This window comes from Microbacterium sp. Leaf320, from assembly GCF_001423485.1.
Lineage (GTDB): Bacteria > Actinomycetota > Actinomycetes > Actinomycetales > Microbacteriaceae > Microbacterium.
Genome location: NZ_LMOD01000002.1, coordinates 838,875 through 1,028,101, shown reverse-complemented (window position 1 = coordinate 1,028,101; position 189,227 = coordinate 838,875). Strand labels below are relative to the sequence as shown.

The 189,227-nt window shown below is 68.5% G+C and carries 169 protein-coding genes, 3 rRNA genes, 1 pseudogene and 1 riboswitch (1 of these 174 only partly in view); of the genes and pseudogenes, 77 read left to right on the top strand and 96 right to left on the bottom strand.

The genetic code is table 11. From position 1 onward, the window contains the following. Positions 1–9: 9 nt before the first annotated feature. The 11 genes from rrf to ASF63_RS09710 all read right to left on the bottom strand — a co-directional run bounded on the left by rrf (position 10) and on the right by ASF63_RS09710 (position 15,236). A 5S ribosomal RNA gene (gene rrf / locus ASF63_RS09760) occupies positions 10–126 on the bottom strand. Between the two features lie 106 nt (positions 127–232). Then, a 23S ribosomal RNA gene (locus tag ASF63_RS09755) occupies positions 233–3,336 on the bottom strand. 412 nt (positions 3,337–3,748) lie between these two features. Further along, positions 3,749–5,271 (bottom strand): 16S ribosomal RNA (locus tag ASF63_RS09750). The 16S, 23S and 5S rRNA genes sit together here, the layout of an rRNA operon. Positions 5,272–6,036: 765 nt before the next feature. Beyond that, entirely contained in the window at positions 6,037–7,242 is a 1,206-nt protein-coding gene (gene rocD, locus ASF63_RS09745) for an ornithine--oxo-acid transaminase (RefSeq protein ID WP_056512672.1), read from the bottom strand. Then, entirely contained in the window at positions 7,239–8,126 is an 888-nt protein-coding gene (gene ddaH / locus ASF63_RS09740) for a dimethylargininase (protein ID WP_056512670.1), read from the bottom strand. Before ddaH ends, rocD begins: the two co-directional genes overlap by 4 nt. 180 nt (positions 8,127–8,306) lie before the next feature. Next, positions 8,307–9,335, bottom strand: coding sequence for an NAD(P)-dependent alcohol dehydrogenase (locus tag ASF63_RS09735; RefSeq protein ID WP_056512667.1), 1,029 nt, complete (start codon positions 9,333–9,335; stop codon positions 8,307–8,309). 1 nt (position 9,336) lies between these two features. Further along, complete coding sequence (locus tag ASF63_RS09730; RefSeq protein ID WP_056313994.1) at positions 9,337–9,567, bottom strand: helix-turn-helix transcriptional regulator; 231 nt, start codon at positions 9,565–9,567, stop codon at positions 9,337–9,339. Next, positions 9,567–10,013 carry a hypothetical protein gene (locus ASF63_RS09725; protein WP_235560755.1) on the bottom strand — a complete coding sequence of 149 codons (447 nt, stop codon included), beginning with the start codon at positions 10,011–10,013 and terminating at the stop codon, positions 9,567–9,569. The genes ASF63_RS09730 and ASF63_RS09725 overlap by 1 nt, the downstream gene beginning before the upstream one ends. An 88-nt stretch (positions 10,014–10,101) precedes the next feature. Beyond that, positions 10,102–13,797: a proline dehydrogenase family protein gene (locus ASF63_RS09720; RefSeq protein WP_056512664.1), complete on the bottom strand. Its 3,696-nt coding sequence runs from the start codon at positions 13,795–13,797 to the stop codon at positions 10,102–10,104. 49 nt (positions 13,798–13,846) lie between these two features. Beyond that, positions 13,847–14,671, bottom strand: a complete 825-nt coding sequence (locus tag ASF63_RS09715; RefSeq protein WP_056512661.1) for a hypothetical protein — start codon at positions 14,669–14,671, stop codon at positions 13,847–13,849. 4 nt (positions 14,672–14,675) lie between these two features. Next, positions 14,676–15,236: an acyl-CoA thioesterase gene (locus tag ASF63_RS09710; protein ID WP_056512659.1), complete on the bottom strand. Its 561-nt coding sequence runs from the start codon at positions 15,234–15,236 to the stop codon at positions 14,676–14,678. Between the two features lie 130 nt (positions 15,237–15,366). Here ASF63_RS09710 and ASF63_RS09705 point away from each other — a divergent pair, with 130 nt between their 5' ends. After that, a complete protein-coding gene (locus ASF63_RS09705) occupies positions 15,367–15,873 on the top strand; it encodes a GNAT family N-acetyltransferase (RefSeq protein ID WP_056512657.1) in 507 nt (168 codons plus the stop codon). A gap of 133 nt (positions 15,874–16,006) precedes the next feature. Here the strand turns inward: ASF63_RS09705 and ASF63_RS09700 are convergent, their stop codons facing one another. From ASF63_RS09700 to ASF63_RS09690, 3 genes are read right to left on the bottom strand one after another with little or no spacing between them, the layout of a single operon-like run. After that, entirely contained in the window at positions 16,007–17,842 is a 1,836-nt protein-coding gene (locus ASF63_RS09700) for a cytochrome b/b6 domain-containing protein (protein WP_056512652.1), read from the bottom strand. A 2-nt stretch (positions 17,843–17,844) separates the two neighbouring features. Continuing rightward, positions 17,845–18,816 carry an electron transfer flavoprotein subunit alpha/FixB family protein gene (locus ASF63_RS09695; RefSeq protein ID WP_056512649.1) on the bottom strand — a complete coding sequence of 324 codons (972 nt, stop codon included), beginning with the start codon at positions 18,814–18,816 and terminating at the stop codon, positions 17,845–17,847. A 1-nt stretch (position 18,817) separates the two neighbouring features. After that, positions 18,818–19,594, bottom strand: a complete 777-nt coding sequence (locus ASF63_RS09690) for an electron transfer flavoprotein subunit beta/FixA family protein (RefSeq protein ID WP_056512645.1) — start codon at positions 19,592–19,594, stop codon at positions 18,818–18,820. 130 nt (positions 19,595–19,724) lie between these two features. Here ASF63_RS09690 and ASF63_RS09685 point away from each other — a divergent pair, with 130 nt between their 5' ends. Genes ASF63_RS09685 through ASF63_RS09675 form a run of 3 tightly spaced genes read left to right on the top strand, consistent with a single transcriptional unit; the run spans position 19,725 to position 21,173 of the window. After that, on the top strand, positions 19,725–20,261 hold the full coding sequence (locus ASF63_RS09685; RefSeq protein WP_082477975.1) for a MarR family winged helix-turn-helix transcriptional regulator: 537 nt from the start codon (positions 19,725–19,727) through the stop codon (positions 20,259–20,261). A 1-nt stretch (position 20,262) separates the two neighbouring features. After that, positions 20,263–20,733: an SRPBCC family protein gene (locus ASF63_RS09680; protein ID WP_056512641.1), complete on the top strand. Its 471-nt coding sequence runs from the start codon at positions 20,263–20,265 to the stop codon at positions 20,731–20,733. Then, positions 20,730–21,173, top strand: a complete 444-nt coding sequence (locus ASF63_RS09675; RefSeq protein WP_056512636.1) for a YdeI/OmpD-associated family protein — start codon at positions 20,730–20,732, stop codon at positions 21,171–21,173. Before ASF63_RS09680 ends, ASF63_RS09675 begins: the two co-directional genes overlap by 4 nt. Before the next feature lie 118 nt (positions 21,174–21,291). Here ASF63_RS09675 and ASF63_RS09670 read toward each other — a convergent pair whose 3' ends face one another. The 4 genes from ASF63_RS09670 to ASF63_RS09655 form a co-directional block, all read right to left on the bottom strand. Further along, a complete protein-coding gene (locus ASF63_RS09670; protein WP_056512631.1) occupies positions 21,292–22,068 on the bottom strand; it encodes an enoyl-CoA hydratase in 777 nt (258 codons plus the stop codon). 143 nt (positions 22,069–22,211) lie between these two features. Beyond that, entirely contained in the window at positions 22,212–23,120 is a 909-nt protein-coding gene (gene mmsB / locus ASF63_RS09665; RefSeq protein WP_056512627.1) for a 3-hydroxyisobutyrate dehydrogenase, read from the bottom strand. Then, positions 23,117–24,322 carry an acyl-CoA dehydrogenase family protein gene (locus tag ASF63_RS09660; protein ID WP_056512624.1) on the bottom strand — a complete coding sequence of 402 codons (1,206 nt, stop codon included), beginning with the start codon at positions 24,320–24,322 and terminating at the stop codon, positions 23,117–23,119. Before ASF63_RS09660 ends, mmsB begins: the two co-directional genes overlap by 4 nt. 68 nt (positions 24,323–24,390) lie before the next feature. Further along, positions 24,391–25,893, bottom strand: coding sequence for a CoA-acylating methylmalonate-semialdehyde dehydrogenase (locus ASF63_RS09655; protein ID WP_056512620.1), 1,503 nt, complete (start codon positions 25,891–25,893; stop codon positions 24,391–24,393). A 181-nt stretch (positions 25,894–26,074) separates the two neighbouring features. Here ASF63_RS09655 and ASF63_RS09650 point away from each other — a divergent pair, with 181 nt between their 5' ends. Then, on the top strand, positions 26,075–28,135 hold the full coding sequence (locus ASF63_RS09650) for a beta-galactosidase (RefSeq protein WP_056512618.1): 2,061 nt from the start codon (positions 26,075–26,077) through the stop codon (positions 28,133–28,135). Further along, entirely contained in the window at positions 28,135–29,100 is a 966-nt protein-coding gene (locus ASF63_RS09645; protein WP_056512613.1) for an aldo/keto reductase, read from the top strand. Before ASF63_RS09650 ends, ASF63_RS09645 begins: the two co-directional genes overlap by 1 nt. A 60-nt stretch (positions 29,101–29,160) precedes the next feature. Here the strand turns inward: ASF63_RS09645 and pulA are convergent, their stop codons facing one another. Together pulA and ASF63_RS09635 are read right to left on the bottom strand one after the other, a co-directional pair. Then, positions 29,161–35,193 carry a pullulanase-type alpha-1,6-glucosidase gene (gene pulA / locus ASF63_RS09640; RefSeq protein ID WP_162238879.1) on the bottom strand — a complete coding sequence of 2,011 codons (6,033 nt, stop codon included), beginning with the start codon at positions 35,191–35,193 and terminating at the stop codon, positions 29,161–29,163. 498 nt (positions 35,194–35,691) lie between these two features. Further along, positions 35,692–36,876: a thiolase family protein gene (locus tag ASF63_RS09635; RefSeq protein WP_056513010.1), complete on the bottom strand. Its 1,185-nt coding sequence runs from the start codon at positions 36,874–36,876 to the stop codon at positions 35,692–35,694. 201 nt (positions 36,877–37,077) lie between these two features. Here ASF63_RS09635 and ASF63_RS09630 point away from each other — a divergent pair, with 201 nt between their 5' ends. Continuing rightward, entirely contained in the window at positions 37,078–37,665 is a 588-nt protein-coding gene (locus ASF63_RS09630) for an antibiotic biosynthesis monooxygenase (RefSeq protein WP_056513007.1), read from the top strand. Positions 37,666–37,819: 154 nt separating this feature from the next. Here ASF63_RS09630 and ASF63_RS09625 read toward each other — a convergent pair whose 3' ends face one another. Beyond that, positions 37,820–38,719 (bottom strand): LysR family transcriptional regulator, encoded by a 900-nt coding sequence (locus tag ASF63_RS09625; protein WP_056512611.1) that lies wholly within the window; start codon positions 38,717–38,719, stop codon positions 37,820–37,822. 94 nt (positions 38,720–38,813) lie between these two features. On the opposite strand from ASF63_RS09625, the gene ASF63_RS09620 reads away from it, so the two are divergent. After that, positions 38,814–39,479 carry a type 1 glutamine amidotransferase domain-containing protein gene (locus ASF63_RS09620; protein WP_056512608.1) on the top strand — a complete coding sequence of 222 codons (666 nt, stop codon included), beginning with the start codon at positions 38,814–38,816 and terminating at the stop codon, positions 39,477–39,479. 207 nt (positions 39,480–39,686) lie between these two features. On the opposite strand, the gene ASF63_RS09615 is transcribed toward ASF63_RS09620, so the two are convergent. From ASF63_RS09615 to ASF63_RS09595, 5 genes are all read right to left on the bottom strand, one after another. Further along, positions 39,687–40,646, bottom strand: a complete 960-nt coding sequence (locus ASF63_RS09615; RefSeq protein ID WP_056512604.1) for an aldose 1-epimerase family protein — start codon at positions 40,644–40,646, stop codon at positions 39,687–39,689. After that, a complete protein-coding gene (gene araA, locus ASF63_RS09610) occupies positions 40,646–42,169 on the bottom strand; it encodes an L-arabinose isomerase (protein WP_056512600.1) in 1,524 nt (507 codons plus the stop codon). Before araA ends, ASF63_RS09615 begins: the two co-directional genes overlap by 1 nt. A gap of 78 nt (positions 42,170–42,247) precedes the next feature. After that, positions 42,248–43,873, bottom strand: coding sequence for a xylulokinase (locus tag ASF63_RS09605; protein WP_056512596.1), 1,626 nt, complete (start codon positions 43,871–43,873; stop codon positions 42,248–42,250). Beyond that, positions 43,870–44,556, bottom strand: a complete 687-nt coding sequence (locus ASF63_RS09600; RefSeq protein WP_056513003.1) for an L-ribulose-5-phosphate 4-epimerase — start codon at positions 44,554–44,556, stop codon at positions 43,870–43,872. The genes ASF63_RS09605 and ASF63_RS09600 overlap by 4 nt, the downstream gene beginning before the upstream one ends. Before the next feature lie 156 nt (positions 44,557–44,712). Next, positions 44,713–45,726, bottom strand: coding sequence for a LacI family DNA-binding transcriptional regulator (locus ASF63_RS09595; protein WP_056513000.1), 1,014 nt, complete (start codon positions 45,724–45,726; stop codon positions 44,713–44,715). A 58-nt stretch (positions 45,727–45,784) separates the two neighbouring features. On the opposite strand from ASF63_RS09595, the gene ASF63_RS09590 reads away from it, so the two are divergent. Beyond that, complete coding sequence (locus ASF63_RS09590) at positions 45,785–46,630, top strand: NAD-dependent epimerase/dehydratase family protein (RefSeq protein ID WP_056512593.1); 846 nt, start codon at positions 45,785–45,787, stop codon at positions 46,628–46,630. Between the two features lie 42 nt (positions 46,631–46,672). On the opposite strand, the gene ASF63_RS09585 is transcribed toward ASF63_RS09590, so the two are convergent. Continuing rightward, entirely contained in the window at positions 46,673–47,695 is a 1,023-nt protein-coding gene (locus ASF63_RS09585) for a LacI family DNA-binding transcriptional regulator (protein WP_056512589.1), read from the bottom strand. 191 nt (positions 47,696–47,886) lie between these two features. Between ASF63_RS09585 and ASF63_RS09580 the strand changes: the two genes are divergently transcribed. The 4 genes from ASF63_RS09580 (at position 47,887) to ASF63_RS09565 (ending at position 52,978) form a co-directional block, all read left to right on the top strand. Next, the gene (locus ASF63_RS09580) at positions 47,887–49,182 is read left to right on the top strand and encodes an ABC transporter substrate-binding protein (RefSeq protein WP_056512586.1); all 1,296 of its coding nucleotides are present in this window, start codon (positions 47,887–47,889) and stop codon (positions 49,180–49,182) included. Positions 49,183–49,311: 129 nt separating this feature from the next. Continuing rightward, complete coding sequence (locus ASF63_RS09575; protein WP_056512582.1) at positions 49,312–50,217, top strand: carbohydrate ABC transporter permease; 906 nt, start codon at positions 49,312–49,314, stop codon at positions 50,215–50,217. Between the two features lie 5 nt (positions 50,218–50,222). Continuing rightward, positions 50,223–51,113, top strand: coding sequence for a carbohydrate ABC transporter permease (locus ASF63_RS09570; RefSeq protein WP_082477973.1), 891 nt, complete (start codon positions 50,223–50,225; stop codon positions 51,111–51,113). Then, the gene (locus ASF63_RS09565; RefSeq protein WP_157534288.1) at positions 51,110–52,978 is read left to right on the top strand and encodes a beta-L-arabinofuranosidase domain-containing protein; all 1,869 of its coding nucleotides are present in this window, start codon (positions 51,110–51,112) and stop codon (positions 52,976–52,978) included. Before ASF63_RS09570 ends, ASF63_RS09565 begins: the two co-directional genes overlap by 4 nt. Positions 52,979–53,001: 23 nt before the next feature. Here the strand turns inward: ASF63_RS09565 and ASF63_RS09560 are convergent, their stop codons facing one another. The 10 genes from ASF63_RS09560 to ASF63_RS09515 form a co-directional block, all read right to left on the bottom strand. Next, complete coding sequence (locus tag ASF63_RS09560; protein WP_056512577.1) at positions 53,002–53,418, bottom strand: hypothetical protein; 417 nt, start codon at positions 53,416–53,418, stop codon at positions 53,002–53,004. After that, positions 53,415–54,533: a WXG100 family type VII secretion target gene (locus ASF63_RS09555; RefSeq protein ID WP_056512573.1), complete on the bottom strand. Its 1,119-nt coding sequence runs from the start codon at positions 54,531–54,533 to the stop codon at positions 53,415–53,417. The genes ASF63_RS09560 and ASF63_RS09555 overlap by 4 nt, the downstream gene beginning before the upstream one ends. Then, complete coding sequence (locus tag ASF63_RS09550) at positions 54,533–54,784, bottom strand: hypothetical protein (protein ID WP_157534287.1); 252 nt, start codon at positions 54,782–54,784, stop codon at positions 54,533–54,535. Before ASF63_RS09550 ends, ASF63_RS09555 begins: the two co-directional genes overlap by 1 nt. Before the next feature lie 210 nt (positions 54,785–54,994). Further along, positions 54,995–56,032, bottom strand: coding sequence for an ABC transporter permease (locus ASF63_RS09545; RefSeq protein WP_056512568.1), 1,038 nt, complete (start codon positions 56,030–56,032; stop codon positions 54,995–54,997). Then, positions 56,029–57,096, bottom strand: coding sequence for an ABC transporter permease (locus ASF63_RS09540; RefSeq protein ID WP_056512565.1), 1,068 nt, complete (start codon positions 57,094–57,096; stop codon positions 56,029–56,031). Before ASF63_RS09540 ends, ASF63_RS09545 begins: the two co-directional genes overlap by 4 nt. After that, positions 57,093–58,700 (bottom strand): sugar ABC transporter ATP-binding protein, encoded by a 1,608-nt coding sequence (locus tag ASF63_RS09535; RefSeq protein ID WP_056512562.1) that lies wholly within the window; start codon positions 58,698–58,700, stop codon positions 57,093–57,095. The genes ASF63_RS09540 and ASF63_RS09535 overlap by 4 nt, the downstream gene beginning before the upstream one ends. A gap of 93 nt (positions 58,701–58,793) precedes the next feature. Next, the gene (locus ASF63_RS09530; protein WP_056512559.1) at positions 58,794–59,780 is read right to left on the bottom strand and encodes a substrate-binding domain-containing protein; all 987 of its coding nucleotides are present in this window, start codon (positions 59,778–59,780) and stop codon (positions 58,794–58,796) included. Positions 59,781–59,960: 180 nt separating this feature from the next. Continuing rightward, positions 59,961–61,508, bottom strand: a complete 1,548-nt coding sequence (locus ASF63_RS09525) for a sugar ABC transporter ATP-binding protein (protein ID WP_056512555.1) — start codon at positions 61,506–61,508, stop codon at positions 59,961–59,963. Then, positions 61,505–62,524, bottom strand: a complete 1,020-nt coding sequence (locus ASF63_RS09520; RefSeq protein WP_056512552.1) for a LacI family DNA-binding transcriptional regulator — start codon at positions 62,522–62,524, stop codon at positions 61,505–61,507. Before ASF63_RS09520 ends, ASF63_RS09525 begins: the two co-directional genes overlap by 4 nt. A gap of 67 nt (positions 62,525–62,591) precedes the next feature. Next, positions 62,592–63,851, bottom strand: coding sequence for a D-arabinono-1,4-lactone oxidase (locus tag ASF63_RS09515; protein WP_056512550.1), 1,260 nt, complete (start codon positions 63,849–63,851; stop codon positions 62,592–62,594). A gap of 79 nt (positions 63,852–63,930) precedes the next feature. Here ASF63_RS09515 and ASF63_RS09510 point away from each other — a divergent pair, with 79 nt between their 5' ends. The 5 genes from ASF63_RS09510 to ASF63_RS09490 all read left to right on the top strand — a co-directional run bounded on the left by ASF63_RS09510 (position 63,931) and on the right by ASF63_RS09490 (position 69,891). After that, positions 63,931–64,977, top strand: a complete 1,047-nt coding sequence (locus ASF63_RS09510; protein ID WP_056512548.1) for a LacI family DNA-binding transcriptional regulator — start codon at positions 63,931–63,933, stop codon at positions 64,975–64,977. A gap of 161 nt (positions 64,978–65,138) precedes the next feature. Next, positions 65,139–66,476, top strand: a complete 1,338-nt coding sequence (locus ASF63_RS09505; RefSeq protein WP_056512993.1) for an extracellular solute-binding protein — start codon at positions 65,139–65,141, stop codon at positions 66,474–66,476. Continuing rightward, positions 66,473–67,423 carry a carbohydrate ABC transporter permease gene (locus ASF63_RS09500; protein WP_056512545.1) on the top strand — a complete coding sequence of 317 codons (951 nt, stop codon included), beginning with the start codon at positions 66,473–66,475 and terminating at the stop codon, positions 67,421–67,423. The genes ASF63_RS09505 and ASF63_RS09500 overlap by 4 nt, the downstream gene beginning before the upstream one ends. Beyond that, on the top strand, positions 67,423–68,328 hold the full coding sequence (locus ASF63_RS09495) for a carbohydrate ABC transporter permease (RefSeq protein ID WP_056512542.1): 906 nt from the start codon (positions 67,423–67,425) through the stop codon (positions 68,326–68,328). The genes ASF63_RS09500 and ASF63_RS09495 overlap by 1 nt, the downstream gene beginning before the upstream one ends. Before the next feature lie 39 nt (positions 68,329–68,367). Next, a complete protein-coding gene (locus tag ASF63_RS09490; protein WP_056512541.1) occupies positions 68,368–69,891 on the top strand; it encodes an alpha-N-arabinofuranosidase in 1,524 nt (507 codons plus the stop codon). 65 nt (positions 69,892–69,956) lie between these two features. Here the strand turns inward: ASF63_RS09490 and ASF63_RS09485 are convergent, their stop codons facing one another. The 5 genes from ASF63_RS09485 to ASF63_RS09465 all read right to left on the bottom strand — a co-directional run bounded on the left by ASF63_RS09485 (position 69,957) and on the right by ASF63_RS09465 (position 75,356). After that, positions 69,957–71,090: a bifunctional 2-methylcitrate synthase/citrate synthase gene (locus ASF63_RS09485; RefSeq protein ID WP_056512538.1), complete on the bottom strand. Its 1,134-nt coding sequence runs from the start codon at positions 71,088–71,090 to the stop codon at positions 69,957–69,959. A gap of 2 nt (positions 71,091–71,092) precedes the next feature. After that, on the bottom strand, positions 71,093–71,995 hold the full coding sequence (prpB, locus tag ASF63_RS09480; protein ID WP_056512990.1) for a methylisocitrate lyase: 903 nt from the start codon (positions 71,993–71,995) through the stop codon (positions 71,093–71,095). A gap of 115 nt (positions 71,996–72,110) precedes the next feature. After that, positions 72,111–73,637, bottom strand: coding sequence for an MmgE/PrpD family protein (locus tag ASF63_RS09475; protein ID WP_056512535.1), 1,527 nt, complete (start codon positions 73,635–73,637; stop codon positions 72,111–72,113). After that, on the bottom strand, positions 73,634–74,302 hold the full coding sequence (locus ASF63_RS09470; protein WP_056512533.1) for a GntR family transcriptional regulator: 669 nt from the start codon (positions 74,300–74,302) through the stop codon (positions 73,634–73,636). The genes ASF63_RS09475 and ASF63_RS09470 overlap by 4 nt, the downstream gene beginning before the upstream one ends. Before the next feature lie 73 nt (positions 74,303–74,375). Next, the gene (locus ASF63_RS09465; protein WP_056512530.1) at positions 74,376–75,356 is read right to left on the bottom strand and encodes an EamA family transporter; all 981 of its coding nucleotides are present in this window, start codon (positions 75,354–75,356) and stop codon (positions 74,376–74,378) included. Between the two features lie 39 nt (positions 75,357–75,395). Here ASF63_RS09465 and ASF63_RS09460 point away from each other — a divergent pair, with 39 nt between their 5' ends. The 7 genes from ASF63_RS09460 (at position 75,396) to ASF63_RS09430 (ending at position 82,129) form a co-directional block, all read left to right on the top strand. Continuing rightward, the gene (locus ASF63_RS09460) at positions 75,396–75,932 is read left to right on the top strand and encodes a CGNR zinc finger domain-containing protein (RefSeq protein ID WP_056512527.1); all 537 of its coding nucleotides are present in this window, start codon (positions 75,396–75,398) and stop codon (positions 75,930–75,932) included. Positions 75,933–75,966: 34 nt separating this feature from the next. Next, positions 75,967–76,947: an acetylxylan esterase gene (locus ASF63_RS09455; protein ID WP_056512523.1), complete on the top strand. Its 981-nt coding sequence runs from the start codon at positions 75,967–75,969 to the stop codon at positions 76,945–76,947. Between the two features lie 132 nt (positions 76,948–77,079). Continuing rightward, positions 77,080–77,670, top strand: coding sequence for a glucose-6-phosphate isomerase family protein (locus ASF63_RS09450; protein WP_056512519.1), 591 nt, complete (start codon positions 77,080–77,082; stop codon positions 77,668–77,670). An 8-nt stretch (positions 77,671–77,678) separates the two neighbouring features. Beyond that, positions 77,679–79,184 carry a xylulokinase gene (gene xylB / locus ASF63_RS09445; RefSeq protein ID WP_056512517.1) on the top strand — a complete coding sequence of 502 codons (1,506 nt, stop codon included), beginning with the start codon at positions 77,679–77,681 and terminating at the stop codon, positions 79,182–79,184. Continuing rightward, the gene (locus ASF63_RS09440) at positions 79,184–80,140 is read left to right on the top strand and encodes an NAD(P)-dependent oxidoreductase (RefSeq protein WP_082478030.1); all 957 of its coding nucleotides are present in this window, start codon (positions 79,184–79,186) and stop codon (positions 80,138–80,140) included. The genes xylB and ASF63_RS09440 overlap by 1 nt, the downstream gene beginning before the upstream one ends. A 10-nt stretch (positions 80,141–80,150) precedes the next feature. Continuing rightward, complete coding sequence (locus ASF63_RS09435) at positions 80,151–81,161, top strand: shikimate dehydrogenase family protein (RefSeq protein ID WP_235560754.1); 1,011 nt, start codon at positions 80,151–80,153, stop codon at positions 81,159–81,161. Continuing rightward, on the top strand, positions 81,161–82,129 hold the full coding sequence (locus ASF63_RS09430; RefSeq protein WP_056512514.1) for a phosphotriesterase: 969 nt from the start codon (positions 81,161–81,163) through the stop codon (positions 82,127–82,129). The genes ASF63_RS09435 and ASF63_RS09430 overlap by 1 nt, the downstream gene beginning before the upstream one ends. A 76-nt stretch (positions 82,130–82,205) precedes the next feature. Here ASF63_RS09430 and ASF63_RS09425 read toward each other — a convergent pair whose 3' ends face one another. The 4 genes from ASF63_RS09425 to ASF63_RS09410 form a co-directional block, all read right to left on the bottom strand. Next, positions 82,206–83,204: an ABC transporter substrate-binding protein gene (locus tag ASF63_RS09425; RefSeq protein WP_056512512.1), complete on the bottom strand. Its 999-nt coding sequence runs from the start codon at positions 83,202–83,204 to the stop codon at positions 82,206–82,208. Between the two features lie 50 nt (positions 83,205–83,254). Beyond that, positions 83,255–84,289, bottom strand: a complete 1,035-nt coding sequence (locus tag ASF63_RS09420; RefSeq protein WP_200933996.1) for an ABC transporter permease — start codon at positions 84,287–84,289, stop codon at positions 83,255–83,257. Further along, the gene (locus ASF63_RS09415; protein WP_056512509.1) at positions 84,289–85,791 is read right to left on the bottom strand and encodes a sugar ABC transporter ATP-binding protein; all 1,503 of its coding nucleotides are present in this window, start codon (positions 85,789–85,791) and stop codon (positions 84,289–84,291) included. The genes ASF63_RS09420 and ASF63_RS09415 overlap by 1 nt, the downstream gene beginning before the upstream one ends. A 186-nt stretch (positions 85,792–85,977) precedes the next feature. After that, positions 85,978–86,847, bottom strand: coding sequence for a sugar phosphate isomerase/epimerase family protein (locus ASF63_RS09410; protein ID WP_056512506.1), 870 nt, complete (start codon positions 86,845–86,847; stop codon positions 85,978–85,980). A 214-nt stretch (positions 86,848–87,061) separates the two neighbouring features. Here ASF63_RS09410 and ASF63_RS09405 point away from each other — a divergent pair, with 214 nt between their 5' ends. Next, positions 87,062–88,063: a LacI family DNA-binding transcriptional regulator gene (locus tag ASF63_RS09405; protein ID WP_056512504.1), complete on the top strand. Its 1,002-nt coding sequence runs from the start codon at positions 87,062–87,064 to the stop codon at positions 88,061–88,063. Position 88,064: 1 nt separating this feature from the next. Here the strand turns inward: ASF63_RS09405 and ASF63_RS09400 are convergent, their stop codons facing one another. Beyond that, positions 88,065–89,048: an aldo/keto reductase gene (locus tag ASF63_RS09400; RefSeq protein WP_056512501.1), complete on the bottom strand. Its 984-nt coding sequence runs from the start codon at positions 89,046–89,048 to the stop codon at positions 88,065–88,067. Continuing rightward, positions 89,035–90,330 (bottom strand): L-fuconate dehydratase, encoded by a 1,296-nt coding sequence (locus ASF63_RS09395; protein ID WP_056512499.1) that lies wholly within the window; start codon positions 90,328–90,330, stop codon positions 89,035–89,037. The genes ASF63_RS09400 and ASF63_RS09395 overlap by 14 nt, the downstream gene beginning before the upstream one ends. Before the next feature lie 134 nt (positions 90,331–90,464). On the opposite strand from ASF63_RS09395, the gene ASF63_RS09390 reads away from it, so the two are divergent. Continuing rightward, the gene (locus ASF63_RS09390) at positions 90,465–91,325 is read left to right on the top strand and encodes a fumarylacetoacetate hydrolase family protein (protein WP_056512496.1); all 861 of its coding nucleotides are present in this window, start codon (positions 90,465–90,467) and stop codon (positions 91,323–91,325) included. Continuing rightward, positions 91,307–92,077, top strand: a complete 771-nt coding sequence (locus ASF63_RS09385; RefSeq protein ID WP_056512493.1) for an SDR family NAD(P)-dependent oxidoreductase — start codon at positions 91,307–91,309, stop codon at positions 92,075–92,077. Before ASF63_RS09390 ends, ASF63_RS09385 begins: the two co-directional genes overlap by 19 nt. Before the next feature lie 53 nt (positions 92,078–92,130). Here ASF63_RS09385 and ASF63_RS09380 read toward each other — a convergent pair whose 3' ends face one another. Continuing rightward, positions 92,131–93,111, bottom strand: a complete 981-nt coding sequence (locus ASF63_RS09380; protein WP_056512490.1) for an amidohydrolase family protein — start codon at positions 93,109–93,111, stop codon at positions 92,131–92,133. Between the two features lie 46 nt (positions 93,112–93,157). Here ASF63_RS09380 and ASF63_RS09375 point away from each other — a divergent pair, with 46 nt between their 5' ends. Then, positions 93,158–93,835 carry a FadR/GntR family transcriptional regulator gene (locus ASF63_RS09375; RefSeq protein WP_056512487.1) on the top strand — a complete coding sequence of 226 codons (678 nt, stop codon included), beginning with the start codon at positions 93,158–93,160 and terminating at the stop codon, positions 93,833–93,835. Positions 93,836–93,951: 116 nt separating this feature from the next. On the opposite strand, the gene ASF63_RS09370 is transcribed toward ASF63_RS09375, so the two are convergent. Beyond that, the gene (locus ASF63_RS09370; RefSeq protein ID WP_056512484.1) at positions 93,952–94,614 is read right to left on the bottom strand and encodes a transaldolase family protein; all 663 of its coding nucleotides are present in this window, start codon (positions 94,612–94,614) and stop codon (positions 93,952–93,954) included. A gap of 107 nt (positions 94,615–94,721) precedes the next feature. Here ASF63_RS09370 and ASF63_RS09365 point away from each other — a divergent pair, with 107 nt between their 5' ends. The 8 genes from ASF63_RS09365 (at position 94,722) to ASF63_RS09330 (ending at position 100,869) form a co-directional block, all read left to right on the top strand. Further along, positions 94,722–95,672: a ribokinase gene (locus tag ASF63_RS09365; RefSeq protein WP_056512483.1), complete on the top strand. Its 951-nt coding sequence runs from the start codon at positions 94,722–94,724 to the stop codon at positions 95,670–95,672. Positions 95,673–95,688: 16 nt separating this feature from the next. Continuing rightward, the gene (gene rbsD, locus ASF63_RS09360) at positions 95,689–96,093 is read left to right on the top strand and encodes a D-ribose pyranase (protein WP_056512476.1); all 405 of its coding nucleotides are present in this window, start codon (positions 95,689–95,691) and stop codon (positions 96,091–96,093) included. Between the two features lies 1 nt (position 96,094). Then, on the top strand, positions 96,095–96,898 hold the full coding sequence (locus ASF63_RS09355; protein ID WP_056512473.1) for a GntR family transcriptional regulator: 804 nt from the start codon (positions 96,095–96,097) through the stop codon (positions 96,896–96,898). Between the two features lie 101 nt (positions 96,899–96,999). Then, positions 97,000–97,980 carry a hypothetical protein gene (locus tag ASF63_RS19030; RefSeq protein WP_157534286.1) on the top strand — a complete coding sequence of 327 codons (981 nt, stop codon included), beginning with the start codon at positions 97,000–97,002 and terminating at the stop codon, positions 97,978–97,980. Between the two features lie 20 nt (positions 97,981–98,000). Further along, on the top strand, positions 98,001–99,059 hold the full coding sequence (locus ASF63_RS09345; protein WP_056512467.1) for a PLP-dependent cysteine synthase family protein: 1,059 nt from the start codon (positions 98,001–98,003) through the stop codon (positions 99,057–99,059). A gap of 127 nt (positions 99,060–99,186) precedes the next feature. Beyond that, positions 99,187–99,699 (top strand): glycine cleavage system protein R, encoded by a 513-nt coding sequence (locus ASF63_RS09340; RefSeq protein ID WP_056512462.1) that lies wholly within the window; start codon positions 99,187–99,189, stop codon positions 99,697–99,699. A gap of 25 nt (positions 99,700–99,724) precedes the next feature. Then, positions 99,725–100,372, top strand: a complete 648-nt coding sequence (locus tag ASF63_RS09335) for a class I SAM-dependent methyltransferase (protein WP_056512459.1) — start codon at positions 99,725–99,727, stop codon at positions 100,370–100,372. 53 nt (positions 100,373–100,425) lie between these two features. Then, a complete protein-coding gene (locus ASF63_RS09330; protein WP_056512454.1) occupies positions 100,426–100,869 on the top strand; it encodes a GNAT family N-acetyltransferase in 444 nt (147 codons plus the stop codon). Positions 100,870–100,899: 30 nt separating this feature from the next. Here the strand turns inward: ASF63_RS09330 and ASF63_RS09325 are convergent, their stop codons facing one another. Then, complete coding sequence (locus tag ASF63_RS09325; RefSeq protein ID WP_056512979.1) at positions 100,900–101,613, bottom strand: FadR/GntR family transcriptional regulator; 714 nt, start codon at positions 101,611–101,613, stop codon at positions 100,900–100,902. A 166-nt stretch (positions 101,614–101,779) separates the two neighbouring features. Between ASF63_RS09325 and ASF63_RS09320 the strand changes: the two genes are divergently transcribed. From ASF63_RS09320 to ASF63_RS09305, 4 genes are all read left to right on the top strand, one after another. Beyond that, complete coding sequence (locus ASF63_RS09320; RefSeq protein WP_056512449.1) at positions 101,780–103,018, top strand: aminotransferase class V-fold PLP-dependent enzyme; 1,239 nt, start codon at positions 101,780–101,782, stop codon at positions 103,016–103,018. Positions 103,019–103,094: 76 nt separating this feature from the next. Continuing rightward, positions 103,095–104,408 carry an ABC transporter substrate-binding protein gene (locus ASF63_RS09315; protein ID WP_056512446.1) on the top strand — a complete coding sequence of 438 codons (1,314 nt, stop codon included), beginning with the start codon at positions 103,095–103,097 and terminating at the stop codon, positions 104,406–104,408. A 3-nt stretch (positions 104,409–104,411) separates the two neighbouring features. Next, positions 104,412–105,362, top strand: coding sequence for a carbohydrate ABC transporter permease (locus ASF63_RS09310; protein ID WP_056512442.1), 951 nt, complete (start codon positions 104,412–104,414; stop codon positions 105,360–105,362). After that, a complete protein-coding gene (locus tag ASF63_RS09305; RefSeq protein WP_200933995.1) occupies positions 105,359–106,264 on the top strand; it encodes a carbohydrate ABC transporter permease in 906 nt (301 codons plus the stop codon). The genes ASF63_RS09310 and ASF63_RS09305 overlap by 4 nt, the downstream gene beginning before the upstream one ends. Before the next feature lie 63 nt (positions 106,265–106,327). On the opposite strand, the gene ASF63_RS09300 is transcribed toward ASF63_RS09305, so the two are convergent. Continuing rightward, positions 106,328–107,341, bottom strand: a complete 1,014-nt coding sequence (locus tag ASF63_RS09300) for an aldo/keto reductase family protein (RefSeq protein WP_056313816.1) — start codon at positions 107,339–107,341, stop codon at positions 106,328–106,330. 44 nt (positions 107,342–107,385) lie between these two features. On the opposite strand from ASF63_RS09300, the gene ASF63_RS09295 reads away from it, so the two are divergent. Next, positions 107,386–107,922 (top strand): hypothetical protein, encoded by a 537-nt coding sequence (locus ASF63_RS09295; RefSeq protein ID WP_056512440.1) that lies wholly within the window; start codon positions 107,386–107,388, stop codon positions 107,920–107,922. A 205-nt stretch (positions 107,923–108,127) separates the two neighbouring features. On the opposite strand, the gene ASF63_RS09290 is transcribed toward ASF63_RS09295, so the two are convergent. Further along, on the bottom strand, positions 108,128–109,759 hold the full coding sequence (locus tag ASF63_RS09290; protein WP_056512435.1) for a DUF4407 domain-containing protein: 1,632 nt from the start codon (positions 109,757–109,759) through the stop codon (positions 108,128–108,130). A gap of 79 nt (positions 109,760–109,838) precedes the next feature. Continuing rightward, positions 109,839–110,408: a TetR/AcrR family transcriptional regulator gene (locus ASF63_RS09285; RefSeq protein ID WP_056512433.1), complete on the bottom strand. Its 570-nt coding sequence runs from the start codon at positions 110,406–110,408 to the stop codon at positions 109,839–109,841. A gap of 66 nt (positions 110,409–110,474) precedes the next feature. Here ASF63_RS09285 and ASF63_RS09280 point away from each other — a divergent pair, with 66 nt between their 5' ends. After that, complete coding sequence (locus ASF63_RS09280; RefSeq protein ID WP_056512430.1) at positions 110,475–111,113, top strand: NAD(P)H-dependent oxidoreductase; 639 nt, start codon at positions 110,475–110,477, stop codon at positions 111,111–111,113. Here the strand turns inward: ASF63_RS09280 and rlmN are convergent. Beyond that, the gene (rlmN, locus tag ASF63_RS09275; RefSeq protein WP_200933994.1) at positions 111,062–112,351 is read right to left on the bottom strand and encodes a 23S rRNA (adenine(2503)-C(2))-methyltransferase RlmN; all 1,290 of its coding nucleotides are present in this window, start codon (positions 112,349–112,351) and stop codon (positions 111,062–111,064) included. The genes ASF63_RS09280 and rlmN overlap by 52 nt on opposite strands. Positions 112,352–112,421: 70 nt before the next feature. Here rlmN and ASF63_RS09270 point away from each other — a divergent pair, with 70 nt between their 5' ends. From ASF63_RS09270 to ASF63_RS09255, 4 genes are read left to right on the top strand one after another with little or no spacing between them, the layout of a single operon-like run. Further along, complete coding sequence (locus ASF63_RS09270; RefSeq protein ID WP_056512429.1) at positions 112,422–112,976, top strand: ribosomal protein L7/L12; 555 nt, start codon at positions 112,422–112,424, stop codon at positions 112,974–112,976. Positions 112,977–113,029: 53 nt separating this feature from the next. Then, positions 113,030–113,668 (top strand): bifunctional 4-hydroxy-2-oxoglutarate aldolase/2-dehydro-3-deoxy-phosphogluconate aldolase, encoded by a 639-nt coding sequence (locus ASF63_RS09265; protein ID WP_056512426.1) that lies wholly within the window; start codon positions 113,030–113,032, stop codon positions 113,666–113,668. Between the two features lie 10 nt (positions 113,669–113,678). Next, positions 113,679–114,269 carry an ankyrin repeat domain-containing protein gene (locus ASF63_RS09260; RefSeq protein WP_056512423.1) on the top strand — a complete coding sequence of 197 codons (591 nt, stop codon included), beginning with the start codon at positions 113,679–113,681 and terminating at the stop codon, positions 114,267–114,269. A 4-nt stretch (positions 114,270–114,273) separates the two neighbouring features. Continuing rightward, the gene (locus ASF63_RS09255) at positions 114,274–115,023 is read left to right on the top strand and encodes a sulfite exporter TauE/SafE family protein (RefSeq protein ID WP_056512420.1); all 750 of its coding nucleotides are present in this window, start codon (positions 114,274–114,276) and stop codon (positions 115,021–115,023) included. A gap of 141 nt (positions 115,024–115,164) precedes the next feature. Here the strand turns inward: ASF63_RS09255 and ASF63_RS09250 are convergent, their stop codons facing one another. From ASF63_RS09250 to ASF63_RS19435, 3 genes are all read right to left on the bottom strand, one after another. Beyond that, on the bottom strand, positions 115,165–115,995 hold the full coding sequence (locus ASF63_RS09250; RefSeq protein WP_056512417.1) for an SDR family oxidoreductase: 831 nt from the start codon (positions 115,993–115,995) through the stop codon (positions 115,165–115,167). Positions 115,996–116,023: 28 nt separating this feature from the next. After that, the gene (locus tag ASF63_RS09245) at positions 116,024–116,785 is read right to left on the bottom strand and encodes an SDR family NAD(P)-dependent oxidoreductase (protein ID WP_056512414.1); all 762 of its coding nucleotides are present in this window, start codon (positions 116,783–116,785) and stop codon (positions 116,024–116,026) included. A 196-nt stretch (positions 116,786–116,981) separates the two neighbouring features. Continuing rightward, complete coding sequence (locus ASF63_RS19435; RefSeq protein WP_235560753.1) at positions 116,982–117,614, bottom strand: hypothetical protein; 633 nt, start codon at positions 117,612–117,614, stop codon at positions 116,982–116,984. A gap of 130 nt (positions 117,615–117,744) precedes the next feature. Here ASF63_RS19435 and ASF63_RS09235 point away from each other — a divergent pair, with 130 nt between their 5' ends. Then, the gene (locus tag ASF63_RS09235; RefSeq protein ID WP_056512412.1) at positions 117,745–118,470 is read left to right on the top strand and encodes an aminoglycoside 3'-phosphotransferase; all 726 of its coding nucleotides are present in this window, start codon (positions 117,745–117,747) and stop codon (positions 118,468–118,470) included. 3 nt (positions 118,471–118,473) lie between these two features. Here the strand turns inward: ASF63_RS09235 and ASF63_RS09230 are convergent, their stop codons facing one another. The 5 genes from ASF63_RS09230 to ASF63_RS09210 form a co-directional block, all read right to left on the bottom strand. After that, on the bottom strand, positions 118,474–119,805 hold the full coding sequence (locus ASF63_RS09230; RefSeq protein ID WP_056512409.1) for a hemolysin family protein: 1,332 nt from the start codon (positions 119,803–119,805) through the stop codon (positions 118,474–118,476). Positions 119,806–119,899: 94 nt separating this feature from the next. Then, positions 119,900–120,955 (bottom strand): TerC family protein, encoded by a 1,056-nt coding sequence (locus ASF63_RS09225; protein WP_200933993.1) that lies wholly within the window; start codon positions 120,953–120,955, stop codon positions 119,900–119,902. Between the two features lie 254 nt (positions 120,956–121,209). Next, positions 121,210–122,007 (bottom strand): energy-coupling factor transporter transmembrane component T family protein, encoded by a 798-nt coding sequence (locus ASF63_RS09220; protein WP_056512404.1) that lies wholly within the window; start codon positions 122,005–122,007, stop codon positions 121,210–121,212. Then, positions 122,004–123,464 carry an ABC transporter ATP-binding protein gene (locus ASF63_RS09215; protein WP_235560752.1) on the bottom strand — a complete coding sequence of 487 codons (1,461 nt, stop codon included), beginning with the start codon at positions 123,462–123,464 and terminating at the stop codon, positions 122,004–122,006. Before ASF63_RS09215 ends, ASF63_RS09220 begins: the two co-directional genes overlap by 4 nt. Next, entirely contained in the window at positions 123,461–124,120 is a 660-nt protein-coding gene (locus ASF63_RS09210) for an ECF transporter S component (RefSeq protein ID WP_056512401.1), read from the bottom strand. The genes ASF63_RS09215 and ASF63_RS09210 overlap by 4 nt, the downstream gene beginning before the upstream one ends. Continuing rightward, positions 124,114–124,223: riboswitch (TPP riboswitch) on the bottom strand. It overlaps the preceding gene by 7 nt. Positions 124,224–124,305: 82 nt before the next feature. On the opposite strand from ASF63_RS09210, the gene ASF63_RS09205 reads away from it, so the two are divergent. Beyond that, positions 124,306–125,889, top strand: coding sequence for a D-alanyl-D-alanine carboxypeptidase (locus tag ASF63_RS09205; RefSeq protein ID WP_157534285.1), 1,584 nt, complete (start codon positions 124,306–124,308; stop codon positions 125,887–125,889). Positions 125,890–126,059: 170 nt separating this feature from the next. Here ASF63_RS09205 and ASF63_RS09200 read toward each other — a convergent pair whose 3' ends face one another. From ASF63_RS09200 to ASF63_RS09190, 3 genes are all read right to left on the bottom strand, one after another. Beyond that, positions 126,060–128,318 (bottom strand): ABC transporter ATP-binding protein, encoded by a 2,259-nt coding sequence (locus tag ASF63_RS09200; protein ID WP_056512394.1) that lies wholly within the window; start codon positions 128,316–128,318, stop codon positions 126,060–126,062. Beyond that, positions 128,315–130,042: an ABC transporter ATP-binding protein gene (locus tag ASF63_RS09195; protein ID WP_056512391.1), complete on the bottom strand. Its 1,728-nt coding sequence runs from the start codon at positions 130,040–130,042 to the stop codon at positions 128,315–128,317. The genes ASF63_RS09200 and ASF63_RS09195 overlap by 4 nt, the downstream gene beginning before the upstream one ends. Before the next feature lie 200 nt (positions 130,043–130,242). After that, a complete protein-coding gene (locus ASF63_RS09190) occupies positions 130,243–131,304 on the bottom strand; it encodes an enoyl-CoA hydratase/isomerase family protein (RefSeq protein ID WP_056512963.1) in 1,062 nt (353 codons plus the stop codon). 121 nt (positions 131,305–131,425) lie between these two features. Between ASF63_RS09190 and ASF63_RS09185 the strand changes: the two genes are divergently transcribed. Continuing rightward, positions 131,426–133,393 (top strand): ATP-binding cassette domain-containing protein, encoded by a 1,968-nt coding sequence (locus ASF63_RS09185; protein ID WP_200933992.1) that lies wholly within the window; start codon positions 131,426–131,428, stop codon positions 133,391–133,393. A gap of 80 nt (positions 133,394–133,473) precedes the next feature. Here the strand turns inward: ASF63_RS09185 and ASF63_RS09180 are convergent, their stop codons facing one another. Continuing rightward, positions 133,474–133,923 (bottom strand): hypothetical protein, encoded by a 450-nt coding sequence (locus ASF63_RS09180; RefSeq protein ID WP_056512386.1) that lies wholly within the window; start codon positions 133,921–133,923, stop codon positions 133,474–133,476. A 145-nt stretch (positions 133,924–134,068) separates the two neighbouring features. Between ASF63_RS09180 and ASF63_RS09175 the strand changes: the two genes are divergently transcribed. After that, the gene (locus ASF63_RS09175; protein WP_056512383.1) at positions 134,069–135,481 is read left to right on the top strand and encodes an HNH endonuclease signature motif containing protein; all 1,413 of its coding nucleotides are present in this window, start codon (positions 134,069–134,071) and stop codon (positions 135,479–135,481) included. Positions 135,482–135,494: 13 nt separating this feature from the next. Here ASF63_RS09175 and hemL read toward each other — a convergent pair whose 3' ends face one another. The 11 genes from hemL to hemE all read right to left on the bottom strand — a co-directional run bounded on the left by hemL (position 135,495) and on the right by hemE (position 144,841). Continuing rightward, complete coding sequence (gene hemL, locus ASF63_RS09170; protein ID WP_056512380.1) at positions 135,495–136,817, bottom strand: glutamate-1-semialdehyde 2,1-aminomutase; 1,323 nt, start codon at positions 136,815–136,817, stop codon at positions 135,495–135,497. A gap of 106 nt (positions 136,818–136,923) precedes the next feature. Then, positions 136,924–137,901, bottom strand: coding sequence for a porphobilinogen synthase (gene hemB / locus ASF63_RS09165; protein WP_056512377.1), 978 nt, complete (start codon positions 137,899–137,901; stop codon positions 136,924–136,926). After that, positions 137,898–138,689, bottom strand: a complete 792-nt coding sequence (locus ASF63_RS09160) for a uroporphyrinogen-III synthase (protein WP_056313767.1) — start codon at positions 138,687–138,689, stop codon at positions 137,898–137,900. The genes hemB and ASF63_RS09160 overlap by 4 nt, the downstream gene beginning before the upstream one ends. Further along, positions 138,686–139,702, bottom strand: a complete 1,017-nt coding sequence (gene hemC / locus ASF63_RS09155) for a hydroxymethylbilane synthase (RefSeq protein ID WP_056512375.1) — start codon at positions 139,700–139,702, stop codon at positions 138,686–138,688. Before hemC ends, ASF63_RS09160 begins: the two co-directional genes overlap by 4 nt. Positions 139,703–139,709: 7 nt before the next feature. Further along, a complete protein-coding gene (gene hemQ / locus ASF63_RS09150) occupies positions 139,710–140,387 on the bottom strand; it encodes a hydrogen peroxide-dependent heme synthase (protein WP_056512372.1) in 678 nt (225 codons plus the stop codon). A gap of 117 nt (positions 140,388–140,504) precedes the next feature. After that, positions 140,505–140,786: a hypothetical protein gene (locus ASF63_RS09145; RefSeq protein WP_082477971.1), complete on the bottom strand. Its 282-nt coding sequence runs from the start codon at positions 140,784–140,786 to the stop codon at positions 140,505–140,507. Next, complete coding sequence (locus ASF63_RS09140; protein ID WP_056313761.1) at positions 140,773–141,180, bottom strand: phage holin family protein; 408 nt, start codon at positions 141,178–141,180, stop codon at positions 140,773–140,775. Before ASF63_RS09140 ends, ASF63_RS09145 begins: the two co-directional genes overlap by 14 nt. Before the next feature lies 1 nt (position 141,181). Continuing rightward, entirely contained in the window at positions 141,182–141,604 is a 423-nt protein-coding gene (locus ASF63_RS09135; protein ID WP_056512369.1) for a hypothetical protein, read from the bottom strand. A 198-nt stretch (positions 141,605–141,802) separates the two neighbouring features. Beyond that, positions 141,803–143,347, bottom strand: a complete 1,545-nt coding sequence (gene hemG, locus ASF63_RS09130; protein ID WP_056512365.1) for a protoporphyrinogen oxidase — start codon at positions 143,345–143,347, stop codon at positions 141,803–141,805. A gap of 82 nt (positions 143,348–143,429) precedes the next feature. Continuing rightward, positions 143,430–143,768, bottom strand: coding sequence for a metalloregulator ArsR/SmtB family transcription factor (locus tag ASF63_RS09125; RefSeq protein ID WP_056512362.1), 339 nt, complete (start codon positions 143,766–143,768; stop codon positions 143,430–143,432). 50 nt (positions 143,769–143,818) lie between these two features. Beyond that, entirely contained in the window at positions 143,819–144,841 is a 1,023-nt protein-coding gene (gene hemE, locus ASF63_RS09120) for a uroporphyrinogen decarboxylase (protein WP_056512357.1), read from the bottom strand. A gap of 61 nt (positions 144,842–144,902) precedes the next feature. On the opposite strand from hemE, the gene ASF63_RS09115 reads away from it, so the two are divergent. The 4 genes from ASF63_RS09115 (at position 144,903) to ASF63_RS09100 (ending at position 147,897) form a co-directional block, all read left to right on the top strand. Further along, positions 144,903–146,204: a glutamyl-tRNA reductase gene (locus ASF63_RS09115; RefSeq protein ID WP_056512354.1), complete on the top strand. Its 1,302-nt coding sequence runs from the start codon at positions 144,903–144,905 to the stop codon at positions 146,202–146,204. Between the two features lie 145 nt (positions 146,205–146,349). Then, on the top strand, positions 146,350–146,859 hold the full coding sequence (locus ASF63_RS09110; protein WP_056512351.1) for a DUF1640 domain-containing protein: 510 nt from the start codon (positions 146,350–146,352) through the stop codon (positions 146,857–146,859). A 43-nt stretch (positions 146,860–146,902) separates the two neighbouring features. Beyond that, positions 146,903–147,475, top strand: coding sequence for an HhH-GPD-type base excision DNA repair protein (locus ASF63_RS09105; RefSeq protein ID WP_056512346.1), 573 nt, complete (start codon positions 146,903–146,905; stop codon positions 147,473–147,475). Continuing rightward, entirely contained in the window at positions 147,472–147,897 is a 426-nt protein-coding gene (locus ASF63_RS09100) for a DUF1801 domain-containing protein (RefSeq protein WP_056512342.1), read from the top strand. Before ASF63_RS09105 ends, ASF63_RS09100 begins: the two co-directional genes overlap by 4 nt. A 132-nt stretch (positions 147,898–148,029) precedes the next feature. Here the strand turns inward: ASF63_RS09100 and ASF63_RS09095 are convergent, their stop codons facing one another. Then, entirely contained in the window at positions 148,030–149,190 is a 1,161-nt protein-coding gene (locus ASF63_RS09095; RefSeq protein ID WP_056512339.1) for an epoxide hydrolase family protein, read from the bottom strand. Between the two features lie 67 nt (positions 149,191–149,257). Between ASF63_RS09095 and ASF63_RS09090 the strand changes: the two genes are divergently transcribed. After that, positions 149,258–150,241, top strand: coding sequence for a helix-turn-helix transcriptional regulator (locus ASF63_RS09090; protein WP_056512337.1), 984 nt, complete (start codon positions 149,258–149,260; stop codon positions 150,239–150,241). Between the two features lie 4 nt (positions 150,242–150,245). Here the strand turns inward: ASF63_RS09090 and ASF63_RS09085 are convergent, their stop codons facing one another. After that, positions 150,246–151,631, bottom strand: a complete 1,386-nt coding sequence (locus ASF63_RS09085) for a glycine--tRNA ligase (protein WP_056512334.1) — start codon at positions 151,629–151,631, stop codon at positions 150,246–150,248. A gap of 106 nt (positions 151,632–151,737) precedes the next feature. Continuing rightward, positions 151,738–152,427: a GNAT family N-acetyltransferase gene (locus ASF63_RS09080; RefSeq protein WP_056512329.1), complete on the bottom strand. Its 690-nt coding sequence runs from the start codon at positions 152,425–152,427 to the stop codon at positions 151,738–151,740. Between the two features lie 91 nt (positions 152,428–152,518). On the opposite strand from ASF63_RS09080, the gene ASF63_RS09075 reads away from it, so the two are divergent. Together ASF63_RS09075 and ASF63_RS09070 are read left to right on the top strand one after the other, a co-directional pair. Then, entirely contained in the window at positions 152,519–153,982 is a 1,464-nt protein-coding gene (locus ASF63_RS09075; RefSeq protein ID WP_056512325.1) for a peptide MFS transporter, read from the top strand. Positions 153,983–154,059: 77 nt separating this feature from the next. Then, positions 154,060–155,502 (top strand): MFS transporter, encoded by a 1,443-nt coding sequence (locus ASF63_RS09070; RefSeq protein WP_056512322.1) that lies wholly within the window; start codon positions 154,060–154,062, stop codon positions 155,500–155,502. Between the two features lie 18 nt (positions 155,503–155,520). On the opposite strand, the gene ASF63_RS09065 is transcribed toward ASF63_RS09070, so the two are convergent. The 4 genes from ASF63_RS09065 to ASF63_RS09050 all read right to left on the bottom strand — a co-directional run bounded on the left by ASF63_RS09065 (position 155,521) and on the right by ASF63_RS09050 (position 159,676). Next, a complete protein-coding gene (locus tag ASF63_RS09065) occupies positions 155,521–155,916 on the bottom strand; it encodes a hypothetical protein (RefSeq protein ID WP_056512318.1) in 396 nt (131 codons plus the stop codon). A 63-nt stretch (positions 155,917–155,979) separates the two neighbouring features. After that, positions 155,980–156,903, bottom strand: a complete 924-nt coding sequence (locus ASF63_RS09060; RefSeq protein WP_056512314.1) for a serine hydrolase — start codon at positions 156,901–156,903, stop codon at positions 155,980–155,982. 178 nt (positions 156,904–157,081) lie between these two features. After that, entirely contained in the window at positions 157,082–159,046 is a 1,965-nt protein-coding gene (locus ASF63_RS09055) for a M13 family metallopeptidase (RefSeq protein ID WP_056512310.1), read from the bottom strand. A 72-nt stretch (positions 159,047–159,118) separates the two neighbouring features. Next, complete coding sequence (locus ASF63_RS09050; protein ID WP_056512307.1) at positions 159,119–159,676, bottom strand: DUF1992 domain-containing protein; 558 nt, start codon at positions 159,674–159,676, stop codon at positions 159,119–159,121. 89 nt (positions 159,677–159,765) lie between these two features. Here ASF63_RS09050 and ASF63_RS09045 point away from each other — a divergent pair, with 89 nt between their 5' ends. Both ASF63_RS09045 and ASF63_RS09040 read left to right on the top strand, forming a co-directional pair. Continuing rightward, on the top strand, positions 159,766–161,085 hold the full coding sequence (locus ASF63_RS09045; RefSeq protein WP_056512305.1) for an MATE family efflux transporter: 1,320 nt from the start codon (positions 159,766–159,768) through the stop codon (positions 161,083–161,085). A gap of 116 nt (positions 161,086–161,201) precedes the next feature. After that, on the top strand, positions 161,202–161,405 hold the full coding sequence (locus ASF63_RS09040) for a hypothetical protein (protein WP_082478027.1): 204 nt from the start codon (positions 161,202–161,204) through the stop codon (positions 161,403–161,405). 12 nt (positions 161,406–161,417) lie between these two features. On the opposite strand, the gene ASF63_RS09035 is transcribed toward ASF63_RS09040, so the two are convergent. Both ASF63_RS09035 and ASF63_RS09030 read right to left on the bottom strand, forming a co-directional pair. Next, complete coding sequence (locus tag ASF63_RS09035; protein ID WP_056512299.1) at positions 161,418–161,885, bottom strand: VOC family protein; 468 nt, start codon at positions 161,883–161,885, stop codon at positions 161,418–161,420. A gap of 68 nt (positions 161,886–161,953) precedes the next feature. Next, the gene (locus ASF63_RS09030) at positions 161,954–162,613 is read right to left on the bottom strand and encodes a TrmH family RNA methyltransferase (protein WP_056512296.1); all 660 of its coding nucleotides are present in this window, start codon (positions 162,611–162,613) and stop codon (positions 161,954–161,956) included. Between the two features lie 70 nt (positions 162,614–162,683). Between ASF63_RS09030 and ASF63_RS09025 the strand changes: the two genes are divergently transcribed. Next, a complete protein-coding gene (locus ASF63_RS09025) occupies positions 162,684–163,973 on the top strand; it encodes an Nramp family divalent metal transporter (protein WP_056512293.1) in 1,290 nt (429 codons plus the stop codon). 135 nt (positions 163,974–164,108) lie between these two features. On the opposite strand, the gene ASF63_RS09020 is transcribed toward ASF63_RS09025, so the two are convergent. Next, the gene (locus tag ASF63_RS09020; protein WP_056512290.1) at positions 164,109–166,670 is read right to left on the bottom strand and encodes a rhamnogalacturonan lyase; all 2,562 of its coding nucleotides are present in this window, start codon (positions 166,668–166,670) and stop codon (positions 164,109–164,111) included. Positions 166,671–166,816: 146 nt separating this feature from the next. Between ASF63_RS09020 and ASF63_RS09015 the strand changes: the two genes are divergently transcribed. From ASF63_RS09015 to ASF63_RS19340, 5 genes are all read left to right on the top strand, one after another. Continuing rightward, positions 166,817–167,119 (top strand): hypothetical protein, encoded by a 303-nt coding sequence (locus tag ASF63_RS09015; protein WP_056512287.1) that lies wholly within the window; start codon positions 166,817–166,819, stop codon positions 167,117–167,119. Between the two features lie 64 nt (positions 167,120–167,183). Next, positions 167,184–167,816: a metal-dependent transcriptional regulator gene (locus tag ASF63_RS09010; protein WP_056512283.1), complete on the top strand. Its 633-nt coding sequence runs from the start codon at positions 167,184–167,186 to the stop codon at positions 167,814–167,816. A gap of 97 nt (positions 167,817–167,913) precedes the next feature. Next, complete coding sequence (locus ASF63_RS09005; protein WP_056512280.1) at positions 167,914–168,723, top strand: HAD-IIA family hydrolase; 810 nt, start codon at positions 167,914–167,916, stop codon at positions 168,721–168,723. 1 nt (position 168,724) lies between these two features. Continuing rightward, complete coding sequence (locus ASF63_RS09000) at positions 168,725–169,294, top strand: YdeI/OmpD-associated family protein (RefSeq protein WP_056512277.1); 570 nt, start codon at positions 168,725–168,727, stop codon at positions 169,292–169,294. Continuing rightward, positions 169,291–169,461 (top strand): hypothetical protein, encoded by a 171-nt coding sequence (locus ASF63_RS19340; protein WP_200933991.1) that lies wholly within the window; start codon positions 169,291–169,293, stop codon positions 169,459–169,461. Before ASF63_RS09000 ends, ASF63_RS19340 begins: the two co-directional genes overlap by 4 nt. 25 nt (positions 169,462–169,486) lie before the next feature. On the opposite strand, the gene ASF63_RS08995 is transcribed toward ASF63_RS19340, so the two are convergent. Beyond that, entirely contained in the window at positions 169,487–170,656 is a 1,170-nt protein-coding gene (locus ASF63_RS08995; RefSeq protein WP_056512274.1) for an anhydro-N-acetylmuramic acid kinase, read from the bottom strand. 198 nt (positions 170,657–170,854) lie between these two features. Between ASF63_RS08995 and ASF63_RS08990 the strand changes: the two genes are divergently transcribed. Beyond that, positions 170,855–171,184 carry a hypothetical protein gene (locus ASF63_RS08990; RefSeq protein ID WP_056512271.1) on the top strand — a complete coding sequence of 110 codons (330 nt, stop codon included), beginning with the start codon at positions 170,855–170,857 and terminating at the stop codon, positions 171,182–171,184. Between the two features lie 18 nt (positions 171,185–171,202). On the opposite strand, the gene ASF63_RS08985 is transcribed toward ASF63_RS08990, so the two are convergent. Then, positions 171,203–172,105 (bottom strand): ROK family protein, encoded by a 903-nt coding sequence (locus ASF63_RS08985; RefSeq protein WP_056512266.1) that lies wholly within the window; start codon positions 172,103–172,105, stop codon positions 171,203–171,205. After that, entirely contained in the window at positions 172,102–172,662 is a 561-nt protein-coding gene (gene pyrE / locus ASF63_RS08980; RefSeq protein ID WP_056512263.1) for an orotate phosphoribosyltransferase, read from the bottom strand. Before pyrE ends, ASF63_RS08985 begins: the two co-directional genes overlap by 4 nt. A 37-nt stretch (positions 172,663–172,699) precedes the next feature. Here pyrE and ASF63_RS08975 point away from each other — a divergent pair, with 37 nt between their 5' ends. Then, positions 172,700–173,545 (top strand): exodeoxyribonuclease III, encoded by an 846-nt coding sequence (locus ASF63_RS08975; protein ID WP_056512262.1) that lies wholly within the window; start codon positions 172,700–172,702, stop codon positions 173,543–173,545. Positions 173,546–173,555: 10 nt separating this feature from the next. Beyond that, positions 173,556–174,392: a Cof-type HAD-IIB family hydrolase gene (locus tag ASF63_RS08970; RefSeq protein ID WP_235560751.1), complete on the top strand. Its 837-nt coding sequence runs from the start codon at positions 173,556–173,558 to the stop codon at positions 174,390–174,392. An 11-nt stretch (positions 174,393–174,403) separates the two neighbouring features. Here ASF63_RS08970 and ASF63_RS08965 read toward each other — a convergent pair whose 3' ends face one another. From ASF63_RS08965 to ASF63_RS08950, 4 genes and pseudogenes are all read right to left on the bottom strand, one after another. Beyond that, positions 174,404–175,030, bottom strand: coding sequence for a dihydrofolate reductase family protein (locus ASF63_RS08965; RefSeq protein ID WP_056512256.1), 627 nt, complete (start codon positions 175,028–175,030; stop codon positions 174,404–174,406). Between the two features lie 146 nt (positions 175,031–175,176). Next, a pseudogene (locus ASF63_RS08960) lies at positions 175,177–175,449 on the bottom strand (winged helix-turn-helix transcriptional regulator); the annotation flags it as partial. Next, complete coding sequence (locus ASF63_RS08955) at positions 175,446–175,850, bottom strand: VOC family protein (RefSeq protein ID WP_056512255.1); 405 nt, start codon at positions 175,848–175,850, stop codon at positions 175,446–175,448. The gene ASF63_RS08955 and the pseudogene ASF63_RS08960, both read right to left, overlap by 4 nt. 50 nt (positions 175,851–175,900) lie before the next feature. Beyond that, positions 175,901–177,106 (bottom strand): MFS transporter, encoded by a 1,206-nt coding sequence (locus ASF63_RS08950; protein ID WP_056512245.1) that lies wholly within the window; start codon positions 177,104–177,106, stop codon positions 175,901–175,903. Between the two features lie 113 nt (positions 177,107–177,219). Here ASF63_RS08950 and ASF63_RS08945 point away from each other — a divergent pair, with 113 nt between their 5' ends. The 6 genes from ASF63_RS08945 to ASF63_RS08920 all read left to right on the top strand — a co-directional run bounded on the left by ASF63_RS08945 (position 177,220) and on the right by ASF63_RS08920 (position 183,902). Then, a complete protein-coding gene (locus ASF63_RS08945; protein WP_056512240.1) occupies positions 177,220–178,524 on the top strand; it encodes a sensor histidine kinase in 1,305 nt (434 codons plus the stop codon). Continuing rightward, entirely contained in the window at positions 178,521–179,261 is a 741-nt protein-coding gene (locus ASF63_RS08940; RefSeq protein WP_056512238.1) for a response regulator, read from the top strand. The genes ASF63_RS08945 and ASF63_RS08940 overlap by 4 nt, the downstream gene beginning before the upstream one ends. Positions 179,262–179,285: 24 nt before the next feature. Next, positions 179,286–180,458 carry a benzoate/H(+) symporter BenE family transporter gene (locus ASF63_RS08935; RefSeq protein WP_056512235.1) on the top strand — a complete coding sequence of 391 codons (1,173 nt, stop codon included), beginning with the start codon at positions 179,286–179,288 and terminating at the stop codon, positions 180,456–180,458. 34 nt (positions 180,459–180,492) lie between these two features. Continuing rightward, positions 180,493–181,698, top strand: a complete 1,206-nt coding sequence (locus tag ASF63_RS08930; protein ID WP_056512231.1) for a hypothetical protein — start codon at positions 180,493–180,495, stop codon at positions 181,696–181,698. A 192-nt stretch (positions 181,699–181,890) separates the two neighbouring features. Then, positions 181,891–182,787, top strand: a complete 897-nt coding sequence (locus tag ASF63_RS08925; RefSeq protein WP_056512227.1) for an ABC transporter ATP-binding protein — start codon at positions 181,891–181,893, stop codon at positions 182,785–182,787. 59 nt (positions 182,788–182,846) lie between these two features. Beyond that, positions 182,847–183,902, top strand: coding sequence for an ABC transporter permease (locus ASF63_RS08920; RefSeq protein ID WP_056512957.1), 1,056 nt, complete (start codon positions 182,847–182,849; stop codon positions 183,900–183,902). A 90-nt stretch (positions 183,903–183,992) separates the two neighbouring features. Here the strand turns inward: ASF63_RS08920 and ASF63_RS08915 are convergent, their stop codons facing one another. Further along, complete coding sequence (locus ASF63_RS08915; RefSeq protein WP_056512955.1) at positions 183,993–187,469, bottom strand: proline dehydrogenase family protein; 3,477 nt, start codon at positions 187,467–187,469, stop codon at positions 183,993–183,995. 148 nt (positions 187,470–187,617) lie between these two features. Here ASF63_RS08915 and ASF63_RS08910 point away from each other — a divergent pair, with 148 nt between their 5' ends. Beyond that, complete coding sequence (locus ASF63_RS08910; protein ID WP_056512952.1) at positions 187,618–188,541, top strand: LysR substrate-binding domain-containing protein; 924 nt, start codon at positions 187,618–187,620, stop codon at positions 188,539–188,541. Between the two features lie 132 nt (positions 188,542–188,673). Then, positions 188,674–189,227: the 5' portion of a nitroreductase family protein gene (locus ASF63_RS08905; RefSeq protein ID WP_056512222.1), read on the top strand. The gene runs 34 nt beyond the window's last position; the window shows 554 of its 588 coding nt (coding positions 1–554); its start codon is at positions 188,674–188,676; its stop codon lies off the right edge, out of view.

The window sequence follows — 189,227 nt, the reverse complement described above, 5'->3', positions numbered from 1 at the left end:
TTAAAAGAAGTCCGGCGGTGTCCTACTCTCCCACAGGGTCCCCCCTGCAGTACCATCGGCGCTGTGAGGCTTAGCTTCCGGGTTCGGAATGTAACCGGGCGTTTCCCTCACGCTATGGCCGCCGAAACACTATAGATGTTTCAATCAAAACACATAACAAAGTCATTGTCATGCGGTTCTCGACCGTACATCGAGAACCACTCAGTGGACGCGTAGCACCAACAAACGGTGTGTTATCAAGTCATCGGCTTATTAGTACCAGTCAGCTGCATGCATTACTGCACTTCCACATCTGGCCTATCAACCCAGTAGTCTGGCTGGGAGCCTCTCACCCGAAGGTATGGAAATCTCATCTTGAGGCCGGCTTCCCGCTTAGATGCTTTCAGCGGTTATCCATCCCGAACGTAGCTAATCAGCGGTGCTCCTGGCGGAACAACTGACACACCAGAGGTTCGTCCAACCCGGTCCTCTCGTACTAGGGTCAGATCCTCTCAAATTTCCTACGCGCGCAGCGGATAGGGACCGAACTGTCTCACGACGTTCTAAACCCAGCTCGCGTACCGCTTTAATGGGCGAACAGCCCAACCCTTGGGACCTACTCCAGCCCCAGGATGCGACGAGCCGACATCGAGGTGCCAAACCATGCCGTCGATATGGACTCTTGGGCAAGATCAGCCTGTTATCCCCGAGGTACCTTTTATCCGTTGAGCGACAGCGCTTCCACAAGCCACTGCCGGATCACTAGTCCCGACTTTCGTCCCTGCTCGACCTGTCAGTCTCACAGTCAAGCTCCCTTGTGCACTTACACTCGACACCTGATTGCCAACCAGGTTGAGGGAACCTTTGGGCGCCTCCGTTACTTTTTGGGAGGCAACCGCCCCAGTTAAACTACCCACCAGGCACTGTCCCTGAACCGGATTACGGTTCGAAGTTAGATATCCAGAGTGACCAGAGTGGTATTTCAACAATGACTCCACATGAACTGGCGTCCATGCTTCACAGTCTCCCACCTATCCTACACAAGCCACACCGAACACCAATACCAAGCTGTAGTAAAGGTCACGGGGTCTTTCCGTCCTGCTGCGCGTAACGAGCATCTTTACTCGTAATGCAATTTCGCCGAGTTCGCGGTTGAGACAGTTGGGAAGTCGTTACGCCATTCGTGCAGGTCGGAACTTACCCGACAAGGAATTTCGCTACCTTAGGATGGTTATAGTTACCACCGCCGTTTACTGGGGCTTAAATTCTCAGCTTCGCCTTGCGGCTAACCGGTCCTCTTAACCTTCCAGCACCGGGCAGGCGTCAGTCCGTATACATCGTCTTGCGACTTGGCACGGACCTGTGTTTTTAGTAAACAGTCGCTACCCACTAGTCTCTGCGGCCTCCAAACGCTTTCGGAGCAAGTCCTAATACGTCGAAGGCCCCCCTTCTCCCGAAGTTACGGGGGCATTTTGCCGAGTTCCTTAACCACGATTCTCTCGATCTCCTTGGTATTCTCTACCTGACCACCTGAGTCGGTTTGGGGTACGGGCGGCTAGAACCTCGCGTCGATGCTTTTCTTGGCAGCATAGGATCACCCACTTTTTATCCGCATCGTGTCTCAGCCTATGTGAGTCGCGGATTTGCCTACGACTCGGCCTACGCACTTGCACCAGGACAACCATCGCCTGGCTTGGGCTACCTTCCTGCGTCACACCTGTTAATACGCTAACCGCACCAGAATGGGGTCGTGCGCTAGGCCCAGAGCGTCACCCCGAAGGGATCAGTCACTGGGATTCAGACACTTAGCACTACTGGATTAGCTTGGGCGGTTCTTCGCCGGTACGGGAATATCAACCCGTTGTCCATCGACTACGCCTGTCGGCCTCGCCTTAGGTCCCGACTTACCCAGGGAAGATTAGCTTGACCCTGGAACCCTTGGTCTTTCGGAGGACGTGTTTCTCACACGTCTTTCGCTACTCATGCCTGCATTCTCACTCGTGTAGCCTCCACGGCTGGTTTACACCGCCGCTTCGCTGGCCACACGACGCTCTCCTACCCATCAACACGGCTGGACCACGAAGGCCTACCAATAATGTCAATGCCACAACTTCGGTGGCGTGCTTGAGCCCCGTTACATTGTCGGCGCGGAATCACTTGACCAGTGAGCTATTACGCACTCTTTCAAGGGTGGCTGCTTCTAAGCCAACCTCCTGGTTGTCAAGGCAACTCCACATCCTTTCCCACTTAGCACGCGCTTTGGGACCTTAGTTGGTGGTCTGGGTTGTTTCCCTCTCGACTATGAAGCTTATCCCCCACAGTCTCACTGCTGCGCTCTCACTTACCGGCATTCGGAGTTTGGCTGACGTCAGTAACCTTGTAGGGCCCATCGGCCATCCAGTAGCTCTACCTCCGGCAAGAAACACGCAACGCTGCACCTAAATGCATTTCGGAGAGAACCAGCTATCACGAAGTTTGATTGGCCTTTCACCCCTATCCACAGCTCATCCCCTCAGTTTTCAACCTAAGTGGGTTCGGTCCTCCACGACGTCTTACCGTCGCTTCAACCTGGCCATGGATAGATCACTTCGCTTCGGGTCTAGGACATGCGACTGAATCGCCCTATTCAGACTCGCTTTCGCTACGGCTACCCCACACGGGTTAACCTCGCCACATATCGCTAACTCGCAGGCTCATTCTTCAAAAGGCACGCTGTCACAGCTACTAAGGCTGCTCCAACGGTTTGTAAGCAAACGGTTTCAGGTACTATTTCACTCCCCTCCCGGGGTACTTTTCACCTTTCCCTCACGGTACTTGTCCGCTATCGGTCATCTGGGAGTATTTAGGCTTATCAGGTGGTCCTGACAGATTCACACGGGATTTCACGGGCCCCGTGCTACTTGGGATACTCTTCGCGCCACGGTTGGCATTTCGACTACGGGGTTGGCACCCTCTATGACCGGCCTTTCAAGACCGTTCGTCTATACCATCGTGTAACGCCGCCATCTCGGCAGAGATGACTGAAAAGTCCCACAACCCCCAACGTGCAACGCCTGCCGGCTATCACACACGCTAGGTTTAGCCTGTTCCGGTTTCGCTCGCCACTACTAACGGAATCGCGGTTGCTTTCTCTTCCTGTGGGTACTGAGATGTTTCACTTCCCCACGTTCCCTCTACCCGCCCTATATATTCAGGCGGGAGTCACTAGGTCGGCACGCCGCCCAGCGGGGTTTCCCCATTCGGACACCCTCGGATCAAAACTTGCTTATCAGTTCCCCGAGGCTTATCGCAGATTGCTACGTCCTTCTTCGGCTCCAGATGCCAAGGCATCCACCGTTTGCTCTTAAAGACTTGAAATCACATGAGTTTGAATCAGAATCGACACCAGACTCGAAAGCCTGGCATGAAATTGACTAATGATCTTTAAGATCATCTTGTGCAACCGACCGAAGCCGGCTGCAAGATGCTCGCGTCCACTGTGTAGTTCTCAAAGTACGGGCGGTACCCCTTCTCGCMWCCCCACACAGGGGAAACAACAAGAGGCCCAGAGGTACGAAAAACGAATCCTTGCGGATCCGCATCCGGTCCCTCAGGACCCAACAGCGTGCAGGTGCGACATCCGAAACCCTCCCCGTTCCCACCGCAAGCGGTGTACTAAGAGAAACCTTCATCCTTCGCACCATGTCAAATGTTCCACCCATGAGCTCCCAGCGAAGAACGTATGCCTTCGATCTGGGTTCTGGACTCCGAAGAGTCAGATGCTCCTTAGAAAGGAGGTGATCCAGCCGCACCTTCCGGTACGGCTACCTTGTTACGACTTAGTCCTAATTACCGATCCCACCTTCGACGGCTCCCTCCACAAGGGTTAGGCCACCGGCTTCAGGTGTTACCGACTTTCATGACTTGACGGGCGGTGTGTACAAGACCCGGGAACGTATTCACCGCAGCGTTGCTGATCTGCGATTACTAGCGACTCCGACTTCATGAGGTCGAGTTGCAGACCTCAATCCGAACTGGGACCGGCTTTTTGGGATTCGCTCCACCTCGCGGTATTGCAGCCCTTTGTACCGGCCATTGTAGCATGCGTGAAGCCCAAGACATAAGGGGCATGATGATTTGACGTCATCCCCACCTTCCTCCGAGTTGACCCCGGCAGTATCCCATGAGTTCCCACCATTACGTGCTGGCAACATAGAACGAGGGTTGCGCTCGTTGCGGGACTTAACCCAACATCTCACGACACGAGCTGACGACAACCATGCACCACCTGTTTACGAGTGTCCAAAGAGTTGACCATTTCTGGCCCGTTCTCGTATATGTCAAGCCTTGGTAAGGTTCTTCGCGTTGCATCGAATTAATCCGCATGCTCCGCCGCTTGTGCGGGTCCCCGTCAATTCCTTTGAGTTTTAGCCTTGCGGCCGTACTCCCCAGGCGGGGAACTTAATGCGTTAGCTGCGTCACGGAATCCGTGGAATGGACCCCACAACTAGTTCCCAACGTTTACGGGGTGGACTACCAGGGTATCTAAGCCTGTTTGCTCCCCACCCTTTCGCTCCTCAGCGTCAGTTACGGCCCAGAGATCTGCCTTCGCCATCGGTGTTCCTCCTGATATCTGCGCATTCCACCGCTACACCAGGAATTCCAATCTCCCCTACCGCACTCTAGTCTGCCCGTACCCACTGCAGGCCGGAGGTTGAGCCTCCGGATTTCACAGCAGACGCGACAAACCGCCTACGAGCTCTTTACGCCCAATAATTCCGGATAACGCTTGCGCCCTACGTATTACCGCGGCTGCTGGCACGTAGTTAGCCGGCGCTTTTTCTGCAGGTACCGTCACTTTCGCTTCTTCCCTGCTAAAAGAGGTTTACAACCCGAAGGCCGTCATCCCTCACGCGGCGTTGCTGCATCAGGCTTGCGCCCATTGTGCAATATTCCCCACTGCTGCCTCCCGTAGGAGTCTGGGCCGTGTCTCAGTCCCAGTGTGGCCGGTCACCCTCTCAGGCCGGCTACCCGTCGACGCCTTGGTGAGCCATTACCTCACCAACAAGCTGATAGGCCGCGAGCCCATCCCCAACCAATAAATCTTTCCAGTAACTGACCATGCGGTCGCTACTCGTATCCAGTATTAGACGCCGTTTCCAGCGCTTATCCCAGAGTCAGGGGCAGGTTGCTCACGTGTTACTCACCCGTTCGCCACTGATCCACCCAGCAAGCTGGGCTTCACCGTTCGACTTGCATGTGTTAAGCACGCCGCCAGCGTTCATCCTGAGCCAGGATCAAACTCTCCGTAAAAAAGAAATGCATACGACACCGGGAAAACGGTGACGCAGCGAGTTTGATGCTGACCAAAGAGACAAATTCATTGCTGACTTCATCCGTTGCCAACCCCACAAGGAGGTTGGTCTTTGATCCAAAGGAATCTCATCCAGCCGAAGCTGAATCGAGGTTATTTGGCATTTGACAAGTGCACGCTGTTGAGTTCTCAAGGATCGGATGCTCCCACGACCCAGTCATCACAACCAGGCCCGAAGGGCAACTTCTCTATCTTAGCCACCCTGTCTCGCTTGTCAAATCAGCGCGCCGACCAGACGGGCCCGGTGCTTGGTCGGCATGACGTTNTTGGCATTTGACAAGTGCACGCTGTTGAGTTCTCAAGGATCGGATGCTCCCACGACCCAGTCATCACAACCAGGCCCGAAGGGCAACTTCTCTATCTTATCTGTGCTTTTCAGCCTGTCAAATCGACACGCCGTAAGGCTCAGAACCAGATCTGCAGCTCGGGGCTCAAGGCCGCCGAGGCAACTTCACTAGCTTATCCGTTCCGGAGTCGCTGTCAAATCGACCGTTTCTCCGAAGTGGAAGCTCCAGGTCAGACAGAAGTGTGTCTGCGATCTGCTCCGAGGAGCTGATCGAGTGGAGGTGGTTCTCCGCTTGAGGGGGGTAAGGCTCTCGGCCTCTCCGCTTCCCTGTGGGGCGAACAAGTAATAAGTTACGTGGGTTCCGGGGTTCCGGCAAATCCGGGCTGTCCGCCGGGCGTGTCGCCCGGCGGACAGGGGGTCAGGCCCCGAGAACCAGCTTCAGCTGCTCGACTGCCCAGTCGAGTTCCGTCGCGCGGATGACCAGCGGCGGAGCGATTCGGATGGTCTGGCCGTGGGTGTCTTTGACGAGCACTCCACGGACCAGGAGCTTCTCGGCGATCTCGCGCCCGGTGCCCTTGGCGGGGTCGATGTCGACGCCCGCCCAGAGGCCTGCGATGCGCACCTCGGTCACGCCGTGACCGATCAACGGCTCGAGGCCGGCGGCGAGATGCGCTCCGAGTGCACGGGCACGCTCCTGGAACTCACCCGACTCGAGCATCTCGACCACGCGCAGACCGACGGCGGCGGCCAGCGGGTTCCCCCCGAAGGTCGATCCGTGCTCACCGGGCCGGATGACACCGAGCACATCGGTGTTCCCCACCACAGCGGAGACGGGAAGGATCCCCCCGCCGAGCGCCTTGCCCAGCAGATACAGATCGGGCACGACGCCCTCGCGGTCGCAGGCGAATGTCTCACCCACACGGCCGAGACCCGACTGGATCTCGTCGGCGATGAACAGCACGTTCCTCTCGTCGCAGATCTCGCGGATGCGGCGCAGGTATCCCTCGGGCGGGATCACCACACCGCCCTCGCCCTGGATGGGTTCGATCAGAACGGCGGCGGTGTCATCGGTGATCGCGGCGGCGACGGCATCCGCATCCCCATAGGGGACGACGTCGAAGCCGGGGGTGTACGGACCGAAGTCTGCGCGCGCCTCGGGGTCATCGCTGAAGCTGACGATCGTGGTGGTGCGTCCGTGGAAGTTGCCGGCGGCGACGATGATGCGCGCCTTGCCCTCGGCGATGCCCTTGACGCGGTATCCCCATGCGCGAGCGACCTTGATGCCGGTCTCGACCGCCTCGGCTCCCGTGTTCATCGGCAGCACCATGTCTTTGCCCGCGAGCGAGGCGAGCGCCGCGGCGAACGGTTCGAGCCGATCGCTCATGAATGCGCGACTCGTGAGCGTGACCCGACCGAGCTGCTCGGTGAGGGCCGCCACGAGAGCCGGATGCCGGTGCCCGAAGTTGACCGCCGAGTAGGCGGCGAGAAGGTCGAGGTAGCGCTTGCCCTCGACATCCGTCACCCAGGCGCCGTCACCGCGCGCGATGTTGACCGGCAGCGGGTGGTAGTTGTGGGCGACGTGCGGCTCGGCCGTGAGCTCGACGCCCGGCTCGACGGCGGTCATGCCTCACCGCGCAGTTCGAGGGTGCAGCACTTGATCCCGCCGCCGCCGAGCAGCAGCTCGGACAGGTCGATCATGATCGGGTTGTAGCCGCGCTCACGCAGCTGCGCCTCGAAGCCCTTGGCGCGAGGCGAGATGACCACGTTGTAGCCGTCGCTCGCCGAGTTGAGTCCGAACACCGCGCCGTCTTCATCCGACACGAGGATCGCGTCGGGGAAGCGCTCCTCGAGGATCGCTCGGCTCGCGTCGTCGAACGCTCCGGGGAGGTACGCGATGTTCGCGCGCTCTGGGCCGCCGTTCTCGACGCCCTGCACCGGATCGAGCACCGCGATGGCGGTGTCGAGGTGGTAGAAGCGCGGGTCGACGAGGTTGAGCGACACGACCTCGCGGCCGAAGACCTCTCCGACCTCGCGGTGGCTGTCACCCGTCGAGCGGAAGCCGGTGCCGGCGAGGATCACATCTCCCACGAGCAGGAAGTCGCCCTCGCCCTCGTTGACCTCTTCGGGGATCACCGTGTCGTAGCCGGCGCCCCGGAACCAGTCGGCGAAGGCCGGGGCCTCGCCCTGACGCTCGACGAAGCGGAACTTCGGCACATAGGCGCGGCCGTCGATCAGGAACCCGCCGTTGGCCGTGTAGACCATGTCGGGGTATCCGGCGAGCGGCTCGATCAGCTCGACCTCATGACCGAGCTCGAGGTACAGGTCGTGCAGCTTCTGCCACTGCTCGACGGCCCGCGCGGTGTCGGTCGGCTTGGCCGGCTCCATCCACGGGTTGATCGAGTAGTTCACCGTGAAGTGCGACGGCTTGCACATCAGGTAGTGACGGTGGTGGGCGGTGCGCACCGGAGTGGCGGTCTCGGATGTCGACGCAGTGGTTTCGACAGACATGGGGCTCCTCGAACGGATGCGGCGGACGCTGTCCAGGGGCCCGGCGGTCCTTCGACCCGCGCCGCTCGGTGAGAGCCGGCGCCCAGGGAAGATGCGACTCGGGCACGCCAGCATCCATTCTGTCACCCGCCCCCTGGACGCCGCCAGAGCGCGACGCCGCCAGAGCGCGACGCCGCCAGATCATGCGCCGTGGACGACGACCTTGCCGACCGTGTGCCCGGCTTCGAGGTGGGCGAGGGCGGAGGATGGACGGTCGAAGCCGTATTCGCGCTGGATCACGGGCGTGATCCGCCCCTCGGCGGTCAGCTCCAGCAGCTTCGCGAGGACCTCGGTGCGCGGCGTCGCCGCGAGCGGGCGGATGCGACGGGTCGATCCGATCGACAGGAATGCCGCCTTGAGCATCCGCGGAATGGGCCCCAGCACGTGCCCGCCGTCGCCTGTGACGAGCACCACGGCTCCACCGGCGACGACCAGGCGCTGCAGGTCGCGCAACCCGGTTCCCCCGGCGATGTCGATCACCGCGTCGAAATGGCCGGCGGGCAGTGCCGACAGGGGCGAGTGACGGTGGTCGAGCGTGCGCACGGCGCCGAGGTGCTCGACGAGCCGGGAGTTGCGCTCCCCGCACGTCGCCCAGACCTCTGCCCCTCGCAGCGCCGCGAGCTGCACCGCGAACGTGCCGACTCCCCCGGAGGCGCCGATCACGAGCACCCGCGGGACCGCGTGTTCCGAGCGGTGCCGCTCGATCCGGGCCTCGGAGTGGATGCCGATGCCGGCTCGGTCCAGCGCCTGCCACGCCGTGCCCGCGGCGACCGGCAGACAGGCCGCGGTCACGGAGGTGACATCGGGAGGGATCGGCACGAGTCGATCGGCGGGCACCGCGACGTGGGATGCGAGTCCGCCGCCGCCGACGAGTTCCCCGACGACCCGCTCTCCGAGCTCTGCACCGATCGCGTTCGGACCGACGGCGACGACGGTGCCGGCGACCTCCATTCCTCGCACCGGGTACTTGGGGCGGGTGAGACCGAAGACCGGGCGCACCAGCAGCGGATCGCCGAGCATCAGCCGCACGTCCCCCGCGTTGAGCGACGTCGCCTCGACGCGCAGCACCACCTCGCCGCGGCGCGGCACGGGCATCGGGATCTGCTCGAGCCGGAACCCGTCGGCGGAGCCGTAGGTCTCGCGCACCCAGGCGGGCATCGTCTCGGTCATGTCAGGCATCCTTCGTCGAAGGTTCGGGGTAGTGGAACAGATCGTCGAGCCCGACGCCGAACGCGCGGGCGATCTGGAATGCGAGCTCGAGCGACGGGGAGTACTTCTCCTGCTCGATCGCGATGAGCGTCTGCCGGGTCACGCCGATGCTGCGCGCGAGCTCGGCCTGGGTCAGACCCGCTCCCTCGCGATGGGCGCGGATGCGGTTGGAGACGAGGGTGGGCTTGACCATCAGACGAGCCCCCGGCGGTAGGCGACGACCCGCGCGATGCTGCCGACCATGGCCGAGACGGCGAAGCCTGCGAACATCGTGTTGGCGATCCAGAAGATGTCGGCGTCCACCGCGCAGAGGGCGATCACCCCGAGCCCGGCGATCACGACGAAGGCCTGCTCGACACGGGCGCCCATGCGGGTGATGTCGCGGTCTCGCACGTCGGACCTGCCGACGCCGTCCGGATCCTTCGCGCCGGCGATGATCCCCCAGACGATGCTGATCGCGATCGTGGACACGATGCCGATCCCGATCGTCCACAGCATCGGCGGGAGCCAGTCGACCTCGGTCACCGACCTGCCCGCGGCCTGCTGCAGCACGATGACGACGTACGCGGTGATCACGACGGCACCGACGAGCAGACCCGACCAGGCGTTGCGCTCTTCGTAGACCATGATGCCTCCCATGTAAAAGATTCTTGACATGAGAGTAGGCCTGCGGCATCCGTCGTGTCAAGAATTCTTTACATGGAGAGCGATGCCGGACTCGCAGCGCTCAGATGACCGAGGCGCTCCAGTCGTCGGGGTTGCCGTAGCGGTGCGCGGTGATCGCGATCGCCTGCTCGTGCACGAAAGGCAGCAGCTCGATGCGCCCGGCCGAGGTGACCTCGCCGTCGTACACCGCGAGGTCGGGGTCGCCGTCGACGGCCACGGCCAGTGCCCGATGCAGCGCCGCGACCGCGTCACGCGAGCCAACGAGCCGCACGCGGCTCGGCCGCGGAGCATCATCGGATGACGCGAACACATCGCCCGATGCGTCCTCGCGCCGCCGCATCCGCTCGATCCATTCGTCGTCGCTCTCCATGAAGACGACAGCCCCGAGGGTGCCGAGCGCGCGACGCACCTCGGAGGGCAGCCCGACGGGCGTCGACAGCACGAAGCCGGCGCCGGCGCGCACCGCCGCGACGACCACGCGCAGCAGCTCCTGCCATCCGGCATCCGCGGTCGCCCTGATCGCGACGGGCACCGGACGATAGCGGAAGAGGTTGCGCTCGACACCGAGACGCGAGACGTCGCGCACCTGTCCGAACTCGCGATCCCAGGCGAGCGCGTCCGACAGGGCCGAGCGACGCAGCCATTCGAACGCCTCGTAGTCGAGAGAGGGCTGCGCCGACTCGATCAGCTCGGTGATGCGGGAGTCGAGGCCGCGCAGGTGCAGCGTGCTCGACACGGGACCGGATCCGCTCGAACGCCAGGATCCGAGCCCGATCAGATAGTTCGGTCCGCCGGCCTTGGTGCCGGGGCCGACCGATGAGCGCTTCCAGCCGCCGAACGGCTGGCGCTGCACGATCGCACCGGTGATACCGCGGTTGACGTAGAGGTTGCCTGCCTGCACGCGATCGAGCCACACCTCGAGCTCGGCCGGATCCTGCGTGTGCAGCCCTGCGGTCAGCCCGTAGGCGACGGCGTTCTGCATCTCGATCGCGCTCTCGAGCGTCGGCGCATGCATGATCCCGAGCACCGGTCCGAAGAACTCCTCGGTGTGGAAGCGCGACCCCGGTTGCACTCCGACGCGGATGCCGGGTCGCCACAGCCGTCCGCTCGGATCGTCGGCCGACACGGCGGGTTCGATGAGCCACTGCTCCTCGCCCTCCAGCTCGGTGAGCGCCCAGGCGAGCTTGCCCTGCGGCCGCTCGACCACGGGCCCGACCTCGGCGAGCGGGTCGGTGGGCCAGCCGACGTGCAGCGAGCGTGTGGCGTCGGCGAGTTGACGGGCGAAGCGCTTGGAGCGACCGACCGGGCCGACGAGGATCGCCAAGGACGCGGCGGAGCACTTCTGCCCCGCATGCCCGAACGCACTGCGCACCAGGTCGGCGACGGCGAGGTCGAGGTCGGCGGATGCGGTGATGATGATCGCGTTCTTGCCGCTGGTCTCGGCGAGCAGTGGCAGGTCCGGCCGCCATGAGCGGAAGAGGGCGGCCGTCTCCCAGGCGCCGGTGAGGATGACGCGGTCGACCGACTCGTGCGCGATCAGGGATCGGCCGAGGTCGCCCTCCTCGATGTCGACGAGCGCGAGCACATCGCGCGGCACGCCGACCTCCCACAGCGTCTCGGCGATCACGGCAGCGCACCGTCGGGACTGCGGAGCGGGCTTGAAGACGACGCCGGATCCCGCGGCGAGCGCGGCGAGCACTCCCCCGGCGGGGATCGCGAGGGGGAAGTTCCACGGCGGCGCGACGACGGTCACGCGCGCCGGTTCGAACGAGGCGCCGGCGACGGCATCCAGCTCCCGCGCCTTGGCGGCGTAGTAGCGGGCGAAATCGACGGCCTCGCTCACCTCGACATCCGCCTCGGCGAAGACCTTGCCCGTCTCGGCCGCGGCGACCTCGATGAGCTCTCCGCGTCGACCTTCGAGTGCGGCGGCGGCCCGGAGCAGCACCTCGGCGCGCTCTGCAGCGGGGCGCGCTCCCCACTGGGCCCCGGCATCGCGCACTCCGGCGATCGTGCTCTCGAGCACGGCGGTGTCGTCGATGCGGGCGGCCTCGATCGTGGCCACGCCCAGGGTCGAGTCGGCGATCCGTGCCTGGATCTCGCGTGCCCACTCGCGGTTGGCCGGAAGCGACGGGTCGCTGTCGGGGGTGTTCGTGAAACCGGGGGCGCCGCCGGTTCCCTCGTCGAGCTCGCGCGGGGCGTAGACCGCGGTCTCGAGGAACGGCCCGCCCGAGTCATCCGACCCTCGCGAGATGCCGAGCACGGCCTTCGTCAGCTCCTCTTCGGGAGCGACGGCCACGGGTGCCGGGCGCACGGACTCGTGCACCGGGGCCTGACGATCCTGGGTGCGCAGCGCGCCGATCTGCAGAGTCGGCGAGGTCGAGCGGTCGAGCGCATCGAGAAAGCGGTCGCGCTCGCGCACGAACAGAGACTCGTCGTCGCCGAGCCGGAACGCTGCGGAGAGGAAGTTGTCGTGCGACGCGTTCTCTTCGAGCCGACGCACCAGATAGCTGATCGCCACGTCGAACTCGTCGGGCTTCACGACGGGCACATAGAGCAGCACCTCGCCGACCTCGCGAGAGACGGCCTGCACCTGGCCCTGCGCCATGCCGAGCAGCATCTCGAACTCGATCGGCGGCTGCCCCGTTCCGCTTCCTGCGGCCGAGAAGTCGCGCAGACCGCGCTCCCCCGCGAGCAGCCATGCATACGCGATGCCGAACAGGTTGTGCCCCGCGATGCCCAGGTGCACCGCTGCGATGTTCTCGGGGCGCAGCGCCCAGTCGAGACAGCGCAGGTAGTTCGCGTCGGTGTCGAGCTTGGTGTCGTAGGTCGCCTGCTCCCACCCGTGCATGTGCGCCTCGACGCGTTCCATCGCGAGGTTGGCGCCCTTGACGAGACGCACCTTGATCGGGGCGCCACCATGGTCGACGCGCTCGCGCGCCCACGCGGTGAGCTCTTGCAGTGCGGGAAGGGCATCGGGCAGGTAGGCCTGCAACACGATGCCCGCTTCGAGCCCCTGCAGTCGCGGATCCTCGAGGATGCGCGTGAACACCGCGATCGTCAGATCGAGGTCGCGGTACTCCTCCATGTCGAGGTTGATGAAGGTGCGGTCAGCGGCTGCGGTCAGATACAGCGGCAGCAGCCGCTCGACCACGGCATCGACGACCTCGTCGAACGCCCACATGGAGATGTGGCTGATGATGGCCGACACCTTGACCGACACGTAGTCGACGTCAGGTCGACGGATCAGATCGTGGATGCCGTCGAGCCGCCGCTGCGCCTCGGCCTCCCCGAGCACGGCCTCGCCGAGCAGGTTGAGGTTGAGTCGCGCGCCGGATTCGCGGATCTTGGCGATGGCCGGTCCGAGCTTCGCGGGGCGGGCATCGACGACCAGGTGGCCGACCATGTCGCGCAGCACCCGACGGGCGATGGGGACGACGGGGCTCGGCAGGATCTGCGCGACCCCGCCACCGAGGCGGACGGCAGAGCGCAGGTACCAGGGCAGGAAGTCGGGCACGATCGGCGCGATACGGTGCAGCTGGGATGCCGCGGCCCCCAGACTCTCGGGGCGCATGACGCCGTCGACGAATCCCAGCGTGAACGGCAGGCCGTTGGCATCCTGCAGCACTCCGGCCAGCCGCTCGGCTGCCGGGTCGACGTCGGCGGCCGCGGCCTCGATCACCCAGCGGCGGGCGAGCTCGACCGCACGGTCCGCGAGAGAGGCGGATTCGGGATCCGTGGAGGGCGTCGGGTCGACCATGATCTCAGCCTAGGACTGAGAGGCGTGCCTGCCCTTGAGCGACGGGCGCTCAGAGCGCGGCGATCATCTCGTCGTACCCGGTGCGGAAGGTCGGGTACTCCAGCTCCCCCAGGAACTCCCGCAGCAGGTGCCCGTCGAGAACCGTCCCGCCGCCGACCTCGGGCTCGACGTGCGGCGGCGCCTCGGCCCCGAGCCGTGCGGCGATGTGCGCGGCCACGTCTCCGAGCAGCACCGGCTCGGTGTCGACGGCGTGGATCAGCGGTGGCGCGGAGTCGGCACGCAGCATGGCCTCGAGCAGGCGCACGAGATCGGTCTCGTGGATGCGGTTCGTGCGGCGGGTGTGATCGACCGGCGCCCCCTCGCGCACTCGGCGGATCAGGTAGTCGCGCCCGGGCCCGTAGATGCCGGCCGGGCGCACGATGCGCGCACCGAACAGCTCCATCGCCAGGTGCTCCCCCTCGAGCAGGTCTCCACCCCGCTCGCTCGACACCGCAGGGGTATCGCGCTCGGTCAGCGGGGTCTCACCGGGTCGTCCCTCGAACACCCGGGTCGACGACACGAAGACGACCCGCGACGGCATCGCCGGCAGCGCATCCGCGAGCCCGCGAAGCGCCGGCGGATAGATCGAGTCGCCCTCGGTGCTCGGCGGCAGCGTGATGACGACGGAGTCGAAGTCCGGCAAGGCGCGGTCGAGCGGATGCGACAGATCGGCCGCGATGGTCGGGAACGGCAGATCGCCCGCATGACGGCGCATGGCCGTGACGGTCGACCCCTGCGCCTGCAGCCGCTGCCCGAGCCGCACGCCGAGCTTGCCGCATCCGACCAGCAGAGTCGCCCCCGGCGCGCGCGTCTCGAGACCCCACGGATCGTTCATGGCGTCAGCTCCACACGCTCGGCGCCGAGCTGCGCACGGGAGGAAGGGCGGATGCCGCGGCCCAGTCGTGCACCCACGAATCGATCTCGGGCACGCCCTCGGGCTTGCCGACGGCGGCGAACAGCTCTTCGTTGCTCACCGTGCCGCCGCTGCGGCGCAGCATCCGCGAGCGCACGATCACCCGTGCGTAGATCTCGCCGCCGACGACGGCCCGGTGCTCGAGGAACACGGCCTTGTCGTCGTGTCCGATGAACCGGGACTGCACATCGAACCGCTGCCAGAGCTGCAGGGACTTGCGGAAGGTCACGGTCTCGCTCGACACCACGGCGTACCAGCCGTGCTCGTTCATCGCGTCGAACAGTCCCGTGCGGATCAGCAGGTCCCAGCGGCCGAGGTCGAACAGCGACAGGTATCGGCCGTTGTTCATGTGGCGCAGGATGTCGATGTCGGTGGGGAGCGTCGTCAGTCTGATGCTGCTGACGGAGGCGGCGTCGAGGGTCTTGCCCCGGCGCACTCGGCGGCGGGCGGAGAGGATCACGAGGAGAGTGCGCCAGATCACGTTCACGAGGACTGATCGTAGCCATCGACGAACCGATCGCGAACATCGTTGTGGGAACCCTCCACCGGCATATCGGCGCTGTGGGAACGCTTCCGCTCGATTTCCTGATCGCGGAGGCCGCGCGTAGAGTCGCGATATGAGCGCCGAAGCCCAGCCTGAAGTCATCGTCCGTCCGGTCCGTGATGTGGATGCGGAAGCCCTGGGTCGCGTGCACGCGCAGTGCTGGCACGAGACCTACGACCACCTGATCAGCAAGGCAGCGCTCGAGAAGGTCTCGCCCCGGCGCATGGCCGAGCTGTGGACGCACTGGGCCTCACAGGGCCCCGAGTTCACGATGCGCGCGGCGCTCGTCGACGGAGAGATCGTCGGCTTCGTCGGCTCCGGCCCCGCCCGCGACAAGGATGCTCCCGCGTTCCGCGAGCTGTACTTCATCTACCTGCTCGACGCGTACCACTCGACCGGCATCGGCCAGAAGCTGTTCGACGCCGCGGTCGAGAAGGACGAGTCGCTCTACCTCTGGGTCGCGGACGACAACCCCCGCGCCCACCGCTTCTACACGCGCAACGGTTTCGCGCTCGACGGCGCGAGCCACACCGAGCCGTTCCTCGGCGAGACGCTGACCGAGGTCCGCTTCGTCCGCTGAGCCCGGCGCCTCGTGAACCTCGCGTTCACGACTCCGTATGAACGGCCCCCTGCCACAGGCAGGGGGCCGTTTCGCTGGGCCTGGGAGCGACATTTCGCTCAGTCCGGGAGATCTGTGCTGAATCGCGAACGGATCAGCGGCCGGAGACCGAGCCGAACAGCTTCGCGATCGGCGCGATCACGAGCGGACGCGCGGCGACCCAGCCGACGGCGATGACCACGAGCGATGCGACGAACACCCAGAACCCGGTCCACCCGACGGCATCCGACGAGGCGTACATGTGGTTGAGGTTGCGCAGGAATCCGGTGAGGAACACCAGGGCGACGTGCCCGATGATGAACACCACGAAGTAGATCATGACCGGGAAGTGCAGCGCGCGGGCCCACTCGATCGGGTACGCCTTCGACAGGCGCTCGGCCTTCTTCGGCCACATCCCCGACATCCGGAACCCGGTCGCCGCCGCCAGCGGGGCGGCGATGAACACGGTCACGAAGTAGGCCAGCTGCTGCAGGCTGTTGTAGTTCACCCAGCCGTGCTCGGTCGGCCAGTCGAACGAGACGTACTGCAGTGCCGCGGACAGCGCGTTGGGGATGACCTCCCAGCTCGTCGGCACGATGCGCACCCAGTGCCCGGTCACGAACAGCAGCACCACGAAGATCACGCCGTTCACGAGCCACAGGATGTCGAGCGCCTGGTGGAACCAGATCGTCAGACTGACCTTGCCCTTGGGGTCACCCCGAGGGGTCCAGAACGCGGTCGGGCGCTTCTCGTTGCGGATGCGCAGCCCCGACCGGATGATCAGCACCATCAGGAACACGTTGAAGAAGTGCGCCCAGTTGACCCAGGGCGCGAACCCGGGTTCGACCGCGATGGCGGGCGTGTACTCGCCGGGGAACGCCGTGAGGAAGTCCTGCATGAACGGGAAGCTCAGCAGCGCCCGCACGAACGCCACGGCTGCCGCAGCCAGGATGCCGAGGGCAGCAGCCCCGAGAAGTCCGGCGATCGCCTGCGTCCACGGAGGACGAGGACGGGCGGATGCCGGAGCGGCCGCGGTGATGCGCCGAGGCGCACTGCCGTTCCACACCGTGCGCGGGGCGGGCAGCGGGATCGAGGGGTCACCGAGAGCGAAGGATGCGGATGCCGGCTCGGTGGCCGGGGCCACGGCCGTGGAGGGAGCGGTGGCCGGAGCGGACGCGGTGACCTCGGCGGCAGCAGGCTCGGCGGACGGTGCCACGATGACCGGGGCAACGTCTGCGCTCTCGGTCGCGGTCGCGGAGGCCGTCGAGACGGCTACCTGCGGAACGGTGCCGGCCGGCGGCCACGGATCTCCGCCGGCGACTCGCGGCAGGCCGCGGCGTACGGATCCGGTCTGCTCGACGGTCTGGACGGCCGCCGGCTCGGCAGCCGAGGCGACAGAGGCCGAGGTCGCGGGCTCATCGATCGAGGATGCCGACGTCGAGGGAGACGATGCATGCTCGAGGACCGGGGAGGCGACAGCCGCAGCGACGGCGGATGCGTTCTCCTGCTCGTTGAGCGAGGACGGCGAAGCACTCTCCTGCTCGTTGAGCGAGGACGGCGAAGCCGACCGAGACGAAACGCCATCCGCACCCGCAGGTGTCACACCCGCGGGAGGCCAGGGCTCTCCTCCCGACGTGCGCGGGAGACCGCGACGCACGGATGACGCCGTGACGGCCGCGCTAGCAACGTGGCGCGTTTCGTCTCGTCGCTGCGCTCCTCGCTCAACGACCGAGGGGGTGGGAGCGGCGCTCTCCACGACCGGGACGGGAGCGGCGCTCTCGACGACCGGGGAGGCGACAGCCGACTCGACGACCGGAGCCGCAGTCTCGCGCTCGTCGAGCGGAGCCGACGGAGACGAAACGCTCTCCGCGTCATCGACCGCGACCCCGGGGGGCCACGGCTCGCCACCGCGCACGCGCGGCAGCCCGCGCCTCAGCATCCGCGTCGCCATGTCTACTTCTTCCGCGCCTCGAGGGCCGCGATCACCTGCGGGACGACCGTGAACAGGTCTCCCACGATGCCGAAGTCGGCGACGTCGAAGATCGGAGCCTCGCCGTCTTTGTTGATCGCGACGATGTTCTTCGCGGTCTGCATGCCGGCCCGGTGCTGGATCGCCCCCGAGATGCCGAGTGCGATGTACAGCTGCGGCGACACCGAGACACCCGTCTGCCCGACCTGGTGGGACTGCGGGATGTAGCCCGCGTCGACCGCGGCGCGCGATGCCCCGACGGCGGCGCCGAGAGCATCCGCCAGCTCCTCGACGAGCACGAACTTCTCTTTGGAGGCGAGACCTCGTCCGCCCGAGACGACCCGGGTCGCTCCGCGCAGCTCGGGGCGCGACGAGGTGGCCTCGACGGCTTCGACTGCACCGACGGTCGCGCCCGCGGCACCGGATGCCGCGACGCTCAGTGCTTCGACGGTCGGCGAGGCCACGGCCTCTGCGCGCGCGTCGACGGCTCCCTGACGCACCGTGATGACCGCGGCGCCGTAGGTGGGCGCGGAGTCGACGAGGTACGCGCCGCCGTAGACCGAGTGATGCGCGACGACGCCCTCGTCATCGCGCGAGACGCCGACGGCGTCGACCGACAGGGCGAGCTTCGCGCGCACCGCGAGACGGCCGGCGACGTCGCGACCGGAGATGGAGTTCGAGATCAGCACGGCATCCGGGCGGACCTGCTCGAAAGCGGCCTGCAGGGCGTCGACGATCGGCACCGTGAGTGTCGTCGCATCGGCGTCGGCCGTGAGCACGACGGATGCTCCGGCCTCGGCGACCTTCGCGGCGGCCTCCGCGGATCCGCCGACGACCAGCGCGACGGGAGCGCCGATGGTCGACGCCGCGCCGATCAGGGCGGCGGTGCTGCTGGCGGGGTTTCCGGCAGGGTCGAGGTCGACCAGGACGAGGATCGGGTTCTCGGGGTAGGTCATGTCACACCAGCCTGTTCTGCACGAGGTACTCCACCAGCTTCTCGGCGGCATCGCCCTCATCGACGATCTTCACGCCCGCCGCACGCGGTGGCTTCTCGGCCACCGCGGTCATGATCGTGCGCGGCGCGGCCGCAGGGTCGGCCGAGACACCGAGGTCATCGAGGGTGAGCACTTCGAGCGGCTTCTTCTTGGCCGCCATGATGCCCTTGAAGTTCGGGAAGCGTGCATCCGGCAGCGCCTCCGTGATCGAGATGACGGCGGGAAGGGATGCCGAGACCGGCTGCGCTCCCGCATCCGCCCCTCGGGTTCCCGAAACGCCCTCCGGCGTGATCTCGACGCTCGTGAGCGCGGTCGCCTGGGCCCAGCCGAGGTGCTCGGCGAGCATGGCCGCCATGACGCCGCCCGAGCCGTCGGTCGACAGGTTGCCGGTGATGACGAGATCGGGCTCGGCGCGGCGGATGGCCGCGGCCAGGGTCTCGGCAGTGAGCCCGAGGTCAGCGCCGGCGAGCTGATCGTCGGCGATGTGCACGGCGGAACCCGCACCGATCGCGAGCGCCCGTCGCACCGACGCCGTCGACCCGCCGGGTGCCATCGCGAGCGCGACCACCTCGGTGCCCTCGTTCTTGTCGGCGTGGCTCAGCGCGACCTCGAGGGCCCGCTCGGTGATCTCATCGAGAACCACATCACCGGCGCCGCGGTCGGCGAGTCCGGTCTCGAGGTCCAGCTTGCGATCGCCATAGGTGTCCGGCACCTCTTTGACCAGGACGAAGATCTTCATCGATTGCTCCTCACGACTGCGTCGATTCTAGCGCGTTGATACTGAGTCCCATCCGAGCAGCGACTGAGAACCAGGCGGCCGTCCCGCACCGCCTCCCCGCTCGTGCGAGCGGATGCCCTACCGTAGAACCGTGGTCCGACCCCGCCCTCTGCCCGTGGATCCGCTCGCCGAGGCGAAGCGGCAGTGGCTCGCGCACGGGTGGACCGACGCCGCCGACGGCATGACCGTCGTGACCTCCGTCATGAGGGCGCAGCAGCTGCTGCTCGCGAGAGTGGATGCGGCGCTGAAGCCCTTCGCGCTCAGCTTCGCCCGCTACGAGATGCTGCGCCTGCTGGCGTTCAGCCGATCCGGACGCCTGCCGCTGTCGAGCGTCGTCGCCCGACTGCAGGTGCACGCGACGACCGTCACGAGCACCGCCGAGCGGCTTGTGCGCGACGGGCTGATCGTGCGCGAACCTCACCCGCACGACGGACGCGCAGCCCTGCTCGCGCTCACCGAGACCGGTCGCGAACTGGTCGATCGCGCCACCGTCGCATTGAACGACGACGTCTTCGCCGACCCCGGGATCAGCAAGGCCGACGCCGCCGAGCTCGTCGCGATCGTCGCGCGGATGCGCAAGGCCGCCGGCGACTTCAGCGACCCGCGGCCGCAGCCGGACGCGCTCTGACATGGTCGAGTTCGTGCTCGAGCGTGTGATCTCCGCAACTCCCGAGCGCGTCTTCGCCGTCGCCCTCGACCCCGGGCTGCACCTGCGGTCGATGGAGCGATACGGCGAGACGATGGTCGAGGCCCCGGCGGGCGGTGTGTTCACCGAAGGATCGACCGTGACCTGGCGGGCGCGGCACTTCGGCATCCCGTTCCGTCTGCGGTCGATCGTGTACGACGTCGACCCGCCGCGCGGGTTCCGCGACCGGCAGATCTCGGGGCCCTTCGCCTCGTTCTGGCACGAGCACGTGTTCGACGAGCACCCGCAGGGCACGCTGATGCGCGACACGATCCGATTCCACTCGCCGTTCGGTCCGATCGGACGCGTCGTCGACCGCGTCATTCTGGGCGCGTACATGCGGCGACTGATCGAAGAGCGCAACGACCAACTGGCGATCGAGGCCGAGGGGCGCGGGCGTACACTGCCCGCATGAGCGAACTGCGCCTGCACGCCACCCTCGAAGGCCGCGGTCCCGCCGCCGCCATCATCCTCACCGACGAGCAGGTCGCATCGTTCGGTGCTGGCAAGGCCTTCCCCGTCGCCGTCACGATCGACGGACGCACCGCCCGCCTGCGCCTCGCCCGGATGGGCGGGCAGAACATGATCGGCTTCAGCAAGGCCGTGCGGGCCGACCTGGGGGTCGAGATCGACCAGGAGGTCGACGCGGTCATCCGCCTCGATGCCGCCGAGCGCGAGGTCGAGATCCCGCCCGCGCTCGCGACGGCCCTCGATGCGGACCCCGCTCTGCGCGCCGCATTCGACGGCCTGTCGTACTCGGTGCGCAAGGAGCATGCCCGCACGGTCGCCGAGGCCAAGCAGGACGCGACCCGTGACCGCCGCGTCGAGAAGATCGTCGAGGCGCTGCGCGGCTGATGCCTCGGACCCGAGCCGTTCACAACTCAGCAAGAATCGAGGCGCTCGGCGCCTGTTCGGCACCGACGCGCACGTGCTGCGACGTCCGTGCTGAATCGTGAACAGCGATCGGGCGCGCTCAGCGGTTCTGGAAGTCGGGCGCACGCTTCTCCCGGAAGGCCGACATGCCTTCCTTCTGGTCTTCGGTGTCGAAGAGGGCGGCGAACGCCTTCTTCTCGTGGGCAAGGCCGTCGGCGAGTGTCGTCTCCATCGCGGCGTCGAGCGCGGCCTTGGCAGCGAACACCGACGGCAGCGACTTCGAGGCGATCGTCTCGGCCAGGGTCGACGCCTCGGCCAGAAGATCGGATGCCGGAACGACGCGCGACACGAGTCCTGAGCGCTCCGCCTCCTCGGCGCCCATGAACCGGCCGGTCAGCACGAGCTCTGCGGCCTTGTAATAGCCGACCGCACGGATCAGGCGCTGCGTTCCGCCCATGCCGGGGATGACGCCGAGGTTGATCTCCGGCTGCCCGAACTTCGCGGTGTCGGCGGCGAGAATTATGTCGCACATCATCGCGAGCTCGCATCCTCCCCCGAGTGCGAAGCCCGAGACCGCAGCGATCACAGGTGTGCGCACAGCCGCGAACTCGTGCCAGACGCCGAAGTGATCGGTCTCGAGCATCTCGGCCGCCGACATGCCCTCCATCTCCTTGATGTCGGCACCGGCGGCGAACGCCTTCTCGGATCCGGTGACGACGATCGCGCCGACGCCGTCGTCGAGGTCGAACGCCACGGCCGCGGCGGTGACCTCTTCGGCGAGCCGACTGTTCAGGGCGTTCAACGCCTCGGGTCGATCGAGGGTGATCCACCCGACTCGTCCGCGCTGCTCGACCAGGATCGTCTCGTACTCGGTCATCGTGAAACCCTCTCCGTCGTGGTCATCTCAGTATGTCGCGGGTGGTCGCCGCGTTTCGTCTCGCTCGGCTTCGCCGTGCTCGCTCAACGACCGAGGAGCCCGCGCGCCGATCGCGTTTCGCCTCGGGCGCTCCGCGGCCTCGCTCAACGACCGGAGGGTGCATCGCGGATGTCGGTGATGATGCCCGAGAAGTCCCGCGCCGCGCCCTCACCCGCGGCGAACGCGGCGTAGAGCTGCTGCGCGAGGCGCCCCATCTGCGCGTCTGTCGACGTCTGCTCGATCGCCTGCAGCGCGAGACCGAGGTCCTTGGCCATCAGGGCACCGGCGAAGCCCGGCTGGTAGTCGCGGTTCGCGGGACTCGTCGGCACCGGTCCAGGCACCGGGCAGTTCGTCGTGATCGACCAGCACTGACCGGATGCCTGCGACACGACGTCGAACAGCGCCTGATGCTCGAGTCCGAGCCGCTCTCCGAGCACGAACGCCTCGGCGACGGCGATCTGCGAGACGGCCAGCACCATGTTGTTGCAGACCTTCGCCGCCTGGCCGAGCCCCGGACCGCCGCAGTGCACGATGCGCTTTCCCATGATCTCGAGCACGGGGAGAGCTGCGGCGAAGTCCTGGTCGGAACCGCCGACCATGAAGGCGAGCGTGCCGTTCTCGGCGCCGACGACCCCGCCCGAGACCGGAGCGTCGATGTTGCGGTGGCCCGCGGCGAGGGCGAGGGCGTGGGCCGCGCGGGCCTCGTCGACCGCGATCGTCGACGACTCGATGAACAGGGTGTTCGGGCGGGCAGCGGCGAGCAGCTCGGTGCGGTACGCGTCGATCACGTGCCTGCCCGCGGGGAACATCGTGATGACGACGTCGGCGTCGGCGACGGCATCCGCCCCGCTCGCTGCGATCGGGATGCCGACGGCCAGCGCCGCCTCGATCGCTGCGGGCACCAGATCGAACCCGTGCACCTCGTGGCCGGCCGCGACCAGGTTCTTCGCCATCGGCAGCCCCATGTGTCCGAGGCCGAGGAACGCGATGCGGGCCTTCGATGCCTCGGTCATGATGCGCTCCGCATCCGGTCTCCGCCGCTCCGCTGGAGAGATGCGGATCCTGCCGGTCGCAGCATCTCCCGACCGACGATCAGGCGCATGATCTCGTTGGTGCCCTCGAGGATCTGGTGCACCCGAAGGTCGCGGACGACCCGCTCGATGCCGTAGTCCTGCAGATATCCGTAGCCGCCGTGCAGCTGCAGCGCGCGGTTGGCGACGTCGAAGCCGGCATCCGTCGCGAAGCGCTTGGCCATGGCGCAGCGCATCGTGGCATCGGGAGCGTGCTCGTCGACCGCGAGCGCCCCGTCGCGGACCATGAGCCGCGCGGCCTGCAGGTCGGTGCGCATGTCGGCGATCGCGAAGAGGATCGACTGCTTCTCGGCCAGCGGCTCGCCGAACGCCACGCGCTCGTGCACGTACTGCACGGCGCGGTCGAGTGCCCACTGGGCGCCGCCGAGCGAGCAGGCGGCGATGTTGAGGCGACCGCCGTTGAGCGCCGACATCGCGATCGCGAAACCGCGACCCTCGTCGCCGAGCATGCCGGATGCCGGGACGCGGACGCCGTCGAGGATCACCTGACGGGTGGGCTGGGCGTGCCAGCCCATCTTCTTCTCGGGGGCGCCGAAGCTGAGGCCCTCGGCGTCTCCGGGAACCAGGAAGGCACTGATGCCGCGGGCCCCCGGCTCGCCGGTGCGCGCCATCACCACGTAGACCGCGGCTTCACCCGCTCCCGAGATGAACTGCTTCACCCCCGTGAGCAGGTAGTCGTCTCCGTCGCGCACCGCACTCGTGGCGACGTTCGCGGCATCCGATCCGACGCCCGGTTCAGTGAGGCAGTAGCCGCCGAACTCCTGCATCGCGGTGAGTTTCGGCAGCCATTCGCCGCGCTGCGCGTCGTCTCCATAGGTGTCGATCATCCAGACGACCATGTTGTGGATCGAGATGTACGCGGCGACCGCCGGGTCGCCCTTGGCGAGCTCTTCGAAGATCGCGACCGTGTCAGAGCGGCTGAGGCCCGTGCCACCGAACTCCTCGCGCACGTAGATGCCGCCGAGGCCCAGTTCCCCGGCCTTGCCCAGCGACTCCCGAGGGAAGATGTGCTTCTCGTCGCGCTCGGCGGCGAACGGAGCGAGTTCGGTGTCGGCGAACTCGCGGACGGCGTCGAGGATGGCCTCGCGCTCTTCGGCGGTGGTGGTGACAGTGGTCATGGTCATCGTGGTTCCTTCGCAGTGGTGCGTTTCGTCTCGTCGCTGCGCTCCTCGCTCAACGACCGGGGGGAAGGTCAGTGCATGGTGGGGATCACGAAGCTCGCGCCGTCGCGGATCCCTGCAGCGGGCCAGCGGCTCGTGACGGTCTTCGTCTTCGTGTAGAAGCGGAAGGCGTCTGCGCCGTGCTGGTTGAGGTCGCCGAACCCGCTGCGCTTCCAGCCGCCGAACGTGTAGTACGCGATCGGCACGGGGATCGGAACGTTCACTCCGACCATGCCGACCTCGACCCGGGCGGCGAAGTCGCGGGCGGCGTCGCCGTCGCGGGTGAAGATCGCGACGCCGTTGCCGTACTCGTGCTCGGATGCCATGCGCAGCGCCTCCTCGTAGTCGGCGGCGCGCGCGATCACGAGCACCGGGCCGAAGATCTCCTCCCGGTAGATCGCCATGTCGGTCGTGACGTGATCGAAGAGCGTCGGTCCGAGATAGAAGCCCTGCTCGTGCCCCGGCACCGAGAAGCCTCGGCCGTCGGCGAGCAGGGTCGCCCCCTCGTCGACTCCCTGCTGGATGTATCCCTCGACCCGCTCGACTGCCGCACGTGTGACGAGGGGGCCGTAGTCGACGTCGGCCGCGAGCGAGGGGCCGATGCGCAGCTGCGCCACGCGCTCGGTGAGCTTGGCGGCGAGAGCATCCGCCGTCTCCTGCCCCACCGGCACCGCGACCGAGATCGCCATGCAGCGCTCCCCCGCCGAGCCGTAGCCCGAGCCGATGAGCGCATCGACGGCCTGGTCGAGGTCGGTGTCGGGCATCACGATCATGTGATTCTTGGCACCGCCGAAGCACTGCGCCCGCTTGCCGTGGGCGGCCGCCGTCGAGTAGATGTACTCGGCGATCGGGGTCGAGCCGACGAAGCCGACGGCCCTGATGCGGTCGTCCGTCAGCAGCGCATCGACCGCCTCCTTGTCTCCGTGCACGACATTGAGGACGCCGGCGGGGAGGCCCGCCTCGAGGAACAGCTCGGCGATGCGCACGGGGACGGAGGGGTCGCGCTCACTGGGCTTGAGCACCACGGCGTTGCCCGCCGCGAGAGCAGGGCCCGCCTTCCAGAGCGGGATCATCGCCGGGAAGTTGAACGGGGTGATCGCGGCCACGACTCCCAGCGGCTGCCGCATCGAGTAGACGTCGATGCCCGCGCCGGCGCCCGTCGAGTACTCGCCTTTCAGCAGGTGCGGTGCCCCGGCTGAGAACTCGATGACCTCGAGGCCTCGCTGGATGTCGCCCTTCGCGTCGTCGACCGTCTTGCCGTGCTCACTCGCGAGGAGCTCGGCGAGAGACTCCATCTCACGCTGCACCAGATCGAGGAACCGCAGCAGCACCCTGGCGCGCTTCTGCGGGTTGGTCGCCGCCCACTCGACCTGCGCGGCCTCGGCGTTCGCGATCACGTCTGCGACCTCCGCGGCGGAGGCGAGCGGCACGCGCGCCTGGACGGATCCCGTGCTCGGATCGAACACGTCGGCGAAGCGTCCACCCTCGGGGGTGAGGTGCTTTCCGCCTACGAGATGGGGAATGGTACGAGTCATTGTGCGATGTCCCTTCGCGCCGTCGTTGGCACTATGACGATGATACTTCGGCATCCTGAGATTTACTAGGACGTCCTCATATATGGACCTCGTCTCCGTGGTCACTGCCGGGGCTGGTCTGGAAAACGCTTCCCCGATAGTGTCGACAGCACAGGTCATCGACCACCGACCCAGGAGATCCATGCACTACGGCGCCGACTACAACCCCGAGCAGTGGCCACGAGAGGTGTGGCCCGAAGACGTGCGGCTGATGCGCGAAGCGGGTGTCACGCTCGTGAGCCTCGGGATCTTCTCGTGGTCGCGGATCCAGCCCGCCGAGGGCGAGTTCGACTGGGAGTGGCTCGACGAGATCATCGGGCTGCTGCACGAGGGCGGCATCCAGGTCGACCTCGCCACCGCCACCGCATCCCCTCCCCCCTGGGCCTCCGCCGCGTATCCCGAGATGCTGCCGCAGGATGCCGACGGCTCGACGTTCTGGCCGGGCAGCCGCCAGGCTTACTCCCCCGCGTCTCCCGTCTACCGCCGCCTCGCGTCGGAGCTCGTCACGGCTCTGGCGGAGCGCTATGCGCAGCATCCGGCCGTCGTGCTCTGGCACGTCAACAACGAGTACGGATGTCACCTGCATTACGACTACTCCGACGCGGCGCGCGACGCCTTCCGTGTGTGGCTCCAGCGCAAGTACGAGACCATCGACGCCCTCAACCACGCGTGGGGCACCGACTTCTGGTCGCAGCGCTACACCGCGTTCGACCAGATCGTGCCGCCGCGCAAGGCGCCGTACAGCATCAACCCGACGAGCGTGCTCGACTTCAAGCGGTTCACCTCCGACACCCTGCTCGAGCTCTACGTCATGGAGCGCGACATCATCCGCGCCTCGGGGGCGACCCAGCCGATCACGACGAACTTCATGGGTGCGTTCCCGCCTGCCGACTACTGGAAGTGGGCGGTCGAGGTCGACGTGATCAGCGACGACAACTACCCCGACCCCAACGACCCCGAGTCGTTCCGCGGGGCCGCGTTCGCGCGCGAGCTGATGCGCGGGCTCAAGCCGGGCGTGCCGTGGATCCTCACCGAGCAGTCGACCAACGCGCTGAACTGGCGGCCGACCAATGCGCCGAAGGCGCCGGGGCAGATGGCCGCGATCAGCGCCCAGGCGGTCGGGCGAGGCGCTGACGGCATCATGTTCTTCCAGTGGCGGCAGTCGCGGCGCGGCAGCGAGAAGTTCCACTCGGCGATGGTGCCCCAGGCAGGGCTCGAGACGCGCACCTGGCGGGAGGTCACAGAACTCGGCGGACAGCTCGCCCAGCTTCCCGACCTGCCGGATGTCAGCTCGGGGGCGAAGATCGCCCTCGTCTTCGACTGGGAGAACTGGTGGGCCATCGACGGGCGCGACCACCCGATCGTGCTCGACTACCTCACGCTCTCGCACCGCTGGCACGCGGCGCTGCACCGGCAGAACCTCGCCGTCGACATCGTCAACACGACCAGCGACCTCAGCGGGTACTCGCTCGTCGTGGCACCGCAGCAGTATCTGCTGAGCGACGAGGGCGCGGCCAACCTGACGTCGTACGTGCGCCAGGGCGGCAGCCTGTTCGTCTCGGCGTTCAGCGATGTCGTCGATCAGGATGACGCGTTCCGCGACGGTGGGTTCATCGTCTCGCTGCGCGACGCGCTCGGGGTCGCGCTCGAGGACTTCGGAGCCCTCGTTCCCCCCGAGTCCGTGCGCTCGGCCGACTCGGCCGGAGAGGTCGCGAGCCACGCGGTGCCCGACGGCCCCGGCCAGTCGGAGGCTCCGCTCGACGGGCCCGCCGGCCGCATCGTCGGACAGTACTTCGCCGAGGAGCTGCTCGTGCAGGATGCCGAGGTGCTCGGCCGCTTCACCGAGGGGCGCACCGAAGGCCGGGCCGCGTTCACGCACAAGGCGTTCGGCGCAGGGCACGGGTACTACCTCGCGACGATCCCCGACGACGCGGGCATGACCGCGGTGCTGCGCTGGCTGGCCGCCGAGGCCGGGGTGACGGCCGAGATCGAGGGCCTGCCGGACCACGTCGAGATCGCGCGTCGAGGCAGCATCCTCACCGTCATCAACCACAGTGCAGAGCCGTTCGCGGTCGAGGTGGCCGGTACCGATGTGCTGACCAGGTCGACCGAGGCTCGTCGCGAGCTCGGCCCGTACGGATGGGCGTTCGTCGACACGAGCGCTTCGCAGGACCCGCAGGACTCGCAGGAGGAGAACAGCTGATGCAGTACACACGTCTCGGACGAGCTGGAGCACGAGTGAGCCGCCTGGCTCTCGGCACCATGAACTTCGGTCCGGTGATCGACGAGGAGGCCTCGCGCGCCATCCTGGATCGCGCGGTCGAGGCCGGTGTCGACTTCATCGACACCGCCGATGTGTACGGCGGCGGTCGGTGGGGCGACCACCCCGGGCAGTCGGAGGAGATCCTCGGACGTTGGATGACGGACCGCGGCAACCGCGACGACCTGATCGTCGCGACCAAGGTGTTCGGTGTGATGGGCCCTCGATCGAACGATCGGGGCCTGTCGGCGGTGCACATCCGCGCGTCGGTCGACGACTCGCTGCGGCGGCTCGGCACCGACCACATCGACCTGTACCAGATGCACCACATCGACCGCGAGGTGCCGCTCGACGAGACGCTCAGCGCCTTCGCGACGCTGCGCGAACAGGGCAAGATCACCTATCTCGGCAGCTCGAACTTCGCCGGGTGGCATCTCGCGCGCGTGCACGAGATCGCCGCGGCCGCCGGCTACCCTGCCCCTGTCACAGAGCAGTCGCTGTACAACCTCACCGAGCGCACCGTCGAGCTCGAGGTCGTGCCCGCTGCGGAGCAGTACGGCATGGGACTGCTGCCCTGGTCGCCGCTCGCCAGCGGGCAGCTCGGCGGCGTGCTGCAGAAGACCGATCGCTCCCGCTCGAGCCTCGACGCGCTCGGCGACCGACGTCCTGCGATCGAACGCTACGAGGAGTTCTGCGCCGAGCTCGGCATCCGCCCCGGTGTCGTCGCGATCGCCTGGCTGCTGCACCAGCCGGTGGTGACCGCGCCCGTGATCGGCCCGCGGACGATCGATCAGCTCGACTCCGCCGTCGAAGCGCTCGACGTGGTGCTCGATGCCGACGCGCTCGCCGAGCTCGACCGCATCTGGCCCGGTCCCGGCGGCACCGCCCCCGAGGCCTACGCCTGGTGACGAGACCGCACGAAGACCGGATGCCGGGGACATGCGCCCCGGCATCCGGTCTTCGTCGTTCTAGTAGACGATCACGGGCAGACTGCGCGGGCCGCGGGAGTCCTGCCACGGTTCCGTGCCGTCGAATCGCACCGTGAGCAGGTGAATCCCCCGGCCGAGCTTCGGCACCGAGACCGTGACCTTGCCCTTGTCCGCCGGCGTCAGCTCGACCGTCGCGACGACCTTTCCGCGGTCGTGCACCGTCACGGTGCCCACCGGGGCCGTGTCGTCGTGAGCGGTGACGGTCACCTTCACCGTGGCGCTCTTGCCCGCCTTCACCAGCACGTCGGAGCTGGCACGCACCAGGGTGTCGATCGACTGCACCTGATCGTCGACGAGCACGGCGACCGAGCGGGCGGGGATCGTCACGGTGCCCGTCGCGGCATCCCACGTCGTGGTCTTGACCACGGCATCCGCTCCGTTCGCCTGGGCCGGCGTCAGCGCGAACGAGCGCCCGGCCAGGCCTGCAACCGTCTGCGTGACCGGCGCGGGTGAGGAGTTGAAGGCGACGAGCGCCCCGTCGAGCTCGGCGTCGGCGTCGGGACCCGTCAGGTCGTCGATCTGCATCAGGATCACGCCCGGAGCCGCCCCCGCCCCGCCGTTCGGGAACGTGACCTTCTGCTGGATCAGCTCGGCCGAGCCGAGCCGCAGCAGATCGACCTCGTCGCGGATGCGCAGCAGATCGAGAGCGGATGCCTCTGCGGCCGCCATGTCGGCCGCGGCCGGCTTGAGCGCAGGATCGGCGAGCAGCGGCGCCATGATCGGCCACTTCTCCTCGTTGTCCGCCGCGGTCGGCAGCCCCGAGCCGAACGTCGACTCCTGACCCGTCCAGTCGATGCGGTTGAACCAGTCCCCGGCGTTGTAGCTGTTGCGGTCGAGGGACTTCGACCGCAGCAGCTCGGTGCCGGCGTGCCAGAACGACGGCGACTGAGAGAGCGTCACGGTCGCGAGCTCGAGCGTGTTCATGCGCACACGGTCGGCCATCGGGGTATCCACCGGCAGCTTGAGCACCGAGAGGTCGTAGAGCGTCTCGTTGTCGTGCGCGTCGACGTAGTTGATGACCTCGTCCGGTTGGTCGGCGTAGCCTGCCGCCGAGCCGCGATAGTCGATGGCCTCGCCTGCCGTGACCGCGCCGTCGCTCGTCGTGAACGAGAAGTCGCGCAGGTTGCCCGCGAGCCCGAGCTTGACCAGATCGGTCTCGTGCCCGAGGTCGGCAAGAGCCTGCTCGACGGTGCCGTTGATCGGATCGCCGTTCGGATCGGTGCCGAGACCGGTGCCGAAGCCCTGGCGGAACGTCGACGACGAGTCCACCGGGCTGCCGCCGTGCACGGCGTCGCGCAGCCGGTCGTTGAACGTCCCGATGCCGGTGCCCCCGAGCTGCCCCTGCGTGGCCTGCTCGAACAGGGCGTTGTCGGCGACCTCGCCGAAGTTCCAGCCCTCGCCGTACAGGTGGATCGCGGATCCGTCGACACCGTCCTTCTTGAGCGTGAGCGCGTCGAGCGCGTCACGGATCGCCTGCATGTTCGTCGTCGAATGGTGGCCCATGAGGTCGAACCGGAAGCCGTCGACCTTGTAGTCGCGCGCCCAGGTCACGATCGAGTCGACCATGAGCTTCTGTGCGGCGAGGTGCTCGGTCGCGACGTTCTGGCAGCACGTCGAGGTCTCGACGCCGCCTGCCGCGTTGAGCCGGTGGTAGTAGCCCGGAACCACCTGGTCGAGCACCGACTTCTCGGCCTGACCGGATGCCGCGGTGTGGTTGAACACCTCGTCGAGCACGACCTGCAGGTCCATGTCGTGCAGCGCACCGACCATCGAGCGGAACTCGCTCACCCGGGCGCCGCCGTCGGCGTCGACCGCATACGAGCCCTCGGGTGTCGAGTAGTGGTACGGGTCATAGCCCCAGTTGAAACCGTCGGCATCGGCGACTGCCTGGATGCACGCCTGCTGCGCCGAATCGGCAGGGCCGAACGAGGCGAGGTCGCAGTCGGGCACCGCCTGAGCCGCTCTGTCTTCCTCGATGGACGCGATGTCGAACGAGGGCAGCAGGTGCACGGTGTTGATTCCGGCATCCGCGAGCTGCTTCAGCTGGTCGGTGCCCGCGCTGTCGCGGGTGAAGGCCAGGTAGGTGCCGCGTTCCGCGGTCGGAACCGTCTCGTCGCTGATCGAGAAGTCCCGGATGTGCAGCTCGTAGATCGCGCGGTCGACCGCGCGCTCGACGACCGGCGACTCGGCCTTCTGCCACTGCTTCGGCTGCCAGGCCTTGTCATCGAGATCGACGGCGACCGAACGCTGCGAGTTCAGCGTGAGGGCGGTCGAGTAGGGGTCGGTGACCTGGTTGCTCTCGATCGCGCCGGTCGTCGGCGCGTAGACGACGACCTCCCAGAGGAATTCGTCACCCTTGAGGTCCTTCTTGCCCGCGACGGACCAGACACCGGATGCCGCATCCCACGTGGCCTCGTGGCGCACGGGGTCACCCTCGGCACCCTCGTTCCAGGTGAGCAGCGTCGCGCTCTGCGCGGTCGGCGCCCACAGCCGGAACGTCGGCTTCTTGCCCGAGAACGTCACGCCGAGGTCGACATCGTCGAGCGCGGCGGCATAGAGGTCGTCGAGGACTCCCGCGATCTGCACACCGGTGAACGCCGTGAGCGTGCCCGCCGCGTCGCGCTGGGCGACCGCGAGCTGCGTGCGCAGCAGCGCCGCAGCATCCGCATCGGTCACCCGCAGGGCGAGGTAGCCGTCGAGCGCCGGGAATCGGGCGAGCTGCTCATCGGTCAGGCCGCCCTCGATCACCTCGAGCGCCACCGGCTCTGCTCCTGCGACCTCGCCGTCGGCCACGGCGAGCGAGGCGTCTGCGGAGGAGTACAGCTGATAGGCCGCCTGGTCGACGGACCCGAGCGTGGCCGGCCACGCGATCGTCTCGGCATCGACCCAGTGCGCGCGCTGCTCCCCCGTGCCGGGGAGCTGCGGGGTGTCGCTGCCGACCTCGAGGACGTGCGTCGCCAGCGTGTAGCGGAACGATGTCACCGTGCCCTCGGTGGCGCTGAACGAGATGTTCGCGCCGCCCGGCACTCCGTCGGCGCCGTAGTTCTCGGCCCAGCTCAGACCGTGCGCGACCTTGAGTTCATACGCGCCGGTCGGCAGATCCGCCGTCGAGAACTCGTAGACGCCGTCACGGTCGCCGTCGGCCATCAGGGTGCCGAGGCAGTCTGGCGACCAGTCGGCGGCGCAGCCGAGCTCGTCCTGCAGGGAGCCCGGCAGCGTCACGATAGGGCCGTCGGCCGTGGACTGCACGATGTTCGTTCGAGGGTCGAAGTAGAAGGTGACCGGTCCGCCGGCGTGAGTGAGCGTGACGTTCGCGCCGTCCGGAACGCCGTTCGCTCCGTAGTTGACCGCCCAGCTGCCGTTCACCGCTGCTTTGTACTCGTAGTCACCGGCCGGCAGATCGAACGTGCCGGCCCACACGCCGTCGGCGCGCAGGGTCAGCTTGGCCTTCTCGCACGCCGGGTCCCAGTCGCCTGCGCAGCCCATCTCGGAGTTGAGGCTGCCGGGCACCGTCACCATGTCGATCGGCGACTCGGGCTCCTCCCCGGCTTCCAGCGTCACGGCATTGCCGACCGATGCGTAGGTCGAGGCGGCGGCGTGGTTGCCGGCGGCATCCGTCGTCACGGCCCGGTACTCGATCAGCGTGCCGTTCGCGAGGTCACGGATGTCATGGAAGACGCGCGGATCCGTGTCCTCCGCCGTGCCGAGGGCCTTCCACTCGTCAGAGCCGACGACGCGCCAGGCGAAGCTGGTCTGCGCCCACTGGTCGGCGATGTCGGCCTGCACCGCGGACTGTCCGGTGACACCGGCTCCGGCGGTCGGCACGGCCACCTCGACGGATGCCGCCTCAGTCGGCGCGGTGACGGTGGAGTCGGCCTTCCAGACCACGGCCGACAGCGCGGGCACCGTGATCGACGCAGCCGCACCGGCATCCGTGGTGAGGGGTGCGGCGTCGCCGTAGAGCACCTCGTAGGACGCGTCGGCGGTCAACGTCGCGAGGTCGACGGTCTGCGCGGTCGCAGCGTTGTTCACTGCGACCAGGTACTCGACCTTGTCGTCGGCATCGACCCGCGAGAAGGCGTAGACACCGGCGCCGGACGCCGCGTAACGCTCGATCTGTGCCCCCTCGCCGAGAGCAGGGTTCGACTCACGGAGCTCGGACAGCGCGGCGATGTGCTCGTAGAGCGCGGCATCCGTCGCGAAGCGGTCGACGGAGCCGGCCTGCTCGCCGGTGATGAGGTTCTGGTTCGCGTACTCGGCGACCTGCGTGGCGAAGAGCGACTGCCTGGCGTCCTTGTCGCCGCCGGCGCCCGTGAAGCCCTGCTCGTCGCCGTAGTAGATGACGGGCTGACCGCGGGTGAGGAACATGAGCTCGTGCGCCAGCTCGTCGCGCTGCAGCGGAGCATCCGTCGACTGCAGGAAGGATCCGACCCTGCCCATGTCATGGTTGCCGAGGAAGGTGGGCAGCGCCGTGGCCGACGAATCGGGGGTCGTGTAGCGGTCGTCGCCCGCGAACAGCGACTGCAGCCCCTTGGCGGAGTTGCCCGAGGCATAGCTGACGGCGGACGACTGGAACGTGAAGTCGAGGATCGAGTTCATGTCGGTGTCTCGCACGTAGGGGGCGAGCTTCACCGGGTCGGCGTCGTAGACCTCGCCGAACATGAAGAAGTCGTCGTTGCCCGTCTCGTGTGCGTAGTCGAGGACGTCGGCGGTCCACTTCTCCCAGAACTCGAAGTTCACGTGCTTGACGGTGTCGATGCGGAAGCCGTCGATGCCGAGGTCGATCCACTTGTCGTAGACCTCGACGAAGCCGTTGACGACCGTCGGGTGCTCGGTCATCAGGTCGTCGAGCCCGCTGAAGTCGCCGTACGTGACCGACTCCCCCGACCAGGTCGAGTCACCGCGGTTGTGATACAGCGTCGGGTCGTTCAGCCAGGCCGGCACCTTGACGTCGGCTTCGCTGTCGGCGACCACCGGCGTGTACGGGAAGCTGGTGGCCGGGTCGAGCTCGGGGAAGCCGTCGGTGCCCGCGTGGTCGGCCGGATCGAAGGCCGTGCCCGCGGCATCGGTGTAGGGGCTCGTCGCCTGGTCGATGTAGGAGTACTGGCCCTCGGTGTAGTCGATCACGTCGGCCGTGTGGTTCGTGATGATGTCGAAGTACACCTTGATGCCGCGGGCGTGCGCGTCCGCGATCAGCGCCTGCAGCTCCTCATTGGTGCCGAGGTGCGGGTCGATGCGCGTGAAGTCGGTGATCCAGTAGCCGTGGTACCCGGCCGAGGCGTTCGCCCCCTCGCCCTGCACCGGCTTGTTGGCGAAGCTCGGTGTCAGCCAGATCGCCGATGTGCCCAGCCCCTCGATGTAGTCGAGGTTGTCACGGATGCCGGCGATGTCGCCGCCCTGGTAGAAGCCCTTGTCCGTGGGGTCGAACCCGGTGGTGAGCCGGTCGCCCTCGAGGCCGCCGGCGTCGTTCGAGGTGTCGCCGTTCGCGAAGCGATCCGTCATCACGAAGTAGAACTGCTCGCCGGCACCGGCCTGGCGCGCCGGGCTCTCGATCAGCGCATCGTCGTCTGCCGTGTAGCCGCCGCGCAGATCGGTCGCCTCGAGCCCCACCCGCTTGAGCGAGTCGTCGTAGGTGAAGCGCAGGGTCGTGGGGCCTGCGATCGTGAGCGGGATGTCATCGGCGCCCCCGTCGAGGCCGTAGGCCTCGTCCCATGTGTCGTTCAGGGCGACCTTGTACTGCCAGGTGCCCGCGGGAACTTCGAACTCGGCCGAGTAGATGCCCTCGGCGCCCGTGGGCTCGAGCTCGGTCTCGGCGCAGTCAGGAGCCCAGTCGGCCGCGCAGCCGAGCTCGGACTGCAGTGAGCCGACAAGCGCAACCGTGCGGTCGGCGGCGGAGGCGGGTGAACCGCCGAGGGCGCCGACCGCACCGAACCCCGAGACGACGAGGGCGCTGGCGGCGAGGAGGGCGAGCGAACGTGAGGCGGTCGTCTTCGACCGAGCCGGCTTGAACAAGTGATGCTCCCTGGGTGGCGCGGACACGACGACGTGTCCGAAGGCTTGCGAGTGAAGCTAGCAGGGCGGGAGTGAGGACTGCAAGCGCTTGCAGCATTGCTGTGGCGAAAAGTCGGGGATGTCCGGGATGCTGCTGGCCGAAAGTCGCAAGCGCTTCCAGATGCCCGCCTCCGCGCCGATGAGGATTTATCGCCGCGTTCACCGTCCGGACACCTTCGCCGACTAGAAATGCAGATGCGCGGACACAGACTCAGACCGGATCGGGTAGTCACGTCATCCGCGCACCACGGTGAGCGTCTGCTCCCGTTGCGGTGACACACCGCGAAGGACCCCCGCCGAATCGGGTCGGCGGGGGTCTTCTCTTTGTTCGAGGTCGACCCAGCGCGGGCGCTTCAGAAGTTCGAATGCGCTTCGCAAGTACGAATCTGAGGTTTTCTGACATGTGAAGCGCACACCGACTCGGCACGGGTACGCCGGACGCCGGGCCGGATGCCGCGGCTACAGCCGCTCGATGATCGTCGCGTTCGCCATGCCGCCGCCCTCGCACATGGTCTGCAGGCCGAAGCGCCCGCCGACGGCCTCGAGCTGATCGACGAGTGTTCCGAGCAGGCGCGTGCCCGACGAGCCGAGGGCGTGCCCGAGCGCGATCGCCCCTCCGCGCGGGTTGAGCTTGGCGGCATCCGCCCCGACCTCGGCCGCCCAGGCGAGCGGCACCGACGCGAAGGCCTCGTTGACCTCGTACGCGTCGAGGTCGTCGATCGCGAGGCCGGTGCGCTCGAGGATGCGACGTGTCGCGGGGATCGGCCCCGTGAGCATCATGAGCGGGTCGTCTCCGACCACCGTGAATGCGTGGAATCTCGCCCGCGGTGTGAGCCCGAGGGCTTCGGCGCGCTCGGCGCTCATCAGCAGCGCGGCGGATGCTCCGTCGGTGAGCGGCGACGAGTTGCCGGGGGTGATGCGCCAGTCGACCTCGGGGAATCGGGCGGCGAGCGCATCCGTCCGGAAGGCCGGCTGAAGTCCCGCGAGTCCCTCAGCGGTCGTCCCGGCTCGGACGGTCTCATCGGTCGCGGCATCCGTGGCCTCCGCGACCGGGATGACCGTGCGGTCGAAGAACCCCTCGGTCCACGCGGCGGCGGCGCGGCGGTGCGATTCTGCCGCGTAGGCGTCGAGGGCTGCGCGATCGAGGTTCCAGCGCTGGGCGATGAGCTCGGCCGAGACGCCCTGATTGACGAGACCCTCGGGGTATCGCTCCCGCAGCCGCGGCGACATCGGAGTTCCGCCGGCCGCAGACGACCCGAGAGGCACCCTGCTCATCGACTCGACGCCGCCGACGATGACCGCGTCGTATGCGCCGGCGATGATCCCCTGCGCCGCGAAATGCACGGCCTGCTGGCTCGACCCGCACTGACGGTCGATCGTCGCCCCCGGGATCGACTCGTCGAACCCGGCGGCGAGCACGGCCTGTCTGGCGATGTTCGACGACTGGTCGCCCACCTGACTCACACAGCCGAGCAGCACGTCGTCGATCTGCCGGGAATCGAGGCCGCTGCGTTCGAGGATCGCAGCGAGCGCTCCGGCCGCGAGATCGACCGGATGCACGCCCGACAGGGCACCACCCGGCTTGCCCCGCCCGACGGGGGTTCGGACGACATCGATCAGGACGGCTTCGCTGCGCGTGCTCATGCGTCCCATTCTCTCCCTGTCGCGGCGTCAGGGGCGGATGCCGCTGGCGTCGGAGCGACGGATGCCGTCTTCGCGCGCCGCGAAAACGAGCGGCGACCCACCGCATCCGAAATACAATCGTTGATGCGCCCGCACCCCGGCGCATCCCCCACCGTCGAGGCGCCCGTGACCCGGGCGACCGCACTCTCCGAGGACCGCACCATGTCCAGCGAACCCATCACCGTCTCCATCCGCCGCGAGGTCGACCCCGAGCACGTGGCCGCCGCCACGGCATGGGTGCAGACCGGCGTGAATCTCGCCCACCGGTATCCGGGATTCCTCGGATCAGGATGGGTGCGCGACGGCGAGGACTCGCACGTCTGGCACATGCTCTACCGCTTCACCGACGAGAAGTCGCTGATCGCCTGGGAGCAGTCCGGTGAGCGCGAGTGGTGGAAGTCGACCGGCGACCAGTTCGTGCGCAGCGAGCGCGTGAAGCGCCGCACCGGCATCGAGGGCTGGTTCGACGAGCCGACCACCGACACGATCACCCTGCCCCGCGCCGACGGGTCGACGACCACGGTCGCGATGGTCAGCACTCCCCCGCGGTGGAAGCAGGCCGTGTCGATCTGGCTCGGATTCTTCCCCGTCAACCTCGCCTTCACCTATGCGATGAGCCCGGTTCCCGGCTGGAACGAGCTGCCGATCTGGCTGCGCGTGCTGGCGACGACAGCGGTGCTGACCCCGATCATGGCCTACTGGGTGCTGCCGTTCGTCACGCGCACGCTGCGCCGCTGGCTCGCCCGCTGAGGCGGCGGGTCTGCCGGGGCTGCCGCCGGCCGGCGCCGCCATGCGGGGTCAGAAACGCATCGGAATCGAGGGTTTCGACTGCAGAACTGACCCCACACCGACAAGCGGATGCAGAACTGACCCCGCACCGGTCGAGGGACGTCCGTGACGCCGGTCAGAGGCCGACGACCGCCGCGCGCAGCGTGCGCTCGACGAGCGCGACCCCCTCGGACAACGGCCCAGGCCGCCGCACGAGGTGCAGGGTGTTGATGGGCGGGTCATCGGTCTCGCGCAGCACCACGAGTCGGCCGTCGGCGAGTTCGTCGGCGATCAGATAGGTCGGCAACACCGTCACACCCGCGCCTGCGACGGCAGCGGCGGCGAGCGCGCGCAGATCGGCGACCACGAGCGCGGGCTCTCGCTCGAGACGGATGCCGAAGGTGTGACGCCAATACCGCCGGAGGATCGGGACATCCCGCGCGTAGGCGAGCAGGGGAACCTCGCCGAGAGGATCCGGTCTCAGGTGCGGCGACGGCGCGATCCCCAGCGACGGGGCGGCGACGAGCGCGAACTCCTCATCGAAGAACGGCAGGCTGGGCAGCGAGCGACCGCGTGGCCGCACTGCCGAGACCACCAGGTCGAGGCTGCCGACTCTGAGGTCGTCGAGAAGATCGTCGGCGAGGCCCGCCGACACGGTGACTCGCAGTCCGTCTGCGACGGCCGGCGCGAGAGCGGGCACGGCGACGCGCGCGAGGAACTCGGCAGCCCCGCCCAGGCGCACGATCGGCGGTTCGGCGGCGGGGCGCGTGCCGAGAGCATCCGCCAGCTCGTCGAGAGGACCGGCGACTCGCGCGGCGAGCTCGTCGGCGCGGGGCGTCGGACGGATGCCGCGGGCATGACGCACGAACAGCGGCTCGCCGACGCTCGCCTCCAGCGCCTGAAGCTGCGTCGTCACCGAGGACTGCGCGAGTCCCAGCACGCGCGCGGCAGCGGACACCGAGCCCGATCGGTACGCGGCGAGAAAGGTGCGCCACAGCCCGAGGTCCTGCAGCCCATCGGTAATCCGATTGCTCATATCGGCAATCTATCGGAATCTGGTTTCATCGGTCGTGGTTGTCCCGGATATCGCATCCGCACGGCATCCGTCGTCCGAACCCTTGGGAGCATCCATGTCATCCGTCCTCTTCGTCGTCACCGGCGCCCGCACCTGGACCCTGTCCGACGGCACCGAGCACCCCACCGGCTACTGGGCCGAAGAACTGCTCGCGCCCTACCGCCTGCTCACCGAAGCCGGGCACGACGTCGTGTTCGCGACTCCCGGCGGCGTCGAGCCGGTCGCCGACACTGCGAGCCTGGGCGAGGGCGATGCCGCCGCTCTCGCTGAGATCTCGGGGCTCACCACTCCCCTGGTGCTCGCCGCCGTCGACAGCTCCGACTTCGCGGCGGTCTACTACCCCGGTGGCCACGGCCCCATGCAGGACCTCGCGGTGGATGCCGATTCGGCAGCTCTCATCTCGGCGACCGTCGCCGCAGGCCGCCCTCTCGCCGCAGTCTGCCACGGGCTCGCCGCACTGCTGCCCGCACTCGATTCCGCTGGTGAGCCGATCGTCGCCGGCCGCCGCATCACCGGGTTCTCCGACGAGGAGGAGCGCATCGGCGGCCTCGCCGACCGCGCACCGTTCCTGCTCGAGACCTCGCTGCGCGCCCTCGGGGCCGACGTCGAGGTGACCGATCCGTGGAGCGATCACACGATCGTCGACGGACTGCTCATCACCGGACAGAACCCGCAGTCGTCGGCATCCGCCGCCCAGGCGCTGGTCGCAGCTCTCGCCTGACCCGCGACGGCATTCCGGTCGCAGTTCGTGCCGCGCCTGACCCACGACGGCATTCCGGTCGCAGTTCGTGCCGCGCCTGCGTCGTACCGGCGGCACAAAGTGCGACCGGAACGATCGAGCCACATCACCAGCGGCACAAAGTGCGACCGGAACGATCGAGCCACACCGCCAGCGGCACGAACTGCGACCGGAAGCCGGCGACGCGCCTCAGACCGCGGTGATACGCCAGGATGCCGCGTGCGTGGCGCCCGGTTCGAGCACGACGAGGTCCGTCGCTGAGTTGAAGGCATCCGGCGGGCAGGTCATGGGCTCGACCGCCAGGCCGATGCGGTGGATCGCCTCGATCTCGGGGTTGTCGGCCGTGTGCACCTGCACCCACGGGCAGCGCTCGTCGAACGTCATCGCGACGCCGGTGCCGGCATCCGTCACCAGCCGCACCTCGGCGACACCGCCATCGCGGTCGAGACCCGTGAAAGCGTGGTCGATGAAGACGTCGGCGATCGGGCGCGCAGCGCGGAAGTCCCACTGCGGATGCTCGGCCACACCCTCGACGGCCACCGGGCTCAGCCGGTCGTCGGTGACGGTGAGCACCTCGGATGCAGGCAGGGTGAGCGTCCAGTCGTCCACCCGGCCGTCGGGGCCGGCGACCAGATACGGATGCGGTCCGGTGCCCCAGGGCGCAGCATCCGCCCCGAGGTTGTGCGCCGTGACGGTCTGATGCAGTCCGTCGGAGTCGATGCGGTACTCGGTCTCGACCTCGACGCGGAACGGGTACCCCGTCTGCGACTCGATCACGGCCGCGAGCACGACCCGGTCGTCGAGCACGAGACGATCCTCGAACTCGGCCCACGAGAGCAGGCCGTGCAGCGCCTGGCCACGGGCGGGTTCAGTGAGCGCCAGCTGATGCTCGACGCCGCCGAACGTGTAGCGACCGTCGACGATGCGGTTGGGCCACGGCGCGAGAGTGGTGCCGCGGTATCCGGGCCGCACCTCGTCGGCCTCGAACGGCACGACCAGGTCGCGCCCGTCGAAGGTCAGCATGCGCAGCGATGCGCCGACGCTCGCGATGACCGCCTCATAGCCGTGTCCGGCGATGCGCAGCTGGCGACCGGAGCGCGGTCGCGCTGCCGTCGCGAGGTCGACGGTGGTCGAAGAGACGTCGACCATCACAGCCCCTGCGCCAGTCGGTAGTACGCCTGGTTCCAGCGGACCTGCTTCTGGAACTCGGGGAGCGTCGTCGCATCGTCGATCACGAGCAGCTCGACCTCGGCCATCTCGGCGAAGTCGCGGAAGGCCTCGAGCCCGACTGCGGTCGACATGACGGTGTGGTGCGCGGCACCCGCGGTGAGCCACGCGGCGGCCGAGGTGTTGAAGTCGGGCTGCGGCTTCCAGACGGCGCGGCCGACCGGCAGCTTCGGCAGCGACTGGCGCGGCGGAACGTTCTCGACGACGTTGGCGGTGAGGCGGAACCGGTCGCGCATGTCGCTGAGCGCGACGACGATCGCGGGGCCGGGGTCGGCGGTGAAGACCAGGCGCACCGGGTCGTCCTTGCCGCCGATGCCCAGCGGGTGGATCTCGAGGGTCGGCTTGGCGGTTGTCAGCGAGGGCGAGACCTCGAGCATGTGCGCCCCGAGGATCAGCTCGTCGCCGGGAGTCATGTCGTAGGTGTAGTCCTCCATGAGGCTCGCACCACCGGGCAGACCCGCACCCATCACATTGGCGACGCGCACGAGGATCGCCGTCTTCCAGTCGCCCTCCGCACCGAAGCCGTAGCCCTCGGCCATCAGCCGCTGCACCGCGAGGCCCGGCAGCTGCTTCAGGGCGCCGAGGTCTTCGAACGAGGTGGTGAAGGCGCCGAAGCCGCCCTCCTCGAGGAACGTCCGCAGACCGATCTCGATCGCGGCTCCGTCGCGCAGCGACTGGTGGCGGTCACCACCGCGACGTAGCTCGGGCACGACCTCGTACAGCTCTTCGTACTCGGCCACGAGGGCGTCGATCTCGGAGTCGGATGCCGCGGCGACGGCATCCGCCAGGTCGTTCACGCCCCAGGTGTTGACCTGCACGCCGAAGCGCAGCTCGGCCTCGGTCTTGTCGCCCTCGGTGACGGCGACGAAGCGCATGTTGTCGCCGAAGCGGGCGAGCTTCAGCGAACGGGATGCCGCGAGGCCGGCGGCCGCACGCTGCCACGTCGCGATCTCCTGGCGCACGCGCGGGTCGCTCGCGTGACCGACGACGGTCTTGCGGGGCACGCCGAGGCGCGTCTGGATGTAGCCGAACTCGCGGTCGCCGTGCGCCGCCTGGTTCAGGTTCATGAAGTCGAAGTCGATGTCGGCCCACGGCAGCTCGACGTTCGCCTGCGTGTGCAGGTGGGCGAGCGGCTTCTGCAGGGCGTCGAGACCCGCGATCCACATCTTCGCCGGGCTGAACGTGTGCATCCACGCGATCAGGCCGATGACCCTGTCGTCGGCGTTGGCCTCGAGGGCCGTGCGCTTGATGGCCGCGGCATCGGTCAGCACCGGCTTCCAGACGATGGTGACCGGAACCTCGCCGGCCTCGTCGAGGATGCGGGCGATCTCCTGCGACTGCTTGGCGACCTGCGCGAGCGTCTCGGGGCCGTAGAGGTGCTGGCTGCCGGTGAGGAACCAGACCTCGTAGCCGTCGAGCGAGGTGGTGAGCGGAGTGCGGGGCATGAGAGGCCTTTCAGATTCTGTCGTTGAGCGAGGAGCCGCATCCGCCCGGTCGTTGAGCGAGCGGAGCGAGTCGAAACGTCAGCGACCGGGAGGGAGAGCGGTGGTCGCAGCGGCTTCGACGGCGAGGCCGGCGCGGTAGCGGTCGAGGTAGGTGGTGAAGCCGGCGACGTCGGCGGGGTCGGGGTCGGCGACCGCGAGCGATGCCGAGGCGAAGACGTCGCGCTCGAGGTACTCGCCCAGCGACACCGAGTCGGCGTGCGCGAGGTACGACGCGAGTACGGCGATGCCCCACGCCCCGCCCTCGGAGGCGAGTTCGCCCACCGCGACCGGGGCGCCGAGGGCTCCGGCCAGGAAGCGCTGCGCGACCCCCGCGGTGCGGAACATGCCCCCGTGCGCGAACATGCGGTCGAGTTCGACGCCCTCGGCGGCGAGCACCTGCATCCCGAGCGCCAGCGTGCCGAAGACGCCGTAGAGCTGCGAGCGCATGAAGTTCGCCAGCGTGAAGGCGCTGTCGGGGGTGCGCACGAAGAGCGGGCGCCCCTCGGTGAGGCCGGCGATCGGCTCACCTGCGAGGTGGTTGTAGGCGAGCAGCCCACCGGCATCCGCCTCTCCGTCGAGGGCCTCGCGGAAGAGCGTGTCGAAGACGGCATCGTCGCTCAGCGGCTGCCCCGCAGCGGCCGAGAAGCGGGTGAAGAGCCCTGCCCAGGCAGCGAGCTCGCTGGCGCCGTTGTTGCAATGCACCATGGCGACGGCGTCACCGGCGGGGGTCGTCACGAGGTCGAGCTCGTGATGCACCTCGGCCAGCGGATGCTCGAGCACGACCATCGCGAAGATGCTGGTGCCCGCAGAGACGTTGCCCGTGCGCGGAGACACCGAGTTCGTCGCCACCATGCCGGTGCCGGCATCGCCCTCGGGTGGGCAGAGCGGGATGCCGGGCGTCAGCGCACCGGTCGGATCGAGGAGCGCCGCCCCCTCGGCCGTGAGCGTTCCTGCCGCGGAGCCGGCGGGGAGGACTGTCGGGAGCAGCTCTCGTGCGCTCGCGGGAAGACGGTGTGCAGCGAGGGCGTCGTACGCCTGCAGCATCCGCTCGTCGTAGTCGCCGGCCGCCGAGTCGATCGGGAACATGCCCGAGGCGTCGCCGACTCCGAGCACGCGTTCGCCGGTCAGGCGTGTGTGCACGTAGCCCGCGAGGGTGGTGACGAAGTCGAGCTGGGGCACGTGCTCCTCGCCGTCGACGACCGCCTGGTGCAGGTGGGCGATCGACCAGCGGAGCGGGATGTTCACGCCGAGCAGCTCGGTCAGCTCGGCCGCCGCGACACCTGTGTTGGTGTTGCGCCAGGTGCGGAACGGCGTGAGCAGCTCGCCCTGCGCGTCGAACGCGAGATACCCGTGCATCATGGCCGAGATGCCGATGGCGCCGAACGTCTCGGGGCGCACGCCGTGGCGGTTCTCCGCGTCCGCGACGAGACCGGCGTATGCCGCCTGGAGGCCTGCCCAGACCTCGTCGATCGCGTAGGTCCAGAGTCCGTCTTCGAGTCGGTTCTCCCAGGCGAACGAGCCAGTGGCGAGCACCTCGGTGGCGTCGGATCCGATCAGGCACGCCTTGATGCGCGTCGAGCCGAGCTCGATGCCGAGGCTCGTGCGGCCGGCGAGGATGTCGTCGCGGGCGGTCGTCGTGCGGGGCGTGCCGGTCGTGTCGCTCATCGTCGGGCGTCCGAGTTCTGTCCGTAGACGTTCTGGTAGCGGGCGAAGAGGCTGTCGATGGCCTCCTGCGGAATCGGGATCAACGGGCCCGCCTCGCGGGCGTAGTGCACGGTGCGGGCCACGTCTTCGACCATGACGGCGGCCTTCACGGCGTCGTTCGCGTCGACCCCGATCGTGAAGGGGCCGTGGTTCTGCATGAGCACCGCGCGGCTGCGATGGCCGGTGAGGGTCTGCACGATGCCGCGGCCGATCGAGTCGTCGCCGATGATCGCGAACGGGCCGACCGGAATGGGCCCGCCGAACTCGTCGGCCATGGCCGTGATGACGCAGGGGATCTCTTCGCCGCGGGCGGCCCAGGCGACGGCGAACGTCGAGTGCGTGTGCACGACTCCGCCGACCTCGGGCATGTGGCGGTAGACGTAAGCGTGAGCTGCGGTGTCGCTCGAGGGCGAACGGTCGCTGCCGGGGCTTCCGGGGATCACGGCGCCGTCGAGGTCGCACAGGATCATGTTCTCGGGCGTGAGGTCGTCGTAGCTCACGCCCGACGGCTTGATCACGAACAGGTCGGCGCCGGGCACGCGGCCCGAGACGTTGCCGCCGGTCCAGACGATGAGGTCGTAGCGCACGAGTTCGCTGTGCAGACGGGCGACGTCTTCGCGGACGGCCTGGATGGATGCGTAGATCTCGGCGGAGAAGACGTTCTCGTCAGAGAAAGCGGGGGCTTCGTTGCTCACGGATACCTCAAGGTCGTCGGTGGTCACTGTGACCGGTCACAGTAGTGTGACACGGAGGTCGGCGGACCGTCAAGACGCCCGAGACCGCTGCGGCAGTGCGAGTGCTCAGCGCGGCGGAGCGACCGAGTCCCGCGTCACCAGCACGGGCGCCACGGGCGGGAGATCGGATGCCGCAGCCCCGGCGCTCCCCGCCAGCACCGCCGCCACTGCACGACGCGCCAACTCCGCGAAGTCCTGTCGCACGGTCGTGAGCTTCGGCCAGTAGTAGGCAGCGTCGGGGGTGTCGTCGAAGCCCACCACGCTGATGTCGCCGGGCACGATGAGCCCGACTTCCTGCAGGCCGCCGAGCAGCCCGAGTGCCATCTGGTCGTTGGCCGCGAAGACCGCCGTCACACCCGAGTCCCGCACGGCGTCGGCCGCTGCGTAACCCGATCCCGCGGTCCAGTCACCCTCGAACACGGGCCCCGCGGCGAGGCCTCGTGCGGCGAGCTCAGCAGCGAACCCCTCGGCGCGAGACTCGGCCTCGAGCCAGTCGGCCGGTCCGGCAAGGTGCGCGATGCGCGTGTGCCCGGCATCGGCGAGCGCTGAGACGGCGAGCCGGGCTCCGGCTGCCTGGTCGACCGAGAGGCCACGCGCACCCCGGTCGGCGGCATGGAGAGTCACGACGGGAACGCCGATGCGCACCTCGTCGAGCGCATCGAGGGTGTGGGCATGGGGCGCGACGACGACGATGCCCTCGACGCCCTGCATCACGAGGTGGTCGACCGCGGCGATGACCGCATCGGCGTCTCCGGCATCCGCGAATGCCGCACTCAGCCAATAGCCGACCTCGCGGGCCGACGCCTCGAGCGCGGCGATGCTGCGCGAGGGGCCGTAGTGCAGCGCGTCGGTCGCCAGCACCCCGAGGGTGCGGGAGCGGCGGGTGCCCAGCGCCCTCGCGGCATTGTTCATGCGGTAGCCGAGCTCGGCCATCGCGGCGAGCACCCGTTCGCGGGTCTCGGTAGCGACCTCGGGGTGGTCGTTCAGCACCCGCGACACCGTCTGCCGAGACACCCCCGCCCGCACGGCGACGTCACGCACGCCGATGGTGCGCCGGGGCTCGCTGCTCGTGTCACTCACGCCGACGAGTGTATGCCGAGCGGCCCCCGCCGCCTCGCCTTCGTGCCACTCTGGTGACATGCGCATCGCACTCACCGGATCATCGGGCAAGCTCGGCAGCGTCGTCGCGCGGGAACTCCGCGCCCAGGGGTACGAGGTCATCGGCATGGATGTCGCGGGCACTCGCGGCCCCGATTTCGTGCAGGTCGACCTCACGGATTACGGCCAGGTCGTGGATGCTTTCACTGCCGTCGGCGACCGGCACGACGGCATCGACGCCGTCGTGCACCTGGGTGCCATCCCGGCGCCTGGCATCCGCAGCGACGTCGCCACCTTCCACAACAACATGCCGGCCACGTTCAACGTCTTCTGGGCAGCCGTGCGACTCGGCATCCGCCGCATCGTCTACGCGTCGAGCGAGACCGTGCTGGGCCTGCCGTTCGACGTGCCGCCGCCCTACGTGCCGGTCGACGAGGACTACCCCGCCCGCCCCGAATCGGTCTACTCGCTGGTCAAGACGCTCGAGGAGCAGCTGGCGAGGGAGCTCGTGCGCTGGCACCCCGACCTCTCGATCACGGCCCTGCGGTTCTCGAACGTCATGAACCCTGCGGACTATGCCGAGTTCCCCGACTTCGATGCCGATGCGCTCCGCCGCAAGTGGAACCTCTGGGGCTACATCGATGCCCGCGACGGTGCACAGGCGGTGCAGCGCGCGCTCGAAGTCGCAGCCCCCGGCTTCGACAACTTCATCATCGCCGCCGCCGACACGGTGATGTCACGCCCCAACGCCGAACTGCTCGCCGAGGTCTTCCCCGATGTGCCGGTCGCCCGCGAGTTCGGACCGAACGAGACGCTGCTGTCGATCGACAAGGCCCGCCGCATCCTGGGGTTCGACCCGCAGCACTCCTGGCGCGACCACGTCTGACCCCGGCGGGCTGGCGAGGTAGAGCAGGACGCGAGCAGAGCCTCAGCGCCGGGCGATGGTCGATCCGCGGATCACGAGGCGCACCGGCAGGTGGTGCGCCCCCTCGCCGATGTCGATGCCGTCGATCGCGTCGAACACCCGCAACGCGGCCTGACGCCCCAGCTGCTGCAGGTTCGCGTCGATGCTGGTGAGCTCGGGCCGGGCGTTGGTCGCGAGCACTTCCCAGTTGTCATAGCCGATCACGGCGAGGTCGTCCGGCACAGTGCGCCCGAGATCACGGGCGGAGTCGAGCACACCGCGAGCGATCTGGTCGGATCCGCAGAACACGGCGTCGATGTCCGGATGCCGCTGCAGCAGCATCGCCGCGGCGTCGCGACCCCAGTGCTCGGTCCACTCCGAGAACATCGGCTCGCCCACGAGTTCGAGCCCCGCCTCGCCGAGAGCTGCTCTGGCTCCGGCGAGACGGTCTTGAGCTGCGGCATAGGTCGGGTCGCCCGAGATGTGCGCGATGCGCCGACGCCCGCAGGCCAGCAGGTGCTCGATCGCGAGACGCCCGCCGGCATAGTTGTCGGGAGTCAATGAGAGGTCGCGCGGGTCATCCGACGGCGCGTAGGCGTAGACGACCGGCACGGGGATCTCCTGCCCGAGCGAGGGCCGAGGGTCGGTCTGCCGCCCCACCACGATGATGCCGTCGACCCGACGGCTCAGCAGCTCGCGCAGGTGGTGCTGCTCGCGGATGGCGTCTCCGCGGGCATCGCACAGGAAGACATTGATGCGGCCGGCGCCGAAGGCGTCTTCGGCCCCCATGAGGATCGGCAGCATGAAGCGGCCCTCGAGGTCACTCGTGAGCAGACCCACCGTGCCGGTGCGTCCGGCGAGCAGGCCTCGGGCCATCGCGTTCGGGGTGAAGGACAGCTCTTCGGCGATCGACCGCACCTTGGCGCGAGTCGCGGCCGAAACATCTCCGCGATCGTTGAGGGCTTTCGAGGCGGTCGAAATCGACACCCCCGCGCGCGCGGCGACGTCGCTGAGGGTCACAGCCCGTGCTCCAGTCGTGTCGGTCATCCCACTCCCTGTTGCTGAAAGGTTATCGGAACAAGGGTTGACGACCCCGTCACAACCACGCTATACCTTTTCGAAAGGGTTTTCGTAGATTTCGGAGAACCCGATCTCCACCTCATCTCCATACCCGGCGCTGCACTGTCGAAGCGCCACACCGCACCCGCTCGAGGAAGAGCCCAGAGGAGCCCCCGCCCATGAACACCATCCGCACACACGCCGCACGCCGGGCAGCAGCCGCCGTCATCGCGGCCGGCCTGCTCGTCGGCGGCCTCGCCGCCTGCGCACCCGCCGCCGACGAAGCATCGAACGAACCCATCCCCGCCGAGGGCACGGATGACGGCACCACGCTGACGCTGTGGACCCGCGCTCCGATCGAGCGCCAGGCCAAGCTGCTCGTCGACGCCTACAACGCCAGCCACGAGAACCAGGTCGAGCTCACAGTCGTCCCCAACGACGACTACGTCGCCAAGGTCGGCGCGGCGGCCGGGTCCGGCGGGCTGCCCGATCTGTTCGCCGCCGACATCGTCTACGTGCCCAACTGGGCGCAGCAGGGCCTGTTCCAGGACATGTCGGAGCAGATCGACGCCCTCGACTTCAAGGACGAGATCAACCCCGGGCACCTGTCGGCCGGCACCGTCGACGGCGCCGAGTACGTGCTGCCGTTCGCCCTCGACCTCTCGATGCTCTTCTGGAACAAGGAACTCTTCGCCGAGGCGGGCCTCGACCCCGAGAAGGCACCCGCCACACTCGAGGAGTTCGCCGAGGCGGCCATGGCCGTCCAGGCACTGAACAAGCCCGACACCTACGGCACGGCGACCGGCCTCAACTGCGGTGGATGCCTGGTCTTCACCTGGTTCCCCTCCATCTGGGCATCGGGCGACGAGGTCATGAGCGACGACGGCACCGAATCCCTGCTCGACGGCGACTCGGCTCAGGCGGTCTACGACACGTGGGCAGAGCTGCAGGATGCCGGCGCGATCCTCCCCTCCTCGACCGATGAGGCCGGACCCACCTGGACCGCCGCATTCAGCGAGGGCAAGGTCGGCGTGATGCCGTTCCCTGCGACCCTGCTTCCCTCCCTCGAGTTCGACGCGGGAGTCGCCGGCATCCCCGGTGTCGACGGCGGCGCCTCGACCTTCGTCGGCGGCGACGGCATCGGCATCTCGAAGGACTCGAAGAAGGCCGCGCAGGCCTGGAACTTCCTCAACTGGATGATGTCGGAGGATGCCCAGGTCGAGGTGCTCGCGAAGGACGGCAACGCCGTCTCGCGCGGCGACCTCGCCGACAACGAGTACGCCGCGGCCGACCCCCGCCTGGTGACGATCAACGAGGTCGCCGCCCAAGGCGACACTCCGGTGGCGCTGAACTTCCAGCAGGCATTCAACGCGCCGGGCAGCCCGTGGCTCACGCTGGTGCGCAACGCGGTGCTGAACGGCGACGACTCCGTGCCGGCCGACAACGAGGAGATCACCGCGATCCTGTCGCAGTGATCGCGTGCGGGGGGGGCGGCGCAGATCGCGCCGCCCCCCGCATCCTCGTCGGCGAACTCGCCACGGATCCCCGCACACCTGCACTCCGGGTGCCCTCGCCCCCTGCAGTCCCGATCGAAAGAGAACGTGATGACCCAGGCCACACTCCCGCTGCGTCGCCGCAGACGCCGCACCGCCTTCGGCGGCCCGGTGCAGGGCTGGCTGTACGCGGCCCCGACGGCGATCTTCGTCGCCCTGCTGTTCATCGTGCCGCTCGTGCTGGTGGTGCAGATGTCGGCATCCGACTGGCCGCTGCTGAGCGGCAATCAGGGCATCAACTTCCCCGAGAACTACGCGGATGCCGTCATGCACCGCCTCTTCTGGGACTCGATCCGCTTCACCCTTCTGTACACCGTCATCACGACCGTCATTCTGATCGGCCTGGGGCTCGGCCTGGCCCTGCTGGTGCAGGAGTCGACCCGATGGAAGGGGTTCCTGCGTACCGCGTTCCTGATCCCCAGCGCGCTCGGCCTGGCATCAGCCTCGCTGCTCTTCTACGTGCTCTACTCCCCCATCGCCGGGCCCTTCGCGAACCTCATGAAGTCATGGGGAATCACGTTCCTCGGCACACCGGAGGGCGCCCTGTGGTCGACGATCTTCCTGATCGTCTGGCGCTATGCGGGCTTCTACATGCTGCTGATGCTGGTGGGCCTGCAGGGCATCCCCGACGACGTCTACGAGGCCGCGCGCATCGACGGCGCGAACCGGTGGCAGACGTTCCGCGACATCACGGTGCCGCTGCTCAAGCCGACCTTCGCGCTCACCACCGTGATGTGCGTGACCGGGTCGCTGCTCGCGTTCGAGCAGTTCTACATCCTCACCAAGGGCGGCCCCGACAACAGCACCATGACCGTCGTCCAGCTGATCTACAACGTCGCCTTCCAGGGGCAGAACAGCCTCGGCATCGCCGGTGCCCTCTCGGTGATCGTGCTTCTCGCGCTCATCGTCATCAACGTCTTCCAGCTGCGCGCGTTCCGCCGCACGGATGAGAGCTGAGAACCATGTCCCAGACCCTGACACGCACCATCGTCGCCCCGAACCATCAGCCCACCGCGCCTCGGTACCGTTCGAAGGCCGCACGCGTCGTCTTCGGCATCCCCTATTGGGTGTTCACCACGGCCCTCGCGGTGATCTTCCTCTATCCGCTCATCTGGACCGGCGTCTCATCTGTCAGTCCGATGGCCGGCACGAGCCAGACCGACGGCTGGGGCTTCGGCAACTACGCCGCCCTCGGCGAGTACCAGGCCGGCATCTGGGTGTACCTCGGCAACTCGCTCTTCGTGTCGGTGCTCACGGTGGCGCTCACACTGTTCATCTCACTGCTGGGCGGCTACGCGTTCGCACGCTTCTCGTTCCCCGGCAAGAACGCGCTGTTCCTGCTGACCCTCGCGATCCTGATGGTGCCGTACGCGACGCTGCTCATTCCGCTCTACGTGATCCTCAACGCGGTCGGCCTGCAGAACTCGCTCGTCGGCGTCGCGCTCGTGATCACGATGTTCCAGCTGCCGTTCTCGATGTTCATGATGCGCATCTCGTTCGAGTCGATCCCGAAGGAGATGGACGAGGCCGCGATGGTCGACGGCTGCTCCAGCTGGGGCGCCCTGTGGCGGGTGCTGCTTCCGGCGGTCAAGCCGGGTCTCGTCACGGTCGGGCTGTTCGCGTTCCTCACGGCATGGAACGACTTCATGGCCCCGCTCATCCTCATCAACGACACCAATCGCATGACGCTGCCGCTCGCGGTGGCCAACCTCCGCGGGCAGGTGCAGGGTGTCGTCGACTACGGCGCCACCGAGGCGGGGGTCGTCGTGCTGGCGCTCCCCTGCATCCTGCTCTTCCTGATCCTGCAACGACACTACGTGCGCGGCTTCATGTCCGGCGCCTTCAAGGGATGACCATGTTCGACACCACCACACCGGCCGCTCCTGTGGTCCCCACCCGCGGCCGCCTGCGCCCTCTCGGCCTCTCGGAGGTGCGCATCACCGGAGGGTTCTGGGGCGACCGCCAGGCCGTCAACGGAACTGCCACGCTCACGCACATCGAGTCGCGGCTCGAGTCTGAGGGGTGGCTGCCGAACTTCGATCTCGCCGCCGCCGGCACGCTTCCCGCAGGGCGTCGCGGCCGCGAGTTCGCCGACTCCGAGATCTACAAGTACCTCGAGGCGCTCGCGTGGGAGATCGGACGCACGGATGCCGCCGGCGACAGCGACCTCGAGCAGCGGTTCCGCCGTGTGGTCGGCCGGGTCGCCGCCGCGCAGGAGCCCGACGGATACCTCAACACGATGTTCGGCCGCGAGGGCCAGGACGAACGCTGGTCGGCGCTGCAGTGGGGGCACGAGCTCTACTGCCTCGGACACCTGTTCCAGGCGGCCGTCGCCCGGGTGCGCACGAGACCGGATGCTGACGACGGTCTGATCGACATCGCCCGCCGCGCCGCCGACCTCGTCTGCCGCGAGTTCGGCGCCGACGGACGCGACGCGATCTGCGGGCATGCCGAGGTCGAGGTCGGCCTCGCGGAGCTCGGTCGAGCGCTCGGCGAGCAGCGCTACATCGATCAGGCAGCGTTGTTCATCGAACGACACGGGCGTGGGTCGCTGGGCGAGATCGAATGGGGGCGCAGCTACTTCCAGGACGACGTGTCGGTGCGCGACGCCGAGGCGCTGCGCGGGCACTCCGTGCGGGCGAACTACCTCTCCTCGGCCGCGGCAGACGTCGCCGCCGAGCTGTCGGACGAGTCGCTGCTCGACTCCCTGCGCGCGCAGTGGGATCGCACGGTCGAACGCCGCACCTATGTGACCGGCGGCCAGGGGTCGCATCACCAGGACGAGGCGTTCGGCGATGACTGGGAGCTGCCGCCGGATCGCGCCTACTCCGAGACCTGCGCCGGCATCGGGTCGATCATGTTCTCGTGGCGGCTGCTGCTCGCCACCGGTGAGGCGCAGTACGCCGACCTGATCGAGCGGACGCTCTTCAACGTCGTCGCGACCTCGCCCGGGTCGGATGGCCGCTCCTTCTTCTACGCCAATACGCTGCACCAGCGCACGCCGGGAACGCCGGCGGATCCGGATGCGACGTCGCCGCGCGCCTCGTCATCGCTGCGGGCGCCCTGGTTCGAGGTGTCGTGCTGCCCGCCGAACGTGGCCCGGACGTTCGCGAGTCTCGCCGCCTATGTGGCCACCGCCGACGACGACGGCGTGCAGCTGCACCAGTACGCACCGTCCACCGTGCTCACGACCCTGCCGGACGGGCGGGTCGTGGCATTCGAGGTGTCGACGGGGTATCCGACCGACGGCGATGTGCGGGTCACGATCACCGAGGATGCCGAGTTCACCCTGACTCTGCGAGTACCGTCGTGGGCGTCGGGAGCGACGGTGCGCGTGCGCAGCGAGGGCGGGGTCACGGAGTCCCCTGCGCCCGCGGGTGCGGTCGACGTCGTGCGTGCGTTCCGCGTCGGCGACATCGTCGAGCTGAACCTGCCGATCGTGGCGCGGGCCACGGCACCGCATCCGATGGTCGATGCGGTGCGGGGCAGCGTCGTGATCGAACGCGGCCCCGAGGTTCTGGCGCTCGAGTCGATCGATCTCGGAGCCGATGTCGGTGACGCGATCGTTGCGGGCGAGCCCGTCGAGCACGAGGGTCACGTGGTGCTGCCCGTGCGGCGACGCTCGACCGGCGAGGCGGTCGACGCGCCCTTGATCGCGTACCACGACTGGGCCCGGCGCGGTCCGTCTACGATGCGGGTCTGGATCCCAACGGTGTGATCAATCCGACTACAGTTCCATCGTCATTCGGCTGAATCCTCGATACGGAACTCGATGCCGACGGTTTCGTCCGGATCGGTGAAGCGGATCACTCCGTTCACGAAGCCGACGGAGAAGCTGGCTGGCCCGACGTCGAAGCCCGCACGTTCCGCCTCGACGACGTGCAGTTTGATCTCGGCACCACCCCGCACCAGCCGCCAGGTACCCTCCGCACTGAAGTCGTTCTCCGAGTCGCGATCGTGAACCAGATCGTACGAGACATGGTCCGCCGCGAAAGTACCGTCAGCATTGATGACGAGAGTTCCTTCGTCATCACCCGCTGCCCGCCATACTCCGATCGGCGAGGAGAGTTGCGGTGCGCATCCGATGAGCGCGAGGGCGACAACGGCGACTCCGAGTGGCATGGCGATTCGCGCCTGCCGACGCACGAGGCCGATCATGGATACACCGTCTCTGTCCACACGATCGTCTGGTGCTGCGGCGCCCACTCGCCGCTGTCGACTTCCGCGGCGAGCATCGAGGGGTGAACGATCGGAAGGTGGCCTCCTCCGGTGCCCGGGATGCGGGTGGCGGAGTCCGTGGTCGTTTCGTTGTTCATCACGTACGTCACCTCTACCCCTCCATCCGGGCGGGGATCGCCGGCGAACACCTCGAGCGAATACGATCCGAGGAACGACTCTGGCAGATTCTGCCCGTCGAGATGGAAATCCGCCAGGGGACCCGACATCGCGCTGGTCGCGAGATTCACGCCATCGTTGACGAGCACCGACGGGTTGTTGCTGATCGAGCGGTCGTAGGAATCCTCCTCTGCGCTGGTGAGAGTTCCACTTCGCAAGTCGGCCAGCACCCGTTCTCGCACACTCTCGATGTGGTCGCTCCGCATCAACGTCGACACGAACGGGTCGTCGGGACCGAGGGCCGCTCCGCGCCCGAGGTCGCCTCTCCAGAATTGACCGAGCATCTCCATCACGCGCCTGTTGGCCTTGTCGCGACGCGAGCCCTCCGGACTCTCGGCGACGCAGCGCAGACCTCCCCATGCGGCCGACGCCACGCGGCCCAGCAGACTCGCGAGGGTCTGATCCGCGGTCGCTCTATCTTTAGCGAGCTCAGCGAGTGCAGCAGTCACGGTCCTCGCGTCGATCGTCGCCTGCCGCTCCGCCTGAAGCCGATACTCCATCCCTGCGGCGTCATTGTCGAACAGCGCTCCTTCGCTCACCATGTCGAGGATCAGCTGCGCCGCCGCGAGGTCCTGTTTCAGCGGCTCGGCTCGTGCCGCGATCTCAGCGACGACATCGCCGTACTCGATGACGGCCTTGCGGGCAGCATCCATCGCCTCAGCGGAATCCTCGAGATCTCGCCGCAGACCAGCCGCCCGCCCGCGAAAGGCGTCGGCGCTCTCGCCTGTCCACGACGCATCGAGATCGCGCAGGATCGTGGTCACCGCGGCGCGCGCGTCGGACAGATCGGAGGCCCGCAGTTCGGCCCATCGAGCAGCGAGCCCGCATGACCCGACATCGCCCGCGCCCGGATCAGACCACGTCCAGTTGGACGGCATCAGTCGTCCAGCGCGGCGACGTAGGCGGCGAGCGCATCGATGTGAGCCTGCTCGGCAGCGACGAAGTCGGAGGCGGTCTCGTCGACGGCGCCGGCGAGACCACGCGCGGCCCATTCGAGCGCAGTGACGGCGTCGCCCCAGCCGCGCGAGAACATCGATGCCGCCGACGTCACGAGATCGCTCCTCATCGGCGAGAGATCCAAGGCACTCGCCGATCCGCCGACAGCAAGGCCGTTCAGCGTTCTGGCCATGCCCTGCATACCTTCGTAGTCCACATGGATTGGTTGGCGCACGTTCCCCCCAAGGATCACCTGCCTCCAAACTAATGTCCTCATATGAGGCCACTAGTGCTTCCCATGTGTTGTATTCCGATACGCAAAGCGAGGTTGCAGACCCTCCCCGGCACGCGAATGGCCCCACCTCTATGCGAGATGGGGCCATTCAGATGATGCGAACGGCAGCTACTCCCGTTTGCGCGTCACCGCCCGCTGCAGCAGCACGAACACGAGCAGGATGCCGCCGGTGATGATCGTGGTCATCTCGGGTGGGATCCCGCCGTCGCGCGTGATCAGCACGTTCATGAGTCCGAGCACCAGGGCCCCGATGACCGACCCGAGCACGTAGCCGTAGGCACCGGTGAGCACGGTGCCGCCGATCACGGCTGCGGCGATCGCGTCGAGCTCCCACCCGATGCCGGTGATGTTCTGCGCGGTGCCGAGGCGAGCGGTGTACAGAACCGCTGCAAGACCGGCCAGCCCACCGCTGATCACGTAGACGAGCACTTTCGTGCGGTGCACCGGCAGACCCATCAGGAGCGCCGAGCTCTCGGATCCGCCGATCGCATAGACCGTGCGTCCGGTGCGCGTGCGGTGCAGCACGAAGAACGCGGCCGCCACGACGATCACGGCGACGAGCACCGCGGGGGTGATCACCAGGTCGTTGACCTTGGGACCGTCGAGGATCTTCAGCTGCGTGCCGATCCAGCGGATGGGCGAGTCCTCGCCGAGCCGCTCGGGCTTGGTGCTGAGCAGCGAGGCGAGCCCCCGCCCGAGGAACATCATCGCCAACGTCGCGATGAACGGCTGCACGTTGAAGTACCTGATCAGCACACCCGACACGATGCCGAAGAGCACGCCGATGCCGATCATCGCGACGATCACGGCAAAGGCGTTCCAGCCGGCATTCGAGAGCATGACGCCGGCCACCGACGAGACCGCGATGATCGAGCCCACCGAGAGGTCGATGCCTCCGGTGAGTATCACGAACGTCAGCGCGACGGCGAGCACGATGAGGTGCGCGTTGTTGATGAGCAGGTTCGAGACGGTGCTGAACTGCAGGATGCGGCCGTAGGCGACTTCACCGAAGATCACCATGCCGACGAAGATGACGACCGAGGCGATGGTCGGCAGCACCGACGGATTAGCCGTGATCATGCGTCGCAGGCGGTCGACGACGTTCTCGGTCGCCTGAGGAGCCGGCGTGGCGGTCAGGACGCTCATGCGGACACCTCTTCCTTGGCGATGATCTGTTCGACGGGTCGCACCCTCCGGCGCCGACGGAACCAGCTGCGCACCCGCTGCGACTGCAGCAGGCACAAGATGACGATCACGATGGCCTTGAAGGCAGGAGTCGCCGACGACGAGACGCCGAGATACAGCACGGTCTTGTCGAGGGTGGCGATGAGCAGCGCTCCGACGAACGCGCCGCTGAGCGAGAACTTGCCGCCCGCGAGCGAAGCACCGCCGATCACGACCGCGAGGATCGCGTCGAGCTCGAGCTGGTATCCGGTGCGGGAGATGTCGACGGTCATGACGCTGCCGACCGACATGACGCCCGCGATACCGGCGAGGATGCCGCTCATGATGTACGCGGTGAGCAGCAGCCCCTTCGGCTTGATTCCCGCCATGCGGCTGGCCCGAGGGTTGATGCCGATGGCCTCGATCATGAGTCCCAGCGCGCTGCGCCTGACCACCCATCCGACGGCGATCACGATGAGGACGGCGAGGATGAACACCACAGGGACGCCGATCACGAAGCCGTTCGCGATCCATCGGAACGCATCGTTCGACGCCGTCGTGTTCTGGCCGCCCGTGATCACCTTGGCGATTCCCCGCCCGGCGAGCATGAGCACCAGCGTGGCGATGAACGGCTGCAGCCCGACGTAGGCGACGAGCAGACCGTTGACCGCACCGAGGATGCCGGTGATGACCAGCGCGAGTCCGACCGCGGCGAGCGCCGCGCCGAACGAGTCACCCGCGGCGCTGAGGAACTCCATCGAGACGGCCCCGGCGACGGCCATGAGCGAACCCACCGAGAGGTCGATGCCTCCTGTGGCGATGACGAGCGACATCCCGATGGCGATCATCATGATCGGCGCCGCCTGGCGCAGGATGTCGATGAGGTTGCCGACGAGGTTTCCGTTGTTGGGGTTGATCGAGAGCGCGAGGTATGTCGGGTCCTTGATCACGTTCAGGGCGAGCAGCGCGAGGATCGCGACGATGCCCCAGAAGAACGGCTTGTGGATCAGGTCCCGCCAGATGGTGGTGCCGGCTGACGCGGTCATCGCGCTGCCTCCTTGTCGGTCGTGGGGGCGATGCTATCGGGCACGGCGCCGTCGGTGTCGTCGAGCGTCTCGGCAGCGGCCTCGACTCCGTGAGCGGCGATCACATCGACGATCACCTGCGCGGTGACATCGGGGCCGTTCTGGATCTCGCCGATCTTGCGGTGGTCCTTGAGCACGACGATCCGCTCGGAGAGACGCACGACCTCTTCGAGCTCCGACGAGATGAACACCACGGCGACGCCGTCTTCCGCGAGCGCGGCCACCGCCTCCTGGATCTCGGCCTTGGCGCCCACGTCGATGCCGCGGGTCGGCTCGTCGAGGATCAGCAGCTCGGGCTGCGTGGCGAGCCAGCGCCCGAGCAGCACCTTCTGCTGGTTGCCGCCGGAGAGGTTCTTGATCATCCGGTCGGGGTCGGCCGGCCGGACGTTGAACTGCGCGATGTAGCGGTCGACGATCGCATCCTGCTCCTTGCGGCTCATCGGCCGCGCCCAGCCGCGTTCGGCCTGCACCGCGAGGACGATGTTCTCGCGAACGGTCAGGTCTCCGATGATTCCTTCGTCGCGCCGATTCTCGGTCGAGAAGGCGATCCGACGTGGCAGCGCATCGGCGGGAGAACGCAGCTCGACGGTGCGCCCGTGCAGCTCGAGCGCTCCCTCGTCGGGACGATCGGCCCCGTACAGAAGTCGGGCGAGCTCGGTACGGCCCGAGCCCAGAAGGCCCGCGAAGCCGACCACCTCTCCCGGACGGATGTCGAGGTCTGTCGGCTCGACCGCCCCGCGCCTGGCGATGCCGGATGCCGAGAGCAGCGGCTTCTCGTCGGCCTCACGCGGCGCGCGGCGGCGATTGCCGCCCAGGGACTTCAGCGCGTCGAGATCCTTGCCGATCATGGTCGAGATGAGGGCGTGCCGGTCGAGGTCGCGGGTGAGGTACTCGCCCTGGTATCGACCGTTGCGCAGCACCGTGAGCCGGTCGCTGATCGCGTAGACCTGATCGAGGAAGTGCGAGACGAAGAGGATCGCGACACCCTGGTCGCGCAGCGAGCGGATGACGGTGAAGAGCCCCTCGACCTCGGCGGCATCGAGGCTCGAGGTCGGCTCATCGAGGATGAGGACCTTTGCCTTGATCGCCATCGCGCGGCTGATGGCGACGAGCTGCTGCAGCGCGATCGAGAGGGTCGAGAGCGGTCGGCGCGTGTCGAGGTCGCCGAGCCCGAGTCGATCGAGGGCTTCGGTCGCGGCGCGGTGGGTGGCAGTCCAGTTGATGCCGAACACGCCCCGCAGCTCATGGCCGAGCATCACGTTCTCGCCGATCGAGAGGTTGGGGGCGAGGTTGACCTCCTGGTACACCGTCGAGATCCCGGCATCCTGAGCGTCACCGGCTCCGCCGAAGCTGCGCTCGGCGCCCGTGACGACGATGGATCCGGAGTCGATCGGGTAGACGCCGGTCAGCGCCTTGATGAGGGTCGATTTGCCGGCGCCGTTCTCGCCCATGAGCGCGTGCACCTCGCCCGGGAAGAGTCGGAAGTCGACTCCGTCGAGGGCTTTGACTCCGGGGAACTCGATCGAGATGCCCCGCATCTCGACGATGGGCAGTTCTTCGTTCATGCTGTCTCTCCGTCCGGGAGAGCCCGGGTGGCACAGGATCTGCACCACCCGGGCTCGCTGCCGGATCGCTCCGGCGTCGGCGTCGGTGCTCGGTCAGTACTTGCGGTCGGCCAGCACGGCCTGCGCCGCCTCGGCGGAATCGAACGCCTCACTGGGGACGACGATGTACGACTCGACCTCTTCGCCGGCGAGAGCCTTCTCGACGACCTCGAGCGCGGTCTCGCCGAACAGCGGGTTGTACTCGTGCACGTAGCTGAGCTGACCGTCGGCGAGCGCCTGCATGGCGTTCTTCGTGCCGTCGATCGTGGCGATCTTGACGTCCTCGCCGACGACGAGTCCCGCCTCCTCGGCGGCCTGCGCTGCGCCGAGACCCATCTCGTCGTTCTGCGCGAACACCAGCTGGATGTCGTTGCCCGAGGCCTTGAGCATGGTCTCGAAGACGCTCTTGCCCTCCTCCGCCGACCAGTTGGCCGTCTGCGCGTCGAGCTTCGTGAGCGACGAGTCGCCGAGGCCCTCGTCGAACCCGGTGTTGCGCTCGTTCACGACGCCGACTCCCGCCGGGCCCTCGAGCACGACGTAGTTGCCACCGTCGGGGAACGTGGCGGCCGCCCACGTGCCGACCTCCTTGGCGACCTCGACGTTGTCGGGCGCGATGCGGGTCACGTACAGGCTGTCGTCGTCGGGCTCGATGCCACGGTCGAGCAGGATGACGGGGATCTCCGCCTCCTGCGCCCGCTTGAGCGAGTCCTCCCAGCCGGAGGCCTCGGTGGCCGACAGCAGGATGACGTCGACGCCTTCGTCGACGAACGACGTGAACGCGTCGATCTGCGACTTCTGGTCGAGGTTGGTGGCGGGCGCGTACTTGAGGTCGTATCCGGCATCCTCCGTGAAGGTGTCCTGGATGTTCTGCTCGTTGGCCTCGCGCCACGCGCCCTCGGGGCCGACGGCGACGAAGCCGACGGTGGTGAGCTCGTCCGAGCCGCCTCCCTCGCCGCCGGTCGAGCAGGCCGCAAGGCCGATGGTGAGTGCGCCGACTGCTGCCAGGCCGAACGCGATTCGGATGCGCTTCTTCGCGGACATTTCTTCTCCTCTTTGAGACGCCGGGAGTCACTCCGGCAATGGTCGAACCGTCATGGTCCTGTCGTGATTGCAGGACACCTGCACCGCGTGTCCTGCGGTGATGTTACCGGGAACATTTTCTGGAAAACAAGAGTCTGCGAGAAAATCAGTGCAATCAGCGTCGAGCGATCGTGTTACCGATCACAGTTCGACACTGTGGCTCAGCTCGGCCGCGATCATCTCGACCACGGTGTCGACTGTGACGCCGGGTCCGTTGCTGAGCTCGCCGATCTTCTCGCGATCCTTGAGCACGACGATGCGGTCGCTCAGCCGCACCACCTCTTCGAGCTCCGACGAGATGAAGACCACCGCGACGCCGTCGCCGGCCAGCTGGCTGATGCGCCGCTGGACGTCGAGCTTCGCGGCGATGTCGATGCCGCGCGTGGGCTCGTCGAGGATCAGCACGTGCGGGCGCACGGCCAGCGCGCGGGCGAGCAGGATCTTCTGCTGGGTGCCTCCGGACAGCAGCTCGACCGGCCGATCGAGATCCGCCGGGTCCAGATGCAGCGCCTCGACGTAGGTCTCGACGAGCGCCGATGCCTCGGCCTGCGAGAGCGGGCGCGACCACCCGCGCAACGCCTGCAGCGAGAGGATCATGTTCTCTCTCGCCGTGAGCTCGCCGATGATGCCCTGCGTGCCGCGATTCTCCGCCGACAGCGCGATCCGATGCCGCAGCGCGACCGACGGGCTGCGCAGCTGCACCTGCTCGCCGTCGACCCACAGCACACCGCTGTCGGCACGGACGGTTCCGCTCAGGAGCGAGGCGACCTCGGTGCGCCCGGAACCTCGGAGCCCGGCGAGGCCCACGATCTCGCCCCGCTGGATCTCGATGTCCATCTGCTCGAGCTCACCCCGGCGGCCGAGGTTAGATGCCTGCAACGCAGGCTGACCGTCGGACGAGTAGTGGTGCGCTTTGCGCTCCGAACCGAGGGCCCTGAGGCTGTCGATGTCCTTGCCGAGCATCTTCGAGATCAGGTCGGCGCGATCCAGGTCGCGGGTGGCGTACTCGCCTACCCGGCTGCCGCCGCGCAGCACCGTCATGCGGTCGCTGATCGCGAAGGCCTGCTCGAGGAAGTGCGAGATGAACAGGATCGCCACCCCGCGCTGTCGGAGGCCGCGGATGACGCGCATCAGCGTCGCGACCTCGGCCACGTCGAGGCTCGACGTGGGTTCATCCAGCACCAGGACCCGTGGCTCGTCGACGACCGCGCGGGCGAGAGCCACGAGCTGCTTCTGCGCGGGCGTGAGCATCGACAGCGGCGTCTTGGGATCGAGATCGTCGAGTCCGAGCCGGGTCAGCGCCTCGGCGGCATCCGCTCTCGTGCGTCTCCAGTCGATGCCGAAGCGTCCGCGACGCTCGCGCCCGAGCATCACGTTCTCGGCGACACTGAGGTTCGGACTCAGCTGCGCCTCCTGGAACACGGTGGCGATTCCGGCGGCCCGGCTGTCGGCCACACCGGCGAAGCGCCGTGGCTCGCGGTCGACGAAGACCGTTCCGGCATCCGGGGTGTGCGTGCCGGTGATCACCCCGACGAGGGTCGACTTGCCCGCCGCGTTCTCGCCCATGACGGCGTGCACCTCGCCGGCGAACAGCCGGAAGTCGACGTCGTCGAGCGCACGCACCCCCGGGAACTCGACCGTGATGCCCTCGAGCCGCACGACCGGCTCGGCATCACGCTCGGGCGTCATCGCACCTCCCGCGGCGCGGCCGACGAGGCGCGCGCCACGAGCTCGGTGGGGATGCGGGTGAGCGCGGGGATGTCGCGCCCTTCGATCGCCGCGCGCAGCATCTCGACGACCGAGACACCCAGTGCGCCGAAGTCCTGCCGCACGGTCGTCAGCGGCGGGATGAAATGGCGCGCGAGCGGGATGTCGTCGAATCCGACGACGCTGAGATCGGTGGGCACCTCGAAGCCGCGGTCGTGCAGCCCATGGATCAGACCGATCGCCATGTCGTCGTTGGCGGCGAAGATCGCCGTGTAGTCCGGCAGCCGCGTGAGCCCCTTCGCGAAGTCGTAGGCGAAGTCCGCCGACCAGTCGCCGACCACGATCGGCCTCTCGCGGATGCCCCACGACTTGGCCCTCGAGTGGAATGCGCGCTCCCTGGCCCTCGCGTCCAGCCAGTCCAGCGGGCCGGAGAGATGCAGGATGTCACGATGGCCGAGTGCGACGAGATGGTCGACGACGAGCGTCGTGCCGGCGTGCTGGTCGATCGACACGGTGAGGAAGGTCGGGTCGGCGTCTGCCTTGACGACGAGCATCGGCACCGTGATCGCGATACGGCGAAGAGCTGCGACGGACGACGATCGCGGCGCGATCACGCAGAGCGCGTCGACCCCCTGTGTGACGAGGTTGTCGACCGCCTCCTGGGGAGAGAGCGCATCGCCCTCGTGCAGCGCGATCGGGGTGACCGAGTATCCCGCGGCACGCGCCGACAGCTCGACCGCGCGGAGGATGCTGGTCGGGCCGTGGGCCACCGCGCTCTCGACGATGACGCCGATGCGCCGGGTGCGCTGGGTCGCCAGCGCCCTGGCCACGAGATTGGGCCGGTAGTCGAGCTCTTCGATGGCCTCGAGCACACGGCGCCGGGTGTCGGGTTTGATGTTCGGGTGATCGTTGAGCACACGAGACACGGTCATGTGCGACACACCCGCGATGGTCGCGACCTGGCGGATGTTGGGCTTGTCGGAGCCGACGTTCACCATGCGCACCTCCGTCGGCCGAACCTCGGAGAATGTTACCGAGAACAACCGTGGTGGTGCAATGGATGCGCTACAGCCCGAGGCGCTCCAGATACGGGTTCACGAGCCGGCGCTCGGGGTCGAATCGGGCGGCGAGGGCTGCGAAGTCGTCCCACCGCTGGTAGCGCGAGCGCACCTCCGCCGGGTCGAGGGTGAAGACCTTGCCCCAGTGGGGGCGGGCGGTCGCGGGCAGAAGCGCCTCGAGTGTCGGCAAGAACTCACGCACCGCCGCCTCGTCGGGCTTCCACGTGAAGTGGATGCCGACGGCATCCGTGCCCTGCGACGAGCTCAGCCAGAGGTAGTCGGGGGCGACCGTGCGGATCTCGTTCACGAGCAGCAGCGGTGCGATCTGGCCGGCAAGCGTGCGAACCGCCTGGATCGCGGCGACCGCATCGGCGCGGGGCACCAGGTACTCGCTCTGGATCTCGGCGCCGGCCGACGGCGTGAACTCGAGCTTGAAGTGCGCGAGGCGCTCGAACCACGGCCCCGGCTCGCCGAGCTGCTCGGTGCAGGCGACGGGATCGACGCCGAGGATCGGATGCCGCTTGCTCGTCGCCGGCTCCGCACCGAGTCGCTCGAAGAGGCCGTCGCGGACGAGCTCATGTGCCTCGGGGTGGCGCTGCTTGACCCAGATCTGGTCGGCGATGTCGGTGCGGGTCCAGGTCGAGAAGATGCTGACGCTCGTGCCGATGCCCGTGACCTCGTCGAAGTCGGCGAGGATCGCATCCCACGACGGATGCTCGAACACGTGCTGCGCGACGTCGTAGGTCGGCTCGACGTCGAGCGTGACCTCGACGACGGCGCCGAGCGCCCCGAGGCTCACGACCGCGCCGTCGAAGTCCTCGTCACCGCGGGCGAGCGTGCGCACGTCTCCTGCGGGCGTGACGATCGTGAGCGCGCGCACCGCGGTCGCCAGCGACCCGGTCGCGTCGCCCGACCCGTGCGTGCCCGTGGCCACGGCCCCGGCGATCGAGATGTGCGGCAGCGAAGCGAGGTTCGCGAGAGCAAGCCCCTCCGCCCCGAGGCGCGGCGCGATGTCGCCGTAGCGCAGCCCGCCCGAGACGCGCACAGCGTCGCGGGCGTCATTGATCTCGAAGACGACCGGCAGCCGGTCGAGCGCGATGAGCGCCCCGTCGGTGTCGGCGATGTCGTTGAAGCAGTGCCGAGAGCCGAGGAACCGCACGGACCCGCCGCGCGCGAGCAGCGACTGCAGCTCCTCGATCGACGACGGATGCTCGACCGCGGATGCGCGATAGGTGAGGTTGCCTGCCCAGTTGCGTTCGATGGTCATGGCGCCATGTTAGTCAGGCAGCCTCTGCCTCCATCGATGGAGCAGCGACGATGACGACACGCATGGATAGGCTGACCGGATGACAGCGATGCCGCCTCCCCGCGCGACGATGAAAGACGTCGCCGCTCTGGCGGGAGTCTCGACGAAGACCGTCTCGAACGTCGTCACCCGCACGGTGGCCGTGCGAGACGAGACCCGCGTCAAGGTCGAGGCGGCGATGGCGCAGCTCGATTTCGTGCCCAACCTCAGCGCCCGAGGACTCCGCAAGGGTCGCTCCGGAATCATCGCCGTCGCTCTGCCGGATCTGGCGACCGCCTTCTCGGCAGAGCTGATGCACCGCCTCGTCGACGCCGCCCACGAACGTGGGCTCGCCGTGCAGATCGAAGAGACGGCGACCGACCCCGAGCGCGAGAGGGAGCTGGTCTCTCGCGCTCGCGCCCATCTCGTCGACGGCCTGATCCTCAACCCCATCCGTCTCGAAGACAGCGTGCTGAAGTACGCCGATCGCCTTCCTCCGCTCGTCGTGCTGGGCGAGGTCGAGCAGAACAGGGCCGACCACGTGCGCATCGACAGCCGCCGGGCAGCCGCCGACGTCACTCGGCATGTGCTCTCGCGTGGCGCGACTCGCATCGCGGTGATCGGCGCCGACGACGATGCCTCGGTCGCGACCGCGACCAGCCGTCTGAGGCTCGAGGGCGTGCACGACGCGCTCCGCGAGGCCGGCATCCCCCGCGACACCGCTCTCGAGATCAACCCGATGCCGTGGTCGATGACGGGCGGAGCGGATGGCGTCGAGACGCTGTTCCGGCGGGGCGTGGCCTTCGATGCGATCGTCGCCTTCACCGACTCCCTGGCGCTCGGCGCACTGCACGCCCTGCACGACCACGGCGTGAGCGTGCCGGGCGACGTGATCGTGACGGGCTTCGACGACGTCGAGTTCTCGCGGTACACGTCGCCGTCGCTCACGACGATCGCCTTCGATCGTCGGGCATTCGCCGATGCGGCGCTGGGGCTCCTCGAGTCGCGCATCGACGATCGCGCGACCCCACCGCGGTCCCTCACCCTCTCGCATCATCTTCTCGAGCGCGACAGCACTCAGGGCACCCCGCGCGGCTACCGCCCCTGACGCGCCCTGTCGCGCACGGCATCCCCGCGTCCCCCGCGCCCACCCGCCCCGTTCGTCCCTCGCGTCCCCGCGTCCTCTCCTTCCGGTTTCTCTCTTGCGCCCGCGATTACATCGATGTAATGATGTACCTCGATCCCGCCCGCAGTCACGAAGGAGTGACGATGACGCCCCCGCTCGATATGTCCAGACGGCAGTTCCTGACCGCAGCATCGGTCACAGCCGCGGCAGCCCTGCTCGCCGGCTGCGCACCCGGCACCGTCCCCGGCTCGAACACCACGACCCTGCAGTTCTGGCATCTGCTCTCGGGCGGCGACGGCGTCACCATGTCGCAACTGCTCGACACCGCGAACTCCGCGCAGAGCGCGTACCGCATCCGTCCGACCGTCCTCGCCTGGGGCACCCCGTACTACACGAAGCTCGCGATGGCCGGTGCCGGCGGCCGCGCCCCCGACGTCGCGATCATGCACGCGACCCGCACCGTCGGCTGGGCCCCCGGCGGCCTGCTCGACACGTGGGACCTCGACCGACTCGCCTCGCTCGGTGTTGACAGCACGAAGTTCCCGAAGCCCATCTGGGAGAAGGGCTTCGTCGGCGAGAACATGTACAGCATCGCGCTCGACGCGCATCCGTTCGTCGCGATGTTCAACACCGACATCTGCGATGCCGCCGGCGTGCTCGACAGCGACGGCCGCCTGATCGAGACCTCCTCCCCCGACGAGTTCGTCGACCAGCTGCGCACGATCGGCGGCCAGGCAGACGGCCATGCGCTCTCGTACGGCTACCTCGGCGACGGCGCCCAGATGTGGCGCCTCTTCTACACCTTCTACTCGCAGCACGGCGGCGCGATGGAGCTCCCGCCTGGGGGCAAGGCCGTGATCGACAAGGATGCCGCGGTCGAATCCCTCTCGCTCATGCGCACCCTGCTCGACGGTGAGATCGCCCTCGCGCAGGCCGACTACGGCAGCGCCGTCGCCGAATTCGCGACCGGCAAGAGCGGGATGCTGTTCACCGGAGTCTGGGAGCTGCGCACCATGCAGAACGCCGGGATCCCGTTCGACGCGACCATGATCCCCACCCTCTACGGCACGCCGGCGGTCTACGCCGACTCGCACTCGTTCGTGCTGCCGCACCAGACCAACGCCGACGAGAAGAAGCGCGACCTGACCTACCAGTTCGTCGCCGACATGCTGAAGGGCTCGTTCGGCTGGGCAGAAGCCGGACACATCCCCGCCTTCCTTCCCGTCACCGAATCCCCCGAGTACGACGACCTGATCCCGCAGGCGCACTACGCCGAGGCCGCTCAGCACGTCGTCTACGACCCGACCGCGTGGTTCACCGGATCAGGCTCGAACTTCCAGGGCGAGTTCGGCGCCGCCGTGCAGGGCGTGCTGCTCTCGGGCGACGACCCCGCCGCCGCGATCGACCGATTCGAGGCCCGCGTGAACACGCTCCTCAGCCAGCCGAACCCGGCTGATCCCGAGGGGAAGTTCGCATCATGACCACGGCAACCGACTCCACCCGCACGATCGTCACCGGCTCCAAGGCCGCGCTGCCGATCCGTCGCGCCGGCTCTCGCAACCGCGAGCAGCTCATCAGCTGGGCGTTCCTCGCCCCGTTCCTCATCGCCTTCGTGCTGTTCCTCGCCTGGCCGATCGTGCACGGCATCATCCTCAGTTTCACCGACCAGTCGCTCACCGGCGCAGGCGGCGCCTTCGTCGGCTTCGCGAACTACGCCGAGGCACTGGCCGACCCGGTCATGTGGCGTTCGATGGGCAACACGGTGTGGTTCACGCTGCTGTCGACGGTCCCGCTCGTCGTGATCGCGCTGATCATGGCCGCACTCGTCGACCGCGGGATCCCCGGCCAGTGGCTGTGGCGGCTGTCGTTCTTCATGCCGTACCTGCTCGCCTCGACCGTGATCTCGCAGATCTGGGTCTGGATCTTCAACCCGCAGATCGGTGCGGCCAACAACATCCTGAAGGCCTTCGGCCTCGAGCCGCTGGCCTGGCTGCAGAATCCCGACACGAACATGCTGTCGATCGTGATCGCCACCGTCTGGTGGACGGTCGGATTCAACTTCCTGCTCTACCTCGCGGCGATGCAGAACATCCCGCCGCAGCAGTACGAAGCAGCATCCCTCGACGGCGCGGGCCCGTGGCGGCAGTTCTGGTCGATCACGCTCCCGCAGCTCGGCCCCGCGACCGTCCTGATCCTGATCCTGCAGATCCTGGCGTCGCTCAAGCTCTTCGACCAGGCGTACCAGATGCTCGGCGGCGTCGCGAGCGACACCACCCGCTCGATCGTCCAGTACATCTACGAAGCCGGCTTCGTCAGCTACCGATTCGGCTACTCGGCCGCGATCTCCTATGTCTTCTTCGCCCTCATCGTCATCATCGGCGTCGCGCAGGCCTTGATCTCGCGCCGCCGGAAGGAGTCGCAGCTGTGATGTCCACCGCCACTCTCACCGAGACCATCACCACCGCCAAGCCCGCGCGCGCCCGTCGCTCGCACCTGCCGGGGCAGAAGCCGTTCGGCGCACTCCGCATCAGCGCTCTCGTCGTGCTGATCATCCTCGCGGTCGGCTGGCTGCTGCCGTTCCTCTGGGCGGTCGCGACGGCCTTCAAGACCGAGACGGATGCCGCCAGCGGCGACCCGTCGTGGATCGGTGCCACCGGGCCGACGATCGAGGCTTTCACCGCGATCCTGTCGCAGGGCAACGTCTACACCTGGGCGTTCAACAGCCTGTGGACCTCGATCGCCGTGACCCTGATCACGCTGACCATCTCGGCCCTGGCCGCCTACGCGTTCTCGCGGCTCGACTTCACCGGCCGCAAGTGGCTGTTCGTGGCGATCATCGCCTCGATCGTGGTGCCGCCGCAGGTGCTGATCATCCCGCTGTTCTACGAGATGCTCGCGTTCAACATGATCGACACCTACTGGGGTCTGATCCTGCCACAGGTCGTGGCGCCGGCGATGGTGTTCATCCTGAAGCGGTTCTTCGACGCGATCCCGATCGAGCTCGAAGATGCGGCGCGGGTCGACGGCGCCAGTCGCCTCCGCATCTTCTGGTCGATCGTGCTGCCGCTCTCGCGGCCGATCCTGGCATCCGTCGCGATCTTCGTGTTCATCGGCGCCTGGAACAACTTCCTCTGGCCGTTCCTCGTCATCAACGACACCACCCTGATGACGCTCCCGGTCGGACTCCAGACGGTCATCAGCGCCTACGGCGTGCAGTACGCCCAGGTCATGGCTCAGGCCGTGCTCGCGGCGCTGCCGCTGATCATCGTGTTCATCATCTTCCAGAAGCAGATCGTCAAGGGAGTCGCGACCAGCGGCTTCGGCGGTCAGTAGTCCCCCACCCGGCTCGAGAGCCAGAAATCTAGGAGAGCAATGTCTCAGGCCCGCATCACCATCGACCGCGACTTCACCATCGCCGACGTCCCTCGGAGGCTCTTCGGGTCGTTCGTCGAGCACATGGGACGCTGCGTGTACACCGGCATCTACGAACCGGGGCACCCGCAGGCCGACGAGCGCGGCTTCCGTCAGGACGTCCTCGCCCTGGTGAAGGAGATGGGACCGACGGTGGTCCGCTACCCCGGGGGCAACTTCGTCTCCGGCTACCGCTGGGAAGACGGGGTCGGCCCGGTCGAAGACCGCCCCGTGCGCATCGACGGCGCCTGGCACACGATCGAGACCAACGCGTTCGGTCTGCACGAGTTCATGGACTGGGCGAAGGAGGCCGACGTCGAGGTCATGGAGGCCATCAACCTCGGCACCCGCGGTGTCGAAGAGGCGCGGTCGCTCGTCGAGTACGCGAACCACCCGAGCGGCACCTACTGGTCGGATCTCCGTCGCAAGAACGGCGCCGAGAAGCCGTTCGACATCAAGCTGTGGTGCCTGGGCAACGAGCTCGACGGCCCGTGGCAGATCGGCGGCAAGACCGCGACCGAGTACGGGCGCCTGGCGCAGGAGTCGGCCAAGGCCATGAAGCTCGTCGACCCGACCATCGAGCTCGTCGCGGTCGGCTCGTCCGGCCGGTCGATGCCGACGTTCGGCACCTGGGAGAACACGGTTCTGACCCACGCCTACGACGAGGTCGACTTCATCTCGATGCACGCGTACTACCAGGAGCACGACGGCGACGCCGAGTCGTTCCTCGCGGAGTCGGTCGACATGGATGCCTTCATCGACGGCGTCATCGCGACGATCGACGCCGTGAAGGCCGCAGGCAAGCACACCAAGCAGGTCGACATCTCGTTCGACGAGTGGAACGTGTGGGACCAGGTGCAGTTCAACGACGTCGAGTCGGTCGAGATCGCCAAGGCCGGGTGGAAGAAGCATCCGCGCCTGATCGAGGACACCTACAACGTGACGGATGCCGTGGTCGTGGGCACGCTGCTCAACAGCCTGCTGCGTCACGGCGACCGCGTGAAGATCGCCAACCAGGCGCAGCTCGTGAACGTGATCGCGCCGATCCGCTCGGAGGAGAACGGTCCGGCGTGGCGTCAGACGAGCTTCTGGCCCTTCGAGCGCATGGCACGTCTCGCGAAGGGCCGCATCCTGCGCCTCGCGGTGTCGGCGCCGCAGATCGAGACCAAGCGCTACGGCGGGGTCGACGCCGTCGATGCGGCAGCCACCTGGGATGAGGAGACCGGACGCGTCGTCGTGTTCGTCGCGAACCGCTCGCTCGACGAGGAGAGTGACCTGACGGTCGAGCTCCGCGGCCTCACCGGCCTGCGTGTCGTGAACGCCGAGACGCTGACGATTCCCGAGGGCGGCGACCGCCACACCGCGAACCTCGAGACCACGCAGGATGCCGTGCACATGGTGCCGCTGGCGGGCGCCGAGGTCGTCGACGGCGCGGTGCGCGCGACGCTGCCGCCGCTGTCGTGGTCGGTGATCGAGCTGGCCTGATCCTCTGACACAGAGATGCCCGAGTCCTTCGCGGACCCGGGCATCTCTGCGTCTGCGGTGAGCGGTCAGCTCTCGATGTGCCGCTCGTCGACACCGTCGTAGAACGACAGCGGTCGGATCAGCGCGTTGGCGCCGGCCTGCTCGATGACGTGGGCCGTCCAGCCGGTCACCCGCGCCGCGACGAACAGCGGGGTGAAGGTGAGAGTGTCGAAGCCGATCAGGTTGTACGCGGGGCCCGACGGGTAGTCGAGGTTCGGGTAGATGCCCTTGCGCGCCACGAACTCCGACTCGAGAGCGTCGTAGAGCTCTGCCACCTCTGCCTTGTCGTAGTGCTCGACCAGGGTGTCGAGTGCCGCCTTCATCGTCGGCACCCGCGAGTCGCCGCTCTTGTAGACGCGGTGTCCGAAGCCCATGATCTTGCGCTTCTCTGCCAGAGCCTTGTCGAGCCATGGCACGACGTTCGAGGCCTCGCCGATCTCGTCGAAGATGTGCAGCACGGCCTCGTTCGCGCCGCCGTGCAGCGGCCCCTTGAGCGCGCCGATCGCGCCGACCACGGCCGAGTACAGGTCGCTGAGGGTCGAGGTGATCACGCGGGCCGTGAAGGTCGAGGCGTTGAACGAGTGCTCGGCGTACAGGATCATCGAGCGGTTGAACGCGTCGACGACGACCGGGTCGGGCTCTTCGCCGAACGTCATCCAGAGGAAGTTCGCCGAGTAGTCGAGGTCGTCGCGCGGTGCGATCGGTGCCTCGCCGCGGCGGCGGCGCTGGCCGTAGGCGACGATCGCGGGAAGAGCGGCGAACAGGCGGATGCTGCGCTCGAGGTTCTCCTCCGGGCTGCCGCCCGCATCGAGCACCGAGCCGCCGGCGTTCGTGTCGGAGGCGCCGATCAGGCTCACGGCCGTGCGCACCTCGTCCATCGGGTGCGCCTCGATCGGGATCAGGTCGATCGCCGCCTTGACGTTGTCGGTCAGCGCGCGATGCGGACGCTCCTGCGCCCGGAACGCCGCGAGCTCTTCGAACGTCGGCAGCTCACCGTGCCACAGCAGGTAGGCGACCGCCTCGAAAGGCTGGGTCGCCGCCAGCTCCTGCACGGGATAGCCGCGGTAGAGCAGGCTGTTCGTCTCGGGGTTGACCTTCGAGATCGCTGTCGTGTCGACGACGACCCCGGCGAGGCCCTTCTTGATGTCCGGCTCGGTCATGCTCACTCCTTCGTGACGGTGAAGCCTGCGACGCCCGAGTCGAACTCCTTGTAGGACTCGTAGTCGATCAGGTCGTAGAGATCGGCACGGTGCTGCATCTCACCGAGCTTCGAGGTGAGATGCCCCTCCTCGTTCAGCGTATCGAGCGCACGGCCCGCCGCGCCCATCGCGATGCGCAGCAGCGACACGGGCCAGATGACCATGTTGACGCCGGCGTCCCGCAGCTGGTCGACCGAGAACAGGTCGCTCTTGCCGAACTCGGTCATGTTCGCGAGGATCGGCACGTCGAGCGCATCTGCCATAGCCTCGAACTCCGCGAGCGTGCGCATCGCCTCGGGGAAGACGGCATCGGCCCCGGCATCCACCAGCGCCTTGGCGCGATCGATCGCCGACTCCAGGCCCTCGACCGCACGGATGTCGGTGCGCGCCATGATCAGGAAGTTCTCATCGCGACGAGCGTCGGCCGCTGCTCGGATGCGACGGATCGCCGTGCTCTCGTCGACGACGCTCTTGCCGTCGAGGTGGCCGCAGCGCTTCGGGTTGATCTGATCTTCGATGTGCGTGCCGGCGAGGCCTGCGTCTTCGAGCTCCTGGATCGTGCGGGCGACGTTCATCGGCTCGCCGAAGCCGGTATCGGCGTCGACGATCGCGGGGATGTCGGTCATGCGCGCGATCTGCTTAGCGCGGCCGGCGACCTCGGTCAGGGTGGTGAGGCCGATGTCGGGCACCCCGAGGTCGGCAGAGAGCACCGCGCCCGAGATGTAGACCCCGTCGAAGCCTTTCTGCTCGATCAGTCGGGCGCTCAGCGGGTTGAAGGCACCGGGGAACCGCAGCAGCTCGCCGCTCGCGAGGCGCTCACGGAACAGGCGGCGCTTCTCGGCCGGCGTGACGTGGGAGTACAGCATCAGTTCTTCCCTCTCAGGCAGGGTGCGCATTTCGTCTCGCTCCGCTCGCTCAACGACCAGGAACGAGGCCCCCGGTCGTTGAGCGAGGAGCGAAGCGACGAGACGAAGCGCGACATCAGAACAGGCCCTTCGGGGCGTCGGCGCCCTCGAGCAGGCCGGGCTTCGCGATGATCGACAGTTCGCCGACCTCGGCCGCCGTGAGCTCGGGCAGACGCTGCACCAGCTCGAGGAACCGCTCGATCTCGGCGGGCTCGAGCACGGGCCCGGCCAGCAGGCGGAACTTCGCGATGTAGTCGTCGCGGGCGAACGGACGGGCGCCGAGCGGATGCGCGTCGGCGACGGCGATCTCGTCGACGACGGTCGTGCCGTCGGTGAGGCGGAACTCGACGCGACCGCCGAACGCCTTCACGTCGGGGTCTTCCGAGTGGTAGCGGCGCGTCCACTCGGCATCCTCGGCCGTGGTGATCTTGTGCCACAGCGCGACGGTGTCTTCGCGGCCCGCACGCTCGGGGGTGTAGGAGTCGACGTGGTGCCAGCCGCCGTCCTGCAGGGCGACCGCGAAGATGTACGGGATCGAGTGGTCGAGCGTCTCGCGCGACGCCGTGGGGTCGTACTTCTGGGGGTCGTTCGCTCCCGAGCCGATCACGTAGTGCGTGTGGTGGCTGGTGTGCAGCACGATGGCCTCGATGTTCGCGGGGTCGCGCAGCGCCGGGTTCTCGGTGCCGAGCTTGCGGGCGAGGTCGATCCAGGCCTGCGCCTGGTACTCGGCCGAGTGCTCCTTGGTGTATGAGTCGAGGATCGCGCGCTTCGCCTCGCCCGCGGCGGGCAGCGGCACCTCGTAGGCGGCATCCTTGCCGTCGAGCATCCAGGCGATCACGCCGTCTTCGCCCTCGTAGATCGGGGCGGGGCTGGTCTGACCGCGCATCGCCCGGTCGACGGCCTCGACCGCGAGCTTGCCGGCGAACGCCGGGGCGTGCGCCTTCCAGGTCGAGATCTCGCCCTTGCGGCTCTGGCGGGTGGCGGTGGTGGTGTGCAGTCCCTGGCCGACGGCCTGATAGATCGTCTCGACGTCGAGGCCGAGCAGGGTGCCGATGCCGGCGGCGGCCGACGGGCCGAGGTGCGCGACATGGTCGATCTTGTGCTTGTGCAGGCAGATCGCGCGCACGAGGTCCATCTGGATCTCGTAGCCGGTGGCGATGCCGCGCAGCAGCGCGCGACCGTCGGCCTGCACGTGCTGGGCGACCGCGAGGATCGGCGGGATGTTGTCACCCGGGTGCGAGTACTCGGCCGCGAGGAACGTGTCGTGGTAGTCGAGCTCGCGCACCGCCACGCCGTTGGCCCAGGCCGCCCACTCGGGGCTCGTGCGGTGATCGAGCGCCGCACCGAAGACCGTGGCGCCGATGCCGCCGGTCGAGACGGGGTGGCTGAAAGCCTGAGTGCGGGCCGCGTTGATGGGGCCGCGGGTGAGTGATGCCGCCGCGACCGACGCGTTGTCGATGATGCGGTTGATGATCATGTCGGCGACGTCCTGCTCGACCTCGACCGGGTCGGCGGCGACCTCGGCGATCTTCCAGGCGAGCTGGTCTTCGCGGGCGAGGTTCTCATCGCTGCGGTGGACGCGGACGTGGTGGGTGACGGTCATTTCACACCTTCTGGGTTGGCTGTCAGGGAGTCGAGGATGCCGGTGAGCGCGTTGTGCAGGTGCACGTGCGTGGCATGAGCGGCGAGATCGCCGTCTCGGGCGCCGAGCGCTGCGGCGATCGTGCGGTGCTCGGCCGCGGAGGCGGCGAGGCGGTCGGGCTTGTCACGGGCCATGCGCCGAACACGCACGAGGTGGGTGCGCACGGTGCGCAGCGCCGAGGCGATGTAGTCGTTGTCGACGGCACCGTCGAGAGCCGCGTCGAAGCGGGCGATGAGGGCGTAGTAGGCGTCGCGCCCCTCGACCGCGGCGAGATCGACGTGCGCGAACTCGTCGGCGAGGGCGGCGAAGAGCGCGGCATCCCCTCGCTGGGCGGCAAGGCGGGCGGAGGTCTCCTCGAGCGCGCGGCGGATCTCGAACAGGGCGCGGATGTCTTCGGCATCCAGGTCTGCGACCACCGTGACCCGCGGGGACTGCTGCACGACCAGGCCGTCGGCAGCCAGGCGTCGGAGCGCCTCGCGCATCGGAGTGCGGCTGATGCCGAGGCGGGCGGCCTGCTCGACCTCGCCCAGCACGAAGCCGGCGGGGAGGGTGCCCGACTGGATCTCCTCCAGCAGCGCCGCGTGCGCTCGGTCGCTCGCGGTGATGCGATCGGCGACGGAGCTCATCCCCTCAGTGTATACAAAAATCCGATCGGCGTGTCATTCGCGCGACTTCCGAGCGCTTCACGTATACATTGCGCTATCGCTGGGGCTGCTCGACCGCATCCGGTATCGGCTCGACGAACTCGGCCGGCCGCGGCTCGCCGAGTTTCACCACGACCACGCCGACCAGCACCAGCGCGCCACCGAGAGCCTGCAGCAGGTCGGGCAGCTGCCCGAGCAGCAGCCAGCCGAACAGCAGAGCGGCGACGACCTCGGACAGCGCGACGAACGACGCGAGGCGGGAACCGAGCATCCGCGTCGAGGCGATGCCCAGCACGTATGCGAGAGCGGTCGCGATCAGGCCGATCGCGAGCACCGGCACGAACCACGGCACGGTGCCGAAGCGGTAGGTGATGTCGTCGGTCGTCCAGGCGACGGGCAGGATGCCGACGAGCCCGGCGATCGTCAGGGCGACCGCGCCGAGCAGCAGCCCACCGCCGGCGAGCGCGATCGGCGGCAGGCCGGTGTCCGCCTTGGCAGAGAGCAGGAAGTACGTCGCCGCGCCCACCATCGCGGCGAGCGCCCACAGGATGCCGGCGATGTTGACCTCGGCCCCGGTGATGATGTCGAGCATCAGCACGAGACCGACGAAGGCGATGGCGGCGCCGATCACACTGCGTCGGCTCGGTCGCTCACCCCGGCGCAGCCACAGCCAGAGGATGACGGCGATCGGCGCCGTGTATTCGATGAGCAGGGCGAGGCCGACGTCCATCACCGCGACGGCCTGGAAGTAGCAGAGCTGCGTGGCGGTCACGGCGAGCAGGCCGTAGGCGGCGACCATGCCGGCATTCTTCTTGAGCACACCCCACCGCCCACGCAGCGACAGGATCGTCGGCACGAGCAGCACGAGCGCCGCGACCCAGACCCGCGCGGTCACCGCTGCTCCCGGCGTCCATCCCGCATCGATGAGACCCCGGGCCCAGGCGCCCGACATCCCGAACGCGAAGGCCGCGCCGATCGCCAGCGGCAGACCGAAGCGCACGCCCGGCGCCGCGATGTCATTTGCAAACTTGCTCATGACAGGTGACGCTACTCGCGCAAGATGTAAGGTGTCAACATGAACTTCACCGATGACACGGAAGAGACCCTCCGTGCAGCCGTCTGGCTCGTGAACTCTGCGGAAGACCCCGACACCCTCGAGACGCTCGCCGACTACGACGCGTTCTTCGCGAACTTCCCCTATTCGGGCCGACTCGACCGCGACGAGGCCGAGCTCGACGCGCTGCGAACCCTGCGTCCGCGGCTGCGCACCATGCTGCTCGCACCCCGAGACGAGATGGCCGAGCACGTCAACGCCGCACTCGCCGAAGCGCATCTCGCTCCGAGGCTGGTGCGCCACGACGGCGTCGACTGGCACCTGCACGCCGTCGCGGACGAGCGCCCCCTGCCCGAGCGCGTGCTCATCGAGACCGCCATGGCGCTGATCGACGTCATCCGCGCCGATGAGGGATCCCGCATCTCTATCTGCGCCGACGAGACCTGCGAGGCGCTCGCCCTCGACCTCTCGCGCAACCGCTCGAAGCGCTTCTGCTCGACGACCTGCACCAACCGCAACGCGGTGGCCGCCTACCGCGCACGGCGCGCGAGCGCCTGAACCCTGCGCGCGGATTCGGTAGCGTCGTCTGGTCATGCCCTTCCCCTCCCCCTACGACACCTGGTTCGCCGACGCCGAGTTCGACGCGAGCTACGGACACACGCTCGCCACTCTCCGAGAGATTGCACCGATCGCCGCGCCCGACGGGTTCGCCGAGCGATGGCAGAGCTGGCGCGAGCAGGCCACGGCGGTGGATGCCGCACCTACCGTGCTGTCGACCGAGACCGCGCACGGCAGACGCGTGTCGGTCGTCGAGCACGCAGGAGTCGACGGCACTCGTCTGCGGGCCTGGGTCGTCGAGCCACTCTCCGCCCCGGCGCGGGTCGGAGTGATTCACAGTCACGGCTACGGAGGGCGCGATGCGGTCGATCTGGCCAGGGTGCCCGACGATGCGGCCGCGATCTTCCCCGTCGCCCGCGGGCTGCCCACTCTGAACGCGGGCGTCGGCGCCCCCGAGCCCCAGGCCGAGCATGTGCTGGCCGGGATCGAGACCCCGGACTCGTACGTGCTCGGCCTCTGTGCCCGAGACCTCTGGCTCGCCGCGGATGCTCTCACCACCCTCGTCGGCCCCCTGCCCCTCTATTACGTCGGCGAGAGCTTCGGCGGTGGCATCGGCGCCCTCGCCCTGCCGTGGGACGACCGCTACGTCGGGGCGACCCTCATCGTGCCGAGCTTCGGACAGTACGACGAGCGCCTCGCGGTGCACTGTGTCGGCAGCGGCGAGACCGTGCGCGACCACGTCGCCGCGCATCCGGAGGCCCGCGAGGTGCTGCGCTGGTTCGACGCCTCGACGGCCCTCGGTTTCGCGCGCATCCCGGTGCGGGTCGAGGCGGCGCTGTGGGACCCGTACGTGCCGCCGCCCGGCCAGTTCGGCGTCGCGAACGCGGCACGGATCCTCGAGCTCGCCGTCCTCCCGGCGGGCCATGCCGAGTATCCGGGGGCCGAGCAGGTTACGGCCGAGGCGATCCGCGACAGCCGCGCGCACCTCGCACGGGCGCTGAACGCAGCATCCTGATCCCCGCCACTCCCGCACACCCGCGCTCCCCTGTCCGCGCATCCGAGCACTGGACGCCACTTGTCATAACAGGTACACTCAGCTTGTCATTACAGGTTGCGCAGCGCCGCAGCACCCGTACGAGGAGCACCGATGCCCCAGTTCCACACGCCTCCGATCTCGCCGATGGCGATCGCGTTCGACGCCGAGAAGCTCACGCTCGCACCCGAGGGGCCGACCCTCACGCGGCGGATGTCCGACCTCGAGGGGCTCTTCCTCGACGCGGATGCCTGGGCGACTGCGTCCGCCGGCGACAACCCCGTCGTCTACACCGTGGTCAGCTCGCCCGTGCCCGAGGTCGACCGCGAACTGCCGCAGTCGATCACGACGATCATGCCCGGCGACACCTCGGGTGAGCTCTGGATGACCAAGGGCCACCAGCACCCGAACCACCAGGGCGAGATCTACCTGGCGCTCACCGGCCGAGGTGGCCTGCTCATGTTCGACGGCGAGCGCACCGAATGGATCGACATGCTGCCGGGCACCATCGGCTACATTCCCCCGGGCTGGGCGCACCGCTCGGTGAACACGGGCGACGAGCCCTATGCGTTCCTCGCGGTGTATCCGGGCGGTGCCGGCCACGACTACGGCTGGGTGCTCGAGCACGGCATGGGCTCCCGCGCCTACCGATCGACCGAGGGCGTCGACCTGCGACCCTATTCCGCGTCCCCCTCCGCGGAATAGGGTCGATCATGCTCATCGCGCACGACCTCGGGACCACGGGAAACAAGGCGTCCCTGCACCACGACGACGGGCGCCTCGTCACCTCGGCCACCGTGCCCTACCCGGCGCACTTCGCCGCGGGCGGCATCGCCGAGCAGGATCCGGCGGACTGGTGGGATGCCGTCGTCTCGGCGACCCGACAGCTGATCGCTCACGCCGGCGTCGCCCCCGAGACCGTCGTCGGCCTGGTCGTCAGCGGCCAGATGATGGGCACCGTGCTGCTCGACGCGCACGGCGCCCCGGTGCGCCCCGCCATCATCTGGGCAGACACGCGCTCGGGCCCGCAGACCCGCACTCTCGAACAGCACCTTGGTGCGGAAGACGCCTATCGCGTGCTCGGCCATCGCCTGAACCCCACCTACTCGCTCGAGAAGATCATGTGGGTGCGCGACAACGAACCCGAGGTGTGGGCGCGCGTGCGCCACTTCTGCGTCGCCAAGGACTACATCGTCTACCGGCTCACCGGGCGCCTCGCGACCGAGCGCTCCGACGCCTCCGGCACGAACGCCTACGACCAGGCCCGCGGCACCTGGTCGGCCGAGGTGCTCGCGGCAGCGGGACTCGACGCCGCGCTCTTCCCCGAGATCCTCGAATCGACGGCCGTTGCAGGAACCCTCACGACCGAGTCTGCGGATGCGCTCGGGCTGTCGGCATCCGTCCGCGTCGTGATGGGCGGCGGAGACGGACCGCTGGCTGCCGTCGGCTCGGGCATCGTCGCGCCCGAAGACGGCGCGTACGTGTGCCTGGGCACCTCGTCGTGGATCTCGTTCGCGAGCCTCGCCCCGCTGCACGACCCGCAGATGCGCACCATGACCTTCGACAACGTCGTGCCGGGTTCCTTCGTGCCGACCGCGACCATGCAGGCAGGTGGCGCATCGGTGCAGTGGATCGCCGAGGCTCTCTCGCCCGACCCCGCGCACCCCGACACCGCGCGGCTCACGGCTGAGGCCGGTGGCGACCTCGACACGGAAGACCTCTACTTCCTCCCCTACCTGCTCGGCGAGCGCTCTCCCCTGTGGGACCCGCACGCCCGCGGAGCCTTCGTCGGCCTCGGTCGCCACCACACCCGAGCCCACCTCACCCGCGCCGTGCTCGAGGGCGTGGCGTACAACCTGCTCACCTGCATCCAGGCGTTCCGCGAATCCGGCGCCACGATCGACCGCATCGACGCGGTCGGCGGCGGAGCCCAGAGCGACGCCTGGCTCGGCATCCTCGCCGACGTCTGGGGTGTGCCGATCCGCCGCCGCACGATCGTCGAAGAGGCCAACAGCCTCGGCGCCGCGGTCACGGGGGCGGTCGGCCTCGGCCTCGCCGATTTCTCGGCGGCCAGGGCGCTCAGCGAGGTCACGGCGGAGTTCACACCGGATGCCGGTCGGCACGCCGTCTACGCGCAGCGCCACGCCCGCTTCGTCGACGCCTACACCGCGCTCGAGCCGTGGTTCGCTTCCGCGCCGCCCGCCGACCAGGGCGCCTGATGGGAGTCATCCTCGCCACCAGCCGCTCGTTCTCGGACGGCGACCTCGATCTCTTCGGGCGCGCGCAGGCCGCCGGCCACGAGATCGTCCGCGGTCCCGCGCATCACGGACTCACCGAGCTCGCGCCGCTTCTCGCCGCGGCCGAGGGGTGGATCGCCGGCACGGGCCCTGTGACCGACGAGCACCTCGCCGCCGCCCCGAACCTCAGAGTCGTCGCCCGCTACGGCGTCGGCACCGAGGCGGTCGATCTCGATGCGGCGCTGCGACGCGGCATCCCGGTGACGAACACACCGGGTGCGAATGCGGATGCCGTCGCCGACCACGCCCTCGGACTCATGCTCGCCGCTCTCCGGTTCATCCCCGACGGCGATCGCCGCGTGCGGATCGGCGACTGGAGCGTGCGGCGCGGCCGCGAACTCGGAGCAGCCACCGTCGGCATCGTCGGCTTCGGCCGCATCGGCCAGGGCGTCGCCCGGCGCCTGCACGGGTTCGGCTCGCGGGTGCTCGCGGCCGATCCCTTCCTGCCGTCCGACGTCATCGTCGAGCGCGGCGCCGAACCGACCGATCTCGACGAGCTGTTCCGATCGGCCGATCTGATCACCCTCCACGCCCCCGGTGGGCAGACGCTGGTCGATGCGGCGCGCCTCGACAGCATCCGCCCCGGCCTGATCCTGGTGAACACCGCGCGCCCCGACCTCGTCGACGAGACGGCGATCGCGGCCGCTCTGCGCGACGGCCGTCTCGGTGGATACGCCGCCGACACCCTAAACGGCGACACGGCGGCGAGCTCGAGCCCGCTGCTCGCGGCCGACCTCGCCGACCGCGTGACCGTCACCCCACACCTCGGCGCGCAGACCACGCAGGCCGTCGACAACATGGGCTCGATGTCGCTCGACGACGTCCTCGCGATTCTCGCGGGCCGTGTGCCCGCTCATCCCGTCTCTCGCCGATCCTGAAGGAACCGCCATGACCCTCACCGACGCCCCCGCAACTCCCGCCACCCCCACCACCCCCGCGACTCCCGCGACTCCCGCCACTCCCGCCACTCCCGCGACTCCCGAGACCGGCGGCTACATGGGCTTCGTCGGCGTGAGCACCGGATCGTCGTCGATCATGAAGGTGTTCCCGAAGTGGGCCGAGGTGCTGGGCCTGCCCACCGAGAACCTCATCGGGCATGACCTGCCGATGGACGCGACGCCGGCGCAGTACGTCGCGATGGTCGAGCAGATCCGCGACGACCCGAATCACCGGGGCGCGCTCGTCACCACCCACAAGATGAATGTCTTCGCGGCGGCATCCGACCGCTTCGACGAGCTCGACCCTTTCGCGGTCTCGTGCTCCGAGATCTCGAGCATCTCGAAGCGGGGCGACCGTCTGATCGGCCGCGCCAAGGACCCTCTCACGGTCGACCTCGCGCTGAACGACTTCCTCCCGACCGACCACTTCGCCCGCACCGGAGGGCAGGTCGTGATCCTCGGCGCCGGCGGGTCGGGCACCGCTCTCAGCTGGGCACTGGCGGAGCGAGCGGATGCTCCGGCGAAGATCACCGTGACCGCCCGCGACGACGACAAGCTCGACCACCTGCGCGAGGTGCACCGCCAGCACGGCACCCCCGAGGGGCTCATCACGTACGCGCGCACCGACACGGTGCAGGATGCTGCGGCGATCGTCGCTGCGGCCCCAGCGGGCTCGCTGATCGTGAACGCCACGGGTCTCGGCAAGGACCGCCCCGGCTCGCCGTTGCCCGACGATGTGGTGTTCCCCGAGGGCGCCTGGGTGTGGGAGTTCAACTACCGCGGCTCGCTGGAGTTCCTGCATCAGGCGCGCGCCCAGGAAGCAGCCCGGGGTCTGCATGTGGTCGACGGCTGGCGGTACTTCATCCACGGCTGGTCGCAGGTCGTCGCCGACGTGTTCGAGATCGACCTCACCCCCGAGATCGTCGAGCAGCTCGCCGAGGCTGCCGAATCGGTGCGCTGATGCCGATTGTCCGCACGGTTCTCGGCGACATCGACCCGACGCTGCTCGGGGCGACGGACTATCACGAGCACCTGTTCCAGATTTCGCCCCTGCTGGTCGGCGACGAGCTCGACGACGAAGACCTGTCGGGTCGCGAGACGGCGCTGCTGAAGGCGAGCGGCTTCGCGACGATGGTCGACGCGACTCCCTTCGGGCTCGGGCGCGACCCCGAGGCCGTCGCGCGCATCAGCGACGGCACCGGCATGCACGTCGTCGCGACCACAGGGCGCCATCGCGAGGCGCACTACGGCGACGACCACCCGATGCACGTGTGGAGCGTCGAGCGCCTCACCGAGCTGTTCGTCGCCGAGGTGACGCGGGGGATGCTGGTCGACGACGCGCTGGTGTTCGAGACGCCCGACGTGCCGCGTGCCGCAGCGCCCGACGGCTCGCCGGTGCGCGCCGGGATGCTCAAGGCCGGCGTCGGCTACTGGAGCATCACCCCGTTCGAGCACACGACCCTGCTCGCCGTCGCCGCGGCGCATCGCGCGACCGGGGCGCCGGTGATGGTGCACCTGGAGTTCTGCACCGCCGCCCATGAGGTCCTCGATCTGCTCGAGGCGGGTGGCGTGGCATCCGATCGGGTCGTGCTCGCGCACGCCGATCGCGATCCGGACGCCGGGCTGCACGCCTCGCTCGCCGAGCGCGGCGCGTACCTCGGATACGACGGCTTCGCCCGCCCCCGCACGAGGTCGGATGCCGAGCTGCTCGCCCTCACCGAGCGGGTCGTCGAGCTCGGCGCGGCCAACCGGGTGCTGCTCGGCGGCGACGTCGCCCGGCGGACCCGGTACATCTCCTACGGCGGCATGCCCGGTCTCGCCTACCTCGGCGAGCGCTACCTGCCACGGCTGCGCTCCGCTGTCGGAGACGACGCCGTGGAGCGGATGCTGGTCGCCAACCCCGCCCGTCTGCTCACCCTGTCTTCCTGATCCCGCATCCACCCTCCGCCCCTCACACAGAAAGCCCCTCGCCCGAAGGTGAGGGGCTTCCCGTCAGATCAGCGGGTCACTCGTAGAGGACCGCTGCGATGTTCTCATCCTCGAGGTTCGTGCTGTCGTACCAGTACGAACCGGTGTCGTAGAACTCGTCGACATCCTCGCCGTTGGCGGCGTCGTATGCCGCCTGGACGACCTGCTTGCCGATGCCGATCGGGTCCTGCGTGATGGCGCCGGCCATGGTGCCGTCCTTGATGGCGTTGATCTGCGCGGCGCCGGAGTCGAAGCCGACGATCGTGATCTTGCCCTTCTCGAGACCGAGCTCGTTCACGGCGTTCACGACGCCGATGGCCGAACCCTCGTTGGTGCCGTAAATGCCCTTGAGGTCGGGGTGGGCGGCGATCAGCGTCTTGGCGATGTCGGCCGACTTCAGGTGGTCGCCGTCACCGTACTGGATGTCGACGATCTCGATGTCGGGGTAGTCCGCCTCGATCTTCTCGACGAATCCGTCACGACGCTCGACACCGGTCGAGTTGATGTTCGAGTGACCGACGATGGCGACTTCGCCCTCGCCTCCGATCAGCTCGGCCATGTGCTCTGCGGCCAGTGCGCCGGCGACCTTGCTGTCGGTCGCCGAGAGGCTGAGTCCGACGTCTCCGTCGCACGGAGCGTCGAAGTAGACGACCGGGATGTCTTTCGACTTCGCCTGCTCGAGCGGGGCGACGCACGCCTCGGGGTCGAGGGCTGCGTAGGCGATGGCGTCCGGGTTCTTGTCGATCGCGGTGGTCAGCATCTCGAGCTGCTGGGCGATCTCGGTCTCGGCGGCCGGGCCCTCGAACGTGATCTTCACGCCGAGCTCGTCTGCCTTCTCCTGAGCGCCCTGCTTGACTGCCTGCCAGAACTGGTGCTGGAAGCCCTTCGAGACGAGCGCGATGTACATCTCGCCGTCGCCGCTCGATCCGTCGCCACTGCCTTCTTCGATGACGTCACCGCCGCCGGCGCAGCCCGCGAAGACGAGGGCGGATGCGGCCACGAGTGCCGCGAATGCGGTCTTCTTGCCGAATTTCATGGAAACTCCATTGTTCTCTGTGTGGTGGTGGGGGGTGTAGATCTGTGAGATCAGGTGCGCTGGCGGTTGCGCAGCGAGTCGAGGAACACGGCCAGCAGCACGACGATGCCGACGACGATGTTCTGCCACTCCGACTGGATCGACATGATGCGCAGGCCGTTGACGAGAACGCTCATGATGAGCGCGCCGATCACGGTGCCGAGGATCGACCCGCGTCCGCCGAGCAGCGACGTCCCGCCGATGATGACCGCGGCGATCGCCTGCAGCTCGTAGCCGGTGCCGATCTGCGGCTGCGCCGAGTCGAGGCGGGCGGCGATCACGATGCCGGCGATGCCGGTGAATGCTCCCGCGAACATGTAGATGAGGATCGTCCAGCGGCGCGTGTTCACACCCGACAGCCGGGTGGCCTCTTCGTTCGAGCCGATCGCGAAGGTGTAGCGGCCGAGCAGCGTCTTCGACAGCACCAGCCAGGCGATGATCGCGGCCACCGCGGTGATCAGAACGGCGTTCGGGATGCCGGGGATGATCACGCCGAGCGCGATCTTCTTGAAGTCGGGGGCCGACGTCGAGAAGTAGATCGGCGAGACATTCGAGATGACGAGGGCGAGTCCGCCGGCGATCATCATCATCGCGAGGGTCGCGATGAACGGGGGCAGACGCAGGAACGTGATGTTGATGCCGTTCACGAGCCCCATCAGCACACCGGTGAGCACGCCGCCGATCACGCCGACCCAGACCGGGAGCCCCATGTTCGTCACGAACACACCCGTCATCACGGCGCAGAGCGCCATGCCGGTTCCGATCGAGAGATCGATGCCGCCCGTGATGATGACGAAGGTCGTGCCGAGGGCGAGGATGCCGATGACCGCGGTCGACAGCAGCACCGTGGCGATGTTGCTGAAGGTGAAGAAGTTCGGGCTGGCGATCGAGAAGAAGATCACCAGGACGATCAGCGTGCCGAAGGCCAGCGACTGCTGGAGCTGACGACGGAGGAATCCGCCGATGTCGCGCTTGTCGGTGTTCTCGTCGACTGCCGTCTGGATGATCGTCGTCGTCGACGATCCGGACTGCTGTGGGGTGCTCATCAGTCTTCCTCCCCGTGGGCTGCGAGTTGCATGATCTTCTCCTGGCTGGCTTCCTCGTTGCGGAGCGTTCCGGTGATGCGACCGTTCGCGAAGACCGCGATGCGGTTCGCGACGCGGAGGATCTCCGGCAGTTCCGACGAGATGACGATGATGGACTTGCCCTGGTCAGCGAGCTGCTGCATCAGGCGGTAGATCTCTTCCTTGGCGCCGACGTCGATCCCTCGGGTCGGCTCGTCGAAGATGAGGATGTCGCAGTCGCGCATCAGCCACCGGGCGATGACGACCTTCTGCTGGTTCCCACCCGAGAGCAGCTTCACGACCTGGTTCACCGAGGGCGTCTTGACCCTCAGCTGCTGCACGTACTCCTTGGTGCGGTTCTTCGCCTTGGCGTCACCCATCCAGCCGATGCCGTTGGCGTACGACCCGAGAGAGGCGAGCACCGTGTTGAACGTCACGTCCTGCTCGAGCATCAGGCCCAGCAGCTTGCGGTCCTCCGAGAGGTAGCCGAGGCCGTGCTTCACGGCATCCGCCGGCTGTCCGATGCGCACGGGATCGCCGCCGATCGCGATCGTGCCGCCTTCGCGGTGGTCGGCGCCGATGATGGCCCGCGCGGTCTCGGTGCGACCAGCACCCATGAGGCCGGCGAACCCGAGGATCTCCCCCTTGTGCAGCTGGAACGACACGTCTTTCAGCAGGCTCTTGGTCGAGAGCCCCTGCACGTCGAGCACGATCGGGTCGTTGATGTGGTCCCGGGCCTGCGGCCGGGTTCCCTCGTCGATCACGCGTCCGACCATCATCTCGATGATCTTCGGGATGCTGACTTCTGATTTCTCCAGTGATCCGATGTATGTGCCATCGCGGAGCACCGTGACGCGGTCGGCGAGGCGCCGCAGCTCGTCCATGCGGTGCGAGATGTAGACGATGCCGGTGCCCGATGCCCGCAGCTGCTCGATGAGCACGAAGAGGGTCTCGGTCTCGGAATCGGTGAGTGCGGATGTCGGCTCATCCATGATGAGCACCTTGGCGTTGAACGAGAGCGCCTTGGCGATCTCGACCATCTGCTGCTCGGCCACGGTGAGCTCGCCGACGAGCTGTCGCGGGTTCACCCGGATGCCCAGTCGCTGCAGCAGCTCGGCGGTCTGCGCGTTGAGCTTGCGCTCCGACAGGAACGGGCCGGTCGTGGGCTCACGGCCCACGAAGATGTTCTGAGCCACGGTGAGATCGGGCATCAGGTTGAGTTCCTGGTGGATGATCGTGATCCCGAGCTGCTGCGCCTGCAGCGGGCTGGTGAGCTCGACCTCCTCACCCTCGAACGTGATCGTGCCCTCGTCCTTGGTGTAGATCCCCGAGAGGATCTTCATGAGAGTCGACTTGCCCGCGCCGTTCTCCCCCACGAGCACCAGCACCTCACCGGCGCGCACCTCGAGGTGCACGTCCTTGAGAGCCTGCACACCGGGGAATCCCTTGCTGATCCCCTCGACTCTGAGAATGGGGTCACTCATGTGCTCACCTGCTTCCTTGAAGGTCTTCGTGCGGTATTCCGGTCGGGTCCGGAAACATCGGATCAATTCTGCGCCCTGCGCCCCGCCCTGCGCAAGTTGTATCTAAATGTAACTAAGAGTCATCAGGAAGGGAAGACCTGTAATAACAAGTTGGCGACAGGTCTCCCGACCGGGTGACGAGCCGGCTCAGTGCAACCGGATCGAGTCGACGGCGACGAGCTTGTCGCGGATGTACGCGTTGGCGTGCGCTCCGAGCTCGACGTTGTCGTTCCAGAGGTTGCGCCAGATCCCCAGCATGCGACTGAGGTCGGGAGCGACCACGGCCGACGAGAACGACTCGAACACGATCGGACCGTCGTAGCCGATGCGGCCGAGCGCCTTGAAGAAGGTGTCGAAGTCTACGGTGCCGGTGCCGAGATAGCCGCGGTGGCTCTCGCCGATGTGCACGTATCGCAGGGCCGGAGCGGCATCGAGGACCGGCGCGAACATATCCGACTCCTCGATGTTCATGTGATACGTGTCGAGGTGGATGCCGAGGTTCGGCCGATCGATCTCCGCGAGGTAGGCGAGAGCCTGCCGCGCGGTGTTCAGCACGTTGGTCTCGTAGCGGTTGACGACCTCGAGCGAGACCGAAATGCCGCGCTCGGCAGCGTGGTCGGCGACGCGGGCGATCGTGCGGCGGCTGCTCTCGAGACCTTCGGGGGTGACCGGGTCCATGTACTTCTGCATCGCGCTGTAGATCACGCCGCAGAAGTGCCGGCCGCCCAGCTCGGCCAGCACATCGACGGCCTTCACCAGCAGCGCCTCCCCCGAGGCGACGACTGCCGGATCAGAACTGGTCACATCCGTGGACCCCGAGAGACCGAGCGATGCGCTCACGGCGAGGTCATGCTCTTCGAGCGCATCCTTGGCTGCAGCGACGTCGAACGAGAACGGATCCATGAGCGGGAACTCGATGAGGTCGAATCCCGCCGCCTTCGTCTTCTCGACGGAGAGGCGGATGCCGTCGGCATCGAAGTGTCCGGTCCAGACGAGCCCGTGGCATCCGATGTTCATGAGACCTCTCGGAGACGGGTGTGCGGCACCTTCGCCTCGGCAGGATTGGCACGTTGCAACTCTGCGTTCAGGTCACGGTACGGGGTGGCGGATGCCGTGTCAAGAAGTTTCTTGGCACGTGCCAATCGCTCGGCTACTGTGGAGTCGTCAGTGCCGCGCGGGCGCGCAGCACCCTTCGCGCATGCGCGCACCGACGCCGTCGACAAGGAGCTCCATGCCAGCCAGCGTCAAAGACGTCGCCGCCCTCGCCGGGGTCTCCTCCTCGACCGTCTCGAACTACCTCAACCACCCTCACGTGCTCGGAGAGTCGAGCGCCGCGAAGGTGCGGGACGCGATCGAGCGGCTGGGCTACGTACCGAACGAATCGGCCCGACAGCTGCGAGCGGGGTCGAGCAAGGCGCTCGCGCTGATCCTGCTCGACGCGTGGCTGCCGTACTTCCATGAGCTCTCCCGCGGCGTCGAAGACGTCGCGCGCGAGGGAGGCTGGTCGCTCTTCTTCAGCAACAGCAACCGAGACGCCGGCACCGAACGCCGCAACATCGACATGTTCGAGGCGCACCGGGTGCAGGGCATCGTGATCTACCCCCTCGAAGACGTCGTGCCACGGCTCGAACAGCTCGCGGAGCGCGGCATCCGCTCGGTCGTCGTCGGCCCGATCCCCGACTCGCCCACCGTCGGATCCGTACGTTTCGACGACCGCGGCGGCGGACGCCTCGCCGGCGAGCATCTGCTGTCGATCGGTCGTCGCCGCATCCTGTTCCTCGGGGCTCCGAGCGTCAGCCAGTCGAACGACCGCCTGCAGGGTCTGCGTGACGCCGTCGTGGGCACGGATGCCACGGTCGACGTGTTCGACGTGCCGCATCTGACGACCGAGGACGGTCTGGAGATCGCCGAGCGGATCGTCGCGTCGCCCGCCGCCGACCGCCCAGACGCGATCTTCGCTGCGAACGACATGGTCGCGATCGGGGTGCTCACCCGGCTGATGCGCGAGGGTATCCGCGTTCCGGAGGAGATCGCACTGGTCGGCTTCGACGACGTCGCGCAGGCGCACCAGACCGTCGTACCGCTGACGAGCGTGCGCCAGCCCGGGTACGAGATCGGCCGAGCGGCAGGTGCCGCCCTGATCCGTCAGCTCACCGACCCCACCGCCGACCTCCCCGCGCCGACGCCGTTCGCCGCCGAGCTCGTGGTCCGCGAGTCGACCGTCGGGCGTTGAGTCAGGCGGGGATCAGCCCTTCCTCAGCGAGCTCAGCCCACAGGGCGCCGGGAATCTCGAGTGCCGCGTACTCCGCGTTCTGCGTCAGCTGCGTCGGCCGACTGCCACCGACGACGACCGAGCGCACCACATCGGACTGCAGCGGGAACTGGATCGCTGCGGCGGGAAGCGGCACGTCATGCTCGGCGCACACCCGCGCGATGCGCAGCAGCCGCTCCCAGAGCGCATCCGGCAGCTGACCGTACTCGTATCGGCCATCCCGACGCGGCTCGCTCGATGCAAGCAGACCCGAGTTGAAGACGGATGCCGCGACGATCCCGGTTCCGGTCTCACGGCAGGCCGGCAGCACGTCGGCAGCGGCGGGCTGCTCGAGCAGCGTGTACCGCCCCGCGACCATGATCAGGTCGAGATCTGCGGATCGCACGGATGCGGCGAGCGCGTCTGACACCATCGACCCGATCCCGACTGCGGCCACCTGGCCGTCGGCCCGCAGCTGCTCGAGCGCCGGCAGGGCCTCGGCGAGCGCGAGATCGAGGTCGTGACGCTCGGGGTCGTGCAGGTAGAGCAGATCGATGCGCTCGATGCCGAGGCGCTCGCGCGACTCGTCGAGGCTCGCGCGGATCCCGGATGCCGAGAAGTCCCACACCCGCTGCAGGTCGTCGGGCACGTGGAAGTCGTTCGCGGTGTCGAGGCCGCCGTCGTGGTCGGGGTTCGGCCGCAGCAGCCGACCGACCTTCGTCGACAGCACGTACTCGTCGCGGGGCTTGGTCTGCAGGAAGGCACCGAGGCGGCGCTCCGAGAGTCCGAGCCCGTAGTGCGGAGCCGTGTCGAAGTAACGGATGCCGCTGTCCCACGCCGCATCCAGCACGGCCCACGACTCGTCGTCGCTCAGCTCGCGGAAGAGGTTCCCGACGTTCGCGGCGCCGTATCCGAGACGGGGGACCGTCAGCCGCGCGGAAGCCCCCGAAGACTCAGGCGCCGACATGCTGACCCGTCCACGTGTAGGCGGCGATGCTCTCGGCCTTCATCTCCATGCCCGAGCCTGCCGCGGTCGGCGCCATGTACGAGCCGCCCTGGATGTCGGTGGGGATCATGAAGTGCTCGTGCAGGTGGTCGACGAACTCGATCATGCGTCCCTCACGCGTGCCGGTGACGGCGACGAAGTCGAACATCGACAGGTGCTGCACCGCCTCGCACAGACCGACACCTCCGGCGTGCGGGCAGACCGGCACGCCGAACTTGGCGGCCAGCAGCAGGTTGGCGATGTTCTCGTTGACGCCCGCGACGCGCACTGCGTCGATCTGCATGACCGAGATCGCCTCGGCCTGCAGCAGCTGTTTGAAGATCACCCGGTTCTGCGCGTGCTCGCCGGTGGCGACCCTGATCGGCGCCACACCTCTCGCGATCTCGGCGTGACCGAGCACGTCGTCAGGGCTCGTGGGCTCCTCGATCCACGCGGGGTGGAACTCGGCGAGCGCGTTCACCCACTCGATCGCCTCCGACACCTCCCAGCGCTGGTTCGCGTCGATCGCGATGGGGAAGTCGGGTCCGCAGACCTCGCGGGCCTTGCGGAACCGGCGGATGTCGTCGTCGAGGTCGGCACCGACCTTGAGCTTGATCTGGGTGAATCCGTCGGCCATCGCCTCGCGGGCGAGCCGCTCGAGCTTCTCGTCGGAGTAGCCCAGCCACCCGGGGCTCGTCGTGTATCCGGGGTATCCGGTGGCGAGCAGCTCGCGCTCCCGCTCGAGGCGACCGGGCTCGGCGGCGCGCAGGATCTCGAGTGCGTCCTCGGGCGTCAGCGCATTGGTGAGGTAGCGGAAGTCGACGAGCCCGACGAGCTCCTCCGGCGTCATCCGCGCGAGCAGCTGCCAGAGCGGCAGGCCGGCGCGTTTGGCCTTGATGTCCCACAGCGCATTGATGACGGCGCCGATGGCCATGTGCATGACGCCCTTCTCGGGGCCGAGCCAGCGCAGCTGCGAGTCGCCGATGATGTCGCGGAACGTCGTGCCCATGTCGTCGAGCAGCGGTTCGATCTCACGGCCGACCAGGTGTCCGGCGAGCGCGTCGATCGCGGCCACCTGCACGTCGTTGCCGCGGCCGATCGTGAAGACGAACGCGTGACCATCGACGCCGTCTTCGGCATCCGTGCGCACGATCACGTACGCGGCCGAGTAATCGGGGTCGGGGTTCATGGCATCCGACCCGTCCAGACTCAGCGACGTGGGGAAGCGGATGTCGGTCGTGTCGAGGGCGACGATGCGGCTCACGGGTTCCTCTCGGGCACGGGACGGATATCCGTGCAGATCTCTTGGAGTGTAAACATCCGATGTCTATACTGTCAACGAGACGGGCCGCCCCGGCGTGCCCCTCTCACCCGGCATCCTCACTGATCAGGAGAGACATGAAGTTCGCACGTCTAGGCACCCTCGGCGCCGAGATCCCCGTCCTCGTCGAAGGCGACCGCTACCTCGATCTGCGGGCCGTGACATCCGATGTGAACGGTGATTTCCTCGCCGGCGACTTCCGGGCGCGCATCGAAGCCGCCCGCGCCGCCGACGAGCTTCCCGTGCTCGACGAGGCCGCCGCGATGCGCATCGGAGCTCCGATCGCCCGCCCCAGCGCCGTCATCTGCATCGGCCAGAACTACGCGGCCCACGCCCGTGAGTCGGGCGCCGAGCCGCCGACCGTGCCGATCATGTTCCTGAAGACGCCGAACACGGTGGTCGGCCCGAACGACGCGGTCACGATTCCCCGCGGCAGCGAGAAGACCGATTGGGAGGTCGAGCTCGGCATCGTCATCGGCGTCCGCGCCGCCTACCTCGATTCGCCCGAACAGGCCGACGCGCACATCGCCGGCTACGTCACCGCGAACGACGTCTCGGAGCGCGCCTTCCAGATGGAGGTCTCGGGCGGGCAGTGGTCGAAGGGCAAGATCGCCCCCGGGTTCAACCCGACCGGTCCGTGGCTGGTCACCCCCGACGAGGTCGACGTCGACAACCTGCAGCTGCGCAGCTGGGTCAACGGCGAGCCGAGGCAGGACTCGAACACGGACGACATGATCTTCGACGTGCGCGTGATCGTGCACCACCTGTCGCAGTACGTCACGCTCGAGCCGGGCGATCTGATCCTCACCGGCACCCCGCAGGGCGTCGCCTTCGGCGGCAAGTTCCCCTACCTGAGGGCCGGCGACGTGGTCGAGATCGAGATCGAAGGACTCGGGCATCAGCGCCAGGAGTTCGTGGCATGGGAGGCACAGAAGTGAGCAACGCACTCGAGGGACTCGTCGCGATCGTCACCGGCGGAGCATCCGGCATCGGCGCCGCCATCGCCGCCCGCCTGCACGCCGACGGAGCGCAGATCGCGGTGCTCGACCGCGACACCTCAGGAGCGGATGCCGCGTTCGCCGCGTTCACGGCCGACGTGTCCGACCGTGCTTCGGTGGATGCCGCCGTCGCGGCCGTCGCCGAGGAGTTCGGCCGCATCGACATCGTGGTCAACAACGCCGGGGTCGGCGCGCAGGGCGACATCAGCGCGAACGACGACGACGAATGGGCCCGTGTGCTCTCGATCAACGTCACCGGCATCGCGCGCGTGACCTCGGCTGCGCTGCCCTGGCTGAAGAAGTCGCCGAGCGCGGCCGTCTGCAACACGGCATCCATCGCCTCGACCACCGGCCTTCCGCAGCGCGCGCTGTACAGCGCATCGAAGGGTGCAGTCTCGGCCCTGACCCGCGCGATGGCGGCTGATCATCTGCGCGAGGGCATCCGCGTCAACGCGGTGAACCCCGGCACCGCCGACACTCCGTGGGTCGGACGCCTGCTCGATTCGGCCGACGATCCGGCCGCCGAGCGCGCCGCCCTCGAGGCCCGCCAGCCGCACGGCCGCCTGGTCTCGCCCGACGAGGTCGCCGCAGCTGTCGCGTACCTCGTGAGCCCCGCCGCGGGGTCGACCACCGGCACATTCATCGAGGTCGACGGCGGCATGGCGCAGCTGCGCCTGCGTCCCGCCGGCTGAGTCACCGCATCCGGTTGGCTGCGCCGACCGCAACCTCGCCAACGGGCGCTCGCCTACGGGCGCTCGCCGCGCAGCCAGCCCAGGATGCCGCGGCGCGGTCGCTCCTCCCGAGCATCCTCGCGGGCGGGCCGCTGGCCGATCCGATAGAACTCCTCGGCATTGCGCCAGAGGATCGCGTCGACGTCGTGTCCGCGACGCTCAGCCCAGGCGATCACGGCATCCGCCCACCGGCTGCGCGCCGTCGGCTGATAGGTCGGCGAGCCGTCTTCCGGTGCGTGCGGGTCGCCCTCCTCCGCGGGGCCGATCACCGAGACCGGCCAGTCGCTCCCCCACATCAGCCGTTCGATGCCGAACGCATCCGCCGCGGCGTCGAGGAAAGGCTCGAGCTGCTCTGGCGACCAGTCGCCACCGGCTTCGCCCGGCAGGCCCGACAGCTTGCACCACACGTGCGGATGCCGTGCCAGATCGTCGAGATCGCGCACCCACTCCATCGTCGGCGCGACCGGAGCCTCCGCCGTGCCGACCTCGGGCTTGCCGAGATGATCGAGAACCATCCGCAGTTCGGGCACGGCTCCTGCGAGGCGGGCGATCTCGGGCAGCTGCGGGGCGCGCACGCACGCGTCGAACGACCAGTTCCGGGCGGCGACCTCGCGCGCCCCGGTCACGAACGCGGCAGACACCGCGAGTCCGTCGGGTTCGCCCTGCAGGTTGTGACGCACGCCGACCACCAGAGGCTCGGCGGCGAGACCCTCCAGGTGCGCTGTCGTGTCGGTGCCGCGGTCGAGCCTCGCGCCGGCGACGATGCCGACGACGCCGGCCTCATCGGCCTGATCGGCGACCCATCGCACCTCGGCGAGGAAGTCGTCTTCGATCGTCTCGGCCTGCACGAAGACCGACTTCTCGACCGTGGCGACGTCGATCGGCGAGTGCTCGATCTCGAGCGCCGCGAACTCCCACGCGAGCGGGCCCTCCAGCCAGGTGTAGGTCAGAGCCTCTGGCGACCACAGGTGCAGGTGCGAATCGAGTACGCGCATGCTCCCATCCTGCCGCAGACATCCGATGAATGGCTAGGATGACGCCATGGCAGTGACTGACGAGGCGATCGAGAAGATCAAGGCGATGATCGTGTCCGGCGAGCTGGCTCCCGGCGATCGACTCCCTCCCGAGAAGGAGCTGTCCGAGCGTCTCGGTCTGTCACGCAACTCGATGCGCGAGGCCGTCAAGGCGCTCGAGGTCATCCGCGTGCTCGACGTGCGCCGCGGCGACGGCACCTATGTCACGAGCCTCGAACCGCACCTGCTGCTCGAGGCGATCTCGTTCGTCGTCGACATGCACGACGACGACTCGATGCTCGAGATCTTCGCTGTGCGACGGATGCTCGAGTCGCAGGCGACGGGCCTTGCCGCGACCCTCGGCGACGACGACGCGATCGCAGAGCTCGAACGCGAGGTCGACTCGATCGACGCGACGGTCAGCATCGAAGAGCTCGTGGAGCACGACATCCGGTTCCACCGCGAGATCGTGGGCATGGCCGGCAACGCCTACCTCGCCAGCCTCATCGAGCATCTGAGCAGCCAGACCGTGCGCGCCAGGGTGTGGCGCGGGCTCACCGAGGGCGGCGCCGTCGAGCGCACCCTGTCGGAGCATCGGGCGATCGCCGATGCCATCGCGCGCCGGGACTCTGGACTCGCGACGTCGCTCGCGACCGCGCATATCGCCGGGGTCGAACGGTGGCTGCGCCAGGCGGCATCCGCCTGAGTCGTTCGGTTCTCAGCACAGAAGCGTCGTCGGCGACCGCAGATCTGCGGAACCGCGCGGAGCCGGTCCGTCTACTGACACATCCATGCTGGATTGCGAACGAGGCGACCCGAGTCTCAGGCCCCGAGTCGCCCCATCGCCGCGTCGAACTCGGCGGCCGAGCTGTCGCTGACCTCGTGGAACAGCACCTGCTCGATCACGTCGGGTGCGGCCGTGAAGTACGGCACGCCAGCGAGCCGCAGACCGGTGATGTCGTCGGGTGAGCGCAGGCTGGCCGCGAGCACGTTCGACTCGCTGCCGGCGCAGACCTCCTGCATGCGCGCGATCACAGCGTCGCCGTCGATGCCGGCATCCCGCATCCGCCCGAGGTACGGGGCGATGTACCGCGCTCCGATCGAGGCGCACGCCAGCGCCTGAGCGACCGAATACACGGCGGTGACGAGCACGGTCGCGCCATCGCGCACGAGAGCGGATGCCGCGGCGAACCCGTCGCGCGTCGCCGGCACCTTCACGGCCACGCGGTCGCCGAGCGCGCGGATGCCCTCGGCGTTGCGCAGGAACGATGCGGTGTCGCCGCCCCACGTCTGGAAGAAGATCTCGCGGGCGCCTTCGCTCGACCAGCGGGCGTACAGGTCGGGGATCTCCGCGGCGGTGCGGCCGCCCCGCTCGAGGATCGTGGGGTTGGTCGTGACGCCGTGCACGACCCCTGCGGCAAGCAGGGAGGCGACGCGATCGACGTCCGCGCTGTCGACATAGAGACGGGGGGCCAACACGGTCATCGGGTCTCCTTGCGCACAACCTGTCGTTACAGGTTCGGATTCGGCTAATGTAATGACAGCCGCGGAGGATGTCAAAGCACCCCGCATCGACGACGATCAGGAGTGCCATGACAGCCGCCACCTCGCCCGATCGCACCGGCGTCGTCATCGTCGGCAGCGTGACCGCAGACGTGACGACCTTCTCGACCCGGCTCCCGGCCCGCGGCGAGACCATCCTCGGCGATGAGTTCACCCTCATGCTCGGCGGCAAGGGTGCGAACCAGGCAGTGGCCGCTGGGCGCTCAGGAGCTCGCACGAGCTTCGTCGGATGCGTCGGCGACGACCTCTTCCACGACCTCGTCGTCGACGGCCTGAGCGAGGCCGGTGTCGATCTCACGCACCTGCGCACGGTGCCGGGACCGACGGGCATCGCCCACATCCGCGTCGACGCCTCGGCCCAGAACGACATCGTGATGGTGCCGCTCGCCAATGCCGCTCTCAGCACCGAGCAGATCGACGCAGCACTCGCCGCCCTCGCGCCGACCACGTCGGTGCTGCTGACACAGCTCGAGACGCCCTCGGCCCTCACCGCTCACATCACGTCGCGCGGCCGCGAGCACGGCATGACCGTCATCCTCGACCCCGCGCCCGCCGCCCAGCTCGACGACGCGGTCTGGGCGAGCATCGACATCGTGACGCCCAACGAGACCGAGGCCTCGGTTCTCAGCGGCATCGAGGTGACGGATGCCGCATCGGCAGCCCTCGCCGGACGCTGGTTCCTCGACCGCGGCGTCGGCGCGGCCGTGATCACGCTCGCGGGTCAGGGCTCGTGCGTCGTGACGGCAGACGGAGCATCCGTCGTCCCGCCCTTCCCCGTCGAGGCCGTCGACACCACCGCGGCCGGCGACGCCTACGCCGGGTACCTCGGTGCGGCGCTCGCGAACGGACGGTCGCTGACCGATGCCGTGCGCGTGGCGACCGCGGCGGGAGCCCTCGCAGTGACGAAGCAGGGCGCATCGCCGAGCCTGCCGCTGCGCGCCGAGGTCGAGGCGTTCCTGGCCGCCCGAGAAGCCCACTGACCCCCTGAGGAGCACCATGCGCAAGACAGCGACGACCATCAATCCCGCCCTCTCCCGGGTGATCAGCGAGACCGGGCACACCGATCTGCTGGTGGTCACCGACGCGGGGCTGCCGATCCCGCCGGGCTCCGAGCGCATCGACCTCGCCTACCGTCCGGGTGCGCCCGCCTTCTTCGACGTGCTCGACACGGTGCTCGCCGAGCTCGTCGTCGAGGGCGCGACCGTCTCGGAGGAGGTCGCCGAGAAGAGTCCCGAGGTGCTGGCAGGGCTGCGCGAGCGCTTCGCCGGCGAAGACTTCGAGATCGAGCTCATCCCGCACGTCGAGTTCAAGAAGCTCACGCAGTCGGCCCGCGCGTTCGTGCGCTCGGGCGAGTTCACCCCGTATGCCAACGTGATCCTGCACGCGGGAGTGGCGTACTGACATGAACGACTCGATCGACCGCCACTCCGCCGCGCCCATGTACGACCAGCTGCGCCAGCTGATCGTCGAGGGCATCACCCGAGACGGACTGCAGCCGGGCGACCCGCTGCCGGGAGAGCACCGCCTGTGCGAGCGCTACGGCATCTCGCGCACCGTCGTGCGTCAGGCGCTTGCCCAGCTCGAGCACGAAGGGCTCGTCGAGCGGGTCAAGGGCAAGGGCACCTTCGTCTCACGTCCGCGCACGAGCGAGAGCCTCGTGCACACCCTGATCGGCCTCTACGACGACGTCGAGCGGCGCGGCGGGCACGTGCACAGCGACGTGCTGCGCCACGAGCCGACCGTCGCCGACGACGAGATCGCGGCGGCCCTCGAGGTCGAAGTGGGTTCGCCCGTCGTGGTGCTCGACCGCCTCCGCCACGTCGACGGCGAGCCCTGGTCTCTCTCGACGACCTGGATGCCGGATGCCGTCGGCAATGTCACCCTCGACGTCGACCTGTCCGAGGCGTCGCTCTACCGCGTACTCGCCGACAACGGCATCGTGGCCACGAGCGGTGTGCGATCCGCCGAGGCGACGGTCGCGACGCACGAGCAGGCCCAGCATCTCGGCGTCAGCGCAGGTTCCGCCCTGCTGCGGCTGCGCAGCGTGAGTCGCTCAGCCGACGGCATCCCGATCGAGTATTTCGTCGCGCATCATCGCGGTGATCGCTCGCGGTTCGAGTTCCAGCTGCAGCAGGAGCAGTCGCAGGCGTCGCTGCTGCACGTCGACGGAGAGGGAAGCACCTCGCGCGCCGGCACCGTGCGCTAGGCGAGCGAGGTGAGCGACTGAGCTCAGCCGAGGGCCTGAGGCCGCTAGCCTGAAAGCCGAGCACGCGTCGCATCGGGTGACGCGAGCAGGGGGGCAACACCATGGTCGACGACGCGCACTCGAACGGTTCGGATCCGGATGCTGTCATCCCGACGCCTCCGGCCGCACCCCCTGCCGACCGGGGAGCCTCCGTTCCGCTGGCGCCGCCCCTGAGCGGACCGCCGGCTCCTCCCGCGCCGCAGCCGCCGGCACCCGGTGGCGCGTACGGACCGCCCGCCCCGCCGCTGCCGCCCTACGCTGCGGCTCCGCAGGCCGGGCCCTCGGGCCCCTACCCGCCGGCACAGCCGACGCAGTATCAGGCAGGTCAGTACCCGGCAGGGCAGCCGAGCCCGTACCCGCAATACCCCGCTCAGCCCGGGCAATACCCCGCCCAGCCAGGCCAGTACCCCGCTCAGCCCGGGCAGTACCCGGTGGGGCAGCAGCCGTCGGCCCCCTACGGTTCCGAGTACCCCTACCCCGCCGCGCCTCCGAGCCGCCCATCGGGGTCCGGCAGGACCGTCGGCATCGTCATCGCGGCCGTCGCGGTGTTCGTGCTGCTCGTGGTCGTCGGCATCGGGGTGGCCGTGAGCCTTTTGCTGGGCTCGAGCAGCGAGCCCGTCTCCGCTCCGCTTCCTTCCGCAACAGCCGCTCCCAGCGCGCCCTCCGACGACTCGACCGACGAGGAGCCGCCGTCCGATGACGGCGGCGACGCCGGTGCGTCCGCCATCGCCGACGTGCTGCAGGCCAAGATCGACGAGTACAAGCGGCTGCGCGACAGCGGCGCGCTGTGGCAGAGCATCCCCGACACCGAGTTCAACCGCACCGCCGTCTCGGCGTTCCTCTACTTCCTCACCGACATGAAGGTCGCGACGATCTGGGGTGTCGACGAGGCGCAGGCGCAGGAGTACGAAGAGCGGATGACGATGCTCGAGGAGCGGCTGCTCGCCCAGGAGCCGCTCGGCGACGACATCCAGATCACCCTCGAGGACGAGGTCTTCACGTACGACGGCGAGACGGGCGAGGGCGGCTACACCGCCAAGTAGCGGGGCGTTACGCTCGAAGCATGAGCGACTGGACCAGCACCGCGATCGCCCTGCTGGAAGCCGACGCGAACCGCAGTGCCGACACGCACCTGCACCTCTTCCCCTTGCCGCCCGAGTGGGGCATCGATCTGTACCTCAAGGACGAGTCGGTGCACCCCACCGGGTCGCTCAAGCACCGCCTGGCGCGCTCGCTGCTCCTGTACGGGCTGGTGAACGGCCGCATCACCGAGCACTCCACCCTCGTCGAGTCGTCGAGCGGGTCGACCGCCGTCTCCGAGGCGTATTTCGCGCGGATGCTGGGGCTGCCGTTCGTGACAGTCGTGCCGCGGTCGACGAGCCAGGAGAAGATCGACCTCATCGAGTTCTACGGCGGACGCTGCCACTTCGTCGATCGCGCAGAGGACATGTCCCCCGAGGCGCAGCGTCTCGCATCCGAATGCCACGGGCACTACCTCGACCAGTTCACGTATGCCGAGCGCGCGACCGACTGGCGGGGCAACAACAACATCGCCGAGAGCGTGTTCAGCCAGCTGTCGCAGGAGCGGCATCCGATCCCGCGCTGGATCGTCGTCGGCGCGGGCACCGGCGGCACGAGCGCGACGTTCGGCCGCTATGTGAAGTACCGCCGTCACGAAACCCAGATCGCGGTCGTCGATCCCGAGGGCTCGGCGTTCTACGACGGATGGGCGGGAACCGTCGATCCGCCGGCCGGACGCCCCAGCCGCATCGAGGGCATCGGCCGGCCGCGCGTCGAGGCCTCGTTCGTGCCGACGGTGATCGACGAGATGATCCGAGTGCCCGACGCCGGTTCGATCGCCGCGATCCGGATGCTGCGCGAACGCACGCTGCACCTCGCCGGCGGCTCGACCGGCACCAACCTCTACGGCGCCTTCCAGCTGATCGCGCGCATGCGTGCGGCCGGAGAGACCGGCAGCATCGTCACGCTCATCTGCGACAGCGGCATCCGCTACGCCGGCACGTACTTCAACGACGAGTGGGTCGCGGAGCAGGGCTGGGACCTCGCCCCGCATCGCACCCGCCTCGACCACTTCCTCGAGACCGGCGTCTGGGTCGACTGACCTGGGTTCATACCTCAGGAGATCCGGACGCGCCACACCCGCGAACACGGCTTCTCGGGCTCCGCCCGCTCACGGTTCCTGAGTTGTGGCACGTCGCGTGCCGAGACCGTCGGGCTACGCTGGCCGCATGACTACTCTCATCCTCACTGTCGCGGGTGCTGATCGCCCCGGACTCGTCGCCGCGGTCGCCGATGTCGTCGATGCCCACGAAGGCAACTGGGAGAACAGCTCGCTGGCCGAGCTCGCCGGAACCTTCGCCGGTGTGATCGAGGTGTCGGTCGCACCCGAGCACTCGGAGGGGCTGCAGGCGGCGCTCCGCGAACTGCAGGGCCAGGGTCTGCTGACGCTCGCCGTGCTCACCGGCACGCCCGCGGCGGATGCCGAGGATCAGGTGCTCGAGATCCGGATTCTCGGCAACGACCGATCCGGCATCGTCCGCGAGGTGTCCAACGTGCTGAACGCGCACGAGCTCAGCATCGAAGAGCTGGCGACAGAGACGCGGGATGCCGCGATGGCCGGCGGCCGTCTGTTCGAGGCATCTGTGATCGCACGGGTTCCCGAGTCGGTCGACCTCGACGCACTGCGCCGCGACCTCGAGCGCATCGCCACCGAGATCCAGGTCGACATCACCCTCGCCTGACACGCAGGAGTCCGAAGCACAGCGCATGGGATTCCTGGCCGTCCTCGAGCGAGTCAACGCCGCTCACCCGTGGTCGCATAATGACGCGTACGCAGGGTTCGTGCTCAGGCACGCCCGCGCGGTTCGCCGCCGTGGCGGAGACACCGCTGTCGATGTGGGCTGCGGCACCGGCAATCTGCTGAGCGCCCTGTCAAAGATCTTCCCCACCGCGATCGGCATCGAACCGGATGCCTGCACCGCGGCAACCGCCGCCCGACGGTTCACCGGAGATGCGGTGCGGATCGAAAGCCGATCCTTCGGATCCGAACCCCGCGGAGCCTATGACCTGATCACCTTCGTCGCATCCCTTCACCACATGCCGCTGCGCGCGGCACTCCAGGATGCTCGCGCGGCGTTGCGACCCGGTGGCCGCGTGATCATCGTCGGAGTCGCCCGCGAGACCTCGAAGGACGCGCTCCATTCCGGGGCGTCACTGCTGCTGAACCCGCTCGTCGGGCTCGTACGCCATCCGAAGCGTGCGACGCGACCTCCCGCGCACATGCAGGCACCGGCCACCACCGCAACGCAGTCCTTCGACGAGATCCGCGCGATCGCCGGGGATGTGCTCCCCGGCATCCGGATGCGCCGCCGCCTGTTCTGGCGGTACACGGCCTCGTGGGAGGCGCCGCTCTGACGGGACCCGCGACCGGGTCGATTCCACTCCGGACCGTCGGTTAGGCTCCGGACATGGCCGACGGAATCAGCATCTCGATCGCGGACCGCCTCACACCGAGCGACCTCCAGCAGATCGAGACACTTCTGCCCCAGCTCTCGGCGACCACTCGATTCGACGCGGCACGGGTGCTCTCGCTGCTCGAGGCGCCGAACGCAGACCTCTTCGTCGCGCGCGAGTCAGGACGGATCGTGGGGATGGCCACTCTCGCGATGGCCCCGCTCATCACCGGATGGCACGGCAGCATCGAAGACGTCGTGGTCGATCAGAGCACGCGAGGACGAGGCATCGCGCGCCAACTGCTCGAGACGATCATCGAGGAGTCCGAACGGCGAGGACTGTCGAAGCTCGATCTGACCTCCCGTCCGTCTCGCGAATCGGCATTGCGCCTCTACGAATCGGTCGGCTTCGTCCGTCGGAACACGAACGTGCTGCGCTTCGCACCGCAGGAGACCTGAATCGAGGCGCTCCTCACGGCCCCGCCGCGCTCAGTCCGGCTCGACGGCCGGCGCCTCGGCGACGATGTCCGTCTCGGTGTACCGCCGCACCCAGTACTCGGTCTGCGCGACGTGAGCGGATGCCGCGGCCGAGGCTGCGACCGGATCTGCCGCCGCGAGCCCGCGGAGGATCGCCCGGTGCCCGGCATCCGAGTGCAGCTTCAGCTCGGCGGCATCCGCGGCATCCGGGATCCGATAGGCCCGCGACCGTGAGCGCAGCACGTCGATGAGACTCGTGAGGGCGTCGTTGCCCGCGACCTCCGAGATCGTCATGTGGAAGGCGTGGTCGAGCCGTGAGTGGTCTTCGAAGTCGTCGCTGGCCTCGATCTCGTCGAGAACGCCGCTGAGCTCCTCGATCGTCGACGCGTCGATGCGGGCCGCGGCGAGCGCGGCCGCGTGCGGTTCGAGCACGCGGCGCAGCTCCGTGAGTTCGAGCACCCCCGCCATGGGCAGCAGCCCCACCGTCAGCGACAGGCTGCCGATCAGGTCGGCGGCGCGCAGCTCACTGACGTAGCTGCCCGAGCCGTGCCTCGTGTCGAGCACGCCGAGGGCGGCCAGCATCCGGATGGCCTCTCGCAGCGACCCGCGTGAGACTCCGAGCGTCTCGCACAGCTCGCCCTCGCTGGGCAGGCGATCACCGGGGCGCAGAGCACCGTCGGCGATCAGCGTGCGCAGCCCCTGCAGAGCCGTGTCCAAAGCGCTCATGGTCATCCTCCTGACACCGCCCGATCCCCCTGCTGAGTCTGTCGGATGCAGGGCCTTCATCAAATTCGTATGACAACTATGTTTCATCCTCACCTTTTCATAGCCATTTAGGAACCCGTGTGGCAAAGTTGTGCAACAACTCCCCCTGACGCACCGACGAGGACCGATGCCCGCACCAGCTTTCCCCGCACCGCTCACGCTGAACTCCGGCATGCGAGCCCGTGACGCGTGGCCCCTCGATCCCGACGTGATCCACCTCAACCACGGCTCGTTCGGCGCCGTGCCCACGGCTGTCGTCGAGCAGCAGGATGCTCTGCGCCGCCGGGCCGACCTGAGCCCGGTCGAGTGGTTCCCCCGCATCGCCGAGCGGGTGCGCGCCGCCCGCGAGCGCACCGCTCCGTTCGTGGGCGCCTATGCCGAAGACAGCGCCTTCGTGCCCAACGCCTCCGCCGCGGCGACCGTGATCTACAACGCCCTGCACCTCGAACGCGGCGACGAGATCCTCGTCACCGATCAGGGCTACGGCGCGATCACGATGGGCGCGCAGCGCCTGGCACGCCGATTCGGAGCATCCGTCCGCGCCGTCGAGCTGCCGCTGCTCGCCTCCGACGACGAGGTCGTGCAGCGCTTCGCCGACGCACTCACCCCGAGCACCCGCCTGATCGTGGTCGACCAGATCACCTCCCCCACCGCACGGATGCTGCCCACCCGCCGCATCGCCGAACTCGCCGCCGAGCGCGGCGTCCGCACGCTCGTCGACGGCGCCCACGCCCCAGGCCTCGTGCCGGATGCCGCCGGGGTAGCCGGCGGCGACTGGTGGTTCGGCAACCTGCACAAGTGGCCCTGCGCCCCGAGAGGCTCAGCGTTGCTCGTCACGACCGCGCCCGACCGCGACGAGCTCTGGCCGCTGATCGACTCGTGGGCCGCGAACGAGCCCTACCCCGAGCGCTTCGACACCCAGGGCACGATCGACGCGACGACCTATCTCGCCACCCCCGCCTCGATCGAGTTCATCGAGGCGGAGTTCGGCTGGCACAACGCTCGACAGGCGATGGCGCAGATGGCGGATGCCGGTGCGGAGATCATCGCCGAGGGCCTGCGCCCCTACGGCGACGAAGACCCCCTCACTCCCCTGCCCTCGCCCGTGCCGTCGATGCGACTCGTGCGTCTGCCGCTCGGGCTCGGCTCGACCCGCGAAGAGGCCGATGCCCTGCGCATGGACCTGCTCGACGAGACCGGCGTCGAGACCGCGTTCACGAGCTTCCGCGGCATCGGGTACTTCCGCCTGTCGGCGCACCTGTACACCGAGGCCTCGGACTTCGAGACCTTCGTCGAGCGCTGCATCCCGCAGATCCTCCGCCGAGCCGGCATCCGCACCGGCGCCGACTCCCTCATCGTCCCCTGACCCGCTCCACCCCGACCCACCACCATCACCACCCGATCCACCACACCCACCACCATCACCAACTGAGAGGCACCTCGTGAAGAAGAACAGAATCTTGACGACCGCCGCGGGAGTCGGCACCGTCGCCGCGCTCGCGCTCACCGGCTGTTCCGCAGGCGGCGGCGAATCCGCCGACGGCACCGTCACCCTGCAGATGGTCGAGAGCCTGACCAACCCTGCCCGCACCGACCTGCTGCGCGGCCTGCTCGACGACTTCGAGGCCGACAACCCCGACATCAAGGTCAACCTCGTCTCGCCGCCCACCGAGCAGGCCGATGCGAAGATCCAGCAGATGCTGCAGTCGGGCAAGGGCGTCGACGTCCTCGAGGTCCGCGACATCACGGTCGGCCCGTTCGCGAACAACGGCTGGCTGCACGACATCTCGGGCGATCTCGAGAAGTGGGACGGCTGGGACGCACTGACCGACAACGCGCAGTCCGCGTCGGTGGCCGCCGACGGCAAGAGCTACTTCGTGCCCTACGGCTTCTACGGCCTGTCGCTGTTCTACCGCACCGATCTGGTCGAGGAGGCCGGCTTCGACGGCCCGCCGCACAGCTGGAAGGACCTGCTCGAGCAGGCCAGCGCCATTCAGGACCCGTCGAACAACATCTACGGCTACGCGTTCCGCGGCGGTCAGAACGCGAACAGCAACGTCGTCGCGGCGATCGAGGCGTACACGATCGACGGCCTCGACGTCGATGACGCGTTCCTGATGGAAGACGGCTCGACGATCTTCGCCGCCCCCGAAGCGCAGGAGGCGGTCGACGACTACTTCGACCTGTTCAAGGAGGCCTCGCCGCCTTCCGCCGTCTCGTGGGGCTACCCCGAGATGGTCGCCGGCTTCACCAACGGCACCACCGCGTTCCTGCTGCAGGACCCCGAGGTCATCGCCACGGTGCAGGACTCGTCGCTGACCGAGGACCAGTGGGACACCGCTCCGCTGCTCGTGGGCCCGTCGGGCAAGGCCGCGCAGCCGCTGGCCGTCGCCGGCTGGGGCGTCGCCGAGAACAGCGAGCACCAGGATGCTGCGGTGAAGCTCGTCGAGTTCCTCTCGTCGGCCGAGCCCGCCACCGAGTTCGCGCAGGCGAACAGCCTCGTGCCGATCATCTCGGAGGCGGCGGATGACGAGTTCTACTCGACCGGCCCGTGGACGAGCTACGTCACGATGACCGAGGACCCAGAGACCTACGTCAACGTGCAGCAGCCGCGTGGGGTCAGCTGGTGGACCGAGTGGATCCAGAAGTCCGACCAGGACGTGCAGAACGTGCTGCTCGGCAACATGTCGACCACCGAGCTGCTCGAGTCGTGGGACACCTTCTGGACCGAGAAGTACGCTGCGGAAAAGGGCTGATCCGTGACCCGGACCGCACTCGAAGGGGGCTCCGTCGGCACCGCCGGCGGGGCCTCCCCGGCATCCCGCCGGCGCCGCCCCTTCCGTGGCCGCCACGCGCTGACGCTGCTGGCCTTCATGGCCCCGGCGATCGTGTTCGTGTGCTGGTTCACCTACTGGCCCATGCTGCAGGGCGCACGCATGGCCTTCCACGACTGGAACCTGTGGGACCTCACGTCGACCCCCTGGGTGGGCTTCGACAACTTCGTCACCGTGTTCCAGGACCCGGCCTTCCCGGTCGTCGCCTGGAACTCCGTCCTCTGGGTCGTCGGCTCGCTCGTGCCGCAGCTCGTGATCGGCTTCCTGATCGCCCTCGCGCTGCGCAAGAGGTTCCGCTTCCGCGGGCTCTACCAGGCGCTCGTGTTCTTCCCGTGGGCCGTCTCGGGATTCCTCATCGGGATGCTGTTCCGCTGGATGTTCAACGCCGAGTTCGGCGTCGTGAACGACCTGCTCATGAAGGCGGGCCTGATCGACGCGCCGCTGCCCTGGCTGGCCGATCCGAAGCTCGCGATGTTCGCGGTCATCGTGGCCAACATCTGGTACGGCGTGACGTTCTTCGCGATCATGATCCTCGCAGCGCTCCAGTCGGTGCCTGACGAGATGCTCGAGGCCGCGAGCCTCGACGGTGCAGGCAAGGTGCGCCAGCTGTTCTCGATCATCATCCCGTACATCTCGATGACGCTGCTGCTGACGATCCTGCTGCGCATCATCTGGATCTTCAACTTCCCCGACATCATCTACGCGATGACGAACGGCGGACCGGCGAACCAGACGCACATCATCACGACGTGGATGATCAACTACACCCAGCAGGGCAACTACGGCATCGCGAGCGCGATCGGACTCATCGTCGTCGCGTTCCTGTTCGTGTTCTGCGCGTTCTACCTGATGGCGATGCGGAAGGTGCAGCGATGACCATCACCGGAACCACGGTCACCGAGACCCGGCGTCTCACCGTCCCCGACATCGCGAAGGCACCGCGCCCGAAGCGCAAGGCCTCGGTCGGCGGCGTCATCCGCGTCGTCGGGCTCGGCCTCTGGCTCGTCATCACGCTGTTCCCGCTGTACTGGATCGCGCTGACGTCGTTCAAGTCACCGGGCACGATCAACTCGTTCCCTATCGAGTACTGGCCGAGTGAGCCCTCGTTCGACAACTACGTCAGCCTGTTCCAGCAGAGCTCGTTCGGGGTCTTCCTCGCGAACTCCGCGATCGTGGCCACGATCGCGGGCGCGGTGGCGACGCTGATCGCGCTGCTCAGCGCCTACGTGATCGCCCGCTTCGAGTTCCGCGGCAAGGGCACGGTGCTGGTCGCGTTCCTGCTGACGCAGATGATCCCCGCGTTCATCGCGCTCGGGCCGCTGTACTCGATGATGACCGACCTCGGGCTCGTCGACACCAAGCCGGGTCTGATCCTCGTGTACATCGCGGTCTGCATCCCGTTCTCCACGGTCATGCTCCGCGGCTTCTTCGAGAACGTCCCCGACGCGCTCGAAGAGGCGGCGATGATCGACGGATGCTCGCGCTTCGGCGCCCTGTTCCGGGTGCTCGTTCCGGTGATGACCCCTGGCATCATCGCGGCGTTCATCTTCAACTTCGTCAACTGCTGGAACGAGCTGTTCCTGTCGGTCGTGCTGATGAACACCGATGCCAACCGCACGGTGCCTTCGGCGCTGAACGGCTTCATCTCGACGTTCAACATCGACTGGGGCTCGATGAGCGCCGCAGCCGTGCTGACGATCCTGCCGACCATGGTGATGTTCGCTCTCGCGAGCCGTTGGATCGTGCAGGGGCTGACAGCCGGGGCCGTCAAGGAGTAGGTCTCCTCACACATGACGAAGGCCGCCGTTCATCCCGAACGGCGGCCTTCGTCATGCGGGCTGTCAGACCATGCGCGCCTTCGGCGACATCGAGTACGTCGCCTCGGCGTCGCGGTTGACCGTGTCACCCAGCGCGGTGTCGATCGCGGCGAGCGTGTCGGCGTCGAGCGTCACACCGGAGGCCTTGACCGTGTCGGCGAGCTGCTCGGGGCGCGAGGCGCCGACCAGGGCCGCCGCGACGTTCGGGTTCTGCAGCACCCACGCGATCGCGAGCTGCGGCATCGAGAGGCCGGCCTCTTCGGCGATCGGCTTCAGCTTCTGCACGGCGGTGAGGATGTCGTCCTTCAGGAAGCTCTTGATGAAGTCCGCTCCGCTGTGCGGGTCGGTCGCGCGCGAGCCGTCGGGGACAGGCTGACCCGGCAGGTATTTGCCCGAGAGCACGCCCTGCGCCATCGGCGACCAGACGATCTGCGAGATGCCGAGCTCTTCGGACGCCGGCACGACCTTGCCCTCGATCACGCGGTGCAGCATCGAGTACTGCGGCTGGTTCGAGATGAGCTGCACCCCGAGCTGCTTCGCGAGAGCGTGGCCGTCGCGAAGCTGCTCTGCCGTCCACTCGGAGACGCCGATGTAGAGGGCCTTGCCCTGACGGACGACGTCGGCGAACGCCTGGAAGGTCTCTTCCAGCGGGGTCTCATAGTCGAAGCGGTGCGCCTGGTAGAGGTCGACGTAGTCGGTGCCGAGTCGCTTCAGCGAGCCGTTGATCGACTCGAGGATGTGCTTACGGCTCAGGCCGGTGTCGTTCGGGCCCTTGGGGCCGGTCGGGAAGTAGACCTTCGTGAAGATCTCGAGGCTCTCGCGACGCTGACCCTCGAGCGCCTTGCCGAGCACGACCTCAGCCGCGGTGTTCGCGTACGTGTCGGCCGTGTCGAATGTGGTGATGCCGGCGTCGAGCGCCGCGTGCACGGTCTTGACGGCGGCGTCGTCGCCGACCTGTGAAGCATGGGTGACCCAGTTGCCGTAGGTGATCTCAGAGACCTTGAGACCGCTGTTGCCGAGATAACGATAGTTGACCATGCGACAACGCTACCGGCCGTCGCAGACACCGGGCCCGGATCTCCGTGACCGGTCAGATATCCTTCTGGGACTCTCCCGCGGAAGGCAGGCAGACCGTCATGCGTCGATACTTCTTCCTGCTGCTGCTTGCCGCGATGACCATCGGAGTCACCGCGTGCACTCCGGCCATCCCCGAGCCGACGGAGACGACGGTGACCGACGGAACCGCAGAGAAGCAGGGCGATGGTGTTCTGCGCACAGACCTCGCTCCCATCGCGAAGCGCTACCCGCAGCTCAGCGCAGCCGAATCGGTGGAGTGGATGGGCGGCACGACCGGGTCGAGTGACATCGGCCCCTCCACCTACTGGGTGGACGTCGTCGCGACACTCCCCGAGTCCGAGATCGAGGCGCTGCGCAGTGCCGGCGGCCTTGAGCAGATCGACGCTCCCGCCCTGGTGCCGGGCATGGCTTCCCAGGTGCCCGCGGGGCCCTTCGAAGGCTCCGCCGAGCTGGACACCCTGTTCTCGGCCGCAGGCTACAGTGCCTCGGTCGCGATCGATCCCGCTACCAGAACAGTGGTACTGACCGGCCTCTTCGAGTAGTCGCCGATTCGCTTCGGCCGCAGCCATCAAGGCCGCCGCGCGGCCTGACCCCTCGCCGCGGCTTCCGGTCGCAGTTGATGCCGTCCGGCGCGAGCACGAGCGGCGCAAACTGCGACCGGAACCCCACGACGCCGGAGCGAAGCGGCGCAAACTGCGACCGGAACGCCGGACCAGCGCGCCGAAGCAGCACCGGACCCCCGCGTCCTCAGACGCGGGGCTCGACCAGCTGCTCCTGCTCCTCCAGCGTCTGCGCCTGGGCGCGCTTCTCCGCGAGCTCGCGCTCCTCGGCCTGCGCGCGCTCCTGTGCCGCCTGCTCGGCTTCCTTGCGCTCCGCTCTGGTCTGCGGCTCGGTCGGCGAAGCATCCGCCTGAATACCCTCCGACTGCACGGTCACGATCGCCGCTCGGTCGCGGAATCCTTCGGCCGTGACCTTGTCGAGTGCGACCTGCCTGCGGATGGCGGCGGCCTTCTCATAGAGCGACGGGTCGCCGTAGGACGTGAGCACCTTCACGAGCACCGGAAGCAGCTCGATCATGAAGAACAGCGCCGCGATCAGGATGTGGGCCCAGAGGATCGTGGGCTCCTTCTCGCTCAGCCTGTTCAGTCCGCTGATCTGGCTGAGCAGTCCGATCGCCCCTGCGTTGCCGGACGCCACGGACTCGGCTCGCGCGTTGTAGGCGGCGAGCGCGGTGTCGTAGCTGTCGCGCGCGGCGGGGAGCTGCGACTGCGCCTCCTCGCGGTTCTGCGTCTCGGAGGTGCTGGTGTTCTCCTTCGCGGCGGTGCCTGCGGCGGCGAGCTCCTCGTTCGCGGTGCGCAGCTGGGCGGCGAGCGCGTCGTAGGTCTGCTGCGCCTCGGCGAGCTGAGCCTGGGCGGCATCCGAGCTCGCGCCCTCGCCGTTCACGCCGGTGCAGCCGGGGACCGTGCCTGCTCCCTCGCCGGTGAGCTCGCACTGGTACAGAATGCGCGCCTGGTCGATGACGCCCTGCTGAGCGGTCATCTTGGCGGTGAGGTCGTCGACCGTGGTCTGGGCTGCAGATTCGCTCGCGGACGACGAGTCGGTGCCGGCGACGATGCCCGTGGCCGCCTGGTTCTCGAGCTCGGCGACGCGGTCGGATGCGGCATCCAGCGCCTTCTTCTCCGGGCCCGTCTCGAGCGCATCCTGGTCGGCCTGCGCCTGCGTGATGTTGGTCGAGGCGACCTCGCGCGCGATGTCGTTGTGGAAGATCTGCAGCACGAGCGGCTCGGCGACGACGAAGCCGATGATCGCGGCCATGATCACACGGGGGATCGCGAGTCCGATGAGCCGCCAGACGTTGCGGGTCGACGACATGGTCGACGTGAGGAAGCGGTCGAGGTTGAAGATGATCAGCGCCCACACGATCGCGAGCGGCACGGCCAGCCAGATCGCGGCCTGCACGCCCGTGGTCAGCGCGAACAGCATCGAGATCGCCGAGACCAGCGCGGTGCCGGCGAGCACGAAGAACATCTGCACGAACCGAGGGGTCTCACCGGGCACGCGGTCGAGGATCTCGCCCTCGGCCCCGCCGAGGATCGCGAGCTTCCGCAGACGCGACCCCGGCACTCGGGGAGTGCGCTCGCGCGGCTGGCGACGCGGCTTCGGCTCACGCACCGGACGAGCGGATGCCTGGGCATCCTGCTCCGGCTCCGACTCGGACGCGGGGGTCGGGTCGGCCTGCTGCGGCTCCTGCAGATCGGCACCCGTGGGCTCGTACGCGCGCAGGAAGTCGAGGTCGTCCGTGTCAGCGTTCGGGTCGCTGTCGAGGATGATGCGACCCTGCGAGTCGAACCGTCCTGGGCGGTGAGCGGAATAGGGCATCCCGACAATCTACGAAAGGTCGCCTGTGGATAACGTGCACGAACCCTGTGTTTCCGCCTCTGCTGTGTTCTGAGAAGGGTCAGCGAGGGAGCATGCGGGTGAGCGTATCGGCACTCGCGGCGAGCGCATCGTCGAGCGAGAAGTGTCCTGCGGCGCACAGGGTGCCGAGGCCGTGCACGAGGCCCCAGACGCCGGTGACGCCGCTTTCGGTCTCGAGGCCTGCGGCGACGGATGCGGTCGACAGCAGCTCTTCGAGCTCGACGATCAGCGGCGCCATGGTCTCGCTCGGCTCACCGGGGATGCACACTGTCGGGTCATAGATCACGTCGAAGCCGTGCGGGTGCTCGACCGCGAAGCGGATGTAGGCGGCTCCGCCTTCGATCGCGGCGGATGCGGGGTCGGGCGCCGCCTCGATCGCCACGCGCACCGCGGTCACGAGGTCGCTCATGCTCCGCTCGGCGAGCACCTTGAGCAGTCCACGACGGTCGGAGAAGTGGTGGTACGGGGCGTTGTGGCTCACATCGGCGGCGCGAGCGACCTCGCGCAGGCTGATCTCCCCCGCCGGCTTCTCTGCGAGCAGCTGCATCGCCGCCGCCTCGAGGGCGTGGGCGAGGTCGCCGTGGTGATAGCCGGATCGGGAACTTGACACAAGCAACATTGTTACCTATCTTGACAGTGTCCACAATTACTTGACACTGTCAACATAGGAGCCCGCATGTCTTCCGCACTGATCATCGACGGCCACCCGGATGCCCTGTCCCTCACCGCAGAACTCGCTCGGCGCTACGCCGCGGCACACGGCGATGCCCGCATCATCGCCCTGCGCGATCTCGACTTCGACCCGTCGTTGCGCTTCGGCTACCGCCAGCGCATGGAGCTCGAACCCGACCTGATCGACGCCAAGCGCGCACTGGCAGAGGCGCAGACGGTCGTGGTGTTCACGCCGCTCTGGTGGGGGTCGGTGCCCGCGCTTCTGAAGGGCTTCTTCGATCGGGCGCTGCTGCCGCAGCAGGAGTACCGCTACTCGAAGCTCGGGCTCGTCGAGGGGTTGCTGCCCGCGCGCAACGGCCGCCTGTTCCTACTGGCGGACACCCCGTGGTTCCTCACGCCGTTCACCGGACTGCCTGCGCAGACGCACGTCGCCCGAGGAACGATGCGGTTCTGCGGCATCCGCTCGGTGCGCACGACCAGGATGCTCGGCGTCAAGGACGCGAGCCCCGCGCGCATCGAGTCGTGGCTGTCACGCGCCGAGTCGCTGGGTCGTCGAGACGGCCTCCGCGATCGGAGCGGCACCGCCGGGCCTCAGGCCATCGCGGCGGAGGCAGCCTCGTCTTCGGTCGTCGCGACGAGCTGACCGCATGCTCCGTCGATCTCCTTGCCGCGGGTGTCGCGGAGGGTCGTCGGGATGCCGGCGTCGTTGAGCCGGCGCACGAACTCGTTCTGCACCGACGGCTCGGACGACGTCCAGATCGAGCCGGGCGTCGGGTTCAGCGGGATCGGGTTGACGTGCACCCAGCCGCGACCGCGCTCGTTGAGCTTGTCGGCGAGCAGGTCGGCACGCCAGGCGTGATCGTTCATGTCCTTGATCAGCGCGTACTCGATCGAGACACGGCGACCGGTCTTGGCGTAGTAGTCGTATGCGGCGTCGAGCGCCTCGTCGACCTTCCAGCGCGAGTTCACCGGAATGAGCTCGTCACGCAGGTGGTCGTCCGGTGCATGCAGCGACAGCGCGAAGGTGACGGGGATGCCTTCGTCGGCGAGCTTCTTGATCGCCGGCACGAGTCCGACGGTCGACACCGTGATGCCGCGGGCGCTCATGCCCAGGCCGTCGGGCTGCGGGGCGACCATCGAGCGCACCGCGTCCATCACGCGCTTGTAGTTGGCGAGCGGCTCACCCATGCCCATGAAGACGATGTTCGAGACGCGCTCCATCGAGTGGTCGTCGGCCTTCTTGCCGCCGAGGCCACCCTCGGCGATCAGACGATTGGCGCGGACGATCTGCTCGATGATCTCGGCGGTCGACATGTTGCGGGTGAGACCCGCCTGGCCGGTGGCGCAGAACGGGCAGTTCATGCCGCATCCGGCCTGCGACGACACGCACAGGGTGATTCGGCCGGGGTAGCGCATGAGCACCGACTCGACCAGGGCGCCGTCGTGCAGGCGCCACAGGAACTTGATCGTGTCTCCGCGGTCGGTCTCGAGGCGACGCACCTCGGTGAGCAGCGGCGGGAGCATGCCGGCGACGAGCTGCTCGCGGGTGTCGGCCGGGAGGTCGGTCATCTCGGCGGCATCCGACGTGTAGTGGCGGAAGTAGTGGGTCGAGAGCTGCTTCGCTCGGAATCCGGGCAGGCCCAGCTCCTTGACCTTCTCGACGCGCTCAGCCGGGGTGAGGTCGGCGAGGTGCACCGGCGGCTTGCCGCGCTTGGGGCTCGCGAACTGCAGCAGCGGCCGCCCCTCGGCGTCCTTCTGCTGGGTCCAGCCCTCTGTCGCGGGGCGCACCTGCGGGGTGCCGGTGGAGCGGATGGCCCCCGAACGGGACGACGCGGGTGCCGTGGCGGGGCGCGTCTCGCGCGTGCGGGGAGTCTCGGTCATATCTCCAGGGTACGCGGTGCCGGGTGGGAAGGCCCTGGGGCGGGAGCGCACGCGTCCCTAGACTGAGCGGATGGACATCATCCTCGCTCTCGGCGGAGTCATCCTCGTCGTCGCCGTCGGCGTGGTGGTCATCGGTGCCGCACTGCGCTCGATGCGTCCGAAGGCCCCGGAGCCGCACGTGTTCACCCCGTCGCCGACGATGGCCCGCTCGGTCGCCTCCTCCTCCACGTCGACTGCCTCGGCCTCGCAGCTGACGCCCGCCGCGATCGCCGAGATCGACCGGCTCGTCGCCGCGGGCCAGAAGATCCATGCCATCAAGCTCTACCGCCAGCACACCGGCGTGCGCCTGCAGGAGGCGAAGGACCGGATCGACCACTGGTCGGTCAGCACCACGGCACCACACCTCGCTGCGGTCTCGAACGCCGCGGCGGCCCACTCGTCGATCACGGCCACGCCGTCGTCGGTGCGCGGCGCACTGCCGGCATCCGTCTCAGCCGAGGTCGACCGGCTCGTGTCCGCCGACCAGAAGATCCAGGCGATCAAGCTCGTGAGGGAGCACACGGGTCTGGGCCTCAGGGAGTCGAAGGACGTCGTCGAGGCCTGGCCGCACCCGCGTCGCTTGTAATTACAGGTTGCCGTCGGGGAGAATGGGGGTCACCCCACCCGAAGGAGCCCTCGATGTCCGACCGTCTCTCCCGCGCCCGCACCGCCGGTGTCCTCGCTGTGCTCCGCGCACCGTCGCCCGAGCTCGCGCTCGAGGCCTCCGAGGCGATCATCCGCGGCGGGGTGACCGGCATCGAGGTGACGTTCTCGACACCCGACGCGCCTGCGGTGATCCGTGAGCTGATCGCCCGCCACGGTGACGCCGCCTACGTCGGAGCAGGCACGGTCACGACGGCCGAGCAGGCCGCACTCGCCGCCGACGCCGGCGCGGAGTTCCTCGTGAGCCCGGGCACCCTGCCCGCGCTGACCCGCGCGATGCTCGACACCGGCCGCGTCGTGATGACCGGCGCCATGACCCCGACCGAGGTCATGGGCGCGCTCGAGCTCGGCGTCGACGTGGTCAAGATCTTCCCCGCATCCCTCGGCGGTCCCTCCTACCTCGGCGCGCTGCGCGGCCCCTTCCCCAAAGCCCCGCTGATGCCGACCGGCGGCGTCAGCCCCAACAACCTGGCCGAGTGGTTCCGCGCCGGAGCGGTCGCCGTCGGTGCGGGTGGCGACCTCGCCAACGGCGCCTCGCTCGCGGCATCCGACTGGGCCGACATCGAGCAGCGCTCGGCGCGATTCGCCGCAGCACTCGCAGCGACCCGCAGCTGAGGAGCGCTCCATGTCCGCCCGCACTCGTGATCTCATCGACGCTGCCCTCTCGGGCGACGCGGATGCCGTGCGCACCGCCCTCGACGCCGGAGCCGATATCGAGGCCCGCGGCGCCGGCGGCATGACCGCGCTCGTCGCGGCCACGAAGGCCGACCACGTCGACGCGGCCCGGGTGCTCATCGAGGCCGGAGCAGACGTGAATGCCAAGGACGACATCCAGGACTCGGCCTACCTCTACGCCGGAGCCCGTGGCCACGACGAGATCCTGCGCCTGGCCCTCGACAACGGCGCCGACCTCACCAGCACGAATCGCTTCGGAGGCACGGCGCTGATCCCGGCATCCGAGCGCGGGTTGCTCTCGACCATCGGCATCCTGCTCGAGGCGGGCGTCGACCCGAACCACATCAACAACCTGAACTGGACGGCGCTGCACGAGGCGATCGTGCTCGGCGACGGATCCGACACCTACGTCGAGGTCGTGCGCGCGCTGCTCGACGGCGGTGCCGACATCACGATCCGCGACGGTGACGGAGTGCTGCCTCGCGATCTCGCCGCCGCCCGCGGCTACGACGAGATCGTCGCCCTGCTGGAACGACGATGACCCGGTGATCGAACTCGCACCCCTCGCCTGGGCGGCGCTCGGCCTCGCCGCGGTCACGATCGGCATCTCGAAGACCGCGCTCCCCGGCGGCAGCATCCTGGCCATCGCCCTCTTCGCGACCGTGCTCCCCGCCCGCACGTCGACAGCCGCGATGCTTCTGCTGCTCATCGTCGGCGATGTGTTCGCGCTGATCACCTATCGCCGCCACGCGCACTGGCCGACCCTGCTGCGCCTCGCGCCCGCGGTCATCGCCGGCCTGGTCGCCGGATTCGCGTTCCTCGCGCTCGCGGGTGACGGGATAGTCCGGCGCGCGATCGGCGTGATCCTGCTGGCGATGATCGCGGTGACGCTGTGGCGGCGATGGAGGCAGAACAGGGCGGATGCCGTGGCGCCGACCCCCGGCGGCATCGTGCTCTCGGGCGTCTACGGCACGCTCGGCGGGTTCACGACCATGGTCGCGAACGCCGGCGGCCCCGTCATGTCGATGTACTTCCTCGCGACCCGCACACCCGTGCAGGTGTTCCTCGGAACCTCGGCCTGGTTCTTCGCGATCATCAACCTCGTGAAGATCCCGTTCCTCGCGGGCCTCGGCCTGTTCGAGGGGCACGTGCTGCTGATGGATGCCGTGCTGGCGCCGCTCGTCGTGATCGGTGCACTCGTCGGCATCCGCCTGGCGAAGCGCATGAACCAGGTGCTGTTCGACCGGATCGTGATCGTGCTGACGATCGCCGGGGCCGTCTACCTGCTGTTCTGACTCATCTGCCCGCCGTCCTCTGCACGGAGAACAGAGACGCATCGCCCTTCGCTCGGCGCGTCGCCGAACAACACGCCGAACCGACCACGTCCCGTCTCCTTTTCCCGATCTGAGTCCGGGGCGGATGCTGAGAGCAGCCGCTCAGTCGAGGAAGATGTCGGGGAAGAGCCGGTCGTCCGGCGTTCCTGGCACTGCGGCGTAGCCCGAGAAGTCGGTCACTCCATCGGCCTCGAGCACGTCCTCGACGATCAGCGTCTGACCCGTGTACTCCGCCGCGGGCTTGAGCAGCACCGCGTAGGCGGCGTCGGCGTAGATGTCGGGCGTACGGCTCGCAGCCATGACCTTGTCGCCGCCGAGCAGATTCTGCACCGCCGCGGTGGCGATCGTCGTGCGCGGCCACAGGGTATTGGCGGCGATGCCGTCGCGGGCGAACTCCGCCGCGAGCCCGAGCGTCACCATCGTCATGCCGAACTTCGCGAGTGTGTAGCCGGTGTGCGCGCCCAGCCACTTCGGCGTCGGGTTCAGGGGCGGTGACAGCGAGAGGATGTGCGGGTTCTCGGCATCTTTCAGGATCGGGATCGCCGCGCGGGACAGCATGAACGTGCCGCGGACGTTGACGTCCTGCATCAGGTCGTACTTCTTCGCGCCGAGGTCGAGCGAGCGCGAGAGGTCGATGACGCTGGCGTTGTTGATGACGATGTCGATGCCGCCGAACTCACCCTGCGTCTTGAGGACGGCCTCTGTGATGTCGTCGTCGTCGCGCACGTCGCCGACGATCGGCAGCGCCTGGCCACCGGCGGCCCGAATCTGCTCGGCCGCGGAGTGCACAGTGCCCTCGAGCTTGGGGTGCGGGGTGTCGGTCTTCGCAAGCATTGCGATGTTCGCGCCGTCGGCTGCCGCTCGCAGCGCGATCGCGAGGCCGATGCCGCGGCTGCCGCCCGACATGAGGATGGTCTTTCCTGCCAGTGACATGGATTCTCCTTGGGTCTGAGGCTGCGGTCTACTTCGGCGCCATGCGAATAGCGCCGTCGAGGCGGATCGTCTCGCCGTTGAGGTAGCCGTTCTCGACGATCTGCTGCACGAGGGCGGCGTACTCGTCGGGGCGGCCGAGGCGTGAGGGGAACGGCACCTGCTGGCCGAGCGAGTCCTGCGCGGCCTGCGGCAGCCCCATCAGCATCGGAGTCTCCATGATGCCGGGGGCGATGGTGCAGACGCGGATGCCGTAGCGCGCGAGTTCCCGCGCGACGGGGAGGGTCATGGCGTGCACTCCGCCCTTCGATGCGGAGTACGCGGGCTGGCCGATCTGGCCGTCGAAGGCGGCGACGCTCGCGGTGTTCACGATGACGCCGCGATCACCGTCATCGGTGGCGTCGTTCTTCGCGATCACGGCGGATGCCTGCGAGAGGACGTTGAACGTGCCCACGAGGTTGATGCGCACGATGCGCTCGAAGTCGGCGAGCACGGCCGGGTTGCCCTCGCGGTCGAGGACCTTGGCCGGCGGGGCGATCCCCGCGCAGTTGACGACCACGCGCAGCGGGGCTGCGGCCTGGGCTGCGGCGGCGGCCTCGGCCGCGTCATCCGCGCTCGTGACGTCGCCGGCGGCGAAGACTCCGCCGAGCTCGGCGGCGATCTCGGCGCCGGCCGATGAGGGGAGGTCGAGGATGGTCACGACGGCGCCGGCGGCTGCCAGCCTGCGTGCGGTGGCGAGGCCCAGACCGGACGCACCGCCGGTGATGAGAGCACTCGAGCCCTGGATCTGCATGCGGTTCTCCTTCGAAACGTGTGCGACTCAGTGCCAGTTTAGCTGACTCCGAGTTTCAGGCGACACGTGCCGACATTCCACTCCGGCCGCATCGACACCTGCCGCACCGACACCGGCCGCATCAACACCGAGCCTACGCCGCACACCACGAAGGGGGAGAGCCGCACGGCCCTCCCCCTTCGTCGATGCGTCTCGCTCAGACCTCGATCTGCGCGGCGATGCCCTTCAGCTTGTGGCGGGCGAGAGCGAGGTTCGCCGCGGCCCGGTTCAGCACGAGATAGATGAACAGCCCGTTCGCGCTCTGCGTGTTGAGCACGTTGATCAGGTGGTACTGCGAGCTCAGCGTGATGAGGATGTCATCGATCTCGTCGGTGACGCCGAGGTCGCGCATGGTCGCCAGCTTCGCGCGGACGACGTTGGAGTTGCCCGCGGCCGCGATGCCGAGATCGAACGACGGGTTGCCGCCCTGGGCGAGAGCCATGCCGCTGCCGTAGTCGACGATCGCGGCGCCGGTTGCGCCTTCGATGGCCAGCAGCTGCTGCAGGGCGTCATCAAGTGAACTCATGTTGTACTGCTCCTCTGTGGTGGTGCGTGTGTCCGCGACGGGCTCGTCTGCCGCGGATGCGCGGGCGTCTTCGGCCCAGATCCATTCGACGAACCGGTCGAGGTCCCCCTCGTCGGGCTCCCGCGACGAGATCACCGGGGCCCTGGGCAGATCGCCCGCGACGTCCTGAACCGCGTCTGCACCGTCGGCAGCTGGCGGGTTCGACGACGCGTCGACATCACTGCCATGGCGTCGCCACCACTGCGATCGAGACGAAACGCGCACGAAGACCTCGGTGTATCGATGGGAGAGATGAAGCGGTCGCCGACGGCGACCGGGATCGACACTAACCGGGTCCGAGCCGGCAGAACCGGGAGAATATGTGCATACCGATATACGTTTCGAAGGGGGATGCATGAGCATTCCGGACACCGCGATCGAGATCCCGACGAGAGTGCGCGCGCTCGCCGGAGACGCCGCCCTGACCCCGGTGTGGCTCAACGGCATCGGCGGGCTGACCTTTCGCACCGACGATGCGCGGTACATCAAATGGGGCCCTCACGACGCCGAGGCCAACATGCGCGACGAGGCCGAGCGGATGCGCTGGGCCCGGCAGTGGATCGTGGTGCCGGAAGTCCTGGAACAGGGTCAGGATGCCCACCACGAGTGGCTCGTCACGGCTGCGCTCGCGGGACACAGCGCGGTGGACTCGCGATGGCGCGACGACCCGGACACGGCCGTGCGCGCCGTCGGCATCGCGCTGCGGTCTCTGCACGACGCGCTGCCGGTCGACGAATGCCCCTGGACCTGGGACCCGGCGTGGAGGATCGCGAACGCCCACGAGCGGGGTGTCGATGTGCCGGACGACCTGCTCACGCCGCCACCCGTCGACCGACTCGTCGTATGCCATGGCGACGCCTGCATGCCCAACACCCTGCTCGATGACGGCGGCCGCCCGCTCGCCCACGTCGACCTCGCCGCCCTCGGCACCGCAGACCGGTGGGCGGACATCGCCGTGGCCTCGATGAGCACGAAGTGGAACTTCGGCCCGGGGTGGGAGGACGTGCTCATCGAGGCCTACGGCGTCACCCCCGATCGGGAGCGACTGGAGTACTACCGGAGGCTCTGGAGCGAGAGCTGAGCCTCAGCCGCGCCCCTCGGCGGTCGCGCCGACATCCGTCGTGGCGCTCACCGCGACATCAGACTCCGCATCCTCGTGCAGGACGACCCGGATCTCCGCGATCCGTCGTCGGTCGACGGCGGTCACGCGGATCGTCGCGCCTGGCACCTCGACCGAGTCGCCGACCACCGCGAGGCGTCCGAGCATCTCGGTGACGAAGCCCGCGACCGTGTCGGAAGCGCCACGGGGCAGGTCGATCCCCGTGATCTCGGAGAAGTCCTGCAGGTTGAGGCGTCCGTCGAGTGCGCCGCCGGCATCCGGCATCCGCTCTTCGGTGTCGTACTCGTCGAAGATCTCGCCGACGACCTCCTCCACGAGGTCCTCGAGAGTCACGATGCCGTCGGTGCCGCCGTACTCGTCGACGACGACGGCGATCTGGTGGCCCGCGGCCCGCATGCGGGTCAGCGTCGGCAGCACACCGGCCGCCGACGGCACGTACTCGACAGGGCGCATGAGTCCCAGCACCGCGCGCGTCGCATCGTCGGCGGCGGCCTCGAACAGGTCACGCACGTGCACGAAGCCGACGATGTCGTCGAGGGAGGCGTCGATCACCGGGTACCGCGAGAACGGCAGCTCCCTCACCTGGGTGATGGCTTCGGCGAGCGTCGCCGCGCCGTCGAGGGCGACGACCTCGGGGCGGGGCCGCATGACCTCGCTCACCTGGCGGCCGCGCAGCGACAGCACGTCGTCGAGGATCCGGCGCTCGTCGTCCGGGAGGCTCTGATGCGTCGCGACGATGTCGCGCAGCTCCTCCTCGCTGAGCTCGTCGGCCGCCTTGTGCGGATCGCCGCCGAGCAGACGCACGATGGCGTTCGTCGACACCGAGAGCAGCCAGATCACCGGGCGCATGAACGTCGCGAAGCCGTCGAGCACCGGCGCGACCGCATAGGCGAACTGCGCGTTGCGCTGGATCGCGAGGCGCTTGGGCACGAGTTCGCCGAGCACGAGCGACAGGTACGCGATCACCAGCGTCAGCAGAACCGTCGCGACGGTCATGGCCAGCGGGGCCGCGACGCCGAGGTTCTCGAGCAGCGGGGCGACAGAGGGCGCGATCGATGTCGCTCCATACGCCGCTGACGCGAAGCCGGCGACCGTCACACCGATCTGCACGGCGGAGAGGAAGGTGTTGGGATTGCGGGCGAGGCCCGCGACCTTCTCACCGCGCCTGCCACGAGCCGCGATCGCGTTGATCTGGCTCTCCCGCAGCGTGACGAGGGCCATCTCGGTCGCGGCGAACACGCCGCCGACGAGGACGAAGACGAACACCAGAGCGATGTTCAGCACGAGGTCGCCCATCAGCGGGTCACCTCACGCGGTGCAGGGGCGCCCGAGGTCATTCGGGCGCCGGGTCTGTCAGGGTCTGCGGACGCGTCGGAGCGGCGCGACTGGTTCACGAGTGTTCCTTCTGGGTGTCGGCGGTGAGACCGGTGTCAGTGGTGAGGGACGAAGAGGTCGAGGAGGAGTCGTCGATCGCGTCGCGCCTGTCGTCTCGGCGCGTCTTCATGAGGCTCGCGACGGTGGCGACCGCGATGGTCGCGCCGATGAAGACCAGCGAGAACCAGATCGGGATCTCGGGAGCCCACAGCATCGGCTCGCCGCCGTTGATGAACGGCAGCTCGTTGACGTGCATCGCGTGCAGCACGAGCTTCACACCGATGAAGGCGAGGATGACCGCGAGGCCCTGCGCGAGGTACACCAGGCGCTCCAGCAGACCGCCGATGAGGAAGTACAGCTGGCGCAGACCCATCAGGGCGAAGGCGTTGGCGGTGAAGACGATGTACGCCTCTTCGGTCAGGCCGTAGATCGCGGGGATCGAGTCGACCGCGAAGATCAGGTCGACGAAGCCGATCGCGATGATCACGAGGAACATCGGGGTGAAGAACCGCTTGCCGTCGCGCTTCACGGTGAGGCGGTCGCCGTTGTACTCGTCGCTCACCGGCAGGATGCGGCGCACGAAGCGCATGAAGCGACCGTTCGCCGGGTTGTGGTCACCCTGAGCGAATGCCTGGCGGTACGCGAGGAACAGCAGCAGTGCGCCGAAGAGGTAGAAGATCCAGGAGAAGTTCTCGATCAGCGTCGCGCCGAGCGCGATGAACCCACCGCGCATGATCAGCGCGATCACGATGCCGATCATCAGCACCTTCTGCTGGTAGATCCGCGGCACCGCGAAGCCCGTCATCACGATCAGGAAGACGAAGAGGTTGTCGATCGACAGCGCCTTCTCGGTGAGGTAGCCGGCGAAGTACTCGCCGCCGTACGTCCAGCCCGAGACGGTGCCGATGCCGACGCCGAACAGCAGCGCGAGACCGATGTAGAAGGCCGACCAGCGAGCGGACTCGCCGATGGTGGGCTCATGGGGCTTTCGCACATGCGCGAAGAACTCGTACACGAAGAAGGCGATCGTGACGGCGATCGTGATGATCCACACGAGGGGTGTGATGTTCAAGGGGGTCTCCAGAAGACGTAGGCGTGACGATGTCGACGCCAAGGTCTTCTCCATCCTCGAGAACGAGGACCGGGGACCCGGGATGCAGGGACATCCGTAATGACGAGCCGCCCGTGGTGGAGTACTCCCCTTGGGTTCACTCGATGCTAGCGAATACATCGGCATTCCAGCTATGAGGAAGCTGAGTATGCGCTGGCAGGGTCGAGCACCCCGTCTCAGGCAGCGCCGAGCGCCCCGTCTCACGCCATGGAGAATCAGGCCGTCGGGCCGAGGATGAAGTTCCACGCACCCGTCAGCACGGCCACGGTGATCGCGACGATCGGGATCACCGCGGCGGCCACCACGAGGAGCGTGTCGCGTCGATCCCACACCGATTCCCTGGCCCACGACCTCGGTCCGCTTCCGCCGAACCCGCGCGCCTCCATCGCTGTGGCCAACGACGACCCGCGACGGATCGCGAGCACGAACAGCGCGAACGCCATGCCGAATGCGCGGCGCACGCGCCCCTCGTCGGCGACGCCGCGGGCCCTCCGGGCGAGGGCCAGCGCTCGCCAGTCCTCGACGAGCAGGCCCAGCATCCGCATGCCGGCGAGCGCCCCGACGACGAACCGAGCCGGAAGCCTGACCCGCTGGGCGAGACCGTCGGCGAGGTCGGTGGGATCCACCGTGATGAACAGCACCACCGCGGGCAGACCGATCGCGAGCACGCGCACTGCGGTCGCCGCGGCGAGCGCCAGCGATCCGTCGCTGATGCGCATGACCAGCCATTCGAAGTGGATCGTGCCGCTGGTCGCGCCGTACAGGGCGATCGTGACGGCACCGAGCGGGGCGGCGATCCACAGCACCGCTGTGCGGATCCAGAACTCCTTCGCGCGCAGGCCTGCGAGCAGCAGGAGCGGGATCTCGAGCAGCAGCGCGACGGATGCCGACACGACGTCGATCGTCAGCACGAGCGGCAGCGCGATGAGCAGAGCCGCGGCGAGCTTGGCCAGGGCCGAGCGCGGGGCGATCGGTCCCGGTCGTTCGATGCGGGCGGTGAGCGGATCGATCATCGGCCGACCTCGATGCGGCGGGCGTGGAGGGCGTCCAGCACGGCCTCGTCGTGACTGATCGCGACGATGGCCGTGCCCTCGTCCCGGAGCCGGGCGATCAGGCCGACGAGCTCGGCCCAGGTGGTCGCATCCTGTCCGAACGTGGGCTCGTCGAGTACCAGCATCCGGGGGCGCGTGGCGAGGGCGGCCGCGACGGTGAGCCGTCTCTTCTCGCCGCCCGACAGCGTGTAGGGATTCGCGCCGGCGAGCGACGTGAGCCGAAGCCTCTCGAGCAGGTCGTCGACCCGCACGGCGATCTCGGCCTCCGGGAGCTTCAGGGCTCGCGGGCCGACCGACAGCTCGTCCCGAACCGTCTTCGCGAGCAGCTGGTGCTCGGGCGTCTGCATCACCGTCGCGATGCGGGTGAGCAGCGCGCGTGACGACCAGCGGAAGGGATCGCTCTTCTCCCCCGCGGCGAGGGCGGGGAGCGCCGAGACCACGCCGCTCTCGGCGGGGATGAGCCCCGCCAGCGTGAGCCCGAGAGTCGACTTGCCGGCGCCGTTCGCGCCCGTCACGCCCAGTGCCTCGCCGGCGTGCACCTCGATGTCGAAGGGGCCGGCCACCGCCAGTCCGCGTCGTCGGGAGACCGAGAGTCCTCGCGCCTCGAGCAGGGTCTCCCCCGGCCGCTGAGACGGCGGCGGCGGCGTGGCGGGGGGATGCCCCGGAACCCACACGCCGGATGCCGCGAGCTCCGCGCCCCGTGCGCCGAGCACCTCGTCGGGGCTGCCGTCGGCGAGGACGACCGTCCCCTCGGGGGCGGCGCCGAGCACGATGACGCGGGTGACCAGCGGCAGCCAGACGTCGATGCGGTGCTCGATCACGACCAGGGTCGCGCCGCTGACGTCGAGGGCTGCGGCCACAGCATCCCGCACATCCTGCACGCCCTGCGGGTCGAGGTTGGCTGTCGGCTCGTCGAGCAGGATCGCGCCGGGGCGCATCGCGAGCACTCCGGCCAGGGCGAGGCGCTGCTTCTGTCCGCCCGAGAGGGCCGCTGTCGACCGGTCCAGAGCGACGTCGAGATCGACGGCATCCAGCGCCGAGCGCACGCGCTGCCAGATCTCACCACGAGGGACGCCGAGGTTCTCGCATCCGAACGCGACGTCGTCGCCTACCCTGGCGAGGATCGTCTGGGTGTCGGGGTCCTGAAGGACCATGCCGACGCGTCCGCGCGCGTCGGTCGGCTTCTGCCCGTCGACGAGCAGCGCACCCTGCGTCTCGCCCTCATCGGCCCCGCCGAGCACACCGCCGAAGCCCTGCAGCAGGGTCGACTTGCCCGAACCAGAGGCGCCGAGCAGCAGCACCCGCTCCCCCGGCTCGATGCGCAGGTCGACGTCACGCACCGCCCACCGCAGCCGCGTCGCGTACCGCCACCCCCAGCCGCGGGCTTCGAGGGTGGCGGGTGTCGTGGGCGAGGTCACACCCGTGCGGTGACCTCGCGGCCGGCAGCGAACCGACCGAGAGCGCCGGTCGCCGCGAGTCCTCGGGCGATCAGCCAGGCACCGAGCCCCGCGATGATCGCACCCGAGATGGTCGTCGAGACGATGTAGACCGTGGTGAACAGCGTGTCAGCCCCGGCGTACCAGAGGATGCGGTCGTTGATGCCGCACGCGAGTCCTGCGCCCGCTCCCGCGAGCATGACGACGGGAAGGCGCCAGACGCCGTAGAGGAAGACGAGGAAGATCAGCTCGGCACCGAGGCCCTGCACGAGGCCCGAGACGATCGTGAGCGGCCCCCATGCGTTGCCGACGAGCGCCGAGATGATGGCGGCGACCAGCTCGGTGTAGAGCGCGGCGCCGGGCTTGCGGATGATGAGACCGCCGAGCACTCCAGCGATCAGCCATGGACCCGCGAGCAGACCCTGCACGCCGGGAAGCAGCGGGGTGAGGATGTTGCTCGGCACCTCGTACCCGACGTTCCAGAGCAGGAAGACCAGGGCGCACGCGACGGCGATGACGCTGGCCACGACGATGTCGACGACCCTCCAGCGCCACAGCTCCGGGCGACCGAGGCCCTTCGAGGGGGATGCGGTGGCAGATGCCGATTCCGTGCTGGATCCGGACGTGGATGTGCTCATCAGTGACTCCTCCCTGCGCTGGCATTACCCAGATCAGGTTCGACGGTCGAAGCGCGATTCGCTCCCTCTCAGCCCGGCTCGCCGGACTCCCGTGGTTGTTCTCACGATCTTACCCAGTGCCGACACTCGCGTCTGCTCCTGTTGCAGCGCCGCGGATCTGCGTGCGAGTTCGGTACCGTGAGGAGGTGACCGCTCCTGAATCCGCCGAGGCCACCGCCTCCGACGCGCCCACAGGCGACGCGCCCGGGGTGGACGCGCCCACAGGCGACGCGACCGCGGTCGATACGGCCGGGGTCGATGCGCCCGTGGACGACCCGGTGGGAAGCGGCGCGCCGGACGCCACACCCGCGGCACCCGTCGAGGGCGACGCGCTAGCCGTGTTCGACGACGAGCCCGAGGTGCAGTGGGCGGGAGCTGCGAGCGGAGGCACACCGCTGACCTGGGTCGACCCGGTCAGGGTCGCCGAGGAGACGACCGGCGGCTCGCTGGACGAGAGCGCGGGCACCGCATCGGGAACCGCGCTGCTCAAGGACGCTCGGCTGCGACCGGCGATCGCGCGGCCGGGAGTTCTGGTGCCGCTGGGCGTTCTCGTCGGACTGGTCGCCTCGTATGCGGGGACGACCATGCTCTGGCCTCTGCACGAGGTGGCGCCGACCGTGCAGGCGGTCGAGATCACACCTGCCGCCGCGGACGCGGCAGCGATCTCGTGGCCCACTCAGGGAAGCGGCGCTGTCGGCGTCGGCGGGCTCTCCACCACCTCCTCATCTCTCGACGCCGCAGCGATCGCGAGCGTCACGAAGGTCGTCTCGAGCCTGATGGTGCTCGAACGGATGCCGCTCGCCGTGGGCGAGCAGGGCCCGGAGTTCTCCTTCACCCGCGCCGACAACCTCGCGTACTGGGACTACCGGCGATCGGACCAGTCGGCGCTCGACGTACCCGTCGGCGGCACGCTCACCGAACTGCAGCTGCTTCAGGGAACCCTGCTGGGTTCCGCGAACAACTACATCGACCGCCTCGCCAGGGAGATCTGGGGGTCGGAGTCGGCGTTCTCCTCCGCCGCCACCGTCTGGCTGCGCGACCGCGGGCTCGACGGCATCACGATCGCGACGCCGTCGGGCTTCGACGCCCGCAACACGGCCACGCCCGAGTCGCTCATCGCGCTCGCCGAGATGGCGATGCAGAATCCGGTGTTCGCCGGCATCGTGGGCACTCCCTCGGTCGATCTCCCCGGCGCGGGAACGGTCACGAACACCAACGGGATGCTGGTGGATGCAGGAGTCGTCGGCGTGAAGACGGGCACACTCGGCGACAGCTGGAACCTGCTGACCGCGAAGGACATCACCGTCGGCGACATCACGGTGCACCTCTACGCCGCTGTGCTCGGGCAGGCCGACGACGAACAGCGGCTGGCTCAGACCCGATCGCTGTTCTCGCAGGTCGAGACCGCGCTGCAGGCGCAGGCACCGGCTGTCGCGAAGGGCACTGTGGTCGGTACCGTCACGACTCTGTGGGGAACGACCACAGATGTCGTCGCTGATGCCGACGCCGACCTCGTGATGTGGAACGGGGCGACCGCGCAGGCGACATCGACCTTCAGCCTCGGGGACAACCGCGAGGACGGCGATGAGATCGGCACGATCACGAGCGTCGGACCGCTGAACACCGTGACGACGTCGGTATCGCTCGCAGACGACGTGGACGCACCGAGCCCGTGGTGGCGGCTGACCCATCCGCTCGAACTGTTCGGACTGACCGAAGCGCAGCGCTGAGGCCGGCGCGGGCACCCGGAAGCCCGTGGCTCTCGGCATCCACCGTTACTCCCCGCACACCGCACGCAGACTCCCGCACGCCCGCTCGCCCGTACGCCCGCACACCGTACGCAGACGCCCCGCCCCGAATCAACGGGGCGGGGCGTCTGTCGGTTCACGCTGCGTTCGCGTCAGCCGTTCTGACCACCGGAGTCCGGCCGCTCGACGATCGCCTGGGCTGCAGCGGTCTCGGCCGCAGGCGTCTGAGCCCCGACCGACGCACCGACCTGCGCGGCCGCGGCTTCTTCTTCGGCGTCGCCGCTCACGACGACCGGAGTCGTACCCGTGAGTGCATCCTCGGCGTCGATGTCGGTCGCCGCCTGTTCGAACTGCGACTGGTACAGACGCCAGTAGGCGCCCTGCGCGGCGATCAGCTCGTCGTGCGTGCCCTTCTCGACGATGTCGCCGTGCTCCATCACGAGGATGAGGTCGGCGTCGCGGATCGTCGACAGGCGGTGGGCGATCACGAACGACGTGCGTCCCTGTCGCAGAGCCGCCATCGCGTGCTGCAGCAGCAGCTCGGTGCGTGTGTCGACCGCCGATGTGGCCTCGTCGAGGATGAGGATCGACGGCTGGGCGACGAACGCCCGCGCGATGGTGATCAGCTGACGCTCACCCGCCGAGACGTTCGACGCGTCCTCGTCGAGCACCGTGTCGTACCCCTCGGGAAGGGCGTGCACGAAGCGGTCGACGTACGTCGCCTTCGCAGCTTCGAGAACCTCGTCGTCGGTCGCGGTCGAGCGGCCGTACCGGATGTTCTCGCGGATGCTTCCGGCGAACAGCCACGGATCCTGCAGCACCATGCCTGTGCGCGAACGCAGCTGGTCGCGCGTGACCTCGGAGATGTCCTGGCCGTCGAGCAGGATGCGTCCGCCGTTCAGCTCGTAGAAACGCATGATCAGGTTGACCAGCGTCGTCTTTCCTGCCCCGGTGGGGCCGACGATCGCGACGGTCTGGCCCGGCTCGACGTGGAACGAGAGGTCGGTGATCAGAGGGCGCTCGGGCGTGTAGGAGAACGCGACGTTCTCGAACTCCACGACGCCCTGGCCATCGGCGAGAGGCGGAGCATCCGCCTCATCGGCCTCCTGCTCCTCGGTGTCCAGCAGCTCGAACACCCGCTCCGCCGACGCGGTTCCGGACTGCACGACCGCGGCCATGCCGCCCAGCTCCGACAGCGGCTGCGTGAACTGCTGCGAGTACTGGATGAACGCCTGCACGTCACCGAGGCGCAGCTGGCCGTTCGCGACCATGAGCCCACCGAGCACGGCGATGCCCACGTAGGTGAGGCTGCCGACGAAGGTCATCGCGGGCATGATGATGCCCGAGAGGAACTGCGCCTTGAAGCTCGCCTGGAACAGCTCCTCGTTCTCGTCCTTGAACTTCTCGAGGGCGTCCTGCTCGCGCCCGAAGACCTTCACGAGCGCGTGGCCCGAGAATGCCTCCTCGACGCGAGCGTTCAGCCGACCGACCTTGCGCCACTGCGTGCCGAAGGCCTTCTGCGACCTCGGTCCGATGACGCCGAAGATCACCCCCATCAGCGGGAGGGCGACGAGCGCGACGAGAGCGAGCTGCCACGAGATCGAGAACATCAGCACCAGCACGCCCACGACCGTGAGAACGGCCGTGATCGCACCGGACAGCGACTGCTGCATGGTCTGGGTGATGTTGTCGATGTCGTTGGTGACGCGCGAGATCAGGTCGCCGCGCTGCACCTTGTCGAAGTACGACAGCGGCAGACGGTTGATCTTCGCCTCGACCTGCTCGCGCAGGCGCCACATGGTGCGCACCATGATGACGTTGATGACGTAGCCCTGGATCCAGCTGAGGAACGCGGCCACGATGTAGATCGCGAGGACCGCGATGATCACCCACCGGAGCGCGTCGAAGTCGACGCCGTCACCGACCTGGAAGCTGCCGAGTGCCGCGACCTGGTTCGCGAAGTCGTCCTGTCCGCCCTGGCGGAGCGTGGCGACCACATCGTCCTGCGACGTTCCGGCCGGGAAGCCGGGGAAATCGCCGTTCGCCTGACCGAGCTGCACCGAGATGAAGCCCTTGTAGATGAGGTTGGTGGCCTCGCCGAGCACCTTCGGCGCGGCGACGGTGAGCACGACGCCGACCGCGCCGGCGATGGAGACCAGGATGAACCACACGGCCGAGGGCTTCAGCAGTCCGATCATCCGGCTGAAGCTCTTGCCGAAGTTGTCGGCCTTTCCCGGTGCGACGCTGTCCCAGCCGCCGCCGTTCTGGCGCGCCTTCTCGGCGAGCTCGGCCTCGTACTTCTCTTCGTCCGTCAGTTCCGGCTCGGCCGTCGCGGTGGTCGACGTGGCCTCGGCGGCCGTCGCCTTGGCTGCGCGGCCTCGACGCGTCTGGGGTTCGTTCTGCTCGCTCATGCGTCCACCCCCAGCTGCGACTCGACGATCTCTCGATAGGTCGTGCTCGTCTCGAGGAGTTCCTCGTGCGTGCCCACGCCGACCATGGTGCCCCCTTCGAGCACGACGATGCGATCCGCATCGGTGATGGACGAGACGCGCTGTGCGACCACGATCTTGGTCACGTGAGGCAGCTCGCGCCACAGCGCCTGCCTCAGATGCGCGTCGGTGGTGAGGTCGAGCGCCGAGAACGAGTCGTCGAACACGAGGATCTGCGGTTGACGAACGATCGCCCTGGCGATCGCGAGACGCTGACGCTGCCCGCCCGAGACGTTCGTGCCACCCTGCGTGATGCGGGACTCGAGGCCCTCAGGCATCTCCTCGACGAAGTCGCGACCCTGCGCGATCTCGAGCGCGTGCCACAGCTCTTCATCGGTGGCATCTTCTCGGCCGTACCGCAGGTTCGATGCGACGGTTCCCGTGAACAGGAACGGGCGCTGCGGAACCAGGCCGATGGTCGCCCACAGCGACTCGACGTCAGCCTTGCGGACGTCGGTCCCTCCGACGAACACCGCTCCGCCCGTGGCATCGAAGAGTCGCGGGATCAGCGAGACGAGCGTGGTCTTGCCCGCACCCGTCGATCCCACGATCGCCACCGTCTCGCCGGGCTCAGCCGCGAAGCTGATGCCCGTGAGCACGGGCGAATCCGCGCCGGGGTAGGTGAACTCGACGTCGTCGAACGCGACAGCACCCGGAGCCGGGAAGTCGGTGACGCCGTCGGTCGGGCGCTCCATGCTCGACTTCGTGTCGAGTACCTCGCCGATGCGCTCTGCCGAGACGGCGGCGCGCGGGATCATGATGGCCATGAAGCTCGCCATGATGACGCCGCCCATGATCTGACCGATGTACTGCATGAAGGCGAAGATCGTGCCGACCTGCACGGTGCCGCTGTTGACCTCGATGCCGCCGAACCAGACGACCGCCACGACCGTGACGTTGAGGATCAGCATGAACAGAGGGAACAGGAGCACGAACAGCGAGCCGACCTTGCGCCCGACGACCATGATGTCGGTGTTCGCCTCGCGGAAGCGCTCCTCTTCGATTCGTTCGCGCACGAATGCCCGGACGACCCGCACGCCGGTCAGCTGCTCGCGCATGACGCGGTTCACGGTGTCGAGCTTGCCCTGGTAGCTGCGGAACAACGGCACCATGCGGCTCACGACGAGGCCGGCGACGATCAGCAGCAGCGGCACGGAGACCGCGATCAGCCAGCTGAGACCGATGTTCGTCTGCACGGCGAAGATGATGCCGCCGATCGCGAGGAGCGGCGCGGTGACGAGCATGGTGGCGCCCATCATCGCGAGCATCTGCACCTGCTGCACGTCGTTCGTGTTGCGGGTGATGAGGGAACCGGCCCCGAACTGCGAGACCTCGCGCTCGGAGAAACCGCTCACCTTGCCGAAGACGTCGGCGCGGATGTCGCGGCCAGCTCCCATCGACGCACGGGCGGCGAAGTAGGTGGCGATGACCGAGGCGATGATCTGGCCGAGCGACACGGCGAGCATGAACAGGCCGGTGCGCCAGATGTAGTCGGTGTCGGACTGAGCGACACCCTTGTTGATGATGTCTTCGTTGAGACGGGGAAGGTACAGAGTCGCGATCGCGCTGGCGAACTGGAACACCAGAACGGCCACGAGCAACCACTTATAGCGGGACAGATATCGAACGAGGATTTTTCCCAGCACAGGCGGACTTTCTAGGAAGGATGAAGCGGCAGATCTCCCGACGGGCGGACGCGGGCCGACGATCGCGCATATGACAGAGTGCCACGAACCGCGGACATTCGTATCCCCCTGTGGGCGGACCTTCGCTGACAGCGAACCATTCCCTGCGCGGCCAGCCGTTTATGCACCGTGGCGAACAACCGCGGATATATCGATATGCCTCAGAAGAGAGGGCGATCCGGCACGAACTCGCGGGCCTCTGCACCCGCATCCGGAGCAAGATCGGCGATGCTCGCGGGATCCCACTTGGGGTTGCGATCCTTGTCGATGAGCTGCGCACGGATCCCCTCGACGAGATCGGGATGACGGGTCGCGAACCACATCACCCGTCGGTACTCTCCCTCGAGCGCGGCGCGGAGGTTCGGAAGCGCCCGCGCCTCCCTGACCGCATCGAGGGTCACGGCGAGGCCGGTCGGGGCGAGGCTCTCGAGCAGATCGGCGGCGGCCGTGGTCTCCGCCGTCCCCTGCGCCTGCAGGCGGGCGACGATCTCGACGACGGTGTCGGCGGAGAACGCCTCGTCGATCCAGGCGCGCGCGGCGGGCAGCTCGGACGGAGCGGGCGTCTCGTCGAAGAGCAGAACGATCTCTGCCGGCCCCGTGGGATCGGCACGGTACGCGAGCGCCTCGCGCAGCGCGTCGAGGCGGTCGGACGGGACGAGGTGATCGGCGAAGCCCATCAGCACGGCATCCGCTCCGTTCATGGTGCCGCCCGTGAGGCCGAAGTACTCGCCCAGCCGACCGGGAGCACGACCGAGAAGCCACGTTCCCCCCACGTCGGGCGTGAAGCCGATGCGGGTCTCGGGCATCGCGAGCTTCGATCGCTCCGTGACGATGCGGATGGCCGCGTGACCTGAGAGGCCGACGCCTCCGCCCATCGTGATGCCGTCGGCCAGCGACACGACGGGCTTCGAGTACTCGGCGATCATCGCGTTCAGTGCGTACTCGGCACGGAAGAACTCCGCGGTCTCATCGGCTCGACCGGCCACGATCTGGGCATGCAGGCCGCGCACGTCGCCGCCTGCGCACATCCCGCGCTCGCCTTCACCGTCGATCAGGACGATCTGCACATCCGTGTCCTCGCGCCACGTCTCGAGCGCCTCGGTGAGCTGCTGGATCATGCCGAGATCGAGGGCGTTGATGGCCTCTGGCCGGTTGAGCGTCAGCCTGCCGAGCGCGCCTTCTGTGCGGACGAGGACCCGGGGAGCGGCGGTGGAATCGGTCACGGGTGCCACGTTACCCCTCGGCCGCAGCCTTGCATTCGGGTGGGTTTGTACGGTAAATGCGCGATCCGGCGGCTTTTCCGGCAGGATAGAGAGAACTGCCCACTGCAACGAGAGGTCGCAGATGCCCGACGGACAGGTGCTCGAGTTCACGCGCGTCACCAAGCGCTTCAATGACGTGACGGCGGTGTCAGACTTCTCCGCACGAGTCGAGCCCGGCGTCGTGACCGCTTTCCTCGGCCCGAACGGAGCCGGGAAGACCACGACGCTGCGCATCCTGCTCGGCCAGGTGCGCGCCAACTCCGGTACGGCCACGATCGGCGGGGTCGCGTTTCCCGAGCTCCGCCATCCCCTGCGCACCATCGGATCAGTGCTCGAGGAGACGGTCTACCGCCCTCGCCGCTCAGCTGCGCGCCAGCTGACCATCGCGGCCAAGGCCAACGGCATCCCGCTGTCGCGCGTCGACGAGGTCCTCTCGCTGGTCGGTCTCGAGCACGAGAGCGAAGGACGCATCGGTAGCTTCTCCCTGGGCATGCGTCAGCGACTGAGCGTCGCCCACGCCCTGCTCGGCGACCCCGGCGCCCTCGTGTTCGACGAGCCGGCCAACGGACTCGATCCCGAAGGAATCCGCTGGATGCGCCTGCTCATGCGCCGCCTCGCCGACGAGGGCCGCACGGTCCTCGTCTCCTCGCACGTGCTGAGCGAGATCGAGCAGGTCGCCGACCACGTGCTCGTGCTCTCGAAGGGTCAGCTCATGCTGTCCAGCGGCATCGAGAAGCTCGCAGACCCGTCTGCCGGATCGGTCGTCGTGGATGCCGCAGACCGCGCCGCGCTGAAGGCGGCGCTCTCGGCCGCAGGCCTCGAGGTCGAGGTGCTCCGCTCCGGACTCACCGTCCGCGGCAGCAACGCCGGAAAGGTCGGCGCCATCGCGGCATCGGCCGGCATCGCCCTCACCACGCTGGTGCAGCGCGGCCCCACTCTCGAAGACGTGTTCATCGAACTCGTGCGCGGCGGCACGCTCGCACCGCACGCGATCGCGGCAGCCTCTCAGTTCATTGCTCCCGAAGCTGAGGCTGGGTCGTCGGATGCTGCGCTCGACGCCGCTCCCGCGACGACGGTCCTGCCTGCGGTGATCGGCGAGGCCGTTGAGGATGCCTCCGCCGAGACGCTGGACGCAGAGGACGGATCGGACATCGCGGAGGATGCACCCGCAGACGACGCCGCGAACGTCGACGAGGGTGCGGAGCTCGCCGAGGCTGACGCCTCCGAGACCGAGTCCGCTGCGGATGGGGCCACCGACGCTGCGGCTTCGGATGCTGCGGATCCAGCTGACGCGGGACAGGCTGATGCTGATGCTCAGACTGACGCTGCGGCGGCGGATGCCGCTGAGGCCAAGGCCGACGACGCTGCCTACGCCGCGGCTGCGGCCCGCGACGTCGAGCACGCGGCAGCAGAGCTCGGCTACGCGGCCGATGCCTCGGACGCGAACGATGCAGAAGATGCGGCAGATGTCGTGTCGGAGGCCGCCGAGTCCGACGAACACTCCGGACACGACGCGGATGCCGACGGTGCATCCGATGATGGCGACGCAGTCTCCGAGGCGGGCGCCCGTCCCTCTTTCGATGACATCCTCTTCGGGACCGCGTCGGCGAACGATGTGGAACCGTCCGTCGACGCGGATGCCGATGCCGGCACCGAGTCCGCGCCTGCGGTCGAGGGGATCGACGAGCACTCCGGCGTCGAGTTCTTCACCGAGGTGCCAGCATCCGATGAGCCCGTGTCCGACGACGACGCCGACTCGGCTGCCGCCGACGGAGACGCGTCGGATGACGACCCGCGCTCCGCGGCTGTCAGCTCGATGCTCGCCGCAGCCGCACGTGCCTACTACGAGGACGAGCCGAAGGACTACCCGCTCGGCGAGTCGGAGGTATCCGAGCCCTCGTCCGACGCGCAGACCGATAACCACGACGGTGAGCACCACGAGCACCACGACGGTGAGCAGCACGAGCACCACGACGGCGACCAGCACGACGGTGAGCACCACGACGGTGAGCACCACGAGCACCACGACGGCGAGCACCACCACTCCTGAGGCCGCCACGCCGAGCTTCATGCGAACGCCCTCCGCGCCGAAAGGCTGCGGAGGGCGTTCGTCTCGTTCTGGGCCCCGGATCAGGCCGGTCGGGGTCGGATCACCGGGCGACGGCTGCCCTTCGACACCGGATTCGGCGACGTGGCGACGATCTCCTCGACGTCTGCCGGTTCATCGGAGACGTCGAGCCTGAGCGCCTGAGTCAGTGCGAGGCCGTGCCTGGTCGTGAGGATCAGCCGACGGTACTGCTCGTCACCCGAGAGGTCGATGACGACGCTGGGGCGACGCCGACGGATCAGCACGAAGTCCACGCTTCCGGCGGCCTTCCACGTTCCCGCGGCGAGAACGCCGGGGATGTGCGTCCCGGGGTTCGGCACTCCGCGCAACCAGGTCCATGCGTCGTCGATCAGCTGCACCTTGGTGATGGTGTCGCGGACGAGTCGCACGTTGTCGCGGTGGAAGCTCGCCGCACGCTCGATCGGCGAGAGCACGATCTCGAGTTGCGTCTGGTCGAGCAGCAACGTCACCATGCGTCCAGTCTGCCAGCGGCACCCTCCCAGATGTCTGTGTCTTGCTCACAGGAAGGCAACGATCCGTTGTCGGTTCCCACGATTCCACCTCTCTCCCATTCCGATGTTCCGCTCGAGTTTCGAACAAATCTACTAGACTCGGAGCATGACATCCGCCAACGACAACAGTCTCGAGCAGCGCAGGGAGCTGCTCGATTCGTGGGTCGAGAAGCGGCGGCAGATCGCCTGCCTCGAGGCCGAGGCATCTGACCTCCTCGCCGAGCGGATGCGGCTCGCCCGGACGGATTCCGATGACAGCCCGTTCCACCGTGATGCGATCCATCGATCGATGGTCGCGGAATACGCAGCAGCGGGCCGCATGACCCAGGGCAGCGTCGAGTACGCCTTCACCGACGCCGGTTTCCTCGATGTCAGCCATCCGCGCGTGCGCGAGGCATTCCGGCGCGGCACCATCAGCGGTGCACACGTCCGCGAGATCGTACGAGCGGCCGGAGTCGTGCGCGAGGCGGTGAACAACGGCCGAGCGGACGCCGATGTACTGCCGCTGTACGACACCGTCGCCATCATCGTCGCCGAGCGCGAGACCGCTGCGCGCACGCGTGTGCATCTGCGCGAGCTGGCAGCGGTGCTGGCGGGCTCGACGACCACCGAGCGCCACGCACGCGCGGCGTCGGAGCGCACGGTGACCGTGCGGCCTGCCGGAGACGGGCTCTCCGTCCTGACTGTCGTGCTCCCCGAGCATCTCGCCGCCGCGATCCTCGATCGCCTCACCCAGCTCGCTCACGCCGTCATCCGCGGACGGGACGACCGCGAGCCGGCGCTCGAGCCGATCGATGACGGCGAAGATCCGATCTATCCGGAGGACATCGCTCACGACGATCCGTCGCGCGATGACTACGCGATCTTCGGCGACGGGACGTTCACCACCGACCCCACCTGCCCCACGGGCCCCGCGGTCGAACATATCCCGGCAGACACACGCACGATCGATCAGGTGCGCGCCGATCTGCTGATCGACCTCCTGCTCGCGTCCGACCCGAGCGCCGCCAACGGCTCGGGACTCGACAACATCCAAGGACGGATCCACGTCACGGTGGCCGCGACCACCCTCGCGGGGTGCGACGATCGTTCCGCCCAGCTCGACGGGCACGGTCCTCTTCACCCCGACATCGCTCGCGACCTCGCCGGCCGAAACGGCGGCTGGTCACGCCTGTTCCTCGATCCGACTGGCCTGGTCGTCGAGACCGACACCTACCGGCCCACCGAGCCGATGCGACGATTCCTACGTGCCCGAGACCAGCACTGCCGATTCCCCGGATGCAGGATGCCGGTGCATCGGTGCCAGATCGATCACACCTTCGATCATGCGAAGGGCGGCAGGACGGACATCCACAATCTGGGTCATCTCTGCGCGACCCATCATGTGATCAAACATCCCGATGTCGCTGACGACCACAGGTGGACGGCGCACCAGCTTCCGGACGGAACGATCGACTGGCTCAGCCCGCTCGGGCGCACCTACAGGGATTCACCGCGACGGCGAGTGATGTTCGTCTGAGCGAAGCCCCGACTCAGGCGGTCGCCTGCGCCGCCGCAGCCGCAGCGATCGGCAGCGCTGACTCGATGCGCTGCAGCTCCTCCTCGCCGTGAGCGGCGGTCAGGAACCACGCCTCGAACACGCTCGGCGGCAGCGCGACCCCCTGCTCGCGCATGGCGTGGAAGAAGGGCGCGTATCGGAACGACTCCTGCGCCTGCGCCTCGGCGTAGTCGCGGGGCGCCGAAGCTCGGAAGGACGCGCTGAACAGGTTCCCTGCATGGGCGACGGCGTGCGTGACACCGGCATCGGTCAGCGCGGCATCCAGCGCACCGGCGACACGAGCAGCCGCCGCATCGACCGTCGCATAGACCGACGGTGTCGCGAGGCGCAGCGTCGCGAGGCCCGCTGCGACCGAGAGCGGGTTACCCGAGAGCGTGCCCGCCTGGTAGACGGGGCCCAAGGGTGCCAGCATGTCCATGACCTCGGCGCGTCCGCCGAGAGCTGCCAGGGGCATTCCTCCGCCGACGACCTTGCCGAACGTGATGATGTCGGGCAGATAGTCCTCGCCTGCCGCAGCCTGAAGCCCCCAGAAACCCGCCGGGTGCACGCGGAATCCCGTCAGCACCTCGTCGAGGATGAGCAGCGCTCCGTGCGCGTGGGCGGTGTCGGCCAGCAGCCGGTTGAATCCGGGCGAAGGCGGCACCACACCCATGTTGGCGGCTGCCGCCTCGACGATCACCGCGGCGATGCGATCACCGTGCTCGGCGAAGACCGCAGCCAGCGCATCAGGGTCGTTGTAGTCGATGACCAGGGTCTGGGCCGCGATGGGCGCGGGAACGCCCGCAGACCCCGGCAGTGCGAGCGTCGCGACGCCCGATCCCGCCGCCGCGAGGAGGCCGTCGGAGTGCCCGTGATAGTGGCCGGCGAACTTCACCAGCAGGTCTCGGCCTGTCGCGCCCCGCGCGAGGCGGATCGCCGTCATGGTGGCCTCGGTGCCGGTCGACACCAGGCGCACCCGCTCGATGGGTCGGACCTCGCCGAATCGCACGCGGTCTGCGATCAGCTGGGCGAGTTCGACCTCGCCCTCGGTCGGAGCACCGAACGAGAGCCCTCGGGTGGCAGCCTCCTGCACCGCGGCGACGACCTCGGGCTGCGCATGTCCGAGCAGTGCAGGGCCCCACGAGGCGACCAGGTCGACGTACTCGTTGCCCGCGGCATCCGTGACCGTCGCACCCTTCGCAGATGCGAGGAAGCGCGGCGTGCCACCGACGGAACCGTACGCGCGCACCGGTGAATTCACGCCGCCGGGGATCACCGTGCGGGCAGCGGAGAACAGGTCGTCATTGCGGTCGGTCACAGCACACTCCTCAGCGATGCGCGGAACTCTCCCGCCATCCCCTCCAGGCTAGCCCGCACACCTGTGCGCGAGTCTCAGCAGCGACGCGGACCGAGAGAGAGCTCTCTCAGCCGCGCAGCCAGCGGGCGGCTTCGGTGGCCCAGTACGTGAGGACGACGTCGGCACCTGCCCGACGGATCGACAGGAGGGACTCGAGGATCGACGCGCGACGATCGATCCAGCCGTTCGCCGCAGCCGCCTCGATCATGGCGTACTCGCCAGACACCTGGTATGCCCACACCGGAATATGCACGGTGTCGCGCACCTCGCGCAGCACGTCGAGGAAGGCCATGGCCGGCTTCACCATGACGATGTCCGCACCCTCTTCTTCGTCGACGACGGCCTCGCGCACACCCTCGCGGCGGTTGCCGGGGTCGAGCTGGTAAGTGCGGCGATCGCCCGTCAGCTGCGAATCCACGGCCTCGCGGAACGGGCCGTAGAACGCGCTCGCGTACTTTGCGGCGTAGGCGAGCAGAAGCACGTCGGTGTAGCCGTCCGAGTCGAGCGCTTCGCGGATGACGGCGACCTGGCCGTCCATCATCCCCGACAGGCCGAGCAGCTGGGAGCCGGCGCGGGCCTGCGCGAGTGCCATCGATGTGTAGCGCTCGAGCGTGGCGTCGTTGTCGACCGAGCCGTCTGCCGCGAGAACGCCGCAGTGCCCGTGGTCGGTGAACTCGTCGAGGCACAGGTCGGTCTGCACCACGAGCGCGTCGCCGACCTCGGCAGCGAGCACCTCGGTCGCGACATTCAGGATGCCCTTCGGGTCATCCGCACCCGAGCCCTGCGCATCGCGCACAGCGGGCACACCGAACAGCATCACGCCCCCGACACCTGCCTCAGCGGCCTCGGTCGCGGCCTTCCGCAGCGAGTCGAGCGAATGCTGCGCGACACCGGGCATCGAGCCGATCGGCGCGGCCTCGGTGATACCCTCGCGCACGAACAGCGGCAGCACCAGCTGACGCGGCTCGAGAGAGGTCTCGCGCACCAGACCGCGGACGGCCGGGGACTGACGCAGTCGGCGCAGTCGGACGTCGGGGAAGCTCACGGTGCCAGCTCGTCTGCCGCGTGCGGGAGGGTGAAGGTCGACACCGCATCGATCAGCGCGTCCACGGTCTGCTTGTCGGCGACGACCGTGATCGGGAGGCCGGCCTTTCCGGCGTCCTTCGCGGTCCGAGGACCGATCGCCGCCAGAAGCGTCTCGTCGGGGATCTCGGGGAACTGCTCGCGCACCTGCGCCGCGACAGAACCGCTCGTGATCAGGATGGCGTTGATGCGGCCGTTCTCGACATCGCGCTTGATGCGATCCGTGACCGGTACGCCGACCGTGCGATAGGCCACCACGCTGTCGACGTCGTGGCCCGCCTCCTGCAGCAGCACGCTGAGCACGGGCTTCGCGATCTCACTGCGCAGGGCCAGGATACGGCGGGGCTGCGTCTCGAGACCGATGAGCTGCTCGGCCATGCCCTCGGCCGAGTTGTCCTGCTCGGGAACCAGAGCGACCTCGTACCCGACGGCCTGCAGGGCGGCAGCCGTGGTCTCGCCGACCGCGGCGATCTTCGTGCCGCGCGGCACGACGGCCCTGTGGGCGAACATCACGTCGACGGTGGTCGCGCTCGTCACCGTCAGCCAGTCGTACGACCCGCCGGCGAGCTGCGCGAGCGCCACGTCGAGGGCTGCCTGGTCGGTGGTCGGCGCGAAGTTGATCAGCGGCGCGACGACGGGCACCGCGCCCTGCGCGCGCAGGCTCGCTGCCACACCGTCGCCCCACGGGCCTCCGCGGGGTACGAGGATGCGCCAGCCGTCCAGCGGTCGGTCCTGCTTCGAATTGGTCATGATGAGGAATGCTCTCGGGAGACGAGGTCGGCCGCCCCTTGCTCGAGCAGCCGATGGGCGACAGACAACCCGATCTCGCGTGCTGCGTGCATCGGGTCTGCACCACCGGCAGCATCCGCTCCGTTGCCGCTGCCGTTCCGACGAATATACTCCCCGTTCAGGGCTTCGGTGACGTCGAGGCCGATACGCCGGGCCCCGTCGGTCGCGTAGACCACTGTCCTGACGCGGATCTCATCGCCGTCGACGACCGCGTGTGCGGCCATCGGAGCCTGGCATCCCGCGTCGAGTCCTTCGAGCACAGCGCGCTCCACGGTGACGGCGAGGCGGGTGGCCTCGTCGTCGAGTTCGGCGAGCACCGAGAGCAGCTCCTCCGGAGCATCCGTCGTCGTCTCGACCGCGAGAGATCCCTGCCCCGGCGCGGTCGGCCACTCGGCGAGGCCGAGCTCCTCGCGCCGAAGCGGCGAGTCGGAGCCGAGACGCGACAGTCCGGCGGCCGCAAGGATGACGGCATCCAGCTCCCCCGATGCGACCCGCGCCAGTCGGGAGTCCACGTTGCCGCGGATGTCGACGACCTCGGCGTGCGGAGCCCTGCGGCGCACCTGCGCGATGCGCCGGGGCGAGCCGGTGCCGACCTTGCTGCCGGAACGCAGCTCATGCAGCGGCGTGCCCCCACGAGTGATCGCGACATCGCGGGCATCCTCGCGCACGGGGGTGGCAGCGATCACGAGGCCCTCCGGGATCGCAGTGGGCAGGTCCTTCAGGGAGTGCACGAGGAAGTCGCACTCCCCCGCGAGCAGCGCCTCACGCAGACGCGTGGCGAAGATGCCCTGACCGCCGATCTCCGACAGGGAGGCACGGTTCGTGTCGCCCTCGCTCGTGATCGGAACGAGCTCGACGGTGCGACCCGAGATCTTCTCGAGGGCGGCGGCGACATGACCGGACTGCGCCTGCGCGAGCGCGCTGCGTCGGGTGCCCAGTCGGATCGGTGTGGTCCGAGTGCTCTGAATGGTCATCGTCGGCCTACTGCAGCACGTCCGCGATCTCGTCGAACCGGAGGCGACGCCCCGTATAGAAAGGGATCTCCTCCTTCACGTACAGACGCGCATCGGTGTAACGCAGGTCGCGCATGAGGTCGACGAGCTCGGTGACCTCATCTGCCTCGAGCGGCAGGATCCACTCGTAGTCGCCGAGAGCGAATGCGGCGACCGTGTTCGCGATGACGCCCTTGAATGCGGCGCCCTTGCGGCCGTGGTCGGCGAGCATCTTGCGACGCTCCTCCTCAGGCGCGAGATACCACTCGGGCGTGCGGACGAACGGGTACAGGCACAGCCAGTCCTTGGGCTCGACGCCACGCAGGAACCCGGGCACGTGAGCACGGTTGAACTCCGCGTCGCGGTGCACGCCCATGACGTTCCACACCGGCAGCAGCGTGCGCAGCAGCTCGGTGCGACGCAGGCGCCGGAGCGCCTTCTGCAGGTCTTCTGCGGTGTCGCCGTGCAGCCAGACGAGCAGGTCGGCGTCGGCCTTCAGGCCCGAGACGTCGTAGAAGCCGCGCACCGTGACGCCGGAGTCCTCGATGTACGAGACGATCGTCTCGAGTTCGGTCGAGTCGGATTCGGTGACCGGAACGTCGGGGTTTCGTCGCCAGACGGCCCACAGGGTGAAGCCGGACGGGTTCTCTTCGCGCTCATCGGACATACGACCAGTCTGCCCCCTTTGCAGAGCGCTCGCGAACGCGAGCCAGGATGCCGGAGTTCCGCCGAGCGGTCAGCGCGAGAGCACCGGAAGCGATCAGCGCGAGAGCGCCCGGAGAGATCAGCGGGAGAGCGCCCGAGCGATGACCCAGACGGCTCCACCGACGACCGCGGCGACGCCGACGGCCGCAGCGATCGCGGCCGCGGGGTTGCGGTCGGCGAACACACGCGCCTTCGCCGCGGCACGCTTGGACGCCTTGTCGATCCGCCGCGGGAAGTTGCCCTTGACCTCGATCGCCGCGAGAGCGGCCTTCAACTCGGCGCGAGCCGACTGCACAGGATCGACGATCCCCGCAGGGACGGCGGTCTTCGGCAGCGACCTCGTGATGTCAGAGTTCGTCATCGCCGGCCTCCTTCACGAGTCGGATGTCCTCGCCCACCGCCTGCGCGGGGTTCTTCCGGGCGAGCACCTTGCGGAACTTCAGGATGCCGAGCAGCGCGAACAGCAGCACGGCGAGGATCAGGATGCCGAGGACGGCGAGCGCCGACAGCCACACCGGCCACCAGGACGAGAGCCCCGCGATCGCGAACACCAGGATCACCGGCACGGCCCAGAACAGGAAGAACAGGGCGACCAGGAACCAGACGGAACCGATGCCCGCATCCTTCGCGGTCTTCGAGACCCACGCCTTGGCCGCGTTGATCTCGGCCTTGACCAGGCTGCTGATGAGTTCGGGAAGGTCGCCGATCAGGGACAGCAGGCTGTCCTCGGCACGGTCGCGGTATCCGCGGGGCATGTCAGCTACCGGACTTCGCAGCGGTCGAGCTCGAGGATGCCGGCTTCTTGACAGCAGGCTTCTTCGCAGCCGGCTTCTTCGCGGCGTCCTTGGCCTCGTCGACGGCGTCCTCGGTCGCATCCACGATGTCCTCAGCGGCCTTCTTGCCTGCGGCGACAGCCGAGTCGAGACGCTGACCGGCGGTCTTGTCGCCGCCGCCTGCCGACTTGACGACCTTCTGCACGCCGGTCCAGATCGCACCGGGCACGGCCGCGGCCTTGTCGCCGACGTACCCCTTGACCCGGTCGACCTGCTCCTGCACGGGGTCGAGGTTCCAGACCTTGAGCCACTGCGTCTTGATCTGCTCGTAGCGCTCGCGTCCTGCGCGCGTTCCGAGCACGTATCCCACGCCGAGTCCTACGACGAGTCCGATCTTCCCCTTCATGGGGTCTCCTCACGTTGTTCCGGTGTGAACGCCTGGGGCGAACCGGCGGCTCGGCGCCGCCTGCCAGGTGTCCAGCGTAGCCCCGTATGCCGATTTGGGCATCTATCGGCCAGAGGGTTGACAGCAGAGCGTCTTTCGGGTTGGCCCGGGAGAGCGGGCAGGCGCGACCCGGCGATCACGACACGTCCGGTTCTCGGATCAGTCCCAGAGCAGTGCTCGACGAAGGCGATCCGCTTCCTCTCGCGCATCCGGGATGACCTGCGCCAGACCGGTGCCGGCGAGCCACGCCCCCACCGCTGCGACCCCGGAGACCGCCTGGATGGCGCTTCGCGCCGCCTCGCGTCGCGCAGCCGAGCCGATGATCGAGGCGGGCTGCGACTGCACGTAGCGCGCACGATGCGCGTCGACGAGGGCGCTTTCGGGCAGCGTGACGCCGAGCAGAGCGGATGCTTCACGCAAGGCGAGTCGCGCGGCAGCGGCGTCGTCGAGGCCTGCTGTCGCGGCAGGCTCGCCCTGAGCCCCGAAGGAGACGCGCAGGAGGTGCCGGCCGCCGGCTGCGTCGCGCACCCAGCCCCACTTCGCACTCGAGTGGGTCAGTGCCTTGGCCGTGTGACTTCCGGGGACAGTGAGCACACCGGTGCCACGAGGGGCGCCGTCCAACGCCGACGCAGTCAGCAGCAGGGTCACGATCTCGATCTCGGGGGCGTCGGCCGCCGTGGTCTCGGCGAGCGCCGGCACCGTCTTGTCGAGCAGCCGGCGCGCGACATCCTCGGAGGTGGCGATCACGACCCCGTCGGCGGTGAGATCGAGATCTTCCACCTCGCCGGCATCGGACTCATCGCTCGCGTCGACAGTGGTCTTCACCTCGGCCCGAACGGTCCAGGCGGCTCCGGCCTGGGTGATCTCCGTCACGCGAGCGGCCGTGCGGACCACCCCGCCGAGCTTCTCGATGTCTGCGACGAGCGCCTCGACCAGCACCATCATGCCGCCGTCGATCCCCTCGACCGCGGCGCCGGGAGCCTGGGCGGCACGCGAAGCCTGGGCGGCCCGCGCTGCGCTCTGCTCGCGCAGCACCTGGACGGCTCCCGACAGCGAGCCGACGCTCGTCAGCGCGGCATTGAGACCCGGAGCGGCGATGTCGACGTCGACGTCGTCGGGTGACGCGGAGTACACACCGGTCGTCACGGGCGCGACGAGACGGTCGCGGACCTTGGCCCCCATGCGCGACGACACCAGCTTGCCGAGGCTGTGGTTGTGGCCGATCGTCAGCGGCGGGCGCACACGATCGAGGTACGCACGCCACGCTCCCGACCATCCGATGACGCGGCGGACGTCCTCCTGGAACGGGTTGCCGGGGATGCCGAGGATCCCGCCGACCGGCAGTGGCGCGGCCCCGACACCGGGGATGCCGGCGAGCCAGGCGCCTCCTGCCGCGGGGGCGACGATGCGATCTTCGAGACCGAGCTCCCCGAGGAGCGCGCGCACCCGGCCGCCTCTGGTCGCGTAGCTCTCGGCTCCTGCATCGACCACGATCCCGTCGAGTTCTGCTCGACGGATCGCTCCGCCCACGGCATCCGACCCTTCCAGCAGCGTCACGCGCATGCCGACCTTCACGCATTCGCGGGCCGCGATCAACCCGCCGATGCCACCGCCGACCACGACGATGTGTCGCTTCGCCGCGCGGACGGCCAGATCGGCGGGCTCGGCACGGGACGACTCACGGTTCGCGGGCTTCGGGGTCATGGGTCAATCCTTTCACCCGCAGCCGGGGCGGCATCCGGTCGCAGACCGGAGAAACAGGCACGCGCGCTGGCGGGTCGCGCGCTCAGGCTTCGGCGGGAGTCTGTGCCGCGCGGCCGGAGCCGCGTTTGCGCACCTCGCGGAGCACCATCTGCTCGGGGCACACGGTCGAGAGGAAGTCGCCGACCGAGAGCGCCAGGCGCTCGCCCACCAGCGAGTAGAGGATTCGGTTGGCATCGCGTCGCTCGCTGACGAGCCCGGCCTGACGCAGCACGCTGAGGTGCCGCGAGATGGTCGGCCCACTCGACGAGAATCGCGACGCGATCTCGCCCGCCGCGAGCTCCCCCTCTTTGAGGTCCTGAAGAATCTGACGCCGGGTCGGGTGGGCCAACGCGGTGAAGATGTCTGACGCGCTGTCTGCCATGTTTGCAATATAGCACTCGAGCTAGATACACCTCCGGCGAGCGGAATCCGTCAGATCGAGTGCACCAGTTCGACGATGCGCGTGAGCTGATCGGGGTCGGTCTCGGGCGGCACGCCGTGTCCGAGGTTGACGATGTGGCCACGGGCAGCGCGACCGCGCTCGACCACGTCGCGCACATGAGCCTCGAGCACCGGCCACGGAGCCGAGAGCAGCGCCGGGTCGATGTTGCCCTGCACCGAGACGTCTGGTCCGAGGATCGCCGCGGCCTCGTCCAGCGGCAGTCGCCAGTCGACGCCGACACCGTCTGCGATGCCGCCCAGCCGCATGTCCGCGAGGAAGGGCCCGGTGCCGACGCCGAAGTGGATGCTCGGCACTCCGATGCCCTCGAGTGCCACGTGGGAGTGCGGGGCGACGAAGGCGCGATAGTCGGCGGTGCTCAGCGATCCCGCCCACGAGTCGAACAGCTGCACGACGGATGCTCCGGCATCGCGCTGGATCTCGAGGAAGCGACGCGAGACCTGCGCCAACCAGCCCGCGAGACGGTTCCACGACTCGGGATCCGAGTGCATCATGGCCCGAGCGCGCAGGTGCTCCTTCGACGGGCCACCCTCGACCAGGTACGCCGCGAGGGTGAACGGTGCACCCGCGAAGCCGATCAGGGGGGTATCACCGAGCTCCGCTGTGACGATGCCGACAGCCTCGGCGATCGCGGTGCCGTCGAGTGAGAGCGGATCGATCGCCGTGATGCGGTCGACGTCGGCCGCAGTGCGCACGGGATTCGCGAAGACGGGACCGCGGCCGGCCTCGATCTCGACGTCCACACCGGCAAGACGCAGCGGGATGACGATGTCGCTGAAGAACACCGCGGCATCCACACCGTGGCGACGCACCGGCTGGAGGGTGATCTCGGCGGCGAGGTCGGGCGTGAGGCAGGCGTCGAGCATGCGCGTTCCGACCCTCAGCTCGCGGTACTCGGGCAGCGACCTGCCCGCCTGCCGCATGAACCAGACGGGGGCATGCTCGGGTCGGGGGCCGGTGAGGGCGCGCAGCAGCGGAGCATCGGAGAGGGCCATGCCTCCATCCTCCCATCCGGTCCTGGGCCGACCTGCATGAAGCCTCAGGTAGAATCGATGCGTGCTGCTGGTTGTCACGGCGAGTCACAAGACCGCCTCCTTCGAATTGCTCGAACGCCTGAGCCGCACCCCCGACGACGTCGCCTCCACTGTGGTGGACATGGCGTCCTGCGTGCAGGGTGCGGTCGTTCTTGCTACCTGCAACCGCTTCGAGGCCTACGTCGAGATGGACGAGCCGGTCACCGCCGCGGGTGCGATCGGCGTCGAGGCGGTTCTCGAAGCCGTCGAATCCTCGACCGGCATCAGCACCGCAGAACTCGACGGCGCCTACGAGGTGCACTCCGGCCGCCGTGTCGCCGAGCATCTCTTCTCGGTCGCCTCAGGACTCGAATCCGTCGTCTCCGGCGAGGGCGAGATCGCAGGGCAGGTGCGCCGCGCGCTGAAGTCCGCCCGCAAGGAGGGCACCACCTCCCCCGAACTCGAGCGACTGTTCCAGCGCGCGAGCCAGGCGCAGCGCAAGGTCAAGAACGTCACGGCACTCGGCCGTGCGGGCCGGTCGCTCGTGCGACTCGCGCTCGAACTCGCCGACAGCCGAATCGCCGATTGGTCGACCGAGCGCGTGCTGCTCGTCGGCACCGGCGCCTACGCCGCGGTCACGCTCGCGACGCTCCGCGAGCGCGGGGCCGTCAACATCTCGGTCTACTCGCCCTCTGGTCGCGCCGAGAAGTTTGCCGCGAAGCACGGCATCCGCCCGGTAGCGGCCGAGGACTACGCTCGCATCGCGTCGCGATCGAGCCTGCTGATCACCTGCACGGCCGCGACAGAACCCGTGCTGACCCCTGAGCATCTGCAGGCGCCGACCGGCATCGCCCCAGAGGGCTGCCCCGTCTCGTCGCACAGCCAGATGGTCGTCGACCTGGGCATGCCCCGCAACGTCGATCCCGCTGTCGCGACCCTCGAAGGCGTCGCGCTGCTCGACCTCGAGACCATCAGCCTGCACGCCCCGCTCGAAGAGCTGCAGGCGACGGATGCCGCGCGCACCGTCGTGCGCGAGGCCGCCGACACCTTCCACGTCGTCGGCAGCCGACAGAGCGTGACTCCGTCCGTCGTCGCCCTGCGGTCGCACATGTTCGCGCTGTTGGAAGCCGAGATCGGCCGCGCCCGCGCGCGCGGCGATGAAGACGGCAAGGTCGAGCAGGCGCTTCGCCACCTCACCGGCGTTCTGCTGCACACGCCGACCACGCGCGCGCACGAGCTCGCGGCCACCGGTCAGGCGGATGAGTTCGCCGCCGCACTCTCGACGCTGTACGGCATCAAGCCGGTCGAGCCTGCGCAGTCGTCCGACGACGCCGCGACCGCCTGAGTCGCGACCCCTTCTGCACAGGACCCTTCGGCCGGGGCCTGTCCCCCACCCTCGGGAATCGGACGACGACCGGGCCACGCGCATCGCTCCTGCTTCATATCGTCGAACCCATGACAGCGCCCGACGCTCGGCGCAGACTGGGAGCATGCTCGTGGACCCGAATGTGATCGGCATCATCATCGCCCTCTTCGCGTTCACGGCCACGGTGCTCGGCGGGGTCTCTCGCATGATCGCCCGTCAGTCCCGAGGGCTGGAGGTGCGTTTCGACAGGATCGACGAGCGGTTCACGAAGGTCGAAACCGACATCGCCGACCTGAAGACGGAACTCAAGGCGGACATCGCCGAGGTCAGAGTCGAGATGGCCGATCTCAGAACCGAACTCAAGGGCGACATCGCCGAACTCAGAACCGAACTCAAGGGCGACATCACCGAACTCAGAACCGAACTCAAGGGCGACATCACCGAACTCAGAACCGAACTCAAGGGCGACATCGCCGAACTCAGAACCGAACTCAAGGGCGACATCGCCGAACTGCGGGCCGAACTGAAGCAGGAGATCTATGAGGTCAAGACCGAGCTCAAGGGCGACATCGCCGACCTCCGGGTCTCGATCGCGCGCTTGGAGGGCCCTCTCCCGAAGCTGCAGCGCATCTGAACCCGGCCCGTGAGCGTGAGGGTGAGGGTGTCAGACTGGAGACATGGCCCTTCACATCACCGGAGACACCGCCGCAGACGCTCTGCTCACCGACAACCCTCTCGCGCTTCTGGTCGGGATGCTGCTGGATCAGCAGGTTCCCATGGAGACCGCTTTCGCCGGACCGCTGAAGATCGAGCAGCGCACCGGAGCCACGGATGCGTCCACCATCGCCGGCATGGACCCTGACGAGTTCCTCGAGGCGTTCAAACAGACCCCGGCCGTCCACCGCTTCCCTGGCTCGATGGCCACCCGCGTGCAGACCCTGTGCCAGGATCTCGTCGATCAGTGGGGTGGTGACGCGTCGGCGATCTGGACCGACGGCGATCCCTCCGGAGCCGAGGTTCTGAAGCGGCTCAAGGCTCTGCCCGGCTTCGGCGAGCAGAAGGCGAAGATCTTCCTCGCACTGCTCGGCAAGCAGTACGGCTTCACGGGCGAAGGCTGGCGTGAGGCCGCCGGCGACTACGGCATCGAGGGCTCCTATCGCAGCGTCGCGGACATCGTGTCACCCGAGTCACTGACCAAGGTGCGCGAGCACAAGAAGGCGATGAAGGCCGCGGCGAAGGCGAAGGCGTGAAGCCCACCGGCGACGACGTCGCAGGCCTCATCGCCCGTTCCAGCCCCGCGATCCGTCGTCGGGATGCCGAGACACTGACGGCGCTGATGCAGGACATCACCGGTCGCGACCCGCAGACCTGGGGCACGATCATCGGCTTCGGCAGCTGCCACTACCGGTACCCGACAGGCACCGAGGGCGACAGCGGACTGCTCGGCTTCGCACCCCGCAAGGCGGCGACCACGATCTATCTGTTCGACGGCATCGATGCCCACGCTGACGCGCTCGCGGCACTCGGCCCGCACACGACCGGCGTCGGATGCCTGTACATCAAGGACCTGGAGCAGATCGATCTCGCCGTGCTCCGTGGCATCCTCGAGCGCTCGCTCGCCTGGGTCGAGGCCGGCGGCACGGATCAGGTGCAGCTCACTGTGACCGGCTGACCCGGCTGACTGACCGGCCCGGCTGACCGACTGACCCGGCTGACCGGCTGACCCGGCTGACTGACCGGCCCCTGACGGAAGACCCCCTCGTGCGAGCGAGGGGGTCTTCGATCAGTTACGGAGGCGGACGACTCAGTGCGCCCCGGCGAAGAACTCGCGGATGTCGCCGGCCAGCACCGCCGGGCGCTCGAGGGCGGCGAAGTGGCCGCCCTCGTCGAAGCGGTTCCAGTGGACGATGTTCGAGTTGTCGCGCTCTGCGAAGACTCGGATCGTCTGGAAGTCGTCCTTGAAGACCGCGACACCGGTGCGTGCGGCGTTGATGCGCGGCTCCGCCCCTTCCCCCGCATCCGCTCGCGCGTTCTCGAGGTAGCTGCGGCTCATGCCTGAGGCCGCGTTCGCGAACCAGGCGACGCTCACCTCGAGCAGGATCTGATCCAACCGCACGAGCGACGTGCCGTTGCCGAACGAGTTGAAGAGCTCGCTGTAGGCGAGCAATCCGATCGGAGAGTCGCTGATGCCCACCGAGACGGTCTGCGGGCGAGACGAGTTCATCGCGTTGTACCCGCCGACCGACTGGAACCACTGCATGTGCTCGAGCCCGGCGTAGTCCTGCGGCTCGAGCTTCTCGAACTCGGCAGGGTCTCCGGAAGGGAACGAGAAGAGCTGCAGCACATGCAGTCCGAGGAAGCCGTCGGGGTTCAGCAGGCCGAGCTCACGCGCGACCATCGCACCGTTGTCGGAGCCGTGGATCCCATAGCTGTCGTACCCGAGCCCGCGCATCAGACGGTCGTACGCCGCGGCGACCCGGGCCGTCGTCCAGCCCGCCGAGGACAGCGGCTGCGAGAAGCCGTAGCCGGGAGCATCCGGGATCACGACGTCGAAGGCGTCCGCCGCCCGCCCGCCGTGCGCGACCGGATCGACGAGCTCGTCGATCAGGTCGAGGTAGTCGACGGCGGATCCGGGGTACGTGTGGGCGAGCAGCAGCGGCGTGGCACCCTTGTGCGCGGAGCGGACGTGGATGAAGTGCAGGTTCTGTCCGTCGATCTCGGTCGTGAAGTGCGGGACGGCGTTGATGCGGGCCTCGGCGGCGGTCCAGTCGAAGTCGCGCCAGGCGTCGAGCGCTTCGCGAAGGTAGGTGTTGGGGGTTCCCGCATCCCAGTCATCCGTCGGCGAAGGCTGCGGAAGACGGGTCCGGGCGAGGCGATCATGCAGATCGGCGACCTCTGCGGCTGGCACCGAGACAGTGAAAGGCCTAGCGGAGAAGGGGCTGGGGGTGCTGTTCGTGTTGTCCATATCTCGAGAGTAGAAACCCAATAGGCTGGATACCTTCCTAATGGGAGAATCGCTTTCAGGAGTTCTCATGGCCGATCCGACAGCTCGATTGCTCGCCCTTCTGGCTCTGCTGCAGACGGGCCCCGAGCGCTCCGGCACCGAGCTCGCCTCGCGTCTGGGGGTCTCTACCCGCACCGTCCGCCATGACGTCGAGCGCCTCCGCGACCTCGGCTACCCGGTCGATGCGACGCGGGGATCGATCGGCGGATACCGGCTCGGCTCGGGCGGCAAGCTTCCGCCCTTGCTTCTCGACGACGAGGAGGCCGTCGCGGTCACAGTCGGGCTGCGGGCGGCGGCGGGGATAGCGGGCATCGCGGAATCGGGCGCCAGGGCGCTCGCGAAACTCGAGCAGGTGCTGCCCTCGCATCTTCGTCCGACGGTCGACGCGCTGCGCTCGAGCGTCGACCGCGCGCCCGAGAACAATGACACCGACGCCCCGGACCCTGAGGTCGACGCCGCCACACTGCAGGCGATCGCCACCGCGATCCGCGGCGAGGAATGGCTGAGGTTCGACTACGAGAGCGTGGCGACGCTCGTCGAGCCGTATCGCCTGCTCACCTGGCACCGACGCTGGTATCTCGTGGGCCGTGACCTGCAGAGCGGCGAGTGGTCGACCTACCGCGTCGACTGGATGGAACTGCGGATGCCGACGCGTCGCCGTTTCGAGCCGCAGCCGCTGCCCGGCGGCGATTACACCGCCTTCGCGATGCGCACGATCGCGGTGAGCGGATGGGTCGTGCACGCCAGACTCCGGATCGATGCTCCCGCCGAGGCGGTGCTCGCCCGCATCCATGCCGCAGTGGGCGTGGTCGAACCCGTCGACGAGACGCACTGCATCCTCGTCACGGGTGCTGACAGCCTCGACACCGTCGCCGCGTACATCGGGATGCTGATGATGGACTTCACGGTCGAGTCGCCACCGGAGCTGATCCCACGGCTGCAGGTGCTCTCGGAGCGCTACGCCCGCGCCGTGACGGGCTCAGCTGCCGGATCACGGGGATCCGGCAGCTGACACATCACGCGCCCTTGAGGCGATCGGCGAGGTACTGGTGCAGCTCGTCGATCGAGACGCGCTCCTGCGCCATCGTGTCGCGGTCGCGCACGGTGACGGCACGGTCGTCGAGCGAGTCGAAGTCGATCGTGACGCAGAACGGCGTGCCGATCTCGTCCTGTCGACGGTAACGGCGACCGATCGCACCCGCGTCGTCGAAGTCGACGGCCCACGAGCTGCGCAGCGTGTCGGCGACCTCGCGGGCGAGCGGCGACAGTCGCTCGTTGCGGCTCAGCGGCAGCACGGCGGCCTTCACCGGCGCGAGACGCGGGTCGAGCTTGAGAACGGTGCGGACGTCGGTGCCGCCCTTGGCGTTCGGAACTTCTTCTTCGCGGTACGCGTCGACGAGGAACGCCATCATGGCGCGAGTGAGGCCGAACGAGGGCTCGATCACATACGGGGTGTACCGGTCGCCGGTGGCCTGGTCGAAGTAGGTCAGGCTCTGGCCCGACGCCTCGCTGTGGCTCGACAGGTCGTAGTCGGTGCGGTTGGCGACGCCCATGAGCTCACCCCACTCCTTGCCCGTGAAGCCGAAGCGGTACTCGACGTCGATCGTGCCGGCGGAGTAGTGCGCCCGGTCGTCTTCGGGCACGTCGAACTGACGCATGTTCTCCGGATCGATGCCCAGATCGATGAACCAGTTCCAGCACGCCTCGACCCAGTGCTCGAACCACTCCTGCGCCTCGGCGGGCGGCGTGAAGAACTCGATCTCCATCTGCTCGAACTCGCGGGTGCGGAAGATGAAGTTACCGGGGGTGATCTCGTTGCGGAACGCCTTGCCGACCTGTCCGATGCCGAACGGCGGCTTCTTGCGGCTGGCGGTGAGCACGTTCGAGAAGTTCACGAAGATGCCCTGTGCGGTCTCGGGGCGCAGGAAGTGCAGGCCGGACTCGTCGTCGACGACACCCAGGTACGTCTTGACGAGACCCGAGAACGACTTCGGCTCGGTGTACTGGCCCTTGGTGCCGCAGTTCGGGCACGGCACGTCGGCGAGGCCGTTCTCCGCCTTGCGGCCCTTGCGCGCCTCGAAGTCCTCGATGAGGTTGTCGGCACGGAAGCGCTTGTGACAGCTCAGGCACTCGACCAGCGGGTCGGTGAAGGTGGCGACGTGACCCGACGCCTCCCACACGCGCTTGGGCAGGATGATGCTGGAGTCGAGGCCCACCATGTCGCCGCGGCCGCGCACGAACGTCTGCCACCACTGGCGACGGATGTTCTCTTTGAGCTCCGTGCCGAGGGGCCCGTAATCCCACGCGGACCGCGAACCGCCGTAGATCTCACCCGCCTGGAAGACGAACCCGCGGTGGCGGGCAAGGGCGATGACCTTGTCAAGACGGGACTGTTCGGCCACGGTGGCTCCAATGGTCGGCGGTGGGAAAGCCCGTGATCACGGGCACATCAATCCTATCCGCGACCGCTTCGCCGCAGCACCGGGCCTCGGCCCCTCACGCCGTGACTCACGCCGTGAAGAGGTAGCCCTTCTCGACGTCGAAGCCCGCGAGCGTGAGGCCACTGCTCAGCAGGCCCTCCATCTGCGCACGAAGGCGGGTGCGCCACTCGTGCGCGGCATCGGGATCCTCGACCCGGATCGTCTCGATGTCGGAGGGGATCTCGAGCGTCTCGACGACCGCATCGGATTCCGGGGACTTCGCGATGTCGGCGAGCGCCCATTCGACGTCGAGCCGGTCGCTCTCGTCTCCTGCATCCCCTCCCCCGAAGATGCCGTATCGGTTCACCGAGTACCCGGTCACGCGAGCGCCGAGAACGGTGAGGAAGAAGTGCGCGTTGCGCGCGACGAGCGGGTCGAACGTCCAGGTGATGCGCCCGACATCACGCGAGAACGCCCACTGGCGCTGGTGCTCTTTGAGTTCGCGCCCCCAGCCGCGTCCGCGGTACTCGGGCAGCAGTGCCGTGATGTGCGAGTGCATCGCCCGGCGTCCCGGGGCGCCGAAGAAGGCGATCGAGGCACCGACCATGCGCTCCTCCCCGCCCTCGGCGTCGAAGAGTCCGACGACGTAGTTGCCGGACTGCTGCAGGGCGCGCAGAGTACCGGCGTCGATCACGCGCTCGGGGCCCCGGATGGAGTCGAGCAGGCCCTGCGCGTCGATGATGAGTTCAACGGTGTCCAGATCACGGATGGTTCGCACGCCCCCAGTCTGCCCCTCCGGTCGCAGATTTCGGAATCGCACGGCCCGAATGGGCTGGGATGCGCGCGCTGACGGGGCGTACCGTGGAGTAATGGCAACCAGCGATACGACGGCCGAGAAGTCCGACACCCGGTTCTTCGGGCAGCCCTGGGCGCTCGTCCACATCTTCGGCGTCGAGATGTGGGAGCGCTTCAGCTTCTACGGCATGCAGGGCATCCTGCTCATCTACCTCTACTTCTCGGTCAGCGAGGGAGGCCTCGGACTCTCCCAGGCCGTCGCCGGTGGCATCGTCGGTGCGTACGGCGGGTCGGTCTACCTCTCCACCATCCTCGGCGCCTGGATCGCCGACCGGATGCTGGGCTCGGAGCGCGTGCTGTTCCTCAGCGCGATCGTGATCGTCGCCGGGCACGTGGCCCTGGCTCTCCTCCCCGGCTTCGTGGGCGTGGGCGTCGGTCTCGTGCTCGTCGCCCTCGGCTCGGGCGGCCTCAAGGCGAACGCGACCTCGGTGGTCGGCACGCTCTACAGCGCAGACGACACCCGTCGAGATGCCGGCTTCTCGCTCTTCTATCTCGGCATCAACCTCGGCGCCTTCATGGGTCCGATCCTCACCGGCATCCTGCAGTCGTCGCTCGGCTTCCACTACGGCTTCGGGCTCGCCGCCATCGGAATGACACTCGGACTCGTGCAGTACTCGTTCGGTCGCAAGGCGCTGCCCGACGAGGCCCGGCGCGTGCCCAACCCGCTCCCCTCCTCGCGGTATCCGCTGGTCGCGATCATCGCGCTGGCGGCGATCGCGCTCATCGTCGTGCTGGTGCTCGTCGGCGTCATCAAGGCCGACAACCTGTCGACCATCGTGATCATCGGCACGATCGTCGCCGCCGTCGCCTACTTCGCGGTGATCCTCAGCAGCCGCCGGATCGACGGCACCGAGCGCTCGCGCGTATGGGGCTTCCTGCCCCTCTTCGTCACGAGCGTCGCCTTCTGGTCGCTGTACCAGCAGCAGTTCACCGTGCTCACGGTCTATTCGGACGAGCGCCTCGACCGCAACATCTTCGGATTCGAGATGCCGGTCTCGTGGGTGCAGTCGATCAACCCGGTGTTCATCATCATCCTGTCGGGCGTCTTCGCGGCGATCTGGACGCGCCTCGGCACCCGCCAGCCGTCGACCCCGGTGAAGTTCGCCCTCGGCGCGATCATCATGGGCGCAGCCTTCCTGCTCTTCCTGCCGTTCGCCGGAGGAGGTGCGAACTCCACTCCACTGCTCGCGATCGTCGGCATCCTGTTCGTGTTCACGGTCGCCGAGCTGCTGATCTCCCCGGTCGGCCTGTCGGTGACGACGAAGCTCGCACCGAAGGTCTTCCACACGCAGATGGTCGCGCTGTTCTTCCTCTCGATCGCCCTGGGCACCGCGATCTCGGGTTGGCTCGTGCGGTTCTACGATCCGAAGAACGAGGTGCCGTACTTCTCGATCCTCGGTGGCATCGCGATCGTGGTCGGCCTGGGGCTGCTCTTCGCCGTGAAGCCGGTGCTGCGGCTCATGAAGGGCGTGAACTGAGGATGCTGCGCAGCTGAAGGGCGTTCCGCTTCTGGTCGCGCGCGCCCGGGTGTCGCGGGCGCCGATAGCCTGAAGGGATGGGAGAGAACGATGATCGCGCGCGCAGAAGACTCTCCCGAACACCTCCGAAGTGGGCGATCGTCGCGGTTCTGGCATTCGCCGGACTCTGCTCGTCGTTCATGTTCACGCTGGTCGTGCCGCTGCAGGCCGAGCTTCCCCGTCTGCTGAACGCATCTCGCGAGGACACCACCTGGGTCGTCACGATCACGCTGCTCGTCGCTGCCATCGCGACCCCGATCTCGGGCCGCCTCGGCGACATGTACGGCAAGCGGCGCGTGGTGATCGTCCTGCTCGGGCTGCTCATCCTCGGCTCCCTGATCGCCGCGCTCTCCGGCTCGATCGTGGGTGTCATCATCGGCCGTGCGCTGCAGGGCGCCGTCACGGGGGTCGTGCCTCTCGGCATCGCGATCATGCGCGACGTGCTCCCTCCCGAACGCCTCGGCACCGCGGTCGCGCTGATGAGCGCCACGATGGGCGTCGGCGGTGCGATCGGGATGCCGGTGGCCGCCCTCCTCGCCGAGAACGCCGACTGGCACTGGCTGTTCTGGCTCGCCGCCGCGCTCGGAGTCGTCGGCCTCGCACTCGTTCTTCTCGTGGTCCCCGAGGATGTGCTGCGCTTCCCCGGCCGTCTCGATGTGCTCGGCGCAATAGGTCTCGCGATCGGCCTCACCGGCATCCTGCTGTTCGTCTCGCGGGGAGCCGAGTGGGGCTGGACCGCTCCGCTGACTCTCACCTGCATCATCGGCGGAGTCGGCGTGCTGCTGATCTGGGGCTGGTACCAGCTGCGCACGAAGGATCCGCTGCTCGACCTGCGCGTCGCCGCCCGACCTGCGGTGCTCTTCACGAACATCGCCGCGATCGGCATGGGGTTCGCGCTCTTCGCCTCGAACGTGACGTTCCCGCAGCTGCTCGAGGGCCCCGCAGCCTCAGGCGCCGGCTTCGGACTCGACATGGTGTCGGCCTCGCTCATCATCATGCCTGCGGGGCTCGTGATGATGGTGATCTCGCCGCTGTCGGGTTGGCTCGAGCGCGCCGTCGGACCCCGCCCCCTGTTCACGGTCGGCGCCGGTGCGATCGTGCTCGCCTACGTGTTCGTGCTGCTGTGGTCGAGCGAGGTCTGGCACATCCTGGTCGGCAACCTGCTGATCGGCGTCGGCATCGGGTTCACGTTCGCCGCCATGCCGATGATCATCATGCGGTCGGTGCCGACCAACGAGACGGGTGCCTCCAACGGGCTGAACGCGCTCTTCCGCTCGGTCGGCACCTCCAGCGCCTCGGCCGTGATGGGCGGGGTGCTCGCGGCCATGAGCGTCGACGTCGGCGGGGTCTCCGTGCCCACCCGCGCGGCGTTCGATCTGTGCTTCTGGCTGGCGATCGCCGCCGGCATCGTCGCCCTGGTGCTGTCGCTCTTCATCCCGCGCCAACGCGCCGCGGAGCAGCATCCGTCGCTCCCGGGGTAGGCGCCGACCCGACCGTGATCAGATCACGCGCGGATCGGGGTCCGTCTCCGTCGGCGGTCGCAACCGCGCAGGGATCGGCCACTCGAGCACGAACTGCTGCACGGATGGCCGGGTGACGTCGCCGAAGTCGTCGATCTTCACCACGATGCGCCCGGGAACCCCGGCTTCATCGGGGGTGACCTCGAGGATGCGCACGCGAAGGGGTCGCTCCGCCTCGCCCTCGAGCATCCACGGATCCGCGAGCCACGCGATACCGCGCTCCTCGAGTGCCGCCTCGGCGTCGAGCCACTCGGTGGCACCGGAGGCGACGCGGCCGAGCACATCGACAGCGACCCAGGCGTCGCCCTCCGGGTGGATCCACCCGAGCAGCTCACGGTCATCGCGGCGATGCGGGGTCCAGTCGGGGCGGGGCATGCCTCCAGGCTAGTGAGCCCGGCGAGTCGGCGCTGGCGCGGCCGATCGCGGGCGCCGGCGAACTCAGTGCGTGTACTCCATGAGCTCGACGCCGAGCACGCGGAAGGCGTCGTGAGCGCGCAGCCGATGCGTGATCGACAGGTCGTCGAAGCACACGATCAGCGAGTACGCGACGCCGGCGCGGGGTCCGGCGAGCACGCCCGCCTCGGCCCGTACGCCGCGGTCGCGCCCTGTCTTGTTGATGAACAGCAGGCCGTGGGCATCGTGGTCGTGCGCGAAAGGGTCGAGCCCCGTCGATGCAGCCACCAGGCTGAGATCCTGGTTCAGGCTGAGCCACTCCGACACCTGTGCGCTCACCGAAGCGCCGACCACCTGCGAGTTCACGAGGGCCGAGAAGAGTCCCGCGAGCTCCCGCGCGGAGCCGACAGCCACCTGAGGCGCGTCGTCGGGGCCGCGCTCATCGCGGAACCGGTCGAGGAGCGCCGTGCGGCGAAGCCCCAGAGCCTCGATGCGCTCGCGCACCCGGTCGTGTCCGACCCGCTGCAGCAGCGCGTTGACCGCGATCGGATCTCCGGCCGTCGCCGCGAGCACGGCGAGGTCTTCGAGCGGAAGCGCCGGAGCGTGCAGGTGCCGCCACAGCCCCGAGCTCGAGACGGACTCGATGGCGCTGCGTTCGACGATCTCGAGCGGGTCGAGGGTTCCTGCCTCGAACGCCGAAGCGACCTCGATCAGCAGGGGGACGACGCCGAGACCCGCGATCGGCATCGTGACGTGGTCGTCGCCCGAGAGGACGTGCACGTGGCTGTCGAGGTCGACGACGTGCACAGAGACCTGGGCACCGGAATCGGCCAGCTGCTCGAGCGCCTGCAACGTCGAGGTGAACGAGCGTCGCCCCGCGGCGGCACGACGCGGCAAGCGTCGGCTGGTCCGCTGAGAGCGGCGCAGCGAGGCCAGTGACGGCCCTTCGACAGGCTCGGGAGCACCCACGCGTGATCCTTAAAGGGGGGTTGGATTGGCGGGATGCTGCAGGGTTCATCCCCCGCAGCATCGATATCGTAACCCCCTCAGGTGAGGATGCCCTACAGACTCCGATGTTTGGTCATCAGATCGTCACGCAGGAGAAAGCAGGGCACCCCCGGAACCGGATCCGGCTACGACGGACGGCTCACCAGATCGTCACACGCGAGTCCTGCGGCAGCCAGAGGGCGTCGGACTCCGCGACATCGAAGGCCTCGTAGAAGGCGTCGATGTTGCGGACGATCTGGTTGCAGCGGAACTCGTTGGGCGAATGCGGGTCGATCGTCAGCAGTCGCAGCGTCTCGGCGTCGCGGCTCTTCTGCTGCCACACCTGAGCCCACGACAGCAGCAGTCGCTGCACGCCCGTGTATCCGTCGATGACCGGCGCCTCAGCCCCGTCGAGCGAGAGCTCGTAGGCCTTCAGCGCGATGCCGAGACCACCGAGGTCGCCGATGTTCTCGCCGATCGTGAGGGCGCCGTTGACGTGGTGCGCGGCATCCAGCCCTTCAGGAACCAGCTCGTCGTACTGCGCGATGAGGGCCTTCGTGCGCTCCTCGAACGCAGAGCGGTCGGCATCCGTCCACCAGTCCTCGAGCTTGCCGGCGCCGTCGTAGCGGCTTCCCTGATCGTCGAAGCCGTGGCCGATCTCGTGCCCGATGACCGCGCCGATGCCACCGTAGTTCGCTGCGGCATCGCGGGAGACGTCGAAGAACGGGTACTGCAGGATCGCCGCAGGGAAGACGATCTCGTTCATCGACGGGTTGTAGTACGCGTTGACCATCTGCGGAGGCATGTGCCACTCGTCACGGTCGATCGGCTTGCCGACCTTCGCGACGTTGCGGTCGTGCTCGAAGATCGCCGCACGCCGCACGTTGCCGAACAGGTCGTCGCGGTCGATGACCAGGCTCGAGTAGTCGCGCCAGACAGTGGGGTGACCGATCTTGGGAGTGAACGAGTCGAGTTTCGCAAGGGCGCGCTCGCGGGTCTCGGCGGTCATCCACTCGAGGTCGGTGATGCTCCGGCGGTACGCCTCGATGAGGTTCGCGACGAGCTCGTCCATCGCGGCCTTCGCCGTCGGCGGGTAGTGGCGCTCGACATAGACCTTGCCGATCGCCTCGCTCAGCGCGCTCTCGGTGACCGAGACTCCACGCTTCCAGCGCTCGCGGATCGTGGGGACGCCGGTGAGCTCGGTGCCGTAGAACGAGAAGTTCTCCTGCACGAAGTCGTCGGTGAGATAGGGAGCTGCGGCGTGCACGACCTGTGCGCGCAGCCACGCCTTCCAGTCGTCGAGGCGCTCGGCGACGAGCAGCGTGCCGAGTCCCTCGAGGAAGCTCGGCTGGGAGACGACGATCTCGGAGAACGCCTCGGGGTTCTCGGGGGCGACGGCGTCGCGCCACGGCTCGAGGTCGACGCCCGCGAGCTCCTGGAGCTCGGCCCAGGACTTGAGGTTGTAGGTGGCGACGGCGTCGCGGCTCTTCACGTTGTCCCAGTGGTGACCCGCGAGCTCTGTCTCGAGCGCGATCGCGCGATCGGCGGTGCCTGCCGCGTCTGCGATGCCGGCGAGGGACAGCAGGCGCTCGAGGTGCGCACGGTAGGCCGCACGCGTCTCGGCGAACGTGTCGAGGCGGAAGTAGCTCTCGTCAGGGAGCGAGAGTCCCGACTGCACGACGACGGGAAGGTAGCGCTCGGGGTTCCCGGGGTCGCCGTCGACGTAGAAGCCGATCAGGTGCGCTCGGCCGTCACGGTCATACGCGCCGACCGTGCGGAGGAAGGCCGGGACGCTGTCGATGGAGTCGATCTCGGCGAGTGTCTCAGCGAGCGGCGTGACACCGGCTGCCGCGATGCGGTCGGTGTCCATGAAGCTCGCGAACAGGTCGCCGATCTTGCGCGCGAGAGTGCCGTCCTCGGCATCCTGCGACTCCTCGATGATCGCCCTGACGTCTTTCTCTGCCTGCTCGGCGAGCAGATGGAACGACCCCCAGCGCGCTTTGTCGCCCGGGATCTCGGTGCGTGCGAGCCACGCGCCGTTGACGTGACGATAGAGGTCGTCCTGCGGGCGGATGTCGGAGCTGAACTCGGAGGTCTCGAGGCCGGAGGGAAGCACGTCTGTCATGCGAACAGCCTATGCGTCGCTCCGACATCCGGGCGGGAGGGAGGGAGGCCCTCGGTATGACGTCCTGCGGCCTCAGGCCCTGCGACGGATGCCGAACCGCCGCCGCCGCGGCTGCTCCGGCGCCTCCGCGGCGGGGGCGGCGGATCTCGCCGCCCGCCTGTCGGCCCAGGCCGCGATCTCGACGTCGATGTCGCGCGGTTCCGTGACCACAGGAGGCCCGCCCTGCAGTTGACGGCGAGCCTCGATGACACGCCTGTTGAAGTCCGCGAGCACATCGCGCACGTCGGCCTCGCGCCCCAGGAGGTCGAGCTGGTCGTCGAGCTCTCGGTCTTCGGTGCGCAGCAGGATCGCCGGCGGGCCGAGTCCGGTCAGGTTCTCCTGCTCGATCTTGCGACGGATCCACCAGTCGGGGTCATGATGGGTGCCGAGTCCCTCGAGGGGCTTGCCCGCACCGGGCAGATCGTCGAAGTCGCCCCGGCGGATCGCGACCTGGATCGCCGTCTCGATGAACGCCGCCCGATCGGTCGCAGCGGCGATCCCCGGAGCGGTGCCGGACTCGGCATCCTCCTCCGAGCCGTCGCTCTGCTGCCGCGCGCGATATCGCGCCGCGGCCTCGCGTGGATCCGTCATGATGCACCTCCCGTGCCATCCGGGTGCTCCCAGCGTACGACCGGAACGGCGCAGCGAGCACTGTCGGCACCAGCCCATAGGCTCGGAGGATGACCGAGCGCACCCTCAATCGTGAGATCCTGCGCCTCGCCGTCCCCGCCCTCGGTGCGCTGATCGCCGAACCGGCGTTCCTCATCGTCGATGCCGCCCTCGTCGGGCACCTCGGAACCACCCCGCTCGCAGGCCTCGGCATCGCGGGAGCAGTGCTGCAGACGATCGTCGGCCTCATGGTCTTCCTCGCGTACTCCACGACCCCAGCGGTGGCTCGACTCTTCGGCGCCGGACGGCCGGGCGAAGCCGTCTCGGTCGGCATCAACGGCATGTGGCTGGCGCTCGCGATCGGAGCGGTGCTCGCCGCGGCGGGCGCCGCGTCGTCCCCGTGGCTCGTGTCGCTGTTCGGCGCGACCGATGCCGTGGCCACCCAGGCGAACGACTACCTCATCGTCTCCATGTGGGGTCTCCCCGCCATGCTGATTGTGTTCGCTGCCACGGGGCTGCTGCGCGGCATGCAGGACACCATGACGCCCCTGTGGATCGCGGGCCTGGGGTTCGGCGCGAACGCGCTGCTCAACGTCGTGTTCATCTACGGGTTCGGTTGGGGCATCGCCGGCTCGGCAGCCGGAACCGTCGTCGCGCAGTGGGGCATGGTCGGCGCCTACGTGCTGGTGATCCGCCGTCTCGCCGTGAAGCACGACGCCTCGCTGAAAGCGCGCAGGGACGGCATGGGCAGCACTGCGCGTTCGGGCGGCTGGCTTTTCCTGCGCACGGTGAGCCTACGGGCGGCTCTCCTCGTGACCGTCGCCGTGGCCACGGGCATCGGCACGGACGAGCTCGCCGGCTGGCAGATCGTGTTCACGATCTTCTCGGCGGCGGCCTTCGCCCTCGATGCTCTGGCGATCGCCGCGCAGGCGCTGATCGGCAAGGAGCTCGGCGCAGGTGATGAGCTCCAGGTGCACCGCGTTCTCAGGCGCACCGTCGCCTGGGGCGCATGGTTCGGCGTCGTGGTCGGTGCGCTCATCGCGGCGCTGTCGGGCGTGCTCGGCATCGTGTTCACGGGTGACCCGGCAGTCGCCGCCCTCGTGCAGCCGGCGCTCCTGATCCTGGCGGTCGCCCAGCCGATCGCGGGCGTCGTGTTCGTGCTCGACGGCGTTCTCATGGGCGCGAACGATGCCCGTTACCTCGCGCTCGCGGGCGTGCTCAACCTCCTGCCGTTCCTGCCTGCGCTGTGGATCATCGCCGCGACGGGGGTCGACGGCGCCGCCGGTCTCATCTGGCTCGCCGTCTCGTTCTTCGGCGTCTATCTGCTCGCACGGCTCGGCACCCTCGGCTGGCGCGTGCGATCAGGGCGCTGGATCTCGGCCGGCGTCTGAGACTGCACGATCGTCGCAGATCCGGAGTTCTGCACGTATCCCGGAATCTCGCCAACTCTCGCGTTCCCGCCCTGGCATTCTCATCACGAGCGAACGAGAATCGGAGCGTGCTGACCATGAACGAACCGCAGGTGTGGGTGCTGATCGGCGTCTTCGCCGCATCGATGTTCGGCATGATCACTGTCGTGTCGACACTCTTCATCCACGTCGTCAAGGCGGAGATCGGAGGCCTTCGTATGGAGGTTCTCGGCGAGATCCGCGCTCTCGACCGCGACGTGACGGCGCTCTACCGCAACACGTTCGGCATCGACAGAGACTGACCTGTCAGAAGATCAGGCGTTCTCGAGCTCGGCGATCACGATCTTCTTCATGTGCATGAGCGCCTGGATCTGCTCCGGCCGCTGCTGCAGCAGATCGAGGCCCGCCGGCACGACCTGCCAGCTGACCCCGAACCTGTCCTTGCACCAGCCGCAGGCCTCGGACTCGGGCACGGCCGAGAGCGCCGCCCAGTATCGGTCGATCTCGGCCTGGTCCTCGCACCCGATCACGAACGAGATGGACTCGTTGAAGGCGAACTCCGGTCCGCCGTCGAGGCAGCCGAACGGCGTGCCGTTCAGGGTGAACTCCCCGTTGAGCACCTTGCCGCTCATGCCCTCGAAATGTCGATCGAGCGATTCATCGGGGTAGAGCACCACCTGGTCGATCGACGAGTTCGGGAACACCGAGACGTAGTACTCCATCGCCTCCTGCGCCTGACCGTCGAACCAGAGGAACGGGCGGATGGGACTGATCTCTGCCATGGCGGCCTCCTCGGATCGGCACTCACGCTACGCCGGCGTCGGCACCGTGTCGAGGGGATGCTCCGGAGTCAGCCCGCGTATCTCCGGCACCATTCGTACATGATCACGGCGGCCGCCGCGCTCGCGTTGATCGATCGCGTCGAACCGTACTGGGTGATCTCGATGTGCGCGGATGCTGCGGCGAGCGCGGCATCCGAGAGCCCCGGCCCCTCCTGTCCGAACAGCAGCACGCAGGTCTGCGGCAGCTCGGCGCGATCCACGGGCACGGCGCCGTCGACGTTGTCGACGGCGATGATCGGGATGCCTTCGGCCGCCGCCCATTCGGCGAACGCCTCGACGTCCTCGTGGTGCACGACGTGCTGGTACCGGTCGGTGACCATGGCGCCGCGCTTGTTCCACCGGCGGCGACCGATGATGTGCACGGTGTCGGCGAGGAACGCGTTGGCGCTGCGCACGATAGAACCGATGTTCATGTCGTGCTGCCAGTTCTCGATCGCGACGTGGAACGGATGCCGCTGCGTGTCGAGGTCGGCGACGATCGCCTCCATCCGCCAGTAGCGGTAGCGATCGATCACGTTGCGCGTGTCACCCGCCGCAAGCAGCTCGGGATCGTACTGCTCGCCCTCCGGCCACTCCGCTTCACCCCCGGGCCACGGCCCCACCCCGTATCCGGGCTGCGCCGACGATCCGCCTGTCTCCGCTGCCGCCGCGGGTGCCTGCTCATCCATTCCGCCAGGCTATCCGCCACACGACGGACACCATATTTAGGTATGCCGAAAAATCCGCTACGATTTCGGCATGCCTAAAAATGCCGCGCTCGACGAGGTCGCCCCCTCAGCCCGGGCCACCGCACCCCGCAGCCTGTGGCTGCTCGGCCCCGCGCTCGTCGCCGGCGTCGCGTATCTCGACCCCGGCAACGTCGCCAGCAATATGACCGCCGGAGCCCAGTACGGCTACCTGCTCGTCTGGGTCGTCGTCGCCGGAAACGTCATGGCGTGGCTGATCCAGTACCTCTCGGCGAAGCTCGGAGTGGTCACCGGGCAGAGCCTCCCCGAGGTGCTCGGCACGCGGCTCACGCGGCCGTGGGCTCGACGGGCGTACTGGCTGCAGGCCGAGCTCGTCGCGATGGCGACCGACCTGGCCGAGGTGATCGGCGGCGCGGTCGCGCTCTACCTGCTCTTCGACATCCCCCTGCTGCTCGGCGGGGTCATCACCGGGGCCGTGTCGATGATCCTGCTCGCGGTGCAGAGTCGACGCGGCGCTCGACCCTTCGAATTCGTGATCATCGGGCTCATGGTGATCATCGCGGTCGGCTTCGTCGCCGGACTCTTCGTGGCGCCGCCGGACGCGGCGAGCGTGGTCGCAGGACTCGTGCCCCGCTTCGAGGGCACGGGGTCGGTGCTGCTCGCGGCATCCATCCTCGGCGCCACGATCATGCCGCACGCGATCTACGCCCACTCGTCGCTGACCCGAGACCGATTCGGCTCGGCGGCAGCGCACGCCCCGACCGAGGCCGCGCGCACCGAGACCTCGCGCATCCGCCGCCTGCTCACCGCGACCCGCTGGGACGTCTCGATCGCGATGGTGATCGCGGGCACCGTGAACCTCGGCATCCTGCTGCTGGCAGCCGCGAACCTCGCCGGCGTCGAGGGCACCGACTCGCTCGAGGGCGCCCATGCCGCGCTGGCCGCCGGGCTCGGCCCCGTCGTCGCCACCTTCTTCGCGGTGGGTCTGCTCGCATCGGGCCTCGCCTCGACCTCGGTCGGCGCGTACGCGGGAGCGGAGATCATGCACGGCCTGCTGCACGTGCGCATCCCGCTGCTCGCCCGGCGTCTGGTGACGCTGATCCCCGCGCTCGTGATCCTCGGCGTCGGAGTGGATCCGACCCTGGCCCTCGTACTCAGCCAGGTCGTGCTGTCGTTCGGCATCCCGTTCGCCCTGATTCCGCTCGTCGCGCTCACGGCTCAGCGCCGCACGCTCGGTCCGTGGGCGAACCGGGTATGGACGACGGCGGCGGGCATCGTGGCGTCGGTGCTGCTCATCGCTCTCAACGGCGCACTGCTCTGGCTGGTGCTGACCGGCGCCTGAGACGGCGCAGAGACGCAGAGACGCTCAGGCAGGCGCAGGAGCAGGACTCACGGAACAACACAGAACCGCCCCGAGCCGGCACGGGAAGATTCGGCTCGGGGCGGCGGCCTGTCACCGCGCGCGCTCAGCGCGTGCTCAGCGCTTGCGGAGGGTCTCCGTCCACGTCGAGACCACGCCGTCGGCGATGCGGTAGCCGGCATCCGGCACAGCGACCACGGTCACCTCTCCGGTGACGCGCACCTTTCCGTTGCGGGCCTCGACCCTCTCGCCGTTCACGTAGTACGTGATGCCTTTCACGTTCGTCGGCACCTTCACCTCGTCGCGCGAGGTTCCCGGCTTGTCCGTGAAGGTCGGGGGCTTGGGCGTCGTCGGCGTCGTCAGCACAGGGACGTTCGCCCAGTCGAGGTCGCTCGCGAGGTAGAACGAGGTGTACGCCGGCTGGTTGTACGTCGTCTGCTGACGAGCGGTCTCGACCCGGTACTGCACGTCGTGCATGAGGGTCGTGAGCTTGTGCGCGGTGGGCTCGGTGGTCGTGTAGAACCGCAGTGCGCTCGAGTCCGCCGTGCGCACGAGCAGCTCCTCCCGCCAGTCACCCAGCACGTCGGCGACCAGAGACGGGTTGCCCTTGGTGCCGTTGTTCGTGAGGGTGCCGGTGGCGGTCAGCACGGTGCCGCGCGTCCAGTCGTCGATCGTGGGCGTCTGGATGCCGCTGCCGTTCACGAGCTGCGTGGTCATGTCTCCCGCCCAACGGATCGACATGTTCGTGCCAGGCGTCTCGGCCTGCAGCACCTCACCGGTCGCACTGAGAAGGCCGCTGCCCTCGGTGCCGCCGGGCATGCTCGACCACACTTCGATGCCGGGCACATCCGGTCGCACGTCGCCGATCATCGCTCGACCCGTGTCACGGCCGGAGTAAGCGCCGAAGAGCGACTCCCCGGTCGCGGCATCGCGCATCACGGAACCGTACGGCGCGCTGGTCGCGCCCTCGTGGGCTGTCCAGATCTCGAGACCGGGCCGGCTCGGATCGATGTCGGTCACGTGCATCGCGTCGCCGTGACCGAGTCGCACGGTCGCGCCGGGGTCGGCACTGCCCTCAGGCAGCACGTCGAACGAGCTGTAGAGCAGGCTGCCGTCGTCGTCGATCGTCGCCGATCCGTAGACGAGCTCCTGCCTTCCGTCGGCATCCACGTCGGCGAAGCTCAGCGAATGATCACCCTGAGTCGTGATCGTGCCGAATTCGGGGTCGGTGCCGTCACGGCCGTGCGGCGAGTCGTTGAACGGGTTCGTCATGGGTACGTGGCCGCTGTCGACATCCCAGCGCTGCGTCAGACGCTTGCCGTCCCAGTCGAACGCGGCGACGGTCGTACGCGTGTAGTACCCGCGGGCGAACACGGCGGACGGATGCTGGCCGTCGAGGTATCCGACACCGGCCAGGAATCGATCGACGCGGTTGGCCGGCTCGATTCGCGACATCGCATAGTCACCCCACAGCAGTCCGTCATCCCCCCGCTCGGTCGGATACGGGATGGTCTGCAGCTCCGCGCCGGTCGCGCTGTCGAAGACCGTGAGGTACTCGGGACCGTCGACGATGAAGCCCTCGAACTCGCGCAGCAGGTTGCGTGCGCTGCGGCTCGGCGCATACACGTCGATGAAGGTGGTCGCCAGTTCCTGCGCGCTCTCCTGCGAGAGGGGGTATTCGTGGGTCACGGGCATGCCCCATGCCTCTTCGAGAGTGGCCGGCCACTGACCGGACACGACCTCGTCGCGCTCGCTCCAGCCGAGGAACATCTCGACCAGGTGCGCCTCGTAGTCGGCGGCGCTGAGGCGGTAGTCGTCATCGTTCGAGTACCCGGCCTTGCGATCCTCCTTGGGGAGAGTGATGTACGACTCGCTCGCGACGGAGCCGTCGGCCGCGAACTGCACCGACTTGGTGCCTGGGGCCGTCTTCAGCATCGTCTCGGATCGCCCGTCGCCGTCGAAGTCGTAGACGAGGAACTGCGTGTAGTGCGCGCCGGCGCGGATGTTCACACCGAGGTCGAGACGGTTCAGCAGCGTGCCGTCGAGCTCGTAGGTGTCGAGATAGACCGGACCCGTGTAGCCGCGCTGCGAGACGTCCTTCGAGTTCGACGGGTCCCACTTCACGACGTACTCGTACTGCCCGTCACCGTCGACATCGCCGACCGAGACGTCGTTCGCCGAATACGTGTACGCCTCCCCCTTCGGGGTGACGCCGTCGGCGGGCTTCTGCAGCGGCAGGTCGTAGTGCCCCTCGGCCCAGGCGGTGACGGATGCCGAGGCGGATGCCGTCAGCTCGACGCCGTTCACGATCGGGACCACGGAGTACTCCGAGGTCGCGGCCCCGTCGGCATCCGCGTAGTTCGTGCTGTCGGTGACGGTCGCGATCTTCGCGCCGTCGCGGTAGACGGCGAAGTCGGGACCTGCGAGACCTGTGTCGGTCGCGCCGGTCGCCTCGGTGGCCAGCAGCCTCCAGCTGAGGAAGACGCCGTCGGCGGTCGAGACGGCGACGAGACCGCGGTCGAGACTCTCGAGCTGCGGCCCGGTGGATCCAGGGTCATGACGGCCGGTGACGGGCGCGCCTGAGGTGACGGCTCCCGCACTCTGCGCACCCCCTGCGAGGAGGCAGCCGGCGGCGGCCACCGCCACGACGGCGCGGAACGAATGGTGTCGGATATTCATCGTCGAAATCCTTCTCTGAGCGTCGAGCTCGTTCGGATAGCGTTTTCCCGTGCCCGCTCGAAGCTACCCGCCTCGCCAGGGCCCGTCAAGGAACTCAGGCGAATTGAGACGATTCACAGCCCCCGTCGGCGATTAGGCTCGAAGTCATGTCTGCCGAAACCGCGCGCCGCTCCGTCCGCATCCTCACCTGGATCGGAATCGCGACCGGCGTGATCGGCGGACTCCTCGTCGCCTTCCCCACCGTGCTGCCCGTCGGGGGCCCGTGGGTGCAGCTCGCCCTGGGGATCGCGACGCTCGTCCTGGCGTTCCGCGCACGCAAGATCGGGATCGCCGAGATCGAGGGATTCGACGGAAGGATCTCGCTCTTCGCCGCACTGCTCGGATTCCTCACCATCTTCTTCGCGGGCCAGGTCGCCTTCGGCATCCTCGTCGACGTCGCCAACCCCTGAGCGCCCGCCTCGGCCCGCGCCCAGCGCACCTGAGCGCAGCCGACCGCTGATCTAGGCTGGACCCGTGGCATCCCCGGCAGCAGACGACTACCTCAAGACCGTCTACGCGCATACCGAGTGGCAGGACGCGCCGATCACCCCCTCGGTGCTCGCGGCGAAGCTCGGCATCGCTCCCTCGTCGGTGACCGAGATGGTGAAGAAGCTCGCCGCCGCCGGTCTCGTCTCGCACGTGCCATACGGCGCGGTCCGGCTCACGGATGCCGGAACACAGCGCGCCCTGGCGATGGTGCGCCGCCACCGGCTGATCGAGACCTGGCTCGTGCAGGAGTTCGACTACGGGTGGGACGAAGTGCACGACGAGGCCGAGGTGCTCGAGCACACGATCAGCGACCGACTGCTCGAGGGCATCGATGCGCGACTCGGGCGACCCCGTTTCGACCCGCACGGCGACGCGATCCCCGACGCGAGCGGCGCGATCGATCGCGAGCCCTTCGTGCTGCTCGCCGATGCGCCGATCGGCCACACCGGGCAAGTGCTGCGCGTCGACGACCGCGACCCCGAGCTGTTGCGCGCGCTGGAGGCGGCAGGTGTCGCGGTCGCCGCGACCGTCACGATCACGGCATCCGGCATCGAGCTCGGCGGCGCGCGGACGACGCTCCCCGAGGGCGCGTCCGGGGTCGTCTGGCTCAGCGCCTGAGCGCGGGCTGGGTCGTCCGGCTCAGCGCCTGAGCGCGGCCGGTACGAGCGCCTGAACCTGACACCTGCCCGTAACCGCGGGCCAATAGGCTGTGCACATGGCACACCGCGATGACATCGAATGCTGGCTCACCGACATGGACGGCGTGCTCGTCCATGAGAACGACGCCATTCCCGGAGCCGCCGAGCTGCTCGCCGGATGGGAGCAGAACGAGATCCCGTACCTGGTCCTGACGAACAACTCGATCTTCACCGCGCGCGACCTCTCGGCCCGCCTGCGGGCCAGCGGCCTGACCGTGCCCGAAGAGCGCATCTGGACCTCGGCCCTCGCCACCGCCGACTTCCTCGCGCAGCAGCTGCCGGGCGGCTCGGCCTTCGTGATCGGCGAGGCCGGCATCCTGACCGCCCTGCACGAGGCCGGGTTCATCATGACCGAGACGAACCCCGACTTCGTGGTCGTCGGCGAGACCCGCAACTACTCGTTCGAGGCGATCACCAAGGCGATCCGCCTCATCATCAGAGGCGCGCGCTTCATCGTCACGAACCCCGATGCCACGGGCCCGTCGGCCGACGGCGTGATGCCGGCCACCGGCGCGATCGCCGCCCTCATCACCAAGGCGACCGGCAAGGAGCCGTACGTCGTCGGCAAGCCGAACCCGATGATGTTCCGCTCGGCCCTGAACAAGATCGGCGCGCACTCGAAGAAGACGGGCATGATCGGCGACCGCATGGACACCGACATCATCGCCGGCATCGAGGCGGGCCTGCACACCGTGCTGGTCATGACCGGCATCAGCGACCAGGCCGAGGTCGAGAAGTACCCGTTCCGCCCCGACGAGATCGTCGATTCGGTCGCCGAACTGCTGCCGACCGTCACCGAGTCGATCCCGACGCTCGACGAGGACTGACATGGGTGCGCTCGACGAGGGAGAGCGTGTCGTCGCAGCGGATGCCGCCGTCTGGCGCGCCTGGCTCGAGGAGCATCACGAGCGCACCGCCGGAGTCTGGCTGCTGAGCGTGCGCGGCGCCCGCGCGGACGGCGTCGGATACGAGGATGCCGTGCGCCAGGCGCTGTGCTTCGGATGGATCGACGGCCCGGTGCGCACCTTCGACGATCAGACCGTCGGGCAGTGGTTCTCGCCCCGGCGCCGCGGCAGCGGGTGGGCGGCGACGAACAAGGCGCGTCTGGTCGACCTCGAGGCCGCCGGATTGCTCGCTCCGGCCGGCATCCGCGTACTCGAGGCCGCGAAGGCCGACGGATCCTGGACTGTGCTCGACGGCCCCGAGGCGGGCATCGAGCCCGACGAGCTGACCGAGGCGCTGGATGCCGTGCCCCCCGCGCGCGCGAACTGGGATGCCTTCCCGAAATCGGTCAAGAAGTTCGGCCTCACACACATCGCGATGGCCAAGCGCGCAGAGACGCGCGCGGCGCGGATCGCCAAGATCGTGGCGGATGCCGCGGAGGGGAAACGCCCATGAACCAGTCGGATCTGCTCTTCCTGGTGGTCTTCCTGATCCTTCTCAGCACGCTGACGGTGTTCGTCGTGCAGTTCTGGCGCTCACGCCGTCGCGGCGGAGACGGCGAGGGCGATGGCCGTGCCGGCTGGTGGGAAGGCCCCTGGGACGACGACGACCGCAAGCGCTGAGCGCGATCGTCCGCCGACCTCTTGGTCAGGCCAGGGTCAGGCTGAGCACGCGCTCGACCGGCTGCGGCATCCGCAGCGGCCCTGTGCCAGGGGTGATCGTGCCGAGAATGCGCGGCGCACGCGCTCCGGTGCCTCCGGGCGTCACCGCGGCCACGCCGTGCATCGTGCACCAGCCGATGAGCGCGAAAAGGATCGCCTCCTTGCTGTCGACGGACGCGCCGAGCTCGTCGGCGAGCACGACCTCGACATCGGGGAGCGCGGCGCGGAGCCCTTGCATGATCAGCGGGTTGTGGCATCCGCCGCCCGAGACCGCGAGGAAGCGGATGCCCGCAGCCAGGACGTCCTGCGCGACCGTTCGCACCGTCAGCTCGGTGAGGGTCCGCACGAGGTCGGCGACGGAGAGCGCGCGGCCCGAGGAGCCCGTGAGGCGATCGACGTGGGCGCGCACGTAGTCGAGATGGAAGTGCTCCTTGCCGGTGCTCTTGGGGGCTGCGAGCGAGTAGTACGGGTCGGCGAGAAGAGCTGCGAGGAGCTCCTCGTCGACGGCGCCGGTGCGCGCGACGGCGGCATCCGCGTCGTACCCGCGATCGTTCAGTCCCTCTGCCACGACGACCGCATCGACCAGCGCGTTCGCCGGACCGATGTCATAGGCCGACAGGCCGTCGGGGCCCACCACTGTCATGTTGGCGATACCGCCGAGATTCACCGCAGCCGAGACTCCCGCGCGGCCGCGCAGCAGCAGTTCGTCGAGGAACGACACGAGAGGGGCACCGTGGCCGCCGGCAGTGATGTCGCGGATGCGGACGTCAGACACCACGGGCGCGCCCACCCGCTCGGCGATCCAGGCGGGCTGGCCGATCTGCAGAGTGCCGAGCGCGTGGCCATCGGCGACCCAGTGGAAGACCGTCTGGCCGTGCGTGCACACGGCATCCACTCCCCCGACCGCGTCGGATGCTGTGGCGGCGACCTCGGCGAAGGCCTGCCCGATCAGCGTGTCGAGCTCGCAGACCTCGGCGAACGTCGTGGGTGCGGGCGGCAGCGCGGCGACGAGGCGAGCCCGCAGTTCGGGATCGTACGCAACGCTGTCCTCGTGCAGCACCGTGCCGCGCAGGGCTCCGTCGCTCTCGTCGAAGTCCACGACCGTGACGTCGATGCCGTCGTGCGAGGTGCCCGAGAGCAGTCCGAGTACGCGCATGAGTGTTCCTTCCGTCGCCTGCTACGAGCGTAGGCCGCTTTTGTTAGGGAGGCGAACGGAAGGGATCTCTTCTGCACCGATGACCTTTCGGGACGCGTCCTCCACGCCGGTCGGCGACGTACGCGCATGTCGACATCTCCTCTCCGACGGCTGCGTAGCATTCTGCGAGACTCCACCCTCCACCCGCAGAATGGGAGCATGTTCGTGTCCGCAGAGATCATCGCGATCGTCCTCAGTACAGTGGGACTCCTTCTGACTCTGGGCGGCACCATGGTCGCGGGCTTCGCCTGGTGCATCCGCAGATCCGACCGCGTCGAGGAGAGACTCGGCGCTCGCATCGACGGAGTCGAGCAGAGACTCGGCGCTCGCATCGACGGAGTCGAGGAGGGACTCGGTGCTCGCATCGACGGAGTCGAGCAGAGGCTCGGCGCCCGGATCGATGCGGTCGCCGCCGACACGACCGAACTCAAGATCGCGATGGCCCGCATCGAAGGGCCGCAGCGCCACCTGATCGTCGCGGCCCGCTGACCCTGGTCTACGCCGACGTCAGCGCAGGGCGAGCGCCGCGGCGCCGATGAGCGGTCCCTCGTCGCCGAGACCCGAGCGTACGACGCGGGTGCGCCGCGAGTACTCATGCGCCGCGCTCGCGGTGAGGGCCTGCTGCACGAGGTCGATGTAGTCTGCCGACACCCGCGAGAATCCGCCGCCGATCGCCACCATGTCGAGGTCCACGAGGGTCGCGGCGTCTGCGAGCGCCTCGCCCACGGCCTTCGCCGACCGCTCGATCGCGGCGCGCGCGACGGCGTCGCCGGCAGCGGCATCCTTCGCGAGATCCTCGCCAGTGGCCCCCGTCCAGCCCTGCTGCTGCGCCCAGGCGGCGCTGGCCGGCCCCGAGGCGATCTCCTCGAGCGTCAGCCCGCCCTCGCGGCGCACCTGACCGAGATGTCCGGCGTTGCCGGTGGCGCCGGGGATGTACGCGCCGTTGACGACGAAACCTCCGCCGACGCCGGTCGAGACGACGATCGACAGTGACGCACCGGCATCCTGCGTGGCGCCCAACCACGACTCGGCGAGAGCGAGAGCGCCGCCGTCGTGACCGAAGACCGTGGGCAGCGCGCGGCCGAGGATCCGGGAGGCGGTCGTGCGCACCGCATCCTTGAGACCGTACCCGCGGGCTGCAGGCATGTTCACGGGGAGGATCTGGCCGACGTTCCGGTCGATCGGCCCGGCGCTGCCGATGCCTGCACCGATGAGTTCGGCGTCGTCGGGGAGACGGGAGAGCGCGTGTGCGATCACTGTCGCGATCGCGTCGTCGAGCGACGCGGGAGTGGCATCCCGGCCAGTCGCTCGGCGGCTGCGGCTTCCCCGCACCAGCTCGCCGTGCTCGCTCACGAGCGCGGCCTCCATCTTGGTGCCGCCGACGTCGACGGCCAGGGCGTAGCGGGTCACTGCGGTTCGAGTCCGAGGTCGTCGAGGTCGAAGGCGGCGCGCCATTCGAGGCCCTCGGCTTCGATCGCGGCCTGAGCGCCGGTCTTGCGGTCGACGATCACGGCGACGGCGACGATCTCGGCACCCTCCTTGCGAAGCGCCTCGACGGCCTTGAGCGCCGACTGCCCGGTCGTCGAGGTGTCTTCGAGCACGACGACGCGCTTGCCCTTGACGTCGGCGCCCTCGATCTGGCGACCGCGGCCGTGGTCCTTGGGCTCCTTGCGCACGACGAAGGCGTCGAGCGGCTCGTCGGCGGCGACCGAGGCGTGCAGCACCGAGTTCGCGATGGGGTCGGCCCCGAGGGTCAGGCCACCGACCGCGACCACGTCGAGATCGCCGATGAGGTCGAGCATGATGCGGCCGATCGCGGGAGCTGCGCGGTGATCGAGCGTCAGCTTTCGCATGTCGACGTAGTACGTCGCCTTCTTGCCGCTCGAGAGCGTGAAGTCTCCGTGGAACACGGCCTCGTCCTTGATCAGGTCGAGGAGGGTCTGGCGGTCTGCGTCGAGTGCGGTCACGGCATCCAGTGTAGGAGGTGGGCCCTAGGCTTGACGCATGCGCTTGGCCACCTGGAACGTCAACTCCATCCGCACCCGTGTCACCCGCACCGTCGAGTTCGCCGTCCGCGAGGACATCGACGTGCTGGCGATGCAGGAGATCAAGTGCAAGCCCGAGCAGTTCCCGTACGGGCCGTTCGAAGAGGCGGGCTATCACGTCGAGGTGCACGGCCTGAATCAGTGGAACGGCGTCGCGATCGCGAGCCGCCTGCCGATCACCGACGTCCGCACGTCTTTCGACGGCATGCCGGGCTTCGCCAAGGGGCATGAGGGTCCGGATGCTCCGCTCGAAGCACGCGCACTCGGCGTGCTCGTCGACGGCGTGCGCGTGTGGAGCCTGTATGTGCCGAACGGCCGCTCGCTCGAGGACCCGCACTACACGTACAAGCTGCACTGGCTCGAGGAGCTGAAGAAGGCTACCGCCGCCGAGCTGTCGGCGAACCCCGATCTGCCTCTCGCACTGGTCGGCGACTTCAACATCATCCCGTTCGACAAGGACAACGGCGACCCCGACATCGTCGAGGGCGTCTCGACGCACGTCTCCCCCCAGGAGCGTCAGGCGTTCTTCGCGTTCGCCGACGCGGGCCTCACCGACGTGGTGCGACCGCTGGTCCCCGAGGGATTCACCTACTGGGACTACCAGCGCCTGAAGTTCCCGCGCAACGAGGGCGTGCGCATCGACTTCGTCCTCGGCTCGAAGACGCTTGCAGATGCGGTCACCGGCGCTTCGATCCACCGCGACGAGCGCAAGGGCGAGCAGCCGAGCGACCACGTCCCCGTGGTCGTCGAGTTCGACCTCGGCGGCGCTGAAGAAGACGACGACCTGCCGATGATCTTCTCCTGACCGTCGGCCGTTGAGCGAGCGAAGCGAGACGACACGGATGACCCTGCGCCTGATCGCCACCGACCTGGACGGCACTCTGCTGACGTCGGCATCCGACGTCTCCGTGCGCACGCGGGCGGCACTCGATCAGGCGCGGGCCCGCGGCATCCACGTGGTGCCGGTCACCGCTCGCCAGCCGATCGGCCTGCGCGCGATCGCGAGCGGCGCCGGCTTCGACGCATGGGCGCTGTGCAGCAACGGCGCCTACGCGACGCACCTCGCCGACGGGCGGATGCTGTTCGCCGAGGAGCTGCCAGCGGAGACGATCCGCACCTTGGCCGAGGCGCTGCGCGCCAGCGTCCCCGGGCTGTTGTTCGCGAGCGTGCGCGAGGGCGGCGAGACGTTCGTCGCCCAGCACGGCTACGCCGAGATCGCGGATCTCTCAGACCACAAGCGCGATCCGCGCACGATGGGCGGGGTGGGGCTCGACCAGGTGCTCGCCGCTCCGAGCCTGAAGCTCGTGATCCGGCATCCGGAGCTCGCACCGTCCGCGCTGTTCGAGGCGCTGTGCGACCTCGGCCTCACCGGCTTCGAGGCCACGTTGTCGGGGGCGCCGTTCGTCGAGGTCATGGCCGAAGGCGTCACCAAGGCCACGGGCCTCGCCCGCCTCTGCGAGCACCTCGAGATCGACCGCCGCGACGTGATCGCCTTCGGCGATGCGCTCAACGACGTCGAGATGCTCCGCTGGGCGGGCCGCGGGGTCGCGATGGCCGATGCCGACGACGTCGTGCAGTATGCCGCAGATGAGACCACGACCTCGAACGACGACGACGGCGTCGCCAGGGTGATCGAGCGCCTGCTCGGCTGACTCGAAGCCGATCAGTCCTCGAAGGTCCCGACCTCGGGCACGCGGTCCGTGCGGCCGTAGCGCAGCAGCATCACACCGCCGTCGTCCGCGACCGGCGGTTCGAGCAGCCGAAGCACCGACGGCAGCGCGCCGTCGTCGAAGACCTTCTTGCCGGCCCCGAGCAGGATCGGGTACACCCACAGATTGAGCTCATCGAACAAGCCCTCGGCGAGCAGCGAGTGCACGAGGTCGATGCTGCCGATCACGTGCACCTCGTGGTGCTGCGCCCGCAGCTCGGCGATCTCTGCGGCGAGGTCCTCACCCACCCGATGACTGTTCTGCCAATCGAGCGTGATGTCTGGATCCCGCGTCGCCACATACTTCGGCACCCGGTCGAACAGTCGGCCGATCTCACCGGACGGGCCCTCGGTGTGATGCGGCCAGTATCCGGCGAAGATGTCGTACGTCCGGCGCCCGAGCAGCAGTGCGTCGAGCTGCTGCATCCCCTGCGAGACGGTCTCTGCCATGCCCGACGACGGATATCCGGCCTGCCAGCCGCTGAATTCGAACCCTCCCGAGGTGTCCTCGTCAGTGCCGCCCGGACCCTGAGCGACGCCGTCGAGGGTCATGAAGAGGTCGATCAGAATGCGTCCGGCCATCAGAGTGCTCCTTTGCACGAGAGATCCTGCACGATGACATGGATCACACTATGCGCTCACTCGGAGGTGCGGGAGGGTGTCCGGTCGGTGGGAGTCGATCGGTCCTCGGAGGTGCGGGAGGGTGTCCGGTCGGTGGGAGTCGATCGGTCCTCGCCCCAGCGGCCGAGCGCCTCGATAGCCTCGCGGAGCGCGACGCCTCGATCAGTGAGCGCGTAGGCGCGCGTGTTGTGCCGGAGGGGAAGTCTGCTGAGCACTCCCGCCGCCTCGAGTTCTCGCAGACGCGTCGCGAGCATGTTCGTCGGCACCCCGAGATCGCGCTGCAGATCGCCGTACCTCTGCGGCCCGTCGAGGAGCTTCTCGACGATGAGCAGCGCCCACCGGGCCCCGACGACGTCGAGGGCTGCAGCGAGGTCGCTCACGCGTTCTGATCGGAGTCCGGCTTCATCCAGAACGGCGAGTAGTGATAGCCGTCTGGGTCGTCGAACTGGCGCTGGTACATGAACGGGTAGTCGTCGGTGTCGCCGACGCGCCCACCGGCGGCAGCGGCGCGCTCGACGAGAGCATCGACAGCCTCCCGACTGTCGAGATCGAACGAGACCGTGACCTTCGACGGGGTGTCCGGTCCGCCGATCACATCCTCGGTGCCGCCGACGCTCGCGTACATCTCGCGACTGCCGAGCATGACGTACTGGTCGGGCGCGATCGCGAAGCACGACACGTTGTGATCGGACATCTCGGCGTTGAGGGTCCAGCCGAGGGCGGTGTAGAACGCTGTGGCCCGGTCGACGCTCGCGACCGGGCAGGTGATGAAGAGGCTCATGTGCTGATGCTTGCAAAATGCAAGTGCGCCGTCAAGAGCATCCGGAGGCGTCACGGGATCGGCTCGGCTCCGTCCGAGGTCACCGAGTCCGCGCGACGCCGGAGGCCCAGCAGCGCGAGCACGCCCGCACCGGCTGTGAGGGCCGCCACGACCCCGAGGCCCAGGCCCGGGACGGATGCCGTCGCCACGGCCCCCGCGACGAGCGGACCGCCCGCGTCCCCGAGCTCCCGCCCCAACTCGGCGCTGCCCATGGTGCGCCCCATGCGCTCAGGCGGTGTGGTCGCTGCGAGGTGCGAGAACGCGATCGGCGTCGCGACGCCGACCTCGACGCCCACCAGCAGCGCGGTGGCGACGAGCGCGACCGGCACCTGCGTCACCGCGGCGAGCGCGATACCCGCGGCGATCACGAGCAGCCCGCCGACCGTGCCGAGCCGCACCGAGATGCGACCCCGATCGTGTGCGGCGCCGACGAAAGGCTGAGCGACGCTCGATGCGATGGCGAGCACGGTCACTATCGCCATGCTCCCCACGGTGTCGAGCCCGGCCTGGCGACCGAGCAGCGGCAGGAAGCCGACCGCGACCGCGAGCGCCCCGGTCGTCGCGGCCAGCACCAGAGTGGGGACGAGGAAGCCGGGGGCAGCGAGCTCTCGCCCCAGATCGACGAGGGTCACGCGCTTGCGCGGCAGCACCGGCACCGCGGGCACCGCCAGGGCGACCCAGGCTGCGGCGGCGAGTCCGAGCACCGCGAGTGCCCAGAACAGCGCGGGCATGCCGCCCCAGACTACGAGTACCGCGCCCAGCAGCGGACCGAGCGCGTAGCCGAGGCTCTTCCACGAGCCGTAACGACCGAAGTACTTCCCCCGCGTGGCATCGTCGGTGAGCCGGGCGACCGCGGCCGACGACGAGGGCGAGAAGGCGGATGCCGCGGCACCCTGACCGAACCGGCCGATCACGAGTCCGAGCATCCCCGGCACGACGGCACCGACGACCGAGAACGCCGAGAACGCGAGAAGCCCTCCGATGATCACGGGGCGTACGCCGATGCGGTCGCTCAGCGCACCGAACAGCGGCTTGAGCAGCACCTCGGCGAGGTCGTACAGCGCGAGGGTCAGGCCGAACGCGAGCAGTGTCCAGCCGATGTCCTCGGTCTCGGCACCGAGGGCGGCGGCGATGCCGTGCGCGCCGAACGCGGTGGTGAATCCGGCGAGATACAGCGGCGCGAGCCGGGGCGTCGCGAGCGGCGGAGTCGAGGTCACGGTCGATTCTCCCAGTATCGACGGCGGTGACCACGGCGACGACGGTGACGACGGTGACGTGATCCCCCGTGCGGGGGATGCCGCAGCATCCGCCTTCGATCTACGGTGGGGGAATGCCCGCAGCGCCGTTCACCCGCACGCCCAGTGTCCGCGAGCAGCGCAGCGACCTCATTCTCGCCGCCGTGATGTTCGTGGGCGCGGTGCTGAGCGCCGCCCTCTCTACGGTCGCCGAGATCTACGGCGACACCAGGGCTGAGCCCTGGACCGCACTCGTCTACGCGGTCGCCGTCACCGTGCCGCTCGGCGTGCGGCGTCGGTGGCCCGGCCCCGTCGCGGTGGCGGTGTGCGTCGCCTACTTCCTCGCGATCTCGTTCCAGGTGCCCGAGATCTACGTCGGCAACATCGCCATGTTCGTGTCGCTGTACACGGTGGGCGCGTGGATGAACAACCGCAGAGCCGCGATGATCGTGCGCGTCTCGATCATCGTCGGCATGTTCGTCTGGCTCATCATCACGATGTACCGCCAGGCGATCGAGGAGGCTGACAAGGCCGAAGTCGCAGCCGGCCTGCTCTCGCCCTATCTGGCCTTCATGCTCATCCAGCTGCTGCTGAACGTGCTCTACTTCGGCGGTGCGTACTACTTCGGCGAGCGCTCGTGGCATGCCGCGCAGGAGCGTCAGGTGCTCGAACAGCGCACGGCCGAGCTCGAGAGGGAGCGCGAGGTGACAGCCGCTCAAGCCGTCGCCCTCGACCGCGTGCGCATCGCCCGTGAGCTGCATGACGTGGTCGCCCATCACGTGTCGGTCATGGGCGTGCAGGCGGGCGCCGCTCGTCTCGTGATCGACCAGGATCCGGAGAAGTCCAAGAGCATCCTGACCGGCATCGAGGGGTCGGCGCGCGACGCCATCCACGAGCTCCGGCAGCTGCTCGAGACCCTGCGCTCACCCGGCAGCGAGGCACCGGATGCCGCGTCGACCGTGACCCTCGACGACATCCGCTCGCTGGTCGAGGCGTCGGTCGAGGCGGGGCTCCCCACCGACTACGCGGTGATCGGCGAGCCGGTCGCCGTGCCCTCGGTCGTCGCCGTGAACCTCTACCGGATCACGCAGGAGTCGCTGACGAACGCCCGGCGTCACGCCGGAGTCGGTGCCACGGCCGATGTACGCGTCCGCTACGACGACGGGGGCGTCGAGGTCGAGGTCGTCAACACCGGTCGAGCGGTCGCCGTGCTGCGGCCGGGTCTGGGTCAGCTCGGCATGCGCGAGCGGGCCGCGGCATCGGGCGGCACCCTCGAGGTGGCACCTCGCCCCTCGGGCGGGCTTCGCGTGCGCGCCCGCGTTCCCCTGGGCGGCACAGCCCCGCAGACCGGCACAGCCCCGCAGACCGACCAGGTGACCGAGAAGAGTCCCACCTCATGATCACGACCACGCCCACCCCTCCGATCCGCGTGCTCCTCGTCGATGACCATGCGATGCTGCGTGCCGGTTTCCGGACGATCCTCGACACCCAGCCCGACATCACGGTCGTGGGCGAGGCGGCGACCGGCGCCGAGGCGCTGGCGCAGGCATCCGCTCTGCTCCCGGACGTGATCACGATGGACGTGCAGATGCCCGACATGGACGGCATCGAGGCGACCAGGCGGATCGTCGCCGACCCCGCGATCGCCGCGGCCATCGCGATCGTCACGACGTTCGACCGGGACGACTACCTCTATCAGGCGCTGGATGCCGGAGCGAGCGGCTTCCTGCTCAAGAACGCCGGCGCCGAAGACCTCATCGCCGCGGTCCGCGCACTCGCCGCGGGAGACGGGATGCTGGCGCCCGAGGTCACCCGCCGGGTGCTCGCCCGGTTCGCCCACGCACCCGCGCCCGCGCCCGCGCCCGCGCCCGCGCCCACGGCTCCTACTACGACTGCTCCCGCATCCGGCCCGCTCGTCGCCCCCGCAGCGCCTGTGGTGCTCGTCGACCCGCTCACCGACCGCGAGGCCGAGGTGCTCGTGCTGCTCGCCGATGCCCGCAGCAACGCCGAGATCGCGAGCGCGCTGTTCATCGGCGAGGCCACCGTGAAGACCCACGTCTCACGGATCCTGCAGAAGCTCGGCGCCCGCGACCGCGTGCAGGCGGTCGTGCTGGCGCACCGCATGGGACTCACATAACCACGGCCCCGATACGCTCGGAGGATGCCGACCGCCGCACCCCTCTCCCGACCGATCCTGGCCGGGATCGTCACCGCGCTGGTCGGATTCACGAGCTCGTTCGCCGTCGTGCTCACGGGCCTCAGCGCGGTCGGCGCGACACCGGCGCAGGCGGCCAGCGGCCTGCTCGCGGTCAGCCTCACGATGGGACTCGCGTGCGTCGTGCTCGCCTGGCGGTATCGGATGCCGATCACCGTCGCCTGGTCGACGCCCGGCGCCGCGCTGCTCGCCGCGACCGGCGTGGTCGAGGGCGGCTGGTCGGCGGCCGTCGGCGCGTTCCTCGTCGCGGCGGCACTGATCCTGCTCACGGCGCTCTGGCCCGCACTGGGCGCGCTGATCGCGCGCATCCCTCCATCCATCGCGCAGGCGATGCTCGCCGGCGTCCTGCTGCCCCTGTGCCTCGCGCCGATCACCGGTCTCGTCGCCAACCCGTGGGGCGTGGTGCCGGTCGTGCTGACCTGGCTGGTCTTCGCCCGTCTCGCACCGCGCTGGGCCGTCCCGCTCGCGTTCCTCGCAGCGGCCGTCGTGGTCACCGTCTCGCTCATCCAGGAGGGCGCTCCGGTAGACGCCGACCTGCTGGTCCCTCACATCGAACTCACCGCACCGACCTTCACGCTCGGCGCCATGATCGGTGTCGCTCTGCCGCTGTTCATCGTCACGATGGCGTCGCAGAACGTACCGGGCATCGCGATCATGCGCAGCTTCGGCTACGAGGTTCCGTGGCGCCCCGCCATGCTCGTCACCGGTCTCGGCACCGCGCTCGGCGCCACGGCCGGGGGCCACGCGATCAACCTCGCGGCGATCAGCGCCGCGCTCGCGGCCTCCCCCGACGCCGACCCCGATCCGAAGCGGCGCTGGGTGGCCGGCGTCTCGACCGGGGCCTCGTATCTCGTGCTCGGCGGGTTCTCCGCCGCGTTCGCCGCGCTCGTCCTCCTCGCACCCGACGCCGTGATCCCCGCGGTCGCCGGGCTCGCGCTCTTCGGGGCGTTCGGGGCATCGGTGCAGCAGGCGATCGACGACCCCGGCGAGCGCATCCCCGCCGTCGTCACCTTCCTGGTGGCGGCATCGGGCATCTCGCTGCTGGGCGTGAGCGCCGCGTTCTGGGCGCTCGTCGCCGGTCTCCTCGTGCGCACCGTGCTGCACGCCGGGCGGCGCTGAGCCCTCTGCCGATCGGCTCGGCTAGCGTGGGGGCGTGACCGTTCCCGCACCAGCGCCCGTCCCTTCAGCCGGCACTCCCGCCGGTCATTTCGACGCCCGCGCTCTGCTCGATCCGGTGAACCCCGCTGAGGTCGACGCGTTCGCCCGCGCCCAGCGCGCCGCCGATCGCTCCTCCGCCGGGCAGATCGTCGCGTGGGTCGCCGTGGGATTCGCCCTGCTGTGCGTGGTGCCCGTCATCGGCATCATGATCCTGGGCCTCGGGTACACGATCGGACGCGGCACCGGGGTCGCGGTCGCCGGGCTCCTCGCCCTGCTGCTGTTCGCGGGGCTCACCGTGGGAATCGTGATGCTCGTGCGTCGAGGCATCCGCACGCGCAATCTGACACGATTCCGCCTCGCGCGCTTCGCAGGAGCGAACGCGATGAGCTACTTCGAACGCATCGACGACCCGCCTCTGCCGGGGATGATCTTCTCGAGCGGATCGAGCCGGATGTCGACCGACGTGCTCCGAGGGGTCGAACCCCGGTTCGTCGAGTTCGGCAACTATCAATACACGACGAGCAACGGCAAACAGTCGCAGACGCACCGCTGGGGCTACGTCGCCGTCAAGCTCGACGTCCCCCTGCCGAACATCGTGCTCGACGCGCTCGGCAACAACACCCTCGGCAACACCGTCGCCGGTGCGTTCAGCGGCGACCAGCGACTTTCGCTCGAGGGCGACTTCGACCGCTACTTCTCGCTGTTCTGCCCTGCGGGCTACGAGGTCGACGCCCTCTACCTCTTCACTCCCGACGTCATGGCGCGCTTCATCGATCACGCCGCGCAGCTCGATGTCGAGATCGTCGACGACTGGCTCTTCCTCTACGCACGCCGCGAGGTGTCGACGCTCGACCCGGCAACCTGGGCGTGGCTGTTCGGCGCGGTCGGCGCTCTGCTGACGAAGCTCGATCAGTGGGCGCGGTGGCGCGACGACCGGCTGCGACTGTCCGGGCCGGCCGCGCAGCATCCGTCTCTCCCCGCCTACGGGGCCGCAGCTCCGGGGCCCGCGGGAGCCCCGGCGCTGCCGTTCGCGGCACCGCAGGGTCTGCTCACCCCTCCTCCTCCCGGTGTCGCCCCTCCGGGTCAGCGCCTCAAGCGCCGAAGCCCGTGGGTGATCGTCGGCATCATCGTCGGGGTCATGCTCGTGGTGACGATGGCCCCGTTCGCGCTCGGCATCTTCTCGTTCCTGTTCCTCGGCTGAGGCAGGAAGCTCCCCCGCACGGCGGACGAGCGCTGGGTCGGGTGAGGTGCGGATCCACCGCACAGATCCGCCACAGGGGGGATGCCGCGGTGCCGCGCCCCGCCATAGCGTGAGGTCATGCGATGCACTGAGCGAACCATGCGATGCACTGAGCGAACCATGCGATGCACTGAGCGAACGGAGTAAGCCGAAGTGACCACAGGAAAGCTCGTACTGAGCGGCATCACCAAGAGCTACGGCTCGCGGCGTGTGCTCGACGACGTCTCGTTCGAGGTGGCCCCCGGGCGTCTCACCGGGTTCGTCGGCGGCAACGGCGCAGGCAAGACCACGACCATGCGGATCGTCCTCGGGCTGCTCGGGTCCGACGGCGGCCATGTCGAACTCGACGGCAAGGCGCTCACCAGCGCCGACCGTCGACACTTCGGCTACATGCCCGAGGAGCGCGGGCTGTATCCCAAGATGAAGGTGCTCGAGCAGATCGTGTATCTCGCCCGTCTGCACGGCTTCAGCAAGACGGATGCCGCGACCCGCGCGACCGCCCTGCTGACCGAGCTCGGGCTCGAGGAGCGCCTCGGCGACACGATCGAGTCGCTGTCGCTCGGCAACCAGCAGCGCGCCCAGATCGCGGCAGCCCTCGTGCACGACCCCGAGGTGCTGATCCTCGACGAGCCGTTCTCAGGCCTCGACCCGCTCGCGGTCGACGTCGTGGCGTCGGTGCTGCAGTCGTCGGCCGCGAAGGGCGCCTCGATCCTGTTCTCCTCGCATCAGCTCGACGTCGTCGAGCGGCTGTGCGACGACCTGGTGATCCTCGCCGCGGGGACCATCCGCGCATCCGGTTCCCGCGATGCGCTCCGCGCACAGCACGCCGGCAGCCGGTACGAGCTGGTCTCCGCCGGGGACGCCGGGTGGCTGCGAGCCGAGCCGGGCATCACGGTGCTCGACTTCGAGGGCGGCTACGCCCTGTTCGACGCCGAGGACGCCGAGGTCGCGCAGCGCGTGCTGCGCACCGCCGTCGAACGCGGCGACGTGGCGAGCTTCGCCCCCAAGCATCCGTCTCTCGCCCAGATCTTCAAGGAGGTCATCCAGTGAGCACCTCGAACAACGCAGGATCCGCCGGCACAGCCTCCGGTGCAAGCTCGCAGGCCTCGATGATCTGGCTCGTCGCCGAGCGTGAGATCGGCTCGAAGCTGCGCAGCAAGGCCTTCCTGATCTCCACGGGCGTCCTGCTGCTCATCGCCCTCGCCGGCATCGTGATCGGCGGCTTCGCGAGCAAGAACACCGATGCGATGCCCGTGGCCGTGACCTCGGAGACGGCATCCGTCGTGTCGGCATTGCCCGCCGTCGAGATCACCGAAGTGGCAGACCAGGCCGCGGCCGAAGAGCTCGTGCGTTCCGAGAAGGTCGACGCCGCGGTTCTCCCCGGCGACGGCGCGACCGGGTTCACCGTGATCGCTCTCAAGGACGCCCCGACCTCTCTCGTGTCGGCGCTGTCGCAGGCCCCGACGGTCGAGATCCTCGAACCTGCGACGACCAACCCGCTGCTGCGGTACTTCATCGCGATCGCGTTCGGCATCGTGTTCATGGGTGCCGCCGCGACCTTCGGAGGCACGATCGCCCAGAGCATCGTCGAGGAGAAGCAGACCCGCGTGGTCGAGATCCTGCTGTCGACCATCTCGGCGCGGACGCTGCTCGCCGGCAAGGTGATCGGCAACACGATCCTGGCGATGGGTCAGATCCTGGCTCTGGCCGCGGTCGCCACGATAGGCCTCATCGCGACAGGCCAACGCGAGGTGCTGTCGACGCTCGGCGCCCCGATCATCTGGTTCGCGGTGTTCTTCCTCTTCGGGTTCATCCTGCTCGCGGCGCTCTTCGCCGCAGCGGCGTCGATGGTCTCCCGCCAGGAGGACATCGGCTCGACGACGACCCCCATCACGATGCTGATCATGGCGCCGTACGTGCTCGTGATCATCTTCAACGACAACCCGCTGGTGCTGACGATCATGTCGTACGTGCCGTTCTCGGCTCCGGTCGGCATGCCGATGCGGCTGTTCGTGGGCGAGGCGCAGTGGTGGGAGCCGCTGCTGAGCCTGGTGATCCTGCTCGCGAGCTGCGTCGCGGCGATCGTGGTCGGCGCGAAGATCTACGAGAACTCGCTGCTGCGCATGGGCTCGCGGGTGAAGCTCGGCGAGGCGCTGCGCGGCTGACGTCGCTCGGAAGCCCCTCCATCGCCGAGGCCCCACCCTGCAGATGCCTGCAGGGTGGGGCCTCGGCGTTTCAGATGGTCACCGACGGGGTCAGATCAGGCCCTCCGACAGGGTGGTGGGGTTCCCGAACCGGTGATTCGTGATCGACACGGCCTGCTCGTGCAGGAACGGCAGCATCTCGACGCGTCCGGCACCCGTGACGGCGTGCGACCAGACGGCGACATCGGGAGTGCCGCCCAGGGCTTCGAACAGAGCAGACGCATCGCCGCCGACGAGGCGCACCCGCTGCCAGCTGTGCTCGGCCTTCGCCGCAGCCTTGGCGAAGCGCTTGACCCACGCTGCATCCTTCTCGTGCGTCACGGTGATGCCCTGGGCGCGCAGCGCCTTCTCGACCCGCGACGGCAGAGCAGGAGCAGACACCGTGAACGGGCTGCCACTGCGCAGAGCGGCGGCGATCACGCGGATGCCGTCGGCCAGAGCCGCGGTCTCCGCAATGCGCACGTCGGCGGCGACCGGACGGTACCGGAACACGTTGCGCTCGACGCCGAGGCCGGACTTGTCGCTGACGGTACCGAACTCGGTGGTCCACGCACGCTCGTCGGCGGCGGCCGCGCGGTGCAGCCACTCGATCTCGACGGCGCCCAGGTCGGAGCCGGCAGCGGCGAGCAGTGCATCGACGGCGGGGATCACAGCGGCGCCGGGGGCTGAGGCCGGGAGCTCAGCGGGACTCCACTCGCCGAGACCGAACAGGTAGTTCGGCCCGCCGGCCTTCGCTCCCGCTCCCACGGCCGACCGCTTCCAGCCGCCGAACGGCTGACGCTGCACGATCGCGCCCGTGATGCCACGGTTGACATAGAGATTGCCGGCCTCGACGCGGTCGAGCCAGGTGGCGACCTCGTCGGAGTCGAGCGAGTGGATGCCGGCGGTGAGCCCGTAGTCCACCGCGTTCTGCAGACGGATCGCCTCGTCGAGGTCCTTGGCGCGCATGATGCCGAGCACGGGTCCGAAGAACTCGGTCAGGTGCGTCGTCGAACCGGGAGCGACGCCGATCTTGACGCCCGGAGTCCACTGCTTGCCCTCGTCGTCGAGCTTCTTCGGCTCGACGAGCCAGCGCTCGCCCCGCTCGAGAGTGGTCAGCGCGGTCAGCAGCTTGCCGCTCGCCGGCTCGATGATCGGGCCCATCTGGGTCGCCGGGTCTTCGGGCAGTCCGACGCGCATCGAGGTGACCGCATCGACCAGCTGACGCTCGAACCGCTTCGAGTCGGCAACCGAGCCGACGAGGATCGCCAGCGACGCCGCCGAGCACTTCTGCCCCGCGTGACCGAAGGCGCTGCGGGCCACGTCGGCGGCGGCCAGGTCGAGGTCCGCCGACGGCGTGACGATGATCGCGTTCTTGCCGCTCGTCTCGGCGAGCAGCGGCAGGTCGGAGCGGAACGAGCGGAACAGCTGCGCCGTCTCGTACGCGCCGGTGAGGATGACACGGTCGACCTCGGGGCTCGCGACCAGGCGGGTGCCGAGGTCGCGGTTGGCGAGGTCGACGAGGGCGAGCAGGTCACGGGGAACGCCCGCGGCCCACAGAGCCTCGACCATCACGGCACCGCAGCGCTGCGTGAGCTTCGCGGGCTTGATGACGACGCCCGAGCCTGAGGCGAGGCCGGCGAGCACGCCGCCCGCGGGGATCGCGACCGGGAAGTTCCACGGCGGCGTGACGACGGTGACCTTCGACGGCACGAACTCCGCACCGTCGACGGTCTCGAGGTCGAGCGCGCGCTCGGCGTAGTAGTGAGCGAAGTCGATCGCCTCGGAGACCTCGGGGTCGGCTTCGGCGATGGTCTTTCCCGCCTCGTGCGCCATGATCTCGATCAGCTGACCGCGACGGGCGGCGAGCTCGTCGCCCGCGCGGTGCAGCACGGCGGCGCGCTCGGCGGCGGGCAGGGCGGCCCACGTCGCCGCGGCGGCTGATGCGGCGGCGAAGATGCCGTCGAGCTCGTCGGTCGTCTCGACCTTGGCGAGGGCGATCGAGTCGAGACCCAGCGTCGAGTCCACCGAGCGCGCCAGGATCTCGCGACCCCAGGCGCGGTTGGCGGCGATCGCCGGGTCGCTGTCCGCCTGGTTCTCGAAGCCGGTGGTGACAGCATCGCTCGCGGCAGCCTCGGCCGCGCGGTCCTGCACGCGGTTCGACGACGGCACCGAGCGGTCGGCCTCGAGTCCTGCGAGAGAACGCTCGAAGCGCTCGCGCTCGCGGGTCAGCAGAGCGGGGTCCGAAGCCAGCTCGAACACGGCCGACATGAAGTTCTCGGGGCTGGCGTTCTCTTCGAGGCGGCGCACGAGGTAGGCGATGGCGACGTCGAACTCGGCCGGGTTCACGACCGGTGTGTACAGCAGCAGCTGACCGACGTCCTTGCGGACGGCCTCCGCCTGTCCGGTCGCCATGCCGAGCAGCATCTCGTACTCGACGGCGTCGGTCACCCCTCGCGCCTGCGCGAGCAGCCAGGTGTATGCGATGTCGAACAGGTTGTGGCCCGCGACGCCGATGCGCACGGCATCCAGGCGATCGGGCGTCATCGACCAGTCGAGCACGCGCTTGTAGTTGGTGTCGGAGTCCTGCTTGGTGCCGTAGGTCGCGAGCGGCCAGCCGTGCACCTTCGAGTCGACCTCTTCCATGGCGAGGTTCGCGCCCTTGACGACACGCACCTTGATGGGCGCTCCGCCCTTCGCGCGGCGGCCGGCGGCCCACTCCTGCAGCCGCTGCATCGCGCCGAGTGCGTCGGGCAGGTAGGCCTGCAGCACGATGCCGGCCTCGAGGTTCTCGAAGCCCGGCTGGTCGAGGATGCTGGTGAACGCCGCGATCGTGAGGTCGAGGTCGCGGAACTCCTCCATGTCGAGGTTGATGAACTTGGTCTTGCCTGCGGCCTCAGAGGTCGCGGCGAGCTCGTACAGCGGCGTGAGCTTGGTCACGACGTCGGCCACAGCCTCGTCGAACGACCACATCGACAGCTGGCTGACGACGCTCGAGACCTTGATCGAGACGTAGTCGACGTCCTTGCGGGCAAGGAAGTCGAAGGTGCCCTGCAGACGACGACCGGCCTCGCGCTCACCGAGCACGGCCTCGCCGAGGAGGTTGAGGTTCAGGCGATTGCCGCTCTTGCGCAGCTTCGCGATCGCCGGGCCCAGCTTCGACGGCGTGGCGTCGAGCACGAGGTGCCCGACCATGGCGCGCAGCACGCGGCGGGAGATCGGCACGACGACGCCCGGGAGCTTGGGAGCCCAGAAGCCACCGGTCTTGATCGCGGCGCGGAGATATCCGGGCAGCAGCGAGGGGGTGATCTCCGACAGCTCGGCGAGCGCGCGGCCCGCGACGCTGAGGTCTTCGGGACGCATCACCCCATCAACGAAGCCGACCGTGAAGGCGAGACCGTTCGGGTCTTTCAGCACCTCCGAGAGACGCTGCGCGGCGGGCTCGACGGGGTGGGTCTCGCTCTCGGCGAGCCAGCGCTGCACGAGGGCTGCGACCTCTTCGGTGCGCGGCGTCGTGTCGGGAGTGGTGGTGTCGGCGACGACAGTCATCAGGGTGAACCTTCCGGGGGATCGCACACCCGGGATCGTGTGCGGCTCGATCATTCTCAGACGCGCGAGTAGGCTACGTCTATCAACCGATTCGAGTGATTTCTGTTCAGTCTCGATGAACGATTTCACCGGTGCGAAAGAAGTGCGGATGCTCGACGTCAATCGACTGCGGATGCTGGTCGAACTGTCCCGTCGCGGCACCCTCTCGGCGGTCGCCGACGCGCTCTCGTACAGCAAGGCGTCGGTCTCGCAGCAACTCAGCGCGCTCGAACAGGACGTCGGCGTCCCCCTGCTTCGTCGCGTGGGCCGCGGCGTGCAGTTCACCCCGCAGGGGAACGTGCTCGTGGCGGAGGCCATCGGCATCCTCGACCAGCTCGAGCACGCCGAGGTCGCCGTCGCCGAGTCGCTGACCGAGGTCACCGGCACCGTGCATATCGCCGTCTTCCAGTCGACGGCCCACTCGCTGCTGCCCGGCGCTCTCAACACCCTGCGGGAGCAGCATCCGGCCCTGCGCGTCGAGGTCACCGAGAGCGACCCCGAGACCGGGCTCGTCGGAGTCTCGAGCCGTGACTTCGATCTGATCCTCGCCGAGCAGTACCCCGGTCGCACTCGTCCGATCCATGCCGACCTCGACAGAGTGGTGCTCGTGCACGACTCGATCGCACTCGCGCGCAAGCCCGGGGCCGAAGAGGCGACGGATGCCACAGCAGCAGACGCCGCAGCAGCGCTGTGGTCGACGAGGGACGACCCATGGGTGCTCGAACCCGCAGGCACCGCGTCGCGGGCATGGGCCGAGCAGCTCTGCCGTACGGCCGGCTTCGAGCCCGATGTGCGCTTCGAGGTCGCCGACCTCACCGCTCATGTGCGCCTGATCCGAGCCGGTCTCGCGGTCGGCCTGCTGCCCGAGCTCGTGTGGGCCGGCGAGCCGCCGACCGTCGCACTCACCGCGCTCCCCGCCGAGCCGCGGCGGGAGATCTTCTCGTCGGCCAGGCGAGTGTCTGCGGCGGCTCCGTCGATCCGCGCCGTGCGGCGAGCGCTCGCCTCAGCCGCCTCCCGCAACCTGCTCGACTGAGCCTGCTCCTGCGTCACCCACAGTCCGACCACGTCATATCCCGTCATCGGGAATATGCATTCACATGCATCTGTTGAGACCCTCGTACCCGGACGAAGGAGTCCGATCGACTCCTTTCTGAAAGGCACTTCCGTGAGCACTCCCGTGATCGACCGCACCGCCCCCACCGAGCACCCCGTCCTCGACGTCCTCGCCGGGCGTTGGAGCCCGCGCGCCTACGACGCCGAGAACACGATCGATGACGCCAAGCTGGACGCCGCCCTCGAGGCCGCGCGCTGGTCGCCGTCCGCGTACAACCTGCAGCCGTGGCGCTTCATCGTCGCGCGGCGCGGCACCGCACTGTTCGACCAGGTCGTCGAGTCGCTCGTCGAGTTCAACCAGCTCTGGGCCTCGAAGGCGTCGGCGCTCATCGTCGCGATCGCCGAGACCGAGTCCGAAGAGGGCAAGGCCATCAGCCACGCGGTCTACGACCTCGGCCAGGCTGTCGCGCACTTCTCGGTTCAGGCCCACCACGAGGGTCTCGTCGTGCACCAGATGAGCGGCTTCGACCCCGAGGTCATCCGCGAGTTCGCCGACCTGTCGCCGCGATTCTCCGCTGTCACCGTGATCGCTGTCGGCGAGCTCGGCGATGCCGCCGGTCTTCCCGAGGGCCTCCAGCAGGGCGAGACCGCGCCGCGCGTGCGTCG

What these genes read in the sequence shown, in the direction of transcription:
- rocD (WP_056512672.1), bottom strand. Translation starts at nt 7,242, where the DNA reads ATGACCGCCGTCGAGCCGGGCGTCGAGCTCACGGCCGAGCCGCACGTC.
- ddaH (WP_056512670.1), bottom strand. Translation starts at nt 8,126, where the DNA reads ATGTCTGTCGAAACCACTGCGTCGACATCCGAGACCGCCACTCCGGTG.
- ASF63_RS09735 (WP_056512667.1), bottom strand. Translation starts at nt 9,335, where the DNA reads ATGACCGAGACGATGCCCGCCTGGGTGCGCGAGACCTACGGCTCCGCC.
- ASF63_RS09730 (WP_056313994.1), bottom strand. Translation starts at nt 9,567, where the DNA reads ATGGTCAAGCCCACCCTCGTCTCCAACCGCATCCGCGCCCATCGCGAG.
- ASF63_RS09725 (WP_235560755.1), bottom strand. Translation starts at nt 10,013, where the DNA reads ATGGGAGGCATCATGGTCTACGAAGAGCGCAACGCCTGGTCGGGTCTG.
- ASF63_RS09720 (WP_056512664.1), bottom strand. Translation starts at nt 13,797, where the DNA reads ATGGTCGACCCGACGCCCTCCACGGATCCCGAATCCGCCTCTCTCGCG.
- ASF63_RS09715 (WP_056512661.1), bottom strand. Translation starts at nt 14,671, where the DNA reads ATGAACGATCCGTGGGGTCTCGAGACGCGCGCGCCGGGGGCGACTCTG.
- ASF63_RS09705 (WP_056512657.1), top strand. Translation starts at nt 15,367, where the DNA reads ATGAGCGCCGAAGCCCAGCCTGAAGTCATCGTCCGTCCGGTCCGTGAT.
- ASF63_RS09700 (WP_056512652.1), bottom strand. Translation starts at nt 17,842, where the DNA reads ATGGCGACGCGGATGCTGAGGCGCGGGCTGCCGCGCGTGCGCGGTGGC.
- ASF63_RS09695 (WP_056512649.1), bottom strand. Translation starts at nt 18,816, where the DNA reads ATGACCTACCCCGAGAACCCGATCCTCGTCCTGGTCGACCTCGACCCT.
- ASF63_RS09690 (WP_056512645.1), bottom strand. Translation starts at nt 19,594, where the DNA reads ATGAAGATCTTCGTCCTGGTCAAAGAGGTGCCGGACACCTATGGCGAT.
- ASF63_RS09680 (WP_056512641.1), top strand. Translation starts at nt 20,263, where the DNA reads ATGGTCGAGTTCGTGCTCGAGCGTGTGATCTCCGCAACTCCCGAGCGC.
- ASF63_RS09675 (WP_056512636.1), top strand. Translation starts at nt 20,730, where the DNA reads ATGAGCGAACTGCGCCTGCACGCCACCCTCGAAGGCCGCGGTCCCGCC.
- ASF63_RS09670 (WP_056512631.1), bottom strand. Translation starts at nt 22,068, where the DNA reads ATGACCGAGTACGAGACGATCCTGGTCGAGCAGCGCGGACGAGTCGGG.
- mmsB (WP_056512627.1), bottom strand. Translation starts at nt 23,120, where the DNA reads ATGACCGAGGCATCGAAGGCCCGCATCGCGTTCCTCGGCCTCGGACAC.
- ASF63_RS09660 (WP_056512624.1), bottom strand. Translation starts at nt 24,322, where the DNA reads ATGACCATGACCACTGTCACCACCACCGCCGAAGAGCGCGAGGCCATC.
- ASF63_RS09655 (WP_056512620.1), bottom strand. Translation starts at nt 25,893, where the DNA reads ATGACTCGTACCATTCCCCATCTCGTAGGCGGAAAGCACCTCACCCCC.
- ASF63_RS09650 (WP_056512618.1), top strand. Translation starts at nt 26,075, where the DNA reads ATGCACTACGGCGCCGACTACAACCCCGAGCAGTGGCCACGAGAGGTG.
- ASF63_RS09645 (WP_056512613.1), top strand. Translation starts at nt 28,135, where the DNA reads ATGCAGTACACACGTCTCGGACGAGCTGGAGCACGAGTGAGCCGCCTG.
- ASF63_RS09635 (WP_056513010.1), bottom strand. Translation starts at nt 36,876, where the DNA reads ATGAGCACGCGCAGCGAAGCCGTCCTGATCGATGTCGTCCGAACCCCC.
- ASF63_RS09630 (WP_056513007.1), top strand. Translation starts at nt 37,078, where the DNA reads ATGTCCAGCGAACCCATCACCGTCTCCATCCGCCGCGAGGTCGACCCC.
- ASF63_RS09625 (WP_056512611.1), bottom strand. Translation starts at nt 38,719, where the DNA reads ATGAGCAATCGGATTACCGATGGGCTGCAGGACCTCGGGCTGTGGCGC.
- ASF63_RS09620 (WP_056512608.1), top strand. Translation starts at nt 38,814, where the DNA reads ATGTCATCCGTCCTCTTCGTCGTCACCGGCGCCCGCACCTGGACCCTG.
- ASF63_RS09615 (WP_056512604.1), bottom strand. Translation starts at nt 40,646, where the DNA reads ATGGTCGACGTCTCTTCGACCACCGTCGACCTCGCGACGGCAGCGCGA.
- araA (WP_056512600.1), bottom strand. Translation starts at nt 42,169, where the DNA reads ATGCCCCGCACTCCGCTCACCACCTCGCTCGACGGCTACGAGGTCTGG.
- ASF63_RS09605 (WP_056512596.1), bottom strand. Translation starts at nt 43,873, where the DNA reads ATGAGCGACACGACCGGCACGCCCCGCACGACGACCGCCCGCGACGAC.
- ASF63_RS09590 (WP_056512593.1), top strand. Translation starts at nt 45,785, where the DNA reads ATGCGCATCGCACTCACCGGATCATCGGGCAAGCTCGGCAGCGTCGTC.
- ASF63_RS09585 (WP_056512589.1), bottom strand. Translation starts at nt 47,695, where the DNA reads ATGACCGACACGACTGGAGCACGGGCTGTGACCCTCAGCGACGTCGCC.
- ASF63_RS09580 (WP_056512586.1), top strand. Translation starts at nt 47,887, where the DNA reads ATGAACACCATCCGCACACACGCCGCACGCCGGGCAGCAGCCGCCGTC.
- ASF63_RS09575 (WP_056512582.1), top strand. Translation starts at nt 49,312, where the DNA reads ATGACCCAGGCCACACTCCCGCTGCGTCGCCGCAGACGCCGCACCGCC.
- ASF63_RS09570 (WP_082477973.1), top strand. Translation starts at nt 50,223, where the DNA reads ATGTCCCAGACCCTGACACGCACCATCGTCGCCCCGAACCATCAGCCC.
- ASF63_RS09565 (WP_157534288.1), top strand. Translation starts at nt 51,110, where the DNA reads ATGACCATGTTCGACACCACCACACCGGCCGCTCCTGTGGTCCCCACC.
- ASF63_RS09560 (WP_056512577.1), bottom strand. Translation starts at nt 53,418, where the DNA reads ATGATCGGCCTCGTGCGTCGGCAGGCGCGAATCGCCATGCCACTCGGA.
- ASF63_RS09555 (WP_056512573.1), bottom strand. Translation starts at nt 54,533, where the DNA reads ATGCCGTCCAACTGGACGTGGTCTGATCCGGGCGCGGGCGATGTCGGG.
- ASF63_RS09550 (WP_157534287.1), bottom strand. Translation starts at nt 54,784, where the DNA reads ATGGCCAGAACGCTGAACGGCCTTGCTGTCGGCGGATCGGCGAGTGCC.
- ASF63_RS09545 (WP_056512568.1), bottom strand. Translation starts at nt 56,032, where the DNA reads ATGAGCGTCCTGACCGCCACGCCGGCTCCTCAGGCGACCGAGAACGTC.
- ASF63_RS09540 (WP_056512565.1), bottom strand. Translation starts at nt 57,096, where the DNA reads ATGACCGCGTCAGCCGGCACCACCATCTGGCGGGACCTGATCCACAAG.
- ASF63_RS09535 (WP_056512562.1), bottom strand. Translation starts at nt 58,700, where the DNA reads ATGAACGAAGAACTGCCCATCGTCGAGATGCGGGGCATCTCGATCGAG.
- ASF63_RS09530 (WP_056512559.1), bottom strand. Translation starts at nt 59,780, where the DNA reads ATGTCCGCGAAGAAGCGCATCCGAATCGCGTTCGGCCTGGCAGCAGTC.
- ASF63_RS09525 (WP_056512555.1), bottom strand. Translation starts at nt 61,508, where the DNA reads ATGACGCCCGAGCGTGATGCCGAGCCGGTCGTGCGGCTCGAGGGCATC.
- ASF63_RS09520 (WP_056512552.1), bottom strand. Translation starts at nt 62,524, where the DNA reads ATGGTGAACGTCGGCTCCGACAAGCCCAACATCCGCCAGGTCGCGACC.
- ASF63_RS09515 (WP_056512550.1), bottom strand. Translation starts at nt 63,851, where the DNA reads ATGACCATCGAACGCAACTGGGCAGGCAACCTCACCTATCGCGCATCC.
- ASF63_RS09510 (WP_056512548.1), top strand. Translation starts at nt 63,931, where the DNA reads ATGACAGCGATGCCGCCTCCCCGCGCGACGATGAAAGACGTCGCCGCT.
- ASF63_RS09505 (WP_056512993.1), top strand. Translation starts at nt 65,139, where the DNA reads ATGACGCCCCCGCTCGATATGTCCAGACGGCAGTTCCTGACCGCAGCA.
- ASF63_RS09500 (WP_056512545.1), top strand. Translation starts at nt 66,473, where the DNA reads ATGACCACGGCAACCGACTCCACCCGCACGATCGTCACCGGCTCCAAG.
- ASF63_RS09495 (WP_056512542.1), top strand. Translation starts at nt 67,423, where the DNA reads ATGTCCACCGCCACTCTCACCGAGACCATCACCACCGCCAAGCCCGCG.
- ASF63_RS09490 (WP_056512541.1), top strand. Translation starts at nt 68,368, where the DNA reads ATGTCTCAGGCCCGCATCACCATCGACCGCGACTTCACCATCGCCGAC.
- ASF63_RS09485 (WP_056512538.1), bottom strand. Translation starts at nt 71,090, where the DNA reads ATGACCGAGCCGGACATCAAGAAGGGCCTCGCCGGGGTCGTCGTCGAC.
- prpB (WP_056512990.1), bottom strand. Translation starts at nt 71,995, where the DNA reads ATGCTGTACTCCCACGTCACGCCGGCCGAGAAGCGCCGCCTGTTCCGT.
- ASF63_RS09475 (WP_056512535.1), bottom strand. Translation starts at nt 73,637, where the DNA reads ATGACCGTCACCCACCACGTCCGCGTCCACCGCAGCGATGAGAACCTC.
- ASF63_RS09470 (WP_056512533.1), bottom strand. Translation starts at nt 74,302, where the DNA reads ATGAGCTCCGTCGCCGATCGCATCACCGCGAGCGACCGAGCGCACGCG.
- ASF63_RS09465 (WP_056512530.1), bottom strand. Translation starts at nt 75,356, where the DNA reads ATGAGCAAGTTTGCAAATGACATCGCGGCGCCGGGCGTGCGCTTCGGT.
- ASF63_RS09460 (WP_056512527.1), top strand. Translation starts at nt 75,396, where the DNA reads ATGAACTTCACCGATGACACGGAAGAGACCCTCCGTGCAGCCGTCTGG.
- ASF63_RS09455 (WP_056512523.1), top strand. Translation starts at nt 75,967, where the DNA reads ATGCCCTTCCCCTCCCCCTACGACACCTGGTTCGCCGACGCCGAGTTC.
- ASF63_RS09450 (WP_056512519.1), top strand. Translation starts at nt 77,080, where the DNA reads ATGCCCCAGTTCCACACGCCTCCGATCTCGCCGATGGCGATCGCGTTC.
- xylB (WP_056512517.1), top strand. Translation starts at nt 77,679, where the DNA reads ATGCTCATCGCGCACGACCTCGGGACCACGGGAAACAAGGCGTCCCTG.
- ASF63_RS09440 (WP_082478030.1), top strand. Translation starts at nt 79,184, where the DNA reads ATGGGAGTCATCCTCGCCACCAGCCGCTCGTTCTCGGACGGCGACCTC.
- ASF63_RS09435 (WP_235560754.1), top strand. Translation starts at nt 80,151, where the DNA reads ATGACCCTCACCGACGCCCCCGCAACTCCCGCCACCCCCACCACCCCC.
- ASF63_RS09430 (WP_056512514.1), top strand. Translation starts at nt 81,161, where the DNA reads ATGCCGATTGTCCGCACGGTTCTCGGCGACATCGACCCGACGCTGCTC.
- ASF63_RS09425 (WP_056512512.1), bottom strand. Translation starts at nt 83,204, where the DNA reads ATGAAATTCGGCAAGAAGACCGCATTCGCGGCACTCGTGGCCGCATCC.
- ASF63_RS09420 (WP_200933996.1), bottom strand. Translation starts at nt 84,289, where the DNA reads ATGAGCACCCCACAGCAGTCCGGATCGTCGACGACGACGATCATCCAG.
- ASF63_RS09415 (WP_056512509.1), bottom strand. Translation starts at nt 85,791, where the DNA reads ATGAGTGACCCCATTCTCAGAGTCGAGGGGATCAGCAAGGGATTCCCC.
- ASF63_RS09410 (WP_056512506.1), bottom strand. Translation starts at nt 86,847, where the DNA reads ATGAACATCGGATGCCACGGGCTCGTCTGGACCGGACACTTCGATGCC.
- ASF63_RS09405 (WP_056512504.1), top strand. Translation starts at nt 87,062, where the DNA reads ATGCCAGCCAGCGTCAAAGACGTCGCCGCCCTCGCCGGGGTCTCCTCC.
- ASF63_RS09400 (WP_056512501.1), bottom strand. Translation starts at nt 89,048, where the DNA reads ATGTCGGCGCCTGAGTCTTCGGGGGCTTCCGCGCGGCTGACGGTCCCC.
- ASF63_RS09390 (WP_056512496.1), top strand. Translation starts at nt 90,465, where the DNA reads ATGAAGTTCGCACGTCTAGGCACCCTCGGCGCCGAGATCCCCGTCCTC.
- ASF63_RS09385 (WP_056512493.1), top strand. Translation starts at nt 91,307, where the DNA reads ATGGGAGGCACAGAAGTGAGCAACGCACTCGAGGGACTCGTCGCGATC.
- ASF63_RS09380 (WP_056512490.1), bottom strand. Translation starts at nt 93,111, where the DNA reads ATGCGCGTACTCGATTCGCACCTGCACCTGTGGTCGCCAGAGGCTCTG.
- ASF63_RS09375 (WP_056512487.1), top strand. Translation starts at nt 93,158, where the DNA reads ATGGCAGTGACTGACGAGGCGATCGAGAAGATCAAGGCGATGATCGTG.
- ASF63_RS09370 (WP_056512484.1), bottom strand. Translation starts at nt 94,614, where the DNA reads ATGACCGTGTTGGCCCCCCGTCTCTATGTCGACAGCGCGGACGTCGAT.
- ASF63_RS09365 (WP_056512483.1), top strand. Translation starts at nt 94,722, where the DNA reads ATGACAGCCGCCACCTCGCCCGATCGCACCGGCGTCGTCATCGTCGGC.
- rbsD (WP_056512476.1), top strand. Translation starts at nt 95,689, where the DNA reads ATGCGCAAGACAGCGACGACCATCAATCCCGCCCTCTCCCGGGTGATC.
- ASF63_RS09355 (WP_056512473.1), top strand. Translation starts at nt 96,095, where the DNA reads ATGAACGACTCGATCGACCGCCACTCCGCCGCGCCCATGTACGACCAG.
- ASF63_RS19030 (WP_157534286.1), top strand. Translation starts at nt 97,000, where the DNA reads ATGGTCGACGACGCGCACTCGAACGGTTCGGATCCGGATGCTGTCATC.
- ASF63_RS09345 (WP_056512467.1), top strand. Translation starts at nt 98,001, where the DNA reads ATGAGCGACTGGACCAGCACCGCGATCGCCCTGCTGGAAGCCGACGCG.
- ASF63_RS09340 (WP_056512462.1), top strand. Translation starts at nt 99,187, where the DNA reads ATGACTACTCTCATCCTCACTGTCGCGGGTGCTGATCGCCCCGGACTC.
- ASF63_RS09335 (WP_056512459.1), top strand. Translation starts at nt 99,725, where the DNA reads ATGGGATTCCTGGCCGTCCTCGAGCGAGTCAACGCCGCTCACCCGTGG.
- ASF63_RS09330 (WP_056512454.1), top strand. Translation starts at nt 100,426, where the DNA reads ATGGCCGACGGAATCAGCATCTCGATCGCGGACCGCCTCACACCGAGC.
- ASF63_RS09325 (WP_056512979.1), bottom strand. Translation starts at nt 101,613, where the DNA reads ATGAGCGCTTTGGACACGGCTCTGCAGGGGCTGCGCACGCTGATCGCC.
- ASF63_RS09320 (WP_056512449.1), top strand. Translation starts at nt 101,780, where the DNA reads ATGCCCGCACCAGCTTTCCCCGCACCGCTCACGCTGAACTCCGGCATG.
- ASF63_RS09305 (WP_200933995.1), top strand. Translation starts at nt 105,359, where the DNA reads ATGACCATCACCGGAACCACGGTCACCGAGACCCGGCGTCTCACCGTC.
- ASF63_RS09300 (WP_056313816.1), bottom strand. Translation starts at nt 107,341, where the DNA reads ATGGTCAACTATCGTTATCTCGGCAACAGCGGTCTCAAGGTCTCTGAG.
- ASF63_RS09290 (WP_056512435.1), bottom strand. Translation starts at nt 109,759, where the DNA reads ATGCCCTATTCCGCTCACCGCCCAGGACGGTTCGACTCGCAGGGTCGC.
- ASF63_RS09280 (WP_056512430.1), top strand. Translation starts at nt 110,475, where the DNA reads ATGTCTTCCGCACTGATCATCGACGGCCACCCGGATGCCCTGTCCCTC.
- rlmN (WP_200933994.1), bottom strand. Translation starts at nt 112,351, where the DNA reads ATGACCGAGACTCCCCGCACGCGCGAGACGCGCCCCGCCACGGCACCC.
- ASF63_RS09270 (WP_056512429.1), top strand. Translation starts at nt 112,422, where the DNA reads ATGGACATCATCCTCGCTCTCGGCGGAGTCATCCTCGTCGTCGCCGTC.
- ASF63_RS09265 (WP_056512426.1), top strand. Translation starts at nt 113,030, where the DNA reads ATGTCCGACCGTCTCTCCCGCGCCCGCACCGCCGGTGTCCTCGCTGTG.
- ASF63_RS09260 (WP_056512423.1), top strand. Translation starts at nt 113,679, where the DNA reads ATGTCCGCCCGCACTCGTGATCTCATCGACGCTGCCCTCTCGGGCGAC.
- ASF63_RS09250 (WP_056512417.1), bottom strand. Translation starts at nt 115,995, where the DNA reads ATGTCACTGGCAGGAAAGACCATCCTCATGTCGGGCGGCAGCCGCGGC.
- ASF63_RS09245 (WP_056512414.1), bottom strand. Translation starts at nt 116,785, where the DNA reads ATGCAGATCCAGGGCTCGAGTGCTCTCATCACCGGCGGTGCGTCCGGT.
- ASF63_RS09235 (WP_056512412.1), top strand. Translation starts at nt 117,745, where the DNA reads ATGAGCATTCCGGACACCGCGATCGAGATCCCGACGAGAGTGCGCGCG.
- ASF63_RS09230 (WP_056512409.1), bottom strand. Translation starts at nt 119,805, where the DNA reads ATGGGCGACCTCGTGCTGAACATCGCTCTGGTGTTCGTCTTCGTCCTC.
- ASF63_RS09220 (WP_056512404.1), bottom strand. Translation starts at nt 122,007, where the DNA reads ATGATCGATCCGCTCACCGCCCGCATCGAACGACCGGGACCGATCGCC.
- ASF63_RS09210 (WP_056512401.1), bottom strand. Translation starts at nt 124,120, where the DNA reads ATGAGCACATCCACGTCCGGATCCAGCACGGAATCGGCATCTGCCACC.
- ASF63_RS09200 (WP_056512394.1), bottom strand. Translation starts at nt 128,318, where the DNA reads ATGAGCGAGCAGAACGAACCCCAGACGCGTCGAGGCCGCGCAGCCAAG.
- ASF63_RS09185 (WP_200933992.1), top strand. Translation starts at nt 131,426, where the DNA reads ATGCCCGACGGACAGGTGCTCGAGTTCACGCGCGTCACCAAGCGCTTC.
- ASF63_RS09180 (WP_056512386.1), bottom strand. Translation starts at nt 133,923, where the DNA reads ATGGTGACGTTGCTGCTCGACCAGACGCAACTCGAGATCGTGCTCTCG.
- ASF63_RS09175 (WP_056512383.1), top strand. Translation starts at nt 134,069, where the DNA reads ATGACATCCGCCAACGACAACAGTCTCGAGCAGCGCAGGGAGCTGCTC.
- ASF63_RS09160 (WP_056313767.1), bottom strand. Translation starts at nt 138,689, where the DNA reads ATGACCAATTCGAAGCAGGACCGACCGCTGGACGGCTGGCGCATCCTC.
- hemC (WP_056512375.1), bottom strand. Translation starts at nt 139,702, where the DNA reads ATGACCATTCAGAGCACTCGGACCACACCGATCCGACTGGGCACCCGA.
- hemQ (WP_056512372.1), bottom strand. Translation starts at nt 140,387, where the DNA reads ATGTCCGATGAGCGCGAAGAGAACCCGTCCGGCTTCACCCTGTGGGCC.
- ASF63_RS09145 (WP_082477971.1), bottom strand. Translation starts at nt 140,786, where the DNA reads ATGACGAACTCTGACATCACGAGGTCGCTGCCGAAGACCGCCGTCCCT.
- ASF63_RS09140 (WP_056313761.1), bottom strand. Translation starts at nt 141,180, where the DNA reads ATGCCCCGCGGATACCGCGACCGTGCCGAGGACAGCCTGCTGTCCCTG.
- ASF63_RS09135 (WP_056512369.1), bottom strand. Translation starts at nt 141,604, where the DNA reads ATGAAGGGGAAGATCGGACTCGTCGTAGGACTCGGCGTGGGATACGTG.
- hemG (WP_056512365.1), bottom strand. Translation starts at nt 143,347, where the DNA reads ATGACCCCGAAGCCCGCGAACCGTGAGTCGTCCCGTGCCGAGCCCGCC.
- ASF63_RS09125 (WP_056512362.1), bottom strand. Translation starts at nt 143,768, where the DNA reads ATGGCAGACAGCGCGTCAGACATCTTCACCGCGTTGGCCCACCCGACC.
- hemE (WP_056512357.1), bottom strand. Translation starts at nt 144,841, where the DNA reads ATGGCCCTCTCCGATGCTCCGCTGCTGCGCGCCCTCACCGGCCCCCGA.
- ASF63_RS09110 (WP_056512351.1), top strand. Translation starts at nt 146,350, where the DNA reads ATGCTCGTGGACCCGAATGTGATCGGCATCATCATCGCCCTCTTCGCG.
- ASF63_RS09105 (WP_056512346.1), top strand. Translation starts at nt 146,903, where the DNA reads ATGGCCCTTCACATCACCGGAGACACCGCCGCAGACGCTCTGCTCACC.
- ASF63_RS09095 (WP_056512339.1), bottom strand. Translation starts at nt 149,190, where the DNA reads ATGGACAACACGAACAGCACCCCCAGCCCCTTCTCCGCTAGGCCTTTC.
- ASF63_RS09090 (WP_056512337.1), top strand. Translation starts at nt 149,258, where the DNA reads ATGGCCGATCCGACAGCTCGATTGCTCGCCCTTCTGGCTCTGCTGCAG.
- ASF63_RS09075 (WP_056512325.1), top strand. Translation starts at nt 152,519, where the DNA reads ATGGCAACCAGCGATACGACGGCCGAGAAGTCCGACACCCGGTTCTTC.
- ASF63_RS09070 (WP_056512322.1), top strand. Translation starts at nt 154,060, where the DNA reads ATGGGAGAGAACGATGATCGCGCGCGCAGAAGACTCTCCCGAACACCT.
- ASF63_RS09065 (WP_056512318.1), bottom strand. Translation starts at nt 155,916, where the DNA reads ATGCCCCGCCCCGACTGGACCCCGCATCGCCGCGATGACCGTGAGCTG.
- ASF63_RS09055 (WP_056512310.1), bottom strand. Translation starts at nt 159,046, where the DNA reads ATGACAGACGTGCTTCCCTCCGGCCTCGAGACCTCCGAGTTCAGCTCC.
- ASF63_RS09050 (WP_056512307.1), bottom strand. Translation starts at nt 159,676, where the DNA reads ATGACGGATCCACGCGAGGCCGCGGCGCGATATCGCGCGCGGCAGCAG.
- ASF63_RS09045 (WP_056512305.1), top strand. Translation starts at nt 159,766, where the DNA reads ATGACCGAGCGCACCCTCAATCGTGAGATCCTGCGCCTCGCCGTCCCC.
- ASF63_RS09040 (WP_082478027.1), top strand. Translation starts at nt 161,202, where the DNA reads ATGAACGAACCGCAGGTGTGGGTGCTGATCGGCGTCTTCGCCGCATCG.
- ASF63_RS09035 (WP_056512299.1), bottom strand. Translation starts at nt 161,885, where the DNA reads ATGGCAGAGATCAGTCCCATCCGCCCGTTCCTCTGGTTCGACGGTCAG.
- ASF63_RS09030 (WP_056512296.1), bottom strand. Translation starts at nt 162,613, where the DNA reads ATGGATGAGCAGGCACCCGCGGCGGCAGCGGAGACAGGCGGATCGTCG.
- ASF63_RS09025 (WP_056512293.1), top strand. Translation starts at nt 162,684, where the DNA reads ATGCCTAAAAATGCCGCGCTCGACGAGGTCGCCCCCTCAGCCCGGGCC.
- ASF63_RS09020 (WP_056512290.1), bottom strand. Translation starts at nt 166,670, where the DNA reads ATGAATATCCGACACCATTCGTTCCGCGCCGTCGTGGCGGTGGCCGCC.
- ASF63_RS09015 (WP_056512287.1), top strand. Translation starts at nt 166,817, where the DNA reads ATGTCTGCCGAAACCGCGCGCCGCTCCGTCCGCATCCTCACCTGGATC.
- ASF63_RS09005 (WP_056512280.1), top strand. Translation starts at nt 167,914, where the DNA reads ATGGCACACCGCGATGACATCGAATGCTGGCTCACCGACATGGACGGC.
- ASF63_RS09000 (WP_056512277.1), top strand. Translation starts at nt 168,725, where the DNA reads ATGGGTGCGCTCGACGAGGGAGAGCGTGTCGTCGCAGCGGATGCCGCC.
- ASF63_RS19340 (WP_200933991.1), top strand. Translation starts at nt 169,291, where the DNA reads ATGAACCAGTCGGATCTGCTCTTCCTGGTGGTCTTCCTGATCCTTCTC.
- ASF63_RS08995 (WP_056512274.1), bottom strand. Translation starts at nt 170,656, where the DNA reads ATGCGCGTACTCGGACTGCTCTCGGGCACCTCGCACGACGGCATCGAC.
- ASF63_RS08990 (WP_056512271.1), top strand. Translation starts at nt 170,855, where the DNA reads ATGTTCGTGTCCGCAGAGATCATCGCGATCGTCCTCAGTACAGTGGGA.
- ASF63_RS08975 (WP_056512262.1), top strand. Translation starts at nt 172,700, where the DNA reads ATGCGCTTGGCCACCTGGAACGTCAACTCCATCCGCACCCGTGTCACC.
- ASF63_RS08965 (WP_056512256.1), bottom strand. Translation starts at nt 175,030, where the DNA reads ATGGCCGGACGCATTCTGATCGACCTCTTCATGACCCTCGACGGCGTC.
- ASF63_RS08955 (WP_056512255.1), bottom strand. Translation starts at nt 175,850, where the DNA reads ATGAGCCTCTTCATCACCTGCCCGGTCGCGAGCGTCGACCGGGCCACA.
- ASF63_RS08945 (WP_056512240.1), top strand. Translation starts at nt 177,220, where the DNA reads ATGCCCGCAGCGCCGTTCACCCGCACGCCCAGTGTCCGCGAGCAGCGC.
- ASF63_RS08940 (WP_056512238.1), top strand. Translation starts at nt 178,521, where the DNA reads ATGATCACGACCACGCCCACCCCTCCGATCCGCGTGCTCCTCGTCGAT.
- ASF63_RS08935 (WP_056512235.1), top strand. Translation starts at nt 179,286, where the DNA reads ATGCCGACCGCCGCACCCCTCTCCCGACCGATCCTGGCCGGGATCGTC.
- ASF63_RS08920 (WP_056512957.1), top strand. Translation starts at nt 182,847, where the DNA reads ATGATCTGGCTCGTCGCCGAGCGTGAGATCGGCTCGAAGCTGCGCAGC.
- ASF63_RS08915 (WP_056512955.1), bottom strand. Translation starts at nt 187,469, where the DNA reads ATGACTGTCGTCGCCGACACCACCACTCCCGACACGACGCCGCGCACC.
- ASF63_RS08910 (WP_056512952.1), top strand. Translation starts at nt 187,618, where the DNA reads ATGCTCGACGTCAATCGACTGCGGATGCTGGTCGAACTGTCCCGTCGC.